This is a genomic window from Streptomyces sp. NPDC005435, from assembly GCF_040703155.1.
Classification (GTDB): domain Bacteria; phylum Actinomycetota; class Actinomycetes; order Streptomycetales; family Streptomycetaceae; genus Streptomyces.
This window is the reverse complement of the sequence record NZ_JBEXEQ010000014.1, coordinates 57,407-236,171: the sequence shown is the minus strand read 5'-3', so window position 1 is coordinate 236,171 and position 178,765 is coordinate 57,407. Positions and strand designations below refer to the sequence as shown.

At 72.3% G+C, this 178,765-nt stretch carries 170 protein-coding genes, 4 tRNA genes, 1 other RNA gene, 5 pseudogenes and 1 riboswitch (1 of these 181 only partly in view); of the genes and pseudogenes, 89 read left to right on the top strand and 91 right to left on the bottom strand.

All coding sequences use genetic code 11. The annotated features are described in order from the left end of the window. Positions 1–90 precede the first annotated feature (90 nt). Both AB0898_RS20140 and AB0898_RS20135 read right to left on the bottom strand, forming a co-directional pair. The gene (locus tag AB0898_RS20140; RefSeq protein ID WP_366804293.1) at positions 91–450 is read right to left on the bottom strand and encodes a hypothetical protein; all 360 of its coding nucleotides are present in this window, start codon (positions 448–450) and stop codon (positions 91–93) included. 37 nt (positions 451–487) lie between these two features. Beyond that, on the bottom strand, positions 488–1,177 hold the full coding sequence (locus AB0898_RS20135) for an ElyC/SanA/YdcF family protein (protein ID WP_366804292.1): 690 nt from the start codon (positions 1,175–1,177) through the stop codon (positions 488–490). A gap of 225 nt (positions 1,178–1,402) precedes the next feature. On the opposite strand from AB0898_RS20135, the gene AB0898_RS20130 reads away from it, so the two are divergent. The 5 genes from AB0898_RS20130 (at position 1,403) to AB0898_RS20110 (ending at position 7,652) form a co-directional block, all read left to right on the top strand. Beyond that, on the top strand, positions 1,403–1,603 hold the full coding sequence (locus AB0898_RS20130; protein WP_366804291.1) for a hypothetical protein: 201 nt from the start codon (positions 1,403–1,405) through the stop codon (positions 1,601–1,603). A gap of 81 nt (positions 1,604–1,684) precedes the next feature. Next, positions 1,685–2,968 carry a deoxyguanosinetriphosphate triphosphohydrolase gene (locus tag AB0898_RS20125; protein WP_366804290.1) on the top strand — a complete coding sequence of 428 codons (1,284 nt, stop codon included), beginning with the start codon at positions 1,685–1,687 and terminating at the stop codon, positions 2,966–2,968. A 155-nt stretch (positions 2,969–3,123) separates the two neighbouring features. Further along, entirely contained in the window at positions 3,124–4,389 is a 1,266-nt protein-coding gene (locus AB0898_RS20120; protein ID WP_366804289.1) for an FAD-dependent oxidoreductase, read from the top strand. Positions 4,390–4,436: 47 nt separating this feature from the next. Further along, a complete protein-coding gene (gene dnaG / locus AB0898_RS20115; RefSeq protein ID WP_366804288.1) occupies positions 4,437–6,344 on the top strand; it encodes a DNA primase in 1,908 nt (635 codons plus the stop codon). A 75-nt stretch (positions 6,345–6,419) separates the two neighbouring features. After that, a complete protein-coding gene (locus AB0898_RS20110; RefSeq protein ID WP_407078370.1) occupies positions 6,420–7,652 on the top strand; it encodes an RNA polymerase sigma factor in 1,233 nt (410 codons plus the stop codon). Between the two features lie 186 nt (positions 7,653–7,838). Here the strand turns inward: AB0898_RS20110 and AB0898_RS20105 are convergent, their stop codons facing one another. The 4 genes from AB0898_RS20105 to AB0898_RS20090 form a co-directional block, all read right to left on the bottom strand. After that, on the bottom strand, positions 7,839–9,767 hold the full coding sequence (locus tag AB0898_RS20105; RefSeq protein WP_366804287.1) for an ABC transporter ATP-binding protein: 1,929 nt from the start codon (positions 9,765–9,767) through the stop codon (positions 7,839–7,841). Then, positions 9,767–11,500: an ABC transporter ATP-binding protein gene (locus tag AB0898_RS20100; protein ID WP_366804286.1), complete on the bottom strand. Its 1,734-nt coding sequence runs from the start codon at positions 11,498–11,500 to the stop codon at positions 9,767–9,769. Before AB0898_RS20100 ends, AB0898_RS20105 begins: the two co-directional genes overlap by 1 nt. A 199-nt stretch (positions 11,501–11,699) precedes the next feature. Continuing rightward, on the bottom strand, positions 11,700–13,151 hold the full coding sequence (locus AB0898_RS20095) for an FGGY family carbohydrate kinase (protein ID WP_366804285.1): 1,452 nt from the start codon (positions 13,149–13,151) through the stop codon (positions 11,700–11,702). A gap of 329 nt (positions 13,152–13,480) precedes the next feature. Continuing rightward, positions 13,481–13,786 (bottom strand): YtxH domain-containing protein, encoded by a 306-nt coding sequence (locus AB0898_RS20090; RefSeq protein WP_366804284.1) that lies wholly within the window; start codon positions 13,784–13,786, stop codon positions 13,481–13,483. 170 nt (positions 13,787–13,956) lie between these two features. On the opposite strand from AB0898_RS20090, the gene AB0898_RS20085 reads away from it, so the two are divergent. The 4 genes from AB0898_RS20085 to AB0898_RS20070 all read left to right on the top strand — a co-directional run bounded on the left by AB0898_RS20085 (position 13,957) and on the right by AB0898_RS20070 (position 15,439). Beyond that, a tRNA-Asn gene (locus AB0898_RS20085) sits at positions 13,957–14,029 on the top strand. A 6-nt stretch (positions 14,030–14,035) separates the two neighbouring features. Continuing rightward, positions 14,036–14,108, top strand: a tRNA-Asn gene (locus AB0898_RS20080). 177 nt (positions 14,109–14,285) lie between these two features. Next, positions 14,286–14,362 (top strand) — tRNA-Ile (locus AB0898_RS20075). Positions 14,363–14,566: 204 nt separating this feature from the next. Next, positions 14,567–15,439: a class I SAM-dependent methyltransferase gene (locus AB0898_RS20070; RefSeq protein ID WP_366804283.1), complete on the top strand. Its 873-nt coding sequence runs from the start codon at positions 14,567–14,569 to the stop codon at positions 15,437–15,439. A 7-nt stretch (positions 15,440–15,446) separates the two neighbouring features. Here the strand turns inward: AB0898_RS20070 and AB0898_RS20065 are convergent, their stop codons facing one another. Then, positions 15,447–15,857 (bottom strand): ArsI/CadI family heavy metal resistance metalloenzyme, encoded by a 411-nt coding sequence (locus tag AB0898_RS20065; protein WP_366804282.1) that lies wholly within the window; start codon positions 15,855–15,857, stop codon positions 15,447–15,449. Between the two features lie 87 nt (positions 15,858–15,944). Between AB0898_RS20065 and AB0898_RS20060 the strand changes: the two genes are divergently transcribed. The 5 genes from AB0898_RS20060 to AB0898_RS20040 all read left to right on the top strand — a co-directional run bounded on the left by AB0898_RS20060 (position 15,945) and on the right by AB0898_RS20040 (position 18,547). Continuing rightward, entirely contained in the window at positions 15,945–16,313 is a 369-nt protein-coding gene (locus tag AB0898_RS20060; protein ID WP_366804281.1) for a metalloregulator ArsR/SmtB family transcription factor, read from the top strand. Further along, positions 16,310–17,059 carry an aquaporin gene (locus tag AB0898_RS20055; protein WP_366804280.1) on the top strand — a complete coding sequence of 250 codons (750 nt, stop codon included), beginning with the start codon at positions 16,310–16,312 and terminating at the stop codon, positions 17,057–17,059. Before AB0898_RS20060 ends, AB0898_RS20055 begins: the two co-directional genes overlap by 4 nt. A gap of 19 nt (positions 17,060–17,078) precedes the next feature. Beyond that, complete coding sequence (locus tag AB0898_RS20050) at positions 17,079–17,471, top strand: arsenate reductase ArsC (protein ID WP_407078369.1); 393 nt, start codon at positions 17,079–17,081, stop codon at positions 17,469–17,471. 99 nt (positions 17,472–17,570) lie between these two features. Further along, positions 17,571–17,984, top strand: coding sequence for an NUDIX domain-containing protein (locus tag AB0898_RS20045; protein WP_366804279.1), 414 nt, complete (start codon positions 17,571–17,573; stop codon positions 17,982–17,984). Between the two features lie 5 nt (positions 17,985–17,989). After that, on the top strand, positions 17,990–18,547 hold the full coding sequence (locus AB0898_RS20040) for a hypothetical protein (protein ID WP_366804278.1): 558 nt from the start codon (positions 17,990–17,992) through the stop codon (positions 18,545–18,547). A gap of 9 nt (positions 18,548–18,556) precedes the next feature. Here AB0898_RS20040 and AB0898_RS20035 read toward each other — a convergent pair whose 3' ends face one another. Beyond that, complete coding sequence (locus AB0898_RS20035) at positions 18,557–19,429, bottom strand: hypothetical protein (RefSeq protein WP_366804300.1); 873 nt, start codon at positions 19,427–19,429, stop codon at positions 18,557–18,559. A gap of 148 nt (positions 19,430–19,577) precedes the next feature. Here AB0898_RS20035 and AB0898_RS20030 point away from each other — a divergent pair, with 148 nt between their 5' ends. From AB0898_RS20030 to AB0898_RS20010, 5 genes are all read left to right on the top strand, one after another. Beyond that, entirely contained in the window at positions 19,578–20,672 is a 1,095-nt protein-coding gene (locus tag AB0898_RS20030; RefSeq protein WP_366804277.1) for a MerR family transcriptional regulator, read from the top strand. Positions 20,673–20,762: 90 nt separating this feature from the next. Next, positions 20,763–21,731: a hypothetical protein gene (locus AB0898_RS20025; protein WP_366804276.1), complete on the top strand. Its 969-nt coding sequence runs from the start codon at positions 20,763–20,765 to the stop codon at positions 21,729–21,731. A 58-nt stretch (positions 21,732–21,789) separates the two neighbouring features. Further along, entirely contained in the window at positions 21,790–23,523 is a 1,734-nt protein-coding gene (locus AB0898_RS20020) for an insulinase family protein (protein ID WP_366804275.1), read from the top strand. A 57-nt stretch (positions 23,524–23,580) separates the two neighbouring features. Next, positions 23,581–25,023, top strand: a complete 1,443-nt coding sequence (locus AB0898_RS20015; protein WP_366804274.1) for an acyl-CoA synthetase — start codon at positions 23,581–23,583, stop codon at positions 25,021–25,023. A 230-nt stretch (positions 25,024–25,253) separates the two neighbouring features. Next, positions 25,254–26,291, top strand: a complete 1,038-nt coding sequence (locus tag AB0898_RS20010; protein ID WP_366804272.1) for a rod shape-determining protein — start codon at positions 25,254–25,256, stop codon at positions 26,289–26,291. 242 nt (positions 26,292–26,533) lie between these two features. On the opposite strand, the gene AB0898_RS20005 is transcribed toward AB0898_RS20010, so the two are convergent. From AB0898_RS20005 to AB0898_RS19990, 4 genes are all read right to left on the bottom strand, one after another. Next, the gene (locus AB0898_RS20005; protein ID WP_366804271.1) at positions 26,534–27,922 is read right to left on the bottom strand and encodes an FAD-dependent monooxygenase; all 1,389 of its coding nucleotides are present in this window, start codon (positions 27,920–27,922) and stop codon (positions 26,534–26,536) included. Then, positions 27,915–29,147, bottom strand: coding sequence for an MAB_1171c family putative transporter (locus AB0898_RS20000; RefSeq protein ID WP_366804270.1), 1,233 nt, complete (start codon positions 29,145–29,147; stop codon positions 27,915–27,917). The genes AB0898_RS20005 and AB0898_RS20000 overlap by 8 nt, the downstream gene beginning before the upstream one ends. Then, positions 29,144–29,782, bottom strand: coding sequence for a toxin-antitoxin system, toxin component family protein (locus AB0898_RS19995; RefSeq protein ID WP_366804269.1), 639 nt, complete (start codon positions 29,780–29,782; stop codon positions 29,144–29,146). Before AB0898_RS19995 ends, AB0898_RS20000 begins: the two co-directional genes overlap by 4 nt. 139 nt (positions 29,783–29,921) lie before the next feature. Beyond that, positions 29,922–32,897: a beta-galactosidase gene (locus AB0898_RS19990; protein ID WP_366804268.1), complete on the bottom strand. Its 2,976-nt coding sequence runs from the start codon at positions 32,895–32,897 to the stop codon at positions 29,922–29,924. A 75-nt stretch (positions 32,898–32,972) separates the two neighbouring features. Between AB0898_RS19990 and AB0898_RS19985 the strand changes: the two genes are divergently transcribed. Both AB0898_RS19985 and AB0898_RS19980 read left to right on the top strand, forming a co-directional pair. Further along, a complete protein-coding gene (locus AB0898_RS19985; RefSeq protein WP_366804267.1) occupies positions 32,973–33,431 on the top strand; it encodes an Rrf2 family transcriptional regulator in 459 nt (152 codons plus the stop codon). A 25-nt stretch (positions 33,432–33,456) separates the two neighbouring features. Further along, a pseudogene (locus tag AB0898_RS19980) lies at positions 33,457–33,863 on the top strand (DUF4360 domain-containing protein). Positions 33,864–33,893: 30 nt separating this feature from the next. Here the strand turns inward: AB0898_RS19980 and AB0898_RS19975 are convergent. Continuing rightward, complete coding sequence (locus AB0898_RS19975) at positions 33,894–35,681, bottom strand: histidinol-phosphate transaminase (RefSeq protein WP_366804266.1); 1,788 nt, start codon at positions 35,679–35,681, stop codon at positions 33,894–33,896. A gap of 234 nt (positions 35,682–35,915) precedes the next feature. Between AB0898_RS19975 and AB0898_RS19970 the strand changes: the two genes are divergently transcribed. The 3 genes from AB0898_RS19970 (at position 35,916) to AB0898_RS19960 (ending at position 37,340) form a co-directional block, all read left to right on the top strand. Next, the gene (locus AB0898_RS19970) at positions 35,916–36,908 is read left to right on the top strand and encodes a hypothetical protein (RefSeq protein WP_366804265.1); all 993 of its coding nucleotides are present in this window, start codon (positions 35,916–35,918) and stop codon (positions 36,906–36,908) included. A gap of 88 nt (positions 36,909–36,996) precedes the next feature. Then, positions 36,997–37,134, top strand: coding sequence for a DUF1427 family protein (locus AB0898_RS19965; RefSeq protein ID WP_366804264.1), 138 nt, complete (start codon positions 36,997–36,999; stop codon positions 37,132–37,134). Continuing rightward, the gene (locus tag AB0898_RS19960; protein WP_366804263.1) at positions 37,131–37,340 is read left to right on the top strand and encodes a DUF1427 family protein; all 210 of its coding nucleotides are present in this window, start codon (positions 37,131–37,133) and stop codon (positions 37,338–37,340) included. The genes AB0898_RS19965 and AB0898_RS19960 overlap by 4 nt, the downstream gene beginning before the upstream one ends. On the opposite strand, the gene AB0898_RS19955 is transcribed toward AB0898_RS19960, so the two are convergent. Next, positions 37,337–38,992: an MFS transporter gene (locus AB0898_RS19955; RefSeq protein WP_366804262.1), complete on the bottom strand. Its 1,656-nt coding sequence runs from the start codon at positions 38,990–38,992 to the stop codon at positions 37,337–37,339. The two genes, AB0898_RS19960 and AB0898_RS19955, sit on opposite strands and share 4 nt — an antisense overlap. Positions 38,993–39,304: 312 nt before the next feature. On the opposite strand from AB0898_RS19955, the gene AB0898_RS19950 reads away from it, so the two are divergent. Continuing rightward, positions 39,305–40,462, top strand: coding sequence for a serine hydrolase domain-containing protein (locus AB0898_RS19950; protein ID WP_366804261.1), 1,158 nt, complete (start codon positions 39,305–39,307; stop codon positions 40,460–40,462). A 118-nt stretch (positions 40,463–40,580) separates the two neighbouring features. Here the strand turns inward: AB0898_RS19950 and AB0898_RS19945 are convergent, their stop codons facing one another. After that, on the bottom strand, positions 40,581–41,603 hold the full coding sequence (locus AB0898_RS19945; protein WP_366804260.1) for an NADP-dependent oxidoreductase: 1,023 nt from the start codon (positions 41,601–41,603) through the stop codon (positions 40,581–40,583). Positions 41,604–41,697: 94 nt separating this feature from the next. Here AB0898_RS19945 and AB0898_RS19940 point away from each other — a divergent pair, with 94 nt between their 5' ends. Together AB0898_RS19940 and AB0898_RS19935 are read left to right on the top strand one after the other, a co-directional pair. Then, on the top strand, positions 41,698–42,153 hold the full coding sequence (locus tag AB0898_RS19940) for a MarR family transcriptional regulator (protein WP_366804259.1): 456 nt from the start codon (positions 41,698–41,700) through the stop codon (positions 42,151–42,153). A 43-nt stretch (positions 42,154–42,196) separates the two neighbouring features. Further along, positions 42,197–43,009 (top strand): EI24 domain-containing protein, encoded by an 813-nt coding sequence (locus AB0898_RS19935; protein ID WP_366804258.1) that lies wholly within the window; start codon positions 42,197–42,199, stop codon positions 43,007–43,009. Between the two features lie 188 nt (positions 43,010–43,197). Here AB0898_RS19935 and AB0898_RS19930 read toward each other — a convergent pair whose 3' ends face one another. The 3 genes from AB0898_RS19930 to AB0898_RS19920 all read right to left on the bottom strand — a co-directional run bounded on the left by AB0898_RS19930 (position 43,198) and on the right by AB0898_RS19920 (position 45,606). After that, positions 43,198–43,632, bottom strand: a complete 435-nt coding sequence (locus AB0898_RS19930) for a CBS domain-containing protein (protein ID WP_366804257.1) — start codon at positions 43,630–43,632, stop codon at positions 43,198–43,200. A gap of 99 nt (positions 43,633–43,731) precedes the next feature. Beyond that, entirely contained in the window at positions 43,732–44,709 is a 978-nt protein-coding gene (locus tag AB0898_RS19925) for an aldose epimerase family protein (RefSeq protein WP_366804256.1), read from the bottom strand. Positions 44,710–44,724: 15 nt separating this feature from the next. Then, a complete protein-coding gene (locus tag AB0898_RS19920) occupies positions 44,725–45,606 on the bottom strand; it encodes an SGNH/GDSL hydrolase family protein (RefSeq protein ID WP_366804255.1) in 882 nt (293 codons plus the stop codon). Between the two features lie 268 nt (positions 45,607–45,874). On the opposite strand from AB0898_RS19920, the gene AB0898_RS19915 reads away from it, so the two are divergent. The 4 genes from AB0898_RS19915 (at position 45,875) to AB0898_RS19900 (ending at position 49,245) form a co-directional block, all read left to right on the top strand. After that, entirely contained in the window at positions 45,875–46,369 is a 495-nt protein-coding gene (locus AB0898_RS19915) for a DUF3145 domain-containing protein (RefSeq protein ID WP_366804254.1), read from the top strand. 224 nt (positions 46,370–46,593) lie between these two features. Then, on the top strand, positions 46,594–47,343 hold the full coding sequence (locus AB0898_RS19910; protein WP_366804253.1) for an ATP-binding cassette domain-containing protein: 750 nt from the start codon (positions 46,594–46,596) through the stop codon (positions 47,341–47,343). Next, positions 47,334–48,650 carry a hypothetical protein gene (locus tag AB0898_RS19905; RefSeq protein ID WP_366804252.1) on the top strand — a complete coding sequence of 439 codons (1,317 nt, stop codon included), beginning with the start codon at positions 47,334–47,336 and terminating at the stop codon, positions 48,648–48,650. Before AB0898_RS19910 ends, AB0898_RS19905 begins: the two co-directional genes overlap by 10 nt. Before the next feature lie 4 nt (positions 48,651–48,654). Next, a complete protein-coding gene (locus tag AB0898_RS19900; protein WP_366804251.1) occupies positions 48,655–49,245 on the top strand; it encodes a hypothetical protein in 591 nt (196 codons plus the stop codon). 81 nt (positions 49,246–49,326) lie between these two features. Here the strand turns inward: AB0898_RS19900 and fabF are convergent, their stop codons facing one another. The 5 genes from fabF to AB0898_RS19875 all read right to left on the bottom strand — a co-directional run bounded on the left by fabF (position 49,327) and on the right by AB0898_RS19875 (position 54,305). Next, positions 49,327–50,589, bottom strand: coding sequence for a beta-ketoacyl-ACP synthase II (gene fabF / locus AB0898_RS19895; protein ID WP_366804250.1), 1,263 nt, complete (start codon positions 50,587–50,589; stop codon positions 49,327–49,329). A 98-nt stretch (positions 50,590–50,687) separates the two neighbouring features. Then, positions 50,688–50,936 (bottom strand): acyl carrier protein, encoded by a 249-nt coding sequence (locus AB0898_RS19890; protein ID WP_018545314.1) that lies wholly within the window; start codon positions 50,934–50,936, stop codon positions 50,688–50,690. 78 nt (positions 50,937–51,014) lie between these two features. After that, on the bottom strand, positions 51,015–52,046 hold the full coding sequence (locus AB0898_RS19885; protein WP_361107447.1) for a ketoacyl-ACP synthase III: 1,032 nt from the start codon (positions 52,044–52,046) through the stop codon (positions 51,015–51,017). A gap of 16 nt (positions 52,047–52,062) precedes the next feature. Then, positions 52,063–53,010, bottom strand: a complete 948-nt coding sequence (locus tag AB0898_RS19880) for an ACP S-malonyltransferase (RefSeq protein ID WP_366804249.1) — start codon at positions 53,008–53,010, stop codon at positions 52,063–52,065. Between the two features lie 89 nt (positions 53,011–53,099). Further along, positions 53,100–54,305, bottom strand: coding sequence for a helix-turn-helix domain-containing protein (locus tag AB0898_RS19875; protein ID WP_366804248.1), 1,206 nt, complete (start codon positions 54,303–54,305; stop codon positions 53,100–53,102). Between the two features lie 105 nt (positions 54,306–54,410). Here AB0898_RS19875 and AB0898_RS19870 point away from each other — a divergent pair, with 105 nt between their 5' ends. Next, on the top strand, positions 54,411–55,076 hold the full coding sequence (locus AB0898_RS19870) for a pirin family protein (RefSeq protein ID WP_366804247.1): 666 nt from the start codon (positions 54,411–54,413) through the stop codon (positions 55,074–55,076). Between the two features lie 25 nt (positions 55,077–55,101). Here AB0898_RS19870 and AB0898_RS19865 read toward each other — a convergent pair whose 3' ends face one another. Then, positions 55,102–55,923, bottom strand: a complete 822-nt coding sequence (locus AB0898_RS19865) for a serine hydrolase domain-containing protein (RefSeq protein WP_366804246.1) — start codon at positions 55,921–55,923, stop codon at positions 55,102–55,104. Positions 55,924–55,942: 19 nt separating this feature from the next. Then, positions 55,943–56,416 (bottom strand): GNAT family N-acetyltransferase, encoded by a 474-nt coding sequence (locus AB0898_RS19860; RefSeq protein ID WP_366804245.1) that lies wholly within the window; start codon positions 56,414–56,416, stop codon positions 55,943–55,945. Positions 56,417–56,512: 96 nt separating this feature from the next. Between AB0898_RS19860 and AB0898_RS19855 the strand changes: the two genes are divergently transcribed. Both AB0898_RS19855 and AB0898_RS19850 read left to right on the top strand, forming a co-directional pair. Further along, complete coding sequence (locus tag AB0898_RS19855; protein ID WP_366804244.1) at positions 56,513–56,980, top strand: MerR family transcriptional regulator; 468 nt, start codon at positions 56,513–56,515, stop codon at positions 56,978–56,980. Further along, positions 56,977–57,996 (top strand): aldo/keto reductase, encoded by a 1,020-nt coding sequence (locus tag AB0898_RS19850; protein WP_366804243.1) that lies wholly within the window; start codon positions 56,977–56,979, stop codon positions 57,994–57,996. Before AB0898_RS19855 ends, AB0898_RS19850 begins: the two co-directional genes overlap by 4 nt. A gap of 28 nt (positions 57,997–58,024) precedes the next feature. Here the strand turns inward: AB0898_RS19850 and AB0898_RS19845 are convergent, their stop codons facing one another. From AB0898_RS19845 to AB0898_RS19835, 3 genes are all read right to left on the bottom strand, one after another. Then, positions 58,025–58,909 carry a DUF4429 domain-containing protein gene (locus AB0898_RS19845; protein WP_366804242.1) on the bottom strand — a complete coding sequence of 295 codons (885 nt, stop codon included), beginning with the start codon at positions 58,907–58,909 and terminating at the stop codon, positions 58,025–58,027. A 67-nt stretch (positions 58,910–58,976) separates the two neighbouring features. Next, entirely contained in the window at positions 58,977–60,197 is a 1,221-nt protein-coding gene (locus tag AB0898_RS19840) for an alpha/beta hydrolase (protein WP_366804241.1), read from the bottom strand. Positions 60,198–60,343: 146 nt separating this feature from the next. Further along, complete coding sequence (locus AB0898_RS19835; protein ID WP_366804240.1) at positions 60,344–60,970, bottom strand: TetR family transcriptional regulator; 627 nt, start codon at positions 60,968–60,970, stop codon at positions 60,344–60,346. Between the two features lie 114 nt (positions 60,971–61,084). Between AB0898_RS19835 and AB0898_RS19830 the strand changes: the two genes are divergently transcribed. After that, a complete protein-coding gene (locus tag AB0898_RS19830) occupies positions 61,085–62,701 on the top strand; it encodes an MFS transporter (protein WP_366804239.1) in 1,617 nt (538 codons plus the stop codon). Between the two features lie 119 nt (positions 62,702–62,820). Here the strand turns inward: AB0898_RS19830 and aceE are convergent, their stop codons facing one another. Further along, positions 62,821–65,568, bottom strand: a complete 2,748-nt coding sequence (aceE, locus tag AB0898_RS19825; RefSeq protein WP_366804238.1) for a pyruvate dehydrogenase (acetyl-transferring), homodimeric type — start codon at positions 65,566–65,568, stop codon at positions 62,821–62,823. A gap of 424 nt (positions 65,569–65,992) precedes the next feature. Here aceE and AB0898_RS19820 point away from each other — a divergent pair, with 424 nt between their 5' ends. The 6 genes from AB0898_RS19820 (at position 65,993) to AB0898_RS19795 (ending at position 70,678) form a co-directional block, all read left to right on the top strand. After that, entirely contained in the window at positions 65,993–66,433 is a 441-nt protein-coding gene (locus AB0898_RS19820) for a DUF3052 domain-containing protein (RefSeq protein ID WP_018545328.1), read from the top strand. A 215-nt stretch (positions 66,434–66,648) separates the two neighbouring features. Beyond that, on the top strand, positions 66,649–67,107 hold the full coding sequence (locus AB0898_RS19815; protein WP_366804237.1) for a peroxiredoxin: 459 nt from the start codon (positions 66,649–66,651) through the stop codon (positions 67,105–67,107). 154 nt (positions 67,108–67,261) lie between these two features. After that, complete coding sequence (locus AB0898_RS19810) at positions 67,262–67,837, top strand: TerD family protein (RefSeq protein WP_366804236.1); 576 nt, start codon at positions 67,262–67,264, stop codon at positions 67,835–67,837. Positions 67,838–67,952: 115 nt separating this feature from the next. Beyond that, positions 67,953–68,531 carry a TerD family protein gene (locus tag AB0898_RS19805; RefSeq protein WP_366804235.1) on the top strand — a complete coding sequence of 193 codons (579 nt, stop codon included), beginning with the start codon at positions 67,953–67,955 and terminating at the stop codon, positions 68,529–68,531. A 75-nt stretch (positions 68,532–68,606) separates the two neighbouring features. Next, positions 68,607–69,752 (top strand): DUF475 domain-containing protein, encoded by a 1,146-nt coding sequence (locus AB0898_RS19800; protein WP_366804234.1) that lies wholly within the window; start codon positions 68,607–68,609, stop codon positions 69,750–69,752. A gap of 188 nt (positions 69,753–69,940) precedes the next feature. Then, positions 69,941–70,678 carry a Tellurium resistance gene (locus AB0898_RS19795; protein ID WP_366804233.1) on the top strand — a complete coding sequence of 246 codons (738 nt, stop codon included), beginning with the start codon at positions 69,941–69,943 and terminating at the stop codon, positions 70,676–70,678. Positions 70,679–70,739: 61 nt separating this feature from the next. On the opposite strand, the gene AB0898_RS19790 is transcribed toward AB0898_RS19795, so the two are convergent. Continuing rightward, complete coding sequence (locus AB0898_RS19790) at positions 70,740–71,615, bottom strand: TerD family protein (protein WP_366804232.1); 876 nt, start codon at positions 71,613–71,615, stop codon at positions 70,740–70,742. A 175-nt stretch (positions 71,616–71,790) separates the two neighbouring features. On the opposite strand from AB0898_RS19790, the gene AB0898_RS19785 reads away from it, so the two are divergent. From AB0898_RS19785 to AB0898_RS19775, 3 genes are read left to right on the top strand one after another with little or no spacing between them, the layout of a single operon-like run. After that, complete coding sequence (locus AB0898_RS19785) at positions 71,791–72,957, top strand: HpcH/HpaI aldolase/citrate lyase family protein (RefSeq protein WP_366804231.1); 1,167 nt, start codon at positions 71,791–71,793, stop codon at positions 72,955–72,957. A gap of 56 nt (positions 72,958–73,013) precedes the next feature. Continuing rightward, positions 73,014–75,518 (top strand): phosphoribosyltransferase, encoded by a 2,505-nt coding sequence (locus AB0898_RS19780; RefSeq protein WP_366804230.1) that lies wholly within the window; start codon positions 73,014–73,016, stop codon positions 75,516–75,518. Continuing rightward, the gene (locus AB0898_RS19775) at positions 75,518–76,420 is read left to right on the top strand and encodes an HAD family hydrolase (RefSeq protein WP_366804229.1); all 903 of its coding nucleotides are present in this window, start codon (positions 75,518–75,520) and stop codon (positions 76,418–76,420) included. Before AB0898_RS19780 ends, AB0898_RS19775 begins: the two co-directional genes overlap by 1 nt. 88 nt (positions 76,421–76,508) lie before the next feature. Here AB0898_RS19775 and AB0898_RS19770 read toward each other — a convergent pair whose 3' ends face one another. The 3 genes from AB0898_RS19770 to AB0898_RS19760 form a co-directional block, all read right to left on the bottom strand. After that, positions 76,509–76,724 carry a zinc ribbon domain-containing protein gene (locus AB0898_RS19770; RefSeq protein ID WP_199583634.1) on the bottom strand — a complete coding sequence of 72 codons (216 nt, stop codon included), beginning with the start codon at positions 76,722–76,724 and terminating at the stop codon, positions 76,509–76,511. Between the two features lie 38 nt (positions 76,725–76,762). Next, positions 76,763–77,383 (bottom strand): DUF4383 domain-containing protein, encoded by a 621-nt coding sequence (locus AB0898_RS19765; RefSeq protein ID WP_366804228.1) that lies wholly within the window; start codon positions 77,381–77,383, stop codon positions 76,763–76,765. 99 nt (positions 77,384–77,482) lie between these two features. Beyond that, entirely contained in the window at positions 77,483–78,919 is a 1,437-nt protein-coding gene (locus tag AB0898_RS19760; RefSeq protein WP_366804227.1) for a hypothetical protein, read from the bottom strand. Positions 78,920–79,101: 182 nt separating this feature from the next. Between AB0898_RS19760 and AB0898_RS19755 the strand changes: the two genes are divergently transcribed. The 3 genes from AB0898_RS19755 (at position 79,102) to AB0898_RS19745 (ending at position 80,346) form a co-directional block, all read left to right on the top strand. Further along, positions 79,102–79,173 (top strand) — tRNA-Val (locus tag AB0898_RS19755). A 343-nt stretch (positions 79,174–79,516) separates the two neighbouring features. After that, positions 79,517–80,017, top strand: coding sequence for a DUF6232 family protein (locus AB0898_RS19750; RefSeq protein ID WP_366804226.1), 501 nt, complete (start codon positions 79,517–79,519; stop codon positions 80,015–80,017). After that, positions 80,014–80,346 carry a hypothetical protein gene (locus AB0898_RS19745; RefSeq protein ID WP_366804225.1) on the top strand — a complete coding sequence of 111 codons (333 nt, stop codon included), beginning with the start codon at positions 80,014–80,016 and terminating at the stop codon, positions 80,344–80,346. The genes AB0898_RS19750 and AB0898_RS19745 overlap by 4 nt, the downstream gene beginning before the upstream one ends. Before the next feature lie 27 nt (positions 80,347–80,373). Here AB0898_RS19745 and AB0898_RS19740 read toward each other — a convergent pair whose 3' ends face one another. From AB0898_RS19740 to AB0898_RS19730, 3 genes are all read right to left on the bottom strand, one after another. Continuing rightward, the gene (locus AB0898_RS19740) at positions 80,374–81,036 is read right to left on the bottom strand and encodes an HAD family hydrolase (protein WP_366804224.1); all 663 of its coding nucleotides are present in this window, start codon (positions 81,034–81,036) and stop codon (positions 80,374–80,376) included. Between the two features lie 57 nt (positions 81,037–81,093). Beyond that, positions 81,094–81,429, bottom strand: a complete 336-nt coding sequence (locus AB0898_RS19735; protein WP_366804223.1) for a hypothetical protein — start codon at positions 81,427–81,429, stop codon at positions 81,094–81,096. Between the two features lie 139 nt (positions 81,430–81,568). Continuing rightward, positions 81,569–82,477 carry a 2-dehydropantoate 2-reductase gene (locus tag AB0898_RS19730; protein WP_366804222.1) on the bottom strand — a complete coding sequence of 303 codons (909 nt, stop codon included), beginning with the start codon at positions 82,475–82,477 and terminating at the stop codon, positions 81,569–81,571. Between the two features lie 116 nt (positions 82,478–82,593). On the opposite strand from AB0898_RS19730, the gene AB0898_RS19725 reads away from it, so the two are divergent. Beyond that, the gene (locus AB0898_RS19725) at positions 82,594–82,833 is read left to right on the top strand and encodes a DUF2277 domain-containing protein (protein WP_366804221.1); all 240 of its coding nucleotides are present in this window, start codon (positions 82,594–82,596) and stop codon (positions 82,831–82,833) included. 20 nt (positions 82,834–82,853) lie between these two features. Here the strand turns inward: AB0898_RS19725 and AB0898_RS19720 are convergent, their stop codons facing one another. Further along, the gene (locus tag AB0898_RS19720; RefSeq protein WP_366804299.1) at positions 82,854–83,480 is read right to left on the bottom strand and encodes a VTT domain-containing protein; all 627 of its coding nucleotides are present in this window, start codon (positions 83,478–83,480) and stop codon (positions 82,854–82,856) included. A gap of 379 nt (positions 83,481–83,859) precedes the next feature. Between AB0898_RS19720 and AB0898_RS19715 the strand changes: the two genes are divergently transcribed. Both AB0898_RS19715 and AB0898_RS19710 read left to right on the top strand, forming a co-directional pair. Then, positions 83,860–84,396: a superoxide dismutase family protein gene (locus AB0898_RS19715; protein WP_366804220.1), complete on the top strand. Its 537-nt coding sequence runs from the start codon at positions 83,860–83,862 to the stop codon at positions 84,394–84,396. Positions 84,397–84,434: 38 nt separating this feature from the next. Then, complete coding sequence (locus AB0898_RS19710; protein WP_366804219.1) at positions 84,435–84,842, top strand: DUF6193 family natural product biosynthesis protein; 408 nt, start codon at positions 84,435–84,437, stop codon at positions 84,840–84,842. 162 nt (positions 84,843–85,004) lie between these two features. Here the strand turns inward: AB0898_RS19710 and AB0898_RS19705 are convergent, their stop codons facing one another. After that, a complete protein-coding gene (locus tag AB0898_RS19705; RefSeq protein ID WP_366804218.1) occupies positions 85,005–85,466 on the bottom strand; it encodes a DoxX family protein in 462 nt (153 codons plus the stop codon). A gap of 287 nt (positions 85,467–85,753) precedes the next feature. After that, entirely contained in the window at positions 85,754–86,398 is a 645-nt protein-coding gene (locus AB0898_RS19700; RefSeq protein ID WP_366804217.1) for an HNH endonuclease family protein, read from the bottom strand. 526 nt (positions 86,399–86,924) lie between these two features. Here AB0898_RS19700 and AB0898_RS19695 point away from each other — a divergent pair. After that, entirely contained in the window at positions 86,925–87,506 is a 582-nt protein-coding gene (locus AB0898_RS19695; RefSeq protein ID WP_366804216.1) for a TMEM165/GDT1 family protein, read from the top strand. A 265-nt stretch (positions 87,507–87,771) separates the two neighbouring features. Further along, a complete protein-coding gene (locus tag AB0898_RS19690; protein ID WP_366804215.1) occupies positions 87,772–88,440 on the top strand; it encodes an HAD family hydrolase in 669 nt (222 codons plus the stop codon). Positions 88,441–88,492: 52 nt separating this feature from the next. Here AB0898_RS19690 and AB0898_RS19685 read toward each other — a convergent pair whose 3' ends face one another. Next, positions 88,493–89,938: an MFS transporter gene (locus AB0898_RS19685; RefSeq protein WP_366804214.1), complete on the bottom strand. Its 1,446-nt coding sequence runs from the start codon at positions 89,936–89,938 to the stop codon at positions 88,493–88,495. 156 nt (positions 89,939–90,094) lie between these two features. Here AB0898_RS19685 and AB0898_RS19680 point away from each other — a divergent pair, with 156 nt between their 5' ends. Both AB0898_RS19680 and AB0898_RS19675 read left to right on the top strand, forming a co-directional pair. After that, complete coding sequence (locus tag AB0898_RS19680; protein ID WP_366804213.1) at positions 90,095–91,012, top strand: LysR family transcriptional regulator; 918 nt, start codon at positions 90,095–90,097, stop codon at positions 91,010–91,012. Between the two features lie 116 nt (positions 91,013–91,128). Next, complete coding sequence (locus AB0898_RS19675; protein WP_366804212.1) at positions 91,129–93,168, top strand: MDR family MFS transporter; 2,040 nt, start codon at positions 91,129–91,131, stop codon at positions 93,166–93,168. Here AB0898_RS19675 and AB0898_RS19670 read toward each other — a convergent pair. Together AB0898_RS19670 and AB0898_RS19665 are read right to left on the bottom strand one after the other, a co-directional pair. Next, positions 93,152–93,523: pseudogene (locus AB0898_RS19670) on the bottom strand (GNAT family N-acetyltransferase); the annotation flags it as partial. The gene AB0898_RS19675 and the pseudogene AB0898_RS19670 overlap by 17 nt on opposite strands. Then, positions 93,519–93,926 (bottom strand): DUF1992 domain-containing protein, encoded by a 408-nt coding sequence (locus AB0898_RS19665; protein WP_366804211.1) that lies wholly within the window; start codon positions 93,924–93,926, stop codon positions 93,519–93,521. The gene AB0898_RS19665 and the pseudogene AB0898_RS19670, both read right to left, overlap by 5 nt. A 97-nt stretch (positions 93,927–94,023) precedes the next feature. Between AB0898_RS19665 and AB0898_RS19660 the strand changes: the two genes are divergently transcribed. Then, a complete protein-coding gene (locus AB0898_RS19660) occupies positions 94,024–94,413 on the top strand; it encodes a hypothetical protein (protein WP_366804210.1) in 390 nt (129 codons plus the stop codon). Between the two features lie 21 nt (positions 94,414–94,434). On the opposite strand, the gene AB0898_RS19655 is transcribed toward AB0898_RS19660, so the two are convergent. From AB0898_RS19655 to proP, 3 genes are all read right to left on the bottom strand, one after another. After that, positions 94,435–94,842, bottom strand: coding sequence for a hypothetical protein (locus AB0898_RS19655; protein WP_366804209.1), 408 nt, complete (start codon positions 94,840–94,842; stop codon positions 94,435–94,437). A 143-nt stretch (positions 94,843–94,985) separates the two neighbouring features. After that, positions 94,986–95,657 carry an O-methyltransferase gene (locus tag AB0898_RS19650; protein ID WP_366804208.1) on the bottom strand — a complete coding sequence of 224 codons (672 nt, stop codon included), beginning with the start codon at positions 95,655–95,657 and terminating at the stop codon, positions 94,986–94,988. A 189-nt stretch (positions 95,658–95,846) separates the two neighbouring features. Beyond that, the gene (proP, locus tag AB0898_RS19645) at positions 95,847–97,220 is read right to left on the bottom strand and encodes a glycine betaine/L-proline transporter ProP (RefSeq protein WP_366804207.1); all 1,374 of its coding nucleotides are present in this window, start codon (positions 97,218–97,220) and stop codon (positions 95,847–95,849) included. Between the two features lie 393 nt (positions 97,221–97,613). Here proP and AB0898_RS19640 point away from each other — a divergent pair, with 393 nt between their 5' ends. Further along, the gene (locus tag AB0898_RS19640; protein ID WP_366804206.1) at positions 97,614–99,677 is read left to right on the top strand and encodes a bifunctional glycosyltransferase 87/phosphatase PAP2 family protein; all 2,064 of its coding nucleotides are present in this window, start codon (positions 97,614–97,616) and stop codon (positions 99,675–99,677) included. A 12-nt stretch (positions 99,678–99,689) separates the two neighbouring features. Beyond that, the gene (locus AB0898_RS31875) at positions 99,690–100,004 is read left to right on the top strand and encodes a hypothetical protein (RefSeq protein ID WP_407078368.1); all 315 of its coding nucleotides are present in this window, start codon (positions 99,690–99,692) and stop codon (positions 100,002–100,004) included. 55 nt (positions 100,005–100,059) lie between these two features. Here AB0898_RS31875 and AB0898_RS19630 read toward each other — a convergent pair whose 3' ends face one another. The 7 genes from AB0898_RS19630 to AB0898_RS19600 all read right to left on the bottom strand — a co-directional run bounded on the left by AB0898_RS19630 (position 100,060) and on the right by AB0898_RS19600 (position 107,600). Further along, entirely contained in the window at positions 100,060–100,755 is a 696-nt protein-coding gene (locus tag AB0898_RS19630; RefSeq protein ID WP_366804205.1) for a YoaK family protein, read from the bottom strand. A gap of 264 nt (positions 100,756–101,019) precedes the next feature. Beyond that, positions 101,020–101,433 carry a transglycosylase SLT domain-containing protein gene (locus AB0898_RS19625; protein WP_366804204.1) on the bottom strand — a complete coding sequence of 138 codons (414 nt, stop codon included), beginning with the start codon at positions 101,431–101,433 and terminating at the stop codon, positions 101,020–101,022. A 364-nt stretch (positions 101,434–101,797) separates the two neighbouring features. Then, positions 101,798–102,787 carry an ECF transporter S component gene (locus AB0898_RS19620; RefSeq protein ID WP_407078367.1) on the bottom strand — a complete coding sequence of 330 codons (990 nt, stop codon included), beginning with the start codon at positions 102,785–102,787 and terminating at the stop codon, positions 101,798–101,800. After that, complete coding sequence (locus tag AB0898_RS19615; RefSeq protein WP_366804203.1) at positions 102,784–104,679, bottom strand: ATP-binding cassette domain-containing protein; 1,896 nt, start codon at positions 104,677–104,679, stop codon at positions 102,784–102,786. Before AB0898_RS19615 ends, AB0898_RS19620 begins: the two co-directional genes overlap by 4 nt. After that, positions 104,676–105,755: an energy-coupling factor transporter transmembrane component T gene (locus tag AB0898_RS19610; protein ID WP_366804202.1), complete on the bottom strand. Its 1,080-nt coding sequence runs from the start codon at positions 105,753–105,755 to the stop codon at positions 104,676–104,678. The genes AB0898_RS19615 and AB0898_RS19610 overlap by 4 nt, the downstream gene beginning before the upstream one ends. Further along, positions 105,748–106,395, bottom strand: a complete 648-nt coding sequence (locus AB0898_RS19605; protein WP_366804201.1) for an SCO2322 family protein — start codon at positions 106,393–106,395, stop codon at positions 105,748–105,750. Before AB0898_RS19605 ends, AB0898_RS19610 begins: the two co-directional genes overlap by 8 nt. Then, positions 106,392–107,600, bottom strand: coding sequence for a prenyltransferase/squalene oxidase repeat-containing protein (locus tag AB0898_RS19600; protein ID WP_366804200.1), 1,209 nt, complete (start codon positions 107,598–107,600; stop codon positions 106,392–106,394). The genes AB0898_RS19605 and AB0898_RS19600 overlap by 4 nt, the downstream gene beginning before the upstream one ends. A gap of 133 nt (positions 107,601–107,733) precedes the next feature. Further along, positions 107,734–107,806: riboswitch (cobalamin riboswitch) on the bottom strand. Positions 107,807–108,087: 281 nt separating this feature from the next. Between AB0898_RS19600 and AB0898_RS19595 the strand changes: the two genes are divergently transcribed. The 3 genes from AB0898_RS19595 to AB0898_RS19585 are packed head-to-tail and all read left to right on the top strand — an operon-like array spanning position 108,088 to position 111,307. Further along, positions 108,088–109,506, top strand: coding sequence for a glycosyltransferase family 4 protein (locus AB0898_RS19595; protein ID WP_366804199.1), 1,419 nt, complete (start codon positions 108,088–108,090; stop codon positions 109,504–109,506). After that, the gene (locus tag AB0898_RS19590; protein ID WP_361107559.1) at positions 109,500–110,240 is read left to right on the top strand and encodes a class I SAM-dependent methyltransferase; all 741 of its coding nucleotides are present in this window, start codon (positions 109,500–109,502) and stop codon (positions 110,238–110,240) included. The genes AB0898_RS19595 and AB0898_RS19590 overlap by 7 nt, the downstream gene beginning before the upstream one ends. Beyond that, positions 110,237–111,307: a prenyltransferase/squalene oxidase repeat-containing protein gene (locus tag AB0898_RS19585; protein WP_366804198.1), complete on the top strand. Its 1,071-nt coding sequence runs from the start codon at positions 110,237–110,239 to the stop codon at positions 111,305–111,307. Before AB0898_RS19590 ends, AB0898_RS19585 begins: the two co-directional genes overlap by 4 nt. Positions 111,308–111,443: 136 nt before the next feature. Here AB0898_RS19585 and AB0898_RS19580 read toward each other — a convergent pair whose 3' ends face one another. Further along, positions 111,444–111,734 carry a hypothetical protein gene (locus tag AB0898_RS19580; protein WP_026248484.1) on the bottom strand — a complete coding sequence of 97 codons (291 nt, stop codon included), beginning with the start codon at positions 111,732–111,734 and terminating at the stop codon, positions 111,444–111,446. Between the two features lie 149 nt (positions 111,735–111,883). Here AB0898_RS19580 and AB0898_RS19575 point away from each other — a divergent pair, with 149 nt between their 5' ends. Beyond that, positions 111,884–112,429: a hypothetical protein gene (locus AB0898_RS19575; protein WP_018545384.1), complete on the top strand. Its 546-nt coding sequence runs from the start codon at positions 111,884–111,886 to the stop codon at positions 112,427–112,429. Between the two features lie 82 nt (positions 112,430–112,511). Here AB0898_RS19575 and AB0898_RS19570 read toward each other — a convergent pair whose 3' ends face one another. The 8 genes from AB0898_RS19570 to AB0898_RS19535 form a co-directional block, all read right to left on the bottom strand. Then, positions 112,512–113,294 (bottom strand): hypothetical protein, encoded by a 783-nt coding sequence (locus tag AB0898_RS19570; RefSeq protein WP_366804197.1) that lies wholly within the window; start codon positions 113,292–113,294, stop codon positions 112,512–112,514. Positions 113,295–113,377: 83 nt separating this feature from the next. Then, positions 113,378–114,286, bottom strand: coding sequence for an N-acetylmuramoyl-L-alanine amidase (locus AB0898_RS19565; RefSeq protein WP_366804196.1), 909 nt, complete (start codon positions 114,284–114,286; stop codon positions 113,378–113,380). Positions 114,287–114,343: 57 nt separating this feature from the next. Further along, positions 114,344–114,991 (bottom strand): class I SAM-dependent methyltransferase, encoded by a 648-nt coding sequence (locus AB0898_RS19560; RefSeq protein WP_366804195.1) that lies wholly within the window; start codon positions 114,989–114,991, stop codon positions 114,344–114,346. Positions 114,992–115,092: 101 nt separating this feature from the next. After that, the gene (locus tag AB0898_RS19555; protein WP_366804194.1) at positions 115,093–116,838 is read right to left on the bottom strand and encodes an MFS transporter; all 1,746 of its coding nucleotides are present in this window, start codon (positions 116,836–116,838) and stop codon (positions 115,093–115,095) included. Between the two features lie 139 nt (positions 116,839–116,977). Continuing rightward, complete coding sequence (locus AB0898_RS19550; protein ID WP_366804193.1) at positions 116,978–117,589, bottom strand: response regulator transcription factor; 612 nt, start codon at positions 117,587–117,589, stop codon at positions 116,978–116,980. A 25-nt stretch (positions 117,590–117,614) separates the two neighbouring features. Continuing rightward, complete coding sequence (locus tag AB0898_RS19545) at positions 117,615–118,883, bottom strand: histidine kinase (protein WP_366804192.1); 1,269 nt, start codon at positions 118,881–118,883, stop codon at positions 117,615–117,617. A 291-nt stretch (positions 118,884–119,174) separates the two neighbouring features. Next, the gene (locus AB0898_RS19540; protein ID WP_366804191.1) at positions 119,175–119,369 is read right to left on the bottom strand and encodes a hypothetical protein; all 195 of its coding nucleotides are present in this window, start codon (positions 119,367–119,369) and stop codon (positions 119,175–119,177) included. Between the two features lie 103 nt (positions 119,370–119,472). Further along, positions 119,473–120,675: a hypothetical protein gene (locus AB0898_RS19535; RefSeq protein WP_366804190.1), complete on the bottom strand. Its 1,203-nt coding sequence runs from the start codon at positions 120,673–120,675 to the stop codon at positions 119,473–119,475. Positions 120,676–120,873: 198 nt separating this feature from the next. On the opposite strand from AB0898_RS19535, the gene AB0898_RS19530 reads away from it, so the two are divergent. From AB0898_RS19530 to AB0898_RS19520, 3 genes are all read left to right on the top strand, one after another. Then, complete coding sequence (locus AB0898_RS19530; protein WP_366804189.1) at positions 120,874–121,740, top strand: Nif3-like dinuclear metal center hexameric protein; 867 nt, start codon at positions 120,874–120,876, stop codon at positions 121,738–121,740. Beyond that, on the top strand, positions 121,737–122,480 hold the full coding sequence (locus AB0898_RS19525; RefSeq protein WP_366804297.1) for a C4-type zinc ribbon domain-containing protein: 744 nt from the start codon (positions 121,737–121,739) through the stop codon (positions 122,478–122,480). The genes AB0898_RS19530 and AB0898_RS19525 overlap by 4 nt, the downstream gene beginning before the upstream one ends. A 139-nt stretch (positions 122,481–122,619) precedes the next feature. Continuing rightward, positions 122,620–123,975, top strand: a complete 1,356-nt coding sequence (locus tag AB0898_RS19520; RefSeq protein ID WP_366804188.1) for a bifunctional RNase H/acid phosphatase — start codon at positions 122,620–122,622, stop codon at positions 123,973–123,975. Here AB0898_RS19520 and eda read toward each other — a convergent pair. Further along, positions 123,947–124,597 carry a bifunctional 4-hydroxy-2-oxoglutarate aldolase/2-dehydro-3-deoxy-phosphogluconate aldolase gene (eda, locus tag AB0898_RS19515; protein WP_366804187.1) on the bottom strand — a complete coding sequence of 217 codons (651 nt, stop codon included), beginning with the start codon at positions 124,595–124,597 and terminating at the stop codon, positions 123,947–123,949. The two genes, AB0898_RS19520 and eda, sit on opposite strands and share 29 nt — an antisense overlap. A gap of 64 nt (positions 124,598–124,661) precedes the next feature. After that, complete coding sequence (gene yaaA, locus AB0898_RS19510; protein ID WP_366804186.1) at positions 124,662–125,444, bottom strand: peroxide stress protein YaaA; 783 nt, start codon at positions 125,442–125,444, stop codon at positions 124,662–124,664. 195 nt (positions 125,445–125,639) lie between these two features. On the opposite strand from yaaA, the gene rnpB reads away from it, so the two are divergent. Further along, positions 125,640–126,041, top strand: an RNA gene (gene rnpB / locus AB0898_RS19505) — RNase P RNA component class A. A 282-nt stretch (positions 126,042–126,323) separates the two neighbouring features. Here rnpB and AB0898_RS19500 read toward each other — a convergent pair. From AB0898_RS19500 to AB0898_RS19490, 3 genes are read right to left on the bottom strand one after another with little or no spacing between them, the layout of a single operon-like run. Then, positions 126,324–127,085, bottom strand: a complete 762-nt coding sequence (locus tag AB0898_RS19500) for a hypothetical protein (protein WP_366804185.1) — start codon at positions 127,083–127,085, stop codon at positions 126,324–126,326. Next, positions 127,082–127,405, bottom strand: a complete 324-nt coding sequence (cutA, locus tag AB0898_RS19495) for a divalent-cation tolerance protein CutA (protein WP_366804184.1) — start codon at positions 127,403–127,405, stop codon at positions 127,082–127,084. Before cutA ends, AB0898_RS19500 begins: the two co-directional genes overlap by 4 nt. A 55-nt stretch (positions 127,406–127,460) precedes the next feature. After that, positions 127,461–128,006 (bottom strand): DoxX family protein, encoded by a 546-nt coding sequence (locus tag AB0898_RS19490; RefSeq protein WP_366804183.1) that lies wholly within the window; start codon positions 128,004–128,006, stop codon positions 127,461–127,463. A 256-nt stretch (positions 128,007–128,262) separates the two neighbouring features. Here AB0898_RS19490 and AB0898_RS19485 point away from each other — a divergent pair, with 256 nt between their 5' ends. The 5 genes from AB0898_RS19485 to AB0898_RS19465 all read left to right on the top strand — a co-directional run bounded on the left by AB0898_RS19485 (position 128,263) and on the right by AB0898_RS19465 (position 134,340). After that, on the top strand, positions 128,263–129,606 hold the full coding sequence (locus tag AB0898_RS19485; RefSeq protein ID WP_366804182.1) for a serine hydrolase: 1,344 nt from the start codon (positions 128,263–128,265) through the stop codon (positions 129,604–129,606). Positions 129,607–129,841: 235 nt separating this feature from the next. Continuing rightward, positions 129,842–131,152, top strand: a complete 1,311-nt coding sequence (locus AB0898_RS19480) for a multidrug effflux MFS transporter (RefSeq protein ID WP_366804181.1) — start codon at positions 129,842–129,844, stop codon at positions 131,150–131,152. Between the two features lie 17 nt (positions 131,153–131,169). After that, on the top strand, positions 131,170–132,279 hold the full coding sequence (locus tag AB0898_RS19475; RefSeq protein WP_407078371.1) for a serine hydrolase domain-containing protein: 1,110 nt from the start codon (positions 131,170–131,172) through the stop codon (positions 132,277–132,279). 161 nt (positions 132,280–132,440) lie between these two features. Next, positions 132,441–133,436, top strand: coding sequence for a small ribosomal subunit Rsm22 family protein (locus AB0898_RS19470; RefSeq protein WP_366804180.1), 996 nt, complete (start codon positions 132,441–132,443; stop codon positions 133,434–133,436). A 160-nt stretch (positions 133,437–133,596) separates the two neighbouring features. Continuing rightward, positions 133,597–134,340 (top strand): bifunctional DNA primase/polymerase, encoded by a 744-nt coding sequence (locus AB0898_RS19465; RefSeq protein WP_366804179.1) that lies wholly within the window; start codon positions 133,597–133,599, stop codon positions 134,338–134,340. 13 nt (positions 134,341–134,353) lie between these two features. Here the strand turns inward: AB0898_RS19465 and AB0898_RS19460 are convergent, their stop codons facing one another. The 4 genes from AB0898_RS19460 to efeO are packed head-to-tail and all read right to left on the bottom strand — an operon-like array spanning position 134,354 to position 138,643. Next, positions 134,354–135,337, bottom strand: a complete 984-nt coding sequence (locus AB0898_RS19460; protein WP_366804178.1) for a hypothetical protein — start codon at positions 135,335–135,337, stop codon at positions 134,354–134,356. Positions 135,338–135,369: 32 nt separating this feature from the next. Then, positions 135,370–136,218, bottom strand: a complete 849-nt coding sequence (efeU, locus tag AB0898_RS19455; RefSeq protein ID WP_366804177.1) for an iron uptake transporter permease EfeU — start codon at positions 136,216–136,218, stop codon at positions 135,370–135,372. Positions 136,219–136,221: 3 nt separating this feature from the next. Then, entirely contained in the window at positions 136,222–137,481 is a 1,260-nt protein-coding gene (gene efeB / locus AB0898_RS19450) for an iron uptake transporter deferrochelatase/peroxidase subunit (RefSeq protein ID WP_366804176.1), read from the bottom strand. 25 nt (positions 137,482–137,506) lie between these two features. Continuing rightward, positions 137,507–138,643: an iron uptake system protein EfeO gene (efeO, locus tag AB0898_RS19445; protein WP_366804175.1), complete on the bottom strand. Its 1,137-nt coding sequence runs from the start codon at positions 138,641–138,643 to the stop codon at positions 137,507–137,509. 213 nt (positions 138,644–138,856) lie between these two features. Between efeO and AB0898_RS19440 the strand changes: the two genes are divergently transcribed. Then, positions 138,857–139,501, top strand: a complete 645-nt coding sequence (locus tag AB0898_RS19440) for a PhzF family phenazine biosynthesis protein (protein ID WP_366804174.1) — start codon at positions 138,857–138,859, stop codon at positions 139,499–139,501. A 22-nt stretch (positions 139,502–139,523) separates the two neighbouring features. Here AB0898_RS19440 and map read toward each other — a convergent pair whose 3' ends face one another. Beyond that, complete coding sequence (gene map, locus AB0898_RS19435; RefSeq protein WP_366804173.1) at positions 139,524–140,381, bottom strand: type I methionyl aminopeptidase; 858 nt, start codon at positions 140,379–140,381, stop codon at positions 139,524–139,526. A 58-nt stretch (positions 140,382–140,439) separates the two neighbouring features. Here map and AB0898_RS19430 point away from each other — a divergent pair, with 58 nt between their 5' ends. Further along, entirely contained in the window at positions 140,440–140,679 is a 240-nt protein-coding gene (locus AB0898_RS19430; RefSeq protein WP_366804172.1) for a hypothetical protein, read from the top strand. A 41-nt stretch (positions 140,680–140,720) separates the two neighbouring features. Here AB0898_RS19430 and AB0898_RS19425 read toward each other — a convergent pair whose 3' ends face one another. Further along, positions 140,721–141,317, bottom strand: a complete 597-nt coding sequence (locus AB0898_RS19425) for a hypothetical protein (RefSeq protein ID WP_366804171.1) — start codon at positions 141,315–141,317, stop codon at positions 140,721–140,723. Between the two features lie 115 nt (positions 141,318–141,432). On the opposite strand from AB0898_RS19425, the gene npdG reads away from it, so the two are divergent. Together npdG and AB0898_RS19415 are read left to right on the top strand one after the other, a co-directional pair. Beyond that, positions 141,433–142,158 carry an NADPH-dependent F420 reductase gene (gene npdG / locus AB0898_RS19420; RefSeq protein WP_366804170.1) on the top strand — a complete coding sequence of 242 codons (726 nt, stop codon included), beginning with the start codon at positions 141,433–141,435 and terminating at the stop codon, positions 142,156–142,158. A gap of 33 nt (positions 142,159–142,191) precedes the next feature. After that, entirely contained in the window at positions 142,192–142,428 is a 237-nt protein-coding gene (locus AB0898_RS19415; protein WP_366804169.1) for a hypothetical protein, read from the top strand. Here the strand turns inward: AB0898_RS19415 and AB0898_RS19410 are convergent. Next, positions 142,418–143,218 (bottom strand): site-2 protease family protein, encoded by an 801-nt coding sequence (locus AB0898_RS19410; RefSeq protein WP_366804168.1) that lies wholly within the window; start codon positions 143,216–143,218, stop codon positions 142,418–142,420. The genes AB0898_RS19415 and AB0898_RS19410 overlap by 11 nt on opposite strands. A 155-nt stretch (positions 143,219–143,373) precedes the next feature. Here AB0898_RS19410 and AB0898_RS19405 point away from each other — a divergent pair, with 155 nt between their 5' ends. After that, a complete protein-coding gene (locus AB0898_RS19405; RefSeq protein WP_366804167.1) occupies positions 143,374–143,901 on the top strand; it encodes a DUF6578 domain-containing protein in 528 nt (175 codons plus the stop codon). Next, on the top strand, positions 143,898–147,176 hold the full coding sequence (locus AB0898_RS19400) for a BTAD domain-containing putative transcriptional regulator (protein WP_366804166.1): 3,279 nt from the start codon (positions 143,898–143,900) through the stop codon (positions 147,174–147,176). The genes AB0898_RS19405 and AB0898_RS19400 overlap by 4 nt, the downstream gene beginning before the upstream one ends. An 11-nt stretch (positions 147,177–147,187) precedes the next feature. On the opposite strand, the gene AB0898_RS19395 is transcribed toward AB0898_RS19400, so the two are convergent. From AB0898_RS19395 to AB0898_RS19385, 3 genes are all read right to left on the bottom strand, one after another. Further along, entirely contained in the window at positions 147,188–148,012 is an 825-nt protein-coding gene (locus tag AB0898_RS19395; protein WP_366804164.1) for an ABC transporter permease, read from the bottom strand. Then, entirely contained in the window at positions 148,009–149,040 is a 1,032-nt protein-coding gene (locus AB0898_RS19390) for an ATP-binding cassette domain-containing protein (RefSeq protein WP_366804163.1), read from the bottom strand. Before AB0898_RS19390 ends, AB0898_RS19395 begins: the two co-directional genes overlap by 4 nt. Positions 149,041–149,148: 108 nt before the next feature. Then, positions 149,149–149,583 carry an SMI1/KNR4 family protein gene (locus tag AB0898_RS19385; RefSeq protein ID WP_366804162.1) on the bottom strand — a complete coding sequence of 145 codons (435 nt, stop codon included), beginning with the start codon at positions 149,581–149,583 and terminating at the stop codon, positions 149,149–149,151. Positions 149,584–149,841: 258 nt separating this feature from the next. On the opposite strand from AB0898_RS19385, the gene AB0898_RS19380 reads away from it, so the two are divergent. Beyond that, positions 149,842–150,153: a hypothetical protein gene (locus AB0898_RS19380; RefSeq protein WP_366804161.1), complete on the top strand. Its 312-nt coding sequence runs from the start codon at positions 149,842–149,844 to the stop codon at positions 150,151–150,153. Positions 150,154–150,291: 138 nt separating this feature from the next. Continuing rightward, positions 150,292–150,696, top strand: a complete 405-nt coding sequence (locus tag AB0898_RS19375; protein ID WP_366804160.1) for a type II toxin-antitoxin system PemK/MazF family toxin — start codon at positions 150,292–150,294, stop codon at positions 150,694–150,696. Here the strand turns inward: AB0898_RS19375 and AB0898_RS19370 are convergent. Next, positions 150,653–151,381, bottom strand: coding sequence for a helix-turn-helix transcriptional regulator (locus AB0898_RS19370; protein WP_366804295.1), 729 nt, complete (start codon positions 151,379–151,381; stop codon positions 150,653–150,655). The two genes, AB0898_RS19375 and AB0898_RS19370, sit on opposite strands and share 44 nt — an antisense overlap. A gap of 514 nt (positions 151,382–151,895) precedes the next feature. Continuing rightward, positions 151,896–152,759, bottom strand: a complete 864-nt coding sequence (panB, locus tag AB0898_RS19365; protein WP_366804159.1) for a 3-methyl-2-oxobutanoate hydroxymethyltransferase — start codon at positions 152,757–152,759, stop codon at positions 151,896–151,898. A 220-nt stretch (positions 152,760–152,979) separates the two neighbouring features. Here panB and AB0898_RS19360 point away from each other — a divergent pair, with 220 nt between their 5' ends. The 5 genes from AB0898_RS19360 (at position 152,980) to AB0898_RS19340 (ending at position 158,877) form a co-directional block, all read left to right on the top strand. After that, the gene (locus AB0898_RS19360; protein ID WP_366804158.1) at positions 152,980–154,566 is read left to right on the top strand and encodes an MFS transporter; all 1,587 of its coding nucleotides are present in this window, start codon (positions 152,980–152,982) and stop codon (positions 154,564–154,566) included. A 120-nt stretch (positions 154,567–154,686) separates the two neighbouring features. Beyond that, positions 154,687–155,322 carry a TetR/AcrR family transcriptional regulator gene (locus tag AB0898_RS19355; RefSeq protein WP_366804157.1) on the top strand — a complete coding sequence of 212 codons (636 nt, stop codon included), beginning with the start codon at positions 154,687–154,689 and terminating at the stop codon, positions 155,320–155,322. Positions 155,323–155,503: 181 nt separating this feature from the next. Continuing rightward, positions 155,504–156,553, top strand: coding sequence for an endonuclease/exonuclease/phosphatase family protein (locus AB0898_RS19350; RefSeq protein ID WP_366804156.1), 1,050 nt, complete (start codon positions 155,504–155,506; stop codon positions 156,551–156,553). A 152-nt stretch (positions 156,554–156,705) separates the two neighbouring features. Continuing rightward, positions 156,706–157,947, top strand: coding sequence for an MFS transporter (locus AB0898_RS19345; protein ID WP_366804155.1), 1,242 nt, complete (start codon positions 156,706–156,708; stop codon positions 157,945–157,947). 156 nt (positions 157,948–158,103) lie between these two features. Beyond that, positions 158,104–158,877: an MHYT domain-containing protein gene (locus tag AB0898_RS19340; protein WP_366804154.1), complete on the top strand. Its 774-nt coding sequence runs from the start codon at positions 158,104–158,106 to the stop codon at positions 158,875–158,877. A gap of 85 nt (positions 158,878–158,962) precedes the next feature. Here AB0898_RS19340 and AB0898_RS19335 read toward each other — a convergent pair whose 3' ends face one another. The 4 genes from AB0898_RS19335 to AB0898_RS19320 form a co-directional block, all read right to left on the bottom strand. Further along, entirely contained in the window at positions 158,963–160,717 is a 1,755-nt protein-coding gene (locus tag AB0898_RS19335; protein ID WP_366804153.1) for an NAD+ synthase, read from the bottom strand. Positions 160,718–160,799: 82 nt separating this feature from the next. After that, positions 160,800–162,767, bottom strand: coding sequence for a S53 family peptidase (locus AB0898_RS19330; RefSeq protein WP_366804152.1), 1,968 nt, complete (start codon positions 162,765–162,767; stop codon positions 160,800–160,802). Positions 162,768–162,970: 203 nt separating this feature from the next. Beyond that, positions 162,971–163,597 (bottom strand): DUF305 domain-containing protein, encoded by a 627-nt coding sequence (locus AB0898_RS19325; protein WP_366804151.1) that lies wholly within the window; start codon positions 163,595–163,597, stop codon positions 162,971–162,973. Then, positions 163,594–164,313 (bottom strand): DUF3105 domain-containing protein, encoded by a 720-nt coding sequence (locus tag AB0898_RS19320; protein WP_366804150.1) that lies wholly within the window; start codon positions 164,311–164,313, stop codon positions 163,594–163,596. The genes AB0898_RS19325 and AB0898_RS19320 overlap by 4 nt, the downstream gene beginning before the upstream one ends. 140 nt (positions 164,314–164,453) lie before the next feature. On the opposite strand from AB0898_RS19320, the gene AB0898_RS19315 reads away from it, so the two are divergent. Continuing rightward, positions 164,454–164,900, top strand: coding sequence for an Rrf2 family transcriptional regulator (locus AB0898_RS19315; protein WP_366804149.1), 447 nt, complete (start codon positions 164,454–164,456; stop codon positions 164,898–164,900). A 42-nt stretch (positions 164,901–164,942) separates the two neighbouring features. Here the strand turns inward: AB0898_RS19315 and AB0898_RS19310 are convergent, their stop codons facing one another. Beyond that, positions 164,943–166,127, bottom strand: coding sequence for a globin domain-containing protein (locus tag AB0898_RS19310; RefSeq protein WP_366804148.1), 1,185 nt, complete (start codon positions 166,125–166,127; stop codon positions 164,943–164,945). Between the two features lie 361 nt (positions 166,128–166,488). On the opposite strand from AB0898_RS19310, the gene AB0898_RS19305 reads away from it, so the two are divergent. Then, positions 166,489–167,850 (top strand): glutamine synthetase family protein, encoded by a 1,362-nt coding sequence (locus tag AB0898_RS19305; protein ID WP_018545441.1) that lies wholly within the window; start codon positions 166,489–166,491, stop codon positions 167,848–167,850. Between the two features lie 127 nt (positions 167,851–167,977). Further along, complete coding sequence (locus AB0898_RS19300; RefSeq protein WP_366804294.1) at positions 167,978–168,805, top strand: M55 family metallopeptidase; 828 nt, start codon at positions 167,978–167,980, stop codon at positions 168,803–168,805. 42 nt (positions 168,806–168,847) lie between these two features. On the opposite strand, the gene AB0898_RS19295 is transcribed toward AB0898_RS19300, so the two are convergent. The 5 genes and pseudogenes from AB0898_RS19295 to AB0898_RS19275 all read right to left on the bottom strand — a co-directional run bounded on the left by AB0898_RS19295 (position 168,848) and on the right by AB0898_RS19275 (position 173,351). Further along, the gene (locus tag AB0898_RS19295) at positions 168,848–170,122 is read right to left on the bottom strand and encodes a glycosyltransferase family 2 protein (protein WP_366804147.1); all 1,275 of its coding nucleotides are present in this window, start codon (positions 170,120–170,122) and stop codon (positions 168,848–168,850) included. After that, entirely contained in the window at positions 170,112–170,270 is a 159-nt protein-coding gene (locus AB0898_RS19290; protein WP_361783119.1) for a hypothetical protein, read from the bottom strand. The genes AB0898_RS19295 and AB0898_RS19290 overlap by 11 nt, the downstream gene beginning before the upstream one ends. A 26-nt stretch (positions 170,271–170,296) precedes the next feature. Next, a complete protein-coding gene (locus AB0898_RS19285) occupies positions 170,297–171,556 on the bottom strand; it encodes a nucleotide sugar dehydrogenase (RefSeq protein ID WP_366804146.1) in 1,260 nt (419 codons plus the stop codon). Positions 171,557–172,164: 608 nt separating this feature from the next. Then, positions 172,165–172,844, bottom strand: a pseudogene (locus AB0898_RS19280) (Scr1 family TA system antitoxin-like transcriptional regulator). A gap of 12 nt (positions 172,845–172,856) precedes the next feature. Further along, positions 172,857–173,351: a DUF6879 family protein gene (locus AB0898_RS19275; RefSeq protein ID WP_366804145.1), complete on the bottom strand. Its 495-nt coding sequence runs from the start codon at positions 173,349–173,351 to the stop codon at positions 172,857–172,859. A 773-nt stretch (positions 173,352–174,124) separates the two neighbouring features. Between AB0898_RS19275 and AB0898_RS19270 the strand changes: the two are divergent. After that, positions 174,125–174,217, top strand: a pseudogene (locus AB0898_RS19270) (AAA family ATPase); the annotation flags it as partial. 52 nt (positions 174,218–174,269) lie between these two features. Here the strand turns inward: AB0898_RS19270 and AB0898_RS19265 are convergent. Next, a complete protein-coding gene (locus AB0898_RS19265; RefSeq protein WP_366804144.1) occupies positions 174,270–175,103 on the bottom strand; it encodes an NAD(P)H-binding protein in 834 nt (277 codons plus the stop codon). A gap of 135 nt (positions 175,104–175,238) precedes the next feature. Here AB0898_RS19265 and AB0898_RS19260 point away from each other — a divergent pair, with 135 nt between their 5' ends. Continuing rightward, the gene (locus AB0898_RS19260; protein ID WP_366804143.1) at positions 175,239–175,904 is read left to right on the top strand and encodes a methyltransferase domain-containing protein; all 666 of its coding nucleotides are present in this window, start codon (positions 175,239–175,241) and stop codon (positions 175,902–175,904) included. Between the two features lie 42 nt (positions 175,905–175,946). Here the strand turns inward: AB0898_RS19260 and AB0898_RS19255 are convergent, their stop codons facing one another. Both AB0898_RS19255 and AB0898_RS19250 read right to left on the bottom strand, forming a co-directional pair. Beyond that, complete coding sequence (locus AB0898_RS19255) at positions 175,947–176,357, bottom strand: VOC family protein (protein WP_366804142.1); 411 nt, start codon at positions 176,355–176,357, stop codon at positions 175,947–175,949. Next, a pseudogene (locus AB0898_RS19250) lies at positions 176,354–176,575 on the bottom strand (pyridoxamine 5'-phosphate oxidase family protein); the annotation flags it as partial. The pseudogene AB0898_RS19250 and the gene AB0898_RS19255, both read right to left, overlap by 4 nt. A gap of 429 nt (positions 176,576–177,004) precedes the next feature. Here AB0898_RS19250 and AB0898_RS19245 point away from each other — a divergent pair. Then, positions 177,005–178,765, top strand: partial view of a bifunctional [glutamine synthetase] adenylyltransferase/[glutamine synthetase]-adenylyl-L-tyrosine phosphorylase gene (locus AB0898_RS19245; protein WP_366804141.1) — the 5' portion only. The gene runs 1,239 nt beyond the window's last position; the window shows 1,761 of its 3,000 coding nt (coding positions 1–1,761); the start codon lies at positions 177,005–177,007; its stop codon lies off the right edge, out of view.

Here is a 178,765-nt window from a genome sequence, read left to right as displayed (position 1 = left end):
GCCGATGCTCCGCATCGACTCCCTCCTCCGCCTTGCGACGCACGGCACCAGACGCCGCTCCCTGATCCGGCCTGATCGACGAGACACCCCCTAGCTCCCCTGCGGCACGTACGGGATCTCCCGGTCCGCGCCGGTCCGGATGTCGAAGTAGGTGACGCTCCAGCCGGCCCCCAGCTCCCGTGCCACCGCGTGGGCCAGCGCCTCACCGGTCTCGCCGAAGCGGCGCTCGGCCTGAGGGGACTCGAAGGCCGTGGACGCCGGGTCCTCCCCGCACAGGATTCCGTCGAACTCCGCCGCCCACGCGGTCAGCCGCTCGGCGAGCCCGGCGGAAAGGCCCAGCCGGGGGTCCGCCGGTGACACGTTGTCGGATTCCCCGGGGAGCCAGAGGGGATGGCAGAAGTAGTCCGCCAGGACCCGGAGCCGGCGCGGCTGTCTCTGGTCGCCCCTCACGGCGTACTCCTCGCATGCGTACAGACGGTCTGCCCGCTCATCGTCCCCCGGCGGCCGCCCCGGCCAGCGCCCGCTCCACCCCGTCCTCCTTCGGCCCCAGGAACCGAGGCGCCGGCCGGAACGCCACGTCCAGGCTCGCCTTGGCCGCCGCGAACACCTCGCGGGTGCCGCCGTAGTACCAGGTCGCGTCGTGCTTGGCGGAGACGCCGACGCCGTAGGAGTCCACCCCCGCCGCCTCGCACAGCGCGACCGCGCGGCGGATGTGGAAGCCCTGGCTGATCAGTACGGCCCGGTCCACGCCGAACACCTTGCGGGCGCGGACGCAGGAGTCCCAGGTGTCGAAGCCCGCGTAGTCCGCGACGATCCGGGCGGCGGGCACGCCGTGACGGGTGAGGTAGGCGTGCATCGCGTCCGGTTCGTCGTAGTCCTCGCGGCTGTTGTCGCCGGTGACGAGGACGGCCTCGATCCGGCCCGCCCGGTACAGGCGCGCCGCCGCGTCGAGGCGGTGGGCGAGATACGGCGACGGCTCGCCGTCCCAGAGCCCGGCGCCGAACACGATGGCGACCTTCTCGCGCGGCACGTCCGCGACCGTCCGCAGCCGGTCCGCCGTCGAGACGTACAGCCAGGCGGACGGGAGGAGAGCCAGCACGCAGGCGGCCATGACGGCCTGGAGCAGGCGCCGTTGCCCGCGCCGGGTGCGCGGCAGGCGGGGCGTGCGGATCTTCATGCGGGCTCCTGGTGATCGTGTTCCGACCAGGGAGACGCGCGGGGAGGGGGCGCGGTTCACGGGGGCCGCTCCGGCCGGGCCGGTTCACACCGGGCCGGTGCACACGGGGCCGGTTCACACCGGGCCAGTCCGGTCGGGCCGGTTCGCACCCCACTTCTTTGTACGCCGCGTGTCCGTGACGGCACGGCAACGGACGCGCAACCTCGCTGGGGCAGGATGCCCCTTATGACGGTGCCGACTTCACTCAGCGACGACCTGTCCATCGACCTGGGCAGCACCGCCCACCTCATGGGCAGCATCGGTACTCACCTCGCGCGGCAGCTGCGCCACGTCACCCCGCCCGGCTTCGTCCCGTCGGCGGAGGGCGGTGACGTCCTCCCCGCCTCCGCGCGCACCGGCGCGACCGTCGAACAGCTCTCCGCGTGAAACGCCCATAAAACCCCGCCAAGCGGACAATCACCCGCACCGCCTTCCCCGATCGTCACCGCCGCCGCTTACTGTCGAGGCATGGAAGGCACCGCACACCCCTCGACCGACGACGTCTACGACCCCGCGTCCACCGAGCGCTGGGCCCACGAGCCCGACAAACGCCCCGGCCGCACCGCCTTCCAGCGCGACCGCGCCCGCATCCTGCACTCCGCCGCGCTGCGCCGCCTCGCCGGCAAGACCCAGGTCGTCACGCCGGGCACCCGCAGCCGCGCCTGGGACGCGAGCCCCCGTACCCGGCTCACCCACTCCCTGGAGTGCGCGCAGGTCGGGCGCGAGCTGGGCGCGGCCCTCGGCTGCGACCCCGACCTCGTCGAGGCCGCCTGCCTCGCGCACGACCTCGGCCATCCCCCCTTCGGCCACAACGGCGAACAGGCGCTGAACGAGTTCGCGGACGACATCGGCGGCTTCGAGGGCAACGCCCAGTCCCTCAGGCTCCTCACCCGCATCGAGCCCAAGCGCTTCACCCCCGAGGGCTCGGTCGGCCTCAACCTCACCCGCGCCACCCTGGACGCCGCCACCAAGTACCCCTGGCCGCGCGGCGCGAACCCGGCCGGCCCGGCGTCCCCCAAGTTCGGCGTCTACGACGACGACCGTCCCGTCTTCGACTGGGTCCGCAAGGAGGCCCCCGGCACCCGCACCTGCTTCGAGGCCCAGGTCATGGACTGGTCCGACGACGTGGCCTACTCGGTGCACGACATCGAGGACGGTCTGCACGCCGGGCACATCGACCCCAACTGCCTCCAGGCCGAGCCCGAGCGGCAGGCCGTGTTCGAGGTCGCCGTCGGCCGGTACGTCCCCGCGGACACCGACCCCGCCGAACTCGCCGCCGCCCTCGACCGGCTCCAGGACCAGGAGTGGTGGCCGCACGGCTACGACGGCACCGCGGCCGCGCAGGCCCGCCTCAAGGACGCCACCAGCCAGCTCATCGGCCGCTTCTGCCTCGCGGCGGAGGCCGGCACCCGCGAGGCGTACGGCACCGGGCGCCTCACCCGCTACGGCGCCGAACTCGTCGTACCCCGCGAGGCGCGCATGGAGTGCGCGGTGCTCAAGGCCGTCGCCGACCGGTACGTCATGCAGCGCGCCGAGCAGGAGCTGCTCCGCGCCGATCAGCGGATCGTCGTCGCGGAGCTGGCCGAGGCGCTCACCCTGCGCGCCCCGGAGGGGCTGGAACCGCAGTTCAGGGCCCTGTTCGACGAGGCGCCCGACGACCACGCGCGCAAGCGGGTGATCGTCGACCAGATCGCGTCGCTGACCGACGCCTCGGCCCGCTCGCTGCACGCGAGACTCCTGGGACGCGACTGACGGGACACCGACGGGCGAGTGACCCCGAGGGCTGGGCATATGTAAGAGGAACGTGCCCCCGAGTGGCCTGATCGGGTCACTCCCCCTTCCCGCGGCACGCCACGTGCGGGACGCTCCCCTGTGGCGGCAGGCGGCACCTTACGAGGAGGCATCAAGTGGTCGACGCGGATCAGACGTTCGTCATCGTCGGAGGCGGGCTCGCCGGGGCCAGGGCGGCCGAGACGCTCCGCACGGAGGGCTTCACCGGCCGGGTGATACTGATCTGCGACGAACGCGACCACCCCTACGAGCGCCCCCCGCTGTCCAAGGGCTACCTCCTCGGCAAGGAGGAGCGCGAGAGCGTCTTCGCGCACGAGCCCGCCTGGTACGCGCGCCACGACATCGAGCTGCACCTCGGCCAGACCGTCGACGCCATCGACCGCGCCGCCAGGACCGTCCGCTTCGGCGACGACGGCACCCTCGTCCGCTACGACAAGCTGCTGCTCGTCACCGGCGCCGAACCCCGCCGTCTGGAGGTCCCCGGCACCTCGCTCGCGGGCGTCCACCATCTGCGCCGCCTCTCGCACGCCGAGCGCCTCAAGGGCGTCCTCGCCGCCCTCGGCCGGGACAACGGCCATCTGGTGATCGCGGGCGCGGGCTGGATCGGCCTGGAGGTCGCGGCGGCCGCCCGCGAGTACGGCGCCGAGGTCACCGTGATCGAGCCCGAGCCGACCCCGCTGTACGGCGTCCTCGGCCCCGAGCTGGGCAACCTCTTCGCGGAGCTGCACCGCGAGCACGGGGTCCGCTTCCACTTCGGGGTCCGCCTCACCGAGATCGTCGGCCAGGACGGTGTGGTCCTCGCCGCCCGCACCGACGACGGCGAGGAGCACCCCGCGCACGACGTGCTCGCCGCGATCGGCGCCGCCCCGCGCACCGGCCTCGCCGAGGCCGCCGGGCTCGAACTGGCCGACCCCGCCCTCGGCGGCGGCATCGCGGTCGACGAGCACCTGCGTACCTCCGACCCCGACATCCACGCCGCCGGGGACGTGGCCAGCTTCCCGCTGCCGCTCTTCGGCACCCGGCTGCGCGTCGAGCACTGGGCCAACGCCCTGAACGGCGGCCCGGCCGCCGCCCGCGCCATGCTCGGCCAGGACGTCGTCTACGACCGGCTGCCCTACTTCTTCTCCGACCAGTACGACCTCGGCCTGGAGTACAGCGGCTGGGCGCCCCCCGGCTCCTACGACCAGGTGGTGATCCGGGGCGACGCGGGCAAGCGCGAGTTCATCGCGTTCTGGGTGCGCGAAGGCCGGGTCCTCGCCGGGATGAACGTCAACGTGTGGGACGTCACAGAGACCATCCAGCGGCTGGTCCGATCCCGGGCCGTGGTGGACACCGAGGCCCTCGCCGACCCGCACGTCCCGCTCGCCGAGCTGGTGCCCTGAGGTCTCCGCGCGCGGGGAAGGCCGCCGGACCCCCGTAGAATTCATCCGTGGCAGGACGGATCAACGACGAGGACGTGAAGGCGGTACGGGACGCGGTCCCGATCGACGCCGTGGTCTCCGAGTACCTCCAGCTGCGCAACGCGGGCGGCGGCAACCTCAAGGGCCTCTGCCCCTTCCACGACGAGAAGTCCCCGTCCTTCCAGGTCAGCCCCAGCAAGGGGCTCTTCCACTGCTTCGGCTGCCAGGAAGGCGGAGACACGATCACCTTCGTCATGAAGGTGGACCACCTCTCCTTCTCCGAGGCGGTCGAGCGGCTGGCGGGCCAGGCCGGGATCACGCTGCGCTACGAGGAGGGCGGGTACAACCCCGCCCACCAGCGCGGCGAGCGCATCCGGCTGGTCGAGGCGCACAAGATCGCCGCCCAGTGGTACGCCGAGCAGCTCGCCACCAGCCCCGAGGCCGACACCGGACGGATCTTCCTCGCCGAGCGCGGCTTCGACCAGGCCGCCGCCGTCCACTTCGGCGTCGGCTACAGCCCCCAGGGCTGGGACCACCTCACCCGCTATCTGCGCGGCAAGGGCTTCAGCGACAAGGAACTGATCCTCTCCGGGCTCGCCCAGGACGGCCGCCGGGGCCCCATCGACCGCTTCCGGGGCCGCCTGATGTGGCCCATCCGCGACATCGGCGGCGAGGTCGTCGGCTTCGGCGCCCGCAAGCTCTACGAGTCCGACAACGGGCCCAAGTACCTCAACACCCCCGACACCGCGATCTACAAGAAGTCCCAGGTCCTCTACGGCATCGACCTCGCCAAGCAGCACATCGCCAAGTCGAGCCGGGCCGTCGTCGTCGAGGGCTACACCGACGTCATGGCCTGCCACCTCGCCGGGGTCACGACGGCCATCGCGACCTGCGGCACCGCCTTCGGCAACGACCACATCAAGATCCTGCGCCGGCTGCTCATGGACAACGGCTCGGCCCGCGTGATCTTCACCTTCGACGGCGACGCGGCCGGGCAGAAGGCCGCGCTGCGCGCCTTCGAGGACGACCAGAAGTTCGCCGCCGAGACCTACATCGCCATCGCCCCCGACGGCATGGACCCCTGCGAACTCCGCCTCGCCAAGGGTGACGAGGCGGTCGCCGACCTGGCCGAACCCCGCACCCCGCTCTTCGAGTTCGCGCTCCGCCAGATCGTCGCCCGCTACGACCTGGACACCCCGGCGGGCCGCGCGGCCGCGCTGGACGAGGCCGCGCCGGTCGTCGCCCGCATCAAGAACAGCGGTGCCCAGCACGAGGTCGCGGTCGACCTCGCGGGCATGCTCGGCATCCTCGACACCCAGTTCGTCGTCAAGCGCGTCGCCCAACTCGCCCGCTGGGCAAGGGACCGCGGCGGCAAGGGCGCCCCGCCGCAGGCGAACCGCGGCGCGCAGCAGCAGTGGGAGACGACCCCCCGGCCGGCCAACTCGGGCCCCGCGCTCACCCTGCGCAACCCGGTCTTCGCCACCGAACGCGAACTGCTCAAACTCGCCCTCCAGCGCCCCGAGTTGGTCTCCCCGGCCTTCGACGCCTACGGCATCGACGAGTTCACCGCCGCCCCCTACGCCGCCGTACGCCAGGCCATCGCGGAGACGGGCGGCGCCGAGTACGGGCTCGCCGACCCGCAGGAGTATCTGGTCCGGGTCCGCGAGGCCGCGCCCGACGACACCGTGCGCGCGATGGTCACCGAGCTGGCGGTCGAGCCGATCCTGCGCCGTACCGTGGACGACATCTACGCGGGCACCGTGCTCGTCGTCGTCCGCCGGCGCGCGGTCGAGCGCCGTATCCAGGACGTGCAGTCCCAGCTGGCCCGGCTCGCCACCGGCGGCGACCCCGCCCAACTGGCTTCCGTGCAGAACGAATTGTGGGTCCTCCAGCAGTACGACCAGGCGTTGCGCGCTCACGGAGCGGACGCGCTCTAGCCTTCCGGGGCCTCAGGATCACCACGCGGTCACGGACCGGACGCAAAAAGTCACCGCACGCCCCTCGTGGCGGAGATGTGTCGTACCCCACACTGGGTGCGGTGCCCCAGCCCCCCGGAGCGCAGGCCGCGTCTCATCCTGGAGGTCGCCCCCGTGCGGACCCACACGCTCACCAAGACCGCAGGAACCGTCACACCCCCCGGTGACGAGCCCGACGCGGAGACGGACGTACTCATGGCCGTGCCCTCGCAGAGCGGCCCCCGACGGGAGGCGGAACCCGAGGAGACCCATGAGCCCGCCGAACCCCCGGCGGAGGCCCTGACCGGCGACGAAGCGGAAGCCGAGCCCGAACGCGAACCCGTCGCGGCGCGCGCCGCCGTCCACTCCGAGACCGGCGGACCCTCCGCCGACCTGTTCCGCCAGTACCTCCGCGAGATCGGCCGCATCCCGCTGCTCACCGCCGCCGAGGAGGTCGAACTCGCCCGCCGCGTCGAAGCCGGGCTCTTCGCCGAGGAGAAACTCAGCGGCACCCCCGACCTCGACAGCCGTCTCGCCGGCGAACTCGACCGGCTCGTCGTCATGGGCCGCATCGCCAAGCGCCGCCTCATCGAGGCCAACCTCCGGCTCGTCGTCTCCGTCGCCAAACGCTACGTCGGCCGCGGGCTGACCATGCTCGACCTCGTCCAGGAGGGCAACCTCGGGCTCATCCGCGCGGTGGAGAAGTTCGACTACGCCCGCGGCTACAAGTTCTCCACCTACGCCACGTGGTGGATCCGCCAGGCGATGTCGCGTGCGCTGGCCGATCAGGCCCGGACGATCCGTGTCCCCGTGCACGTGGTCGAACTCATCAACCGGGTCGTCCGGGTGCAGCGGCGGATGCTGCAGGAGCGGGGGTATGAGCCGACGCCCGAGGAAGTCGGCGCGCATCTGGAGCTTCCTCCGGAGCGGGTCCGTGAGGTGCTGCGGTTGGCCCAGGAGCCGGTGTCGTTGCATGCGCCGGTGGGGGAGGAGGATGAGGTTGCCCTCGGGGATCTCATCGAGGACGGGGACGCGGCGAGTCCTGTGGAGTCGGCGGCGTTTCTTCTTCTACGGCAGCATCTGGACGCGGTGCTTTCCACTCTCGGGGAGCGGGAGCGGAAGGTTGTTCAGCTGCGGTATGGCTTGGCTGATGGGCGGCCCCGTACGTTGGAGGAGATCGGCCGGCTGTTCGGGGTGACCCGGGAGCGGATTCGGCAGATCGAGTCCAAGACGCTGGGGAAGCTGCGGGATCACACGTATGCGGATCAGCTTCGGGGATATCTGGACTGATGCCGGGTGCGGGTCCGTCGTGGCTTGTCGCGCAGTTCCCCGCGCCCCTAAAAACACATAGCTGCGGGCAGTCGTGCCTCCCCCAGTGCCTTAAGGGCCTGGGAGGTGCCCCCAGGCGGCACGGGTGGGCGCAGCGGCACCCGCTCAACGCGGCCAGTGCACCCACCCGTACCTCAGCCCCTACGCTCAGTCCACCTCGGCGACCGCCTGGGCGAACTGGGCCTTGTACAGGCGGGCGTACGCGCCGTCCGCTGCCAACAGCTCCGCGTGGGCGCCCTGTTCGACGATCGAGCCGTTCTCCATGACGAGGATCGTGTCCGCGTCGCGGATTGTGGAGAGACGGTGGGCGATGACGAACGACGTGCGGCCGTCGGCGAGTTTGGACATGGCCTTCTGGATGAGGACCTCGGTGCGGGTGTCGACCGAACTCGTCGCCTCGTCGAGGACGAGGATCACCGGCTCGGAGAGGAACGCCCGCGCGATGGTGATGAGCTGCTTCTCACCCGCGCTGACGCCCGTGCCCTCGTCGTCGATGACCGTGTCGTAGCCGTCGGGGAGGGTGCGGATGAACCGGTCCGCGTGGGCAGCCCGCGCCGCCTCCTCGATCTCACCCCGCGTGACCTCGCGAGAGGACCCGTACGCGATGTTCTCCGCGATCGTCCCGCCGAACAGCCAGGTGTCCTGGAGCACCATGCCGATGTTCGAGCGGAGGTCGTCGCGGGTCATGTCGCGGACGTCCACCCCGTCCAGGGTGATGCGCCCGCCGGAGACCTCGTAGAACCGCATGAGCAGGTTGACGAGCGTGGTCTTGCCCGCGCCGGTCGGACCGACGATGGCGACCGTCTGACCGGGCTCGACCTTGAGGGAGAGGTCCTCGATCAGCGGCTTGTCGGGGTCGTAGCGGAAGGAGACGTTCTCCAGGCGGACCCGGCCGCGCAGCTCGTCGGGGCGTACGCCCGGCTGCGGGTCGGCGCCCTGCTCCTCGGCGTCGAGCAGCTCGAAGATCCGCTCGGCCGAGGCGACGCCCGACTGCACCAGGTTCGCCATCGACGCGACCTGGGTCAGCGGCATCGAGAACTGCCGCGAGTACTGGATGAACGCCTGCACGTCACCGATGGACAGCGAGCCCGAGGCGACCCGCAGACCGCCGACCACGGCCACGAGGACGTAGTTGAGGTTCGAGACGAACATCATCAGCGGCTGCATGACCCCGCTGTTGAACTGCGCCTTGAACCCGGCCTCGTAGAGCTGCTCGTTCTGCTCGGCGAACTGCTTCGCCGACTCCTCCTGGCGGCCGAACACCTTCACCAGGGTGTGCCCGGTGTACATCTCCTCGATGTGCGCGTTCAGCGCGCCGGTGGTCCGCCACTGCTGCACGAAGTGCGGCTGCGAGCGCTTGCCGACCCGGGTGGCCACCACGAAGGACAGCGGCACGGTCACCAGGGCGACCAGCGCCAGGATCCAGGAGACGTAGAACATCATCGCGAGCACGCCCACGATGGTCAGCACCGAGTTGATCAGCTGGCCCAGCGACTGCTGGAGCGTCTGGCCGATGTTGTCGATGTCGTTCGTGGCGCGGGAGAGCACCTCGCCGCGCTGACGCTGGTCGAAGTACGACAGCGGCAGCCGCGACAGCTTGGTCTGCACGTCCTCGCGCATCCGGAGCATCGTGCGGTTCACGGTCCGGTTGACCAGCCGCGTCGCCACCGCCATCAGCAGACCGGCGACCAGGAAGGTGACCAGGGCGAGCAGCAGGACATCGCCCACCGCGCCGAAGTCGATCCCCTTGCCCGGGGTGAAGTCGGTGCTGCGCAGCATGTCCGCGATGGCGCCCTTGCCCTGCGCGTGGAGGTTGCTCAGCACCTGGTCCTTGGTGACCCCCGCCGGCATCTGCCGGCCGATGATCCCGGAGAACACCAGGTCGGTGGCCTTGCCGAGGATCTTCGGACCGATCACGTTCAGCGCCACGCTGCCGACCACACAGGCCAGCAGGGTGTAGATGGTGCCCCGCTCGGGGCGGAACTGCGTCAGCAGCCGCTTGCCCGACCCCTTGAAGTCCATCGAGCGCTGGTCCGGGCCGCCCCCGGCCATCATGCGTCCCATGGGCCCGGCCATCAGGCAGCCTCCGCTTCCGTGAGCTGGGAGAGCACGATCTCCCGGTAGGTCTCGTTGCCCGCCATGAGCTCGTGGTGGCGGCCCGAGCCGACCACCCGGCCCTCGTCCAGGACGATGATCCGGTCGGCGTCCCGGATGGTCGCCACCCGCTGGGCGACGATCACGACGGTGGCCTCCGAGGTCTCCTCCGTGAGCGCGGCACGCAGCGCCGCGTCCGTCGCGTAGTCGAGCGCGGAGAAGGAGTCGTCGAAGAGGTAGATCTCCGGCCGCTGCACCAGCGTGCGCGCGATGGCCAGACGCTGGCGCTGACCGCCGGAGACGTTGGTGCCGCCCTGCGCGATCGGCGCGTTCAGACCGCCCTCCAGCTTCGCGACGAAGTCCTTGGCCTGCGCCACCTCCAGGGCGTGCCACAGCTCGTCGTCGGTGGCGTCCGGGTTGCCGTAGCGCAGGTTCGTGGCGACCGTGCCCGCGAACAGGTACGGCTTCTGCGGCACCAGGCCGACCGTGCGCGCGAGCAGCGTCGGCTCGGCCTCGCGCACGTCCACGCCGTCCACCAGGACCTGGCCCTCGGTGGCGTCGAACAGGCGCGGGACCAGGCCGAGCAGGGTGGACTTGCCGCTGCCGGTCGAGCCGATCACGGCCGTCGTCTCGCCCGGGCGGGCCACCAGGTCCACGGAGCGCAGCACCGGCTCCTCGGCACCCGGGTAGCGGAAGCCCGCGCCCCGGATCTCCAGATGGCCGTGCCCGCGCAGCTCGGTCACCGGCGCGAGCGGCGGGACGACGCTGGACTCGGTGCCCAGCACCTCCTGGATGCGCTCGGCACAGACCTCGGCGCGCGGCACCATCATGAACATGAAGGTGGCCATCATCACGGACATGACGATCTGCATCAGATAGGCGAGGAACGCCGTCAGATCGCCGATCTGCATCCCGCCGCTGTCGATGCGGTGGGCGCCGAACCAGACCACCGCGATGGACGACACGTTCACCACGGTCATCACGATCGGGAACATCAGCGCCAGCATCCGGCCGGTGGCGAGCTGCATCTCGGTCAGCTCGGCGTTGGCCCTGCCGAACCGCTCGCGCTCGTAGCCGTCGCGGACGAAGGCGCGGATCACCCGGTTGCCGGTGATCTGCTCGCGCAGCACCCGGTTCACCGTGTCCAGGCGGGTCTGCATCGAGCGGAAGAGCGGGCGCAGCCGGCGCACGATCAGCGCGACACAGATGGCCAGCACCGGGACGACGGCCACGAGCACCGCCGACAGCGGCACGTCCAGGCCGAGGGCCAGCACGATCCCGCCGACGCACATGATGGGCGCCGAGACCATCAGCGTGAACGTCATCAGGACCAGCATCTGGACCTGCTGCACGTCGTTCGTCGTACGGGTGATGAGTGAGGGTGCCCCGAAGTGACCCAGCTCACGCGAGGAGAAGGACTGCACCCGGTCGAAGACCGCGCCGCGCACGTCCCGGCCCAGCGCCGAGGCGGTACGGGCGCCGAAGTACACGGCGCCGATGTTGCACACGACCTGGACCAGCGAGATGCCGATCATCAGGGCGCCGAAGGACAGGATGTAGCCCGTGTCGCCCTTCACGACACCCTTGTCGATGATGTGCGCGTTGAGGGTGGGCAGGTAGAGCGTGGCGCAGGTCTGCAGGAACTGCAGCGCCACCAGGAAGGCGATGGGTTTCTTGTAGGGCCTGAGATAGGTCCGCAGAAGTCGTATGAGCACGCTGGTCTCTCGGAGTCGGCGGTGGGGCGGGGGTGCCTGCCCCTGGCCCTATCGTCGGACACTCCACCCGCGTTACCTCAACCGAATTAACCCGTCAGGCTGCCCTGTTGAGCTGTGGGCTGAAACGCCTGCGGACGGGTGAGGTTCGCGACTTTGTGTGAGCGGGCCTGCGCGTCGGTGGGCCTGCGCGTTGGGGGGCCTACCGGAACGCGCCCGGGTGGGTCTGCTCCCGTACCGACGTGTACTGCTGGCGCACCGCCTGGCCCACGGCCAGGTCGTCGCCCGGCTCCAGCACCTGCGCGGCCGCGCCCTGCCAGGCCGGCGGGGTACGCGGGTCCAGCGTGCCCTGGGCCGCGCCGAGCGCCCACGCGGCCTGGCGGGCGGCGCCGATCGCGGCGTAGTCGGCGGGCTGCGGTACGACCACCTGGGCGCCGAACAGCGCGGGCGCCACCGCCTGCACGGCGGGCAGCTCGGCCGCCTGCCCCAGCAGGAAGATCCGCCGTACCTCCACGCCCCGGCCGCGCAGCACGTCCAGCGCGTCCGCGAGGCCGCAGAGCATCCCCTCGAACGAGGCCCGCGCCAGGTGCTCCGGCTTCATGGACTCGCGCCGGAGTCCGGCCAGGGTGCCCGCGGTGTGGGGGAGGTTCGGGGTGCGCTCGCCCTCCAGGTACGGCAGCAGGACCAGGCCGTGCGAACCCGGGGTGGACTTCATCGCCAGCTCGGACAGGCTCTCCAGGTCCGGCAGGCCGAGCAGTTCGGCGGTCCCGCGCAGGGCCCGTACGGCGTTCAGGGTGGTGACGACCGGCAGATGCATGCCGGTGGCGTCGGCCAGCGAGGTGATCATCCCGGACTGGTCGGCCAGCGCGCCCGGGTGCACGGCCATCACGGAGCCGGAGGCGCCGAGCGAGACGACCGCGTCCCCGAGGCCGATGCCGAGCCCGAAGGCGGCGGCCATGGTCTCGCCGGTCCCGGCGGAGATCAGCAGCCCCTCCGGCGTCGTCCCGGCCGCCTCGGCCGGTCCCAGGACGTCGGGCAGCGCCACCTGGTGGCCGAGGGCCATCTCGACCAGGTCGGGCCGGTAGCCGCCGGTCGCGGCGGACCAGTACCCGGTGCCCGAGGCGCCGCCCCGGTCGGTCGTACGGCGCGCCGGGCGGCCCAGGAGCTGCCAGACCAGCCAGTCGTGCGCCTGGAGCAGCAGGGCGGTACGGCGGGCGTTCTCCGGCTCGCTCTTGGTCAGCCAGCGCAGCTTGGTGACCGGCTGGGCGGCCTGCGGCACGCACCCGACGGCCTGCGCCCACGCCTCCTTGCCGCCGAGCGCGTCCATCAGGTCGGCGGCGGCGACCTGCGCGCGCTTGTCGGCGCCGGTCATCGCGGGGCGCACGGTGTTGCCCTGCGCGTCCAGCGGGATCACCGCGTTCTGCTGCGCCGAGACCCCGATGGCCTGCACCCCCTCCAGCAGCCCACCCCCCGCGGCCTCGCCCAGCGACAGCAGCCAGGCCTGCGGATCCACGTCACTCGGCCGCCGCCCGCCCTCGGGCACCTCGATCGGATGCGGCGCGTATCCCTGACGCAGCACGGCACCCGTGTCCGCGTCACAGACGACGATGCGAGTGAAAGCGGGTGAGCTGTCCAGCCCGGCGACTATCCCCATGTCTCAAATTCTGCCGTAGCGCTGCGCTTGCTTGGGCCAGGGCGGGGTTATGCGGGTGGGACGGGGGGCGGATTGTGGCCGGGATGGGGCGGGTGGGGGGTGTGGTGGGGGTGTCTGGGGTGGGGTGTGGGGCGGGAGTTGGGGTTCGGGGCGGGGGTGTCGGGGGTGTGGTGGCTGAGGCGGGACAGGGGGGAGTGGGTTCCGGGGCGGGTGCCGCCTCCGGGCGGGTGACCGTATGCGGAAGCCCGGGCCACGTTCTCTGGCGTGGGCCCGGGCTCCGGGGGATCGGGGGTGGCATCGGGGTGACCGGTCGGGCCCCCTGCCGAGGGCTACGTGTTGCTCGTGCCCCAGTCGTCCTCCGTCCGGGCGTGGCCGTTGCGCTCGCGGAGGGAGCGGACGCGTTGGGCGACCGGTTCGGGGATGTGTTCGCCGACCTTCTCGCCGACGGTGTGCAGCGCCTTGCCCGCGTAGACGCGGCCCTGGTGGGCGGCGGTCTCGGCGGTGTTGCGCACGGCCGGGTTCTGCGCGATCCCGCGAGCGGCCTTCTTCATCTGCTCGTACCGCTCGTGCCCGGACCGCGTGCCGAGCACGTAGCCGATGGCCAGTCCGGCGGCGAACGTGAGCCGATAGCGCATGGCGCGACCCTTCCCTTCCGTAGTCCCTGCCCGGATTTCCTGGTGCTGTGTGGGGGCCGGGGGGCACCGATTGGCGGAGCACCCCCCTGCTTGCGCTAATGTATGTGTCGCAGCGACCGCCCGCCCCCTGGCGAATACCCAGGTAGGTGCGTTCGATGCAGACGAAGCGATCCCCTGTAGCTCAATTGGCAGAGCAGCCGGCTGTTAACCGGCAGGTTACTGGTTCGAGTCCAGTCGGGGGAGCTTCGATCCCCTGTAGCTCAATTGGCAGAGCAGCCGGCTGTTAACCGGCAGGTTACTGGTTCGAGTCCAGTCGGGGGAGCGCGTTGAACGAGGACCCCTTCGGGGTCCTTTTTCATGTCCGTGGGAACCGCTCTGGCCTGGGCGAAGTCCTCACGGTCAGGAAGCAGCGCGGAAGCCGACCATCCGAAGCAGGAGATCGTATGAGCGGCTATGCTGCGGCAGACGGCGCGCACACATGTACGCGACACGCCGCTATGGGGCGGTAGCTCAGCCGGTTAGAGCAGCGGACTCATAATCCGTCGGCCGTGGGTTCGAGTCCCACCCGCCCCACCAACAAGGCCGTCCTGCAGGAACGTTCTCGCCTGCGGCACGGCGCGGGCCCCTTCCTGGTGGAGGGGCCTTCTCGCTTTTCCGGAGATCGCCAGCCGGCCTGCTGCCACCCCGACAGGCCGTGGACCAGGCGTCGCCGCCGCCCGCATCGAGCGCGGGTTGCTACCGGGGTGGGCTCCCGGCAGGGGTGGGGTTCAATACGTCCCCATGAGTGAGAGTGGGCGGGTGGCGAGTCGGACGGCGGTGCTGGTTTGTCAGGGGCGGGCGGTGGCGGACGGGAGGGTCGCCGAGGGGCGGTTCGCTGATTCGGTGGCGGGGCGGCTGTTGCGTGAAGCGGAACGTGTTCCTGTGGACGAGGTGCGTGCCGGCGCGCCTCCGGAGGGGTGGCGGGCGCGTGCGGCGTACGAGAGTGTGCGGGCGTGTGCCGAGGTGGTGGTTCCGCGCACCGTCGCCATTGATGACGCGCTGCGGGCCCGTGTCACCGGGCAGCTCGTGATTCTCGGGGCCGGTCTCGACACCCGCGCCTGGCGTTTGGCCGGGCTGGGGGACACCGATGTGTGGGAGGTCGATCACCCGGCCTCCCAGGAGGACAAACGTGCCCGGCTGGCCGAGGCGGACCCACAGGTCACCGCCCGCTCCGTACGCTTCACGCCGGTCGACTTCGCCGCCGACGATCTCGGCGCCGCGCTGGACGCCGCGGGGCATGATCCCTCGCGGCCGACGACCTGGCTGTGGGAAGGCGTCGTCCCCTATCTGACCCGCGAGCAGGTCCGCGCCACCCTGGCCGCCCTCACCGCCCGAACGGCCCCCGGCAGCACCCTCGTCCTCAACTACCAGTCCCCCTCGGCCAAGGCCGCCGCGGGCCGCCTCCTGACCCGTCTGCTCGGCAGCGCCATCACGGCGGGCGAACCCTGGCGTTCCCTGTGGAAGCCCCACCGCATGGCCTCCCTGCTCGCCGAGTACGGCCTCCGGGTGATCTCCGACGACTCCCTCCTCACCCTCGCGGAGAGGCTGGGCAGCCCGGCCCGGGGGCGGGCCTCGCTGAAGTCGGGGCGCGTGGCCGTGGCGGAGAGCCGCTGAGGGGACGTCAGCCGCAGCATCCGGCCGCCGGGACGGCCTTGTCCCGGGTGTCGGCGTCGGCCTTCACCACGTACACCTCCCACGGCTCCCTGCCCGGGCCGTGGACCCAGACCTTGTCCTGGAGGGCGTGGCAGCAGGACGTGTCGGTCTCCTCCAGCGTGGCCAGACCGGACTCCGCGAGGCGGGCGGTGGCTGCGGCGACCTCCTCCGTCGTGGAGACCTCGACGCCGAGGTGGTCCAGCCGGGTGTCCTCGCCCGGCGCCCCCTCGATGAGGACGAGCTTGAGCGGGGGCTCGGTGACGGCGAAGTTGGCGTAGCCGGGGCGGCGCTTGGCCGGTTCGGTGCCGAAGAGGCGGGAGTAGAAGGCCACGGAGCCTTCGAGGTCGGCGACGCGCAGGGCGAGCTGAACACGGGACATGACGGTCTCCCGATCCGAGGTGTTGTATCGACGGATGTCGATGCAGCGAGCTTGCTCCTTTGATTCGACGAGTGTCAACATAGACGCATGTCGAAGTCTGAGTTCGTCGTGCTGGGTCGGGACGACGCCGATGCGTGCTGTTCGCCGCTGGTGCGGGAGCCGCTGGGCGAGGAGTCCGCCGTCGAGCTGGCGCGGATGTTCAAGGCGCTGTCGGATCCCGTACGGCTGCGGCTGCTGTCGCTGATCGCCTCGCACGAGGGCGGTGAGGCCTGTGTGTGCGACCTGACCGGGCCGTTCGAGGTGTCCCAGCCGACGATCTCCCACCATCTGAAGGTGCTCCGCGAGGCCGGGCTCGTCGGCTCGGAGCGGCGCGGCACCTGGGTCTACTACTGGGTGCTGCCCGCCGCCCTGGCCCGGCTCTCGGCCCTGCTCCAGACGCCGGGGGGCGCCCGGTGACGGACGCGGTGCCGGGTGTGGTGCCGCTCGCCCGCCGCGCCGCCGCCGAGTTCATCGGCGCCGGGGCGCTCGTCGCGGTCGTGGTCGGCTCCGGCATCCAGGCGACCGGACTGACCCATGACCCCGGCGTGCGGCTCCTCGCCGCCTCCCTGGCGACCGTGTGCGGTCTGGGCGTCCTGATCGCGCTGCTCGGACCCGTCTCAGGCGCCCACTTCAACCCGGCGGTCACCCTGGCGGCCTGGTGGACCGGGCACGGCGGAGGGGGACCGCGGCACGTGGCCGTGTACGTCGCCGCGCAGGTCACCGGGGCGATCGGGGGAGCCGTACTCGCCGACGCGATGTTCGGCGAGCCGCTGGTGCGGTGGTCCGGGCACGTGCGCTGGGGTGCGCGTCTGTGGCTGGGCGAGGCCGTCGCCACGGCCGGGCTCATCGCCCTGGTCCTCGGACTCGCCCGCCTCGGACGCGAGGCCGTCGCTCCGGTCGCGGTCGCCTCGTACATCGGGGCGGCGTACTGGTTCACCTCCTCCACGAGTTTCGCCAACCCCGCCGTCACGGTCGGCCGGGCCTTCACCGACTCCTTCGCGGGGATCGCGCCCGCGTCCGTACTGCCGTTCATCGGGGCCCAGTTGGTCGGGACGGCCGCCGGTGTCGGGCTGGTCGCCGCGCTGTTCGGGCGGCCGGTGGTCGCCGTCGAGGAGGCCGTCCTGCCGCACACCGCCCACGACTCCGCCGTAGCCCACCCCTGACTCCCCGAAGGGACCTCCCGTGTCCTCCGTGCTGTTCGTCTGCGTGCACAACGCCGGCCGGTCCCAGATGGCCGCCGCCTTCCTCGCCCACCTGTCCGAGGGCCGTATCGAGGTCCGCTCGGCCGGTTCCGCCCCCGCCGGCAGCGTGAACCCGGCCGTCGTCCAGGCCATGGCCGAGGCCGGCATCGACCTGTCCGCCGAGGTGCCCAAGATCCTCACCCCCGAGGCCGTCCAGACCTCCGACGTGGTCGTCACGATGGGCTGCGGCGACACCTGCCCGTACTTCCCCGGCAAGCGGTACCTCGACTGGCGGGTGCCCGACCCGGCGGGGCAGGGGGTGGCGGCCGTCCGGCCGATCCGCGACGAGATACGCGAGCGGGTGCGCGGGCTGATCGCGGAACTCGGCGGCTGAGCCCGTGCGCCGACGGCGTGCTTCCGTGCGCGGGGAGGCGGGGGCCGGCCGGCGCCGTACGGTGAAGGTGCCGTTGTTCCCGGCCGGGGGGAGTGCCGCGTGGCCGTTCGTCGGGGGGAGAGGCCGGGGTGTCTGGCCGCCCTCGTCACTCCGCGCCGGGAGATCGTCCTCCAGCTCCGGGACGACAGGCCCGGTATTCGCTGGCCCGGCTACTGGTCGCTGCTCGGGGGCGGGCTGGAGCCGGGGGAGTCGCCCTTGGACGGGGTGCTCCGGGAGATCCGGGAGGAGGCCGGGATCGTGCCGGAGCGCATCGAGGAGGTGCGGGTCGAGCCATGGGAGGCGGGGAAGAGGCCGCCGCACGTGTTCCTCGGGTCCTGGGACGGGGACGAGAGCCGGCTCGTGCCGGGGGAGGGGCAGGCGGTGCGGCTCGTTCCTCTGGGTGAGCTGCCGGGGAAGATGCCGCCGCATGTCCGGCACTATCTGTGGCAGCTGGGGCTCGGGGCGGCAGCATGAGGGTCATGGACCTCGAATTCCAGCTCGTGCTGCTGCGCCGCCTGGCCGACCACGCCCCCGACCTGGCCGAGGACGCCCGGCTGCGGCTCGGGGCGTCGCTGACCGAGATGCGGGAGGTCAACCGGCGCTGGCAGACGATGGCGCGGTCGAAGAAGTGGCGGTCGGCCGCCGAGCGCTACCGGGTCGTGCTGGGGGCGCCCGAGGCGGTCGAGGCGCGGCAGGCGGGCGGGATGGAGTGCGAGGCGTGGCAGTGGGGGCTGTCGCTGTGGCCCGACCTGCGGTTCGAGGTGCTGGTGGGGGAGGGCGGGACCGTCCTCACCGAGTGGCTGGTGCGGCGGCCCGGGGCGGACGTCCCGCCGCCGCGCACGCTGGAGGACCTCACCCCCTGGTCGTACACGCTGGACGAGGTCGCCCGCGCCTTCGCCCCCGTACGGCCCGTGCAGAGCACCGCGCCGACCCGGCAGGCGCTCGTGTTCACCGCCCCCGACCGGGACGGCACGCCCCACGAGGTCGCCGCCGAGTTCACCTGGGGGCTGCTCCAGCGCACGGCACTGAGGGACTGAGCCGGGAGGTCAGTTCACGGCCGCGATGATCTCCCGCGCCACCACCGGCAGCGACTCCGGGTGCAGGAACAGGAACAAGTTCGGCTCCACCAGCTCCAGTTCCATCACGCGGGGAAGACCGTCCTCGCCGTCCACCAGGTCCACGCGGGCGTAGAGGAGACGGTCCGGGCCGCCCGGTACCGCCGCCAACGCCGATTCCGCGACCGCGAGTTCGGCCTCGGTCGGCCGCCACGGCTCCAGCCCGGGATGCGGGGTGCGCGGGGCGTCGTACGCCATCCCCGGGGCCAGCACCGCGCCCTTGCGGCTGGCGTGCAGCAGCCGGCCGCCGAAGTACTGGAGAGCGCGTTCGCCGCCGGTGTCCACGGCGCGCATGTACGGCTGGATCATCGCGGTGAGGCCCTCGGCGTGCAGCCGCGCCAAGTGCCGTACGGCGGCATCCCGTTCGTCCCCGGTGTAGCGCGCCGCGTAGCGGGCGCCCGCTCCCGAGGCGGGCTTGATCACGTACTCGTACCCGGAGGGGAGTTCGGCCGGGGAACCGGGTGCGATGTACTGCGTCGGCACCGTGCGGACGCCCGCCGCCGCGAGCTCGCCCACGTACCGCTTGTCGCAGTTCCAGTGGATCACCCCGGCCGGGTTGAGCAGCCGGGCCGCCGTGTCCACCCGGTCCACCCAGGCGGCGAACTCGGCGGTGCGCCAGGCGTAGTCCCAGGTCGAGCGGATGACGACGAGGTCGTACGAGGCCCAGTCCGCGTCCGGGTCGTCCCAGAACCGGCTCTCCGCGTCCGCGCCCGCCTCCCTCAACGCCCGTACCAGCTGCGGCAGATCGGCGTCCTGGGCGGGACTGTTCGTCGCGTCGTAGGTGGCGAGGGCTATGCGGGGCACGGCGGGTGTCCTGTCGTACGGCGATTCGATCACCCGCGAGGCTAGCAACCGCGCGGGAACCGGGACAGCCCTGTTGACCTTCACCTTCGGGGAAGCCCCAGCATCGGTGGGGAAGCGAGGAACACCTTCGAAGAGAGCCGGAGTTCGCATGGAACCGCTGACGATCGGCGCCTTCGCGCGGGCGAGCAGGCTGTCGCCCAAGGCGCTCAGGCTGTACGACGAGCTGGAGTTGCTCCGGCCCGCCCGGGTGGACCCGGACACCGGCTACCGCTACTACGCCGTGAGCCAGTTGGAGCGCGCCCGGCTCGTGGCGTGGCTGCGCCGGCTCGGGATGCCGCTGGCGGAGATCCGCGCGGTGAGCGCCCTGGAGGGGGCGGCCGCGGCGCGTGAGGTCCGGGCGTACTGGGCCCGAATCGAGGCGGAGACGGCCGCGCGGCGGGATCTCGCCGCGTTCCTCGTGGACCAGTTGACCGCCGAGTCCGGAAGGGACCACACCGACATGCTGGAACTCCGTTACGCCGCCCGCGCCGACCGAGGGCACGTCCGTACCGTCAACCAGGACACCGTGTACGCCGGGCGCCGGCTCCTCGCGGTCGCCGACGGGTTCGGCCCGGCCGGGGCGCCCGCGAGCGGCGCCGCCGTGGCCGCGCTGCGCTTCCTCGACGAGGCGGAGGAGCTGCGCGCGGGCAGTGTGCTCAACCTCCTGGAGGACGCGGTGCGCGGCGCGAGCGAGGCGATACGGGACCTCGCGGACAGCCCCGAAAACACCGGCGGGGAAGGCGACTTCGGCACCACCCTCACCGCGCTGCTCTGGACCGGCTCCCGCCTCGCCCTCGTCCACATCGGCGACTCGCGCGCCTATCTCCTGCGCGACGGCGGGCTGTTCCGCGTCACCCACGACCACAGCGTGGTCCAGTCCCTGCTGGACGAGGGCCGGCTCACCCCCGAGGAGGCCGCCGTCCACCCCCAACGCGCCCTGCTGCTCAAGGCACTTGGCGGCGCCACCGGGCCCGTACCCGATCTGCGGCTCCAGGAGGCGCGGGCCGGGGACCGGTATCTGCTGTGCTCGGACGGCCTGACCGGCGTCGTACCCGAAGAGCGGATCGCCCACCTTCTCGCTGCCGCACCCGAACCTGCCGACGCCGTCGAGGCGTTGATCGACGCGGCGAACGCGGCGGGCGGCCCCGACAACATCGGCTGCGTGGTCGCGGACGCGGTACCGGGCGCCGGGCGGACCGTCTGACGGACGCCGGGTCCCACGCGGCCGCCCGGCCGCGAACCCCCGCAGGCCCCACCGGACCCCTCTGTCATACCCCCCGCTTACTATCCGCACATGCAGCACACACCCGCCTCTCTCGCGTCCCGGCTGGCGCGCCCCGACTTCGACATCGTGTCGGCCTACCCCGAAGCAGCCTGGCTGCGGCAGGTCGCGGACGCGCGGGACTGGGCGTCCGTGCGGGGGTACGTCGAAGGGCTGCCGCAGGGGACCAACCGCAGCTTCGCGGTGAGCATCCTGTCCGAGGTGCGCGGGACCGAGGAGTGGATGCGGGAGGTCCTCGCCTCCGAGCCGGACGACGTGCTCGCGCTCACCGTGCTCGGCGCCCGCGAGGTGAAGATCGGCTGGGCGATACGCACCGCCGCCTCCGCGAAGAACGTCAGCCGCAAGCAGTTCGAGGGCCTGCACACCCATCTGCGGCTGGCCGAACAGGCGTTGATCCGGGCGACCGCCCTGGACCCCACGTTCGACGCGGCCTGGGCGGAACGCCTGACCACCGCGATGGGACTCCAGCTGGGCCAGGCCGAGGCACGCCGGCGGTACGACCGGCTGTCCGCCTCCCACCCGCACCACATCACCGGCCAGGCCCGGCTGCTCCAGCAGCTGTGCCCCAAGTGGGGCGGCAGCTGGGAGGCGGCGCACGCCTTCGCGCGCGAGTGCCTCACCGGCGCCCCCGAGGGCTCGCTGAGCGGCGGCATCGTGGCCGAGGTCCACATGGAGCACTGGATCTCGCTGAACGCGCGCGAGAAGCAGGAGTACCTGCGCCGCCCGGAGGTGCGCGCGGAACTCGTCGAGGCCGCCGAACGCTCCACGCTCAGCCCGCACTTCCGGCCCGACTACCAATGGGTCACCGTCCAGGGCTACTTCGCCGCCATGTTCTCCCTGACCGGCGACCACCCGCGCGCCGCCGCCTGCTTCCGCTCGCTGAACAACCTCGCCTCCGAGTACCCGTGGGTCGAGCTGGACGGCGTGAACGCCACTGACTCCTACATCAAGCACCGCAACGCCGCCCTGTCCAAGGGCTGAGCGCGGCACCCGAAGACCGCGGCACCCCGAAGACCGACCCGCCCACAGAGATCCGGACATGAACCCCCAGACCCCCCTTCTCCACACCGAGGTCGACGGCATACCCACGCTCTTCGCCGAGACCGCCGGGCCGCTGCGCGCCGGGCTGGTCTTCCGCGTCGGAGTCGCCGACGAGACGCTGGCCCGCGCGGGCATCACCCACCTGGTGGAGCACCTCGCCCTGCACCGGCTCGGCGTGAGCGACTACCACTTCAACGGCGAGACCAAGTCGGCGTTCACGCACTTCTACATCGAGGGCGCCGAGCACGAGGTGACGGAGTACCTCGGCACCGTCGCCGCCTCCCTGTGCGACCTGCCCATGGAGCGCCTGGAGACCGAGAAGGAGATCCTGCGCACCGAGGAGTCCCGCCGCTCCGCGCCCCAGCTCCCGCTCTGGCGCTACGGCGCACAGGGCTACGGCCTGGCCAGCTACCCCGAGTGGGGCGTGCGCGAGGCCGGCCCGGACGCCGTACGCGAGTGGGCGCGGACCTGGTTCACCCGGGGCAACGCCGTGCTGTGGATCGCCGGCGAGCGGATGCCGGAGGGCCTCGTCCTCGGGCTGCCCGAGGGCGAGCGGCGCCCGATGCCGGCCGTCACCTCCGCGCTGCCCAAGACCCCGGCCTACTTCTCCGAGGGCAAGGGCGGTGTGCTGCTCGACGCCGTCGTCGCCGACACCGCCGCCGCCCGGCTGTACGCGGGCCTCCTGGAGCGCGAACTCACCCGCGCCCTGCGCCAGGAGGGCGGCTACTCGTACACGGCGGCCACCGACTACACCCCCCGGCGCGACGGCTACGCGCTCCTGACCGCCTTCGCCGACGCGCTGCCCGCCAAGCAGGACGCGGTGCTCGGCGGGTTCGTCGACGTGCTCGCCGGCTTCCAGGCGGGCCGGATCGGGCAGTCCGCGCTGGACGCGGTGCGCGGCCGGTACGAGTCGGGGCTCGCGGCGCCCGACGCGGCCGCGCTGCGGCTGCCCGCGCTCGCCGAGGACCTGCTCGCGGGCCGCCCGGTGCGGTCCCCGGCGGAGCTGAGCGCCGAGCTGGCGGCCGTGACGCCCGAGCAGGTGCACGCGGTCGCCCTGGAGGCGGCCGGGACGGCCCTCCTGCAGGTCCCCGGCGGCCTCTCGGCGGACTGGGCCGGGTACACCGAGGCGCCCACCACCTCGCCGTACGCCGTGACCGGGCGGAGGTTCGCCGAGCTGGGCGCGGGCAAGGCGACGCTGATCGTCGGCGCCGACGGCGTCACCGTGGAGGGCGCGCACGGCAGCGGCGCGGAGTGCGCGGCGACGGTGCGGTACGCCGAGTGCGCCGCGATGCTGGTCTGGCCCGACGGCGGGCGGCGGCTCGTCGGCACCGACGGCATGATCGTGCAGGTGGAGCCCTCGCTGTACGGCATCGACGCGGCCACCATGGCGGGCATGGACACGGCCGTGCCGCCCGCCGTCGTGGTCGCGCTGCCGCCGAGGCAGCAGATCCCGGCGCCGGAGACCCCGGAGGCCCCCTCGGCCCCGGACCCCGGCGGCCGCCCGGGACGGCCCGCGCCGACCCGGCGGACCGCTCTGCAGACGGTCGTACTGATCCTCTTCGGCCTGTTCGGCGGCCTCTCGGCCCTGCTCTCCCTGCTCTTCACGGTCTTCGGCTACGACCCGGAGTTCGGGGTCTCCGTCTGGCTGATCCTGGTCGTCGTGATGTGGGGCTTCACGGCGCTGGTGTCCTGGCCCGCCGTAAGGGTTCTGCGGCGGACACGGAGGGTCTGAGCGGCCCGGCCGGGGTAGGAAGGGGGAACCGTCCCCGGTGGTGAAGGAGAGCGTGGCGTGTCCTCCCTGTTCCCGGCCCTGTCCCCCGCGTCGCCCGACCGGGTCGCGCTGCGCTTCGGCACCCGGTCGCTGACCTACGCCGGGCTCGCCGCCGCCTCCGGCGCCCTCGCCGGGCGGCTGCGGGGCGCGGGGCGGGTCGCCGTGTGGGCCACGCCCGAGCTGGAGACCGCCGTCGCGGTGACCGGCGCGCTGCTCGCCGGGGCGGCCGCCGTACCGCTCAACCCGAAGTCGGGCGAACGGGAGCTGGCGCACATCCTGGCGGACAGTGCGCCGAGCCTGCTGCTCGCGGCACCGGGCGCCGAACTGCCCCCTGCCCTGAGCGACTTGCCCCTGCTTGAGGTGGACGCGTACGCCACCGGCGCCGTCCCCGAGGACCCGTACGACGACGAGGACCCGGCGCTCGTCGTCTACACCTCCGGCACCACCGGACCCCCCAAGGGCGCCGTCCTCCCGCGCCGCGCCCTCGCCACCACCCTGGACGCGCTGGCCGACGCCTGGCAGTGGACCGGGGACGACGTCCTCACCCACGCGCTGCCCCTCTTCCACGTCCACGGACTCGTTCTCGGCGTCCTCGGCCCGCTCCGGCGTGGCGGCGAGGTCCGGCACCTGGGACGGTTCGACGCCGAGGGCGTGGCCCGCGAGCTGGGCTCCGGGGCGACCATGCTGTTCGGGGTGCCGACGATGTACCACCGCCTGGCCGAGGCCCTGCCCGGCGACCCCGGCCTGGCCAAGGCGCTCGCCGGGGCCCGGCTGCTGGTCTCCGGCTCGGCCGCGCTGCCCGTGCACGACCACGAGCGGATCGCGGCGGCGACCGGGCGCCGGGTCCTTGAGCGGTACGGCATGACCGAGACCCTGATGAACACCAGCGTCCGCGCGGACGGTGAGGCGCGCCCCGGCACGGTGGGGGTGCCGCTGCCCGGGGTCGAGCTGCGGCTCGTGGAGGAGGACGGTACGGAGGTCACCGCGCTCGACGGGGAGAGCGTGGGCGAGATCCAGGTGCGCGGCCCGAACCTGTTCACCGGGTATCTGAACCGGCCCGACGCGACGGCCGCCGCGTTCACCGCCGACGGCTGGTTCCGTACGGGGGACGTGGCGGTGCGGGAGGCCGACGGGTACGTCCGCATCGTCGGGCGCAAGGCCACCGACCTCGTCAAGAGCGGCGGTTACAAGATCGGGGCGGGTGAGATCGAGAACGCGCTCCTCGAACTGGACTCTGTTCGGGAGGCGGCGGTGACCGGGGAGCCGGACCCGGATCTGGGCGAGCGCGTGGTCGCCTGGGTCGTACCGGCGGACCCGCAATCGCCGCCCTCGCTGGAGGAGTTGGCGTCCCATGTGGCCCGGCGGCTGGCGCCGCACAAGCGGCCGCGGGTGCTGCGGCTGCTGTCCGCGCTGCCCCGGAACGACATGGGCAAGGTGCTGAAGCGGTCGCTGGTGTCCTGAGGCGGAGCTGACGAAGGGTCCGGGACGCGGCCGAGGGCGATGTCCGGACCCCGACGGTGCCGTTGTCCTGCACCCCGCCCGGCGCGTCGCGCGAAACCCCCCGTTCAGCGGCCCCCCGCCCGGCCCCCTCCAGAAGGCACCCGGTGCCGGGCCCCCGCAGGATTCCCAGTGGGGCCCGCCGGACCGGGCGGACCCCCATGGCCCGCGCACCGCACTCGGGAGGAACCGCCGTGACCGTCAGCCTGGAGCAGTTGCGCCGCTGCCACTTCGCCGTCGACCTGGGCGCCGCCCGGACCCGCGTGTATGTGAAGGGCGCCGGGCTCGTGGTGGACCAGCCGTCGGTGGCGGCGGTGAACACCCGTACCGGCGCGCTCATCGCGGTCGGTGAGTTCGCGGAACAGATGACGGGGCGTACGCCCTCCTACATCCGGGTCGTACGGCCCGTGTCCGGCGGCACGGTCGTGGACATCGACATGGCCCAGCGGATGCTGCGGCATCTGCTCGGCGACAAGATGCGGCGCGCGCTGCGGCGCAAGCCCCGGCTGCGGGCGGCGGCCTGCACCCCGCACGAGGCCGATCCGCTGGCCCAGCGGGCGACGATCGAGACGCTGGTCGGGCTCGGCGCGCGGCGCGTGGAGCTGGTGGACACGCTCATCGCGGCGGCCGTGGGGTGCGGACTCCCGGTGGAGCGGCCCGAGGCGTCCATGATCATGGTGTGCGGGGCGGCGGCCACCCAGGTGGCGGTGCTCTCGCTGGGCTCCATCGTCACCGCCGAGCGCATTCCGGTGGGCGGCGAGGCGGTGGACCGGGCGATCGTGCAGCACCTGCGGCACGAACACGAGCTGCTGCTGCCCAGCCAGTCCGTACGGCCGCTGCAGGTCGCCCTGTCCGACAACGGGCTGACCCCGCAGGGGCCGGCGTCCACCGAGATCCACGGGCGCGACGTGGCGACCGGGCTCGCCCGCAGCGTCCGGGTGGACACCGCCGCGATGCGCGACGCGATCCACACCCCGCTGCTCGCGGTCCTCGACGGCATCGGCAAGGTGCTGCGCGAGTGCCCGCCCGACCTCGTGGCGGACCTGGCGGAGCGCGGCATCATGATGGTCGGCGGCACGGCCCTGCTGCCCGGCCTCGACCAGATGCTCCGCGACGCCACCGGAGTCCCGGTGCACATCGCGGAACGCCCGGACGTGTGCGCCGTACAGGGCCTCGGCGCCATGCTGGAGGGCAGGATCGCCCCCCTGGTCCTCAACCCCCTGGCCGCCTGACACCGCCCGGGGGCCGGGCCGCTCAGTACGGCAGGATGCGCCCCGACGGCGTCCTGCGGTCGATCTCCTGCCCCCGCGGCGCCGCCGGCCGACGATTCACCCGCACCCGGATCTGACGTTCCATGACGCCCTCCTCCCGTTGCCGGCGGCGAGCGCCGGTAGGGGGACGGTGCCCAGAACGGGGCAGGTTGAAGCGGGCGACTTCGTAACGGATCACGCCGCGCGGGCGCGGCCGGCGCTCCCTAGACCAGCCCCGCCGCCTTTCGTTCGTTTTCTGTCAGTGGGGGTTCCGTGAGGGGGGGTTTCAGGGGGCCTATGGCCGCGGCCAGCAGCATGCTGGGGGTCAGGAGGGTTTCCGCGGGGCGTTGGAGGGAGGTGACGTCGGTGACGCGGCGGGCCACCCGGCCGTTGCCGGTGGCGGTGTGGAGGAGGCGGGCGAGGTAGGGGGAGAGGAGGCGGTCGCGGAGGGTGGGGCCGGTGGTGGCGTCGGGGTAGAAGACGTCGGAGCCGGTGGCCAGGTCCCAGGCGGCGGTCGTCTCGCGGGCAGCCGCCTTCTGGATGCGGCGGGACAGGCCCGGGGTGCCCAGACCGCCCCGGCGCGTCACCACCTCGCGCAGCGCCAGCGCGGACTTCGCCGCCACCGACATCCCGTGGCCGTAGACCGGGTTGAGCGCGCACAGGGCGTCGCCGAGGACGGCGAAGTGGTCCGGCCAGCGGGGCATGCGCTCGTAGTGGCAGCGGCGGTTGGCCGTGGTGCGGGTGAGGGTGACGTCGGTCAACGGGGTCGCGTGCGCCAGGAGTTCGCCGATCAGGGGGTGGCGCAGTCGCGTCAGGGCGTAGGGGGCGAAGTCGGCCGACGCGCGCGGGAGTTCGTCCTGTGCCGTGCCGAACAGCGTGACCATCCAGCGGCCTTCCTCCACCGGCATCAGCACCCCGCCCCGGCTCGTGCCCGAACCCCGCACGTCCGGCTCGATGTTGACCGCAGGGAAGTCCTCCCCGGCCCCCGGCGGCGCCTGGAAGAGGCGACTCGCGTAGACCAGGCCGGAGTCCACCTCGCGGCGCTCGGGGGCGGGCAGCCCCAGCGCGGTCAGCCAGGCCGTCGCGCGGGAGGCGCGGCCCGTGGCGTCCACCACGAGGTCCGCCGTGAGGGCGCGCTCCTCGCCGCGGACGAGGACGCGTACGCCCGTCACCGCGTCGGCCGTACCGGTCAGGCCCACCGCCTCGGAGCCGTCCAGCAGCTCGATGTCCCCGTCCGCCAGGACCAGTTCGCGGATCACCCAGTCCAGCAGATCCCGCCCGGCGGGCAGCAGATACGCGGACTCGGCCCAGCGGCGGTACCAGCCGTACGGCGACAGCGCGACCATGCCCGTCGTCATCGGCACCCGCCGCACCCCGGCCGCCCGCAGCCGGGCCACCGCTCCCGGCAGCAGCTCCTCCAGCGCCCGCGCGCCGCCCGACCACAGCTGGTGCACATGCCGGGCCTGCGGGAGCCCCTTGCGCGGCTCGGGCCCGGAGGGCAGCACGTCGCGCTCGACCACCGTCACCCGCGCGCCCGTCGAGACGAGAGCGCGGGCCGCGAGCAGACCGGCGAGGGAGCCGCCGAGCACGACGGCGGACTTGCGTTCACTCATGGACGGCAGCGCTCTCTGCTGGTGCGGCGGCCGCACGGACGCGTACCGCCTCGATCTCTTCGGGACTGCGCAGGGCCCGGGACACGGCCCCGATCTCCTGGAGCAGACTCGTGGTGTCCGGACCGGTGGCCGAGGCGGCCGGTTCCGGCGTACGGGCCCTGGACTCGACGGCGTCCAGGATGCCGGCCGCCGCCGCCAGCGCCCGCGCCCGCTCGGGCGGGTGGCCGAGGGCCAGCCCGGCGGAGTACGACCGCGCGCCGAGGGCGGGGTCGATGTGCCGGGCCAGCGACAGCAGCACGTCCCGGATGAACGTCTCGCGCCGGGTCAGCCGCAGCTCGGGCGTGGCCCGCAGCACGCACGGCACGCCCTCACCGGTCGCGGACTTCAACAGCAGGTACAGCGGCCGCAGTTCGCGGTGGGCGAGCCGTACCCGCCAGCGGTCGCGGGCGTACTGTCCGGCGTGCGGCAGGATGAAGCCGACGGCGATCAGGATCGCGGACATCGCGGCGACCGGCGGCGCCAGATCGGTGCTCAGCCAGTCCACGTCCCGGCCCAGCCAGCGCGCGGTGACCGCGATCAGCTTGGCCGCGTCGAAGATCAGGTTCAGGACGTAGCCCGCGCCCAGCAGCTTCAGCCCCCACCGCAGCCAGGCGTCGAGCCCCTCCGCGCGCACCCAGTTCCACAGCAGCCGCGAGGTGATCAGGCAGGCCACCGCGTGCGCGCCGAGGTAGAGCAGGATCTCCTCGCGCATGAACGGCGTGTTCGCGTAGTAGGTGTCCAGGTCCTGCCGCCGCTCCACCGGCACGTCGGACAGCAGGAACAGCACCCACAGCAGGACGATGACCCCGCAGTACACCGACACCACCCGGTTGCGGGCCCGCCGGGTGACCGCCGAGCGGTCGGCCGGGCCGTTGCGCCAGGTGATGATCAGCAGCAGACACGAGCCACAGAACGCGGTGAGCAGCGAGTAGCACCAGGGCGCCGAGATGTTCGGCACGCCGGTCAGCCGGTTGACCCGGGCGATGGTGGACGGCGAGCAGAAGACGAAGACCCCGCACGCCAGCAGCAGCAGTCCGCCGACCGCGCGCAGCAGCGGGTCGCGCCACAGCCGGACGATCGTGGGCAGCTTGATGACGAGGGCGGCGGCGAGCACCGCCGTCGGTATCCAGAAGGAGATCGAGAAGTCCCGCAGCGAGGCCGGGTCGGCCAGGACGCGGGCGCTCACCGGGTGGCCCCGCCGCGTCCCCGGTACCCCAGGGAGCGCTGCACCGGGTCGAGGGGCGCGCCGGGCGCGGTGAGCCGGCCGCGGAAGAGCGTGGCCAGCCGGTGCCCGAAGTCGTCGGCGGCGGCCTCCTCGTCCTCGCGCGAACCGTCCCGCGCGGCCACCGTGAGCGCGAGGCTCTGCCGGCCCGGCTCACCGGCGAGCGCGCGGGCCGCCGCACCGGCCGGCGGATGATGCCGGTGCCCGGCGTGCAGATGCCACAACTCATGGCCCAGGATCACCAGTTGCTGCACGGCCTCGGCCCGCTCCTCCACGATCACCAGGTCGAAGTCCTGGAACTCCACACACAGCCCGGTGACTTCGAGCTCGTCCGGGAACCGCTCGAAGCGCAGCTCGACCGGACGGCCGTCGCGGCGCGCGCTCATCGCCTCGCACAGGGCGGCGCACAAGTCCCCTATCCCGCACACTGGTTGAGGACGCGCGTGCACGGCGGCGGCCAGGGCGGAGGCCAGCGCGCGCATCGCCCGGCGCGGCAGGCGCGGCCGCCGGGACGGCCGGAGCGGTCCGAGCCGGGCGGCCAGCCGGGCCGGCCACTCCCGCGCGCCCGCGACGACCCCCCGCGCGCCCGCGACGACCATCTGTTCCCCTTCGCACCCGCCGGTGACCGGACCGCGCACCCGCCGGTGACCGCACCGTCCGCAAACGTCAGTGGTTGCCAGGCCGTCGGAGCACCCGTCGGCCGGACCGTCCGAGCCTACGCGGACCGGTGTGTTCACGTCATGCCGATGGACCGGGTGACGGCACCTCCCGCACCGGAACCCCGCCCAGCGCATGCCCGAGCAGTGTCAGGCCCGCCTTCCCCGGCCCCGACAGCGTCGTGAACTCCGAAAGCACCGCCAGCGCGAGGGTGTTGACGCCCCGCGTGCGCAGGATGCCGTTCGGCAGGACGAACGTGTGCTGCGGGCCCACATTGTTGATGTACTGCCCCAGGTTCCAGCCGTTGAGGAAGATCTGCGCCCGGTAGGCCCGGTACGGATCGTCCTCCAGGGTCAGCCCCACCGAGGCGTCGATGTCGGCCGGCACCCAGAGCCGGAAATCGGTCCGGTACCAGGTGACGCCCTGCCGCCGCTCGGCGCGGGGGAAGTCCACGCCCTCCCAGTCGCCGTCGCGGAAGCCGGGCAGATGCCAGCCCTCGCGCTCGCCGTACAGCCCGCCGTTGTTCTGCGGCCCGCGCACCGGGTCGGGAACCCCGCCCTGGATACGCCACGTCACCTCGGGCGAGGCCCCCTTGAAGGAGGCCGACACCAGACCGCGCGCCGCCTTGTGGGTGTCGAGCGCCGCGCCGTCCTGGTCGTGCTGCATCCGCCGCACCAGCACCGACAGCACATGCCGGCCGGGCGAACGCAGCGTCTCGCGCACGGGGAAGGTGGCCGTCGCCTCCCAAGTTCCCTTGCGGATCGTGGTGTTCTTGTCCGGCACCGGCATCCGGTGGGTGCCGAGCGGCTCCCCGTCGAGCCAGGCCATCAACAGCCCCTGCGTACCGGTGCTGTAGGCGAGCGCGACCTCCTCGATGCCGGAGGAGCCGTCGAACTCGCCCCGGTACCAGACGTCTCCGTAGTGGAAGCCGTAGTCGTCGGCGAACAGCACCGGGCCGCCCCTGGGGACCGGGGTGGTGCTGTGCGAGGTGGTGCGGTCGGCGGTCTTCCAGTCGCCGTCGTCGAAGTTGGGGTCCGCCTCCGGGTTCTCCGTCCGCATCCGCCAGCCGCCCAGCTCAGGCAGCGTCACCCCGGGCACGCCGGGCAGCGTGACGGTCGTGATCAGGCTGCCGGAGAAGGTGACGCGGGTCGGCACCTTGCGCCCGTTCCACACCAGGGAGGAGATGCCGCGCGGCCCCCACACCTCCAGCATGGAGTCGGAGCCGAGATCGCCGGTGAGCCGTACCTCGGAGCCGTGCACCTCGGCGTGGCGCAGCAGTTCGGGGCCGTAGACCAGCAGGCTGCCGGAGGGGGTGTCGTACGGGAACAGCTTGACGCTCGTCGCGTCGTCCGCGAAGAGCAGCAGCAGCGGGGTCTCGCTCTCGCCCTCGGCGACCAGTACCCGGCTCAGTCCGGACGCGGGGCCCAGCGGCGCGTTGACGTGCAGCTCGTCGCCCTCGAAGGCCCAGCCGGCCTCGGGGTCGAGGCGGGTGGTGATGGGCTCCACCGGGCAGTGCAGCACCAGTTCGGCCATGTCGCCCGCGCGGCCCGCGAACAGGGCGATGTCCTGCCGTCCGGCCGTCATCCGCAGCACGGGCTGCGTCGTCGCGTACTTGAGCCTGCGCTTGCCCAGCGAGAGTTCGGTGGCGAGCATCTTCGCGTCGCGCGGCGGCACGGTGATCGGCAGCCTGCCCGCCGTGGTGGGCAGTTCGGCGGTGACCGGGTGCGCGCTGTCGTTGCGCGCCACGTACACGTGCGCACCGGTGTCCGGGTTGGTCAGGTGGTAGACCTTCAGCCCCTCCGCCTTGACCGTCTCGGCCCGCTCCAGCCGGGCGAAGTCCGGTACGCGCTGCAGGAGATGGCCGAGCTGGTGCAGCGGGGCGATCTTCTGGGTGACGTTGCGGGCCTCGTCGATCGCGGCGCCGTAGTCGTACGACGTGTAGACCACCGGCGCGGGCAGCCAGCCCCACGAGGTGCCGCCGAACGCCATGTAAATGTTGTGCAGCGTCAGCCCGTTGGCGAGGTTCGTCAGATAGAACCGGCGCTCGTACGCCGAGTCACGGGTGCGCCGCGCCTCCGCGTACCCCTTGCCGTCGAACCAGGCCCCGCCCCACGGGTCGAACCAGCCGCCCCCGAACTCGGGCACGAAACCGGGCGTGTGCGGCGAGGCGGAGGCCCCGCCGGTCGCACCGCCGGGCCCGAACGTCCCCCAGTCCGGCGGGTTCTGCGAGGGCGAGGGGTAGCCGTCGAAGCCGTACAGCCAACGGCCCTTCTCGCCACCGGTGTCGAAGGAGCCCGGCGCCCAATGGCCGTTTCGGCCCTTGTCGTTGTGGAAGAGGGGGACGTCGATCCCGTCGGCGCGCACCTTCTTGTACAGGTGGGACATGTAGCCCCGGCCGGTCTGCTCGGTGACGTGGGCGTCGTACTCGTTCTCGATCTGGTAGAGCAGCACCGTGCCCTTGCCGTGCGTGAACAGGTGCTCGCGGACGATCCGGTTGACGTGCGTCAGCCACTCGTCCACGTGCCGCAGATAAGCGGGGTCGGCGGTGCGCGCGCTGCCCCCGGTCACCGTGAGCCAGCCCGGGAAGCCGCCGCCGTCGGTCTCGGCGTTGATGTAGGGGCCGGGGCGCACGATGACGTACAGACCGGTCTCGGCGGCCGTGCGCAGGAACAGGTCCAGGTCGCGGACGCCGGTGAAGTCGTACTGCCCGGGCGCGGGGGAGTGGTAGTTCCAGGCGACGTAGATGCTCACGGTGTTGAAGCCGTGCGCCCGCATCTTCTGCAGCACGTCCCGCCACAGGGACGGGCTCGGCAGCCGGAAGGGGTGCATCTCGCCGGACCACACCACCAGGCGCCTGCCGTCCACCAGCAGCGAGTGCCGGTCGTACCCGACCGTGTGCCGTTCCCCGTCGGCGCGGGGCGCAGCGGGCGCCGGGCCGGTGCCGGCGGAGCGCGCCGCGTACGCCGAGGGTGCACCGGTGCCGCCGCTGCCGCCCAGGGCGAGGCCGAGCGCGGCCGAGCCGGTGAGGGCACTGAAGGTACGTCTGCTGAGCGCCAAGGTGGATCCTCCCGGGCGATCCTACGGGGCATGGGTCCGGCCATTCTCCACGCCCCGGCGACCCACAATGGACGCATGAGGATCTCGGCGCGGGCGGACTACGCGGTGCGGGCGGTGCTGGAGCTGGCCGTACGGCGGGACGACGGCCCGGTGAAGGCGGAGGAAATCGCGGGTGTCCAGGACATTCCGCACAAGTTCCTGGAGGGCATCCTCGGCGATCTGCGGCGCGCCGGAGTCGTCGACAGCAGGCGCGGCGGGGGCGGCGGTTACCGGCTGGCCCGGGACGCCGCCGCCATCACGGTCGCGGACGTCATCCGCGCGGTGGACGGCCCGATCGTCTCCGTACGCGGCGAACGCCCGACCGAACTCGCCTACACCGGCACGGCCCGCCCGCTGCTCCCGCTGTGGATCGCCCTGCGCGCCGGGGTGCGGCAGGTGCTGGAGGGCGTCACGCTCGCCGACCTCGCGGCGGACTCCCTCCCGGACCCGGTACGCGCGCTGACGGCGGAACCGGCGGCCTGGGAGAACCCGTGAACCGTGCGCACGTCAGCTACGTCAGCTGCGGCAGCTGCGTCAGCTGCGGCGCGGGTGCGTGAACAGGCCCCTCGACAACCCGCCCCCGGACAAGATCGTCATCGACGTGGCCACGGTGAACGGCTCCGGCTGTCCGCAGGGCACCGCCGCGGTGGCCGTCTCCCCGGACAACACCGCCTTCACGTCGCCCGCACCCACCCCTTCAGCGGCGCGTACAACGACGACTGGCAGGCCACCGACACCACCGACTGGGCCCAGCTGGTCTGGGCGCCCTGCGGGGTCCGGCGCAACTTCAACATCAACACCGAGCTGCGGGTGAACGCGGGGACCGCCTCGCCCGGCAAGGTGAGCTTCGTGACGATGGACTCGACGGACGGGGACATCAGCACCGTCTACCACCTGGCGTGGCAGCAGTGCCCCACGGCGGGCTGAGCGCCTGAGCGGGCCCCCGGGCGCGTCCCGTCAGACGGGCTGGCCCATCCCCGCCGCGTTCGGCCAGCTCTGCGCGCTGGGCCAGCCGGTCGCCGGGGCCGGGGTCAGCCCGGCGGGCGGGGCGGGGGCCGGGGTGCCGGGGGCCGTCATGCCGCGCACCTGGGCGGCGGTGAGACCGCCCCGGGCCGGGACACCGGGCGGGGTGGGGCCCATCGCGGCCGGGGCCATGGGCGCGGCGGGTGCCATCGCCGCCGGGGCCATCGGCTGGGGGGCCGGGGGCATCTGCGGCTGGGCCGGGACCTGCTGGGGCACGAGGGGCTGCGGCGCGAACGGCTGCTGCGGCGCCGGGAGCTGGGCCGCGGCCGGTATCTGCTGGGGCGCGGGCGGCAGCGGCGGCTGGGGGGCCGGGGGCAGTTGCTGCTGCTGCGGTACGGAGGCGGCGGGCTGCGCGGCCGGGGCCATCGGGCCCGCTTGAGCCGCCGCCGGCACCGGCATCCCGCCGCCGGCCGGCGCTGCGGCGGCGGGGAGCGGCATACCGGTGCCGGCGGCCGGGGCCGTGGGGAGCCCCGGGGAAGGAGCCGCGGCGATCGCCTGCGCGGGCAGTCGCATCCCGGCCCCGTTGGTCTCGTTGATCAGCCGGTCCACGGCCGGGGTGCCCGAGCTGTAGCCGTTGCCGGCGCTCAGTTCGGGGACGGCCGTCTTCTTCCTGGTCTCGTAGAGCACGTGCTCCAGGCCGGTCACCAGCCGGCGCACGTCCGGCTGGGGGCGCACCACGAGCCGGACGAAACGGCTGGAGGAACCGATCTTGTTGCCGCACTCGCGGACCAGCACGCCGTGCTCGGTGAGCAGCCGGTCGCGGACCACGGTGCCCTCGGCGCCCAGCGGGAGGCGCACGAAGAGGAAGTTGCCCTGCGAGGGGTAGACGGTGAGCCCCGGCAGCCCGGCCAGCTGGCTCGCCATCTCCAGTCGGTCCCGGCGCACCTGGAGCAGGCTCTGCGCGTACTCGGTGCCGTGCTCCTTCAGCATGAACACCACGTGTTCCGCGAAGGAGTTGAGGTTCCACTTGGGCAGCATCGAACGGACCTTGCCCGCGAGCGCGGGGTTGGCGACCAGATAGCCGAAGCGGATGCCGTGCAGTCCGAAGTTCTTGCCGAGGCTGCGCAGCACGATCACGTTCGGGCGCAGCATGGCCTCCTGGACGACGCTGGGCTCGGCCTCCGCGTCCGCGAACTCCAGGAAGGACTCGTCGATCACCACCAGGTCCAGGTCGGCCATCGCGTCCATGAACTGCACGATCGACTGCCGGGACAGGAAGCCGCCGTCGGGGTTGTTGGGGTTGCAGATCACGGCGACCTTGGTGCCCCGGGTGCGGATGAACTCGCCGTAGCGGGCCAGGTCGAGCGCGAAGCCGTTGGCCTCCTGGAGCGGGAACATGTCCACCCGCTTGCCCGTCTCCATCGGCTGGTCGGTCCAGCGGCCGAACGTCGGCACGGGGACCGCCAGCGACTCGCGGACCAGCAAATGGTCGATCCAGGTGATGAGTTCGGTCGAGCCGTTGCCCATCGCCACGCACTGCGGGGGGAGTTGGAGCAGCTGGCACAGCTCGGCGGTGATCGTGTCGGCGCTGCTCGGGTAGTACGTGATGATGTCCCGCAGCCGGGCCGCCATGTCCGCGAACATCTCGGGCGTCGGGAAGTACGGGTTGCACGGGATGCAGAAGTCCACCGGGCCCGCTCCGTCGCCGCCCCGCCTGAGTGCCGCCATCGAGGGGCTGTGCGCGGCGGTGCCGCGGAACAACGAGGTGACGTTGTCAGGCAAGGAAACCTCCGTCGAAGGGCGGCCCGTGGGGACAGGGGCCACTCATGCATACGGAACTGACGGGGGTGGCGTTCAACTCCGCCGCCACGTGAGCCACTTCACTCCGCCGACGCGGCGCCTCCCCCGAATGCCCCCCGATCGAACACGGCGCGCGGGAACTCGGCCGGTCCCGCACGAAACCTTCACAGCCGCGCCTAGGAACGTGACCCCGCTGGAATCTAGTCTTCCCGCGACATGGACTACTGCCACCCGTGCCGACGGCACCTCAACGGCGCCCTGGCCTGCCCAGGCTGCGGCGCCCCCGCGCCCTCCGCCGTCGCGCCCGTGGACGTGAGCGTCGCCCCGGCCCCGGTGGGGGCGGCTCCCTACGGGACGGCGGCGGCCCCGGACCCCTACGGGACGGCACCTCAGGGACACGCCGGCGCGGCACCCCAGGCCGGGCAGCCCGCCCAGGCCGCCCAGGCCGTTCAGGGACCCGCCACGCCTGCGGCCCCTCTCCCCCCGGAGCCGTCCGCCCAGGTCAGGGTCCCCCGGCAGGCCGACCGCCGTGCCGAGCCCGCCGCCCACGAGGGCGCGGAAGGGTCGTACGGACCCACCGGGGACACCGCCTCCGGGCCCGGCCCCGACGACCGCGTCCTCGACGACCGCCTCCCCGACGGCGACCCCGACACCGTCCCGGACGACGACGACGACTTCGACGCGGACCCCGACTCCGACCTCAGCCGCCGCGACCGCAAGGCCGCCGCGCACCGGCGCCGCCGGCGCCGTACCGTCCTGATCGCCACGGGATTCGTCCTGGCGGCGGGCGCGCTGAGCCTCGCCGAGCTCGGCACCGACGCGCCCTTCTCCACAGACCGCCCCGCCGCCTCCGGTGACGCCACCCCGGACGGCGGCGCGGGCTCGGCCCGGCCGGACCCCACGGCCACGGTCCCCCGGGGCACCGCGGGCGCCGGAGCCGGTCACGCCTCGGCGTCGGCCTCCCCGGACGCCTCGCCCTCCACGTCCGCCTCCAAGACGCCCAAGGACAAGGCGTCCAAGTCCGCCGAGGCCCCCGCCGAGGTCACGCAGGCCGCCACCACGGCACCGGCCGCCCAGGCCCCGGCCCCCACCGGCCCGCCCCCCGCGCGCCCGACGGCCACCCCGACCCACAGCGACCCGGCTCCCGCCCCCACCTCGACCCCGGAGCCGACCAAGTCCTGCGACCGCTTCCTGTGGTGGTGCACCTGACCCGATTCCCCGCACTTGACTGCTAAATTGACGGCAAATCGGTCATATCAGCCTGCCGTGCATCAGGGGAGTCAAGGTGGACTACGCCGTGTCCTTCGGAGCCGGCATGGGCATCGGCGTCCTGTACGCGCTCCTCCGGGTCACGCCGCCCGCGCCGCCGTTCCTCTGCCTCATGGGGCTCGCGGGCATGCTGATCGGCTACGCCGCACCCGGGTGGGTGTCGTGAACCGGGCCTGGTGGCGCGCGCTGGCGCAGTCCGTCGCGGTGGGTGTCCTCGCCGGTTTCCTGTACTGGCTCATGGGCGTCCGCTCACCCGCCCCGCCCTGGGTCGCCCTGGCCGGCCTGCTCGGCATCCTCGCCGGGGAGGCCGCCACCCGCCGTCTCCGGAGCCGCTTCGGCGACCGCCGCGAGGACGCGGCCCGGAAGTCCTAGCCCTCCCGCGCCCCCGGCTCCTCCGGCGCCCCCGGCCCCTCCCGCGTTCCCGGCGGCAGCAGATGCCGTACCACCGGCGTACCGTCGGCCAACTCCCGCGCCCGCTCGACCAGTTCCGCGTCGTACCCCGTGATCCGCCCCTCGTGCTGGCGCAGATGCTCGCCCCAGGACGGGACCTCGAAGACCTCGATCCAGGTGCCGGGGTCCTCCAGGGCGCGGAAGAGCCCCCAGCGCGAGGCGCCGGTGCGGCGGCGGGAGACGGAGAGGGCGGACATCGCCGTACGGAAGGCGGGCACGCGGTCGTCGGGGACGCGGTACGACACCTCCACGAGGACGGGCCCCTCCGCCGCCTCGGCCGGGGTCAGGGTGAGCGCGGGCTCGGGCCAGGGGGCGACGATGGTCCGGTCGAGGGTGCCGGTGACCTTGTGGACCGGCCACCACAGCAGCGACGCGCAGCCGAGCAGCAGCAGGGCCGCGGCGGCCAGCAGCGTCGGCGGGACGCCGGCCTCGTTCGCGATCACCCCCCACACCAGCGTGCCGATGCCCTGGCCGCCCATGAACACCATCAGGTAGACGGCGAGCGCGCGGGCCCGCACCCAGGAGGGCAGCGCGAGCTGGAGGGTGGTGTTGAGGGTGGACAGCGCGTACAGCCAGCCCACGCCGGTGAGGACCAGCAGCGCGGCCACGGCCCAGGGCTCGCGCAGCACGGCCGCCGCCGCGGTGCCGGCCGCGAAGGCGCAGGTGCTCAGCGCGAGCAGGACGTTGGTCCCGAGCGCGGTGCGCACCCGTTTGATCGTCACGGCCCCGACGATCGCGCCGACCCCCAGCGCGGCCAGCAGCAGCCCGTACCCGCCCGCGCTCAGCCCGAGCCGGGACGAGGAGACCACGGGCAGCAGGCCCCACAGCGCGGAGGCGGGGAGGACGAAGAGCGCCGAGCGCAGCATCACCCGGCGCACCCCCGGCGCGTGCCGCACGTACCGCAGGCCCGACTCCAGGGCCGGGCGCAGCCGCTCCGGGGTTCCGGCCGTGGTCCGCGTCCGCCGCCACAGCGCCAGCGCGGCCACCACGCCGAGGAAGGAGACGGAGTTGATGCCGAACACGACGGCGGGCCCGGTCAGCGCGACGATCACCCCCGCCGCGGCCGGTCCGACGGCCCGCGCGATGTTGACGTTGAGGCTGCCGAGCGCGGCGGCGGCCGGGATCTGCGCGCGCGGCACCAGCTCGGGCTGGATCGCCTGCCACCCCGGACCCATGAGCGCGCTGCCGCACCCCATCGCGAAGGTCAGGGTGATCAGCACCGCCGGGGTCGTCAGCCCGGCGGCCGTGAGCACGGTGAGCACCCCGCTGAGCGCCGCCATCACCGCCGAGAGCGTGATGAGCAGCGTCCGCCGGTCCAGCACGTCGGAGAGCACGCCCGCCGGGAGCGACAGGAAGAGCACCGGCAGCAGCGAGGCCGCCTGCACCGCCGAGGTCAGGACGGCCGCGTTCGGCTGGTGCACGAGCATCCACTGGGCGCCGACGGTCTGCATCCAGGTGCCCACGTTGGAGCCGAGCTGCGCCAGCCACAGCGAGCGGAAGACGCGGGCGGACAGCGGCGCCCACGAGGAGGGCCCGCGTGCCGCCGGCTTCCCGGCGGCAGGTGCTGAGGACATGGCTGCTTCCTTCGGTGCGTTCCTTCGGTGCGCCGGACCGGCGGGGCCGTGGACCGCCGTCGCCCATACGCTGCCCCAGCGGCACCGGCCGCGCACCCCGGGGCGTACGGGCCCGTGACGGCACGCGCACCCCGCCTCCGCCCGCCGTCGCCACCCCGTACCACCCCCGTGCCATCGGCCATCCGGGGTATCGGTGACACCAACCGGCGCCCGGCACGGTTGAGTCGAAGAGGTACATCTCGCCGTACACGACCTCGTGGAGCGCCCCGCACGGGGAGAGGGCGTCGGCAGCGGCTCAATGGAGGAGAACGGATGAGTCAGGAGATCACCGTCCAGGGCACGGTCGCCGAGGGCTTCGAGGCGGTACGCGAGGAGTTCGCCGCCTTCGTCTCCGGTGAACGCCCGGACTACGAAGGTCAGTTGTGCGCCTATGTGCACGGCAGGCAGGTCGTCGACCTGTGGGCGGGCGACGGCGTCGACGGGAGCACGCTGTACGGCGTGTACTCGTCCACCAAGGGCGCCGCCCATCTCGTCGTGGCCCTGCTGGTGCAGGACGGCACGCTGGAACTGGACCGCAAAGTCACGTACTACTGGCCGGAGTTCGGCGTCGAGGGCAAGGGCGCGCTCACCCTGCGCGAGCTGCTGGCCCACCGCGCCGGACTGATCGGCACGGACACCGGGTTCAGCCCGGCCGAGCTGGCCGACGACCGGGCGCTGGCCGAACGCCTGGCCGATCAGCGGCCGTTCTGGCGGCCCGGCACCGCCTTCGGCTACCACGCGGTGGTGATCGGCGCCCTCACCGGCGAGGTCGCCCGGCGCGCGACCGGCCGTACGCTCCAGGAGCTGTACGAGGAGCGGGTCCGCGTCCCCTATGGGCTCGACTTCCACCTGGGCCTGCCCGCCTCCCGCGAGCCCCGCTTCCGCAGCACCCAGCCGATGGTGCTCACCCCGGTGCAGCAGGCGGAGTACGACGCCCAGCCCTCGGGACCGCACACCCTGGAGGCCATCGCCTACAACCAGCACGCCGCCGAGCCCACCGACCTCGAATCCGTGCCCAACGACCGCACCCTGCGCGCCAGAGGACCCGCCTCCATCGGCGGTGTCGCCTCGGCGCGCGGTCTCGCCGGGATGTACGCGGCGATGATCAGCGAGGTGGACGAGAAGGCGCCGCTGCTGAAGGCGGACACGGTCGCGGAGTTCGGCCAGCCGCACTCGGTGGGCTACGACCTGGTCGGCCGCGTCCACAAGACGTTCGGCCTCGGCTTCCAGATCACCGCCGACACCCACTACCCCTTCCTCGGCGCGGGCACGATCGGGCACAGCGGAGCCGCCGGCTCCCAGGCCTTCGCGGACCCGCGCGCCGGCCTCGCCTACGGCTACACCCGCCGCCGCTTCGCCTACCCCGGCGGCGCGGCCCCGGAGAACGACCGCCTGGTGGCGGCGGTGCACCGGGCGGCGCTGGGGCTCTGACACCGGCGAGGACCGCGCGGCGAGGACCGCACGGCGAGACCCGCACGGCGAGACCCGCACGCCGAAGGCCGCACCCCACGTCCAGGGGTGCGGCCTTCGGTGCGTACCGGCGCAGGGCTCAGAGCTTGACGACCATCTTGCCGATGTTGTCGCCGCGCAGCAGGCCGAGGAACGCGGAGACCGCGTTGTCGATGCCGTCCACGACCGTCTCGCCGTACTTCAGCTCGCCCGAGGCGACCCAGGGGCCGACCTCGCGGACGAACTCGGGCTGGAGGTCGTAGTGGTCGCCGACGAGGAAGCCCTCCATGCGGCCCCGGGTCTGGATCAGCCGGGCGAGGTTGTTCGGGCCGGGGGCGGGCTCGGTGTTGTTGTAGACCGAGATCATGCCGCAGATGGCGATCCGGCCGTGCAGCCGCAGCGAGCCGAGGGCGGCCTGGAGGTGGTCGCCGCCGACGTTGTCGAAGTAGACGTCGATGCCGTCCGGGGCGGCCGCGCGCAGCTGCTCGCTCACCGGCCCGTCCTTGTAGTTGAACGCGGCGTCGAAGCCGTACTCGTCCACCAGGAGCCGCACCTTCTCGTCGGACCCGGCCGAGCCGATGACCCGGGAGGCGCCCTTCAGCCGGGCGATCTGCCCGACCTCGCTGCCCACGGCACCGGCGGCGCCCGAGACGAAGACGGTGTCGCCCTCCTTGAAGCCGGCCACGCGCAGCAGACCGGCGTACGCGGTCAGGCCGGTCATGCCGAGGACGCCGAGGTAGGCGGAGAGCGGCGCGGCCTCCGGGTCCACCTTGGCGGCGCTCTTGGCGTCCACCGCCGCGTACTCGCGCCAGCCGAGGAAGTGCAGCAGATGGTCCCCGACCTCGACGCCCTCGGCGTTGGAGGCGACGACCACGCCGACGGCCCCGCCCTGCATGGGCTCACCGAGGGCGAAGGGCTCGGCGTAGGACTTCGCGGCCGACATCCTGCCACGCATATACGGGTCCACCGAGAGGTACTCGTTGCGTACCAGGACCTGGCCCTCGCCGGGCACCGGCAGGGGGACCTCGACCAGCGCGAAGTCCTCGGGCTTCGGCCAGCCGACCGGACGGCTCAGCAGATGCCACTCGCGGCTGACGGCGGGCAGGGCGGGGGAGTCGGACATGAGGGGCTGACCTTCTTCCAGAATGCTTCAGTACCTGAAATAATCATGCGCCTCAATATTTCATGATGTCAAGTAACGCGGTATCCTGGACCGCATGTCTCCCTCGTCCGCACCCTCCACTCCGTCGAAGAACCGCCCCGCCGACCCCCTGACGACGGAGGTCGTCGAGCTGATCGGTGACGTCGTGGCCCGCTTCTACGCGGACTACGAGGAAGCGGCGGCCGCTCACGCCCTCACCGGCCCGCAGGCCCGTCTGCTCAGCCTGCTCGCGCTGGAACCGCTGCCGATGCGCCGCCTCGCCCAGCGGCTCAAGTGCGAGCCGTCGAACGTCACCGGGATCGTGGACCGCCTGGAGTCGCGCGGCCTGGTCGAGCGCCGCCCCGACAGCGGCGACCGCCGGGTCAAGCTCGCCGCCGCCACCGAGGAGGGGCTCAGCGTCGCCCGCGACCTGCGCGAGGGCCTGCGCTTCGCCCGCGAACCGCTCGCCGGGCTCTCGGACGAGGAGCGGGGCTCGCTGCGGGACCTGCTGCGCCGGATGCTCTCGGCCTGATCCGGGCTCGGCCCGGCGGCCCCCGTTGGGTAAAGTCCTCGCCATGCGCGATCTCGGGGTGGGGTTCCGTCATCTGCTGCGCGGCCAGCGCTGGGTGACCCGGAACGGCGGACGGTACGGCTTCGGGCTGCTGCCCGGCCTGATCACCCTCGTCCTCTACACGGCCGCGCTCGTCGCGCTCGCCCTGTGGGGGTACGACGGCGTCGCCTGGGCGACCCCGTTCGCCGACGACTGGTCGAGCCCCTGGCAGGAACTCTTCCGGGACCTCCTCGCCGTCGTCCTCTTCGCCCTCGCCCTGCTGCTCGCGGTCCTCACCTTCACCGCGGTCACCCTGCTGGTCGGCCAGCCCTTCTACGAGAGCCTCTCCGAGCGGTGCGACGAGGACGTCTCGCCCGACGGCATCGCGCCCCGCTCCGACCTGCCCCTGTGGCGCGAGCTGTGGATCTCGGCCCGCGACAGCCTGCGGGTGCTGGCGCGCGCCTGTGTGTGGGGCGTGCTGCTCTTCGCGCTCGGCTTCCTGCCCGTGGTCGGCCAGACCGTGGTCCCGGTCCTCGGCTTCTTCGTCACCGGCTTCTTCCTCACCGAGGAACTGGCCGCCGTCGCCCTCCAGCGCCGGGGCCTGGACCTGCGCGCCCGCCTCGCTCTGCTGCGCTCCCGCAAGAGCCTGGTGTGGGGCTTCGGCGTCCCGCTCGGCCTCGCCTTCCTGGTCCCGGTCGTGGCCGTCTTCCTGATGCCGGGCGCCGTCGCCGGCGCCACCCTCCTCGCCCGCGACCTCCTCGGCGAGGAGACCACCGAGGACGGCCCCGGGCAGGAGCAGCCGGAGCAGCCCGGGACGGACCGCCCGGTCACCGCCTGAGCGGCCCGGGGTGAAGTCGGGGGCTTGTGTGAAAGGTTCGTACGGAACCACGCCCGCACCCCCCGCGGACCGCCCCCGCACCGCCCCCGCCGGTTACCGTCGGAGGCGGGACACGTCCCGCGACGAGCAGCCCCGGTCCGGAACCTGACGGCTGGACCGGGGCTCGTCGCAGCACCGGCGCGCCTCCCTCAGAGGATCTCCTCGTCCGTCGTGCGGGCGTGCTCCGGCGTCGGCGCGTCGATCCGTCCCGGGCGCCCCTGGATGGCGGGATCGCCCGCGTTCACCACGCCCACCGGTTCGCCGTTCTCCATGACGACGGCCTGCCGCACGGAGTGCTCGCGCATCCGCTGGGTGACGACGTCGAGACCGTCCTCGACGTCCACGACCACGAGGTCCTCCTGGACCGCCTCGCCCATGGTCAGATGTTCCGCGTCGGCGCCGTCCGCGAGCACCCCGCTGAGCAGGTCGTGGTCGCTGACCAGCCCGACCGGGTTCCCGTCCGCGACGACGAGCACGACGTCGATCCCGTCGTCCCGCATCGTCCGGGCCACCGATGTCACCGAGTCACCGCTGTCGGCGGTCGTCGGGTTCCCCGTCATGACCTCGCGCAGAGTGTTGTCCATCTCCGGCCCCTCTCACAGACGCGTACGACGTGGTCCGCCACCCCGGGTACCCCGTCGCGCGCTCCCGATCCCACCGGTTCCGCGCCCGATGCCGGCCGGTCAGCCCGCCGAGAAGCCGTACACCGTCTCCGAGCGGTAGACCTCGCCCGGGTCCAGCCGGGTGGTGGGGAAGTCCGGGCGGTTGGGGGAGTCGGGGTAGTGCTGGGTCTCCAGGGCGATGCCCTCGCCGGGGGCGAGGGGGGCGCCCAGGTGGTCGGCGGTGTAGAGCTGGAGGCCGGGTTCGGTGGTCGACACCGTGAGGGTGCGGCCCGAGGCCGGGTCGTGCAGCTCGGCCACCTCCTCGGCGGCCGGCGTGACGCCCTTGTCCAGCACGAAGTTGTGGTCGTAGCCCGACCCCGTCTTGCGGGCGGCGCGGAAGTCGAAGCGGGTGCCGGTCACGTCCAGCGGATCGCCCTCGGGGATCAGGCCGGCGTCCACCGGGGTGTACCGGGAGGCGGCGAGCCGCAGCTCGTGGCCGCCCGCGTGGCCCGCACCCGGGCCGCCCAGGTTCCAGTACGAGTGATTGGTCAGGTTCACGACCGTCGGCGCGTCGGTCACCGCCTCGTAGGCGATCCGCAGCGCGCCGGAGGCGTCCAGCGTGTACGTGACGGTCACCTCAAGGCGCCCCGGGAAGCCCTCCTCGCCGTCCGGGCTGACCCGGCTCAGGCGCACCCCGTGCTCCACCGGCTCCACGTCCCACACCCGCCGGTCGAAGCCGTGCTCGCCGCCGTGCAGCGAGTTGGGGCCGTTGTTGCGCGCCAGCGTGTACGTGCGCCCGTCCAGTGGGAAACGGCCGCCCGCGATGCGGTTGGCGTACCGCCCGACCAGGGCGCCCAGATACGGCCCCCGGTGCGTCAGATAGTCCTCCAGGGAGCCGAATCCCAGCACCACGTCCGCCGGGCGTCCCTCCCGGTCGGGGGTCTCGACGGACTGCACGATCCCGCCGTACGACAGCACCCGCACCCGCACTCCGCCGCGCTCCAGCGTCCAGCGGTGCACCGGGGCCCCGTCGGAAAGTGTGCCGAAAAGTTCGCCCATGTGGGAAACCTTAGGTCAAGGTCGCTCCGCCGTGACCGTGCGGTACGCGATCTCCGCGAGCCTGGCCTGACCGCTGCGGCTCGGGTGGAACCAGTCCCAGCGGCTGAGCTGGCCGGTGCCGAAGCGGTAGTCGAAGACCGCGTTGCCGTCGAACCGGCAGCGCGGGTCGGTCGCGCAGACCTCCTTCAGCGCCGTGTTGTAGTCCTCCACCCGCCGCTGGACCTTCTCGCGCCGCTCGGTGGCCGCCGCCGTCAGGTCGTCGGCGCCGCCCAGCATCGACGGGCAGATGCCGAGCTTCCACACCTGCCTGCCGAGCGGGTCCGTGCGCCCCTTCGACCACAGCCGCTGGAGATTGGGCACGCTCGCGACGTACACCTGCGTCTTCGGCAGCGTCGTCCGCAGCGTGCGCAGGGACTTGGCGAAGTCCGCGCGGAACTCCTTCACCGGGGTCATCGCGGACACCGAGGCACGGCACGCGTCGTTGGCCCCGACCATCACCGTCACCAGCTCGGGCCTGCGGGAAGCGGCCCGGGCCAGCTGGCCGGGCAGGTCGGCCATGCGGGCGCCGGTCACCGCGTAGTTCCAGCTGTACTTCGCCGCCTTCGCGGGCCCCAGCAGCCGCACCGCGAGGCTGTCCACCCCGGCGTCGCTGCCGGTCGCCCAGGACACCTCCGGGCAGTCGGAGAAGACCGCGCACGCGTCGAAACCCCGGGTGATGGAGTCCCCGACGGCGGCGATCGAGTCCGGGCTGCGGTCCCACACCGGGGCGGGTCTGGCGGGGGCCCGGGACACGCCCGTGGCCGCGTGATCACCCCGGATGGAGTCACAACCCGTCGCCAGCAGGGCCGCCGTCAGCACCGCGACGGCGGCCCGTGCCCGGTGGCCTCGCTTCCGCATCCTGACTGTTCCCCTCGCTCGTCGGTGCAGCTCCGGCAGGTGCTCCCCCTCCATGACAACGTGCCGGAGTTCCCGCCCGGTCACCCCGGGAACGGCTCGGCCCCGTACAAGCGTCCCCCTGGGTGAATGGCGACGGTTTCCTGGCACCGGGACCGACGGTACGTCACACTCCTTGCACCGCCGCACGGTAGCCTCGCCCTCAACGCGGCCGTCGCCCCACTGCCGCCCAGTCAGTCCGCAAGATGTCCCGCTCAGCCCGGAGGTTCCGGTGACGACACGTGGAGTTCTGTACGTGCACTCCGCGCCGCGCGCGCTGTGCCCGCATGTCGAGTGGGCCGTCGCCGGGGTGCTCGGCACGCGCGTCAACCTCGACTGGATCCGGCAGCCCGCCGCCCCCGGCACCTGGCGCTCGGAGTTCTCCTGGAAGGCCGAGGCCGGCACCGCCTCCAAGCTCGCCTCCGCGCTGCGCGGCTGGCAGATGCTCCGCTTCGAGGTCACCGCCGAGCCCAGCGCCACCGCCGAGGGCGAGCGCTACAGCTGCACCCCCGACCTCGGCATCTTCCACGCCGTCACCGGCATCCACGGCGACATCCTCATCCCCGAGGACCGGCTGCGCGCGGCCCTGCTGCGCAGCAAGCACGGCGAGAGCGAGCTGGAGTCCGAACTCACCAAGCTCCTCGGCAAGCCCTGGGACGACGAGCTGGAACCCTTCCGCTACGCGGGCGAGGGCGCCCCGGTCCGCTGGCTGCACCAGGTGGTCTGAACCGGCCCTCGGACGCCGGAGGCGTGCCCGGCCTTGACCGAACCTTGATCAACATGTCCGAGTAACCACACTATTTTTACCGGGACTTGATCACAAGTGGATCACGGTGACCGGGGGTCGCTTCCACGCGATCTTCACGGTGGGTGAAGCTGGACCGGCCTCAGGGCATGTCAGGTCCCGTGCCGGGCCGGTGCGGGCTTTCCCCGGTCAGAGAGCACGCACCCATGCCCATCGGCTTCCACGCCGCCGTGTTCGGCTACCGCCGGCGCAGGCCGGTCCTCCAGGACCTCACCCTCACCTTCCCGCCCGGCCGGACCGTGTTCCTCGGCCCCAACGGGGCGGGCAAGTCGACGGTCCTCTCGCTGGCCGCCTCGGTGCTGCGCCCGCAGTCCGGCACCGTCACCTACGACGGGCTGCGGACCGACCGGCGCGGCGACCTCGCCGCGTACCGAGGGCGCATCGCGTGGCTGCCCCAGCGGATCGAGTCCGTCCCCCGGCTCACCGCCCGCGAACAGGTCGCCTACGTCGGCTGGCTGAAGGGCATGAACCGCCGCGACGCCTGGGACGCCGCCCTCGGCGCCCTCCAGCGGGTCGAACTGGCGGACTTCGCCGGCCGGAAGGTCCAGCAGCTCTCCGGCGGGCAGCAACGCCGGGTCGGCATCGCGCAGTCACTGGTGCACGACGCCGAGGTCCTCCTGCTCGACGAGCCGACCGCCGGCATGGACCCGCGCCAGCGACGCGTCTTCCACGAGATCCTCGCCGGACTCGACCGGCACGTCCTGCTCTCCACCCACGACGTCGCCGACCTGGAGGACACCTACGACCACGTCGTCGTGCTCGACGGCGGCACCGTCCGCTTCGCCGGCCCCGTACGCGAGTTCCACGCCCTGGCCCCGCCCGGCACCACGCCCGCCCGCCTCGCGGAGGCGGCCTACTACGCCACCGTCCGGGACGAGGAGACCGCATGCGCCTGACGACAGCGCTGCGCACCACCGGCGTCGTCTGGGTCGCGCCCCTGGTCCTCGCCTGGGTGTGGCTCGTGAGCGCGCACGAGGCCGCGCACGACCCGGCCTACTGGGCGGGCAACACCGCCCTCGTCGGACACACCCTCCCCTTCTACGCCCCCGCCTGCGCGGCCTTCGCCGCATGGGAGGCCGGACGGCTGAGACGAGCCGGCGTCCAGGGCCTCGCGCCGGTGCGCGGCCGCTACGCCATCGCGGCCGGCGTGCTGTGGCCCGTCGCCCTCCTCGGGGTGGCGGCGGTCACGGTGTGCCTGCTGACCGTGCGCCTGGCGACCGGCGCGGCCCACGACTGGCCGCACCCCGGCGTGCTGGCCATGGCCGGGTACCTGATCGTCGTCCACACCGTCCTGGGCTACGGGCTCGGCACGGTGCTGCCGCGAATCCTGGCCACCCCGCTGATCCTCGTCGTCGACTATCTGTGCCTCGTCATGCCCGTCACGGTCGTCCACCCGATGTGGCTGCGCGAACTCACCGGCTGGCTCGACGCCCCCTCCGGCGACCTCACCACCACCGTGAACCCGGTGGCGCTCGCCGTACCGGCGGTGCTCGCCACGGGCGTCCTGGCCGCCGTCCTGGCCAGTGCCGGGATCGCCCGGTGGCGGCGCCCCCGGGCCCTGCGCGCCGGTGCCGCGGCCGCCGCGTCCCTGGTCTGCCTGAGCGTGTTCACGGTCGCGGCCGCGCTGCCCGTGCGCGACTGGAAGGGCGACCCGCCGCCGCACCCCCGTACCGACGCCCCCGTGTGCACGGGCGAGGCCCCCAGGATCTGCGTCCCCGTGGAGGCGGCCGACCGCCTGGAGCCGCTGTCCCGCGCCGCGAAGGAGGTCGTGCCGCGGCTGGCCGGCGCGGGCCTGGAACGGCCGGAGCAGCTCGCGTTCGTCTCCGAGGCGGCCCCCGTAGGCGCGCGGACGTGGCGGCTGTCCCTCTACGCGGACATGAGCGACGCGGACCTGCGGGCGAGCGTCGCGGCGGCGGCACTGCCCCCGCTCCCGGCGTGCCCCACCACTTCCGACGTACGCACCGGCCACGCGGGCACGCTCGCCGCCTGGCTCATGGTCAGGGCGGGCCTGGGAGCCGACGAGATCCGGAACCAGCGCGGCCAGAAGCTCGCGACCGACCCCCAGGTGATGTCCGTGGTGAAGAGGCAGACGAAGCGGTCCTCCGGCGAGCAACTCGCCTGGTTCCAGCGCAATGTGACGCTGCTTCAGCACTGCGCGCCCGCCCCCGAGACCCTGCCGGCCGGTGCCGGGAAGGGGGCGTGATCCGATGCGCCTGTGGCTGACGACCCGGCGGTACCCGGTGCTCGCCGCCGCCCTCGCCGCCTGCGCCGCGCTGACCGCCGCGGCCGGTGACACGCGGGTCGACCTTCCCTCGCTGGGCGGCGCCGCCGCCCGGCCCCTGGTGCTCTTCGCCCCGCTGCTCGTCTGCACGGGGCTGGCGTTCTGCCTCGGCAGCAGGCTCCCGGGCGCCGAGGCCTCGGGGAGCCGTTCCGTCGCCCGCCTCGACCAGGGGCTGGTCCTGGGCACCGTCCTGCTCACGGCCGTCGTGGCGTACGCCGTCGCGGTGCTCCTCGACGCCCCGGCCGCCCACACGGTCGGGCGGAACACCGCGTTCCTGGCCGGCCTGATGCTCTGCGTGCGCCGACTGGCGGGCCTTCAGGCAGCGGCCGTCGCCCCCGTCGCCTGGGTCATCACGGTGATGCTCGTCGGCGACTCCGGCGCCAACGGACAGCCGTACCCCTGGACGGTCGTCCTCCTGCCCCCGGACCACCTGCCCGCCGCCGTCGCGGCCGCCGCGACCCTGGCCCTCGGCCTCGCCCTGGCCCCGGCCGCCCCGCTGCTCCGCGACGCCGGCTGACCCGGCGCGGACGTCCACGGACGAACGCCGACGGCCCGGTCTCCGCGAGCGGAGACCGGGCCGTCGGGGTCCTGCGGCGGCTCAGATCGTCCTGAACGCCAGGACCACGTTGTGACCGCCGAAGCCGAACGAGTCGTTCAGCACGGCGATACGGCCCTCGGGGAGCGCGCGCGGCTCGCCGACGACGACGTCCGCGTTGACCTCGGGGTCCAGCTCCGTGACGTTGATGGTCGGCGGGGCCGTGCGGTTGACCAGCGCCAGGATCGACGCGACGGTCTCGACACCGCCCGCGCCGCCCAGGAGGTGACCGGTCATCGACTTGGTCGCGGAGATCGCCATGTGGTCGACGTCGTCGCCGAACACCTTGCGCAGCGCCTTGATCTCGGCCACGTCGCCCTGCGGCGTCGAGGTGGCGTGCGCGTTGACGTGCACGACCTCCGACGGCTTCAGGTCGGTCGAGTCCAGCAGGTTCTGCAGGGCGTGCGCGATGCCGTTGCCCGAGGGCTCGGGCTGCGTGATGTGGTGGGCGTCGGCGGAGACACCCTGGCCGACCGCCTCGACGTAGATCCGGGCACCGCGCGCCTTGGCGTGCTCCTCGGACTCCAGCACGATCACACCGGCGCCCTCGCCGAGCACGAAGCCGTCACGGCCCGCGTCGTAGGGGCGCGAGGCACCCTGGGGGTCGTCGTTGTTCTTGGACATCGCCATCATGTTGCCGAAGGCGGCGATGGGAAGCGGGTGGATGGCGGCCTCGGTACCACCGGCCACGACCACGTCCGCACGCCCGGTGCGAATCATCTCGATCGCGTACCCGATGGCCTCCGCGCCCGAGGCGCAGGCCGACACGGGGGTGTGCACACCGGCGCGGGCACCCAGCTCGATACCGACGTTGGCCGCCGGGGAGTTGGGCATCAGCATCGGTACGGTGTGCGGGGAGACGCGGCGTACGCCCTTCTCCCTGAGTACGTCGTACTGGTCCAGCAGGGTCGTCACACCGCCGATGCCGGAGGCGATGACCGCGCCGAGCCGGTCGGGGTTGACGGCCTGGTCCTCGCCCGCCTTGGCGGTGAAACCGGCGTCCTGCCAGGCCTCCTTGGCCGCGATCAGCGCGAACTGCGCCGAGCGGTCCAGCTTGCGGGCCTGCGGGCGGGGGATGATCTCGCCGGGCTCGACCGCGACACGCGCGGCGATCTTGACGGGCAGCTCCTCCGCCCACTCCTCCGTCAGGCGGCCGACGCCGGACCGGCCGGCGAGCAGGGCCTCCCAGGTGGAGGGCACGTCGCCACCCAGCGGTGTGGTTGCGCCGATACCGGTGACGACCACGGTGCGATTGGTCGGGCTCACGGGAATTCTTTCTCCAACGATGCGGGAATGTACGGCGCCACCGCCGGGTGGCGGGGCCTTGCGGTCTCAGGGCCCGACGGCCGTGAGACCTACGAGCCTCAGGCCTGGTGCTTGAGGATGTAGTCGGTGGCGTCACCGACGGTCTTGAGGTTCTTGACGTCCTCGTCCGGGATCTTCACGTCGAAGCGCTCTTCGGCGGCGACGACGACCTCGACCATGGACAGCGAGTCGACGTCGAGGTCGTCGGTGAAGGACTTGTCCAGCTGGACGTCCTCGGTGGGGATACCGGCGATCTCGTTCACGATCTCGGCAAGGCCCGCGACGATCTCTTCCTGGGTGGCGGCCATGTCAGGCGCTCCTTCTTCGATGTTCAGACAGTAAGTGGCATTTTCCCCGCAGCGGACCGGTGGTCCGGCACGGAGTGCCTAGGGGAGGGTAACGACCGTGGCGGCGTAGACCAGACCCGCCCCGAATCCGATGACGAGCGCCGTGTCGCCGCTCTTGGCCTCGCCGGTCGCCAGAAGCCGCTCCATCGCGAGCGGGATCGACGCGGCCGAGGTGTTGCCGGTGGTGCGGATGTCACGGGCGACCGTGACGTGCTCCGGCAGCTTGAGGGTCTTCACCATCGAGTCGATGATCCGCACATTGGCCTGGTGCGGGATGAAGACGTCCAGGTCGTCCGAGGTGATCCCGGCCGCGTCCAGCGCCTGCTGGGCGACCTTCGCCATCTCGAACACGGCCCAGCGGAAGACCGCCTGGCCCTCCTGCGTGATCGCGGGGAACTTGACGTTCCCCTCGCTGTCCAGGGGGAGTTCGGCGACGTCACCGATCGCGAAGCGGTCCCACGGGACGGTCTGCTTGATGGTGCCGGCCTTGTCGCCCTCCGAGCCCCACACCGTGGGGCCGATGGCGGGCTCCTCGGACGGGCCGACCACGACCGCGCCCGCGCCGTCGCCGAACAGGAAGGCCGTCGCGCGGTCCTCCAGGTCGGTCAGGTCGCTCAGCCGCTCCACGCCGATGACGAGCACGTACTCGGCGGAACCCTCCACCACCATGCCCTTGGCGAGGGTCAGGCCGTAGCCGAAGCCCGCGCAGCCCGCCGAGATGTCGAACGCGGCGGCCTTGTCGGTGCCCAGCTTGTGCGCGATCTCGGTGGCCACGGCCGGGGTCTGGCTGAAGTGCGAGACCGTGGAGACCACCACGGCGCCGATCCGGTCGGCGTCGATGCCCGAGTCGGCGATGGCCTTGCCCGCCGCCTCGACCGACATCGCGGCGACCGTCTCCTCGGGGCCCGCCCAGTGCCGGGTCTCGATGCCGGAGCGGGAGCGGATCCACTCGTCGGAGGAGTCGATCTTCTCCAGGATCACCTCGTTGGGCACCACCCGGGTCGGCCGGTAACCGCCGACACCGAGGATGCGCGCGTACGGGGCGCCCTTGCTGGGCCTGATCTTCGCCATTGCCATGGGCTCCTTCTCAGACACCCGCCGCGTCGGCGGCAGGAGTCACGGTCTCGGCGATGAGCGCGCGCGCCGCGTCGAGGTCTTCGGGGGTCTTCAGCGCCAGCGTCCGCACGCCCGGCAGGGCCCGCTTGGCCAGGCCGGTCAGGGTGCCGCCCGGGCACACCTCGATCAGCGCGGTGACGCCGAGTTCCTTGAAGGTCTCCATGCACAGGTCCCAGCGGACCGGGTTGGCGACCTGGCCGACCAGCCGCTGAAGCACCTCGGTGCCCGTCGCGACGGTCTGCCCGTCCTTGTTGGAGACGTAGGGGAACGCCGGGTCGGCGGGCGTCAGGGAAGCGGCCGCCTCGGCCAGCTTCTCCACCGCGGGCGCCATGTGGCGGGTGTGGAAGGCGCCGGCCACCTTCAGCGGGACGACCTTGCGGACGCCCTCGGGCTTGTCCTCGTTCAGCGCGGCCAGCTGCTCCAGCGTGCCCGCGGCGACGATCTGGCCCGCGCCGTTGATGTTGGCCGGGGTCAGCCCCAGCTTCTCCAGGTGCGCGACGGAGACCTCCGGGTCGCCGCCGAGCAGCGCCGACATGCCGGTCTCGGTGATCGCGGCGGCCTCGGCCATCGCCAGACCCCGCTGCCGGACCAGGCGCAGCGCCTCGGTGTCGTCCAGGACGCCGGTGATCGCGGCGGCGGTGATCTCGCCCACGCTGTGGCCCGCGACCGCGCCCGGCGCGATCGACGCGATGTCACCCAGTGCCGCGGCGGACAGGATTCCGGCGGCGACCAGCAGCGGCTGCGCCACCGAGGTGTCGCGGATCGCGTCCGCGTCGGCCTCGGTGCCGTAGTGGACCAGGTCCAGGCCGATGGCCTCCGACCACGCGGCGACACGGGCGGCGGCACCGGGCAGTTCGAGCCAGGGGGTCAGGAAGCCGGGCGTCTGGGCGCCCTGGCCGGGAGCGACGAGTACGAGCACTCTCACACTCTCTCTTGGGGACGGCCTGGGCCGCCCGTGAGGACAGGGACGAAGAACACGAAGGGCTTTTGTGGAGCCCGGACAAAAAGCTAGAGCTGGGCGTCTCCATCGGTCAGCCGCCCCAGGATGAGGGCGATCCGCAGCGTGAACGCGGATCGTACATCGGAAGGTGACCAGCCGGTGACGTCAGTCACACGTCGGAGCCGGTAGCGGACGGTGTTCGGGTGAACGAAGAGCATCCGGGCGGCGCCCTCCAGACTGCTCGCCTGCTCCAGGTAGACACTCAGGGTCTCCAGGAGCGCCGAGCCGGCCTCCTCCAGCGGTCTGTAGATCTCCTCCACCAGTTGCTCGCGCGCACCGGGATCGCCCGCGATGGCGCGCTCCGGGAGCAGATCGTCGGCCAGCACCGGGCGGGGGGCGTCCTGCCAGGCGGAACACGCCTTCAGGCCCGCCGCGGCCGCCTGTGCGGAGCGGGTCGCGGCCTGGAGGTCGGGCACCACGGGGCCCGCGACCACGGGTCCCGCCGCGAACGGGCCGATCAGCGACTTGGCCACGGCGAGCGGATAGGCGCTGCCGCCCGCGATCACCACAAGCCGGTCGCCGAGGACGCCGGTGAGCACCTGGAGCTTGGCGTGCCGGGCGGCCCGCCGGATCGCCTCCACGGTCAGCTCGCTGTCGCCCTCGGGCGCGGTACCCAGCACCACGCAGACGTGTTCGGGGGAGTTCCAGCCGAGCGCGGCGGCCCGGCTGACGGCGCCCTCGTCGGCCTCGCCGCTGAGTACCGCGTTCACCACGAGGGACTCCAGGCGCGCGTCCCAGGCACCGCGTGCCTCGGCGGCCTGGGCGTAGACCTGGGCGGTGGCGAAGGCGATCTCCCGGGCGTACACCAGCAGCGCCTCGCGCAGCACGCGCTCGTCGCCGGGCGCGGCCACCTCGTCGATGGCGCTCTCCATGACCTCGATGGTGGTGCGCACCATCTCCACGGTCTGCCGCAGCGTGATGGCCCGGGTCAGCTCGCGGGGCGCGGTGCCGAACACGTCGGTCGAGATGGCCTGGGGGGCGTCGGGGTGCCGGAACCACTCGGTGAAGGCGGCGATGCCCGCCTGGGCCACGAGCCCGATCCAGGAGCGGTTCTCCGGTGGCATCGCCCGGTACCACGGCAGGGTGTCGTCCATGCGCGCGATGGCCTGCGCGGCGAGGTTCCCGGAGGACTTCTCCAGCCGCTTCAGGGTCGCGGAGTGCGGGTGGGCGGCATGACGTGCGGGTTCGCTGCTGTGGGATTCGGGTTCGGGCACGGGGACAAGAGTGCCTTATCCGGCGGGGGCCGTGCGCCGCCGGGTCCCGCCGAGGGCCCGGAACCCGGGCCTGGGGCGCTTTCCCCGGGGACTACCGTGGGGCCCATGATCGAGGTACGGCGCGCGGCCGAACGCCATCGCGGGGGCGACCCGGAGACCGGGACCGACTCCCGCCACGCCTTCTCCTTCGGCCCGCACTACGACCCGGACAACCTGCGCTTCGGCGCGCTGATCGCCTGCAACGAGGAACGCCTCGCCCCCGGCGCCGGCTTCGCCGAACACCCGCACAGCCACACCGAGATCGTCACGTGGGTGACCGAGGGCGAGCTCACCCACCGCGACTCCACGGGCCACACGAGCGTGATCCGCCCCGGTGACGTACAGCACCTGAGCGCGGCGGCGGGGGTACGGCACTCCGAGCGCAACGAGGGCACGGTCCCGCTGGTCTTCGTCCAGATGTGGCTGGCGCCGCTGGAGCCCGGCGGGGAGCCGTCCTACGAGGTCGTCCGGGACCTGACCGAGCCGTACGCGGTGCCCGGCGCGGGCGCGGTCCTGAGCGTGCTGCGCCCGGCGGCGGGGGAGCGGACCGCGCTTCCCGACGCTCCCCTCCTCTACGTCCATGTCGTACGCGGCGAGATCCGGCTCGCCGGCGACACCCTCGGCCCCGGCGACTCGGCGCGGATCACCGACGCCCGGGGCCTGGAGCCGGCCGGGGTGACGGAAGCCGAGGTCCTGCTGTGGGCGATGGGGGGCATCGCGAGCCCGGCCTGATCGACGAGATACCCCCTGGGCCCGCTCAGCGCCGGAACTCCGCCAGCACCGCGTCCGTGAACGGCGGCCACGCCTCGACCGCCCACGGTCCGAAGGCCCGGTCGGCCAGGGCGACCGCGGCGAGCCCCGCGTCCGGGTCGATCCACAGGAAGGTGCCGGACTGGCCGAAGTGGCCGAAGGTCCGGGGGGAGGACGAACTGCCCGTCCAGTGCGGGGACTTGGCGGCGCGGATCTCGAAGCCGAGGCCCCAGTCGTTGGGGTTCTGGTGGCCGTAGCCCGGCAGGACGCCCTTGGTGCCCGGGTACTGCACGCTCATCGCCTCGGCGACCGTGCGCGGGTCGAGCAGCCGGGGTGCCTGCACCTCGGCGGCGAAGCGCAGCAGATCCTCGACCGTGGAGACGCCGTCCTTGGCGGGGGAGCCCTCCAGCGAGGTCGCGGTCATGCCCAGCGGCTCCAGGACCGCCTGGCGCAGATACTCCGCGAACGGGATGTCGGCCGCCTTGGCGATGTGGTCCCCGAGCTGCTCGAAACCGGCGTTGGAGTACAGCCGCCGCTCACCGGGCGCGGCCAGGCTGCGGTGCTCGTCGAAGGCGAGGCCCGAGGTGTGGGCGAGCAGATGGCGGACGGTCGATCCGGGCGGCCCGGCGGGCTCGTCCAGCTCGATCGCCCCCTCCTCGTACGCGACGAGCGCCGCGTAAGCGGCCAGCGGCTTGGTCACCGAGGCCAGCGGGAAGCGGTGCCCGGCCGGGCCGTGGGTGCCCAGGACCGTCCCGTCCGCGCGGACGACGCCCGCGGCGGCGGTGGGAACGGGCCAGTTCTCGATCAGTGCCAAGCTCTGCGACGACATGCCAGGGAGCCTATGCGGGTCACAGGACCAGCTCCATGAAGGGGTCCGGCTTCGGCCGGAAGCCCAGCGACTCGTACAGCGGCAGGGCCTCGGCGGAGGCGGTCAGCTGGATCTTGCCCGCCCCGCGCTCGCGGAACCACGCAAGCAGCCCGTCCACCACACAGGCGCGGGCGTACCCCCGGCGGCGGGTGCCGGGATCGGTGGCGACGCTGAAGACGAAACCGACGGCGCCCGTGGGGTTGGTGGCGTGACCGATCCGGTACTCGACCGTCCCGGCCGCGAGCGCGGCCAGCGCCCCCGGCCGCTCCGGGTGGTCCACCACGAACGCGGCGAAAGGGCCCGCCGGATCGGCCAGCCGCTCGCGCAGCGTGGGCAGCGACCGGCCGTGCCAGGACCCGGCGGCCGGATGCGGGGAGACGGCGTCGATCATCACCTGGCGCAGGCGCAGCACTTCCCGCGCGTCCTCGGGTACGGCCCGTCGTACGAGACTCATGGCATGGCACGCTAACGGCCGACTCGCGCCGCCGTCCCGGTATTTGTCGTCGGCCGCGCTTGCTTGGAGTGCGCTCGAAGGTCATAGCGTGGGGGCATGACGGTGATGCAGACCATGCAAGCGGCCACCGAGGAAGCCACCACCCCCGACACCTGTGCCCCCGGCTCCCGGCGGAGCCATCCCCGGCCCGACGGTGAGGACCGCTACACGATCAGCGAGGTTGTCGCCTTCACGGGACTGACCGCGCACACCCTGCGCTGGTACGAGCGGATCGGCCTGATGCCGCACGTCGACCGGTCGCACACCGGCCAGCGCCGCTACCGCAACCGCGACCTGGACTGGCTGGACCTCGTCACCAAGCTGCGCCTGACCGGCATGCCGGTGGCCGGCATGGTGCGCTACGCGGAGCTGGTCCGCGAGGGGGAGGACACCTATCCGCAGCGCAAGGCCCTGCTTGAGGACACCCGCAGGGACGTGCTGGCCCGGATCGCCGAACTGCACGACACGCTCGCCGTGCTCGACTTCAAGATCAGTGTGTACACGACGGAGGGGACCCACCGATGAGCGACGCCAGGATCGCGTCCGTACGCCTCGGCACGGACGGCCCGGAAGCCGGCGTCCAGGGCCTGGGCTGCATGGGCATGAGCTTCGCCTACGGCCCGGTCGACGCCGACGCCTCGCGGGCCACCCTCGACCGCGCCCTGGAGCTGGGCGTCACGCTGTTCGACACGGCGGACGCCTACGGCGCCGGGGACAACGAGCGTTTCCTCGCCCCCTTCTTCCAGGCCCACCGCGACGAGGTGGTCATCGCCACCAAGTTCGCCCTGTCGATCCCGGCGGACGACCCGGCCAAGCGAATCATCCGCAACGACGCCCCCTACATCCGCCAGGCCGTCGAGGCGAGCCTGAAGCGGCTCGGCGTCGACGAGATCGACCTCTATTACATGCACCGCCGCGATGTGGACGTGCCGCTGGAGGAGAGCGTCGGCACCATGGCCGAGCTGGTGCGCGAGGGCAAGGTCAAGCACCTGGGCCTGAGCGAGGTGACGGCCGGTGAGCTGCGTACCGCGCACGCCATCCACCCCATCGCCGCCGTGCAGTCGGAGTGGTCGCTGTTCAGCCGGGACATCGAGGCGCACGTGGTGCCCGCCGCCCGTGAGCTGGGCGTGGGCCTGGTGGCGTACTCCCCGCTCGGCCGGGGCTTCCTGACCGGCGCGTTCACCGACGCGGCCAAGGAGCTGTCCACCGACGACTTCCGCCGTACCCACCCCCGCTTCACCGGCGACAACGCCACCGCCAACGCGGCCCTGCTGGCGCCGGTGCGCAAGGTCGCCGAGGCGCACGGGGTCTCCCTCGGCCAGGTCGCCCTCGCCTGGGTCCAGCAGCGGGCGGGCGTCTGGGGCCTGCCGGTCGTCCCGATCCCGGGCACCCGCAAGCCGAGCCGCGTCACGGAGAACGTGGCCGCCGCGCACCTCGTGCTGAGCGAAGAGGAGCTGGCCCTGCTCGAACCGATCGCCGGCCAGGTGGCGGGCACCCGGTACGCGGACATGTCGTTCAGCTCGGCGGGCCGCGAGGACTAGGACGCGCGAGGGGTGTGCCGGCGGGGCCCTACAGCTCCGCCAGCAGCTCGGCCTTCTTGGCCGAGAACTCCTCGTCCGTCACCAGCCCGGCTTGGTGCAGCTCCCCGAGGTGCCGGATGCGTTCGGCGATGTCGGCGGGGTCGGGCCGGGCCGGGTCCGCCGCCCGGGCGGCCACCGCTGCCGCGGCGGTCACGGCAGGCACCGGCGCGGTGCCGTTCTCCCGGACCGCCGCGAGCACGGCCGCCGCGAAGGGCAGCGACTCGTGCACCGGCCCGTAGCCCAGCCCGAAGACGACCGCCGCCGGGTCCTGGTCGGCCAGCGCGGGCGCCGCGCCCGCGCTCTCCGGCCGCAGCAGCCGCAGATGCCCCTCGAACACCTCCGGCGAGCGCCACTCGACCCCGGTCAGCTCGGACACCGCGAACTTCTGGTCCCCCGCCTTCCACTTGGCCGAGGACGCGCCGGTCCAGGACCAGCGGAACCGCACACTCGTGCCGTCGAAGGACGCCTTGCCGTCGTACGCCTTGAACTGGAGCGGCGGCTCCGGCGCGGCCACCAGGTAGCCGTCGGTGGGACCGGACTCGGTCAGCACCACCTTCAGCTCGTCCGCGTAGTACTCGGCCAGCGTCTCCCGCTCGGCGGGCAGCACCAGCCGGTACGGATCGGCGCCCTCGGGCAGCTGGCCCGCGGCCGCCTCCATCAGCGGATCGGCGCCCGGGCGCGGCTGGAGCCGCAGCGCCACCGTGCCCCGTCTGCCCCGCGTCAGCGTCACGCCCTCGAGCGCGGCCAGCGGGACGCGCCGCTCACCCAGGGCCTGAAACAGTTTCGGTGTCCGTATCCCCCGTTCGTAACGGATGAGCACGGAGTCGGACTCGAACTCCCAGACGGCATGAAAACCCGCCAGTACGTCACCCATGCGGCTCATCGTATGCGGCACGTGCTCCTCCGTCGCCACCCGCGCAGACCGCACTTCCTGCTGTCTTCTACGCGCGTCCGTTGGGGGACGTCTCCGGCAGACCGGTACGGCACCCGTCGTCCCCGTGCGCGCAGGTGACCGCGTCGTACGCGCCCACGCCGACCCTGGCCAGGTTGCGCAGGCTGTCCGTGCCGGGCTGGAAATAACCGGCGTGCCCCTGGGCGTCGCTCGCCGAGAGGACGCGGGCGCCGAAGGCGCGGGAGACCGGGTCGGCCCCGTGCCCGAGGCCGCCGACCTCCAGATACGGCACGTCCCGCACCCAGTCGGTGGCGTCCCGCATGGCCCACACCCGGGCCCGGGTGCCCAGCTGGGCCGCACTGCCGACCCGCATGCCGGGGCTCGCGGCCACCGCCACGTCGCTCACCCGCCGCGGCATGCCGTGCGCGGCCACGCCGCACAGCACCGAGCCGTAGCTGTGGCAGAACATCGACACCGGGGCGCGGCCGGGCAGCGCGCCGAGCAGCGCGTTGAGCCGGACGGCGCCGTCCTCGGCGCGCATCGCGGTCGCCGCGTCCACACCGATCCCGTCGGGCGCGGTGTAGTCGGCCCAGGCGATCACGGCCGTCCGCGTCTTCGGGCTCGCCTTCCGCTCGGCCGCGTGCAGCGCCTGCGCCATGCCGACCGGGGCGCTGTACCTGCGGTTCGTCCGCTGGAAGGTGAACAGGTCGGTGTCCACACCGGGCACCACCACGGAGATCCGCTGCGCCCGGTCCAGATCGCCGAACACCTCGGCCACCCGGCCGGAGCCGTCGGGGTCGAAGGCCAGGATGTGCCGGCCGGGCTGCGCGAGCGCTTCGTAGCGCTGCATGCGGCGGGCCGCGTCCTGCTGGCCGTACGTACTCAGCCGGCTGTCGTGCATCCGGCGCCGCGCGTCCTCACCGGCCTGGTCCAGGGCGACCCGGTTGGCGCGATAGCGCAGGGTCACCGGGGCGCCGTTCATGTTGCCGACCGCGAGGGGATAGCGGTCGGCGAGCAGCAGACGGTCCGCCGCGGTGAGCGAGGCGAAGAACGCCGCGAGCCGCGCCGGGGTCGAGGCGGTCGGGTCGGGCAGCCGGTGGCCGCCGATGCTGTCGCGCTCCCACTGGGCGAGCGAGGACCGCAGCGCGGTCGAGTCCCGGTGGGTGTGCAGCGCCGTCCAGCCGGTGGTCGCGAGCATCACGAACACGACGGCCAGCGCCAGCAGGGCGCGCCAGACATTGAGCTGGGGGGAGGTGCCGAAGGAAGTCACTGGGAGGACACACTAGGAGAACGGGACGGTCTCGGGGTAACCAAGTGGCGGGGATCACGTTTCGCGAGTCGGGGGACGGGTTTCGCGGATCGTAGGACGGATCGGGATCGAAATCCCGGAACGATCTCGGTGATGCGGAAACGAATTCAGGCCGTCGCCCAGTTCCCGGTCAGCGCCGGGCCCACCTGATCGAGGTACGACGCGGTCAGCCCCCGGATGGCCTCCAGGCTGAAGTCCTCGCCCATGCTCCACTGCTGCTCGGTGACCCGTATCACCCCGCAGAACACCGCCACCGCCAGCCGGGGCCGGGGATCGGCGTCCACGTCCACGCCCTCGCGCTCGGCGAGCACCCGGGCGAGGGTCTGCTCGGTCGCCGCCGAGCGGCGCAGATGGGAGGCGAGCAGGGCGGGCGTCGAGCCGATCACGCGGTACATCCGCAGATACAGCTCGACCGGCACGGCCGACTCGACCGTCTCCCTGATGGCGTCCCAGTTCTCCAGGACCGCCTGCCGCAGCGCGACCATCGGCGGCTCGTGCGGCGGGCGGTCGCGCACGGCCTCGACGAAGTGCGCCTCCGTCATGTCCTGCACGGCGAAGGCCGCGTCCTCCTTGCCCGCGAAGTAGCGGAAGAAGGTGCGCTGCGAGACGTCGACGGCCTCGGCGATCTCGTCGACGGTGGTCTGCTCGTACCCCCGCGTGGTGAACAGTTCGAGGGCGGCTCGCACCAGCGCCTCGCGCGTACGCCGCTTCTTGCGCTCGCGCAGCGTCTCCATGGGCCTTCTCCTGTGAACGTCCTTCCAGCTCAGCCTATGCGCTGGGAGACACGCCGATGACCGGCGAGTGAATCGGTTTGTCAACTGTCAGTGACTGTCATTAGCCTCGATCTCATGACTAGTCAGACCACCATCGACAAGGCGGGTCCGGGTGACGGGGCATCCGCCGACGCGTCTGCACCGACCCCGGCGGGACTTCGCGGCCATCCCTGGTTCACCCTGATCACCGTCGCCGTGGGCGTGATGATGGTGGCCCTCGACGGCACCATCGTGGCCATCGCCAACCCGGCCATCGCCAAGGACCTGCACGCGAGCTTCTCCGACGTGCAGTGGATCACCAACGCCTACTTCCTCGCCCTCGCGGTCTCCCTGATCACCGCGGGCAAGCTCGGCGACCGCTTCGGCCACCGGCAGACCTTCCTCATCGGCGTGACCGGCTTCGCGCTGGCCTCCGGCGCCATCGGGCTGTCCGACAGCATCCCGATGGTCGTCACCTTCCGGGTCTTCCAGGGCCTGTTCGGCGCGCTGCTGATGCCGGCCGCGCTCGGCCTGCTGCGGGCCACCTTCCCGGCCGAGAAGCTCAACATGGCGATCGGCATCTGGGGCATGGTCATCGGCGCCTCCACCGCGGGCGGCCCGATCCTCGGCGGTGTCCTCGTCCAGCACGTCAACTGGCAGTCGGTGTTCTTCATCAACGTGCCCGTCGGCCTGCTCGCCCTGGTCCTCGGCTCACTGATCCTGCTCGACCACCGCGCCGAGAACGCGCCACGCTCCTTCGACCTGCCCGGCATCGCGCTGCTCTCCGGCGCCATGTTCTGCCTGGTCTGGGCGCTCATCAAGGCGCCCGCCTGGGGCTGGGGCGACGGCCGCACCTGGGGCTTCATCGGCGCCTCCGCGCTGCTCTTCGTGGCCTTCGCCTGGTGGGAGACGAGGGTCGCGGAACCGCTGATCCCGCTGACGCTCTTCCGCTCGGTCCCGCTGTCGGCGGGCGTGGTGCTCATGGTCCTCATGGCCATCGCCTTCATGGGCGGCCTGTTCTTCGTGACCTTCTACCTCCAGAACGTGCACGGCCTCAGCCCGGTCGACGCCGGTCTGCATCTGCTCCCGCTCACCGGCATGATGATCGTCGGCTCCCCGCTGGCGGGCCTCGCCATCACCAAGCTGGGCCCGCGCGTCCCGCTCGCGGGCGGCATGACGCTCACCGCCGTCGCCATGTACGGCATGTCCACCCTCAAGGCGGACACCGGCAGCGCCACCATGTCGATCTGGTTCGCCCTGCTCGGCCTCGGCCTGGCCCCCGTCATGGTCGGCGCCACCGAGGTCATCGTCGGCAACGCGCCCATGGAGCTGTCCGGCGTCGCCGGCGGCCTTCAGCAGGCGGCCATGCAGATCGGCGGCAGCCTCGGCACCGCCGTGCTCGGTGCCGTGATGGCCTCCAAGGTCGACAACGACCTCGCCGGCAACTGGGCCGCCGCGGGCCTCCCCAGGCTCACCCCCGCCCAACTGGGCCAGGCCTCCGAGGCCGTCCAGGTAGGCGTTCCCCCGGTGACCAAGGAAATGCCCCCCGCCCTCATCGCCAAGATCACCGACGTCGCCCACGACACCTTCATCTCCGGCATGAGCCTCGCCTCCCTGGTGGCGGCAGGCGTGGCAGCGGCGGCGATCCTGGTGGCCCTGCTGACCCGCCGAGGAGAGAACGCGGAGGCGGGAGCAGGGGTGGGCCACATTTAAGTTTGGTTGGGTGACAACTCCCCAGGGGCGCGGGGAACTGCGCGACCAGCCACAACGGCCCGGCAGCCGCGCGATCACCGAAGCAACATCGGCGATCACGCGGCTGCAGGCGTCAGCACCTACGCATCTCCCCCCGCTGCACCAGGCGCTGCCGCTTTGACGTTCAGCAACTGATACCGGTCAATCGCCTGCTTCAGCACAGACCGATCGACCCGCCCCTCCTTCGCCAACTCGCTCAGCACAGCGACGACGATCGACTCCGCGTCGATATGGAAGAACCGCCGAGCAGCCCCCCGAGTGTCGGCGAAGCCGAACCCGTCCGCGCCGAGCGACTGATACGGCCCGGGAACCCACCGCGCGATCTGATCCGGCACCGCCCGCATCCAGTCGGACACCGCCACGAACGGCCCCTCACCCGCGCTGAGCTTGCGCGTCACGAACGGCACCCGCTGCTCCTCCTCGGGATGCAGCAGGTTGTGCTCCTCGCAGGCCACCGCCTCGCGCCGCAGCTCGTTCCAGGAGGTCGCCGACCACACGTCGGCCCGTACGTTCCAGTCCTCGGCCAGGATTCGCTGTGCTTCGAGCGCCCACGGCACCGCGACGCCCGAGGCCATGATCTGCGCCGGGATCGCGCCGGAGTCGCCGTCCTTGATCTTGTGGATGCCCTTGAGGATGCCCTCGACGTCCACGTTCTCCGGCTCGGCCGGGTGCTTGATCGGCTCGTTGTAGACGGTGAGGTAGTAGAAGACGTCCTCGCCGTGCGGGTGCTCGGCGTCGCCGCCGTACATCCGGCGCAGCCCGTCCTTGACGATGTGCGCGATCTCGTAGCCGTACGCCGGGTCGTACGCCACGCACGCCGGGTTGGTCGAGGCCAGCAGCTGGGAGTGGCCGTCCGCGTGCTGGAGTCCCTCACCGGTCAGGGTCGTACGGCCCGCGGTCGCGCCCAGGACGAAACCGCGCGCCAGCTGGTCGGCCATCTGCCAGAACTGGTCGCCGGTGCGCTGGAAACCGAACATCGAGTAGAAGACGTAGACCGGGATCAGCGGCTCGCCATGGGTCGCGTAGGCCGAGCCCGCCGCCATCAGCGAGGCCGTGCAGCCCGCCTCGGAGATGCCGTCGTGCAGCATCTGGCCGGTCGGGGACTCCTTGTAGGCGAGGAGCAGCTCGCGGTCCACCGACTCGTACTGCTGGCCGAGCGGGTTGTAGATCTTCGCACTCGGGAAGAACGAGTCCATGCCGAAGGTGCGGTACTCGTCCGGCGCGATCAGCACGAACCGCCTGCCGATCTCCTTGTCCCGCATGAGGTCCTTCAGGAGCCGCACGAACGCCATGGTGGTGGCGATCTGCTGCTGACCCGACCCCTTCTTCACACTCGCGTACGCCGTGTCGTCCGGCAGCTCCAGCGGCTTCGAGCGCACGAGGCGCGTCGGGACGTACCCGCCGAGCGACTTGCGCCGGTCGTGCATGTACTGGATCTCCTCCGAGTCCCGGCCCGGGTGGTAGTACGGCGGGGCGCCGGACTCCAGCTCGCGGTCGGAGATCGGCAGGTGCAGCCGGTCGCGGAAGTGCTTGAGGTCGTCGACCGTCAGCTTCTTCATCTGGTGCGTGGCGTTGCGGCCCTCGAAGTTGGGGCCGAGCGTCCAGCCCTTGACCGTCTGCGCCAGGATCACCGTCGGCTGGCCCTTGTGCGCCTTGGCCGCCGACATCGCCGCGAAGATCTTCCGGTGGTCGTGGCCGCCGCGCCCCAGGTGCAGGATCTGGTCGTCGGTCATGTTCTCGACCATGGCGCGCAGCCGCTGGTCGTCGCCGAAGAAGTGCTCGCGGATGTACCGGCCGGACTCGGTGGCGTACGTCTGGAACTGGCCGTCGGGCGTGGTGTTCAGCTTGTTGACCAGGATGCCGTCCCGGTCCTGGGCCAGCAGCGGGTCCCAGGTCCGGTCCCACACCAGCTTGATCACGTTCCAGCCGGCGCCCCGGAACTGCGACTCCAGCTCCTGGATGATCTTGCCGTTGCCGCGCACCGGGCCGTCGAGCCGCTGGAGGTTGCAGTTGACGACGAAGGTCAGGTTGTCCAGGTGCTCGCGGGCGGCGATGGACAGCTGGCCGAGCGACTCCGGCTCGTCCATCTCGCCGTCGCCGAGGAACGCCCACACATGGGAGTCGGAGGTGTCGGCGATCCCGCGCGCCTCCATGTAGCGGTTCATCCGCGCCTGGTAGATCGCGCCGAGCGGGCCGAGGCCCATGGAGACGGTCGGGAACTCCCAGAAGTCCGGCATGGAGCGCGGATGCGGGTAGCTGGACAGTCCGTCGGGGTACTTCGACTTCTCCTGGCGGAAGCCGTCGAGCTGGTTCTCGGTGAGCCGGTCGAGCAGATAGGCGCGGGCGTAGATGCCGGGGGAGGCGTGGCCCTGGAAGAAGACCTGGTCGCCGCCGTCACCGCCGTCCTTGCCGCGGAAGAAGTGGTTGAAGCCCACGTCGTACAGGGACGCGGAGGACGCGAAGGTGGCGATGTGGCCGCCCACGCCGATGCCGGGCCGCTGGGCGCGCGAGACCATCACGGCCGCGTTCCAGCGGGTGGCGTTCAGGATGCGGCGCTCGATCTCCTCGTTGCCCGGGAAGAACGGCTCGCTCTTGGTGGGGATCGTGTTGACGTAGTCCGTGCTGCGCATCTCGGGCACGGCCACGCGCTTCTCGCGGGCCCGCTCGATCAGCCGGAGCATGAGATACCGGGCCCGCTCCCGGCCGCGCTCGTCGACGGCGGCGTCGAGGGAGTCGAGCCACTCCTGCGTTTCCTCGGGGTCGAAGTCAGGAACCTGACTCGGAAGGCCGCCAATGATGATCGGATTGCGATCGGAACCGGAAGCCACGCTGTTCCTCACCTTTCGGAGGGCCTGGGCCATTTCTTCTCTGAAGACTTCGGGAGACTTCTTCTCTGAAGGACGTTCCCCATCGTGTACCTCGCCATGGCCCGCGTCACCCCGGTCGCGGCGTTCGCCCGGCGCAAAACGCGACGATACGCCCGCAGTGTGACGCGCTCGGCAAATTTGTTCGACTGTCGTAACCAAGGATGATTCTGGAGGGGGCATAACGGGCACATCGGTGTGATGTGGTTCCCCGGCAAACGGGATACGGTGCCATAAGCCGCTGCTGCGACGTCGCGGCAGTCACCGTTTCGGCGGTCTGGACGGCCGGGTACTTGCGCGATCCGTCCCGCCCGTGTGGACTACGGCCAATGCTTCGCGTACGCGCGGGGCTGAGTTACTTCACCAAGACATGATCAGGAGGCAACCCGTGAGCGCGACCGCGGACCACGCGGAGGAGCGGACCAACCCTGCCGCCAGGCTGGGTTTCCAGCCCGGACAGGTGGTCCAGGAGATCGGCTACGACGAGGACGTCGATCAGGAACTCCGCGAGGCCATCGAGGAAGCCGTCGAAGGCGACCTGATGGACGAGGAATACGACGACGTGGCCGACGCCGTCGTGCTGTGGTTCCGTGATGACGACGGCGACCTCACCGACGTGCTGGTGGACGCCACCACGTACATCGAAGAGGGCGGTGCCATCCTGCTCCTGACGCCGAAGACCGGCCGTACGGGGTACGTGGAGCCGAGCGACATCTCGGAGGCCGCGACGACCGCCGGCCTGACCGCGTCCAAGAGCGTCAGCGTCGGCAAGGACTGGAGCGGCTCGCGTCTGGCGACGCCGAAGGCCGCCAAGTCCGGCAAGCGCTGAGACCGCCAAGTCCGGCGAGCGCCGAGGCCGCCGAGGCCGTCGAGTCCGGCAAGCACTGAAGCGCGAAGCGGCAGACCCCACCGGGCCCCGGGCTCCGGAACGGGCCGGGCAACACCCCCGGCCTGCTCCGGGGCCCATGGTGCGCGCTGCGTAGGGTGAGCGGGAGCGGGGCTCCCGCTCACCCCCCGACAGCCCACCGAAGGGATGCAAGGACGATGGCGATCCAGGCCGGCGACAAGGCGCCCGACTTCGAACTCAAGGACAACCACGGCCGCACCGTGAAGCTCTCGGACTTCCACGGCGAGAAGAACGTGGTCCTGCTCTTCTACCCCTTCGCCTTCACCGGCGTGTGCACCGGTGAGCTGTGCGAGCTGCGTGACCACCTGCCGCAGTTCGAGGACCGCGACACCCGGCTCCTCGCCGTCTCCAACGACTCCATCCACACCCTGCGCGTCTTCGCCGAGCAGGAGGGCCTGGAGTACCCGCTGCTGAGCGACTTCTGGCCGCACGGCAACGTCTCCCGCGCCTACGGCGTCTTCGACGAGGACAAGGGCTGCGCCGTCCGGGGCACCTTCGTCATCGACAAGGAGGGCATCGTGCGGTGGACCGTCGTCAACGGCCTGCCCGACGCCCGCGACCTCAACGACTACGTCAAGGCGCTCGACGCGCTGTGAGCCGGTCCGGGGCGAACGTCCCCGGGCCCCGACACCTGCGAACCTCCGGGTGCGGGGTCTGCGAGGGGCGGGAACCCGTCACTAGGATCGGCACGTTGATCCCATATCCGAAGCACGACGGGGCTTCCCGCCCCCGACACCATATGGAGGACCCGTGGGAGTCAGCCTCAGCAAGGGCGGCAACGTATCGCTGACGAAGGAGGCCCCGGGCCTGACCGCCGTCATCGTCGGCCTGGGGTGGGACGTGCGCACCACGACCGGCACCGACTTCGACCTCGACGCCAGCGCGCTGCTGCTGAACAACGCCGGCAAGGTCGGCAGCGACCAGAACTTCGTCTTCTTCAACAACCTCAAGAGCCCGGACGGCTCGGTCGAGCACACCGGCGACAACCTCACCGGTGAGGGCGAGGGCGACGACGAGCAGATCAAGGTCAACCTGGCCGCGGTGCCCGCCGACGTCGACAAGATCGTGTTCCCGGTGTCGATCTACGACGCCGACAACCGCCAGCAGTCCTTCGGTCAGGTCCGCAACGCGTTCATCCGCGTGGTGAACCAGGCCGGCGGCCAGGAGCTGGCGCGCTACGACCTGAGCGAGGACGCGTCCACCGAGACGGCCATGGTCTTCGGCGAGCTCTACCGCAACGGCGCGGAGTGGAAGTTCCGCGCCATCGGCCAGGGCTACGCCTCGGGACTGCGCGGCATCGCCCAGGACTTCGGCGTCAACGTCTGACGTCACCGGGTCCACCGTCCGGCGCCGTCCCGTTCGCGGGGCGGCGCCGGGGGGTAACCCCCTCTGGGGGAGCGCAGGAGACACAAGGAAGCACGACAGGGGAGGACCAGACAGCATGGGTGTCACACTTGCCAAGGGAGGCAATGTCTCCCTGTCCAAGGCCGCGCCGAATCTCACCAACGTCATGATCGGACTCGGCTGGGACGCGCGGTCCACCACCGGCGCCCCCTTCGACCTGGACGCCAGCGCCCTGCTGTGCGGCGCCGGGAACCGGGTCATGGGCGACGAGTGGTTCGTGTTCTACAACCAGCTCACCAGCCCGGACGGCTCGGTCGAGCACACCGGCGACAATCTCACCGGTGAGGGCGAGGGCGACGACGAATCGATTCTGGTGGACCTTTCCCGGGTTCCGCCCCAGTGCGAAAAGATCATCTTCCCCGTCTCGATCCATATGGCGGACGAACGCGGCCAGTCCTTCGGGCAGGTCTCCAACGCGTTCATCCGCGTGGTCAACCGCGACGACGACCAGGAACTCGCGCGGTACGACCTGAGCGAGGACGCCTCCACCGAAACGGCGATGATCTTCGGCGAGCTCTATCGGTACCAGGGCGAATGGAAGTTCCGAGCGGTGGGGCAGGGGTACGCGTCCGGACTCAAGGGCATCGCTCTAGACTTCGGAGTCAACGTTTCGTAAAGCCGGGTACGGCGCGGGGGAAAATCGCTCCCAGACATGCTCTGGGGCGGCCCTCCACACACGATGGGGTAGCCAGTGCTTCTGAAAACCTTCGGCTGGTCGTTCGCGGTGACCGCGCTCGGCCTGGTCGCGGCGGTCTTCTACGGGGGGTGGAAGGCCTTCGGCATCGTCGCGATCCTCTCCATCCTGGAGATCTCGCTGTCGTTCGACAACGCGGTGGTCAACGCCGGAATCCTGAAGAAGATGAACGCCTTCTGGCAGAAGATCTTCCTCACGGTCGGCGTGCTCATCGCGGTATTCGGCATGCGCCTGGTCTTCCCCGTCGTGATCGTCGCCATCAGCGCCAAGATGGGCCCGATCGAGGCCGTCAATCTCGCGCTCAACAACAAGGACCGCTACCAGGAACTCGTCACCGACGCCCACCCGGCGATCGCCGCCTTCGGCGGGATGTTCCTGTTGATGATCTTCCTCGACTTCATCTTCGAGGACCGGGACATCCAGTGGCTGCGCTGGATCGAGCGGCCGCTGGCCAAGCTCGGCAAGGTCGACATGCTGTCGGTCTGCATTTCCCTGATCGTCCTGCTGATCACCTCCTTCACCTTCGCCGCCCACGCCCACCAGCACGGCGGCGCCCACGCCGACAAGGCGCAGACGGTGCTGATCGCGGGCGTCGCGGGTCTGATCACCTACATGGTCGTCGGTGGTCTCTCCGGCTACTTCGAGGACAAGCTGGAGGCCGAGGAGGAGCGCGAGCACGAGGCCGAGGAAGCGGCCGCCCGCTCCGGCAAGCCCCGCTCGGCGGTGCTGCTCGCCGGCCAGGCCGCGTTCTTCATGTTCCTCTACCTCGAGGTCCTGGACGCGTCCTTCTCCTTCGACGGTGTGATCGGCGCCTTCGCCATCACCAACGACATCGTCCTGATGGCGCTCGGCCTCGGCATCGGCGCGATGTACGTCCGTTCGCTGACGGTCTACCTGGTCCGCCAGGGCACCCTGGACGACTACGTCTACCTGGAGCACGGCGCCCACTACGCCATCGGCGCCCTGGCCGTGATTCTCATGGTCACCATCCAGTACGAGATCAACGAAGTCGTCACCGGTCTCGTCGGCGTCGTCCTGATCGCCTGGTCCTTCTGGTCCTCGGTGCGCCGCAACCGCGCGCTGGCGGCGGCGGGCGGAGACACGGGCTCGGCGGAGAAGACGGAGATCTCCTCGGGGGTGTGACCCCGCGGTGCCGGGGGGGGGTGACCCCTGTGCCCCGGTGCGCCCCCTAGGGGCAAGATCGGGGGCGGGGCGGGGTGTGGCGCCCCGCGCCGGAAGGGAACGCTTCGAACGGGGCGGCCGACGTGGTCGGCCGCCCCGTTCGGCTTTTCCTCGACGAGCAGCACGAGCACGAGCACCAGGGGGCGGGAATGGGATTCCTCGACGGACTGCTGGGCGGACGCGGCGCCGACTTCGACTCGGGCAGCCCCGGCACCAACGCGATCGAGCTGACCAAGCGGCACCAGCAGGTGTCCCTCACCAAACAGGACGCGGCCACCGGTCACCTCCGGGTCAACCTGACCTGGCAGATGCGGACCTCCGACATCGCCGGCATCCAGCGCGAGAGCCTCTTCCGGCACCCCTTCAAGGCGCTCAAGCCACCGGAAGTCATGGGCCACGGCCAGAGCATGGTCAACGTCGACCTGGACCTCGGCTGCCTGTACGAGCTGGCGGACGGCACCAAGGGCGTCGTCCAGCCCCTCGGCGGCTACTTCGGCGACGTCAACGCCCCGCCGTACGTCAAGCTCAGCGGCGACGACCGCTTCGGCTCGGCCTCCGGCGAGACCATGTACGTCAACCTCGACCACCGCGACGCGATCAAACGGCTGCTGGTCTTCGTCTACATCTACGACCAGACCCCGGCCTTCGACCGCACCCAGGCCAAGGTCACCCTCTACCCGAGCAACGGCCCCCGCATCGAGATCGGCCTGGACGAACGCCACCCCCAGGCCCGCTCCTGCGCGGTGGTGCTCATAGAGAACGTCAAGGGCGAACTCCTCGTCCGCCGCGAGGTCAAGTTCGTCTACGGCTTCCAGGGCGAACTGGACCGGCTCTACGGGTGGGGGCTCAGCTGGGGACGGGGGTACAAGTCCAAGGCGGACCGTTAGGGGCTCTCCGGGCCCGCCCAGGGACTCGGGCGGCCCCGGGCGGCCGGGCCGTGCCGCCGGGTCAGCGGCCCAGGAACTGGGGGCCCTGTGGGGGCAGGCGGAAGTCGGGGTCCAGGGCCGCCGCCGGCAGGGGCTGGGGCTGCGGGTAGCCGTAGGCGGGCTGCTGCTGGGTCGCCGGGGGCTGCTGGATCGTCGACTGCTGGGTGCCGGCCGGCTGCGGGTAGCCGTACCCGGGCTGCGCGGAGGTGGCCGGCTGGGGGTAGCCGTAGGCCGACCGCAGCGCCGAGGTCGCCTGCGGATAGCCGTAGGCGGGCGGCTGCGTGGGGGTCGGCGGCTGCTCGGGCGGCAGGGGCAGCGACAGGGACTCCGAGCGCGGCGGCTCCTCCACCGCCTCCGACTCGTCCACCGAGATGCCGAAGTCGGTGGCGAGCCCCTTCAGCCCGTTCGAGTAGCCCTCGCCCAGCGCGCGGAACTTCCAGGCGTCCCCCCGGCGGTACAGCTCACCGCAGATCAGCGCCGTCTCCGCCCCCGTCTCGGGCGTGACCTCGAAGCGGGCCAGCGGCTCGGCGTCGGGCGTGGCCGCGTCGTAGACCAGGACGCACAGCGCGGGCACGCGGTCGAAGGTCTCGCCGTCCGCCGAGGCGACCAGCAGGACCCGGCCGACCCCCGGCTCCACCCCGGTCAGGTCCGCCTGGACGGTGTCGGTCAGGCCCTCGGTGACCCGCTTCTTGCCCAGGCGCCACACGGCGCCGGAGGGGTGCCGGGGCTGGTTGTAGAAGACGAAGTCCTCGTCGGAGCGCACACGGCCGTCGGTACCCAGCAGCAGCGCCGAGGCGTCCACGTCCGGCACGCCCTGTCCGGGCGTCCAGCGCAGCACGGCGCGCACCGTGGTGGCCTCCAGCGGGATGTTCGACCCCTTCAGCATCGCGTGCGTCATGCGGTCATCCTGCCTTCTCGGTCCTGGGCACGACAATGCGGGGTACCCGCCGTCTACACGCCTCGGTTACCGGAAATTCATGCCCTCCCGGGAACCCCTGACATGGATCTCTACGTACTATTACCGGCCACCCTTTGCCGAAATCACCGGCCCGCGTATGCCTTGAGGGAGTCCTATGCGTCATTTCGGGCACATCGCCCCCGAGGTGCGGGAACGTCTGTTCCACCAGGAGCCGTGCGAGTTCACCGCCGACTCCCCGGCCCGGCTGCTCTCCGCCGCCCTGGGCGCCACGCTCTACAGCCCGGCCACCCGCCCCCGCCTCGCCGACGACGTCCTCAAGCAGGGCCGGGCCGGCGTGGTCTCCATGGTGCTGTGCCTGGAGGACTCCATCGACGACGCGGACGTACCGGCCGGGGAGGACAACCTCGTCCGGCAGTTCGCCGACCTCGACGCGCGCACGGGCGAGGAGCCGCCGCTGCTCTTCATCCGGGTGCGCACCCCCGACCAGATCCCCGACCTGGTGCGGCGCCTCGGCGCCTCGGCGCGGCTGCTCTCCGGCTTCGTGCTGCCCAAGTTCACCGGGGACCGCGGGATGCCGTTCCTGGAGGCGCTGAGCGCGGCGGAGAAGGAGAGCGGCCGGCGGCTGTTCGCCATGCCCGTCCTGGAGTCGACCGAGCTCATCTACCGCGAGTCCCGCGCGGAGACCCTGGAGGGCATCGCGCACGCGGTCGGCAAGTACCGCGAGCGGGTCCTCGCCCTGCGCCTCGGCGTCACCGACTTCTGCTCCTCCTACGGCCTGCGCCGCGCCCCCGACATGACCGCCTACGACGTCCAGATCGTCGCCTCGGTGATCGCCGACGTGGTCAACGTGCTGGGCCGCGCCGACGGCACCGGATTCACCGTGACCGGGCCCGTCTGGGAGTACTTCCGCGTCCCCGAGCGGGTCTTCAAGCCGCAGCTGCGGCAGAGTCCCTTCCTTGAGGTGCGGGCCGTGGAGCTGCGCGAGAAGCTGATCGAACACGCCATGGACGGCCTTCTGCGGGAGATCTCCCTCGACCAGGCCAACGGTCTGCTCGGCAAGACCTGCATCCATCCCTCCCATGTCATGCCCGTCCACGCGCTGTCCGTGGTCAGTCACGAAGAGTTCAGCGACGCCCAGGACATCCTGCGGCCGGAACGCGGCGGTGGGGGTGTGCTGCGGTCGGCCTACACGAACAAGATGAACGAGGTGAAGCCCCACCGCGCCTGGGCCGAGCGCACCCTGCTGCGCGCCGAGGTCTTCGGCGTGGCCGGCGAGGACGTCGGCTTCGTGGAACTGCTCGCCGCCGGGATCACCGGCTGACCCTCCCGCCGCCGGGGCGACCCGGCCGACCTCCCCCCACCACCTCCAAGGAACGCATGAACAACGCAGTGAACGACGGCGTCTGGTCCGGCAGCTGGGTCGCCGAGCGGCTCGGTGTCGAGCTGGAGGGCGACGACGAACTGCCCGCCCTCCTCGGGCTCGCGCTGCGCCGCAACCCCAAGCGGGCCCATCTGCTGGTCTCGCACGTCCTGGGCAAGCACGTGCCCCAGTCGCCCACCGTCGTCTACGGCCACGGCGTCCGGCTCGGCCGCCGGGTGCGCGCGCTGCTCGGCGACACGGAGGCCGCCGAGGCCGTCGTCCTGGGGTACGCGGAGACCGCCACCGGTCTCGGGCACGCCGTCGCCGACGGCCTGGGCCTCGCGCCGTACCTGCACTCCACCCGCCGCCCGGTGGCCGGGGTGGACCGCGCGGGCGGCTTCGAGGAGTCCCACTCGCACGCCACCTCCCATCTGCTGCTCCCGGCCGACCCGGAGCTGCTCGCGGGCGACGGCCCGCTGGTGCTGGTCGACGACGAGTTCTCCACCGGCAACACGATCCTCAACACCATTCGCGACCTGCACGAACGCTCGCCCCGGCAGCGGTACGTGGTGGTCGCCCTGGTCGACATGCGCTCACCCGAGGACGCCGGACGCCTGGAGCGGTTCGCCGCCGGGATCGGCGCCCGCGTCGACGTGGTCGCGGGCGCGTCGGGGACCGTACGGCTGCCCGAGGGCGTGCTGGAGAAGGGGAAGGCGCTGGTCGCCCGCCACGCGGCCGCCGCACCCGGTCCGGCCGCGCGGGCGGACGACGAGGACACGGCGGCGTACGGCCGCACCCCCCGCGTCGATCTGCACTGGCCGCGCGGGCTGCCCGACGGCGGCCGGCACGGGTTCACGCCCGCTCACCGCGCCCGCCTGGAGGCCGCGCTGCCCGCGATGGCCGCCCGCGCCGCCGAGGCGCTGCCCGAGGGCGCCCGCCGGGTGCTGGTGCTCGGCTTCGAGGAGCTGATGTACGCCCCGCTGCGCATAGCCCGCGAGCTGGAGCAGCTGGTCCCCGCCGAGGTGCGCTTCTCGACCACCACCCGCTCGCCGGTGCTCGCGGTGGACGACCCGGGCTACGCGATACGCAGCAGCCTGGTCTTCCCCGATCACGACGACCCGGCCGACGGCCCCGGCGAGCGGTACGCGTACAACATCGCGGGCGGCGGCTTCGACACCGTCCTCGCCGTCGTCGACTCCGCCGCCGACACCCCCCGGCTGCACGCCCCCGGCGGTCTCCTGGACCGCCTCGCGGCCCACGTCCCGAACGTCCTGCTCGCGGTCGTGCCGTCCTACGTACCCGAGCCCCTCGCCTCCCCCGAAAGGCCGCCCATGCTGCCCGAGCCCCTCCGCGGCCCCGCCTTCTCCTCGTACGCCCCCGACGAGGTCGGCTGGCTGCTCCAGGACCTCTCGGGCGTGACCCTGGAGGCGCCGACCGAGGAGCGCGAGGAGGCCGTGCAGAGCGGCGGCGCGCACTACGCGGAGTCGCTGCCGGTGGAGTACCAGCCCAGCGAGCGCTACCAGGAGCTGTTCCACGCCGCCCTGGAGACCTCGGCCGCCCGGATCGCCCAGGCCGTCGGCGTGGTCACGGAGACGGTCCTCACCGAGGTCGCCGCCCGGCCGCGCTCCGGGGCCGGCGGCGAGACGCCCCGCCCGGTGCTGGTCTCCCTCGCCCGTGCGGGCACTCCGGTCGGCGTGCTGATGCGCCGCTGGGCCCAGCACCGCCATGGCCTCCAGCTCCCGCACTACGCCGTCTCGATCGTGCGCGGCCGGGGCATCGACGCCAACGCGCTGCGCTGGCTGGCCGCCCACCACGACCCGCGCGACGTCGTCTTCGTCGACGGCTGGACCGGCAAGGGCGCCATCACCCGCGAACTCGCCGACGCCATCGAGGAGTTCGAGCGCGAGGAGGGCATCACCGGCTTCTCCCCGGAGATCGCCGTCCTGGCCGACCCGGGCTCCTGCGTGCGCACCTACGGCACCCGCGAGGACTTCCTCATACCCTCCGCGTGTCTCAACTCGACGGTTTCCGGCCTGATTTCACGCACCGTGCTGCGCGCGGACCTGGTCGGCCCGAACGACTTCCACGGCGCGAAGTTCTACCGCGAACTCGCCGGCGCCGATGCGTCGGTGGCCTTCCTGGACGCGATCGCCGCCCGCTTCCCCGAGGTCGCGGAGAGCGTGGACGTGGCGGTCAAGGAGCTGCTGGCCGGGGACCGCGCCCCGACCTGGGAGGGCTGGCGGGCCGTGGAGCGGATCAGCGAGGAGTACGGCATCCACGACGTGAACCTGGTCAAGCCCGGCGTCGGCGAGACCACCCGGGTGCTGCTGCGCCGGGTGCCCTGGAAGATCCTCGCCCGCAAGGGCGCGGGCGCCGACCTCGACCATGTCCGTCTGCTCGCCGAGCAGCGCGGGGTGCCGGTGGAGGAGGTCGACGAGCTGCCGTACAGCTGCGTCGGCCTGATCCACCCGCGCTACACCCGCGGTGCGACCGGCGCCGACGGCCGGGCGGTGAACGTCTGATGCCGGTGATGGTGGCGAGCGACCTCGACCGCACGCTGATCTACTCCGCGGCGGCCCTCGGGCTGACCATGCCCGACGCCCGAGCGCCCCGGCTGCTGTGCGTGGAGGTCCACGAGAGCAGGCCGCTGTCGTTCATGACGGAGACGGCGGCCGGGCTGCTGACCGCGCTCGGGGACGCGGCGGTGTTCGTGCCGACGACGACCCGCAGCCGCAAGCAGTATCAGCGGATCAACCTGCCCGGCCCGCTCCCGAAGTACGCGATCTGCGCCAACGGCGGCCATCTGCTGGTCGACGGGCTCACGGACCGGGACTGGCACGCCGAGGTGCAGGCGCGGCTCGCCGCCGCGTGCGCGCCGCTGGCGGAGGTCCAGGACCACCTGGCCGCGATCGGCGATCCGCTGTGGGTGCGCAAGCAGCGCGTCGCCGAGGACCTGTTCGCCTATCTGGTCGTGGAGCGCGAGCTGACGCCCGACAGCTGGGTGGCGGAGCTGTCCGGCTGGGCGGCCGAGCGCGGCTGGACGGTCTCGCTCCAGGGCCGCAAGCTCTACGCCGTCCCCGGTCCGCTCACCAAGAGCGCGGCCGTGCGGGAGGTGGCCCGGCGCACCGGCGCGGAGCTGACGCTCGCGGCCGGTGACTCGCTGCTCGACGCCGACCTGCTGCTCGCGGCCGACCGCGCGTGGCGGCCGGGGCACGGGGAGCTGGCCGAGGCGGGCTGGACGGCGCCGCATGTGGACGCGCTGGCGGATCGGGGGGTGCTGGCGGGGGAGCGGATTCTGCGGGAGTTCCTGGGCGCGGCGGGGAGTGGCGTGGCGGGGAGCGGGGCGGCGGGGAGTGAGGCGGCGGTTCCGGCCCCGGCTTCCGCACGCACGTCGGCCCCTGCTTCGGCTGAGGTGCGTCCGTAGGGGCCGGGAGGTGCGTCGGGTGGCAGCGGCGGTGTGCGGTGCCGACGGGTGTCGGGCCGCGTGCGTCGGGCGGCGGTGGCGGCTTGGATCAGCCGCAGCAGCCCCCGCCGCAGCAGCCGCCGCCTCCGCCCGACGGGCTCGGCGCGGGCGCGGCGGAGGTGCCGCCGACCGCGACCGCGGAGAGCAGCTTCACCGTGTCGTCGTGGCCCGCCGGGCAGGCGGCGGGGGCGGCGGACTCGGCCATGGGACGGCTCAGTTCGAAGGTGTCGCCGCAGGTCCGGCAGCGGTACTCGTAGCGAGGCATGGGGACAGGTTAGCCGCCGGACCGGGCGACGGGGCGGGTCACTCGGAGGTCGTGTCCGGGCGCGCGCCCCCCTTGGCGCCCGTCCCCTTGTCGTAGGTCTCCAGACCCGTGAGGGCGGGCCGGTCCGCGCCGGTGAGCGCGGGCCGCGCGTCCGGGTGGTCGGGGTGCCGGGCGCGCCAGTAAGGGTTGTCGTGCGGGAGGACCGAGCCGACCCGGCCGTACATGCCGAAGGTCATCAGCAGCAGGCCCACCACGAAGGTGAAGTACACGTTCTGGATCTTGAACGCCAGGATGTTGCTGTCGGTGCCCAGCAGGCCCAGGTTGATGAAGCCGTTCAGGAGGAACAGCACGCCGAAGACCATGTTCAGCGTCGAGGCGAAGTTGCCGCCGATCACCATGCCCGCGAGCAGGATCAGCCCGACGACGATCGAGAGCACGCTCAGCGCGCCGTTGGTGTTGAGGCCCGCCACCGTGTCGCTGCCGGTGTTGAAGGGCCCGATGTGGTCGACCACCCCGAGGATGCCGAAGATCAGCAGGAAGAGGCCGATCAGTCCGGCACCGATCCGGTAGACCCGGTTCAGCCGGTGGTCGACGGGCAGATGCTCGTCGAACGGGATGCGGCTGCGCCGGTGCTTGGCGCGCTCTGCGTGTGTGGCCATGTCCGCCTCCCTCGGGGCGTTGGGGCAGGCCATACGGTTCATCCCAATATCCGCCCGGTTCGAGGTCGGCGGCAACACAGGTGCCCCCGGGCCGGGCCCTCAGTGCCCGGGGCCGCGCTCCTCGCGGATCCGGGAGACGACCCGGGACGCCGTCTCCCGTACGGCCTCCGTCTCGGTCAGGAAGTGCCAGTAGTCGGGGTGGCGGCCGCTGTCCAGGCCGGCGATCGCCCGGTCGAGGCGGGCCACCGCGTCGTCGAGCGGCCGGGCGTGCCGGGGGTCGGGCGCGGTACGGCCGGTCATCGCGAGCCGCTGGGCGTCGCGGAGCGCGAACCTGGCCCGTTCGATCTCGGCGCGGGGGTCCTTCTGCACGGCGTTGAGCCGGTTCAGCCGGTTGCCCGCGGCGGACACCGCCTCGTCGGTGGTGTTGAGCAGGGCGCGGACGGTCGAGAGCAGCGAGGTGGCGTCCGCCCAGCGCTGCGCCTCCCGCGCGGAGCGCGCCTCGGCGAGCTTGCGCTCGGCCTGCCGTACGTTCTCCCCGGCCTGCTCGGGCACCTGCTGGAGGTCCTGCCAGCAGGCGGCGGTGAAGCGGCGGCGCAGCTCGCTCAGTATCGGCTCGACCTGTCCGGCGCGGGTGGTGAGCGCCTGGGCGCGGGTGCCGAGGCTGACCAGTCTCCGGTCGATCTCGGCGGCCTTCTCCGGCAGCCGCTCGGCCTCGGTCCGGATCGCCGCGGCCTCGCGCCGGACCCGCTCGGCCCGCTCCAGGGTGGCGGCCACGCCGTGCTGTCCGGCACCCTGGTTGAGTCTGGTCAGCTCGGGGGAGAGGACGGCGAGCCGTGCCGCGAGGTCGTCGGCCCGCAGCCGCTTCTCCCGTACGGCGTCCAGCGCGTTGCTCGCCCCCAGCAGCTCCTGCCGGGCCCGCTCCACGGCCGGGGCCAGCCGCGCGAGCTGCGTCTCCGCCTTCCCGAGCAGCGGTCCGAGCGAACTCCCGAACCGGTCCAGCTCCTGCTTGACCCGCACCAGCTCGTCCTTGGCCGAGGTCAGCTCGGTCCGCGCCCGCGCCGCGACGGAGGCCTCCAGGTCGTCCCGGTCGAGATCCTGCGCGTCGACGGCCTCGATGTAACGGTGGCTGGCCTCGTCGATACGGCGCCCGAGCGCGGCGAAGTCCTGGACGGCGGTGCGTGCCTGGGGGGAGTCGTCCACGGCACTGATCGTCTCGATGGCGATCAGCAGCTCCCGCTGCGCGGTGTCCAGCTCGTAGAACGCCTCCGCCGCCGCGTCCTTCGCCGCCTGCGCCTCGGCCCGCTGACTCTCGGCCCGGCCGCCGAACCAGCGACGGGTACCGCCTCCGGCGAAGGCGGCGGGCAGGGCGACGGCGGCGAGGAGGGGGAGGCCGACGAGGAGGCCGGCGGTCTGGCGCAGGGCGCCGGTGTCGCGCGAAGGCGAAGGCCGGTGCCGGACTTGCCGGGTCTGCCGGTCCCGTGCGGTCGACGGCGGGTACGGCTGCGAATCCGACGGCGTGCCCGGTGTCCCCGTCACAATCCCTCTCCCGTGCTGTCCTGCGGCGCCCTGGGTGGAGCCATTCTCCCACCCGACGTAGACGAACACACGGGCCGGTCAGTTGCCTGCCTACGGCCCCGCTGCCTCGCGTTACGGGTTTGCGGTCCCCTGGCGCGGTCAAGGTAAGCTGTCGCTCGACCCGGCCACGTGCCGGTCCTCACGGGTGCGTAGCTCAGGGGTAGAGCGCCTGCCTTACAAGCAGGATGTCGGCGGTTCGAAACCGTCCGCGCCCACGTGATGCGGAGGCCCTTCACTACACCAGTGAAGGGCCTTTCGTCTTGTACTTCATGAGATCTGTAGATCGTTCAGGCGATATTCGGGAGTGGTCCCGAGGGCGGCCGGTTTACGGCCGGAGCCGGGCGACGGGGATCGGGCGGTGCCCCAGGGGGCGTTCCGGCGGCTTGCCTCGCAGGTGGGGGCCTTGTGGCGGCGCGCGGTGAGCCGGGTCCGCTTTTCGGACCCCGGCCAGACCGGGGCGGATCGGGGTCGAGCGGACGGACCGAATCCCGTCACGCTCCGGTGCTCATCTCGCTACTCTACGTTCTCCGTGTTCCCAGCAGGTGACAGGAGGGTCCTGTGGCGGCCCAAGTGACAATCAATGAAGGTGTGTTGTGGGTGGGGGGCGACGCGTACCCGCTCGGCAACATCTCGCACGTCGGCCAGCGGTCTCTGGTCGTCGACCAGGGCGCCGCGTGGAAGAAGTTCATCCTCCGGACCGTCGGCTGGCTGATCGTGGGCGGCATCTTCGCCTCGGTGGCCGGCACTTTCGGCACGATCGTCCTCCTCGCCGTGGAGGCGTTCCTCGTCTGGAAGTTGGTCTCCGTCCTGCAGAAGCCCCCGGTGTACGGCCTGATCCTCAACACCTCCGGCACTCAGCGCGAGGCCATCTGGTCCACGCGGCAGGAGGAGATCCAGCGGCTCATCCAAGAGATCACCAAGGCGATCGGCAACCCCGACATCGCGCACATGATCATCAACGTGGAGCACGCGGTGCAGGGCGACTTCATCCAGCAGTACGGCTCGGGCAGCATCGGCAAGGCCGAGCACAGCGGCAGCGGGAGCATCCAGGGATCATGACCGGCGACTACATCCAGCAGTACGGTTCGGGCAGTATCGGCAAGGCCGAGCACACCGGATCCGGTGACATCGTGGCGGGCGGCAAGACGGTCGGCGCGACCGCCCCGGGGCCCGAGGTGGCGGCCCTCCTGGAGGCGATCGAGAGTCTGCGCCCGCATCTGGACCCCGGTGAGCGGCAGGAGGTGGACACGGCGGCCGGCTCGATCGCCGAGGAGACCTCCCCGGAACGCCGGCGCGCCCTGGTACGGCAGATCTCCGGCATCGCGGCGTTGGTCGGCGAGGTGGGCGTGCCGGTGATCGCGGCGGCGAGGGCGTTGCTGGCGGGCTGAGGGGGCCGGGGGTGATGCCCGCCCGCGTCAGCGGTGGTTCTCGTTGAAGTGGGCGATCAGACCGGACAGTTCGAGGAGGCTCTCCACCCTGAAGGTGGGGGCCTTCTCCGCTTTCTTGGTGTGGTGCTGGAGGGTGGCCCAGGGGCCGCGTCGTACGAGGGCGGTGTGCATGCCGGCGGCCGCGGCGGGGCGGATGTCGTTGTCGAGGCGGTCGCCTACGTAGAGCATTTCGTGGGGTTCGGCGGGGACGAGTGAGGTGAGGCGGGCGAAGAAGGCGGGGTCGGGCTTGGCGGTGCCCCAGTCGTCGGAGAGGCCGATCAGGTCCACGTCGCTCGCGAACAGCTCGCGCAGGTGGCGGCCCGCGCGGGCGTTCTGGTTCGCCGCGATGCCCAGCCAGAGGCCGTCGGCGCGCAGGGTGGCCAGGGTGTCCCGGACGTCCGGGTAGAGATCCTCTTCCGTGACGGTCTGCGGCAGACCCGCCTCCTCCCGCGCCTCCCGCTCCGCGCCCAGGTCGAAGCCCGGGCGGAACTCCTCGAACACCTCGCGCCAGTCGTCGCCCCGGGCCACGACCGCCCCGAACACCGCGCTGAACGTGTGCCGGGGCACGCCCAGCCAGTCCGCCCAGGCACCCCACCCGGCGGTCTCGTCCACGAGGCACTCGCCCACGTCGAAGATCACAGCGCGAATCATGGGGGCAGCGTATCCAGCGGCACCCGGCCCCCGGCCCGCGAACCCGCCGCCCGCTCGTCAGGCGGGCGGCGGTTCCTCCGCGTGCTTCAGCAGCGAGCGGATGTCCACCCGGTCCGCCGGCGATATCTCGGACCAGAAGCGGTGGCCGCTGACGAAGACCGCGAGTTCGTGCTCGCGGCGGCGGAGCTTTTCCACCTCGGCCTGTTCGTCGGCCGTCCAGCCGGGGGAGGCGGGGCGCTCGATCCTGCGCCAGGCGGTGTCGTCGCTGAACCCGTCCAACGGCTCGACCGACCAGGGGAGCCGCTTGAGCAGGGCCGACAGCTCGGCCCGGACCTGGTGCAGCTCCGCCTGCCCGGCGAGGAGGTCACTGGGGAATTCGGGGGTCGTAGCCACGCGGCAATGGTACGCCTGTTCGAATCCGTACGACGCGTTCGCAAGGCCGGTTCATTCGAACGAGTGTTCCGCGAGGGGCTGAGTTGACGGCCCCGGGTCTCGAAAACCCCGCGCCCCCGCCCCTCAGTACCCCGCCCCCTCAGTACCCCGCCGCCCGCAACGCCTCCACCACCCGCGTCGCCACCGGCACCGCCACGCCCCGCGCCTCCGCCGCCCGCAGCAGCGCCCCGCCGATCGCGTCCAGCTCCAGCGGCCGCCCCTCCTCCGCGTCCCGCAGCATCGAGGACTTGGCGCCGGGCAGGAAGGAGCCGTACCGCGCGAGGAGTTGAGCCGCGTCCGTCGGGGCGCCGTACGCGCGGCCCACGGCGGCCGTCTCCGCCACCAGCGCCTCCAGTTCCGTACGGTGCCGGTCGAGCACCACGTCCAGCGGGACCGCGTACCGCGTGGTGAGCAGGGCGAACGGGGCGAGGAAGGCCAGCTTCGTCCAGAGCGTCGCCGACTCGTCGCCGGTGACCCGCGCCGTCACGCCCGAGGCGGTGAGCGCGGCCGCGAGCGCGTCGAGGCGGTCGCGGGGGGCCGTCGCGCTCGCGAGGTCCACCTCCACGAACGGGCTGCCCTGTTCGATCACCACCGGGTCCGCCGAGACCCGCGTCGACTCCACCCGGATCGCCGCCGGCGCCACGAGACCGGAGCCGTAGCGGGCGCGCAGGGCCGCCGGGTGCTCGACGCCGTTCAGGAACGGTACGAGGAGGGTGTCGTCGCCGAGGGCCTCGGCCGGGACGCGGGACAGGGCCGCGTCCAGACCCGTCTGCTTGACGGCGATCAGACACGCGTCGACCGGCTCACGCAGCTCGGTGTCCGCCTCCACCGGCGCGGTGAACTCCCCGAACTGACGGCTGCGGACCCGGATACCGCCCTCGCGCAGCGCCTCCGCCGTGGTCTCGCGCGCCAGGCAGATCACCCGGTGCCCGGAACGGGACAGCAGCGCGGCGAGCAGTCCGCCGACTCCGCCGGGGCCGAGTACGGCGATGGTGGGCTTGGTCGTCATGAGGTGACTCCTGTCATGGGTCGGCCCCGGGAATCGGTGGCCGCCTGGGGTGATCATGACATGCGATACGCCCATTCGTACGGCGAATCCCGCCCCTCCGGGGCCACACTTGACGCATGTGCCGGAGTATCAGAACGCTGCGCCCGCCCGTCCTCCCCGGCGAGGCCACCGAGGACGACATCCACGCCGCCGCGCTGCAGTACGTACGCAAGATCTCGGGCTTCCGCGCCCCCGCCGCGCACAACCGCGAGGCCTTCGACCGGGCGGTGGCGGCGGTCGCCGAGGCCACCGCCGAGCTGCTGGACAGCCTGGAGGTACGGGGGCAGAAGAGGGCGGCGGCTCCGGGCCGAGGGTGAGAACGGGCCGGGACCGCGCCCTACCCCTCCACCGGCTCCGCCGGACGCCGCCGCATCAGATACGCCGCCCCCGACCCCGCCGCGCACAGCGCCGCCACCGACACCCCCGTCGCCAGCCAGGTCGCGCCCAGCCAGCGGGCGCCGTAGTAGCCGAGGGCCACGCTGTAGGCGGCCCAGGACAGGCCCGCGAGGGCGGACCAGGGGAGGAAGTCGCGGGCGCGGCGGTGCGCGGCGCCCGCGCAGAAGGAGACGACCGAGCGGCCCGCCGGGGCGAACCGCGCCAGCACCACCAGCGCGCCGCCGCCCCGCGCGAGCGCCTCACCGAGACGTTCCTGCGCGCTGGTCAGACGGCGCGAGCGGGCGATGGCGCGGTCGAGCCGTTCGCCGCCGCGCCAGGCCAGGCGGTACGCGACCAGGTCGCCCGCGACCGAGGCGACGGCGGCACAGATGATCAGTACGACGGTGTCGGGCACATCGTGCGGCACCCCGCCCGCCGCCGCGCCCGTACCGGCGGCCGCCGCCGTGGCCGCCGTGATGACGAGCACTCCGCTGGGCAGCACGGGGACGAAGACGTCGAGCAGCACCGACACGGCCACCATGGCGTAGATCCAGGGACCGGCCGCCAGGGACCCCACACTCTCCAGCACCACGACTCCCTCGTTCCCCCCGACGACAGCCATACAGCGTACGCCTGACGGGGTGACGGATGGTTCACAAGAGGATCAAGTGACAGACACGGCATGTTCACGACGGGGTCACGGAGGCGCCTCCCCCGATGCGGGAGCCCGGTCGAACGGTCTCCGCACCGAACAGGCGTCGCGGCGTCCCGTTCGATCATGTGTGCAGCTTCCCGTAAGGGCTCCGGGTCCGGCCCCTGATTTTCCGGAGCCCTGCCGACGACCACCCGGTCACCCGCCCGGCGCGTCCAGCGCGCCGCCCCCGCCCCCGTGCCGTACCAACGGGGAGAGGCCCGCGCGGCGGAGGTGCCGTGGTGGCGAGGGCCGGGGAAAAGGCGAGGTGGGCGTGATGGTGGGTGCCGGGTTGTGGGCGGGGGCCGTGGCGGTGGTGGTGCTGGCGGCGACGCCTGCCGCCGCCGACGGGTACACCGTCGACGCGGAGGGCCGGTTCGCGCCGCCGACCGCCTTCGTGCCGTCGGCGGCGGTGACGTACGACCAGACGCTCGTCCCGGCGGCCGGCACGATCCGGGTGCGTCAGCTGACCGGGCCGGGCGCGGCCACGACCGTCGAGCTGAGGGTGAGCGGGCTGAAGCCGGGCCGTACGTACGGCGCTTACGTCCACCAGCGCCCCTGCGGTACGACCGGCGCCGCCGCGGGCGACCGGTACCGCGACGACCCCGGCGCCGGCTCCACCGCCGCCAACGAGGTCCGGCTCGGCTTCAACACCGACTCCCGGGGCGCGGGCACGGCGAGCGTCCGCCACACCTGGGGCTTCCGCCGGGACGAGGCCGCCTCCGTCGTGATCCAGGACCGCCCCGGCACGGCGGGCGCCCGGCGCGTCGCGTGCTTCACGGTGCCGTTCGGGTGGGTGACCGGGATGTCGTGAGGTGGAGGGGGCTCCCGTTCTCCGGCCATGATCGCGTCATGACAGACATCGTCGAAGCCGCCTGGCGCAAGATTCTCGGCACCGCCGAGGAAGCGGGCCGGGCGGCGGAGCGTTCGCCGCTCCAGGACGCGTTCACCGAGCTGGTGCGGGCGGCCCACGCGGAGCCGCGCCTGCGCCGGCTCCAGCCGTGGACGGGCATGGGGGAGCTGCACTTCAGCCGCTGTACGGGGTTCCGTCCCACCTGGGACCTCCTGTACGTCGGCACGCTGGACGACGGCCGGTACTACGTCGAGGGGCCGCACCGCGACAGCCCGCGCACCGCGGAGACCGGCAGCGCGCGGGCTGCCGTGGCGCTGGTCGTCGAGCGGCTGCCGCCGGACTGCGGACCCGCGTTCGTGGGAAGCGCCGACGAGCTGGCGGCGTACGAGGAGACGCGGGGGCGGTGAGTTCGCCGGTGTCGGCGGCGCGGGCGTGCCGGACTGTGCGGGCGTGCGGACCATGCGGGCGTGCGAGGTCGTGCGGGCGTGCCCCGGCGGGATCAACTCCCGGCCGGGGCACGCCCGTTCAGCAGTGGCTCGTTCAGCGGTGGCCCGTTCAGCGGTACGGCGTCACGCCGCCACCGCCGCCTCCTCGGCGGCCGGTTCCGGTGCCGTCGTCGCCGTCGTACGGCGGGGCAGCAGGTCCTCCGCGGCGAAGGCGCCCGAGCCGGTGAAGACCAGGAGGAAGAAGGCCCAGCAGAAGAGGACGGAGAGTTCGCCGCCGTTCTGGATGGGCCACAGGGCGCTCTGCTGGTGGACGTCGAAGTAGGCGTACGCCATCGAGCCGGAGGCGATCAGCGCGGCGCCACGCGTGCCGAGGCCGAGCAGGACGAGGCCGCCGGCGACGAGCTGGATCACCGCCGCGTACCAGCCGGGCCAGCTGCCGGCCGGGACCGTGCCGCCGTGGGTGCCGACGGCGCCACCGAGGACGCCGAAGAGCGAGGCCGCGCCGTGCACGGCGAACAGCAGGCCGACGACGATGCGGAAGAGCCCGAGGACGTAGGGCTGGGCGGCGTTGAGCCGAGCGGACATGGGGGGTCTCCTCTTTCGGTTCACGGCGCGCCCGCGCATCCGGCGACGCTGCCGGACGGGGCCGCCGGCCGGGGTGTGGGGGCGGCGGGTACCGAACGAGGGGAAAGGTTAGGTGAACCTAATTTGTGCTTGCAAGTTCAACATCCGGCCATGGTCGGCTCGCGTCACGCGCCTGACACATGAGGCGGGGGGTGCCGGGTGGGTGTGGGTGCTTCTGGGCGGGAATGGCGACGGCCCGCCTTCGCGGGCGGGCCGTCGGTGTGTCCGGATTCAGTCGCCGGCGCGGGTCAGCAGCCCGAGAGGTAGCTCGTGAGCGCGCTCTTCTCGGCCGAGTCGACGGAGAGGTCGTAGTAGTACTTCACCTGCACCCAGGCGCGGGCGTAGGTGCAGCGGTACGACGTCAGGGACGGCATCCAGGTCGCCGGGTCCTGGTCGCCCTTGGACTGGTTGACGTTGTCGGTGACCGCGAGGAGCTGCGGGCGCGTCACGTCGTTGGCGAACGCCTGGCGCTGCGCGGTGGTCCACTGGCTCGCGCCCGAGTCCCACGCCTCGGCGAGCGGCACCAGGTGGTCGATGTCCACGTCCGAGGCCGCGCTCCAGGTCGCGCCGTCGTACGGGGAGTACCAGCTGCCGCTGGTGGAGACGCACGCGGAGTCGGTGGTCACGTTCGTACCGTCCCGCTTGAGGATGTACTCGCGCGTGTTGCAGGTGCCGCTGATGGTGATCCAGGTCGGGAAGAGGTCCCGCTTGTAGCCGGTGCGGTTCTCGGTGGCCACGGTCAGCTGGGAGAGGTAGCTGCGGGCGGTGGCACCGCTGACCGGCGTCGGCAGGGCGGCGGAGGCGGTGGGGGAGTTGAACAGCGCGGCGGACGCGATCAGGCCGGTGGCGGCGGCGAGCGTGGCCAGCCGTCGACGCGCGTAGAATCGGGGCATGCGGGGCATACGGAACATCTGAACTCCCTTGTGGGGTGAGGGTTTTGGGGGTCCGGACCGGGGTGTGACGGACGTGCGCGAGGGAATGCTCGCGGTGCGGTGTTGCTGTGGGGTGAGCGCTCGGTTAGAAGCTAGTGACGCGTGCATGACAGGACAAGATTGCGGGCGGAATTTTCACGGGTTCTGACAGGGGTGGCCTCGGCGGTGTCCGGGTGCACCGGCGGTCGGGGGGCATCTCGGGGCGTCAGGGCGCACCGGCGTCCGCCGCCCACGACCCGGCGGGCGACGTCACGTACGATGGGCGGTGCAGAAGGGGAGTAGCTCTTCGCCGGACCGTCGACATACTGCTCAGCCAGCCTGAGCCGGCGCCCGGAGGCGGGTCCCTGTGGGACCGCCCAGCGAGACCTTCGGCAAGCAGTGCACGCCTGTGCCTTGTGGCACGGGTGCATCAGTGCGCTGCCGTGCCGAGGTCTCCCTTGTGAGGTGCAGCCATCTCGGCGGGGCAGCCCCGACCGATTGAGGGACCTTGATCAGCATCACCGTGACGGCGCTCGTCTTCGGCGTCATCTTCCTCGCCGAACTGCCCGACAAGACCGCGCTCGCCGGTCTCGTCCTCGGTGCCCGTTACCGCGCCTCGTACGTCTTCGTCGGCGTCGCCGCCGCCTTCACCCTGCACGTCGTCCTGGCCGTCGCGGCCGGCAGCGTACTGACCCTGCTCCCGCAGCAGATCGTCCACGCCCTCACCGGCGTCCTCTTCCTCGGCGGGGCCGCCGTACTGCTCCTGAAGAAGGACGAGGGCGAGGAGGAGATCAAGAAGCCCGCCGACCAGTCCTTCTGGAAGGTCGCGGGCACCGGCTTCACCCTCATCCTCGTCGCCGAGTTCGGCGACCTCACCCAGATCATGACGGCGAACCTCGCCGCACGGTACGACGACCCGCTCTCCGTCGGCCTTGGTGCGGTGCTGGGGCTGTGGGCGGTGGCCGGTCTCGGCATCGTGGGCGGCAAGGCGCTGATGAAGCGGGTGCCGTTGCGGCTGATTACGCAGGTTGCGGCGCTGCTGATGGTGGGCCTGGGGGTCTGGAGCCTGTACGAGGCGATCGCGGGCTGATGCCGGCGGGCCGGGGCGGGGGTGAACTCGGGCGCACCTCGCCTGCCGGCCGGACCAGCGGGCGGTGCCGGGTGCCCCTTACCGTGCCCGCGCGGACGAACGCGGGGTGAACGCTTCCGCGGCGCGCTGGCGGGATGCGGGCGCAGTTTTGTACCGTGGAGGAACAAAGTGGCTCCCGCCCGCATCCCCTGACCGGTGGGCGGGGCCGCCTTGTTCCTCTCAGGCCCCCTCACGACCGGGGGCCTCGCGTCTTCTGGAGCTGCCGATGCCGGTCACCGCCCCACCCGTCGTCCTCAACGCCCGCGCCCTCCTGCTCGACATGGACGGCACCCTCGTCAACTCCGACGCCGTGGTCGAGCGCATCTGGCGCCGCTGGGCCGCGGAACACGGGCTGGACGGCGACGAGACGATGAAGGTCGTCCACGGCCGGCAGGGCCACGCCTCGATGGCCCTGCTCCTGCCCGACCGCCCCCACGAGGAGAACCTCGCGGACAACGCCCGCATGCTCGCCGCGGAGACCGCCGACATGAACGGCGTCATCGAGGTCCCCGGCGCGGCCGCCTTCCTCGCCGCGCTACGGGGGTTGCCCCACGCCCTGGTGACCTCCGCCGACGCCCCCCTCTCCACCGCCCGCATGACCGCCGCCGGCCTCCCCCTCCCCGACCTCCGCATCACGGCGGAATCCGTCGGCGCCAGCAAGCCCGACCCGGAGGGCTTCCTCAAGGCCGCCGCCGCCCTGGGTGTCGACCCGTCCGACTGCGTCGTCTTCGAGGACTCGGGGGCGGGGATCGCGGCGGGGCGCTCCGCCGGGATGCGGGTGGTGGGCATCGGGGAGAGGGCGGAACAGCACGGTCCGGACGTGGCGGTTCCCGACCTCACGCGGGTGAAGGTGGAGGCGTCTGTGGACGGCGGGATTCGGCTGACGGTGGGCTGACGACGAGAACCTTCGCGGAACCTGACCCGCGGTGACCTGGGGATCGGCTCCGTCAACGAGGACTCCTGCCCGGCTGGGCCGACCGCTCCTTCCGTTCGATGAAGCCGGCCGACAGCAGCAGACCCAGCAGCAGCGTCGCCGTCGCGATGATCAGTGCGGTGCGGGTTCCGGCCGTCGGGCCGGAGGCGTGCAGGACCGAGCCGAGTAGCGAGACGCCGATGACGGCGCCGGTCTGACGTGCGGAGTTCAGCACGCCCGACGCGATGCCGACCTGCTCCTTCGGCGTGGCCGAGACGGCCGCCGTCACCAGGGAGGGAATCGCGAAGGACACACCGAAGCCGAAGACCAGCATGCCGAACCCGGTCAGCAGGGTGTACGCGGTTCCCGTATCCGTGATGCCGGCCGTGAGAACCGCGGCGCCGGCCGTCAGGAGCCCGAAGCCCAGAACGGACGGCTTCCGCGGCCCCGATCGCGCGACCAGCCGGCCGGTGTAGACGGGGTTGAAGGCCGTCGGCAGGGTGAGCGGCAGGAAGGCGCAGCCGGCCGTCAGGGCGGAAAGGCCACGCGCCTGCTGGAAGTACAGGGACATGACGAACAGCAGCCCGGAGAGGCCGAAGTTGACGAGCAGGCCGTTGAGCACGCTCGCCGAGAAGGTCGCGCTGCGGAAGAGCGTCAGCGGGAGCATGGGGCCGCGCGGCCCGGCAGGGCGGCGTTCCACGGCCAGGAAGACGACCCCGGCCACGAGAGCGACGGCGAGCGCCGTCGACACGGGCTTCGAGCCCCAGCCGAGACTCTCGCTCCGGATCACACCGAACGTGATCCCGGCGAGCGCCAGTACCGCGCTGATCTGGCCGGGAAGGTCCACCCCACGGCCGGTGTCCAGCTTCGTCTCGGGTGCGAGGGCCCGCGCGATGAGCACGCTGACCAGCGCCACGGGCACGTTGACGGCGAAGATGCTGCGCCAGCCGAGAGCGTCGGTGAGCACACCGCCGAGGACCGGTCCCGCGGCCAGCGCGGCACCGGTGATGGCCGCCCAGGAGCCGAGCGCGCGGGCGCGCCGGGCCGGGTCGGTGAAGGCGGTGGCGATGACGGCCATCGAGGACGGCAGCAGCGCGGCACCCGCGACGCCGAGCAGGGCGCGCATGGCGATCAGCACGCCGAGGTTCGGCGAGAAGACCGTGATCAGCGACGCCAGCAGGAAGGCCCAGGTGCCGACGACGAAGACGCGGCGTCCGCCGAAACGGTCGGACAGGGCACCCATGGTGAGCAGCAGCGCGGCGAACGTCAGGGTGTAGCCGTTGACCACCCACTGCAGCCCGGACAGTCCGCCTCCGATGTCGCTGCGGATGGCGGGCAGCGCGACATTCACCACGCTGGTGTCGAGGAGAACCATGAAGTAGCCGAGCGAGAGCCCGATGAGCAGCAGCCGTCGGCGCGCGGGGTTCTCGGCCCGGGTCTCGCCGGCGATGCCAGGGGCCTGCGTAGCTTGCGCGGACATGCCATACCTTTCGTGAAGCGGAAACGGCCCGGCACAAGAGCGGTGGCCGTCAGAGGGGTTGGAAGCGAAGCCTGGCAAGCGCTGAAGCCGATCGGAAACGGGAGATTCCGATGGCATCATCGGGAGAACCGATGCCTACGCCGGGGGGACAGCGGCATGCAGCTGCGGCAGCTCAGCACGTTCCGCACGGTGGCCGACGCCTTGAACGTCACTCGCGCCGCCGAGCGGCTGAACTACGCGCAGTCGAGCGTCACCGAACAGATCAAGGCGCTGGAACAGGACCTGGGTGTGCTCCTGTTCGAGCGGTCCCATCGCGGGCTACGGCTCACCCCGGCAGGGCGCCGCCTGGTCGACTACGCCGAGAGGATGCTCTCCCTCGCCGAGGAGGCCAGGGCGGCCGTCACCGAAGTCGGCAGCCCCGGAGGGGAGTTGCTGATCGGAGCGCCGGAGACACTCTGCGTCTACCGGCTCCCGTCGCTGCTCACCCGCTTCCGCGAGGACTGCCCGAAGGTGCGCGTGGTGCTCCGCCCCGGGAACCGGGCGGACTGCCGCAATGGGGTGAGGGAAGGGGCCCTGGACCTCTGTTTCACTTTTGGCGCACCCCCGGACCTCCCGGACCTGGAGAGCATGCCGCTGTCGCCGGAACCAGTCGTCGTCGTGGGCCCCAAGGACCACCCGCTGACGCGACGGGAATCGGTGACCACCTCCGATCTCGCCGGAGTCGACTTCCTGGTGACGGAGTCCGGCTGCAGCTACCGGCTGATGTTCGAGGAGGCCCTCGGCTCCGCGCCGGGGCCCCGCCCCCGGATCGCGGCGGAGCTCACCAGCATCGGCGCCCTGCGGACGTGCGTCGCGGCCGGCATGGGGTGTGCGGTGCTGCCGAGGATCGCTGTGGCCGCGGACCTGGCCCGGGGAGCCGTCGGCCTGGTCCCCTGGCAGGGGCTCCAGTACGAGGCCCCGCTCCACGCGACCTGGAGGCGCGACGGTCAGCAGGCCCCGGCGCTGCCGCCCTTCCTCGACGCCACCAGGACGCTGCTGGGCCGGCACAGCGGGAGGCCCCGGCCGCACCTCTGATCACCGGGTGTGCCCCGGGGCACCTGACGCCGGGCCCCTGTTTCCACCGCTCGACAGGCCGTAATCGCCCCCACCGCCGACCATAGAAGGTGGGCAGTCGAGTCCCGGGAGGTCACATGGCCCTGGATACGCACGGTGCGGCGCGGGGCGTGCGGGGTGGTGAGCATGTGGGGGCTGACGTGCTCGTGTCCATCGGGGCGCTGCTGCTGGGGCTGTTGCTGGCGGCGCTGGATCAGACGATCGTGGCGACGGCGTTGCCGACGATCGTCAGTGATCTGGGCGGGCTGGAGCATCTGTCCTGGGTGGTGACCGCGTACCTGCTCGCGTCCACCGCCGCTACACCCTTGTGGGGGAAGCTCGGGGACCAGTACGGGCGGAAGCGGCTGTATCAGCTGGCCATCGTCATCTTTCTCGTCGGGTCCGCGCTGTGCGGCATGGCGCAGAACATGGCGGAGCTGATCGGGTTCCGGGCGTTGCAGGGGCTCGGGGGCGGTGGGCTGATGGTGCTGTCCATGGCGATCGTGGGGGACATCGTGCCGCCACGGGAGCGGGGGAAGTACCAGGGGCTCTTCGGGGCCGTGTTCGGGGCGACCAGTGTGCTGGGACCACTGCTCGGGGGGCTGTTCACCGAGCAGCTCACCTGGCGGTGGGTGTTCTACGTCAATCTGCCGCTCGGGATCATCGCGCTCGCGGTGATCGCCGCCGCGCTGCACATCCCGCGCCGTACGTCCCGGCACCGGATCGACTACCTCGGCACGTTCCTCATCGCCGCCGTCGCCACCTGTCTGGTGCTGGTGGCCTCGCTCGGCGGGACGACCTGGGCGTGGGGATCGGCGCAGATCATCGGGCTCGCGGTGCTCGGTGTCGTCCTCGCCGTCGCGTTCGTCGAGGTGGAGCGGCGGGCCGCCGAGCCCGTGCTGCCGCTGAAGCTGTTCCGCATCCGGACCTTCAGCCTGTCGGCGGTGATCAGCTTCATCATCGGGTTCGCGATGTTCGGCGCGATGACCTATCTGCCGACCTTCCTCCAGGTCGTGCACGGCATCTCGCCCACCATGTCGGGCGTGCACATGCTGCCGATGGTGCTCGGGCTGCTGCTGACCTCGACCATGTCCGGGCAGATCGTCAGCCGGACCGGCCGCTGGAAGATGTTCCCGGTGGCCGGCACCGCCGTCACCGCGATCGGGCTGCTCCTGCTGCACAAGCTGGACGAGCACAGCTCCACCGCCGAGATGAGCCTGTACTTCTTCGTCTTCGGGCTCGGTCTCGGGCTCGTCCTCCAGGTCCTCATCCTCATCGTGCAGAACGCCGTCTCCTACGAGGACCTCGGCGTCGCCACCTCCGGCGCGACCTTCTTCCGCTCCATCGGTGCCTCCTTCGGCGTCGCGATCTTCGGCACCGTCTTCTCCAGCCGCCTCGGCGACAAGCTGGCCGACGCCTTCCAGGGGGTACGGCTGCCGCCCGGGGTCTCGCTCGGGGGCCTGGAGGCCGACCCGCGCGGCATCGGCGCGCTGCCCGCCGCGCTGCGGCCGCCCGCGCTGCACGCGTTCTCCTCCGCGATCACCGACGTGTTCCTCTACGCGGCCCCCGTCGCGGCGGTCGGCTTCCTGCTCGCGTGGTTCCTCAAGGAGGACCGGCTGCGCGGCTCGGTCACCGCGCCGGACGCCTCCGAGACGATCCCGCCGAACCCCGTCCAGCGCTCGTCCTACGACGAGGTGTGCCGGGCGCTGTCCCTGCTCGGGACGCGGGAGGGGCGCCGGGAGGTGTACGAGGACATCACCGCGCGGGCCGGGTACGACCTGCTGCCCGCCGCGAGCTGGCTGCTGCTGCGCATCCGGCGGTACGGGTCGGTGGAGCCGTACGTGCTCGCCGAGCGCAGCCCGGTGCCGATCCAGACGGTGCTCGCGGCCGAACGGCAGGTGGAGGAACGGCGGCTGGTCGAGCGGGAGGGGCTGGACCTCACGCTCACCGACGCCGGCCGGGTCGCGGCGGAACGGCTCGCCGCCGCGCGCGAGGACTCGCTGTCCGAGCTGCTGGGGGACTGGTGGACGCCGGAGCGGTCCACCGATCTCACCCAGCTGGTCAAGGAGTTGACGGACGAGATGTGCGGGGCGGCGAGCGAGCGGCCGCACAATGGATCGGTCAAGAAGGTGAGTTGATCTCTTCGGCTGCCAACAGGTCTTTCCTGAACCAGTGTTCGGCGTAGACGTCGGTGTTGTGCGGGGCGGTCTCGGTGTAGCCCAGGCGGGCGTACAGGGCGCGGGCCTCGGTCAAGTCGCCTCTGGTGTCCAGGATCAGGCGGCGGGCGCCCAGGTCGCGGGCGGCCGACTCGGCTGCGGCGACGAGGAGTTGGGCCGCGCCCCGGCCGCGCAGACGCGGGTGCACGAACACCCGGGTGAGTTACGCGGTTCGGGGGGCGAGGAGCCGTACGCCAGCCGAGCCGGCGGGTTCACCGTCGTACCGGGCGATCAGCAACCAGCCCTTTTTCGGGGTGAGTTCGGCGCCGGTGTCAGCCCTGTTCGCGGCGCCGGTGCCACTCGCGTGCGACCTCTTCCACGTCGTACGGCTTCTTGCCGAGCGGAGGGCCGGGTGGCGGGCGGAACATCATGGCGCTGATCTTGACGTTGACGTCGGTGATGATCCGGCGGGCGGTGGCCTCGGAGGGGGCCGCGTAGGCCGCCTCCAGGGCGTCTTCGGCCTCCTTGCGCAGGGCGAGGGAAGGGGGCAGGGCGGTCAGGCCCTCGCGGGCCATCTTGCGCTTGACCCACCACAGGTCGTCGTACGCGGAGTCGAGGCCGGCGGGGAGCGGTTCGCCCGCGCCCGGGAGGCGGTCGAACTCACCGCGCCGCTGTGCGGCGGCGATCTGGTGGTCCACCCAGGACTCGAACGGCACACCCGGTGGCTTTCGCTCGGTCATGAGGCCATTGTGCCGGACGCGGCCGGGCCGGGCGTTCTATCATTCGGCGGCGGTGTGCGGCGACCGGCGCACGCACCGGACGTGCAGGGGGAAACGCGTGCTCGAACTCACCATGGCCTCCGTCTCCAGGGAGGAAGCGGGTGCCACGGCCGGCATGGTCATGGCGGAAGCGCCGAGCGAGCCGGGTGCCGTGCTGCGGGTGGGCCGGGACGCGGCGGTGTGCCGGCTGGTCACCCCGGAGGACTGGCTGTTCGTCTCCCGCGTCCACCTCGAGTTCCTGTGCGGCCCCGACGGCGTCTGGCAGGTCACCTGGCTCCGCGGCTCCCAGCCCGACCCCTCCTCCGAGGTCCGCCTCACCGTCGGCGACTACGCCCAGACGATCCCCTACGGCGGCACGGTCCGGCTCCCGCAGGGGACGGGCGGCGAACTGGTCGTGCAGGACCGGACGGCGCCGCGGAGCGTGAACGTGGGTTTCTACCACGAGTGACGCTCCGCGGGCGGGCGGCGGTTACTCGTTGAATTCGCCGGCGTAGTCGCAGTCCACACCGAAGGTGGGGTTCTCGAACGGGCCGGTCGGGTACCGGCCCCAGCAGATGACGAAGGTGTAAGTGCCGGAGTTCCCGATGTTGTAGCCCTTGCTGTCACAGCCGCTGTCGCCGCCGTCGGAGATCGTCATCACCCGCTCGTAGCCGGAAGGGCTGAGGTACGAGTCGTAGAAGACGGCACCGTAGACGCCCTTGCCGTCCGCCTGGTCGTCGCAGATCTTGAAGACGTCGCCGTCGTCGATGAACGTCATGTGGCCGTAGCCGATGTCCACGGTCTTGTTCGCGGCGAAGGCCGGGGTCGCGGTCGCGACGATCATCGCGGCGGCACCGACGGCCGCCGCGGCACTGCGGGTGAACTTGGACTTGGGCATTGCCCCCCCATTCAGCTGCTGTTTTCCCTCGTGAGCCGGGTGAAGTCGCCGGCTGTCACGGGGACGCAGCCTTCCATGGGCATGCCAATTTTGCAATTTCATGAGGGAAGCGAGGACGAACCCCTGCCTCCCTCCCGGCCCGCTTACCCCAGCACCCGGGCCAGCGCGAACCCGTCGTACCCCTTCGGGCCCACCGTCTGCAGGGCGGTGCCCGTCAGGCGGGGGTGGGTGGCGATGAGGTCGATCGTGGCGCGGGTGCCGAGGGTGTCGGGGTCGGTGGTGGTGGGGTCCGAGACGTCGCCCCGGCGGACCACGTTGTCGATGACGATGAGGCTGCCGGAGCGGGACAGGCGCAGGGCCCATTCGACGTAGTGCGGGGTGTTGGCCTTGTCGGCGTCGATGAAGACCAGGTCGAAGGGGGGCGGGTTCTCGTCGGCGAGGTGGGGGAGGGAGTCGAGCGCCGGGCCGGTGCGGACCTCGACGATGCCGTCCAGGTCGGCGCGGGCGATGTTGCGGGTGGCGATCTCGGCGTGCTTGGGGTTGTACTCCAGGGTGATCAGCCGGCCGTCGGCGGGCAGCGCGCGGGCCAGCCAGATCGTGCTGTAGCCGCCCAGGGTGCCGATCTCCAGGACCGTACGGGCGCCCTGGATCTGGGCGAGGAGCTGGAGCAGCTTGCCCTGGGTGGGGGTGACGGCGATGGGCGGCAGCCCGGCCGCGTCGCTGTCGCGCAGGGCCGCCCGCAGCACCTCGTCGTCCGCCGCCAGCCGGCTGGTGAAGTAGCGCTCCACGTCGTCCCACACCTGCGAGTCGCCCATGCGCCTGCCGCCCTTCCCGAGTGTCCGCTCAAGCCCTTCAGGCCAAGTCTCCCCGGGAACGGGGCGAAAACGGCGAAGTGGGCGCGGGGAACCTTGTGACCGGTTTCCCGCACCCACCCCGGGCGCCCCTGGCTCACGCCGGGCCGCCGGTAAGTCGCACACGCTCACATCAGGCGCGCGCCTCAAGCCTCAGGCCCGCTCCACCGAAGGCGCAGACCCCGGCAGCGGACGGCCGGCGGACTCGCTCATCCGCCACACCGCGAACCCGCCGATGACGGCGGCCGCCATCATGTAGTACGCGGGCATCATCAGGTTGCCGGTCGCGCCGATCAGCGCGGTGACCACCAGCGGGGTCGTACCGCCGAAGAGCGACACGGAGACGTTGAAGCCGATGGACAGCGAGCCGTAGCGCACCCGGGTCGGGAAGAGCGCCGGGAGGGCGGCGGGCATGGCCGCGGTGAAGCAGACGAGCAGCAGGCCGAGCGCGCCCATGCCGAGCGCGACGGCGAGCAGGCTGCCCTGGCGGATCAGCAGAATCGCCGGGATCGACAGGAACAGGAAGCCCGCGCAGCCCGCGGCGATGACGGGACGGCGGCCGACCCGGTCGGTGAGCGCGCCGGCGAACGGCTGGACGATCATCATCAGCGCCATGACACCGAGCACGACCAGCAGACCGTGCGTCTCGTCGTACTTCAGCTCACTGGTGAGGAAGCTCGGCATGTACGACAGCAGCATGTAGTCGGTGACGTTGAAGACCAGCACCAGGCCCATGCACAGCAGCAGCGCCTTCCACTGGCCCGCGACCATCTCGCGCAGCGGGACCTTCGGGCGGGCGGCCTCGGCCTTCTCGACCTCGGCGGCGAACGCCGGGGTCTCCTCCAGGCGCATCCGCAGGTAGAGGCCGATGATGCCCATCGGGCCCGCGATCAGGAACGGGATGCGCCAGCCCCAGGAGAGCAGGTCGGCCGAGGACAGCAGGGCGGTCATCAGGGTGACGAGGCCCGCGCCGCCGATGTAACCGGCCAGCGTGCCGAACTCCAGCCAGCTGCCGAAGAAGCCGCGCTTCTTGTCGGGCGCGTACTCGGCGATGAAGGTGGAGGCGCCCGCGTACTCGCCGCCGGTGGAGAAGCCCTGGACCAGACGGGCCGCGAGCAGGAGCAGCGGCGCGCCGACGCCGATCGTGGCGTACGACGGGATCAGGCCGATGGCGAAGGTGCCCGCCGCCATCATGATCATCGTGACGGCCAGGACCTTCTGGCGGCCCACGCGGTCGCCCAGCGGGCCGAAGACCATGCCGCCGAGCGGGCGGACCAGGAAGGCCGCGGCGAAGGCGCCGAACGTGGAGAGCAGCTGTGCGGTCGGGTTGCCCGAGGGGAAGAAGACCTTGCCCAGGGTGACGGCGATGTAGCTGTAGACACCGAAGTCGAACCATTCCATCGCGTTGCCGAGCGCGGCCGCCTTCACGGCGCGCTTGACGAGTGCGGGGTCGGTGACCGTGACGTTCCGGGCCTGGGAGGACCGGCGGGTCTGCGGACGGGGACTGACAGCAGTGGCGGTCGCCAAAACGGGGCTCGCCTACCTTTCGACGGGAACAGGGCAGGCCCGGCCGAACGGCGGCGATGCTGTGCACCGGGCAGAAAAGCGACGATAGGAGGACTTCGGCCCCTTACGTCCTGTGCACAAGTCGTTGCATAGAGCATGTAAACCTTGTGTACGCAGGGACGTCTGCCCGCAAAGCCGCAGGTGATCCCGGCCCCAACTGTGATCCTTATCGCTCGATCCGAGTGCAACCACGCCTTTGTCGGGCTATCGTCCTGCGGATAAAACGGGGTCGGGACGTCAGGTGAAGCGGGGGTTGCCCGCGTCCTGCCCCAGGGGGCCCGTGAGCGCATAGTGTTCGCGGGGGAACTCTCGGGCACCGGCGCCCGGGGTGACGGGGCGGGAGGCCGACGGGGCGTGGTGAACGTGGAGCACAGCGGACGAACGGCGGACGCCCTCGGCCCGGCGGACGGGCCCGGTACGCGGCTGCGCGCGGCCCGGCTCGCGCTGTGGGCGGTGGCGGCGATTCTCGCGGTACGGCAGATGACGGCCGTCCTCACCAGTCCGAGCGGCAAACGCCTCACCGACCTGGAGACCTGGGTCGGCCCGCAGGGCGTCCTCCACGTCAACGGCTCGCTCTACGACTCGACCCGCTTCACCGGCACCCCCTTCGCCGGCCTCGTCCTCAAACCCCTCACCCGCGCGGCGGAGGACGCCCTCGGCTGGGCCTGGACCTTCGGCACCCTGCTCCTCGTCGTCGCGCTCGGCCTGGTCGCCGCCCGCGCGCTGCCCCGGCCGGTGAGCCGCCGTACGGCCCTGCTCGCCGCCCCGGTCGCCATCAGCCTGCTGATGCTCTCCCTGCCGGTGCGCAACACGCTCTGGCTCGGCCAGACCAGCGTCATCCCGGTGCTCCTCGTCCTGCTCGGCTGCCTCGCCGTGCGCGACGAACGCGCGAGCGGGCTGCTCGTCGGCCTCGCCGCCGCCCTCCAGCCGACCGTGCTGCTCTTCGTACCGCTGCTGTGGTTCACCGGCCGCCGCCGGGCCGCCGTGAGCACCGGCATCACCTTCGCCGGGGGCACCGCGCTCGCCTGGGCCGCGATGCCGCACGACTCGTACACCTACTGGGTCCACCACATGGCCGGGGCCGGGCTCGGCGGCCAGGCCGACGGGCTCGCCAACCAGTCCCTGCACGGCGCCCTGCTGCGCCTCGGCCTCACCGGACCGCTGGAGATCGCGCTCTTCCTGCTGCTCGGCGCCGCCGTCGCCGTCCTCGCGCTGCGCCGCGCCATCGGCTACGCCCGCGACGGACAGCTCCTGCTCGCCGTCGCCGTCACCGGCTGCGCGGCGGTCGTCGTGTCCCCGACCAGCTGGCAGCACCAGCTGCTGTGGCTGCTGCTCGCGGTGGTCGGCCGGGTCGGCACGCGGGCCGCCGACCGTACCGTCTGGCCCGTCGCGGTGGTCCTCGTCACCACCCTCCCGGCGAAGATGATGCTGCCGAACACGCCGGTGCTCTTCCCGCTGCGCGACAACCTCGTCCTGCTCGCGGCCCTCGCCGCCGCCGTGGCCGTCCCCTTCCTGCCGCGCTCCTCCCCTTATTACGCGGCCCCCGTGCCCACCGACTACGCCCGGCAGCTCCCGGCCCGCTGGAAGCACGTACCCCTGCTGCCCTTCCTGCGCCGCTCGCTCACCCGCCCCAACCTGCTCCTTGAGCTGCTGCTCATCCGCGTCACCTACGCCGCCTACCAGCAGGTACGGCTCGCGGCGACCGGCGGCAGCAACGAACTCGCGCGCGAGACCGCCGAGCACCACGGGCGCATGGTCTACGACACCGAGCGCTTCCTGCACCTCGACATCGAGCACGCCGTCAACCACGCGGTCGTCCAGGTCGGCTGGCTGCGGGGCTTCCTCGACTTCTACTACGAGTCCTTCCACTTCGTCCTCCCCCTGACCGTCCTCGCCGTCCTCTACTGGCGCCGCCCGGTCGACTACCGCTGGGCCCGCACTTCCCTCGGCTTCGCCACCCTGCTGGCCCTCATCGGCTTCTGGCTCTTCCCGCTGGCCCCGCCGCGTCTGATGCCGGGGCTCGGCTTCGTCGACACCGTGCACGGCGTGCAGGACCTCGCCCACCCGGACTACGGCGCGATGACCGCGATCACCAACCAGTACGCGGCGATGCCCTCGCTGCACTTCGGCTGGTCCCTGTGGTGCGGGGTGGTCATCGCGGTCATGGCCCCGCGCTGGTGGATGAAGGCGCTCGGGCTGCTGCACCCGCTGTTCACCGTCACCGCGATCGTCGCCACCGCCAACCACTGGGTCCTGGACGCGGTCGGCGGCGCCATGGTGGTGGGCGGCGGATTCGCGCTCGGCTATCTGCTGATCGGGCCGCGCGGCGTGCTGGCCTCGGCGCCCGCCGAGGGCGTGGGTCGGCCCCCGGGGCAGCGGACGGCACCGGACGGCGAACGGTCCCTGACGACGAGCTGACCGGGGGACCGGGTGACCAGCCAGTTACCGATACGGGAGCGGGCGGCGGACCGTCCGCCCGCTCCCGCCCCGGAGCGCGGCGCCGGCCGCCCGCTCACCACCGCACCCCTGGCCCTGCCCGCGCTCACCGCCCTGCTCCTCGGGCTGTGGGGGCTCACCCGGCACGGCAGCCTGTGGCGCGACGAGTCGGTCACCTGGCAGGTCGCCCACCGCCCGCTCGACGACCTCACCGGGCTGCTCGGCCGAATAGACGCCGTGCACGGGCTGTACTACCTCCTCATGCACGGCGTTTTCGCCTCAGCCCTGGTCCGATGTCGTCACCGCTGAGCCGCCTTCAGTCCCGGTCGGATGCCAGTACCGCCGAGCCGCCGGAGGCCGGCGTTCAGTCCCGGTCCGAGGCCAGTACCGCCAAGCCGCCGGAGGCCACCGCTGCGAGGAGGAGGGGGAGGGCCAGGCCGTGGTTGAGGATCAGCCAGGCGCCCAGGCAGGCGCCGGCGAACATCGCGACCACGGCGGCCGCGCGGCGGGGGGAGCGGCGGGCCGGGGCGGTGGCGTCGCCCAGGCGGGAGTCGGAGGCGAGGCCGGTCAGGGTCATGGTGAGGACCGTGGTGGTGAGGTCGGGGATGCCGAGTTTGCGGACGGTGGCGTTGCGCAGGCCCATCGCGAGGGCGGTGAGGGCGATCAGCGCGTACCGGGTGCCGGGGGCGTGCGGCCAGGCGTAGGCGATCCCCGCCGAGGCGCCGACGAGCAGCGCCTCCACCACGAGCGTGAGCCGGGTCCGGTCGCGCCGGGCCTGTGCGCCGAGGCGGTTCGTCAGCCGGCCCCCGGCCGCCGCGCCGATCAGGAAGCAGCCCAGCGAGGTGGTGATGTGGGGCACGGAGAAGCCGGGCGCGCCCACGGCGGCGAAGCCGAGCACGACCACGTTGCCGGTCATGTTGGCGGTGAAGACCCGGCCGAGCCCCAGATAGCCGACGGCGTCGATCAGCCCGCTCACCACGGTCAGCAGCAGAAGCACGACCGTGAGGCGCATCCCGCGCGGGCGGGGCAGCGGGGTCGGACCGGTCGTGGGCGTCGCCATCTCTACCTCCGGTCGGCCGCGCGGGCGGAGCGGTGACCAGTGGATCACGGAGGCGGGGCGGATGAGGGGTGCGGCGCGACGCGGGGGAACAGGGGAGTGCCGGTACCGCTCAACTCAGAACCCCGCGGGCATGGTTGACCCCGGACATGCGTAAGCACCCTCGCCTCGCGGGCAAGGGTGCGGATATCGGGTGATGCGTCCCGGCCGGTCCGGCCGGGCGTCGCCGGACTCCTGGGTCCGGTGGCGGTGTCGGTCGGGTACGGCTCAGTACCAGCCGTGGGACTGCCAGAAGTTCCAGGCCTGAACGGGGCTGCCGTAGCGCGAGTTCATGTAGTTGAGGCCCCACTTGATCTGGGTGGCCGGGTTGGTCTTCCAGTCGGAACCGGCGGAGGACATCTTCGAGGCGGGCAGGGCCTGGACCAGACCGTAGGCACCGGAGGAGCTGTTGGTGGCCGAGGGGTTCCAGCCGCTCTCGTGCGACACGATCTTGTTGAACGCGGCGTACTGGGCCGAGTTCGGAATCATCTTGTGCGCGATCGACTGAGCCGAGGAGGACGACATCGGAGCGGCCTGGGCGGGCACGGTGCCGAACGCGATGCCGGCGCCGGCGGCGGCCAGGGCGGCGACGGTGACGGCCTTCTTCGGGGTGGCGACGCGGCGAATGAACGAGAAAGACATGTAAATCCTTTTGCTTGGGTACAGGACGGCGCCTCGTAGGTCCGGGCCGGGCGGAGCGTTTCGTGCGCTTCACCCGCCGGCCGCATACGTCGGCGCCGCGGCCCGTGAGGGCTCGTGGCGCCGGGCGACGTCATCCAGAGAAACAGGATTCCGGGATGTCCGCAATGACCCCTTTTACTAGTGGTGGCCGGACCGGCAGCGTCGACTGCTCATGTGACCGGCGTCTCAAACCGCAGGTCACGAAGGGTGTAAATGTGGATGTATCGGACATTTAAGTCTACGAAGCCGCCTCGTAGGTGACCTGCGTCATGTGGGGTGCTTCACCGGGCAACCACCCCGGCGCCGACCCTCCGGACACGTCCCCTCACGCTTCGGGTGCGTCGAATGTGACCGCCGTCTCGAAGGCGGCCCGCCGGGTGGCCCGGCGCAGCGCGCGCAGCACGGCGGGGCCGAGGGCCAGGGTGAGGACGACCGTGCAGACGGCCCGGCCGAGGTCCCAGCCCATGGAGGTGGCCAGGCAGTAGGCGAGGAAACGGGCCAGGTTGGCGGGCACGGAGGCGTGCGGGTCGAAGGCGATGCCCGAGGCCATGGTGCCCATGAACGGCCAGCCGGCCAGGTTCATCACCGTGCCGTAGGCGAACGCGGCGACGAAGCCGTAGCAGCCCAGGAGCAGCAGCTCGGGGCGGCCGCGCAGCCGGGAGCGGCCCGGCAGCAGGCCCGCGCCCAGGGCGAACCAGCCCATCGCCAGCATCTGGAACGGCATCCACGGCCCCACCCCGCCGGTCAGCAGCGCCGAGGCGAACATCGTCACCGAGCCGAGCACGAACCCGAAGCCGGGACCGAGGACGCGGCCGCTGAGCACCAGCAGGAAGAACATGGGCTCGATGCCCGCCGTACCCGCGCCGATCGGCCGCAGCGCCGCGCCCGTCGCCGCCAGCACGCCCAGCATCGCCACCGCCTTCGGGCCGAGGCCCGACTCGGAGATCGTCGCCGCCACCACCGCGACCAGCAGCACCAGCAGCCCCGCGAACAGCCACGGCGCGTCCTCGGCGTGCGCGCTCAGCTGCGAGGCGGGCGGCGCGAGGAAGGGCCACCCGAAGGCGACGACGCCCACCGCGCTGACCAGGAGGAGCGCGGCGAGGGAACGGGGTCCTAGGCGGACGGCGTGGGCGGGGCGGGGGTGATGGGGGGCCGGTGGGTGATGTGGGGTGGGCTTCTGCGGGGTGCTCTCCTGGGCGGTGGGCTCGGTGTCGCGCGGGGCATCGGGGCGTCGGAGGGCGGCTGGGGCGGTGTCGCACGGGTGGCCGGTGTCGTCGGCGTGAGTGCGGCGGAGCCGGGCGGGGTCGGGCGTCACGTCAGGGCCCTCCTGACCTCGGTGACCGTCAGCCAGGGCTGGGGGGCCAGGATCTTGGTGACCTGGGGGGCGAAGGAGGGGGAGGAGACCACGATGTCCGCCGTGGGGCCGTCCGCGATGACCTCGCCCTCGGCCAGCAGCACCACCCGGTGCGCGATCTCGGCGGCCAGCTCCACGTCGTGCGTGGCCAGCACGATCGCGTGGCCCTCGGCCGCCAGGCCGCGCAACACGGTGGCCAGGCGGGCCTTCGCCGCGTAGTCGAGGCCGCGCGTCGGCTCGTCCAGGAGGAGCAGCGGCGGGCGCGCGGTCAGGACGACGGCCAGCGCGAGCGCGAGCCGCTGGCCCTCGGAGAGGTCGCGCGGGTGCGTGTCGTCCGTGATGCCCGGCAGCAGCCCGGACACCAGCGCCCGGCAGGTCCCCGGCTCGGCATCCGCGTCCCGGTCGGCGGCCGCGCACTCGGCGGCCACCGTGTCGGCGTACAGCAGATCGCGCGGCTCCTGCGGCACGAGGCCGGCCTTCCGTACGAGTTCCCGGGGCGCGATCCGGTGCGGTACGGCCCCGCCGACCCGCACCGAGCCCGCCGTGGGCTCCACCAGCCCGACCAGCGAGCCGAGCAGCGTCGACTTCCCGGCGCCGTTGCGGCCCATCAGCGCGACGGTCTCGCCGGGGCGGACGGTGAGGTCCACCCCGGCCAGGGCGCGGACCCGCCCGCGCCGGACGACGAGGTCGCGGACCTCGGCGACCTGGGGGGTGGCGGGGGAGTCGTCGGTACGACGGAGGGGGCGGCGGAGGAAGGGGAGCGCACGGGCCCTCACCGGCCGGGGGCGGTCGGTGGCCCGCCCGGTGGGCCGGGAGAGGAGGGCGGCGACTGCCCCGCCCGGCCGGCCTTCGGCGGCGGACGCCGGGGCGCTCGACGGGCGGGCATCGGCGCCGGTGCGCGTCGGCGCGCCCGGGTGGTCCACCCCGGCGGGTGTCGCCCTGTCCGCTTCGGTGGGTGCCGACCCGACCGCTCCGGCCGACGCCGCCTTGCCCGCTCCGGCGGACGCCGACTCGTCCACATCAGCGGACGGCTCCAGCCCCGCCAGCCGCTCCCGCAGTGCCGGAGCCCTCCGGCGCGCGTCCCGGACGGTCAGGGGCAGTGGGGACCAGCCCGCCAGGCGGCCCAGTTCCACCACCGGCGGGTAGACCGGGGAGACGGCCATGATCTCGGCCGGGGTGCCCGTCAGCGGGGGTTCGCCCGGGGCGGGGAGGAGGACGACGCGGTCGGCGTACTGGATCACGCGCTCCAGGCGGTGTTCCGCGAGCAGGACCGTCGTGCCGAGGTCGTGGACCAGGCGCTGGAGGACGGCCAGGACCTCCTCGGCGGCGGCCGGGTCGAGCGCCGAGGTCGGCTCGTCCAGGACCAGGACGCGGGGGTGCGGGGTCAGCACCGAGCCGATGGCGACCCGTTGGCGCTGGCCCCCGGAGAGCGTGGCGATGGGACGGTCACGCAGACCGGCCAGGCCCAGCAGGTCGAGGGTCTCCTCCACCCGGCGCCGCATGACCTCGGGGGCCAGGCCCAACGACTCCATGCCGTAGGCGAGTTCGTCCTCGACCGTGTCCGTCACGAAGTGTGCGAGCGGGTCCTGCCCCACCGTGCCCACCACGTCGGCCAGTTCGCGCGGCCGGTGGGTGCGGGTGTCCCGGCCCGCGACCGTGACCCGGCCGCTCAGCGTGCCCCCGGTGAAGTGCGGCACCAGACCGCACACCGCGTTCAGCACGGTCGACTTGCCCACCCCCGACGGGCCGACGAGCAGCACGAGTTCGCCCTCGGGCACCTCGAAGTCCACGTCCCGTACGGTCGGTTCGGCCGCGCCCTCGTAGGTGACGGCGACCTTCTCGAAGCGGATCACGCGCGCTCCCTGGATTCCTGGGGGACGACGAAGGCGGGCAGCAGCGCGAGCAGCACCGAGGCGGCGGGCCACAGCGGCAGCGCGGGCGCGGTGAGCGGGACGACACCGGGGTTCAGGGCGTCCGGCTCGCGCGCGGCGGCCAGGGTGAGCAGCGCGGCGACCGCCGCCCCCGAGCCCGCGACCAGCCACGCCCGCACACCCCACGGCGCCGGACGGTACCGGGTGCGCGGCGAACGACGGCCCCCGAGCCGCAGCCCGGCCAGCGCGGCGGCGGACCCGGCGAGCAGCACGGGCAGCCCGTAGGTGCCGCCCTCGGCGGTGAGCAGGCCGTACGTCCCCGCGCACACGCCCAGCAGCCCGCCGAGGGTGAGCGCGGCCGTCGTACGCCGTACCCGTACGGGCACCTCGGCGGTGCGGCCGAAGCCGCGCGCGTCCATCGCGGCGGCCAGCGCGACCGAGCGCTCCAACGCGCCCTCCAGGACCGGCAGTCCGACCTGGAGCAGCCCGCGCACCCCCCGGTCGGGCCGCCCGCGCAGCCGCCGGGCCGCGCGCAACCGCCGTACGTCCGCGATGAGATGGGGTGCGAAGGTGAGCGCCACGACCACGGCGACGCCCGCCTCGTACAGCGCGCCCGGCAGCGACTTCAGCAGACGGGCCGGACTGGACAGGGCGTTGGCCGCGCCGACACAGATCAGCAGGGCGGCCAGTTTCAGGCCGTTGTAGCCGGAGAAGAGCAGCGCCTCGGCCGTCACCGGGCCGCCGAGCCGGATGCCCTGCGCCCAGTCGGGCAAGGGGAGTTCGGGCAGCGTGAACAGCACATGCGTACCCGGAATCGGAGAGCCGAGGAGGACCGTGAAGGCGAGGCGTACGCACAGCACCGCGACGGCCAGCTTGGCGAAGGCCGCGTAGGAGCGGGCCCAGGGCGCGGACGAGCGGTGGGTGGCCACCACATAGCCGGAGGCGGCGATGAGCAGCGCGAGCAGGAGCGGGTTGGTGGTGCGGGTGGCGGCGGTGCCGAGCCCGAGCGCCCACAACCACCAGGCTCCGGGGTGGAGTCGAGGGGACCGCTCAGGCATTCCGGCGCCGCCGGGCCTGCCGCACCGCCGCCCCGGCGAGGATGACGATCACACCCGCGCCGACGGGCAGCCCGAGGGAGGGACCGCCGGAGTCCTTCGCCGCGGGCTTGTCGTGCTTGGCGGGCGTCTTGCCGCCCGCCGCGACCTGCTCCCCGCAACCCCGGTGCGGATAACCGGAGATGGCGCACAGCAGGGCGTTGGTGTCGTAGCGCAGCGGCTTGGCGGTCGCGGCCAGGGCCTCGGCGGTGGTCGCGTCGGGGGCGACACGGACGCAGGCCGTACGGACCGGCGGCGGCTTCTCGCCCGAGGGCGCGTCGGCCGGGGTGCCGAAGTCGATGACGAGCGCGACCCGCTTGGTGCCGTGCTTCGCGGGCGTGCGGGCGCAGACGGTGTCGAAGTCCGCCGTGCCGCGCGGACGGGTCGCGTCCGCGGAGTCCGCGCTGACCGCGAACCGGAAGCCCTGTACGTCGCCGTCCTCGGGACGGGTCGTCGAGGGCCCCTGGGTCGCGTACGTCCAGTGGCCGCCGGAGCGGTCCCAGAAGGACCAGTACCGGTAGCCGGTGGCGTGGGCCTGGGCGGCCCCGGCCAGCGGGAGCAGGGCCGCGACGAGGAGCGTCACGGCACGGCGGACGACGGTCACTTCTTCTTCCGGCCGCTGATCAGGAAGCCGGCGCCGATGCCCGCGAACAGGCAGGCCCCGACGAACCACCACACCTGGTGGTTCGACTTCTTCTCCGCGGCCTTGTGGGCGGCGGCCTTCTTCGCCTGCTCGGGCGCCGGGCCCTGCTTGTCCAGCGCCTGCACCAGGTTCGTGCCGCCGAATTCCTTCGGGTTCTCACCGAGCGCGTGCGCGGTCAGGATCAGCTGGGCGTAGGCGGCGGGGCCGCTCTGCTGCGCCCAGGGACCGGCGTTCTTCTCCAGCCAGGCGTACGGCTTCTTCGCCTGCGCGCTCCAGCCGTCGGCGGCGAGCGCGACGACCGTGTCGGCGGTGTTGCCGAAGTCCGGCCGGGCCTTGGCGCCGGCCATCGCCGACATCAGGTGGCCGCTCTTGGCGACCGCACCGGCCAGGTAGGCGGCGGCGTTGTCGGCCAGGCGCCCACGGGTGGCCTTGCCGGAGTCGGTGCAGGCGGGGGCCTTGCCGCGGGCCTTGGCGGGCTCCACCACGAAGTTCTTGCCGAGCGCGCCGAGCACGGCCGCCGCGGTGGCGTCGGCGTTGGCGGCGAGCTTGCCCTTCTTGTCCGGCTGGTAGGCGAAGGCGCCACCGCCGTCCTTCGCGCACGGGATCGCCAGGGCGGCCAGCGCCTCGGCCGGGGTCTTCCCCTTGGCGTGCTGCTTGGCCGGGTCCAGACCGACGGCGGTCAGCGCGCCGACGACCACGGAGGTGGAGTTGGTGTCGCTCGGGGAGCCGGGGGAGTAGCCCCAGCCGCCGTCCTTGTTCTGCTGCGCCTTCAGCCAGCGCACGGCCGAACCGGTCTCGGCGCGGTGGCCGCCGAGCGCGGCGAGCGCCTGGACGGCGGCGGCGGTGCTGTTGGTGTCGGGCTGCGCGCCCTTGCCGCCGCAGGGCTTGGCGGGGTCGGCGCGGAAGGCCGCGAAACCGCCGTCGGCGCACTGCTGGCCGGTCAGCCACTTCACGGCGGAGGCGGCGGGGCGCTCACCGACGGTGTGCTGGGCGAGCAGGGCCAGCGACTGGCGCCAGACGCCGTCGTAGGTGGGGTCGCCCTTGCCGAACAGCCCGGCCGGGACCGTCGCCTTCGGGGACGGGGACGCCTCGGCGGCCGTGGCGGGCGCGGCCGCGGCCAGCACGCCTATCGCGGCGAGAGCCGCTGCACTGCGGCGGACGTTCATGGTCGGCGACTGCCTCTCCTGCAAGGAAGCCGGGCAGCGCACGGGGAACCCCCCGGGCGGCTCGGCTCCGTAAACCTCGACGGTGCCGTGCGCGACGGGGTGCCACACACGCGAGCCGGTCACATCCCGCAGAGGCGCTCCGGCTCACCGCCCCTGCGGGACGGCTCACGGTTGCGGGCTCAGCGCCGGAATCGCACCGGCTTCCCCCCGTACGGGTGTATGACGACCCGGCCACTTTACCGGCAGCCGACGGACCCCCGGCAGTGGCCGGCGCCACACCGCCCCCGTTCCGTGACCCTCGGTGAGGAGCGCCCCGGAGGCAGGTGACCGGGGCCGTTCGGCCGTGGCGCGAATCACCTGGTCGACCGGTCACAGCCGCCTTACCAGCCGGTAGATTCGGTGCTTCCTGGATGATCAGCTGAAACTTGTTCCACATTGACGTCCCGTCGTAGTCTCGCGGGACAGCGCAGGGAGAAGGGGGCCCGGAGTGACCGCTGAGGCCAGTCAGGCGGGTTCCCGACAGGATCCGGCTGCCGACGGCGGGACACCGCTCGACATCGCGCTCCTCACCTACAAGGGCAACCCCTTCTGCGGCGGACAGGGCGTCTACGTGCGCCATCTCTCCCGCGAACTGGCCCGGCTCGGGCACCGCGTGGAGGTCATCGGCTCCCAGCCGTACCCCGTTCTCGACGAACACGAGGACTACGACGGCCGGTTGAGCCTGACCGAGCTGCCCAGCCTCGACCTCTACCGCCAGCCCGACCCCTTCCGCACCCCGAAGCGGGACGAGTACCGGGACTGGGTCGACGCCCTGGAGGTCGCCACCATGTGGACCGGCGGCTTCCCCGAGCCGCTGACCTTCTCGCTGCGCGCCCGCCGCCATCTGCGCGCCAGACGCGGCGAGTTCGACATCGTGCACGACAACCAGACCCTGGGCTACGGACTGCTGGGCGACATCGGCGCGCCGCTCGTCACCACCATCCACCACCCCATCACCGTGGACCGGCAGTTGGAGCTGGACGCCGCCGAGAGCCGCCAGCGCCGCCTTTCCGTGCGCCGCTGGTACGCCTTCACGCGGATGCAGAAGCGCGTCGCCCGCCGGCTGCCCTCCGTGCTCACCGTCTCCGGCAGCTCCCGCCAGGAGATCGTGGACCACCTCGGCGTCCGCGACGACCGCGTCCACGTCGTCCACATCGGCGCCGACACCGGCCTGTTCGCCCCCGACCCGGCCGTGCCCGAGGTGCCGGGCCGGATCGTCACCACCTCCAGCGCCGACGTCCCGCTCAAGGGCCTGGTGTTCCTCGTCGAGGCGCTCGCCAAGGTCCGCACCGAACGCCCCGACGCGCACCTGGTCGTCGTCGGCAAGCGCCCCGAGGAGGGCCCGGTCGCCCAGGCGGTCGAGCGCTACGGCCTCGAAGGCGCCGTCGAGTTCGTCAAGGGCATCACCGACGCCGAGCTGGTCGACCTGATCCGCTCGGCCGAAGTCGCCTGCGTCCCCTCGCTGTACGAGGGGTTCTCGCTGCCCGCCGCCGAGGCCATGGCCACCGGCACCCCGCTGGTCGCCACCACCGGCGGCGCCATCCCCGAGGTCGCGGGCCGCGACGGCGAGACCTGCCTCGCCGTCCCCACCGGCGACGCGGGCGCGCTCGCCGCCGCCCTCACCCGGCTGCTCGGCGACGCGGACCTGCGCGCCCGGCTCGGCGCGGCCGGACGCGAGCGGGTGCTCGCCCGCTTCACCTGGGCCCGCGCCGCCGAGGGCACGGTGGCCCGCTACCGCGAGGCGATCGACAGCGCCCGCACCGGCCCGCGTACGGACCGCGCACCCGGGCGCCCCGCCGCGACCCCCGCCCCCGCCGCCGTCGCGGGCATATCCTCCGCATCCTCCGAAAGCAGGGCCACGTGCTGACCGTCGACTTCTCCCGGTTCCCGCTCGCCCCGGGCGACCGAGTCCTGGACCTCGGCTGCGGGGCCGGCCGGCACGCCTTCGAGTGCTACCGGCGCGGCGCCCAGGTCGTGGCCCTCGACCAGAACGCCGAGGAAATCCGCGAGGTCGCCAAGTGGTTCGCCGCGATGAAGGAGGCCGGTGAGGCGCCCGCCGGCGCCACCGCCACCGCGATGGAGGGCGACGCGCTCGCGCTGCCCTTCCCCGACGAGTCCTTCGACGTCGTCATCATCTCCGAGGTGATGGAGCACATCCCCGACGACAAGGGCGTGCTCGCCGAGATGGTCCGCGTACTCAAGCCCGGCGGCCGCATCGCCGTCACCGTGCCGCGCTACGGCCCCGAGAAGGTCTGCTGGGCCCTCTCCGACGCCTACCACGAGGTCGAGGGCGGCCACATCCGCATCTACAAGGCCGACGAACTCCTCGCCAAGATGCGCGAGGCGGGCCTGCGCCCCTACGGCACCCACCACGCGCACGCCCTGCACTCGCCGTACTGGTGGCTCAAGTGCGCCTTCGGCGTGGACAACGACAAGGCGCTGCCGGTCAAGGCGTACCACAAGCTCCTCGTCTGGGACATCATGAAGAAGCCGCTGGCCACCCGGGTCGCCGAGCAGGCGCTCAACCCGCTCATCGGCAAGAGCTTCGTGGCCTACGCGACCAAGCCGCACCTGCCGCGCGCCGAGGCGGCCGCCGAGTGACCACCCCCCGCACCGACCACCTCGTCCTGCCCGGGGTGCTGACCGCCGAGCAGGCCGCCGCGACCGTCCGGGGCGTCCTCGCCGTGCAGCGCGAGGACGGCGCGATCCCCTGGTTCCGCGGCCACCACCTCGACCCGTGGGACCACACCGAGGCCGCCATGGCGCTCGACGCGGCCGGCGAGCACGAGGCCGCCGAGCGCGCCTACGAGTGGCTCGCGCGGCACCAGAACGAGGACGGCTCCTGGTACGCCGCCTACGCCGACGGCGCCCACGACGACGTCACCGACCGCTCGCTGGAGTCGAACTTCGTCGCCTACATAGCCGTCGGCGTCTGGCACCACTACCTCTCCACCGGCGACGACACCTTCCTGGACCGCATGTGGCCCGTCGTCTACGCGGCCGTCGAATGGGTCCTGCGCCTCCAGCAGCCCGGCGGCCAGATCGGCTGGCGCGTGGACGCGGACGGCGCGGCGACGGAGGACGCGCTGCTCACCGGCAGCTCGTCCGTCCACCACGCCCTGCGCTGCGCCCTCGCCATCGCCGAGCAGCGCGAAGAGGCGCAGCCGGACTGGGAGCTGGCGGTCGGCGCGCTGCGTCACGCGATACGGCGCCACCCCGAGCGGTTCCTCGACAAGGACCGCTACTCGATGGACTGGTACTACCCGGTCCTCGGCGGCGCCCTCACCGGCGTCGAGGCCAAGGAGCGCGTCGAGTCCGGCTGGGACCGCTTCGTCGTCCCCGGTCTCGGGGTGCGCTGCGTGGTCCCCAACCCCTGGGTGACCGGCGGCGAGTCCTGCGAACTCGCCCTCGCGCTCTGGGCGATGGGCGAGTCCGACCGCGCGCTGGAGATCCTCCAGTCCGTCCAGCACCTGCGGGACGCGGACAGCGGCCTGTACTGGACCGGCTACGTCTTCGCCGACGACGCGATCTGGCCCCGCGAACTCACCGCCTGGACCGCCGGCTCCCTGCTCCTGGCCGTCGCCGCCCTCGGCGGCCACGACGCCACCTGCGCGGTCTTCGGCGGCGAACGCCTGCCGGTGGGGCTGACCCCGGACTGCTGCGCGTAGGCGTCCGCCGGTCTCTCGGCCGAAGGTCTTTCCGCCGGAGCCGAACGCCGCGCCGGGCTGCCGCGCGGGAACAGCGCGCGCACGGCGCGGTGGCCGTCCCGCGCGGGCGACGTACGCCGAGCCGCCCGGCAGGGACTCAGTGCCGGTGCAGGCGGCCCGCTATCGCGTGGCCGACGAAGAGGTAGACCACGGCGGCCAGGCCGTAGCCGCAGACCACCCGGGCCCACGCCTCGTCGAAGGTGAACAGGTCGTGGGACCACCCGGCGAGCCAGGCGGCCGCGTCATGGACGAACTCCACCAGGTCGTTGGCCCGGTTGGCGTCCAGCAGGTACATCAGAATCCACAGGCCGATGATTCCGGCCATCACGTCGGCGATCACGGCTATCACCGTGCCCGCCTCGTTCCCGCCTCTGCGATATCTCGACATGGAATCCGGATTGCCGCTGCGCGCCCCGTGAAACGCCCGGGAATCCGGTCCCGGTTCCCGTACGGCGTCGTCCGGCTGGCGGGGCGCCCGGCGCCGGGTGAGGCTGCCCATGGAAGCAGCCGCTCGGGGAGATACGTCCGGAGGACCGCGTGCCCGTTCCGATACGGCGCCTGTTCGTGGCGCTCATGGTGTCCTGCGTGCTGATGGCCGGTACCGCCGGCTGCGGCGGGGACGATTCCAGCAAGCAGCAGTCCAGCGCGTCCTCGCCCAGCCCCAGCACGTCCGCCGAGAAACAGAAGTTCGCCAAGACCCGGTTCGTGGCGAACGCCGGGCTCGCCGCCGGGGCCACCTACCAGTGGATCGTGAAGCCCTGGAAGGCGGGCAAGTTCAAGAAGGGCGCCGACGGCCGCAAGGTCGCCCTCGTCAAGGCCGGTCTCGCCGGGGCCTTCGCCTACAACCGGCTCAAGGCCGCGCAGAAGAACGCCCAGGGCGACCCCACCCTCGCGAAGGCGCTCGCCCCGCTCACCGCGGGCATCGACGCGCTCAAGGACCTGCCGTCCAAGCTGCGCAACGGCGATACGAACGCGGCCAGTTCCTTCGACCAGATCATCGGCCAGGTCAAGGACGCGGGCCAGAGCGCGGGCGCACCGGTCAAGGACCAGGTGCCCTCCACCTCCGACCTCAACAAGGGCTAGCCGCCCAACGCGGGCCGCCATGGCCGGACATGACGAAGGCCCCCCGCCCGTGAAGGGCGAGGGGCCTGGCATGCGAAGGCCGTTAGCTGCCGCGCTGGATGCCCGTCGTGTCCTGGAGGACGCCCCGGCGCCCGTCCTGCGTCTGCGCCACCAGCGCCGCACCGCGCTGCTCGACCGCCAAGTACCAGGTACCCGGCGCCAGTTCGGCCACCGGAGAGGGTGCGCCGTCCTCCGAGAACAGCGGCCGGGCCACCGGCACCGCGAACCAGAACGGCGAGAACTCCGCCGCCGCCGGCTGCTGCGCGTACGGCTGCTGCGGCTGCGCCGCGAACGGCTGCTGCTGGGCACCCGGGTAGCCGTAACCGGCGGGCGGCTGGGCACCGTAGGGCTGCGGGGTGACCGGCTTCGGGGCCGGGATCAGCGCGCCCTGCAGGGCCGGGACCAGCGGGGTGGCGACGGCGGCCGCCGCCATGATCAGCGTCGCGACGAAGGCGAGCACCAGGCCCGTGCCCGCGCCCAGCTTGCTGTCGGCGGAACCGCTGTTCAGACCGCCGAGCGGGTCGATGAGGTTGCCCAGCCCGCTCCACGCGGCGAACACCGCGAACGCGACGCCGAAGGAGCCGAGTTCGAGCCCGGCGACCTTGAGCGGCTGCGGCAGCGCGCGGGCCGCGACGACGAGCCCCGCCGCGATCAGCCCCGCCAGCACGACGCTCAGCAGAACCGGTCCGTTCTCCCAGAGGTTCGGCACGTCGATGCCGTCCACCGAACCGTCGTACGAGTAGTTGTCGAAGAACGACGCGATGAACAGCAACACCGCTGCTCCGATCACCACGCCGTCGCCTCTAGTGAGGGAGCGGATATTCACTTCAGGTCCTTCGTAGGTCGTCTCGTCGTCGGTAGACAGTACCGTCCGCGTTGTCCGGCTGTCCGGCCTCTTCCACGTGCCGGTCACGACTCGCGCAGGAAACTCACGATTCCCTCAGAGATCCCTTGCGCGGCTTTCTGCCGCCAGGCGGCACTGGTCAGCTCGGCCGCGTCGGTGGCGTCGCGCATGTTGCCGCACTCGATGAAGACCTTGGGAACCGTGGACAGGTTGAGTCCGCCGAGGTCGGTCCGCGTCACCAGACCGGTGCCGTGGCCCAGGTAGTTGGAGAACGGCTCACCGGTCGTGTGCCGGTAGCCGGCGGCCACCCGCTTGCCGAGGTCGCGGGAGGGGCCGGTGATGGGGCGGGTGTCCGCGCCGCCCGCGTGCACGGCGCCGGGCAGGATGACGTGGAAGCCCCGGTTGCCCGGCGCGGAGCCGTCGGCGTGGATGGACAGCGCCGCGTCCGCGTGCGCCTTGTTGCCGATCTCGGCCCGCTCGTCCACGCACGGCCCCCAGGCCGGCCCGTCCTCGTCGTGCGTGAACTTCACGGTCGCGCCCTGCTTCTCCAGCAGCGCGCGCACCCGGTGGGACACGTCCAGCGTGAACTTGGCCTCCGGATAACCGGCGTTGGTCTCCGTCCCCGTGGTGTCGCACTCCTTGCGGCCGTTGCCGACGTTCACCTGGCGTGCGATCTCGGAGGTGTGCCGGAAGTTGCCCGGGTTGTGCCCCGGGTCGATGACCACCACCTTGCCCTTGAGGGGCCGGGCGGCGGCGGACGGCGAGGCGCCCTTGCCGTCGCCGGAGCCGGGGGCGGCGGCCGAGGGCGACGCCGTGCCCGTGGCGTGCGCGTCTCCGCCGGAGCGGCCGAGGTGCGCGTAGGCCGCCCAGCCGAGCAGCGCCACCGGCACCAGCGCGGCCAGGGTCACGGTCAGCGGACGGCGCCGGGAGCGGCGGGGCGTGGGGGGTTCGAATTCCGGTCCTGCGTACGACACGCCTGCCACCCTAACGAAACACCGGACCGCCCCCGACCCCGCCTACCTGACGGACCGTCAGATACCGGTCCCCGTACGCCTCAGCACCCGCAGCGAGCCCGTCACCGCGACCTCCGTGAACGCCCCGGACTCCAGCGCCCGCAGATACACCCGGTACGGCGCCTGCCCGGTGAACTCGTCCTCCGGCTCCGGGAACACGTCGTGCACGACCAGCAGCCCGCCCTCGGCGACATGCGGGGCCCAGCCCTCGTAGTCGGCCGTCGCGTGCTCGTCGGTGTGGCCGCCGTCCACGAAGACCAGGCCGAGCGGCTTCCCCCACAGGGCGGCGATCTGCGGGGACCGGCCGACCAGGGCGACGACGTGGTCCTCCAGGCCCGCCCCGTACAGGGTCCGGCGGAAGGTGGGCAGGGTGTCCATGAGCCCGATCTCGGGGTCGACCGTCTCGGGGTCGTGGTAGTCCCAGCCCGGCTGCTGCTCCTCGCTGCCCCGGTGGTGGTCGACGGTCAGCGCGAGGGTGCCGCTCTCCCGGGCCGCGTCCGCGAGCAGCACCGTCGAGCGCCCGCAGTACGTGCCCACCTCAAGGAGCGGCAGTCCGAGGCGCCCCGCCTCCAGCGCGGCCGCGTACAGCGCGAGCCCCTCGTCCACGGGCATGAAGCCCTTCGCCGCCTCGAACGCGGCCATGATCTCGGGCTTCGGTGCGGACATCGGGTTCCTCCCGGTCGTACGGCTGATCAGGCGCCCATGCTGCCGCACCCCCCGCCGGAGGCCGGCGGGGGGTGCGGTGCGGGGGAATCTCACGGGGGAGGTCAGGCGCTGACGGTCTCTCCCGGCAGTGCCAGGTCCAGCTCCACGGCCAGCTCGTCCCCGGAGTGCGTCGCCGAGGAGGCCAGCGGGCCGTGTCCGGCGGCCTTGGCGGCCAGGACGTAGGCGCCTCCGGCCGGGACCGCGAGGGCGTAGTCGCCGTCGGGGCCGGAGAGCGTGGCCCCGGCCTGGCGGCCCCGGCGGTCGATCAGGGTGACCTTGGCGCGGGCGACCGGAGCGCCGTCCGCGTCCAGCACCCGGCCGGTGAAGCCGCGCAGCACCGCGCGCGCGTGCTCCAGGTTCGCGTCCTCCTCGCTGCTGGCCCGCAGCTGGGTGTGCCGCTCGGCCGGGCGCGGGGTGCGCGGCAGGAAGAACGCGAGCGTGAGGCCCACCAGGACGGCGGCCGTGGCGATCAGGAACGACACCCGGAAGCCGTGCATGGTCGGGATGGCGAGCCCGCCGCCGACCGGCTGCGCGGTGTTGGCGAGCACCATGCCGATGACCGCGCTGGAGACCGAGGTGCCGATGGACCGCATCAGGGTGTTGAGGCCGTTGGCCGCGCCCGTCTCCGAGGCCGGGACCGCGCCCACGATCAGCGCGGGCAGCGAGGAGTAGGCGAGGCCGATGCCCGCGCCGAGCACCACCGAGGTGATGATCGTCTGCCAGGCGGCGTGCATCAGGCCGAGGCCGCCCGCGTAGCCGACGGCGATGACCAGCAGACCGATGATCAGGGTCGTGCGCGGGCCGTACCGCGCGGACAGCCGGGCGTACACCGGCGCGGTGAACATCATCGTCAGGCCCAGCGGCGCCACGCACAGACCCGCGACCACCATGGACCGGCCGAGGCCGTACCCGGTGGCGGTGGGCAGCTGGAGCAGCTGGGGCAGGACGAGGGAGACGACGTAGAAGCTGACGCCGACCATGATCGAGGCCAGGTTGGTCAGCAGCACCTCGCGGCGGGCGGTGGTGCGCAGGTCGACCAGCGGTGCCGCGGTGCGCAGCTCGTACACGCCCCACAGCAGCAGCACGGCGAGAGCCGCGCCGAACAGGCCGAGCGTGGTGCCCGACGACCAGCCCCAGTCGCTGCCCTTGGTGATCGGCAGCAGGAGCAGCACCAGACCCGCGGACAGGCCGAGCGCGCCGAGCAGGTCGAAGGAGCCCCGGGCGCGTGCCGGGGACTCGGGTACGACGAGCAGGGTGAGGACGATGGCGAGCGCGCCGAGCCCTGCCGCGCCGTAGAACAGGGCGTGCCAGTCGGTGTGCTGGGCCACCAGGGCGGCGGCGGGCAGCGCGAGACCGCCGCCGACGCCGATCGAGGAGCTCATCAGGGCCATGGCCGAGCCGAGCTTCTCGCGCGGCAGCATGTCCCGCATCAGGCCGATGCCGAGCGGTATCGCGCCCATGGCGAAGCCCTGGAGCGTACGGCCGACGATCATGACGAGGAGCTGGCTGGTCAGCGCGCTGACCAGGGCGCCCGCCACCATCACGGCGAGGCTCAGGATCAGCATCCGGCGCTTGCCGTAGAGGTCGCCGAGGCGGCCCATGATCGGGGTGGCCACGGCGCCGGAGAGCAGGGTCGAGGTCAGTACCCAGGTGGCGTTGCTCGGCTCGGTGCCGAGCAGCTGCGGCAGGTCCTTGATGACCGGCACGAGCAGGGTCTGCATCACCGCGACCACGATGCCCGCGAAGGCGAGCACCGGGACCAGGGCTCCGCCGGCCCTCGGGATGGGGCGATCGGTCGTGTGGGGCATTGAGTGAGGTTCCTCCCGCGTGAATGAATCACCGGGAGCAACGTCGTATGCACGGGCAACTATTCCGTTGCTTCGGGCCTCTAATGAATCCTTGACCGATCCATGGGTTACTGATCCGGAGTCAGGCGCCCGGCCCCGGTCACAGCCAGCCCTGCTGCCGCGCCTCCCGCACCGCCTCCGCGCGGTTGCGGGTACCGGTCTTGCCGATCGCGGCCGAGAGATAGTTGCGCACCGTCGACTCCGACAGATGCAGCCGTACGGCGATGTCGGCCACCGTCGCCCCGTCCACCGCCGCCCGCAGCGCCTCCCGCTCGCGCGCCGTCAGCGGATTCGGTCCCGCGCTCAGCGCGGCCGCCGCGAGCGCCGGGTCCACCACGGTCTCCCCGGCCAGCACCCGCCGTACCGCCCGCGCCAGCTCCTCCACGGGGCCGTCCTTCACCAGGAAGCCCGCCGCGCCCGCCTCCATGGCCCGGCGCAGATAGCCCGGCCGGCCGAAGGTGGTCAGGATCAGCACCCGGCAGTCCGGGACCTCGGTCCGCAGCTCCGCCGCCGCGTCCAGGCCGCTCATCCCGGGCAGCTCGATGTCCAGCAGGGCCACGTCCGGGCGGTGCTCCAGCGCGGCCGGCACGATCGCGTCCCCGGTCCCCACCTGCGCGACCACCTCGATGTCGTCCTCCAGACCGAGCAGGAGCGCGAGGGCGCCGCGCATCATGCCCTGGTCCTCGGCCAGCAGTACGCGGATGTTCGTCACCGGGTCAGCGTAGTGGCGGCGGGGCTCAGCGCTCCGCCGGAGAGGCCACCGCGTACGGATCGGCCGGTTCCGCCGGGAGTTCCGCCGTCACCGTGAAGCCGCCCTGGGGCGCCGGGCCCGCCGTCAGGGTGCCGTTCGCCGCCGCGAGGCGCTCGGTCAGGCCCGTCAGCCCCGTACCGCCGATGCCGCCGGACTGGCGGGGGAGAGGGGTGCCCGTGCCGTCGTCCGTCACGGTGAGCCGGACCCGCTCGGCGGAGCCCTCGATGGTGATCTCGCAGCGGCGCGCGTCGCTGTGCCGGACCACGTTCGTCACCGCCTCGCGCACCACCCAGCCGAGCAGCGCCTCGGTCTGCGGGGCGAGCGGCGCGCCCGACTGCCGTACGACCGGCTCCACGCTCGCCGCCGCCAGCGCCGAGCGGGCCCGGGTCAGCTCGGTGGCCAGACTGCCCTGCCGGTAGCCGGTCACCGCCTCGCGGATCTCGGTCAGCGCCTGCCGCCCGACCGACTCGATGTCCCCGATCTGCGCGAGCGCCGCGTCCAGGTCCCGCCCGGCCAGACGCCGGGCCGCCTCCGACTTCACCACGATCACCGAGAGCGTGTGCCCGAGGAGGTCGTGCAGGTCGCGGGAGAAGCGCAGCCGCTCCTTCTCCACGGCCTGGCGGGCGAGTTCCTCGCGCGCGGCGCGGAGCTGCCGTACGGCCTCGGACAGGCTCAGGATCGCGGCCGTCACCATGCAGGACAGGAAGGTGCCGTACCCGATGCTCGGCGCGTTCGACCACTCGCCGCTGACCCCGGTGAGCACCGCCGCGTACGCCGCGAGCGGCACCCCCACCCGGCCGAGCAGCCGGCCGCGCAGGGTGGCGCCGGCGGCGAGGCCGAGCAGCGGGAAGAACATCAGCCAGCTGCCGCCGTAGCCGAGCGCCAGGGCGGTGGTCAGTACGCCCATCAGCACGAGTGCGGTCCGGGTGGAGAGCGACTCGCGCTTGGCGCGGTCGAAGGCGCGGAAGGTGACGTAGATGTAGAGGGAGTTGAAGGTGAGCAGGCCCAGGCCGCCGATCAGCGGGTTCGAGGCGTGGCCCTGGAGCAGGTTGGAGAAGGAGCCGAGGCCGAGGAGCAGCCAGGGGAGCAGCGCGAATCCGGTGGGCGGCGGACCCACGCGCTCCTCCGCCGGGATCTCACCCTTCGCGTCGGCGGCCTTCCGTACGGCCTTGGCGCGGGCCATGTCCGCCCGCCACTGCCGCCGCGCCGCACCCGCCGCGCGCAGCCCGCGCCGCGCCCGCGCCCACCATGACATGTCCGTGTTCCCCGCGTTTCCCGCCGCTGCCTCGTCCGTCCGTTCGACGGAGCGACGGTACAGGGTAGGAAATGAGCGCCTCTGTCCGCATCCGGCCGGTTCGGTGCCCCGCGTCTCTGTCATGCCTACGACGGTAGGAGCGGGGGCCTGCCGGGCGGCAGAGGCGGACGTACGGACTGTGGCGGTACGCGGGTACCGGGGGAGGGCGGGACGAATGTCACCGCTCCGAGGGGGTCCGGGTACGACGAAGGGCGGGGGTACGCATGCGTACCCCCGCCCTTCGTGGCCCGGTCAGGCCTGCGTCGACCCCTCGGCCCCCGTGCCCGGCCGGCGGTGGCGGCCGCGCGGGGCCGCCTCGCCGTCCTGGTGGGCCACCTGGCCCCGGTGCCTGCCGTGGCCGTCCGGCCCGGCCGCGGCCAGGTGCGGCTGCGGCCAGGCGGAGTCCGTGGCCGGCGAGGGCGCCTGCGACGTACTGGTCTCGGTCATCGGAACTGTTCACCCCGTCAACATGATCTTTTTTCGGCCGGGCGAGTCTAACCGGCAGGACAGGGGGAGAAACCAGGCGGCCACGCCGATCGGTGCCATTTGGTTACGAGTTGGCCACCGCTGAGGAGGCGAGGGGAGCCTTTTGCAGGGGAACCGGCCGGGTGGCCTCCGTTTCCTCAGGGGCCTCCTCCGGCTTCCCGTCGGCCCCCTCCACCGCCGGGACCGGGCCCCCCACCGCCAGCTCCGCCACTCCGCACGGCGTTTCCGCCGTCGCGTACGGCAGCCGCAGCACCCCCTCCGGCGTCCACAGCCCCGCCCCCGCGAGCCAGCCCTCCGGGGCCGGAAGATGCCGTACCCGGCGCTCGGCCGGGCGCCAGGTGCCGACCCAGGTGCCCAGCGGGCCGTCCACGCGCAGCGCGACCGCGCAGCTCTCCGGCATCAGTACCTGCCCCGGCTGGATCGCGAACGGCGTGACCGTGCAGTCCGGCAGCCGCAGTGAGCCGGGGAAACGCACCGGCAGTGTGCTGCCGAGCACACCCCAGCCCAAGCGTTCATGCCCCGGCGAGGGCGCGTCCGAGGCGATCACCAGCAGACCGCTGTCCGGGTCGGCGAGCAGCAGCCGGTCGTCGCTGTCCGGGGCGATCTGGAGCAGCGGTGTGACCGCGCCCCCGCCCCCGAGGTCCACCACCACCGTCTTCGTACGCCCGCCCAGCTCCCGGTCCACCGCGAGCATCCGCCCGGCGGTGTCCAGCCAGACCCCGCCCGAGCAGCGGCCCGGCAGCTCCGCCAGCCGCTCGGGTCCGGCCGCGCCGCCCGCCACCAGCCACACCGCCGTGGAGCGCGCGCCGACCGCGAGGGCGTAGGCGCGGGTGCCGCAGGGCGCCGGGGGCAGCAGGGTGAGCCGGGTCTCCGGCTCGGGGCACTCGACCGCGCCGAGCGGCAGCTCACCGGTGCCGGGGCCGGTCGGGTACAGCAGCGAGAAGGCGTGGTGCCGGTCCACCAGGCGGTGGATCAGCACCCGCCCGTCGCCCATCGGCTGCACCTGGGTGCCGGGCTCCTCCGGCTGGTTCCCGGGCAGCGGGACCGCGTACGGCTCCGGGCCGTCCAGCGTCCAGCGCTCGGGGAACCAGGACTCCCCGTCCACCGCGAGGCGGGCCGCGTACGCGCCGTCCGCCGTGATGGCGTACGGCGGCACGGGCGTCCCGGCCGCCGCCGGTACCGCCGGACGCGTACCCCGGGTCTCCGGATTCTCCGGATCACCGTCGTCCGCGCCGGCCGACGTGGTTTCGATCGCACAGGCCGTCATCGTTCGGTCACCTCCGGCGACGAAGCTAGTTTTCGTACGCACAGGCGGGGGGCCGGTGGCGCCAGGCTTCACACATACGGGTGGCGCAGAAGCGATTCCTCTGAGGAAGAGCGGCCCATGTGCTGCCCGGGTGGGTACGGGGGGAGTACGTCCGCCCGACCGGTACGGCCTCCCGGAACGGCCAGGTAGCCTTGGCACGTGCCCCGTCTGTCTGAAGTCATCGCCGCGCTGGAGTCCCTGTGGCCCCCGGAGCGGGCCGAGTCCTGGGACGCGGTCGGCACGGTCGCGGGCGACCCCGACCAGGAGGTCGGCCGGGTCCTGTTCGCCGTCGACCCCGTCCAGGAGGTCGTCGAGGAGGCCGTGAAGCTGGGTGCCGGACTGCTGGTCACCCACCATCCGCTCTATCTGCGCGGTACGACCACGGTCGCGGCCGACACCTTCAAGGGCCGCGTCGTGCACACCCTCATCAAGAACGATGTGGCCCTGCACGTCGCCCACACCAACGCCGACACCGCCGACCCCGGTGTCTCCGACGCGCTCGCCGGCGCCCTCGGCCTCCGTGTCACAGGCCCGCTCGTGCCCGACCCCACCGACCCGGAGGGCCGCCGGGGCCTGGGCCGGATCTGCGAGCTGGACCATCCGCTGACCGTCCGCGAGCTGGCCGCCCGCGCCGCCGCGCGGCTGCCCGCCACCCAGCAGGGCATCCGGGTGGCCGGCGACCCCGAGGCCGTCGTCCACCGGGTCGCCGTCAGCGGCGGCTCGGGCGACAGCCTCTTCGACCACGTGCGCGCGGCCGGAGTGGACGCGTTCCTCACCGCCGATCTGCGCCACCACCCGGCATCCGAGTTCGAGGCGTCCGTCGCCCACCGGCCGCTCGCGCTGCTCGACGCGGCGCACTGGGCCACCGAGTGGCCCTGGTGCGAGCTGGCCGCAGCCCAGCTCGACCAGATCTCCGACCGTCACGGCTGGGGCCTTCGGGTCCACGTCTCCAAGACGGTCACCGACCCCTGGACCGCCCACGCGGCGTCCATCACCACCACGAGTCCCCTGGGAGCCCCCAACTGAACGCCGCGCCCGCCGACCAGATCCGCCTTCTCGACGTCCAGGCCCTCGACGTCCGCCTCCAGCAGCTCGCGCACAAGCGGCGGTCGCTGCCCGAGCACGCCGAGATCGAGGCGCTGGGCAAGGACCTCACCCAGCTGCGCGACCTGCTGGTGGCCGCGCAGACCGAGGAGAGCGACTGCGCCCGCGAGCAGACCAAGGCCGAGCAGGACGTGGACCAGGTGCGCCAGCGCGCCGCCCGCGACCAGCAGCGCCTGGACTCCGGCGCCGTCACCTCGCCGAAGGACCTCTCCAGCCTCCAGCACGAGATCGCCTCGCTCGCCAAGCGCCAGGGCGACCTCGAGGAGGTCGTCCTGGAGGTCATGGAGCGCCGCGAGTCCGCGCAGGCCCGCGTGGCCGAACTGACCGAGCGGGTGTCCTCCGTCCAGGCCAAGACCGACGACGCCACCGCGCGCCGCGACGCCGCCTTCCAGGAGATCGACGCCGAGGCCGCCTCCGTCACCAAGGAGCGCGAGGTCGTCGCCGGGTCCGTCCCCGCCGACCTGCTCAAGCTGTACGACCGTCTGCGCACCCAGGGCGGCGGCATCGGCGCGGCCAAGCTGTACGCCCGCACCTGCCAGGGCTGCCGCCAGGAGCTCGCCATCACCGAGCTGAGCGAGATCCGCGCGGCCGCGCCGGACACGGTGGTCCGCTGCGAGAACTGCGCCCGCATCCTGGTGCGCACGTCCGAGTCGGGCCTGTAGGCCCTCCCCTCCGGACAGCGGGCGCGGCAACGGGAGTGCGCGGTGCGTGAGTTCATCGTGGAGGCGGACGGCGGGTCGCGGGGCGGGCCGGGGCCTGCCAGGTACGGGGTCGTCCGCGACGCGGCAACGGGAGTGCGCGGTGCGTGAGTTCATCGTCGAGGCCGACGGCGGGTCGCGGGGCAACCCCGGGCCCGCCGGGTACGGGGCCGTCGTCCGCGACGCTTCTACGGGGGAGACCCTGGCGGAGGCCGCCGAGTACCTCGGCACCGCCACCAACAACGTCGCCGAGTACCGCGGCCTCGTCGCCGGCCTCCACGCCGCCCACGCCCTGGACCCCGACGCCCGCGTCAGCGTCCGCATGGACTCCAAGCTCGTCGTCGAGCAGATGTCGGGCCGCTGGAAGATCAAACACCCCGACATGAAGCCGCTGGCGCTGGAGGCGGGGCGGATCTTCCCCCCGGGACAGGTCACGTACGCCTGGATGCCCCGGGCCGAGAACAAGCACGCCGACCGCCTGGCCAACGAGGCGATGGACGCGGGGGCGCGGGGGGAACAGTGGACTCCGTCGGCCGGGCGGGGTACGCGGGCTGCCGTGATCGAGCCTTCGGGCCCGCCCGGGGACGCGGTCGCGGGGGCGGCCCGGGCGCGGGAGGCGCTGAGGTCCGCTGCCGGGGCTGCCGGGGCTGCCGGGGCTGCCGGAGCCGACCGGGCCGACGGGCGCGCGGCGCGCGCTGTCGCCGAGGCCGGTCAGCCCGTCCAGGTACCGACGGCTCCGGCCGAACGGACCGTACCCGAGGCCGCCGGTGCCGTCGTCCGGGAGCCCACCACCGCCACCACCGCGCCCGGTTGGAGTGCTGCCCCCGATCTCGGCGCGCCGGCCACCTTCGTGCTGCTGCGGCACGGGGAGACCCCGCTCACCCCGCAGAAGCGGTTCTCCGGGAGCGGCGGTACCGACCCCTCGCTGTCCGAGGTGGGGCGGGAGCAGGCCGAGCGGGTCGCCGAGGCGCTCGCGCGGCGGGGGACGGTCCAGGCGGTCGTCGCCTCGCCGCTGGCCCGTACCCGGGAGACCGCCGGTGTCGTCGCGCGGCGGCTCGGGCTGGAGGTCGTCGTCGACGACGGGCTGCGCGAGACCGACTTCGGCGCCTGGGAGGGGCTGACCTTCGGCGAGGTACGGGAGCGGTACCCGGAGGACCTGAACGCCTGGCTGGCCGACCCCGCCGTACGCCCCACCGGCGACGGCGAGAGCTTCACCGAGACCGCCGAGCGGATCGAGGCCGCCCGCGCCCGGCTGGTCGCCGCCCACGCGGGCCGCACCGTTCTGCTGGTCACCCACGTCACGCCCATCAAGACCCTGCTCCGGCTCGCCCTCGGCGCCCCGCCGGAGTCCCTGTTCCGGATGGAACTGTCGGCCGCGTCCCTGTCGGCGGTGGCGTACTACCGCGACGGGAACGCGAGCGTACGGCTGTTCAACGACACGTCGCACCTGCGGCCCTGAGCCGGGCGGCGGTTCGCGCCAGCTCCTCCACCCGGTCCCAGTCCCGCGCCGCGACGGCGTCGCCGGGAACCATCCAACTGCCGCCCACGCAGCCCACGTTGGGCAGCGCGAGGTATTCGGCCGCGTTCGCCGTCCCGATCCCGCCCGTGGGGCAGAAGCGGGCCTGGGGCAACGGGCCCGCCAGGGAACGGAGATAGGCCGTACCGCCCGCCGCCTCCGCCGGGAAGAACTTCATCTCCCGTACGCCGCGCTCCAGTAGAGCCACCACCTCGGAGGCGGTGGAGACCCCGGGCAGGTACGGCAGCCCGGACGCGCTCATGGCGGCCAGCAGCCCGTCCGTCCAGCCGGGGCTGACCAGGAACCGCGCCCCCGCCGCCGCGCACTGCGCGACCTGACCCGGCGTGATGACGGTCCCCGCGCCCACCACCGCCTCCGGCACCTCGGCCGCGACGGCACGGATCACGTCCAGCGCGGCCGGGGTCCGCAGCGTCACCTCGATCGCGGGCAGCCCCCCGGCGACCAGCGCCCGCGCGAGCGGTACGGCGTCGGCGGGGTCGGACAGCACCACGACGGGCAGGACGGGCGCGAGGTCCAGCACGGAGGAGGCCACCGGTGAGGTCATGCCCGACATCGTGCCGAGCGGGATCAGCCTCCGCAACGGATGTTGCACATGCTGCAACGACCGGTCAGTGGACCTCGTCCACCAGCACGTCCAGCGCCCACGGCCTGCCGCCCTTGGCCGGTGCCTCCGCCTCCACCTCGTAGCCGAGGTCCCGCAGCGCGACGACCAGTTCGGCGGGGCCCGCGGGCGCGACTCCCTCGGACAGCAGGGCGCGTACGATCCGCCCCTTCGTCGCCTTGTTGAAGTGGCTGACCACCTTGCGGGTGGGCGCGTGCAGCACCCGTACGGTCGCGGTACGCGCCGCCAGCTCGCCCTTCGGCTTCCACGCGGCGGCGTACGCGGCCGAGCGCAGATCCAGGACCAGGCCGGTGCCGGCCGCCTCGGGCAGCGCCTCGGCCATCGGCGCCCGCCAGTGCGCGGCGAGGGCGCCGAGGGCGGGGAGCTTCACGCCCATCGAGCAGCGGTAGGAGGGGATGCGGTCGGTGACGCCGAGGGCGCCCCACAGACCGGAGAAGACCAGCAGCGAGCGGGCCGCGCGCCGCTTGGCGGCCGGGTCGAGGGAGGCGAGACCGAGGGCGTCGTAGAGGACCCCGGTGTAGATCTCCCCGGCGGGCCGGGCCCCCGCGGTGAGCAGCTCCGCGTTCTTCCCGACCTCCCCGCGCAGCCCCTCGCTCAGCCCCAGCACCTCGCGCGCCTTCTCCGCGTCCCCGGCGCACAGCTCGACCAGCTCGACCAGCACGGCCCGCCGCGCGGCGGTGAGCCCGGGCAGCGACAACGACTCCAGATCCAGCGGGGCCCCACGGCCCGAGGACGCCTTACCCTCCGAGGGCGGCAGCAGGACAAGCACGGGAACTCCTTCATCTCGCCTCCGCGCCAGCGTACGGGGCGTGCGCGCGGGGCGGCTCCACTCCCCGGCCCGGACCGGCGCCCGTACCCCGCTGCCGCTGCCCGGCGCCCGCGTCCCCGCCGGCAGGGGTCGGCGCCCGCACCCGCACCGGTCGGCCCCCGCCTCCGCGCCCGGTAGCATGGTCGGCACGGCAGACGAGCCGGGCGGACGGCCGCGTGGAGCCCTTACGGGCTTCCCGAGGAACGTCCGGACTCCACAGGGCAGGGTGGTGGCTAACGGCCACCCGAGGCGACTCGCGGGACAGTGCCACAGAAAACAGACCGCCGGGGACCTCGGTCCTCGGTAAGGGTGAAACGGTGGTGTAAGAGACCACCAGTGCCCAGGGTGACCTGGGCAGCTAGGTAAACCCCACCCGGAGCAAGGTCAAAAGGAGCGCCGTAGAACGCGCTCTGCGCGGACGATCGAGGGCTGCCCGCCCGAGTCCGCGGGTAGACCGCACGAGGCCGGCGGCAACGCCGGTCCTAGATGGATGGCCGTCTCCCGGCCGGCCGCGAGGCCGACCGGCGACAAAATCCGGCGTACAGCCCGACTCGTCTGCCGCCCCCTTTTTTCGGACGCGGCTTACACCCCGGGAGCCCGGCGCGGCTCACATCACGGGAACTCCGTCCCGCGGATAGACCGCCCGCCCCGCTTCCCTCGCTCGCACAGCCCCCTCGAACCGCCGCCGAACCCGCTCCCCGAGCCGGCCCCCGGCCTCCTCCGGGGCGACGAACGCGATCTCGGACAACTCGCCGTCACACGGCCGCAGCCCAGCCGCCCGGCCCTGGGTGCCTTCCGGAGACGGGCGAGCCGGAGATCCTTCCGCACCAGGTGACGCGTTCACATGAGGGGACGGTTGGCGGCCTCGTACTCGTCCGCGATGTGGAAGACGCTGGCGCAGCGTGGGCATTCGGCTCGGCCGAAGAGGTGGGTGAGTCCGTCGGCGAGCACAACGTGCCCGTCGCGGACGGCGGTCTCGTGCATCCGGCGGCCGGTGCCGGAAAGCTCTTCGGGGGAGGCCGGACGCAGGTCGCGGCGGTCCACGTCGCCCAGGTTCCAGTCCCGGATCGCCGAATAGCGGCCGTAGTCACCGATGGCGATCGTCACCTCCACGGCACAGTGGGGGCAGGGGACGGGGTAGAAGTCGTCCGAGAAGTCACCCAGGACCGCACTCCAGTGGTAGTGCCCCTCGGCCGCGAGCAAGTCGCGGAAGGCGGGCACGTAGGCGTCCGGCCGCGACCTCAGGTGCCGATCCAGCAACCCGCTGAACTCCGCGATCGTTTCGGCGCAGGCCGCCAGCAGCTCGTCGCAGCCGTGGCCGCCCGCCCCGCACCGGACGATCGCCCCGGCCAGCCCCCGCGCCCGCGCGCTCCCCGGCGCCAGCCGCACCAGACGCGGCAGCGCGGCGAAACTGGCGGGGAACACCAGGTCGCCCTCAAGGACCAGCCGGTGACCCAACTCGTCCCACGCCGCTGCATCGTCCTCCCGCTCGACCCGCGCCAGCAGCTCGGGCACGCGGTCGACATCCCCGTAGCAGTCGCGCCCATGAATCCCATGAGCATCGTCGCGCGACCCGGCGGACAGGTCCTGGGCCCCGCTCACCCCTCCGCCGTCTCCCCGCTCACCCACGCCAGATACGCCCCGCTGCCCCGCACGACGGGGGTCGCGATGATCTCCGGGGTGTCGTAGTCGTGCACGGTTTGGATGTACGTCTCCAGGGCCGCGTACCGCTCCGCGGTCGTCTTGAACAGGATCCGCCACTCCTGGTCCGAGCGGATCTCGCCCTCCCAGCGGTAGACGCTGGTGACGGGGCCGTCGATCTGGGCGCAGGCCGCGACGCGGGACTCCACCGCTCCGGTGGCGAGGGTGTGGGCCTTGTCGGGGGTGTCGGTGGTGGTGAGGACGGTCAGGTACTCGGCCACGGGCGGGTCTCCTTCGTACGGTGTCCGACGACCGTATCGGGGGCCCGGGGCGCGGTCACTCCTCGAACAGCATCTCCTGCTCCACCGTCACACTCTCCCGCAGCCGCTTGTTGCGGGCGCCGATCACCGCGGCCGTGGCGGCGGCGGTGGCGCCGAGGGCGGCCGGGACCATCCAGCCTCGGTCCAGGACGTGGCCGAGGAGGTGGTCGAGGGAGAGGCGGCCGGGGCCGGTGATGGCGAGGCCGGTGGCGGAGAGGCCGAGGCTGGCCGCGTACTCGTAGCCGCCGCCCTGGGCGAAGAAGCCGTTGGGGACGTGGACCGCCGCCGCCCCGGCCATCGCGCCGGCCGCCGCCGCGCCCGCCGCCGGGGTCGCGAGGCCGAGCGCGAGCAGGACGCCGCCGCCCGCCTCCGCGAGGCCCGCCATGGTCGCGCTGCGGCGGCCCGGCGCGAAGCCGACGGACTCCATGAACTGGCCCGTGCCCTCCAGACCGTGCCCGCCGAACCAGCCGAACAGCTTCTGCGCGCCGTGCGCGGCCAGCACCCCGCCCGTGCCGAGCCGGAGCAGCAGCAGGCCCACGTCGCGTCGGTCGTAACAGCCCATGATGACTCTCCTACGGGTTCCGCGTGGCTTCCACCGTTCCACCGTCGCAGGCCGCCGGGCGCCGGGCCCGTCGGGGCGCGCGTTCGGGTGGAGGGGAGCGCGGGGGAGAGCGCGGAGGCGTGCGGAGCGGCGCGGAGACGCACCGTGTCGAGGTGACGACGGTATGCCGAGCCGATCTTCATAAGAGAGCAAATTCCTTGGCCAGGAACCACCTCCCGGAGGGAAACGGCTGTTCGAAGCGGTGTACGGTCCCGGGGTGCGTGAAAGTTCCCGGCTCAGCCGACGTGCCGTCCTCGGGCTCACTGCGGCCGCCCTCCCCGTTTCCCTGAGCGTCTCCGAGAGCGCGTCCCCGGCCTACGCCGCCGGGGCCACCGGTGTCGCAGGCGGCGAGCGACTGGCCCGCGCGGGCGTCCAGGTGCGCGGCGCCACCGGAGTCCCCAAGAAGCTCACCGCCCGCTCCTGGGTCGTCGCCGACGCCGACAGCGGGGAGATCATCGCCTCGTACAACGCGCACCGGCACCTCGCCCCCGCGTCCACCCTGAAGATGCTGTTCGCGGACACGGTGCTGAAGAAGTTTGACCGCGCCCAGCGCTACAAGGTCACCGACGCCGACATCGCCGACGTCCCCTCCGGCTCCAGCCTCGTCGGCATCAAGCCCGGCATCACCTACACCGTCGAGCAGCTCTGGCAGGGCGTCTTCCTGCGCTCCGGCAACGACGCCGTCCACGTGCTCTCCCACATGAACGGCGGCATTGCCAAGACCGTCGCCGAGATGCAGGCGCGCGCCGAGTATCTGCACGCCCTCGACACCCATGTGGTCAGCCCCGACGGCTTCGACCACAAGGGCCAGATCTCCTCGGCGTACGACCTCACGCTCTTCGCCCGCCAGGGCCTGAAGGACGCCGACTTCCGCGGCTACTGCGGCACGCGCACCGCCGACTTCCCGGCGGGCGGCAAGAAGACGTTCCAGATCCAGAACACCGACCGCCTGCTCACCGGCGCGTGGGGGCTGACCCCGTACGAGGGCCTCATAGGTGTCAAGAACGGTTACACCACCCACGCGGGCAACACCTTCACCGGCGCCGCCACCCGGCGCGGCCGCACCCTGCTGGTCACCGTGATGCACCCCGCCGAGGGCAGCAACGCGGTCTACGAGCAGACCGCCGCGCTCCTCGACTGGGGCTTCACACACGGCAGTTCGGCCCGCGCGGTCGGCACGCTCGTCGAGCCGGGCGTCCCGGCGACCTCCCGTCCCGCGCCCGCGGGCGGCAAGGCCCCGGCGGCCGGCCACGCCTCGGCGGCCGGCGGCTCCGGCCCCTCCGGCGTACGGATCACCGAGGGCGCCGCGCTCACCGCGCTGCTGCTCGGCGGCGGTACGTGGGCGGCGCTGCGGCGGCGGCGCGGGCGTACGGCACCGGCGACGGCGACGGCCGGTGCGGGGACGGCCGGTGCGGGGACGGCGGCCGCCGGGTCCCGGCCCGCGTCCGAGTCCGTACCGCAGCCCCGGACCGAGTCCGAGCCCGCGCCGAACGCGCCGAGCACACCGAGCACGTCGAACGCGCCGAAGGAGACGGAGACCGGCGGTCGCCACCGCCGCTGATCCGCCGCCGGTGCCGCGCCACACGCCCGGCACCGGCCGACCCGCACCCGTACCCGTAGCCGCACCGGGGCCCGCCCCGCGCACCCGCCCGCGCACAAGCCCCCCGCGCGCCGCGCACCCCGGCGCCTTCGCGCCGTGCGCGCCCCCGGTCGCCCCGACGGCCACTCCCGCACCCTCCGGGAGCTGAGAACATGGAGGGCCTCCGGGGTCGCCCGGGAGTCCGAGGAGGGGACACATGACCGAGCACACGGCGGTGCCGGAGACCCGGCACGCCACCAGCGGCGCCGCGCTCGTGGAGGGCGGCCGGGGCGGCCGGATGCTCGTCACCTTCCTGCTCGGCGCGCTGACCGCGACCACACCGCTGGCGATGGACATGTACCTGCCGTCCCTGCCGGAGGTCACCCGCGCCCTGCACGCCCCCGCCGCGACCGTGCAGCTCACGCTCACCGCGTGCCTGGCCGGAATGGCGCTCGGGCAGCTGGTCGTCGGGCCGATGAGCGACCGCTGGGGGCGCCGCCGCCCGCTGCTCACCGGCCTCGCGGTCTACCTCGTCGCGACCGCCCTGTGCGCCTTCGCGCCGGACGTGGGGACACTGGTCGCCCTCCGGCTCGCGCAGGGCCTCGCGGGCGCCGCCGGGATCGTCATCGCGCGGGCGGTCGTACGCGATCTCTACGACGGCGTCGCCATGGCCCGCTTCTTCTCCACCCTGATGCTGATCTCCGGCACCGCGCCGATCATCGCCCCGCTGATCGGCGGGCAGATCCTGCGGTTCACCGACTGGCGGGGCGTGTTCGTCGTACTGACCGCCATCGGCGCCGTCCTCACCGCGCTGGTGTGGTGGCGGCTGCCCGAGACGCTGCCGCCCGCCGAACGGCACCGGGGCGGGGTCGCGGAGTCCCTGCGCACGATGCGCGGCCTCCTCGCCGACCTGCCCTTCACCGGGTACATGCTCGCGGGCGGCTTCGCCTTCGCCGCGCTGTTCGCGTACGTCTCCGCCTCGCCCTTCGTCGTCCAGGAGGTCTACGGCGCCTCCCCGCAGACCTTCAGCCTGCTCTTCGGGCTCAACTCGGTGGGCCTGGTGGCCGCCGGGCAGATCAACGGCAAGCTGCTGGTCGGACGGGTCCGCCTGGACCGGGTCTTCGCCGGCGGGCTCGCGGTGATCGTGCTCGCCGCGACCGCCCTGCTGCTGATGTCCACCGGGGTCTTCGGCCGGGTGGGCCTCGCGCCCGTCGCCGCCGCGCTCTTCACACTGATGTCCGCGATGGGCTTCACCCTGCCCAACGCCCAGTCCCTCGCCCTGCTGCGCACCCGGCACGCGGCCGGTTCCGGCTCGGCGCTGCTCGGCACGTCCTCGTTCCTCATAGGAGCGGTCGCGTCCCCGCTGGTCGGGATCGCGGGGGAGCGGACCGCCGTGCCGATGGCGGTCGTCCAGCTGGCGGGCGCGCTCGTCGCCGCCGTGTGCTTCGTGGGACTGGTCCGGCCCTGGCGGACGGCCGGGGCGGCCACCCCGGCGGCCACCCCGCACCCGAAGGGAGCGGACAGCTGAGCACCCCGAGACTGCGCATCGGCACCCCCGAGCGCGCCGGCCTCGACCCGGCCGAACTCGCGCTCCTGGAAGCCGAGTTGCGCACCCTCACCGAGGGCCCGGACCCCTGGGCGGCCGGCGTGGTCGCGGTGGCCGGGCGCGGACCGGTGATCGCCGTGGCGGAGGCGTCCGGCTGGGCGGTGCGCTACGCCTCGTACGACCCCGAGACCGGCGCCGGCGTCGAACTCCCGCCCGCCGCACGGGTTCCGGTGACCGTGGACACGCCTTTCGACCTCGCCTCGCTCACCAAGCTGTTCACCTCCGTCGCCGCCGTGCAGCAGATCGAGCGCGGCACGCTGGGGATCGACGCCCGAATCGGGGCGTATCTCCCGGAGTTCACGGGAGTCGCCGAACACGGCGTGACCGTACGGCAGTTGCTCACCCACACCTCGGGGTTGCGGCCCGAACTCCCGCTGTACGACTGCCCGAACGCCGCCGTGCGCATGGATCTGCTGCGCGCCGAGGCACCGAGCGCGGAGGCCGGCCGGTATCTCTACTCCGACCTCAACATGATCCTGCTCCAGTTCGTCCTGGAGCGGATCACCGGGCGCCGCCTGGACACCCTGATCGCGGACGGCATCACCCGCCCGCTCGGGATGACCGCGACCCGCTTCGGACCGTGCCCCGGCGCGGCGGCCACCGAGGACCAGCGGCGGCCCTGGGCCAAGGCGGACCGGGGGATGCTGCGGGGCGTGGTGCACGACGAGAACGCGTGGGCGCTCGGCGGGGTCGCGGGCCACGCCGGCCTCTTCTCCACCGCCTCCGACCTGGCCGTCTTCTGCCGCACCCTGCTCGCGGGCGGCCGCTACGGCACCGCGCGCGTCCTCGGCCCCGACTTCGTGGAGCTGCTGCTGACCGCGCCGGGCCTGGGGTTCGCCGTGGACCAGCCGTGGTTCATGGGCGAGCTCTCGGGCTGCGGCGCGGCGGGCCACACCGGCTTCACCGGCACCTCCCTGGTCCTGGACCCCGCCACCGACACGTACCTGATCCTGCTCGCCAACACGGTCCATCCCAGGCGCCGCCCCGCCGCGAATGGCCCGCGCGCGAGCCTGGCCACCCACCTGGCCCGCGCGGTCCGCGACGCCTGACGGCAGCGGCCCGCCACCCCTGACAGCGGCGGCCCGCCACCTCTGACGACAGAGGGCCGCCACCCCTGACGGCAGCGGTCCGCCACCCCCGGCGGCAGCGGCCCGCGTCCGCTCATCCCGGCGCGCTCCCCGCCTCCCGCGCCACCTGCGACAATCGACACGTGAACGCCCCCTCCTCCCCAGCCGACACCCTGCGCGCCACCCTCGCCGGGGTGCTCGACGGGCTGCCGCCGCGGCAGGCGGCCGCGGCCGTCGACCGGCTGATCGCCAACTACCGGGGGGACACCCCGACCGACGCCCCGATCCTGCGGGACCGCGCCGACGTGGCCGCCTACGCGGCGTACCGGATGCCCGCGACCTTCGAGGCCGTGCGGTCGGCGCTGGCCGCGTTCGCGGACGCCGTGCCGGAGTGGACGCCGGGCAGCCATGTGGACATCGGGGGCGGCACGGGCGCCGCGACCTGGGCCGTCGCCGCCACCTGGGACGGCGACCGGCCGGTGACCGTGCTGGACTGGGCCGAGCCCGCGCTCGCCCTGGGCCGCGAGATCGCCGCCGCGCACCCCGGTCTGGCCCGGGCGCGCTGGGAGCGGGCCCGGATCGGCGCCGCGCTCCAGCTCGCGGACACCGACCTGGTCACCGTGTCGTACGTGCTCAACGAGCTGTCGGAGACCGACCGCGCCGCCCTGGTGGACGCCGCCGCGGCCGCCGCGCGGTCCGTGGTGATCGTGGAGGCGGGCACCCCGGCCGGGTACGAGCGGATCATCGAGGCCCGCGACCGGCTGATCGAGGCCGGGTTCCGCATCGCAGCGCCCTGTCCGCACAGCGCCCCCTGCCCGATCGTGCCCGGCACCGACTGGTGCCACTTCTCCGCCCGGGTCAGCCGCTCCTCGCTGCACCGGCAGGTCAAGGGCGGCTCCCTGGCGTACGAGGACGAGAAGTTCAGCTACGTCGCCGCCACCCGGCTGCCCGCCGACCCCGCGCTCAACCGCGTCGTCCGGCGCCCCCAGATCCGCAAGGGACAGGTGCTGCTCGACCTGTGCGAGGCGGACGACCGGCTCGGCCGTACGACGGTCACCAAACGCCACGGCGACCTGTACAAGGCGGCCCGCGACGCCGAGTGGGGCGACGTCTGGCCCCCGCACGAGGACGCCTCGTAACCGAGGACGCCTCGTAAACATCGGGTCGAAGTCGGCAAATCACCTCGATTGTGAGGCATGTCTCGCCGGATTCCTTCACATCTGCGCTCCGGTCCCCCGGGGAGCTGGAAGATGGGACGATGAGACATGCTGTCCGCACCACAGCGATGCGAGGGGATAGATGAGCGCGACGTTCGGCGACCGGTCCGGCCGGCAGGGCAGGATCTCCCAGTGGCTGCGCGGACGCCGCCCGAAGGAGACATCCCCCGACGACGGCCGTGAGACGCTGCTGCTCGCCGCCGCCGCTGCCGGACTGCCCCTCGCCCCCGCCGCGCACCCCGCCCCGGGCTACGGCTGTTCCTGCGACCGCGTCGGCTGTCCGACCCCCGGCCGCCACCCGGTGTCCTTCGCCTGGCAGACCCAGTCGACCACCGACCGCGCCCAGATCGAGCGCTGGGCCCGCAACCAGCCCGAGGCCAACTTCATCACCGCCACCGGCATGGTCCACGACGTCCTCGACGTCCCCCTGGCCGCCGGCCGCGAGGCCCTCGACCGACTGCTCTCCACCGGCGTCGAGGTCGGCCCGGTCGCCGAGAGCGACGACGGCCGGATGCTGTTCTTCACCCTCACCCGGGGCACCCCCGAGGACGAGGACGAGTGGTGGCCCTGCGAACTGGACTGCCACCCCGAGACCATGGACGAACACCCCGGAATGCGCTGGCACTGCCGGGGCTCCTACGTCCTGATGCCCCCCGCCCGCCTCCCCGGCGGCGACGGCGACCGCCAGATCCGCTGGGTACGCGGCCCCGAGCACCCGCTGCCCGACCCGCTCACCCTCCTCGAAGCGCTGACCGACGCCTGCGCCCGGCACGCGGGCACCGAGGAGTCCGACCACTCCGCCGGCGCCTGGCCGCTGCGGCACTGAGCGGCGGAAGCGGCTACGACCCCCGCGCCGACGTCAGCCCCTGCACCCGCCCCAGCACCGACACCCGCCCGCTCCCGGCCGGCACCAGCGCGGTCTCGTTGGAGACGAACTGCATCGTCAGGGACTGCTTGACCTCGCCCTTGGTCAGGGCGCGCACGTCGTCGTTGGGCACCGGCACCGAGGTGCCCGCCGCGGCGGTCTGCTTCTCGTAGTACCGCGAGGCGAAGAACACCAGCGCGCCGCCGTCCGCCGTACGCAGCGCGAGCGGCGCGTACGCGCCGTGGTCCAGCGTCTCGTCGATGTACTGCCGGACCAGGCCCGGCTTGCGCGCCTGCTGCTGCCGCAGGGCGCGCAGCCCGCTGGTGCTCGGGCCGTTCGCGAAGCTCGTCCCGCCGTTCTTCAGATACGTGGCGTACGTGCCGCTCAGCTCGCCCGGCGGCACGGCGAGCCCGGTGGCGTCGGCGGGCACCGCCTCGGCCCAGCCGTCCGCGTCCACCTTGAACTCCGGTACGGCGGCGGGCGCGAGCACCGTCAGATACGCCACCCGCCAGGGCTCGCCCGGTGACTGACGGGTGAACACCAGCAGCCAGCGGACCGAGCCGCCCTTGTTGCCATGGGCGTCCGCGACGAACCAGCGCGGCCAGCCGGGCTTCCTCGGGATCGTGAACTTCGCGTCCGTCAGCTTCAGCGGGGTGTGCGCGGGGTTCCCGGCCGGATGGTTGGCGTGCCCCGCGCGCAGCCGGGCCGAGTCGATGTCGGCGAGGGCACCGGTGACATGGTCCTCGTCCAGCGAACGGTCGTAGGCCCGGTCGGCCTTGTTGTACGCCTCGGTGAAGCGGGCGAGGGCCTTCTCGGCGTCGGTACGGGTGGCGGTGGGGATCATCGCGCGTTCGCCGTGCACCACCACACAGCCGCTCGCCGTCAGCGACACCGCCGCCGTCAGCGCGGCCGCTATGACGGCCTTGCGTCCCCGGCGTCCCACCCGATTCCTGCCCATGAGTACCGCTCACCCCTTCCCGGAGGCGAACCCTACCCGGAGGTGCTCTCCGCCCGCTTGCGACCGCGCAGCTTCGCCGTGACGCCCGGGTCGAGCAGGAACAGCGTCAGCACCGGGACCAGGTAGAGCAGCCACACCGTGAGCTGCACGACCGTCGGGTCCGGCTGGAAGTTGAGCACGCCCTTGAGCAGGGTGCCGTACCAGCTGTCCGGCGGGATGACGCCGCTGATGTCGAAGGCGAGGTGGGTGAGGCCCGGGACGATGCCCGCCTCCTGGAGGTCGTGGAAGCCGTACGCCAGCACGCCCGCCGCGACCACCACCAGCATCCCGCCGGTCCAGGTGAAGAACTTGGCGAGGTTGATGCGCAACGCGCCCCGGTAGAACAGCCAGCCGAGCAGCACGGCGGTCGCGAGACCCAGCGCGACGCCGATCAGCGGGCGCGGAGTGCCGTCGCTCGCCGCGTGCACCGACGCCCACACGAACAGGGCGGTCTCCAGACCCTCGCGGCCCACGGCGAGGAACGCGGTGGCCACCAGCGCGCCGGTGCCCATGGCGAGGGCCGCGTCCAGCCGCCCGTGCAGCTCGCTCTTGAGATGCCGGGCGGTGCGCCGCATCCAGAACACCATCCACGTCACGAGCCCGACCGCGACGATGGACAGCGAGCCGCCGAGGCCCTCCTGCGCCTTGAACGTCAGCTCCTGGGAGCCGAATTCGAGCGCGCAGCCGAAGCCCATCGCGAGCACGATCGCCGCGCCGATGCCGAGCCAGATCGGCCGAAGCGCGTCCCGGCGGCCGGTCTTGACCAGGTAGGCGATCAGGATGCAGACGACGAGGGACGCCTCAAGCCCTTCGCGCAGACCGATCAGATAGTTGGAGAACACGGACTACGCCTCCTCGGAGAACAGCGTCCGGCCCCACCAGTCGGCGGAGTCGCGGACACCGGGCGGGATCGCGAAGACCGCCGAACCCACGTGCTGGATGTACTCGTTGAGCGCGTCCCGCGCGGACAGCCGGCGCTGGAGCGGGACGAACCCGGTCCGCACGTCGCGCTGGTAGGCCAGGAAGAACAGCCCCGCGTCCAGGCGGCCCAGGCCGTCGGTGCCGTCGGTGAAGGAGTAGCCCCGGCGCAGGATGGTCACCCCGCCGTTGGAATCCGGGTGGGCCAGGCGCACATGGGCGTCCGGCTTCATCGCCTTCAGGAACGGCTTGTCGTGCTCCTTGGCCTTGCCCACGGGCGCGCCCTCGCGCTTGTCCCGGCCGAACACGTCCTCCTGCTCCTGGAGCGAAGTGCGGTCCCACGTCTCGATGTTCATCCGGATGCGCCGGGCGACCAGATACGAACCCCCGGTCATCCAGGCCGACTTGGCGTCCCCGTCCGAACCGGCCACCCAGACGTGCTTCTTGAGCCGGTCGGTCTCGGTGCCCGCGATGTTGCGGGTGCCGTCCTTGAAGCCCATGAGATTGCGGGGCGTCTGCGCGTCCGGGGTGGTCGAGGAGGTCTTGCCGAAGCCGAGCTGCGACCAGCGCACCGCGACCTTGCCGAAGCCGATACGGGCCAGGTTGCGGATCGCGTGCACGGCGACCTGCGGATCGTCCGCGCACGCCTGGACGCACAGGTCGCCCCCGGTGCGGGATTTCTCCAGGTTGTCGCCCGGGAACTTCGGCAGGTCCACGAGGGCGGCCGGGCGCCGGTCCGCGAGGCCGAACCGCTCGAAGAGCGAGGGCCCGAAGCCGATCGTCAGGGTGAGCCGCGAGGGCCTGAGACCCAGCGCCTCGCCGGTGTCGTCCGGCGGAGCCTCGGCGAGCCCGCCGTAGGCACCCTCGCCGACCGTCTTCCCCGCCGTCATCCGGCGGGCCGCGTCGGTCCAGTCCTTCAACAGCTGGACGAACTCGGCGCGGTCGTCGGTCTTCACGTCGAACGCGGCGAAGTGCAGCCGGTCCTGGACCGGGGTGGCGATGCCCGCCTGGTGCGCGCCGTGGAAGGCCACCGCGCCGCCGGTGTCGGCGGCGGTCAGGCCCAGCCGGTCGTCCGCCCCGGTCAGCGCCAGCGTGCCGCCCGTGGCGGCGGCGCCGAGCGCGAGCCCGGCACCGCTCCAGCCGATCAGCGCGCGCCGCGAGGGGCCGCTCCGCTCGCTCTCGGTCATCGCCTCGACTCCCGTGCTTCCGTGACTACTTGACGACCGCGGCGGCCAGCTTCGACAGCGGCTCCGCGAGCGCGTTCACCGCGTCGGACAGCTCCTTGCGCTGCGCCTTGGTGACCTTGTCGTAGGAGACGAAGTCGTAGGACGCCTTGTCCGCGCGGTACTTGTCGAGCAGCTTGTCCAACGCCGCGAACTGCTTGTCCAGTTCGGCGGTGAGCTTCGGGTCGTTCTTGGCGGCGACCGGCTTCAGCAGCTCGTACGCCTGCTGCGCGCCCTCCACGTTGGCCTTGAAGTCGACCAGGTCGGTGTGCGAGTAGCGGTCCTCCTCACCGGTGATCTTGCCGGTGGCGACCTCGTCCAGGAGCTCCTTGGCGCCGTTGGCCATCGAGGTCGGGGTGATCTCGGCCTTGCCGACGCGCCTGCGCCAGTCGTCGAGGTCGGTGACCAGCCCGGCGGCGAGCTTCTTGTCGTCCGCGGTGATCTTCTTGTCCTGCCAGAGGGACTTCTCCAGCTTGTGCCAGCCGGTCCACTTCTGGCCGTCCTCCAGGCCGTCGGCGCGGGTGTCCACCTTCGGGTCGATGTCGCCGAAGGACTCCGCGACCGGCTCGGTGCGCTCCCAGCCCAGCCGCGAGGGCGCGTATGCCTTCTTCGCGGCGGCGAGGTCGCCGGCCTGGATCGCCTTGGTGAAGACCTCGACGCGGGGGAGCGTCTGGTCGGCCTGGTCCTGGGCGTACTCGCGGTAGCCCGCGACGGCCTTGTCCAGCGCCGGGTTGCGCTTGGCGGCCGTACCGGAGCCGGTCACCGCGAGCTTCTGCCGGACGCCGTGGCCGCGCATGCCGGGGCGGCACGCGATCTCGTACGAGCCCGCCTTCACCTCGGCGGTGAGCGTGTACTTGGTGCCCGGGCCGATGTTCTCCTTCTCCGAGACGATCCGGTCGTCCGGGAAGAGGATCTCGACCTCGGTGGCCCGCGAGCCCTTGTTCTCGATCTTCAGGGTGACCTGGCCGGCCGGGACCGACTTCGTGGAGGTCTCGCACGTGGAGTCGGCGGCGGTGACCTGGATGGCGTCGCCGTCCTTGGCGTCGCTCTTGGCCGTGCAGGCCGACAGGGCGGTCAGCGCGGCCGCCGCGGTGGCGGCGATCGCGATCGGACGGACGGCTCGCATACGGACTCCAGGCGCTCAGGGCGGCACAAACCCGCCCATTCGGTTTGGTGAGGCTTGCCTAACTTACCCGAGCCTTAGTCCGGCCGTAAGCGCCAGGTACGGCATTCGAACCGCACGAAAAGATCACAGACACGACTTGATGTCGGCGCCCCAAAGGCGATGCCAACGAAAGGCAAAGAGCACTTCAAGCGGTCGCGGTGCTTCAATGCGCACGTGACTGACTACGACGTTCTCCGCGTCTTCTGCGGACCCACCGGCGGCTACGGCAACGAACTCGGTGTCGTCCGCAACGGCTCACTGCTGCCCGGGCCGGACGACCGCCAGGAGCTCGCCGCCAAGCTCGGCTTCAGCGAGACCGTGTTCGTGGACGACCCCGAGCGCGGAGTGATCGACATCTACACCCCCACCTCCCGGCTCCCCTTCGCCGGCCACCCCTGCGTCGGCACCGCCTGGCTCCTCGACGTGCCCGAGCTGGTCACGCCCGCCGGCGAGGTCGGCACCCGCCTGGACGGCGAGTTCACCTGGATCGAGGCCCGCGCGGAGTGGGCCCCGCCGCGCATCCTGCGCCAGTACCCGAGCGCGGCCGAGGTGACCGCCCTGGAGATACCGCCCCCCGGCGAGTGGATCTACGCCTGGGCCTGGGAGGACGAGGCCGCGGGCCGCATCCGCGCCCGGGCCTTCCCCGGCCGGAACGACGGCATCGACGAGGACGAGGCCACCGGCGCCGCCGCCCTCCTCCTCACCGACCGACTCGGCCGCGCCCTCAACATCACCCAGGGCATGGGCTCCCAGATCCTCACGGCCCCACAGCCGCACGGGTGGGTGGAGGTCGGCGGGCGGGTCGTACTGGAGCGCTGAGCCCCCGGCGCCGAGGGCGTCCCTACGGCAGCGTCAGGATGTCCGCCCCCGTGTCCGTCACCGCCAGGGTGTGTTCGAACTGGGCTGTGCGCTTGCGGTCCTTGGTCACCACGGTCCAGCCGTCGTCCCACATGTCGTACTCGTGGGTGCCGAGGGTCAGCATCGGCTCGATGGTGAAGGTCATGCCCGGCTGGATGACGGTGGTGGCGTGCGGGGAGTCGTAGTGCGGGACGATCAGGCCGGAGTGGAACGACGAGTTGATGCCGTGGCCGGTGAAGTCGCGGACGACGCCGTAGCCGAAACGCTTGGCGTAGGACTCGATGACGCGGCCGATGATGTTGATCTGGCGGCCGGGCTTCACGGCCTTGATCGCCCGGTCCAGGGCCTCGCGGGTGCGCTCGACCAGGAGGCGGGACTCGTCGTCCACGTCGCCGACCAGGTACGTGGCGTTGTTGTCGCCGTGCACCCCGCCGATGTACGCGGTCACGTCCAGGTTGACGATGTCGCCGTCCCTGAGGACCGTCGAGTCCGGGATGCCGTGGCAGATGACCTCGTTGACCGAGGTGCACAGGGACTTGGGGAAGCCCCGGTATCCCAGAGTCGACGGATAGGCGCCATGGTCGCACATATAGTCGTGCGCGACCTTGTCCAGCTGGTCCGTGGTGACGCCGGGGGCGATGATCTTCGCCGCCTCCTCCATCGCCCGGGCGGCGATCCGGCCGGCGACGCGCATGGCCTCGATCGTCTCGGGGGTCTGCACCTCCGGTCCGGTGTACGGAGTGGGCGCGGGCTTTCCGACGTACTCGGGGCGGCGGATGTTTCCGGGCACCGGACGGGTGGGAGACAGCTCCCCTGGTACGAGCAGCGACTGGCCAGACATGCCAGCGAGTCTAACCAGCGGGCATGGGGGAACATGTGTGTGGCGAGAGGAGCCGTTGATGTCCGTGTTCAAGAAGCGCGCCCAGGGCAAGCCGGGCGAGTGGTACTACTGCCTGGAGCACAAGAAGGTCGAGGAGGGCCCCGACTGCCCCGGCAAGGACCGCTTCGGCCCGTACGCCACGCCGGAGGCGGCCCGGCACGCCATGGAGACGGCCCATGAGCGCAACGAGGAGTGGGAGAAGGACCCCCGCTGGCAGGACGCCCAGTCCGGCGAGGACGGCGACAGCGACAAGGCCTGACGGCCGCACCTGTACGCGCATCGACTTGCCGCCCGCGGCGCCTACCAGGGCGCCGCGGGCGGTGCCGTCAGGATCTCCGCCAGCCGCGACAGCCGGTCCCTGAAGCCCCGACGCGCCCTCGGCGGCCCCGCGTTCTCGCCCGCCGCCGCGCTGACCAGGTGCTGCACGCTGTCCAGGTCCAGTTCGGCGCCCTCGGGGACGGCCAGCACGTCATGGGCCATCGCGGCCAGCTCGCCGTCGCCCGCGCCGAGCGCCAGGACGGTCACCCCGGCCCGGCGGGCGGTGTGCACCCGCTCCAGCAGGGCCGCCGGCTCGTCCGGGGCCACCACCAGCAGGGTCTCGCCCCGGCGGGCCTCCGCGATCCGGCCGGGACCGACCGCCAGATGCGCGGGGTCGGAGGGGCGGGCGTGGTGGCGTACCAGGACGGGGGCCAGCTCCGGCGTGCCCGACCAGGCCGCCTCGTCCACCAGGTGGGCCGCCAGATGCCAGGGCTCGTACTCCGGCGTCCCGGCGAGCAGCAGCCCGCCGCCGTGCGCCGTCACCGACCCGCGCAGCACCCCCGCGAACCGGCGCGTGGCCCCCAACCACTCCGTCCCGGCGAGCACTTCGCGCAGCAGCGCGACCCGTACGGCGTCCATGCGCCCGCATCCTGCCTCAACCGGTCCCATTCGTCCCGCAGTTCACTTCAGGTTCGCCCGAACCGAGGACTCACCCGCGCAGGTGCGCGAGACCGTACGGACGTAGAGTCGGGCCATGACCACCAGTGACAGCGCACAGACCGCCGCCCAGACCCCCGCGAAGGCCCCGGCCAAGGACCCCTGGGACCTGCCCGACGTCTCCGGCCTGGTCGTCGGCGTCATCGGCGGCACGGGCCCGCAGGGCAAGGGGCTCGCGTACCGGCTCGCCAAGGCGGGCCAGAAGGTGATCGTCGGCTCCCGTTCCGCCGAGCGCGCCCACGCGGCCGCCGAGGAACTGGGCCACGGCGTGGAGGGCGCCGACAACGCCGAGACCGCGCGCCGCAGCGACGTCGTGATCGTCGCCGTGCCGTGGGACGGCCACGCCGACACCCTGAAGTCGCTCCGCGAGGACCTGGCGGGCAAGCTCGTCGTGGACTGCGTCAATCCGCTCGGCTTCGACAAGCAGGGCGCCTACGCGCTCACGCCCGAGGAGGGCAGCGCCGCCCAGCAGGCCGAGGCGCTGCTCCCGGAGTCGCGTGTCACCGCCGCCTTCCACCACCTCTCCGCCGTCCTCCTGGAGGACCCGGAGATCGACGAAATCGACACCGACGTGATGGTCCTCGGCGACAAGCGCGCCGACACCGACATCGTGCAGGCCCTGGCCGGCCGCATCCCCGGCATGCGCGGCGTCTTCGCCGGGCGGCTGCGCAACGCCCACCAGGTGGAGGGGCTTGTCGCGAACCTGATCTCCACGAACCGCCGCTACAAGGCGCACGCCGGGCTGCGCGTCACCGACGTGTGACACCCTCCGCCCCGGCGCCGGCGGCCGGGGCCCATGGGGGACACTGGTGCGCGTAGCAGTGTCCCCCGACAGGAGCCGACCCCCATGCCCCGCATCGCCCTCGTCACCCTCGCCGTCTGCGTCCTCGCCGTGGCCGCGGCGGTCGTCTCGTTCGTCCAGGGCAGCTGGCTGGGGATCGTCTGGGTGCTGCTCGCGGGCCTGACGTCCAACATGAGCTGGTTCTACTTCAAGCGGAGCCGGGGCGCCGCCGCCAAGTCCGTCACAGGCTGACCGAGCAGTACGCCGGGGCCTCGTGCCAGAAGCGGTAGAGCCAGTAGCCGCAGTCGGAGAACCCGTCGCTCACGCCCAGGACGCGCAGCACGCCGTAGACCAGGTCGAAGAACGCCGCGTTGACCGAGGGCACCCACAGCAGCGCGAAGACCAGCAGCATGCCGAACTGGGCGAACGTCTCCAGCTGCCGCTTGACCCCGTACGGCAGCCACGGCTCGATCACGCCGTAGCCGTCCAGGCCCGGCACGGGCAGGAAGTTCAGGATCGCCGCGCTCACCTGGAGCAGGACGAGGAACGCCAGCGCGTACCGGAAGTCGCGCGGCACGTCGCCCGCCGCGCCCAGCCAGAACGGCGCCGCGCACACCAGCGCGAACGCCACGTTCGTCAGCGGACCCGCCGCCGAGATCAGGCTGTGCCGCCAGCGGCCCCGGATGCGGCCGCGCTCGATGAACACCGCGCCGCCGGGCAGACCGATCCCGCCCGCGATCACGAACAGCACCGGCAGCACGATGCTCAGCAGCGCGTGCGTGTACTTCAGCGGGTTCAGCGTCAGATAGCCCTTGGCCCCGATGGAGATGTCCCCGCCGTGCAGCGCGGTGCGCGCGTGCGCGTACTCGTGCAGGCACAGGGAGACCACCCAGGCCGCCGTCACGAACAGGAACACCGCGAGCCCCGGCTGCGCGGCGAACCCGGTCCAGGTCGCCCAGCCGGTCACCGCCGCCACGGCCAGGATGCCGACGAAGACGGGACTGACCCGGCGGTCGGCGGGACGGGTCGCTGCGGTGGTCATGGGCGGCTCCTGAAGGGTGCGTTCCGGGCGAAGCGGTACGAAAGGGGCGGTGCGCCGCGCGGATCGGACGGACGGTCGGGTGCCCGACCGTACCCGGCCGGGACTCGCCGGGAAAACGCCTCGCCACCGGCCCCCGGTTCCGCGAGGCTGGGAGGATGGCACTGATGAAGGTCTTCTACGAGGACTGGCAGATGGGGTGCTGCGGCGACCCCTTCTCGGTCGGCGACCGCGTCGGCTGGAACCTCGTCCCCGTGAAGAAGGCCGGCGACCCGGGCTGCGGTTACGGCGCCGGGGCCTGGGTGGAGAACCACGGCGGGCGGGGTCCGGCGACCGAGGGCACGGTCCGCGCGGTCGAACTGGTCCACGTGACCTATCTGTACCGCCCGGAGGAGTCGCCCACCCACCAGCCGGTGCCCGGCTCCGTGACGCTGGAGGCGGTGGACGCCTGCCCGAAGTGGTTCACGCCGGACACTGAGGAGCCGGACACCGAGGAGCCGGACGTCGGGGAGCCCGGCATCGGGAAGCCCGGCACCGAGGGGCCCGGCGCCGGGAAGTCCGGCACCCTGGTCCACCGCACCTCCGGCGCCCTCGTCACCCTGGAGGTTCCGGACGCCCCCGCCGGACCCCCACGCCCGGCACCCCGTGCCCGCCGACGGCCCCGCCGGGGCGACCGGAGACAATGAACCCCGTGCGCTATCGGCTTCTCGGCACCACCCAGGCACTCCGCCCCGACGGCACGGCCGTCCCCGTCGGCGGGGCGCGGCTGCGTGCCCTGCTGACCGTGCTCGCGCTGCGGGCCGGGCGTACCGTACCCGCCGCCGTCCTCGTGGACGAGGTGTGGGGCGCCGACCCGCCCGCCGACGCGGCCGGCGCCCTCCAGGCGCTGATCGGCCGCCTGCGCCGCGCCCTCGGCGCCGACGCGATCGCCTCCGCCGACGGCGGCTACCGGCTCGCCGCCACCCCCGACGACATCGACCTCACCCGCTTCGACCGGCTGACCGCCGACGGCCTCGGCGCCCTCGCCGACGGCGACCCGGCCAAGGCCGCAGGCGTCCTCGACGACGCCCTCGCCCTCTGGCAGGGCCAGGTCGTCGCCGACCTGCCCGACCGCACCGCCGAGGCCGCCCGCTGGGAGGCGCGCCGCCTGGACGCCCTGCGCGCCCGGCACACCGCCGCCCTCGCCCTCGGCGAGGCCGAGAACTCCCTGCCCGAACTGGCCGCCCTGTGCGACGGCCACCCGCTGGACGAACCCCTCCAGGCCCTGCGCCTGCGCGCCCTGCGCGACGCGGGCCGCCCCGCCCAGGCGCTGGCCGCCTACGAGGAGGTACGGCAGCTCCTCGCCGACCGGCTCGGCTCCGACCCCGGGCCCGAACTGCGCGCGCTGCACACCGAGTTGCTGACCGAGGACGCTCCGGCGCCGCCGAGACCGGCCCCGGCCGCCGCCCCGCGTCCCGTGCCGGGCAACCTGCCCGCCCGGCTCACCTCCTTCGTCGGCCGCGAGAGCGACATCGCGGCCATCGGCGCCGACCTCGCCGCCTCCCGCCTGGTCACCCTGCTCGGCCCCGGCGGCGCGGGCAAGACCCGGCTCTCCCAGGAGGCCGCCCAGGCGGTCCGGGACACCGCCCGCGACGGGGTCTGGCTCGCCGAACTCGCGCCCGTGGACGAGCCCGAGGCCGTGCCCCAGGCCGTGCTCACCGCGATCGGCGCCCGCGAGACCGTGCTGCACGGCGCCGGCGTCGAGGGCGCCCGCGCCGCCTCCGAGCGCTCCGGCGACCCCGTCGAGCGGCTGGTGGAGTACTGCGCACGGCGCCGGATGCTGCTCATCCTCGACAACTGCGAACACGTGGTGGACGCCGCCGCCCGGCTCGCCCAGCGCCTCCTGGCCGCCTGCCCCGGGCTGACCGTGCTCGCCACCAGCCGTGAACCCCTCGGCGTACCAGGGGAGTTGGTGCGTCCGGTGGAGCCGCTGCCGGAGCCGGTCGCGCTACGGCTGCTCGGCCACCGGGGCGCCGCCGCCCGGCCCGGCTTCCGTGTCGAGGACGACCTTGAGGCGTGCGCCGAGATCTGCCTCCGGCTCGACGGTCTGCCGCTCGCGATCGAGCTGGCGGCCGCCCGGCTCCGCATGCTGACCCCCCGTCAGATCGCGGACCGGCTCGACGACCGCTTCCGTCTGCTCACCTCCGGCAGCCGCACCGTCCTGCCCCGCCAGCAGACCCTGCGCGCCGTGGTCGACTGGTCCTGGGAGCTGCTCGACGAGGACGAACGCGACGTCCTGGGCCGCCTGTCCGTCTTCGCGGGCGGCTGCGACCTCGCCGCCGCCGAGGCCGTCTGCGGACCCGTCGCCCTCGACGCGCTCGGCTCCCTGGTCGACAAGTCCCTGGTGGTGGCCGCCCCTTCACCCGGCGGCGGGATGCGCTACCGGCTCCTGGAGACCGTCGCCGAGTACGCGGGGGAGCGCCTGGACGAGACGGGCTCCCGCCCCGCCGCCGAGCGCGCGCATCTGACGTACTACCGCGAACTCGCCCGCACCACCGACCCGTTGCTGCGCGGTCCGCGCCAGCGCGAGGCGATCGAGCGGTTCCAGCTGGAGTACGAGAACCTGCGCACGGCGTTCCGGCACGCCATCGCCGTCGGCGACGAGCAGGAGGGGCTGAGCCTCGTGCTCTGCCTCCTGTGGTACTGGCAGATGCGGGACCAGCGGCTGGAGACCCGGGCCTGGTGCGAGGACCTCATGGCGCTCGGCCCCGACCCGTTCACGGAGTCGGCGGAGCCGGCCCGGCCGGTGTACCGGCGCTTCACGGAGGCCCCGCCGCCGTTCACCGGGGAAGTCCTCGCCGAGGCGCGGCGCGGGCTGCACCTCGCCCACATCGCCTGCGTCGACACCGACCCGACGGCCTGGCAGAACCCCGAGCTGGAGGCCAGGCTGCGCGTCGTCACCCGGGTGTACGAGCCGGGTCTGCCGCAGACCTGCCGCGCCCCGGGCATGCTGTGGTGGTTCGCGGAGCTGCTCACCAACGGCGGCAAGCGGCTGCCCGAGATCATCGACGCCTCCGTGCGCACCTGCCGGGAGACCCCGGGGTGGGACTGGGAGCTGGCGAGCGCCCTCCAGATGCGCTCCAACCTGTTCTCCAACCGCACCGCCTGGGCGGGGAACGCCGCCCAGGACGCCGACGAGGCACTGGAGATCTTCCGGCGCCTCGGGGACGCCTGGGGCGCCGCCGAGGCGCTGTCCGCGCGCGGCGAGGCCCATGAGCGCAAGGGCCGCAGCCGCGAGGCGGCCGCCGACTACGAGGCCGCGATGGAGTACGCGGGGCAACTGGGCGCCCGTATGCAGATGACCGTCCTCGGCGCCCGCCTCGGCAACGCCCTCATCGAGTCGGGGGAGCGGGAGCGGGGCGAGCGGCTGCTGCGCGCGGCCGTCGACGACGAGGAGACCACGCTCGACGAGTCGATGATGGTGGCCCGGATGTTCCTGGCCGTGTGGCTCGGGGTGTTCGGCGAGACGGCCGAGGCGCGGGAACAAATCCGCGCGCTGCGCGAGGACTTCGCGATGAGCCGGTTCCGGGTCTTCAACGCCATGATCCTCATCCAGGAGGCGTGGCTGGACGCGGTGGACGGTCACGCGGAGAAGGCGCGGGAACTGGTCCGCCGCTCGCTGGAGGCGGTCGACGATCCCCTGGTCGACGTCGTCGTCCCGCATCTGCCCAGCCTCAGCCTCACCATCGCCGCCCGGGCCCTGGCCGTCACCGGCGACGAGGACCTCGCGAAGGACGCCGCCCGCTGTCTGGGCGCCGCCGTGGCCCTGCTGCCCCCGGGGCACATCCGGCCCGGCGCCGAGCAGCTGGCGTACGACCTCACCGTGGCGAGCATCCGCGAGACCCTGGACGAGGCGGCCTACGAGGCCGCGTACGCCGAGGGCGGTGGCCTCTCCCTCGCGGAGGCCACCGCCCTGGTCTGAGCGCGCCAAGGTCAGCTCTTGGTGCGGAACTTGTAGATCGAGTACGGCGCCATCACGGCGGTGATCGCGACCGACCAGCCCACCGTCACCCACAGGTCGTGTGTGACGGGACCGCCCACCATCAGTCCGCGCGCGGCGTCGGCGAGCGTGGACAGCGGGTTGTAGTCGGTGAACGCCTGGAGCCAGCCGGGCATCGACTTCGTCGGCGCGAAGATGGACGAGCCGAACTGGAGCGGGAACAGCACCAGGAAGCCCATCGCCTGCACGGACTGCGCGCTCTTCATCACGACGCCGAGGGTGAGGAACACCCACATGATCGAGGACGCGAAGAGGGTGGACAGGCCGACCGTGGCGAAGAGGCCGGGCCAGCTGGTGATGTGGAAGCCGACCAGCACCGCCACGATCATCAGCACGACCGTCGCGAACAGCATCCGGACCAGCTCCACGCCGATCTTGGCGAACAGCACCGAGCCGCGGCCGATCGGCAGCGAGCGGAACCGGTCCATGACACCGCTGTTGAAGTCCTGGCTGAAGCCGGTGCCGACGCCCTGCGACATCGTCATGCTCATCATCGCGAGCATGCCGGGGATGACGTACTGGACGTACTGGTCCTGGCCGCCGCCCAGCGCCTTGCCGATCGAGCCGCCGAAGACGAACACGAACAGCAGGGTGAAGATGATCGGCATCAGCAGCGCGTCGAACATCGACTCCGGGTCCTGCTTGATCCAGAGCAGATTGCGCCGGATGAGGGCGCCGGTGTGCCGCAGATGACCGCGCAGGGTGATGCGGGAGTCGGCCGTGACCTCGGCCGGGGCGTTGATCGTGGCGGTACTCATACGGCGACCTCTTCGCGGGAGTCGGAGTCGACGGGCGCGGCGTCCTGCGGGGCACTGGCGCGGTGGCCGGTGAGCGAGAGGAACACCTCGTCCAGGCTGGGGAGTTCGGTGACGATGGAGGAGATGGTGATGCCGCGCGCGGTCACCGCGCCGACGACGGCGGTGAGCTGCTCGTCGCTCAGGATCGGGACCAGCAGCGTGTTGTTCTCGCGGTCGACGGTGGTGGTGGCGAGACCGGTGATGCCGAGTTCGTCCAGCATCGTGGCGAGCGGACCGAGCTGGAGCGGGTCCACCGGGCGGATGCGGAGGGTACGGCCGCCGACGCGGGCCTTCAGCTCCTCGATCTGCCCCGCGGCGACGACCTTGCCCCGGTCCACCACGGTCAGCTCGGAGGCGAGCTGCTCGGCCTCCTCCATGTACTGGGTGGTGAGCAGCACGGTCACGCCCTCGCCGACCATCGCCTTCACCTCGGCCCACACCTCGTTGCGGGTGCGGGGGTCGAGGCCGGTGGTCGGCTCGTCCAGGAACAGCACCTGCGGGCGGCCGATCATCGAGGCGGCCAGGTCCAGGCGCCGGCGCATACCGCCGGAGTACGTGGAGGCGGGGCGCTTGGCGGCCTCGGTCAGCGAGAAGCGCTCCAGCAGTTCGTCGGCGCGGGTGCGGGCGTCCTTGCGGGACAGGTCGAGCAGCCGGCCGATCAGATACAGGTTCTCCCAGCCGGGGAGCTTCTCGTCCACCGAGGCGTACTGGCCGGTCAGGCCGATCACCCGGCGCAGCTGGCGGGGCTGCCGTACGACGTCGTACCCGGCGACCGTCGCCTCGCCGGCGTCCGGCGTGATCAGGGTCGACAGAATCCGCACGAGCGTCGTCTTCCCGGCCCCGTTCGGCCCGAGCACCCCCATCACGGTGCCCTCGCGCACGTCCAGGTCGACCCCGTCCAGGGCCTTGGTCTCGCCGTAGTGCTTGGCCAGCCCCCGCACGGAGACCGTCACCCGGCGCCCGTCGGAACTCTCATCGATTCGCGTCATGGGGATGACGATGACAGGCCCCACCGACAATCCACCGACAGCGGGCCGACAGCCACCGACAGAGACGGTGAGCGTCGCGGGACCAGGCCGACGGGCTGCCGATGCCGGCTACTGGTACCAGTCGTCGCCACCCTTGGCCAGTGAACGGCCCAGATAGTCCCTCAGGTCCCGTGCGACCCATCGGCGACTGTCGGTCTCGTGCTCCCAGACGAAGATGTCCGGGCGCTCCGGCGTCCGCACGAAGGCGAACTGGTCTCCGCCCCCGTTGTCCCCGAAGAAGAGGAGAGCGTCGAAGGGCATGTACAGCTCGGCGAAGGAACGGTCGGTGCGGAAGAGAAGGTTCTCGGCGACGATCCGCTCGGCGGACCAGACGGTGTCCACCGCGGTGCGCCCGACGACACCGTCGGACTCCAGAAGCAGCCCCCTCAGCTCGTCCGGCAGCCCGCCCCCGAGCCGATGCTCCGCGTCCACGAGGGCTGCCCGCCGCACGGGACTCCGGAACTCGGCCTCGGGGTACACCTCAAGAGCGGCTTCTCTCCACATGGCACGGAGACTATCCAGCACATCACTTGAGGCGAGTCGGCGGGTGCGGCGACGTGTTCCTCTGCCGCCCCGGTCATGCCGTGGGGAGGGGGAGCTGCGGACGTCGCTGTTGCCGACCTTGAAGGCCCCCCGCTGAGCACCTGCCGGTGATCACGCCACGGACGACCACGGCCGCCCGCCTGGCACGAGGACAGCGAGGAAAGCGGAATGCCGCGGGGTACAGAGGCGTGGTTCACCGAGCAGCACCGGAGTGCGCCGGTGCTGCTCGATTCGGCGCATGCCATCGACGCGTTGATCGTCGCCGACCCGCTCCGTAACACGGCCCAGCTGATTTCCCTGGACCGCCAGAGGCTGTCGTCGGGCTGGCCGGACCACACCTTCCTGGTCGGGGTCGGCGCAGGCGGCCAGTTCGGCATCCTGTCCTACAGCACGGGTGACGCGGCCGCCGGCCCACCTGCCTTGAGTGGAGGGAGGAGCCGTACTGATCCCCAGGCGCGGAAGCCTGAAGCACCGCGCGGCGGGCGGCGTGCACGCCTTCAGCCAGGTGATCATTTGTCGGACACCCCCTAGGTCCCTGACCCGGCGCCGGGGGTCACTACGCTGTGAACTGCGGTCACCGCATGATCTTCAGTCTTCACCCACCGATGATCAACGATGGCCGCACCTGTTTTCACAGCGCCCTCACCGCAGATCGCGCCAGGAGGACATATGCGCCACGGAGAAGTCTGGTGGGCCGAGTTTGATGAGCGACGGCCGGTCGTGCTCCTGTCGGGAGACGAGGCGTCCGGATTCCGGGCGATGCAGGTCGTTACTCCGGCGGGCGTCGACATCAGCGGTCTGGGCGTCGAAGTGACTGTGGGCGCCACGGAAGGAATGCCCTTCGAAGGCGTGCTGCGCTTCGCGTTCCCGCGTCCAGGCTTCACCCCTTGCACGTGGCTGACCACCGTGTCCCGCGACGACCTGATCGAGCGGGCAGGCGTGCTGTCCTCCGTGAAGCTCAGCGAGATTGAGGACGCCCTCCGTGCTGCTGGACAGCCGCAGGAGTGGACCGAGACGGCAGCCGCGAGGCTCAGCGAGATGAAGGATGCCCTCCGCCTCGGTGAACTGGAGTAATCGGAGGGCGGCAATCGCGCCTACGAGACGGCGCTGCGCGTCCCGACAGGAGGGCTTTCCGCGCCGAATCACACGCCTCGTCCAGCCGGTTCTCCTTCAACAGAACCAGGGCCAGATCGAGATTCGCGGAAGCCATGCGACGCGGCCACGTGGACACGTCGTCGCCCGGGCCCAGCCGCCTGATCACCTCGCGGGCGTACGGTTCAGCCGCTGAATCCCCCAGCCAGGCGAGGGTCGTCGCCGTATAGGACAGCGACTTGGCGGGGTCGTATCGGTAGTGATGCTCCGGAGTGTCGGGGCTTCCCATCGCGGCCGACATGCTCTGTACCCGGTCGATGGCCGCATACGTATCCGACGCGTTTCCCAACCGCGCGTGCGCTCTTCCCTCTTGGGCAGTCGCCTGAATCATGGCGGACGTATCGCTCGTCTGGACGCGTCGCGCGAGTTCCCACGCATCCATTTCATCGTCGTGATGTGAGGCGGACTCGACTTCGAGCGACAGTCCAAGAAACTCGTTCAGGGCTTGAGTCAGCTCAGGAGAAGGCGCCTGCTTTCCATTGAGGACACGGCTCAAACAGGCAACGTCGTAGTGCAACTCCTTGGCCGCACTCCTGAGGCTCTTGCCCTGCTCCCCGAGTGCCTTACGTACCGCCCCGGAGACCGACCGACCGGCAGGAGCCGAGATGGATCACGCTACCGCCGCTCCCGGGCGGCAAGTCGCGGTGACCATCGCACTCGACTCCGGGCGGGTCCGGGTGGAAGTGCGCGACACTGGTGACGGACGTTCCCGTAAGCGCTCCAAGGGAAACCCCTTGGCGACAGGGTGCCGCCCACGCATGGTGCATGACGTGCGGAATGCGGTCGCAGGAAACCGAGGACCAGGTCGCCGTACAAGGCTGGTGCATGGGTCATGCAAATGAGACCGGGCACATGCGGTTCCGGGCCGGCGTGACCACATTCTTCTTGGTGATCCGCGACGCGGGGCATTCCGTATCCGGCAGAACGAGTGGTGACCCCGCATGACCGCCCAGCACACCGGAATGACGAAAGCGTCACCCCCGAAGCCCACCGCAACCACCACGTGAGCAACCACGACGGCGGGCACCCCCTCCGCGAGAGCGGCGCCGGCTTAGGCGCAAAGGCGGGCAGCCCGCCGACGGGGGAAGATCGGCGGGCTGCCCGGGGTGTTGCCGCAGTGGCTAGTGGACGGAGTGTTCCTCCGTGGGGAACGACCCGCCGACGACGTCCTCCGCGAAGGACTTCGCCGCGTCGGTCATGACCTCGCGGAGCGCCGCGTACTTCTTGACGAACTTGGGGACGCGGCGGGAGGTCAGGCCGAGCATGTCGGTCCAGACGAGGACCTGGGCGTCGGTGTCGGGGCCCGCGCCGATGCCGACCGTCGGGATGTGGAGGACGCGGGTGACCTCGGCGGCGAGTTCCGCCGGGACCAGTTCGAGGACGACGGCGAACGCGCCCGCGTCCTGGACGGCCTTGGCGTCGCGCAGGAGCTGCTGGGCGGCTTCCTCGCCACGGCCCTGGACGCGGTAGCCCATGGCGTTGACGGACTGCGGGGTGAGGCCGATGTGGGCCATCACCGGGATGCCGGCCTCGACGAGCAGCTTGATCTGCTCGTGCGAGCGCTCGCCGCCCTCCAGCTTGACCGCGCCGACCCCGGCGTCCTTCACCAGCCGGGTCGCCGAGCGCAGCGCCTGCACCGGGCCCTCCTGGTAGGAGCCGAAGGGGAGGTCGCCGACGATGAGCGCGCGGCTGGTGCCGCGTACGACGGCGGCGGAGAGCATGGTCATCTCGTCGAGGGTGACGGGCACGGTCGTCTCGTAGCCGAGGTGACAGTTGCCCGCCGAGTCGCCGACGAGGAGGACGGGGATGCCGGACTCGTCGAAGACGGACGCGGTCATCGCGTCGTAGGCGGTGAGCATGGGCCACTTCTCGCCCCGCTCCTTGGCGAGTGCGATGTCGCGGACGGTGATGCGACGGGTGCCCTTTCCTCCGTACAGCGTCTTGCCGTCGGAGGGCTTCGTCTGGGCAGCCGAGAGCTGCGTCATGGCAACGGCTCCTTACAAGTCATCTCGAGGCGCCCTTTCGGCGTCCCCGGATCGCCTCCATGGTGGCACCTCGTGCCGCACCTGGCCAGAGGGAGGTCCCCGTACCGGCTCCCGTACCCGCTCCCGCCCCGGCCCCGCACAACCCCCCTTGCGTAAGACCTGGGTAAAGTAATTCAGATACGAGACGGTTCCGTATTGAAATGGCCCTAGGCTCGAACGCATGACAACTTCCGTCCCCGCACCCCGGATACCGGAGGCGGTGCACAAGCGCCGCTGGGCGATCCTCGGCGTGCTCATGCTGAGCCTGCTCATCGTGGTGCTCGACAACTCGATCCTGAACGTCGCCATCAAGACCATCGCGACCCCGGCGCCGACCGGCCTGGGCGCCACCCAGAGCGAGATCGAGTGGGCGATCAACTCGTACACGCTCGTCTTCGCCGGGCTGCTGTTCACCGCCGGTCTCGTCGGTGACCGCCTCGGCCGCAAGAAGGTGCTGCTCGGCGGCATCATCGTGTTCGGCATCGGCTCGGCGCTGGCCGCCGAGGCGGGCTCCCCGGGCCAGCTCATCGCCTACCGCGCGGTGATGGCCCTCGGTGCCGCCTTCGTCATGCCCGCGACCCTCGCCGTACTGATGAACGTCTTCGAGCGCGAGGAGCAGCCCAAGGCCATCGGCATCTGGGCGGGCGGCGTCGGCCTCGGCATCGCCATCGGCCCGATCACCGGCGGCGCGCTGCTCGACCACTTCTGGTGGGGCTCCGTCTTCCTCATCAACGTGCCGATCGTGATCCTCGCCCTCGGCCTGATGCTCTGGCTGGTCCCCGACTCCCGCGACCCGAAGCCGGGCCGCCTCGACCCCGTCGGCGTGGTCCTGTCCGTGGCCGGCCTGGTGCTGCTGGTCTACGGCATCATCAAGGGCGGCGAGCTGGCCGACTTCACCGATCCCAAGGTGCTGGCCACGATCATCGCCGGACTGGTGATCCTCGCCGCGTTCGTGATCTTCGAGAAGCGCAGCGACCACCCCTCGCTGGACGTCACCTACTTCCGCAACAAGGTCTTCTCGGCCGCCATGAGCGCCATCGCGCTGGTCTTCTTCGCCCTCATGGGCGTCACGTTCTTCGGTGTCTTCTACACCCAGAGCGTGCGCGGCTACTCGCCGCTGGAGTCCGGTGTGCTGATGCTCCCGCTGGCCGCCGCGCAGATGATCTTCGCGCCGCGCGCCCGGCTCCTGGTCGACCGGTTCGGCAACAAGGCCACCACCACCGCCGGCCTGGTGCTGATCGCCGCCACGCTGGCCGCGTTCGCGACCTTCGAGGCCGACACGCCGATCTGGCTCCTTGAGGTCGTCTTCTTCCTCATGGGCACCGGCATGGCGCACATCATGACGCCGACCTCGGTCGTCATCATGCAGGCGCTGCCCCGCGAGAAGGCGGGCTCGGCCTCCGCGCTCAGCAACACCTTCCGCCAGGTCGGCGGCGCCCTCGGCATCGCCGTGCTCGGCTCGGTGCTCTCCGCCGCCTACCGCAACGGCATCGAGGGCAAGCTCGGCCTGCTCCCGCCCGCCCTGCGCGACACCGCGGGCGAGTCCATCGAGGCCACCCTCGGCATCGCCGCGAAGCTCGGCCCGCGCGGCCAGGGCCTGGTCGTCCCGGCCCACGACGCCTTCCTGCACGCCATGCACATCACCGCCCTGTGCGGTACGGGCGTCGCGCTGCTCGGCGCCGTGGTCACCGCGCTCTTCCTGCCGGGCAGGCCGCCGGCCGGAACCGAGAAGGACGCCGAGAAGGAACTGGTCGCCGCGGCGGACTGATCACCGCATCACGCCGGCGGACTGATCACCGCGCCACACACCGGGGTAGGGACGGTACGACAACGGGGGAGGAGGCGGCTGCGGGACAATTGCCGCAGCACAGCGAGAGGACGAGACGACGTGAGCCTTGCCGACAGCCGGCCCCCGCAGGCCGGCCCCGCCCGGGGCCGGCCCCGCAGCGAGGCCGTGGAACGCGCCATCCTGGAGGGCGCGATGAAGCTCCTGGAGGAGGGCGTACCCCTCGCGGAGCTGTCCATCGAGCGTGTCGCACGCACCGCCGGAGTCGGCAAGGCCACGATCTACCGCCGCTGGAGCGGCAAGGAGGAGCTGTTCGTCGACGTCATGCGCGCCGCCGAACCCGCCGACCCGGAGCTGCCCGGCACCTCCATGCGCGACGACCTCGTCGTCCTGCTGGAGACCCTGCGCCGCCGGGGCCTGGTCAGCCGCTCCTCGGCGATCATGCACAACGTGTTCGTCCAGGCGAAGTGCAGCCCGCGCATCTGGGCCGCGTACCAGGCCGGGGTGATAGCGCCCCGGCGGGCCCTGATGACCGACGTGCTGCGCCGGGGCCAGCGCGAGGGCGAGCTGCGCTCCGACATCGACGTGGACCTGGCCAACGACATGTTCGTCGGCCCCATGCTGGCCCGTACCGTCCTGCGCCCCGACGCCGACCTGCCCGAGGACCTCGCCGAAGTGATCGTCGACACGGTCCTCGCGGGCCTACGCCCCGTCAGCACGCCCTCCGAGCAGCGCTGATGTACGCGTTTGGTCACAGAACCCACGCGTAACGGCCGTAACGGAACTACCCGGCCCATCCGTTCGTCCTCGTCTTCCGAACGGCCGTCATGGGACGGCGGAACGGAGCCGTTCATCCCCTAGGGTCGTAGACACACACGGGGGGATGACGGAGCGCACGGCAGGCAGTGAGGCAGACGGTATGGCGCAGCAGGCGTACATGACGGAGACGGACAGCGGCGGCTCGGGACCCGAGCGGCCGACATCCCGGCTTCGTCGCCTGGCGCACCGTCTGTTCGGCGGCTGGCGCGACGATCCGCGCATCTGGCGCCGGGGTGCCGTCACGGCCGTCCTGGCGCTGCTGCTCGCCCTGGTGATGCTGCTGCACTCGCGCATCCCCAACCGGGTGGGCAACCTGGGCAGCCTCACCGAGACCTTCCTGCCCTGGCTGGGGCTCGCGGTCCCGGTGCTGCTGCTCGTCGGGCTGGTGCGCAGGTCCGCCACCGCCCTGATCGCGGTGCTGCTCCCCGCCATCGTGTGGCTGAACCTCTTCGGCGGGCTGCTCACCGACAAGTCCGGCACCGGCGGCGACCTGGTGGTGGCCACCCACAACGTCAACGCCGGCAACCCGGCCCCCGCCGCCACCGCCCGCGACGTCGCCGCCTCCGGGGCCGACCTGCTCGCCCTGGAGGAGCTGCCCGCGCCCGCCGTCGCCACGTACGACCGGGCGCTGGCGGGGCAGTACCCGTACCACGCGGTGGTCGGCACCGTCGGGCTGTGGAGCAAGTACCCGATGAGCCAGGTCCACTCCGTGGACATCAAGCTCGGCTGGAAGCGCGCGATGCGGGCCACCGTGGCCACGCCGGACGGGCTCGTCGCGGTGTACGTCGCCCACATGCCCTCGGTGCGCGTGAAGCTGAAGGCGGGCTTCACCGCCCGGCAGCGCGACACGAGCGCCAACGCCCTCGGCGAGGCCATCGCGGACGAGACGCTCAAGCGGGTCGTGCTGCTCGGCGACCTCAACGGCACCATGAACGACCGCTCGCTGAACGCCGTCACCTCCCAGATGCGCTCCACGCAGGGCGCGGCGGGCAGCGGCTTCGGGTTCAGCTGGCCGGCCGCGTTCCCGATGGCCCGCATCGACCAGATCATGGTCAAGGGCGTCGAGCCGGAGAGCTCCTGGACCCTGCCGCGCACCGACAGCGACCACCTTCCGGTGGCCGCCCGGATCAGCCTCGACCCGGAGTCCTGACCCGGCGTCCCGACCCGGCGTCCCGACCCGACTCGACACGGACTCGTAACCCGGTTCGTACCCGCTGGAATACTGGACCTGAGAGACTTTGTTCCGTACGGGAACATAGGCGATCCCATCCCCTGTACGGCACTGCTCTGAGAGGTCCCCTCATGCCCCTGGCCCTGCTCGCCCTCGCTGTCGGCGCCTTCGGCATCGGTACGACCGAGTTCGTGATGATGGGCCTGCTGCCCGACGTCGCGGACGACCTGCGCATATCCATCCCGACCGCCGGTCATCTGGTCTCCGCGTACGCGCTCGGCGTCGTCATCGGCGCCCCGCTGCTGGCCGCCGTCACCGCGCGGATGTCCCGCCGCACGGTGCTGATCGGCCTGATGGCCCTGTTCGTCGCGGGCAACGCGCTCTCCGCGTTCGCCCCCGGCTACGAGTCCCTGCTCGCCGCCCGCTTCCTGAGCGGGCTGCCGCACGGCGCGTTCTTCGGCGTCGGCGCGGTCGTCGCGACGTCCATGGTCGCCCCCGAACGCAAGGCGCGCTCGGTCTCGCTGATGTTCCTCGGCCTGACCGTCGCCAACGTCGCGGGCGTGCCCGTCGCCACGCTCATGGGCCAGCACCTGGGCTGGCGGGCCACCTTCCTCGGGGTGAGCGTCATCGGCCTGGCCGCCATCGCCTCGCTCGCGCTGCTCATCCCGCACGACCACACCCACGCCTCCGCGCACGGTCTGCGCGGTGAGCTGGCCGCGCTGAAGTCGCTGCCGGTCTGGCTGGCGCTCGGCACCACGGTCGCGGGCTTCGGCGCGCTCTTCGCCGCGTACAGCTACGTCACCCCGATGCTCACCGACGCCGCCGGGTTCGCCCCGGCCAGCGTGACCCTGCTGCTCGCCCTGTTCGGCGTCGGCGCGACGGCGGGCAACCTGCTCGGCGGACGGCTCGCCGACCAGGCCATGCGCGGCACCCTCTTCGGCGGCCTGGCCGCGCTCGGCGTCGTCCTGGCGCTGTTCCCGCTGATGATGCGGGCCGAGTGGAGCGCGGCGCTCGCGGTCGCCCTGCTCGGCATGGCGGCCTTCGTCACCGGCTCGCCGCTGCAGCTGATGGTGATGGACAAGGCCGCGGCCGCCCCGTCGCTGGCCTCCTCGGCCAACCAGGCGGCCTTCAACCTGGCCAACGCCGGCGGCGCCTGGATCGGTGGCCTCGCCCTCGCGGCGGGCCTCGGCGTCACGTCCCCGGCGCTCGCCGGAGCCGTCCTCGCCGTGCTCGGTATCGCGGTGGCCGGAGTGGCCTACGGCGTGGACCGCAACCGGGCCGCGAAGCTCCAGCAAACCGACGCGACGCCGAACGGAAAGGGTCGGCTGGTCGCGACGTATGTCCCGCAGGCCGGTGAGCGTTCACGGCGGTGAAGATCGCGCAAACTACAGTTGTGCAACATTCATTCGGTTCCAGCCAAAGTGGCTTGAAGTTCACCCCCTCTCCCGTGAAGCTTCACATCACCAACACAAGCCACTCCAGTCACAAAAGGCACAACAGCCACAACTGGAAATAGGGAGAGGACCCGGATGCAGGGCTCGGCCGGATTCGACTACGGGCTGCTCACGCCGCTCGCCGCCTACCTCATGGCCTGCCTCGGCGCCGCTCTCGGACTGCGCTGCGTGGTCCGCACCGTGCACGCGGAGAAGGGCCGCAAGGCCGCCTGGCTCGCTCTCGGCGCGGCGGCCCTCGGCTGCGGCATCTGGAGCATGCACTTCATCGCCATGATCGGCTTCTCGGCCCCGGGCGCGACCATCAGCTACGACGCCCCGCTGACCGTGCTCAGCCTGGTCGTGGCCATCGTCGTGGTCAGCATCGGCATGTTCATCGTGGGCTACCGGGGCGTCGCCCCCATGACCCTGGCCACCGCCGGCATCATCACCGGCCTCGGCGTGGCCGGAATGCACTACCTCGGCATGGCCGCGATGCAGGTGAACGGCACCATCACCTACAGCAACATCACGGTCCTGCTCTCCGTGGTCATCGCCGTGGCCGCCGCGACGGCCGCGCTGTGGGCCGCCGTCTCCATCCGCGGCTTCGTCCCCGCGCTGCTCGCGAGCCTCGTGATGGGCGTCGCCGTGACCGGCATGCACTACACCGGCATGGCCGCGGTCGACATCCACGTCCACTCCGGCGGCTCGGGCTTCGGCGACAACGCCGCCTCGCTGGTGCTGCCCATGCTGCTCGGCCCGGCCGTCTTCCTGATCCTCGCGGCCGTGGTCGTCATGTTCGACCCGCTGCTCGTGGCGGGCGACGAGCAGCCCGCGCCGCGCGTCTCCCGCCCGCGCACGCCGGTCGGCTGACGGCGCCGCCGTACCGCATGACGAAGGGGCGCCCGGTCCTGAAGACCGGGCGCCCCTTCGCCGTTGCGTGCTTCGCCGTTCGGCGCTACGCCGTCTCGCGCCAGCCGTTGGTGATCGGCAGGCGGCGGTCCTTGCCGAAGCCCTTCGCGGAGATCTTCGTGCCCGGCGGGTACTGGCGCCGCTTGTACTCGGCGGTGTCCACCATCCGCAGCGTCTTCGTCACCAGCGCCCGGTCGAAGCCCGCCGCCACGATCGCGTCCGCGCCCTGGTCCCGGTCCACGTACAGCTCCAGGATCGCGTCGAGGAGCGGGTAGTCCGGCAGCGAGTCCGTGTCCACCTGGTCCGGGCGCAGCTCCGCGCTCGGCGGCTTGGTGATCGAGCTCTCCGGGATCGGCGGCGTCTCCCCGCGCTCCTCGGCGGCCTTGTTGCGCCAGCGGGCCAGCTGGAACACCGAGGTCTTGTACACGTCCTTGATCGGGCCGTACGCGCCCACCGAGTCGCCGTACAGGGTCGAATAGCCCACCGCCAGCTCGGACTTGTTGCCCGGCGCCAGCACGATGTGGCCCTCCTGGTTGGAGACCGCCATCAGCAGCGTGCCGCGCAGCCGCGACTGGAGGTTCTCCTCCGCCAGGCCCGTCAGGCCCAGCGCGCCCATGTACGCGTCGAACATCGGCTCGATCGACACCGTACGGAAGTTGAGGCCCGTGCGCCGGGCCAGCTCGGCCGCGTCGCCCCGGGAGTGCTCCGAGGAGTACTTCGAGGGCATCGAGATGCCGTACACGTTCTCCGCGCCGATCGCGTCGCACGCCAGCGCGGCCACCAGCGCCGAGTCGATGCCGCCGGACAGCCCGATCAGCACCGAGCGGAAGCCGTTCTTCACGACGTACGCCCGCAGACCCGTCACCAGAGCGCCGTACACCTCGGCGTCGTCGTCGAGATGCTCGGTGAGACCGCCGGTGAACTCCGGCGCGTACGCGGGCACCGGGTCCTCGGACAGGACCACCCGGTCGATGCGCAGCCCGTCGTCCACGACGCCGGTGGGGGCGTCGGCGTCGGCGGCGGGCAGCTCCAGGTCGAGCAGCAGCAGGGTCTCCTCGAACTGCGGCGCGCGGGCGATGACTTCGCCGTCCGCGCCGACCACGATCGAGTCGCCGTCGAAGACCAGCTCGTCCTGGCCGCCGGTCATGGCGAGGTAGGCGGTGGTGCAGCCCGCCTCCTGGGCGCGCTTGCGGACCAGCTCCAGGCGGGTGTCGTCCTTGTCGCGCTCGTACGGCGAGGCGTTGACCGAGAGCAGCAGCCCCGCGTGGGCCGAGCGGGCGGCGGGCACCCGGCCGCCGTCCTGCCAGAGGTCCTCGCAGATGGCCAGGGCCACGTCCACGCCGTGCACCCGGATCACCGGCATGGTGTCGCCGGGCACGAAGTAGCGGAACTCGTCGAAGACGCCGTAGTTCGGCAGATGGTGCTTGGCGAAGGTGAGGACCACCTCGCCGCGGTACAGCACCGCCGCCGCGTTCTGCGGGGCGCCGGCCGGCTGGCCGAACCTCGGCTGCGCGGTCTCCGAGCGGTCGAGGTAGCCGAGGACCACCGGCACCTCGCCGAGGCCCTCCTCGGCCAGGCGGGCGGCCAGTTCGCGCAGCGCGGCGCGGGAGGCCTCGACGAAGGAGGAGCGCAGGGCCAGGTCCTCGACGGGATACCCGGTCAGCACCATCTCCGGGAACGCGACGAGATGCGCTCCGCGCCCGGCGGAGTCCCGGGTCCGGCGGACGACCGCCTCGGCGTTCCCCGCGAGGTCGCCGACGCGCGAGTCGATCTGATTCAGGGCGAGACGAAGTTGAGGCACGCGCCCAGTGTAATCGTCAGAGCGACGCGATGTGGGGGCGTGAGGTGTCTGACACCTCACGCCCCCACGGCAGCGCACTCGGTCAGTGACGCTTGAACGACTTCACGTAACCACCGGCGGGCGAGCCCACACCGGTCACGTCGTCATAGCCCTTGACCGCGGCCAGCGAGCTGTCCTTGCCCAGGCTGCGGACCGAGGTCAGCAGGCCGTCGGAGTCGTCGACGCCGTTGGCGAAGTCGACCCGGGCGACCGCCAGGTCGGTGCCGGTCGGCTTGTCCGTGACGTCGTGGAAGACGCCCTTCTTGCCGTACAGCTGGTAGATCGACGGGTTGGCGAAGCCGATCGCCTTGCCGCCGCGCGCCTCCTGCGCCAGCGCCTGCACCGCCGCGATCACCGGGGCGGCCAGCGAGGTGCCGCCGATGCGGTACTCGTCGTACGTGACGGTGCCGTCCGGGAAGGTCTGGGTGATGCCCTCCAGGAAGCCGGTGTTCGGGTCGGCCACGGCCGCGATGTCCGGGACCACGCGGTTGCCGGCCTTGTTGTTCGCCTTGGCCAGCGCGTTCGGGACGATCCCCTTCTGGTACGAAGGCTGCGCCACGGTACGGCTGGTGCCGCCGCCCGCGCCCGAGGTGAAGGCGCCGGGGAAGCCGGTCCAGCTCTTGCCGTCGGCCGACAGGGCCGCCTTCTCGGTGCCCCAGCCGGTCTCGAACTGGTACGCGTCCTTCTTGCCGACGGCCAGCGAGGTACCGCCGACCGCCGTCACCCAGGCGGAGTTGGCCGGGGTGTCGACCTGCTTCACACCCGGGGTGGTGTCCGTGGCGGTGTTGGCCACCTCGTCACCGTTGTCACCCGAGGAGAAGTAGAAGCCGATGCCCTGCACGGCGCCGAGCTGGAACACCTGGTCGTACGCGGCGGCCAGGTCCGGCGTCTGGTTGGCCTCGATGTCGCCCCAGGAGTTGGAGACGATGTCGGCCAGGTGGTCGTCCACGACCTTGCTGAGCGAGTCGAGCAGATCGTCGTCGTAGCAGGACGCGGCGCCCACGTAGGTCACGTCCGCGTTCGGCGCGACCGCGTGCACGGCCTCGACGTCGAGGGTCTCCTCGCCGTACCAGCCGGAGGCGTCGCACTCGTCGGCCGAGGTGTGCGTGTACTTCTTCGGCAGCACCTGGTGCAGCTGGCTCGTCTTCCAGGCCGCGTCACCGTTGCGCTTGGCGTAGGTGCCGGCGTCGAAGGCGATGGTCGGCGAGGCGTAGGCGTCCGTGATGGCGACGCGGACGTGCTTGCCGGTGTAGCTGCCCGCGCCGTACGCGGCACGCAGCTGCTTGCCCGTGTAGCCCTTGATCGCGTACGGGATCTTCTGGCCGTACGCGGCCGGGAGCTTGGTCGCGACCTTCTCGCCGTAGTACGAGGAGAGCGGACCGGCGTTCTTGAACGCGGCACCCGGGCCGGGCAGTTGGTCGGCGTGGTGCGACTTGTGCGGCGCGCTGTCCAGGCCGGTGACCGTCAGCACGGCGCCCTTGAGGGCGGCCGGGACCGTGGCCGTGCGCTGCGGGGCGCGGTAAGTGCGCTTGCCCTTGGTGAAGTTGTGCAGCTGGGTGCCGAACGCCTTCTCGGTGGCGGCGACATCGCCGGACACCGAGACGTAGTGCGCGGTGACCTCGGTGACGTCGAGCCCGGCCGACTTCAGCCAGGACTTCACCGCGGACACCTGGGCCTTGGTCGCCCCGAAGCGGGACGCGGCCTGCCGGGCCGTGAGGTACTTGCCGTACTGCGGCGAGGCCGGGTCCGACACCGCCTTGGCGTAGGCGGCGAGCCCCGCGGCGTCACGCCCCGCGAGGTAGACACGGGCCTGCACCCGGGCGCTGTCGGCGGTGGCGCCCTTGTCCGCCTTGGCCGTGGCCCAGGCCGGGCGGGTGCCCGCCAGCGCGTCACGGGCCGGGCCGTCCGCGGCGTTCGCCGCGGGTATGCCGAGCGCCAGCGCGCCGGCGATCATCGGCAGCGTCGCCGCCATGCTCACACCGGCGCGCGTCCTGGCGCGGTTGGATCTCATAAAACCCCCTGCGATGCGGTTCGCATGTAGTGGCCGGATCGTCGTGCGCGACGCGCCGACCCACGGCGGTTGGGACCGGCGGAGCGATCACACGATGGGGCCACTCTCGTGATGAACCGTTCATGTCAGGGGAACGGAAGGGTCAAGAGAAACCCAAGTGGCGCCGTTCGAAGGGGATTTGAGCACTTCGTCCGCGTGGCGGATCACGAACCGGTGTGTACGCCGCGTTTCTTGAGCATGTCGGCCATCAACTGGATCTCGGAACGCTGCGCCGCGACCATGCCCCGCGCGAGCCGCTTCTCCGGCCCGGTCACGCACCGCTCCGCACACCCCTCGGCCATGTGCACACCGCCCCGGTGATGCTCCGTCATCAGCCGGAGGTAGAAGACCTCCGCCTTCCGCCCGCTCAGCGAACTCAGCTTGCGCACGTCGGAGTTGGTGGCCATGCCCGGCATCAGCGCGCCGTCCTGCCCCGGCGGCATGTCGCCCATGCCCATCCAGGTCATCGGCGGATCCGCCGACACCTTCGGCAGCCCCCACAGATCCAGCCAGCCCAGCAGCATCCCGCGCTGGTTGGCCTGCGTCTGTGCGATGTCGTACGCGAGCCGCCGTACCTCGGGGTCCTTCGTGCGGTCGCGCACGATGTACGACATCTCCACGGCCTGCTGGTGGTGCACGGCCATGTCCCGCGCGAACCCGGCGTCGGCGGAGGCGGTCGTGGGCGTACGCGCCGGCGGCTCGTCCCCTCCGGCGGCGTACCCCGCCGCCCCGGCGCCCACCACCGCGAGCACCGCGGCCCCGGCGGCCCACCCCGTCAGCGCACGCCTCACCGCATGACCCCGCCCGTGCACGCGGCCCCCGGCTCGGGCGTCTGGTCGCCCTGCACATAGGTGGCGAAGAACTTGTCCACCTCGGGGTCCTTCGCGCTCTTCACCGCCACCTGATGACCCCAGGCCGACAGGATCAGCGGGGCGTCCTGGTGCGCGTACGGGCTCATCAGCGAGTAGGGCGTCCGCTGTACCTTCGCCGTGAGCGCGCTCACGTCCGCCTTCTTGGCCGCGCCGGTGTACGTCACCCACACCGCGCCGTGCTCCAGGGCGTGCACCGCGTTCTCGTCGTGCACCGGCTTGTCGTAGACCGTGCCGTTGCAGTCGAGCCAGACCGGGTTGTGGTTGCCGCCGACCGGCGGGTGCATGGGGTATGTCACCGGGGTCGTGACGTGCGTGCGCGACAGCTTGCCCTGCCAGGTCCGCACGCCGTCCTCGCCGGTGGTGAAGTGTCCCGAGTCGCCCGCGCTGTTCTTGGCGGCGTTCTTGGCGTCCCCGCTCGCGGCGGTGTCCTTCTTGCCCGAGCCGTCCGCGCCGTCCGAGCCGTCCGACTGGGACCGCACCAGCACCACCCCGCCCACCGCGAGCCCGGCGACGACCACCACGCTCGCGGCGACGACGAGTATCCGGTTGCGCCGCGCGCGGGCCCGCTCGGCGCGCCGCATCTCCTCCACGCGCGCGCTGCGGGCCGTGCTGCTGCTGGTCTTCACCGGACCCATGGGGTGTGTCCTTCGGCAGGAGGGAACTGAGGGCCAGTTGATCGTAGTGGGGGAGGCGGGGCCGCCGGGCCGGGACGGAAGGCCCGGCTGTGACAACCGGATAATTTGAACCGGGAATGCGTATTACCTACGCTTCCGGTATGAGGCTGCTGCGCTCCACCGATCTCGCCCTGCGGGTCCTCATGCGACTCGCGGTGGCCGGTGCCGACGCGAACCCCACGACCCGCGAGGTGGCGGCCGACATGGGCGTCCCCTACACGCACACCACCAAGGTCGTCGCAGAACTCCAGCACCTCGGCCTGGTCGACGCCCGCCGGGGCCGGCGCGGCGGGCTCAGCCTGACCGAGCGCGGCCGTAAGGCGTCCGTCGGCTCGGTGGTGCGGACCTTCGAGGGCGAGGGCGACGTGGTCGAGTGCGAGGGCCCGACCCCCTGCCCGCTCAACTCCGCGTGCCGGCTGCGCGGCGCACTGCGACGGGCCCAGGAGGCGTTCTTCGCCTCACTGGACCCGTTGACGATCGAGGACATGGTCGCGGACCCGACCGGGCCCGTCCTGCTGGGCATCTCCAGCGGCCCGCCGAGGAGTTGACGGGCCGCCGACGGTATGGCCGGTCCGTCCCGGCGCTCCGGCTCAGCCCTGCGCGAGCCAGAGGTCCGGGCCGAACACCTCGTAGTGGATGTCGGCCGGGGCCACGCCCTTCTCGATCAGCTGGGCGCGCACCGCGCGCATGAAGGGCAGCGGACCGCACAGATAGGCGCGCGTGCCGGAGGCCACCGGGATGCCGGTGAGGTCGACGCGGCCGGTGCGGGCGTTCGCGGGGGCGCCGGCCTCGTAGAAGAAGTGGCAGGCCGCGTCCGGCAGCTTCGCGGCGTACGCCTCGTGGTCGGCGCGCAGCGCGTGGTCGGCGGGGGAGCGGTCGCCGTGCACCACGGTGACCGGGGCGCGGTGGCCCGCGTCCGCGAGCGCGGCGAGCATCGCCACCATCGGGGTCACACCGATGCCCGCCGAGGCGAGCAGCAGCGGGTGCTCGTCGTCACCGTCCAGTACGAGGTCGCCGTACGGCTCGGACAGGCTGACCCGGTCGCCGACCGCGACGTGCCGGTGCAGGAAGTCGGACACCTCGCCGTCCGGGCCCGCGCCGCCGTGCACCCGCTTGACGCTGATCTGGCGCACGCCCTCGCCGGGGGCGCCGGAGAGGCTGTACTGCCGGATCTGGTGGGCGCCGTCGGGCAGGTCCACGCCGACGGAGACGTACTGTCCCGCGCGGAACGGCGAGACGGGCCCGCCGTCCACGGGGCGCAGCCGCAGGGTGACGACGTCGGCGGTCTCGGTGATCCGCTCGACGACCTCCCACTCACGGGTGCCCCGGCCGCCGCTCTGCTCGTAGAGCCGCTTCTCGATGGCGATGAGGGCGTTGGCCATCAGCCAGTAGACCTCGTCCCAGGCGGCGGCGACCTCGGGGGTGACGGCGTCGCCGAGCACCTCCACGATCGCGGCGAAGAGGTGCTCGTGGACGACGTCGTACTGCTCGGGGGCGATGCCGAGGGAGGCGTGTTTGTGGGCGATGCGGTCCAGCAGGGCGTCCGGGCGCTGGTCGGGGTGGTCCAGCAGGTGCACGGCGAACCCGGCGATGGAACCGGCGAGGGCCTGCTTCTGGGCGCCGGAGGCCTGGTTGCCCCGGTTGAACAGGTTCCGCAGCAGCTCGGGGTGGGCGTCGAAGAGACGGGCGTAGAACCGCTCGGTGATCTCGCCGATGGCCGCGCCGACGGCGGGCAGGGTGGCGCGGACGGTGGCTGCGGACTGCGGGGACAGCATCGGGGCTCCTCACGACGGGACGGCCGGCAGGCTCTGCCTGTCTTCTCCTCGACGCTATGAAAACTTGCATCTGAGATGCAAATTAAAACGGGGTGTCTTCCCTCACGTGGGGGTGTGATCGGATGGGTTCCGGCCACCCGCCCGGCCATTACGGATACGGGTCCGAGCAGGCAAGATGGGCGGCAGGGCAGTACACCCGCCGTACCAGAGTCGTACGAGAGCCGTTCAGGCCGAGGAGGCCCGGGCGACCGAGGTCCGCAACGCGCGCGAAACGCGGTTGTGGTGGGATGCTCAGGTGCCCGACCGCGTCCCGCGGCACCGGGGGAAGGCGGCCTGACCAGCAAGGATGGGGAAGCGGAAGATGGACAAGCAGCAGGAGTTCGTGCTCCGGACCTTGGAGGAGCGGGACATCCGGTTCGTACGCCTGTGGTTCACGGACGTGCTGGGTTTCCTGAAGTCCGTGGCCGTGGCCCCCGCCGAGCTGGAACAGGCCTTCGACGAGGGCATCGGCTTCGACGGCTCCGCGATCGAGGGCTTCGCCCGGGTCTACGAGTCCGACATGATCGCCAAGCCGGACCCGTCGACCTTCCAGATGCTGCCCTGGCGTGCGGAGAGCCCCGGCACGGCCCGCATGTTCTGCGACATCCTGATGCCGGACGGCTCCCCGTCCTTCGCCGACCCGCGCTACGTGCTCAAGCGCGCGCTCGCCCGCACCTCCGACCTCGGGTTCACCTTCTACACCCACCCCGAGATCGAGTTCTTCCTGCTCAAGGACCGCCCGCTGGACGGCTCCCGCCCGATCCCGGCCGACAACTCCGGCTACTTCGACCACACGCCGACCAGCATCGGCCTGGACTTCCGGCGCCAGGCGATCACCATGCTGGAGTCGATGGGCATCTCGGTGGAGTTCTCCCACCACGAGGGCGGCCCCGGCCAGCAGGAGATCGACCTGCGCTACGCCGACGCGCTCTCCACGGCCGACAACATCATGACGTTCCGCCTGGTCATGAAGCAGGTGGCCCTGGAGCAGGGCGTCCAGGCGACGTTCATGCCGAAGCCCTTCTCCGAGCACCCCGGCTCGGGCATGCACACCCACCTCTCCCTCTTCGAGGGCGACCGGAACGCGTTCTACGAGTCCGGCTCCGAGTACCAGCTCTCCAAGGTCGGCCGCTCCTTCATCGCCGGCCTCCTGCGCCACGCCGCCGAGATCTCCGCCGTCACCAACCAGTGGGTCAACTCCTACAAGCGCATCTGGGGCGGCTCGGAGCGCACGGCAGGCGCCGGCGGCGAAGCCCCCTCCTACATCTGCTGGGGCCACAACAACCGCTCCGCCCTGGTCCGCGTCCCCATGTACAAGCCCGGCAAGACCGGCTCCGCCCGCGTGGAGGTCCGCTCCCTGGACTCCGGCGCGAACCCGTACCTGGCCTACGCGGTCCTCCTCGCGGCGGGCCTGAAGGGCATCGAGGAGGGCTACGAACTCCCCCCGGGCGCCGAGGACGACGTCTGGGCCCTCTCCGACGCCGAACGCCGCGCGATGGGCATCGAGCCTCTGCCCCAGAACCTGGGTGAGGCCCTGACTCTGATGGAACGCAGCGACCTCGTCGCCGAGACCCTCGGCGAACACGTCTTCGACTTCTTCCTCCGGAACAAGCGGCAGGAGTGGGAGGAGTACCGGTCCGAGGTGACGGCCTTCGAACTCCGCAAGAACCTGCCGGTGTTGTAGGGGACTCCGTCCGCGACGGGCGCGGCGCCTCCACCGTGATCGGCGGTGACCGGCGCCGTGCCGTCAGGGAACCGTCCGAAGATCACCGTGCGTCTCCTTGGTGATCAAGTGTGAGGAGACGGTGGCGGTGCGGATCTACATCAGTGCGGACATGGAGGGCGTCACGGGGCTCGTGGACGCCGACGACGTCCAGCCCGGCGGCCGGGACTACGAGCGTGGGCGCCGGATGATGGCAGAGGACGTCAACGCGGCGATCCGGGGCGCCATTTCGGCCGGTGCCACGGACATCACCGTCAACGACGCGCACGGACCCATGCGCAACATCCTGCCCGAGGCCCTGCATCCGGCGGCCCGTCTCATCCGCGGCAGGCCCAAGCAGATGTGCATGCTCGAAGGGCTCGGCCCCGAGTACGACGCGATGCTCTGCGTCGGTTACCACGCGCGGGCCGGCGCGCCCGGCGTACTGAGCCACAGCTTCATGGGCCACGAGATCGAGGACATGTGGCTGGACGACCGCCCCGTGGGCGAGATCGGCCTGGCCCACGCCACGGCCGCGTCGCTCGGCGTCCCGCTGGCCGCCCTCACCGGCGACGACCACGCCTGCACGGAGATGACCGACTGGGACCCCTCGGTGACGACCGTGCCCGTGAAGTACGCCCACGACCGCTTCACCGCCACCCTCCGCCCCGCCGACGAGGCCCGCACGGCCATCGAACAGGCGGTCACCACGAGCCTCTCCTCCATACCGACACTCCAGCAGACGTCGGCCCCCTCCACCCTCACCGTCCGCTGGCAGTCGGCCTCGGTCGCCTCGACCCTCCTCGGCATCCCCGGAGTCACCCGGACCGACAGCCGAACCGTCCAGGCCCGGGGCCCGCTCCCGGACCTCTACCGCCTGTTCGGAGTCTGGCTGCGAGTGGCGACATCCCTGACGAACCAGGCGCCGTACTGCTGACCGGTACCCCCCCGGCCGTCCCGGGCGCCCCTCCCACGTGGGTCAGGCCCTGGTGGCGACCGGTGTGGCAGGGGCGTTCGCGTGGGCGTTGCCTCGGGTGTGCCAGCCGCGTTCGCGGAGTTTGAAGATGGCCCAGTACTTCGCCGGGTAGATGACCAGGACCTTGACCAGGAGTTCCACCGGTGTGGCCCACAGCCAGGTGATCAGCTTGGTGGTGCGGCTCATGTGGGGACGGCGGATGAGGTACTGGGCCGTCTCGGCGTAGCGGATGGCGAGGTACGAGCCGAAGGCGAGCCAGATGTAGGGACCCTGGGCGCGGAAGAAGACGCCGCTGAGGGTCATGACCAGCAGGACCGGAAGCATGATCCACTGGGTGACGGCGAGCAGCGGGAACAGCAGCTTGCGCCAGTCCAGGTTGATCACGGCGAAGGGCAGTGCCTGCCAGGAGGACTTGCCCCAGCGCAGACGCTGCTTGAACAGGCCCCGCAGGGTGTCGGGCATCGCGGAGTGCACGAGCGCGTCGTTGACGACGACGACGTCCCCGCGCAGCAGGGCGTACATGGTCAGGCGGCGGTCGTCACCGTTGGTCCCCGACTTCACATAGTCGGCCAGGTTGTCGAAGACGACGGGAGCGCGGTAGAGGGCGAGGGCCCCCGAGGTCGTCTCCACCGCGCCGAGCACGGACCGGGAGGAGCGGATCATCAGGCAGCTGGTGCCGATGTTGACGTCGGATATCCGGGTCAGCCAGTTGTCTTGGAAGTTCCGCGTGAGGATCAGTCCGGTGGCGGCCATGACCTGGCGCTTGCTCATGGCCCGCATCAGGTTCTCGACCGCGTCATCGGCCGGAACCGAGTCGGAGTCCACGGTCAGGACGAAGTCCCATTCCGTCGGGTCGAGTTGCCGCAGGATGCCGGCCTGGGCGTAGCGCTTGCCGCCGTTGGGCTGGCGGTGCCAGTGGATCTTGGGGTGGTCGAAGGGCTCGACCGGATGCCGCGCGGAGCCGTCGTCCATGACGTGGATCTCGTCCACGGGACAGGTCTGCCGTAACAGCGACTCGAGCGCGGCACGCAGCAGCCGGGGCTCTTCCTCGTAGGCCGGCACCAGGGCGACGACGCGGCCCGTGGCCGGACGGCGGTTGCGCCACTGCGTGTTCACCTCCAGCGAGGAGATGTAGAAGACGATGAGCGCGGCGTCGAAGAGGTACAGGGCGGTCAGGAACTTACGGTCGCTCTCGCCGAGGGCGAGGTGGTAGGTGGCCGCCCAGACGGCCACCCCCACCGCGCCCAGGACACAGGCGACGAGCCTGCTACGCCTCATACCGGTTCCCTCGGTTGGCGACGCGGTACAGCACCGCGCCGAGGACGACCAGGCCGATGATCGTGGCGATGGTCCACTGGAAGGCGGCGGTGCCGCCGAACAGCGCCACGGCGCTGCCCGTTCTGGCGAGGGTGCCCTTGTCATACATGTGGATGCCCTGTTCTCTCTCGTGTCCTAAAGGCGTTCGATGTGCGGTGCGCTGGCCATGACACCGCGGGTGTCCAGGACGTAGGCCGCTTCGTCGGCGACTCGGGTCAGGTCGAACTCGTCGTGCGGGGTCAGCAGCACGACGGCGTCGAAGTCGGCGACGCTCGTCCCGGCGCGCGCGGCGGCGAAGGGGATGTCCCGGTGGCTGCCGGCGGGCAGGTACGGGTCGATCACGGTGACCTGCGCGCCCATGGCCCTCAGCCGGTCGACCACATCGACCGCCGGGGACTGGCGGGAGTCCGCGGTTCCGGGCTTGTACGCGGCCCCGAGCGCGAGAATCCGGGCTCCGTGGACGCTGCGGGAGAAGCGTCGGCCGAGCGCGTCCTGGAGGCGGCGCACCACGTACTCGGGCTGGCTGTCGTTGATGTCCTGGGCCAGCTCGATGAGACGAAACGATTCGCCGTGCTGGGTTCTGACGTGGTGGCTCAGATAGACCGGGTCGATGGGCAGGCAGTGGCCGCCGACACCAGGACCGGGCTGGAACCGCGTGAATCCGAACGGCTTCGACGCCGCGAGTTCGAGGGTGTGCCACACGTCCACGCCGAGGGTGTGGGCGATCCGGGACAGCTCGTTGACCAGGGCGATGTTGACGTGCCGGTAGGTGTTCTCGAACACCTTCGCCAGCTCCGCCTCCTCCAGGCCGGACGCCGGTACGGTCACCTCGGTGACCGCGTCGTAGAAGGCCTTCACCCGCTCCAGGCACGCCTCGGTGAGCCCGGCGACGATCTTGGGGGTGTTCTCCAGGCGCCACACCGCGTTGCCCGGGTCGATCCGCTCGGGGCTGAAGCCGACGTGGAAGTCCTTCCCCGCGACGAGGCCGGACCCCTCCTCCAGCAGCGGGATCAGCACGTTGCGGGTGGTACCCGGGTGCGTGGTGGACTCCAGCACCACGGTCCCGCCCGCCTCCAGGTGCCGCGCCAGTTCCCGGGCGGCGTCGCGGACACAGCTGAGGTCCGGGGTGCGGTCGGTCAGCGGGGTCGGGACGGTGATCACCGCGACGTCGAAGCCCTTGAGGCCGGCCGGATCGCTGGTGGGCTTGTAGGCGCCGGAGCGCAACAGGCGCCCGAGTCTGCCGGAGTCGATGTCCTCGATGTACGAAGACCCGGCGGCGAGCTGAGCGCACCGGCGCTCGTCGGGCTCGTAACCGACGACGCTGTGACCTGCCTCCGCGGCCCGTAAGGCCAGAGGCAGGCCGACATACCCCTGTCCCAGAACACAGATGTCCATGGCGATTTCCTCACCCTTCAGCCGGCCCACGACGTGGCGGGCCGGAAAACGGCGCCCCTGAAATGCACCCGTCTGTTCCTGAAGCAGACGGGTGCGGCGTCGGGCACTGCACATTGCGCTGTGAATCCTTTGCTGCAAACCCCCTCGGACTGCAGCAGCCGTTCACGACGGCTCACCGCCGACTCGATGACGGCCCGGGCCCCCTGCCCGGACACGTCAGAGAAGTGCGGTGATCTTCACGAACCCCCCTCATTCGTGGACCTTAAGAGTTCAACAGCATGCGGGAGTTGGGAAGCCCGCTTTACCGATCCGAGACCTGAGGTCGGCTTGCGGAAGCCGACGCGAAAGAGGCGGCAAGTGCCCAGTATTGAGCCGCATTTGGGTCATCCTGGAAGTTGTATACGCACGTCAGACGACCCCTACGGTGTACGGCGCGCCCGGGCCCCGAGAGGGCCTGTGAGGCCGACCGGTGATCAACAAATCTTCACAATTCCCGGGCAGTGCAACGAACCCACCAGTCCCTCCGGAACCAGATACCCGCCACCACCTCAAGCACCGCAAGGCTGGTTGCATTCAGCAACAGCCAGACCGGCATCCGGGGAGGCGTGTCAGTGTGGATTCAGGGCGCGGCGGGCCGCGTTGATGAGGTTGTGGGCGTCGGCGCCGTACACCGCCGGCTCGCGGAGGGTCTTCCACACCTTCGCGTACAAGGCGATGTTGTCGGCGTCGTCCAGCCACAGCTCGGCGTGCCGGTCCTCGGCGATGACCAGGCGTGCAGTGTGCGGCGGCTGGGCCGGTACAGCCACTCCTGCCGCTGCACGCGGGCGCGCACGGCGTCCTTGATGTCGCCGGCGTTTCCCAGCAGCTCCGAGTACCGCTGGATGACGTGGCGCGCGTACTCGGGTGTCTGCATCAGTCCGGCGATCACCGACTCTTCGCAGATCCAGATGTCCGAGGTGCGGTCGATCTCCGCGCTCAGTCCCTCGTGCATCGGCTTGAAGCCGTTCGCCAGCGCCCTGCGTCATGACCTGATGTGGGACTCGAACCCTGCCAGCCGGGCGACCGACTCGGCGTACACGCCCGGCTGTTCGGTCGTGTCGGCCCATGCCCTCAGGTCCTCCGGCGTGGCGGCCTGTCTGCCGTTCTCCAGCTTGCTGACCTTGGAACCGGGCCGGCCCAGCCGCTGCGCGAGTTGCCGACCGGTGAGCCGGCCACCAGGGCAGGTGAACCGGAGTTCGCGAAGTCGCGCCCCCAGGGCCGCCCTTGCCTGCTGACAGTCGGTGCTCACCGGTCATCCACGCTATTCGTTCGGTGCCACCTGCGCGGCGAACTCGTCACGCGGGACGGCGTGGTGCATGGCCGCGTCGCGAACGACGCAGTACCGCACGACTTCGGCCGGTTCGGTGGTCAGCTCGATGTTCAGGAGGTTGTCGTCGTCATCGAAGTGCAGCAGCGCGACCAGCCGCGGATCGAAGATCCAGAAGTCCTCGGCGGGCAGAGCCGTCCGTTCGGCGTCCTCGCGCCACAGGTACCGCTGGAAGAGGCGCCGGAAGGTGTCCCGGTCGACGATTTCCGGCACCCGTTCCGTCTCCTTCGGACCCCAGTTCACGAGCAGTTCGCGCGGCACGGCAACCGCCGCGTCGTTCGGCCCCAAGTGCTGGAGCTGAGCCAGGTCTTCGGGATCGGTGACGGGGGTGCCCTGCACAATGATCTCGCCGGTTCCTTCGTCCGCGTGCAGGGCGGGGCGCCCGTCGACCTTGCTGTCGGTGCCGGTGAAGCGGAGCTGACGGGCCATGGGCGCTCTCCCTTCCAGGCGTGTTGATCCAAACAGCATGGCCAGTGAGCCGCCTCAGCTCCACAGGGTGAGGCAGTACTCGGGCGAAAACACCAGCAATCTGCGAGACGCACCGAGCAAAAACGAGAAAACAGCACATCGGCTGCCAACTCGCCATCTCTGGCCTCCGGTTCATGACGACCAAGGAACCGCAGGACGTGGACCCGTACGCGACAGCGGAGACCCTGAGGACAGCCCTGACCGAGGTCGGGGTCGTCCTTCCGTCTCTGAGGGTTGACCTCGCATCCCCCGAGTTGCGGCTCATCGAGCTGGGACGGGTGCGCGCCGACGTGGCCGCCCCTGGCCCGAGCACTTCAGCGAGAGAGGCACGAGTGATGGCGGAGGAGGAACCGCCGGAGGGCTCTCTGGTCATCGACACCGAGCGCGACAAGCTCGGTTACGTCATGGGGCATGTCGGCCCCTGCATCCCACTCCGGCCGCTGGCCGGTGGACGCGAAGGGGACGCCGATCCCGCACACGTCCGCCGGGCCACGGACGCGGAACGGCTGAGAGCCGTGCAGGAGCGAACCCGCGCTCTGAACGCGATGAGCAGCAGAGGGATCTTCTTACGAGTGCAAGGGCGGAGGACACCTCGACCATGTCCCCGGTGGCTCTGTCGGTGAGTCGTGGTGTCGTTTGTCGTTCAGCACGGCCCGCACCCCCGCCGTCCACGCCTCCGCCCTCACCGTCGTACGCGGCCCCCGCGTCCGACCAGGCTGGATCCGTACAAGCCCAACGAAAGTTTCGGCGGATGGACGAAGACGCTCACGGACCCGCGGCTCTGCACGGCCATCATCGAAACCGGCACGGACCCCTACCGCCTCGCCAGACCCAAGCCCGCGCCGGGCAGGCCGCCGCACTCCCGGCCGGCCGGGTGTCTCAGCGGAAGTGGGCGGCGTTCTCCGCAGCCCACTGCCGGAACGTTCTGGCCGGGGAGCCGGTGATCTGCGGAACGGTGTCGCGTACCGCCAGCAGTTCGTCGTTGACGGCTCCGCCCGTGACGTCGAGCACCGCGTCCGCGGCCTCGTCCCCGAAGACCGCGGCCAGCTGGGTGTGAGCCTCCTGGCGGCTGATCTCGATAAAGGGAACATTCCGCCCGATTGCTGCCGCTATGGCCTGGGCCTGCTGCCGGGCGGTCACCGGGTCCGGACCGGTCAGGGCGTACGTCCGTCCCCGGTGGCCGGGCTCGGTCAGCGCCACCCGCGCCACGGATGCGATGTCCGCAGGGTGGATGGTGGGCAGCGCGGTGTCCGCGTACGGCGCGCGGACCGTTTCGTGGTCACGGATCGACGCCGCCCACATCAGAGCATTCGAGGCGAACTGTGTCGGCCGCAGGATCGTCCAGGCCAAGCCGCTGTCCTTGAGCAGCATCTCGACCGCGAGGTTCTCGTCGGCGGGGCCCAGATGCGGATGAGTCTGGACGGTGATGGACGACACCAGCACCACGTGCTCCACCCCCGCCCGCCGGGCAGCCTCGATGATCTCGGCATCCGGGCCCAGCCGCGACACGAGGAACAGCGAGCGCACCCCGTCCAGAGCGGGCTTCAACGATTCCGGCTCCGCGAAGTCGCCCTCAACGGCCTCGACCCCCTCGGGGAACATGGCCCGTGAGGCGTCACGGGTGAGCCCCCTCAACGGCCCCGCACCACATGCGCGCAACTCTCTCAGCAGCGCACTTCCTGTGTTTCCGGTGGCTCCGGTCACGAGGATCACGGACGCGTTCTCCTGTCGTCGGATGATCGACCTGAGGAACACGCTAAAAGCTCAATCGCACTTCAGGTCAAGGAGAAGGCCGCCCCTTCCCGGATACGGTCCAAAAAGAACAAAAAGAAAGCGCACGCTGCGTGCATGGCGACCTACGACATCATCGGCGCGACCTACGCAGACGGAGCAGGCACCGGCTCTTGCGAACCGCCCCGAACGGTGCTGGCTGTCGAACCCAGCGCAGTGATGATCGCCCAGCGCCCGGCCGGATCCGCGCCTGCCCTGGAAGCATCCGCGGAGTCGATCCCTCTCGCCGACAACTCGGCCGACGTGGCAATGGCCCTCCTGACCGTGCACCACTGGAGCGACCTGGAAGCCGGCATCGGCGAACTCCGCCGTATCGCCCGGCAGCGGATCGTCATCCTCACCTTCGACCCCGACGTCAACCGCAGGTTCTGGCTGCTGGAGGAGTACCTGCCCGAAGCAGCCGCACTCGACGGCACCCGAGCCGTCGCCGTCGAACAACTGGCCACGCTGCTGGGAGGCGCCCGCATCGAAACCGTCCCCGTCCCGCACGACTGCACCGATGGATTCCGCGCCGCCTTCTGGCGCCGACCCGAGGCCTACCTCGACCCGGAAGTGCGGGCCGGTATCTCACTGTTCGCCCAGACCAGCGACGACGTCATCCAGCCGGGCCTGGCCCGCCTGTCCGACGACCTGTCCTGCGGCCGGTGGCACCAGCGCCATGCCGACCTGCTCCACCGCGAAGCACTCGACGCCGGCTACCGGCTGCTCCTGGCCGACCTGTAAAACTCCACAGCGGCGCTGCGCCACGGAAGCGACCGCAAGCCCTCACCGCACCAGTTCCCCCACCCCCAGCAGATTCCCCTCACTGTCCCGGAACCAGGCCCCCCGCTCGCCCCGGGCCCCCTTGCTCGGGTAGTTGCCCTCGATCTCGGCGATGCCGTCCCGCGTGTGGAAGCCGGGGGAGTCGACGTCCTCGAAGGTGATGCCCTTGGCGCGCAGTTCGGAGACCACGGCGTCGAGGTCGTCGACCTGGAAGGCCATCTGGGTGAAGGTGCCGGGGGAGGTGCCGGTGGACTGGAAGACGACGAAGTCGGTGTCACCGCAGCGGTAGAGCAGGCCCCCGGGCCGCTCATCCACCGGCTCAAGGCCCAACTTCTCCGCGTAGAACCGCCGGGCCCGCGACAGATCCTGGGCGGGCAGCCGGGTCGCCACAGTGCCCCCGGCCAGCCCGCTCACGCGAACCTCCACCGGGTCTGACTGAAGGGCTCCCCCTTGCCGAACCCGAAGACGGTCACCGGCGCGACAGCGAAGACGTACGCGGGCCCGAGCCCGTGCTGGAAGCACCCGTCCCGTACCTCGTAGTGCCAGAAGGACCCGTACTTGGCCTCCCAAGCGGCCTCCAGCTCCCGCAACCGCCCCTCGTCGGTGACCCGGACCGCCTCCCCCTCCACCAGCCCCACCACTTCGTCCCAGGGGTGCGCGACAGTCCCCGGACTGCTGTACCGAACATCCAGCTCACCAACAGGCCCAGCCATGGACAACACCTCCAAGGAGAACCCCACCAATTCGGACCTTGCCCGCCCCGCGAACTCATCGCAACCGGCGGAAGCGACGGAAGGGACCGGGCCCCGCACCCGCGTACGGCGAGAAGGGGACGTGGCGGGGGGTGTCCGCCCGCAGCGGCCGGCGAGAACACCGGGCACCCACGCAGCGAACAGCGCGCCGGACCGAGGACGGACACCCCCCGCCGCGGCCCCGACCACGACACGACCGAGGGCGCAATGCCACGTACCGGCACCCAGCTCACCGCCCCGGCCACGACGCACCGCGGGCGTTACGCTCTGGCCAGGACCGTCCCGAACAAAGATGGGGAGCCCAAGAACATGACGCCGGGCCGCAGAAGCAGCACCTTCACCCGACTGCTCAGGCACGGCTTCACCGACCCCTCCGCCGCGGAACGCAGCCTCGACACCCCGGAGCTGGCAGAAGTACGCGACGACCCGGTCCTCCTGGAGGCGCTGGGCGAGACCGCGGACCCCGACCTCGCCCTGCACGGCCTGGTGAGACTCCTGGAGTCCCAGCCCGCCCCCACGGACAGAAGAGAACTCCTCGACACCCTGATCGCGGCGAAACCCCTGAGAGACCGCCTCCTCGGCATCCTCGGCGCGTCGGAGGCCCTGGCGGACCACCTGGCCCGCCACCCCCACGACTGGCAGGCACTGGTCACGTACGAACCGAGGGACCTGCACCCGGGAGTCGCGGAGTTCGAACGGGGACTCGCGGAGGCGACGGACCCCGTAACCCTGAGAGTCGCGTACCGCCGCTGCCTCCTCTCCATCGCCGCGAGGGACGTGTGCGGCACGACGGACCTGGCCCAGACGGCCGCGGAACTCGCGGACCTGGCGACGGCGACCCTCCGCGCCGCCCTGGCGATGGCGAGGACCGCCGCCCCCGAGGACGCCGCGGCCTGCCGCCTGGCGGTCATCGCGATGGGCAAGTGCGGCGGCCACGAGCTGAACTACGTCTCGGACGTGGACGTGATCTTCGTGGCGGAGGCGATGGAGGGCACGGACGAGGCGAAGGCCCTCAGGTCCGCGACGCGACTCGCCTCGCACATGATGCGGATCTGCTCGGAGACCACGGTCGAGGGCTCGATCTGGCCGGTGGACGCGAACCTGCGCCCGGAGGGCCGCAACGGCCCGCTCGTCCGCACGCTGAGCAGCCATGTCGCGTACTACCAGCGCTGGGCGAAGACCTGGGAGTTCCAGGCGCTGCTGAAGGCGCGCCCGGTGGCGGGGGACGCGGAGCTGGGGGAGGCGTACATCGAGGCGCTGGCGCCGATGGTGTGGCAGGCGGCGGAGCGGGAGAACTTCGTCGCGGACGTGCAGAAGATGCGCCGCAGGGTGGTGGAGAACATCCCGGCGGCGGAGATCGACCGCGAGCTGAAGCTGGGCCCCGGGGGCCTGAGGGACGTCGAGTTCGCGGTCCAGCTCCTCCAGCTCGTGCACGGCCGCACGGACCCGACCCTGCGCAGCAGGACGACCCTGGACGCGCTCCAGGCGCTGGCGGCGGGCGGCTACGTCGGCCGCGAGGACGCCGCCCGCCTGGACGAGGCGTACCGCTTCCTGCGCGCGATGGAGCACCGCATCCAGCTGTACCGCCTGCGCCGCACCCACCTGGTCCCGGAGGCGGAGGAGGACCTGCGACGGCTCGGCCGCTCGCTCGGCCTGCGCACCGACCCGGTGACCCGGCTGCGCCGCGAGTGGAAGCGGCACACCGGTGTCGTACGGCGGCTGCACGAGAAGCTGTTCTACCGCCCGCTGCTCGACGCGGTGGCCCAGCTCGCCCCCGGCGAGGCCCGGCTCAGCGCGGAGGCGGCGCGCGAGCGCCTGGTCGCGCTCGGGTACGCCGACCCGGCGGCCGCCCTGCGCCACCTGGAGGCGCTGGCCTCCGGGGTGACCCGCAAGGCGGCGATCCAGCGCACGCTGCTGCCCGTGCTGCTCGGCTGGTTCGCGGACTCCGCCGACCCCGACGCCGGCCTGCTCAACTTCCGCAAGGTCTCCGACGCGCTCGGCAAGACCCCCTGGTATCTGCGGCTGCTGCGCGACGAGGGCGCGGCGGCGGAGAACCTGGCCCGGGTCCTG

What these genes read in the sequence shown, in the direction of transcription:
- AB0898_RS19860 (WP_366804245.1), bottom strand. Translation starts at nt 56,416, where the DNA reads ATGAGTCTCGTACGACGGGCCGTACCCGAGGACGCGCGGGAAGTGCTG.
- eda (WP_366804187.1), bottom strand. Translation starts at nt 124,597, where the DNA reads ATGACCTCACCGGTGGCCTCCTCCGTGCTGGACCTCGCGCCCGTCCTG.
- AB0898_RS19675 (WP_366804212.1), top strand. Translation starts at nt 91,129, where the DNA reads ATGGCCCTGGATACGCACGGTGCGGCGCGGGGCGTGCGGGGTGGTGAG.
- AB0898_RS19985 (WP_366804267.1), top strand. Translation starts at nt 32,973, where the DNA reads ATGAGGATCTCGGCGCGGGCGGACTACGCGGTGCGGGCGGTGCTGGAG.
- AB0898_RS19330 (WP_366804152.1), bottom strand. Translation starts at nt 162,767, where the DNA reads ATGAGATCCAACCGCGCCAGGACGCGCGCCGGTGTGAGCATGGCGGCG.
- AB0898_RS19295 (WP_366804147.1), bottom strand. Translation starts at nt 170,122, where the DNA reads ATGAGGCGTAGCAGGCTCGTCGCCTGTGTCCTGGGCGCGGTGGGGGTG.
- AB0898_RS19625 (WP_366804204.1), bottom strand. Translation starts at nt 101,433, where the DNA reads ATGTCTTTCTCGTTCATTCGCCGCGTCGCCACCCCGAAGAAGGCCGTC.
- AB0898_RS20130 (WP_366804291.1), top strand. Translation starts at nt 1,403, where the DNA reads ATGACGGTGCCGACTTCACTCAGCGACGACCTGTCCATCGACCTGGGC.
- AB0898_RS19490 (WP_366804183.1), bottom strand. Translation starts at nt 128,006, where the DNA reads ATGGGCTGTTACGACCGACGCGACGTGGGCCTGCTGCTGCTCCGGCTC.
- AB0898_RS19630 (WP_366804205.1), bottom strand. Translation starts at nt 100,755, where the DNA reads ATGGCGACGCCCACGACCGGTCCGACCCCGCTGCCCCGCCCGCGCGGG.
- AB0898_RS19770 (WP_199583634.1), bottom strand. Translation starts at nt 76,724, where the DNA reads ATGCCTCGCTACGAGTACCGCTGCCGGACCTGCGGCGACACCTTCGAA.
- AB0898_RS20040 (WP_366804278.1), top strand. Translation starts at nt 17,990, where the DNA reads ATGGACCTCGAATTCCAGCTCGTGCTGCTGCGCCGCCTGGCCGACCAC.
- AB0898_RS19930 (WP_366804257.1), bottom strand. Translation starts at nt 43,632, where the DNA reads ATGGACAACACTCTGCGCGAGGTCATGACGGGGAACCCGACGACCGCC.
- AB0898_RS19560 (WP_366804195.1), bottom strand. Translation starts at nt 114,991, where the DNA reads ATGTCCGCACCGAAGCCCGAGATCATGGCCGCGTTCGAGGCGGCGAAG.
- AB0898_RS19815 (WP_366804237.1), top strand. Translation starts at nt 66,649, where the DNA reads ATGGCGATCCAGGCCGGCGACAAGGCGCCCGACTTCGAACTCAAGGAC.
- AB0898_RS20095 (WP_366804285.1), bottom strand. Translation starts at nt 13,151, where the DNA reads ATGGGGATAGTCGCCGGGCTGGACAGCTCACCCGCTTTCACTCGCATC.
- AB0898_RS19730 (WP_366804222.1), bottom strand. Translation starts at nt 82,477, where the DNA reads ATGACGACCAAGCCCACCATCGCCGTACTCGGCCCCGGCGGAGTCGGC.
- AB0898_RS19305 (WP_018545441.1), top strand. Translation starts at nt 166,489, where the DNA reads ATGGACAAGCAGCAGGAGTTCGTGCTCCGGACCTTGGAGGAGCGGGAC.
- AB0898_RS19715 (WP_366804220.1), top strand. Translation starts at nt 83,860, where the DNA reads ATGGTGGGTGCCGGGTTGTGGGCGGGGGCCGTGGCGGTGGTGGTGCTG.
- AB0898_RS19785 (WP_366804231.1), top strand. Translation starts at nt 71,791, where the DNA reads ATGCGTCATTTCGGGCACATCGCCCCCGAGGTGCGGGAACGTCTGTTC.
- AB0898_RS19685 (WP_366804214.1), bottom strand. Translation starts at nt 89,938, where the DNA reads ATGTCCGCGCAAGCTACGCAGGCCCCTGGCATCGCCGGCGAGACCCGG.
- AB0898_RS20090 (WP_366804284.1), bottom strand. Translation starts at nt 13,786, where the DNA reads ATGCGCTATCGGCTCACGTTCGCCGCCGGACTGGCCATCGGCTACGTG.
- AB0898_RS19610 (WP_366804202.1), bottom strand. Translation starts at nt 105,755, where the DNA reads ATGCCTGAGCGGTCCCCTCGACTCCACCCCGGAGCCTGGTGGTTGTGG.
- AB0898_RS19395 (WP_366804164.1), bottom strand. Translation starts at nt 148,012, where the DNA reads ATGAGTACCGCCACGATCAACGCCCCGGCCGAGGTCACGGCCGACTCC.
- AB0898_RS20005 (WP_366804271.1), bottom strand. Translation starts at nt 27,922, where the DNA reads ATGAGTGAACGCAAGTCCGCCGTCGTGCTCGGCGGCTCCCTCGCCGGT.
- AB0898_RS19945 (WP_366804260.1), bottom strand. Translation starts at nt 41,603, where the DNA reads ATGTCCGACTCCCCCGCCCTGCCCGCCGTCAGCCGCGAGTGGCATCTG.
- AB0898_RS19855 (WP_366804244.1), top strand. Translation starts at nt 56,513, where the DNA reads ATGACGGTGATGCAGACCATGCAAGCGGCCACCGAGGAAGCCACCACC.
- AB0898_RS20070 (WP_366804283.1), top strand. Translation starts at nt 14,567, where the DNA reads ATGAGTGAGAGTGGGCGGGTGGCGAGTCGGACGGCGGTGCTGGTTTGT.
- AB0898_RS20110 (WP_407078370.1), top strand. Translation starts at nt 6,420, where the DNA reads ATGTGTCGTACCCCACACTGGGTGCGGTGCCCCAGCCCCCCGGAGCGC.
- AB0898_RS19600 (WP_366804200.1), bottom strand. Translation starts at nt 107,600, where the DNA reads ATGAACGTCCGCCGCAGTGCAGCGGCTCTCGCCGCGATAGGCGTGCTG.
- AB0898_RS19320 (WP_366804150.1), bottom strand. Translation starts at nt 164,313, where the DNA reads ATGGGTCCGGTGAAGACCAGCAGCAGCACGGCCCGCAGCGCGCGCGTG.
- AB0898_RS20020 (WP_366804275.1), top strand. Translation starts at nt 21,790, where the DNA reads ATGAACCCCCAGACCCCCCTTCTCCACACCGAGGTCGACGGCATACCC.
- AB0898_RS19545 (WP_366804192.1), bottom strand. Translation starts at nt 118,883, where the DNA reads ATGTCATGGTGGGCGCGGGCGCGGCGCGGGCTGCGCGCGGCGGGTGCG.
- panB (WP_366804159.1), bottom strand. Translation starts at nt 152,759, where the DNA reads ATGACGCAGCTCTCGGCTGCCCAGACGAAGCCCTCCGACGGCAAGACG.
- AB0898_RS19905 (WP_366804252.1), top strand. Translation starts at nt 47,334, where the DNA reads ATGCGCCTGACGACAGCGCTGCGCACCACCGGCGTCGTCTGGGTCGCG.
- AB0898_RS19925 (WP_366804256.1), bottom strand. Translation starts at nt 44,709, where the DNA reads ATGGGCGAACTTTTCGGCACACTTTCCGACGGGGCCCCGGTGCACCGC.
- AB0898_RS19290 (WP_361783119.1), bottom strand. Translation starts at nt 170,270, where the DNA reads ATGTATGACAAGGGCACCCTCGCCAGAACGGGCAGCGCCGTGGCGCTG.
- AB0898_RS19375 (WP_366804160.1), top strand. Translation starts at nt 150,292, where the DNA reads ATGCGCCACGGAGAAGTCTGGTGGGCCGAGTTTGATGAGCGACGGCCG.
- AB0898_RS19950 (WP_366804261.1), top strand. Translation starts at nt 39,305, where the DNA reads ATGAGTCAGGAGATCACCGTCCAGGGCACGGTCGCCGAGGGCTTCGAG.
- AB0898_RS19465 (WP_366804179.1), top strand. Translation starts at nt 133,597, where the DNA reads ATGAGCGCGACGTTCGGCGACCGGTCCGGCCGGCAGGGCAGGATCTCC.
- AB0898_RS19740 (WP_366804224.1), bottom strand. Translation starts at nt 81,036, where the DNA reads ATGATTCGCGCTGTGATCTTCGACGTGGGCGAGTGCCTCGTGGACGAG.
- AB0898_RS19345 (WP_366804155.1), top strand. Translation starts at nt 156,706, where the DNA reads ATGCCCCTGGCCCTGCTCGCCCTCGCTGTCGGCGCCTTCGGCATCGGT.
- AB0898_RS19850 (WP_366804243.1), top strand. Translation starts at nt 56,977, where the DNA reads ATGAGCGACGCCAGGATCGCGTCCGTACGCCTCGGCACGGACGGCCCG.
- AB0898_RS19845 (WP_366804242.1), bottom strand. Translation starts at nt 58,909, where the DNA reads ATGGGTGACGTACTGGCGGGTTTTCATGCCGTCTGGGAGTTCGAGTCC.
- AB0898_RS19540 (WP_366804191.1), bottom strand. Translation starts at nt 119,369, where the DNA reads ATGACCGAGACCAGTACGTCGCAGGCGCCCTCGCCGGCCACGGACTCC.
- AB0898_RS19410 (WP_366804168.1), bottom strand. Translation starts at nt 143,218, where the DNA reads ATGACCACCGCAGCGACCCGTCCCGCCGACCGCCGGGTCAGTCCCGTC.
- AB0898_RS20060 (WP_366804281.1), top strand. Translation starts at nt 15,945, where the DNA reads ATGTCGAAGTCTGAGTTCGTCGTGCTGGGTCGGGACGACGCCGATGCG.
- map (WP_366804173.1), bottom strand. Translation starts at nt 140,381, where the DNA reads ATGTCTGGCCAGTCGCTGCTCGTACCAGGGGAGCTGTCTCCCACCCGT.
- AB0898_RS19920 (WP_366804255.1), bottom strand. Translation starts at nt 45,606, where the DNA reads ATGCGGAAGCGAGGCCACCGGGCACGGGCCGCCGTCGCGGTGCTGACG.
- AB0898_RS19285 (WP_366804146.1), bottom strand. Translation starts at nt 171,556, where the DNA reads ATGGACATCTGTGTTCTGGGACAGGGGTATGTCGGCCTGCCTCTGGCC.
- AB0898_RS20065 (WP_366804282.1), bottom strand. Translation starts at nt 15,857, where the DNA reads ATGTCCCGTGTTCAGCTCGCCCTGCGCGTCGCCGACCTCGAAGGCTCC.
- AB0898_RS19555 (WP_366804194.1), bottom strand. Translation starts at nt 116,838, where the DNA reads ATGCCCCACACGACCGATCGCCCCATCCCGAGGGCCGGCGGAGCCCTG.
- AB0898_RS19865 (WP_366804246.1), bottom strand. Translation starts at nt 55,923, where the DNA reads ATGTCGTCGCAGAGCTTGGCACTGATCGAGAACTGGCCCGTTCCCACC.
- AB0898_RS19665 (WP_366804211.1), bottom strand. Translation starts at nt 93,926, where the DNA reads ATGACCGAGCGAAAGCCACCGGGTGTGCCGTTCGAGTCCTGGGTGGAC.
- AB0898_RS19350 (WP_366804156.1), top strand. Translation starts at nt 155,504, where the DNA reads ATGGCGCAGCAGGCGTACATGACGGAGACGGACAGCGGCGGCTCGGGA.
- AB0898_RS19795 (WP_366804233.1), top strand. Translation starts at nt 69,941, where the DNA reads ATGGGATTCCTCGACGGACTGCTGGGCGGACGCGGCGCCGACTTCGAC.
- AB0898_RS19870 (WP_366804247.1), top strand. Translation starts at nt 54,411, where the DNA reads ATGATCGAGGTACGGCGCGCGGCCGAACGCCATCGCGGGGGCGACCCG.
- AB0898_RS19650 (WP_366804208.1), bottom strand. Translation starts at nt 95,657, where the DNA reads ATGGGCGACTCGCAGGTGTGGGACGACGTGGAGCGCTACTTCACCAGC.
- AB0898_RS19655 (WP_366804209.1), bottom strand. Translation starts at nt 94,842, where the DNA reads ATGCCCAAGTCCAAGTTCACCCGCAGTGCCGCGGCGGCCGTCGGTGCC.
- AB0898_RS20025 (WP_366804276.1), top strand. Translation starts at nt 20,763, where the DNA reads ATGCAGCACACACCCGCCTCTCTCGCGTCCCGGCTGGCGCGCCCCGAC.
- efeB (WP_366804176.1), bottom strand. Translation starts at nt 137,481, where the DNA reads ATGACCGAGAGCGAGCGGAGCGGCCCCTCGCGGCGCGCGCTGATCGGC.
- AB0898_RS19690 (WP_366804215.1), top strand. Translation starts at nt 87,772, where the DNA reads ATGCCGGTCACCGCCCCACCCGTCGTCCTCAACGCCCGCGCCCTCCTG.
- AB0898_RS19935 (WP_366804258.1), top strand. Translation starts at nt 42,197, where the DNA reads ATGCGCGATCTCGGGGTGGGGTTCCGTCATCTGCTGCGCGGCCAGCGC.
- AB0898_RS19460 (WP_366804178.1), bottom strand. Translation starts at nt 135,337, where the DNA reads ATGGGCAGGAATCGGGTGGGACGCCGGGGACGCAAGGCCGTCATAGCG.
- AB0898_RS19955 (WP_366804262.1), bottom strand. Translation starts at nt 38,992, where the DNA reads ATGTCCTCAGCACCTGCCGCCGGGAAGCCGGCGGCACGCGGGCCCTCC.
- AB0898_RS19830 (WP_366804239.1), top strand. Translation starts at nt 61,085, where the DNA reads ATGACTAGTCAGACCACCATCGACAAGGCGGGTCCGGGTGACGGGGCA.
- AB0898_RS19970 (WP_366804265.1), top strand. Translation starts at nt 35,916, where the DNA reads ATGGACTACTGCCACCCGTGCCGACGGCACCTCAACGGCGCCCTGGCC.
- AB0898_RS19835 (WP_366804240.1), bottom strand. Translation starts at nt 60,970, where the DNA reads ATGGAGACGCTGCGCGAGCGCAAGAAGCGGCGTACGCGCGAGGCGCTG.
- AB0898_RS19480 (WP_366804181.1), top strand. Translation starts at nt 129,842, where the DNA reads ATGACCGAGCACACGGCGGTGCCGGAGACCCGGCACGCCACCAGCGGC.
- AB0898_RS19725 (WP_366804221.1), top strand. Translation starts at nt 82,594, where the DNA reads ATGTGCCGGAGTATCAGAACGCTGCGCCCGCCCGTCCTCCCCGGCGAG.
- AB0898_RS19400 (WP_366804166.1), top strand. Translation starts at nt 143,898, where the DNA reads ATGAACCCCGTGCGCTATCGGCTTCTCGGCACCACCCAGGCACTCCGC.
- AB0898_RS20125 (WP_366804290.1), top strand. Translation starts at nt 1,685, where the DNA reads ATGGAAGGCACCGCACACCCCTCGACCGACGACGTCTACGACCCCGCG.
- AB0898_RS19765 (WP_366804228.1), bottom strand. Translation starts at nt 77,383, where the DNA reads ATGGCCACACACGCAGAGCGCGCCAAGCACCGGCGCAGCCGCATCCCG.
- AB0898_RS20135 (WP_366804292.1), bottom strand. Translation starts at nt 1,177, where the DNA reads ATGAAGATCCGCACGCCCCGCCTGCCGCGCACCCGGCGCGGGCAACGG.
- AB0898_RS19390 (WP_366804163.1), bottom strand. Translation starts at nt 149,040, where the DNA reads ATGACGCGAATCGATGAGAGTTCCGACGGGCGCCGGGTGACGGTCTCC.
- AB0898_RS20105 (WP_366804287.1), bottom strand. Translation starts at nt 9,767, where the DNA reads ATGGCCGGGCCCATGGGACGCATGATGGCCGGGGGCGGCCCGGACCAG.
- AB0898_RS19805 (WP_366804235.1), top strand. Translation starts at nt 67,953, where the DNA reads ATGGGTGTCACACTTGCCAAGGGAGGCAATGTCTCCCTGTCCAAGGCC.
- AB0898_RS19775 (WP_366804229.1), top strand. Translation starts at nt 75,518, where the DNA reads ATGCCGGTGATGGTGGCGAGCGACCTCGACCGCACGCTGATCTACTCC.
- AB0898_RS19430 (WP_366804172.1), top strand. Translation starts at nt 140,440, where the DNA reads ATGTCCGTGTTCAAGAAGCGCGCCCAGGGCAAGCCGGGCGAGTGGTAC.
- AB0898_RS19385 (WP_366804162.1), bottom strand. Translation starts at nt 149,583, where the DNA reads ATGTGGAGAGAAGCCGCTCTTGAGGTGTACCCCGAGGCCGAGTTCCGG.
- AB0898_RS19790 (WP_366804232.1), bottom strand. Translation starts at nt 71,615, where the DNA reads ATGACGCACGCGATGCTGAAGGGGTCGAACATCCCGCTGGAGGCCACC.
- AB0898_RS19885 (WP_361107447.1), bottom strand. Translation starts at nt 52,046, where the DNA reads ATGGCGAAGATCAGGCCCAGCAAGGGCGCCCCGTACGCGCGCATCCTC.
- AB0898_RS19705 (WP_366804218.1), bottom strand. Translation starts at nt 85,466, where the DNA reads ATGTCCGCTCGGCTCAACGCCGCCCAGCCCTACGTCCTCGGGCTCTTC.
- efeO (WP_366804175.1), bottom strand. Translation starts at nt 138,643, where the DNA reads ATGCGAGCCGTCCGTCCGATCGCGATCGCCGCCACCGCGGCGGCCGCG.
- AB0898_RS19995 (WP_366804269.1), bottom strand. Translation starts at nt 29,782, where the DNA reads ATGGTCGTCGCGGGCGCGCGGGGGGTCGTCGCGGGCGCGCGGGAGTGG.
- AB0898_RS19580 (WP_026248484.1), bottom strand. Translation starts at nt 111,734, where the DNA reads ATGTCGAGATATCGCAGAGGCGGGAACGAGGCGGGCACGGTGATAGCC.
- AB0898_RS19940 (WP_366804259.1), top strand. Translation starts at nt 41,698, where the DNA reads ATGTCTCCCTCGTCCGCACCCTCCACTCCGTCGAAGAACCGCCCCGCC.
- AB0898_RS19425 (WP_366804171.1), bottom strand. Translation starts at nt 141,317, where the DNA reads ATGGACGCCGTACGGGTCGCGCTGCTGCGCGAAGTGCTCGCCGGGACG.
- AB0898_RS19910 (WP_366804253.1), top strand. Translation starts at nt 46,594, where the DNA reads ATGCCCATCGGCTTCCACGCCGCCGTGTTCGGCTACCGCCGGCGCAGG.
- AB0898_RS19890 (WP_018545314.1), bottom strand. Translation starts at nt 50,936, where the DNA reads ATGGCCGCCACCCAGGAAGAGATCGTCGCGGGCCTTGCCGAGATCGTG.
- AB0898_RS19415 (WP_366804169.1), top strand. Translation starts at nt 142,192, where the DNA reads ATGGGGGACACTGGTGCGCGTAGCAGTGTCCCCCGACAGGAGCCGACC.
- AB0898_RS19710 (WP_366804219.1), top strand. Translation starts at nt 84,435, where the DNA reads ATGACAGACATCGTCGAAGCCGCCTGGCGCAAGATTCTCGGCACCGCC.
- AB0898_RS19315 (WP_366804149.1), top strand. Translation starts at nt 164,454, where the DNA reads ATGAGGCTGCTGCGCTCCACCGATCTCGCCCTGCGGGTCCTCATGCGA.
- AB0898_RS19680 (WP_366804213.1), top strand. Translation starts at nt 90,095, where the DNA reads ATGCAGCTGCGGCAGCTCAGCACGTTCCGCACGGTGGCCGACGCCTTG.
- AB0898_RS19700 (WP_366804217.1), bottom strand. Translation starts at nt 86,398, where the DNA reads ATGCCCCGATTCTACGCGCGTCGACGGCTGGCCACGCTCGCCGCCGCC.
- AB0898_RS19360 (WP_366804158.1), top strand. Translation starts at nt 152,980, where the DNA reads ATGACAACTTCCGTCCCCGCACCCCGGATACCGGAGGCGGTGCACAAG.
- AB0898_RS19275 (WP_366804145.1), bottom strand. Translation starts at nt 173,351, where the DNA reads ATGGCCCGTCAGCTCCGCTTCACCGGCACCGACAGCAAGGTCGACGGG.
- AB0898_RS19340 (WP_366804154.1), top strand. Translation starts at nt 158,104, where the DNA reads ATGCAGGGCTCGGCCGGATTCGACTACGGGCTGCTCACGCCGCTCGCC.
- AB0898_RS19405 (WP_366804167.1), top strand. Translation starts at nt 143,374, where the DNA reads ATGGCACTGATGAAGGTCTTCTACGAGGACTGGCAGATGGGGTGCTGC.
- AB0898_RS19310 (WP_366804148.1), bottom strand. Translation starts at nt 166,127, where the DNA reads ATGCTGTCCCCGCAGTCCGCAGCCACCGTCCGCGCCACCCTGCCCGCC.
- AB0898_RS19780 (WP_366804230.1), top strand. Translation starts at nt 73,014, where the DNA reads ATGAACAACGCAGTGAACGACGGCGTCTGGTCCGGCAGCTGGGTCGCC.
- npdG (WP_366804170.1), top strand. Translation starts at nt 141,433, where the DNA reads ATGACCACCAGTGACAGCGCACAGACCGCCGCCCAGACCCCCGCGAAG.
- AB0898_RS20030 (WP_366804277.1), top strand. Translation starts at nt 19,578, where the DNA reads ATGGAACCGCTGACGATCGGCGCCTTCGCGCGGGCGAGCAGGCTGTCG.
- AB0898_RS19900 (WP_366804251.1), top strand. Translation starts at nt 48,655, where the DNA reads ATGCGCCTGTGGCTGACGACCCGGCGGTACCCGGTGCTCGCCGCCGCC.
- AB0898_RS19745 (WP_366804225.1), top strand. Translation starts at nt 80,014, where the DNA reads ATGACCGGCGACTACATCCAGCAGTACGGTTCGGGCAGTATCGGCAAG.
- AB0898_RS19535 (WP_366804190.1), bottom strand. Translation starts at nt 120,675, where the DNA reads ATGACGGCCTGTGCGATCGAAACCACGTCGGCCGGCGCGGACGACGGT.
- AB0898_RS19260 (WP_366804143.1), top strand. Translation starts at nt 175,239, where the DNA reads ATGGCGACCTACGACATCATCGGCGCGACCTACGCAGACGGAGCAGGC.